Source organism: Amycolatopsis sp. A133 (genome assembly GCF_031082405.1).
Classification (GTDB): Bacteria; Actinomycetota; Actinomycetes; order Mycobacteriales; family Pseudonocardiaceae; genus Amycolatopsis.
In genome coordinates this window covers 1-228,754 of sequence record NZ_JAVHJU010000057.1, presented here as the reverse complement: position 1 = coordinate 228,754, position 228,754 = coordinate 1, and the positions used below count along the sequence as shown (strand labels likewise).

Sequence of the window (228,754 nt, the reverse complement as noted above, 5' to 3'; positions counted from 1 at the left end):
GCTGCATTCCGTGCTGTGCGGCCGGTTCGGCGAGGCGGAGCAGCGGCTCGACGCGTGCTACGCGGAGGCGTCGCGGATCAAGCTGTTCGCCGTCAGCCGGTACGTGCAGATGGCGCAGGCGGTGCTGGCGGGCCACCGCGGCGACCGCCGGGCGATGGAGGCCGCGCTCGCCGCCTTCCGGCGCGACGGCGGCGACACGGGCCCCGAGGCCCCGCTGGCGCGCGGGCTGGCCCAGGTCTTCTGCTCGCTGCTGGAGGAGGACCGCGAAACCGCGCGCGCCGAGCTGGAAACGCTCGCGGCCGACCAGGCGCGGCAGCAGAGCACGTTCCACCTGGCCGGCACCCACGGCCTGAAGCTGCTGCTCGACGTCATCGCCGGCGACGCGAGCTGGGAAGACCACCGGCGCACCACCGCCGCAGCGGCCGGCGGAATGCGCTGGAACCGCCAGTTCGTGTTGCTGGCCGAAGCGGTCCTGCACGGCCGCGACGGCGCCCCCGAGGCGGCCGCCTCGGCCATGCGGCGCGCGGCGCAGGCCGCGGCCCCGTTCGGCATCGCCCGCCCGCTGGGGCTGCGCCTGGCGGCGGAACCCGCCGTCGACCACGGCTGGGGCGAACCGGCGGAGTGGCTCCGCGAAGCCGAAAGCCGTTTCCACGGCGCGGACGTGATCCCGGTGGCCAGCGCGTGCCGGGCGTTGCTGCGCCGGGCCGGAGCGTCGGTGCAGCAACGCCGCACGGGAACCGAGCGGGTACCGGAAAGCCTGCGCGCGATCGGCGTGACGCTGCGCGAGTACGAGGTTTTCGAGCTGCTGGCGTTCCGCCTCAGCAACAAGGAACTGGCGGCCCGCCTGCACATCTCACCACGCACGGTGGAGAAGCACGTGGCGGCTTTGCTGATGAAGACGTCGGTCCGCGACCGCACCGAACTGACCCGATTCGCGGCCGAGCACTCCTCGGCTTCGGAGGTGTGACCCCGGATCGGCTCGCCGATTCGGGTGATCGATTCTCGGAAAGCTCGTTGACGCCCCCGTGGTATGCTCGTCGATTCCGGCGGCAACCACCAGGCTAATGGGGGTAGAGCCAGTGGAACAGGACGGAGTACCGCGACCGGCACCGTATCCGGACCGCGACGTCTCGAACCGGATCTCGAAGGGTGCCGGGTTCGGTTCGATCCTCCAAGCCGGATCGATCAACGGTGCTGTCCACTTTCATCAAACACCGGCGGACGGCCGTTCCGTGCCGCGGCAGCTCCCGAGTTCGGTAACCGGATTCGTCGGGCGCAAAACCGAGCTGACAGCATTGGCCGCGCTGGGCAATCGGACGAGGAACGGAGCGGAAACGCCCGTCATCGTCGTCGTCGACGGGCCGGCAGGCGTGGGAAAGACCACGCTCGCCCTGCAGTGGGCCCGGAAGTCCGCCGCGGATTTCCCGGACGGTCAGCTCTTCGTCGATTTGCTGGGGTTCAGCCCGGAAGGTGTTCCGATGGCCACCGAGGTGGTCCTCCGCGGTTTTCTCGAAGCACTCGGGATTCCGGCACACCGGATACCGCCCGACATCCAGGCGAAGGCCGCGTTGTTCCGGACGATCACGGCCCGGAAGCGGCTGCTGTGCATACTGGACAACGCGGTTTCCGCCGAACAGGTGCGGCACCTGCTTCCCGGCGATGCGCCGGTTCTGGTCATCGTGACGAGCAGGAGAAAACTCCCGGGGCTGATCATCGAGAACAGCGCCGTCTCGATGACGGTGAACGTCCTGTCGGCGGACGAGTCGATCGACCTGATCGCGGAAAGGATCGGCAGAGATCGAGTCGAGAAGGAGCCGGCCAGTGCCCAGCGCCTCGCCGAGTGGTGCGCTGGTCTTCCGCTGGCGCTGTGCATCATGGCCGCACGCCTGAGCCTGCGTGCTCAATACGAGTTGTCGGCTCTCGTGGCCGAACTGGCCACCGTCCGCCGCCGGCTCGACATGTTCTCTTCGCGTTACCTGAGGAGTGTACGTATTGTGACTTCGTGGTCGTATGCAGCGCTGAGCCCGGACAGCGCTCGCTTGTTCCGGATGATCGGCCTGCATCCAGGACCCGAAGTGAGCCTTCCCGCCGCCGCTTCCCTCAATGCCAGGTCACTCGGGGAAACCCGGGAACAACTGGCCGAACTGGAGGAGGCGAACCTCCTCGAACAGGTTTCGCCGGAACGGTACCGAGTGCACACCCTGCTGCGCGAGTACGCCGCGGAACGGGCGCTCGAGGAGGACACGCCGGAGGCGATCGACGACGCCGTCCGCCGGTTCCTCGATTTCCTGCTGCGCACCGCGATCGGAGCGGACCACCACCTGCACCCCCACCGTGATCCCATCGAAGTGGTTCCGCCGTTGCCCGACGTGCCCGTCGTCGCCACCGGCAACCGGGACGAGGCCATGACCTGGTTCGACCAGGAGAGCCTGGTGCTGCTCAACGCCGTCCGGCTGGCCGCCCACCGGACCCTCTGGCAGCACGCTTGGCAGCTGGCGTGGGCCACCTCCACCTACTTCGACCGGAGGGGCCGGTGGCGGGAGTGGGCGGACACCCAGGCCATCGCGCTGCGCGCGTCCGAGGAACTGGGTGATGTGCAGGCTCAGGCCCGCGCCAGGAGGATCCTGGCGAACATCTACGAGCACCTGGACCAGCCGCAGTTGTCCCTGAGCCACGCCGAGGTCGCCCTCGACCTGTTCCGCAGCCTCGGCGACAGCGTCGGCCAAGCTCGTGTGCTTCGCACCCTTGGCGCGGTGCACATCCGCCTCGGCCATTCGCGGATCGCCCTCGGCTACGCCGAACGGGCCTTGTCGCTGTACCGCGAGCAGGACGACAGTTACGGGGAAGCGCATTCCCTGAGCGTTCTGTGCATCGCACGCTCGGCGTTGGGCGACCACGACTTGGCGCTGGAGAACGGCAACACGGCAATACGCCTCTACGCCGAGAGCGGTGAGGTTTACGGACAGGGCACCGTATTGCGCCGGATGGCCAGGATCTACCGCCACTTGCACCGCTCGGACGAAGCCCTCGACGCGCAGCGGCGCGCTCTCGAGATCTTCCGCTCCCTGGACAACAAGTTCATGGAGGCGGTGCTCCTGGAGGAGATCGGCGAGTCGTACGCCAGTCAAGGCGAACCCGACCGGGCCCGGGCGACGTTGCGCACGGGAGTAGCCGTGGCCCGCGAGATCAACTCGCCGAACCTCGGGGCGCTGGAAGCCAAACTCGTCGAGCTCGGCAACGGGCAGTAGCTCTTCACGGGCCGGAGGTGGGTCAGGTGAATGCAGGCTGCGACGAGCAGTTTCTGCTCCTGTGGGACATCGATGGCACCCTCATCGAGGCCGCGGAATTCCGGCGGGCGATCTACTCGCGCCTGTTCGCCGAGATACTGGAACTGCCGTTCAAGAAGGTGATCTCGGCCCCCGGGTTCAGCACGCTCGAGAAGATCCGCCGGACACTCCTGTTCCACGACGTCACCCCGACGGACAGGCTGGTGGCCCGGTTTTCCGCCGGGCTGGCCAGGGAGTACGTCGAGTCCCGGGAAGAGCTGGTGACCGGCGGCCGGCTGCTGCCGGGAGCCACCGCCGCACTCCGGCACTTCGCCGCGGACGGCCGCTTCGTCCAAGCAGTGCTCACCTGCACCCTGAAAGCCATTGCCTGCGCCAAGATCGAGGCGTTCGGCCTCTCACCCCTGTTCGACATGTCGGTCGGCGCCTACGGCGATGACGCCCTCCGGCGGGTCGAACTGCCGGATGTCGCGCGCCGCCGCTGCCGCGCGCGGACCGGGCGGCACGTTCCCCGGAGCAGCACGTTCATCATCGGCGACACCGAGGAGGACATGCGCGCCGCAAGATGCACCGGCGTGCACGCGGTCGGCGTGGCGACCGGCCGGTGTGCGCCGCCGGCGCTGTGGCGCGCCGGCGCCGACGTCGTCATCCTGGACCTGACCGACATCGCACTCCTGCAGAACTACCTCGACCACCTTCCGTGGCGCCGGCCCGACGCGCCGATCGGGGTTCCGTCCCCTCCGGCAGTCCGGGTTCCGAACCGGCCGGCCTGATCGGTCCTCAGACCGGCACCGGGTGCCGGTGTTCCCGCAGCGGGAAGAGACCGTCGGCGGCTACGTCCGGCGGTGGCGCCTGGACCGCATCCACCACCGGCCGCCCCGATCCGGCGGCGGCGGGAAGTCACGCGTTCGCGATGATGGTCGCGCCGGTCCGGTGGTTCCGCCGCCACCCTGCCGGCCGGAGCGGGGCAGGGCTGCGCCACGAGTACGGCACGCCCGCCCCTCGACTCGCCCAGGCGCACATCGGTCACCGCCCGGGCCGCCGCGCACGGGAATCGCTAGTGCACGTGTGACTGCCAGTCCCCCGGTACCCGGCCCTCCGGGCCCGGCACCGGCTGCGTGACCGGGCGGTGCTCCGGCGGTGCCAACGGCGGGCCGTCGTAGGCCTCACCCGTCGCGAAGCTGTAGAACCAGTCCTCGCCCGGCTCGAAGCTGCGGATCAGCGGGTGCCCGGTCGCCTTGTAGTGCGCCGTTGCGTGCTGGGCCGGGGAGCTGTCGCAGCAACCGATGTGGCCGCACTGGGCGCAGCGGCGCAGGTGCACCCACCAGCCGTCCGCGGCCAGGCACTCCGCGCAGCCCGTGCCGCTCGGCGGCACGGAGACGTCGATTCCCTCGGTTTCGGCCATGCCGACAGTCTGCCTTGACCGCCGGCGGCTCGCACGGCCCGGTCACCGGAGGAGGCCGGCCAGCCGGCTCGCGGCCACCGCCGCTCCGTCGGTGCGGATGCGGGGGGCCAGCGCCTCGGCCCGCGCGCGGGTGCCGGGCGCCAGTGCCGTCTCGAACGCCGCGGTCAGCGACTCGGTCGTCGCGGCCGGGCCGTCGAGGACCGCGCCGATGCCCAGCTCCGCCACCCGGCTGCCCCAGTACGGGTTGTCCGCCAGCCGGATGGGCGTCACCACCTGGGGTGTGCCCGCCCCGGCGGCCGTGTGGGTCGTGCCCGCGCCGCCGTGGTGCACCACCGCGGCGACCTCGCCGAACAACCGCTGGTGGTTGACCTCGCCGATGGCGAAGCAGTCGAGCAGGTCCAGCTCCGCCCAGCCGCGGGAGACGAGGACGCGGTACCCCCGGGCGCGGGCCACCTCGACCGCCCGGCGGGCGATGTCCGGCGACGGCTGGATGCTGCCGAAGCCGACGTAGACGGGCGGTGCGCCCGCGTCCAGGAACGCCTGCAGGTCCGACGGCAGCGGGCGTTCGTCGGGCAGAATCCACGCACCGGTCTGGACCACGTCCAGGCCCGGGATCTCCTTCCACGGGCCCAGCACGGGATCCGCCGCCAGCCACGGACGGCCGGAGTACACGTGGTCGCGGACGTTCTCCACCGGCGGCAGCCCGAGCGCCGCCCGGTGCCGGTCGAGCGACGCGCCGAACTGGCCGTTCACCATGCGGGCGTCCCGGTCCCACCGCGCCCGGTTGTCCTCGTCCGCCGGCTCCGGCCAGCCCGGCCGCGGTGGCGGCGCGTGGTGCGGCGAGGGCAGGTTGACCGCCGAATAGGTCACGTACACGTAGGGGATGCCCGCGGCCTCGGCCACCGACCGCGCGGCGACCTGGGCCAGCCCGGCCACCACCAGCGCACCGCATCCGCGCGCCGCCGCGGGCAGGACGTCGAACTGGGCCTCGACCAGCTCGTCCCGGTAGCGGGTCAGGTCCGCCGCCGACGGCGGGGCCGTCGCGCTCATCAACGCCCGCACCGGCGGCCCGACGGGGACCGGCTCCACCCCGAGATCGCCCAGCCGCCGCGCGAACTCCTCGTCCGGCGGCGCGCACATCCGCACTTGCACGCCGAGGTCCCGCAGCCGCACCGCGAGGGCCACCAGCGGTTCGACGTCGCCCCGGGTTCCGTAGGTGGCCAGCAGCACCCGCATGCGGCGTCCTCTTCCGTTGTGTCCTCGGCGTTTCGGCGCGGTCGTGATCTTCGCACGCCTTGCCTTCGACCGCGAGGATGCGAAAGTGTGGGTGTGGCACCGGATCCGGTTCCCGCTCGCCACCACGACCAGAGAGCCGCTGAATGCCTACTCCTGACGTTTCGGTCATCCTCCCCTGCGCCGGGCTCGGCTCCCGCTTCGGAGCGCCCTACTCGAAGGAACTGCACTGCCTGGCCCCCGGCGTCACCGTCCTGGACCGCAGCCTGGAAGCCGTGGTCGCCCTGGCCGAAAGCGGGCTCGACGTGCGCCTGGTCGTCGTCTTCGGAACGCACAAACTGGACACTGTGAGCTATCTCGCGCGCTACGCCGAAAAGCTCCAGATCGTCTTCGTCTACCAGAACAAATCGGACCAACCGGGCCTCGACGACGCCATTCGCTCCGCCCTGCCGATGACGCGGGGAACGGTGGCCCTCGTCTTGCCTGACATCGTTGTCAGCGACCCCGGCGGTCTGCTCGGCGCGGTCCGCGGGACCGCGTCCGCGGACTGGGTCGTCGTGGCCGCCGACGAACCGGATCCCGGCACGTTGCAGCAGATGGGCGCACTGACCGTCCGGCAGGAGGGCGGTGCCGCGAAAGTCGTTGCGGCCGCCGAAAAACCGGCCGATCCCACGGGCTTCAACGCGCTCTGGGGCATCGTGGCCGTCACCGAGGACGAAGCACACCGGCTGCCCGACGTGGTCCGCCGGGACGCGGCCAGCCCGCTGGCCGGCGCGGCCGCGCTCATGGTCGAGCGCATCGTCAACTACAACACCGTCGCGGGCTGACCGCCGCGACAGCGGGCAGGGCACTTCCGGGCAGACTTCGGCCACGACTCGTGATCAGCCGATGGTGTGGTGTTAACTGTCCATACAGACAGAGAGCGTTTCCCCGACCTCGGCTGCGACGGCACAGCGCCCGTACCGTTCCGCCCGCCCGGAAAGGCCGTCCCCGAATGCGCGTGTCCGCCCCCCTGTCGTCCGGTCAGCAGCGCCTTTGGACCCTTTCGCAGTTCGACGGGGCCGGCGCGGCCTACAACGAGACCATGGCGTTCGCGTTGCGCGGCCCGGTGGACCGCGAGGCGTTGCGGCGGGCCTTCGACGCTCTCGCCGACCGCCACGAAGCCCTGCGCACCCGGATCACCGCCGAAGGCGGCCCGCCCGCGCAAATCATCGAACCCGCCGGTCAAGGCTTTCCGTTCACCGTCACCGACGTGACCGGACGGCCGCACGAAGCGGCCGGGCTGCGGCGCACCGAACCCGCCGAGGCGTTCGACCTGACGCGGGCCCCGCTGGCGCGGGCGCGGCTGCTGGCCGACGGCGCCGAGGACCACGTCCTGCTGATCACCGTTCACCACACCGTCTTCGACGGCTGGTCGCGCACCCTCCTGCTGCGCGAGCTCGGCACCCTCTACGCCGCTCAATTGAGCGGCGAACCGGCGGAGCTGCCGGACACCCGCCCGTACCGTGAATACGCCCGGGCGCAGCAGGACTGGCTCGCCGGTGCCGGGCCGTCGCCGCACGAGGAGTACTGGCGGGACCGGCTCGACGGTGTGCCGCCGGTGCTGGAGCTGCCCGCCGACCGGCCACGCCCGGCCCGGCAGGACCACCGCGGCGCCCGGGTGCCGATCACCCTCGGGCCGGAGCTCACGGCCAAGCTGAGGGCGGTCGCGCGCGAGCACGGCGGCTCGCTCTACTCCACCATCCTGACCTGCTGGTTCATCCTCCTGAACCGGCTTTCTTCACAAACTGACATCGTTGTCGGCGTGCCGGCCGCCAACCGCGGCGCCGCCGGCGACCACCCCACCACCCTCGGCTTCTTCGTCAACACCCTCGCCGTGCGCGCCGAGCTGGCCGGCTCCCCCACCGGCGCCGGCCTGCTCAAGCAGGTGCGCGCGGCTCTGCGCGGCGCGCTCGACCACGTCGAGCTGCCGTTCGAGCGGGTCGTCGAGCTGGTGAACCCGCCGCGCAGCCCGGCGCACACGCCGCTGTTCCAGACGATGTTCGCCTGGGTGCCGACCCTGCACGACCTGCTGGAGCTGCCGGGGGTGGCCGTGGAGCCCCTCGACGTCGAGCACGCCCCGGCGAAGTTCGACCTGGCCCTCGGCCTCGCCGACGAGAACGGCGACGTCACCGGGCACCTGGACTACGCCGTCGCCCTCTTCGACCACCCGACGGCGCAGCGGTACGCCGGCTACCTCGTCCGGCTGCTCCGCCGGCTCGCCGAGCGGCCGGACGCCGCCATCGCGGACTACGAGCTCCTGACCGAGGCCGAACGCCGCGAGATCCTCACCGCCTGGAGCACCGGTCCGCGCCCGCGCCGCCGCCCCGGCGGGATCGTCGAGCGGTTCACCGCCCACGCCGACGCGACCCCGGACGCCCCCGCGCTCGTCTGCGACGGGCAGACCATCGGCTACGGCGAACTGGACCGGCGCGCGACGAAGCTGGCCAACGCCCTGCGCGCCCGCCGGGCCGGGCCGGGCCGGGTGGTCGCCATCCACAGTGGACGTTCGGCCGAGCTGGTGACCGCCGTGCTGGGCGTGCTGAAGACCGGGGCCGCCTACCTGCCGCTCGACCCCGCCCAGCCGGCCGCGCGCCGCGCGGCGATGATCGAGGACGCGCGCCCGGTGCTGGTCCTGGGCGACGGTCCGCACGCCATCGGCGCCCTCGAGGCCGAAGGCGACCCGGCCCGGGCCCCCATCGCGGTCGATCCACGAGAGACGGCCTACGTGATCTACACGTCGGGGTCGACCGGGCGGCCGAAGGGCGTCGCCGTGACCCACCACAGCGTGCTCGCCCTGTTCGACCAGTGGCTCGACCGGTTCGGCGCCACCCCCGGCGAAGCGACGTCGGCGTGGTCGAGCATCGGCTTCGACGCCTCGGTGCACGAACTACTGCTGCCCCTGACCACCGGCGCCGTGCTGCACGTCGTGCCCGAAGACGTCCGGCCGGACCCCGCGGCGCTGATGGTGTGGCTGCGCGAGCACCGGATCGTCCAGGCGTTCCTGCCGCCGGCCTACATCCGCTGGATCGACGAGGACCCCGGCCGGGTCGCCGAGCTCGCGCTGCGGCAGGTCCTCACCGGCGTCGAACCACTCACCGAAGCCTCGCTCGCACGGTTCGCCGCGGCCCGGCCCGGCCTGAGGATCTGCTTCGGCTACGGCCCGACCGAAGCCACGCTCTACGCGACCGCCCACTTCGACCCGAAGCCCGTGGACCGCCCGGCCCCGATCGGCCGGCCGCTGCCCGGATCGCGGCTGTACCTGCTGGACGAGCGGCTGCGCCCGGTGCCGCCGGGTGTGGTGGGCGAGGTCTTCCTGGCCGGCGACGGCCTGGCCCGCGGGTACCTGCACCGCCCGGGCCTGACCGCCGAACGGTTCGTGCCGGACCCGTTCACCCCCGGCGAGCGGATGTACCGCACCGGCGACCTGGCCCGGTGGCTCGCCGGTGGCGAAGCCGAGTACGCGGGCCGCCGCGACGACCAGATCAAGCTGCGCGGGTTCCGCATCGAGCCGGGGGAGGTGACGGCCGCGCTGCTGGCCGTGCCCGGGGTCCGGGAGGCCGCCGTCCTGGTGGACCGCGAGGGCGAGCCGCGGCTCGTCGCCGGTGTCGCGGGCGGCGGCGGCCGGACCCCGCACGAGTGGCGCGCCACGCTGGCCGACCGGCTGCCGGACTACATGATCCCGTCGGTGTTCGCCGAGTTCGACCGGCTGCCGCTGAGCCGCAGCGGCAAGCTCGACCGCGACGCCGTGCTGGCCCACGCCCGGGCCGGCGCGCCCGCCGCCGTCAACACCGCCGCCCCGCGCGACCACGTCGAGCTGGCGCTGCTGCGGATCTGGCGGGACCTGCTGCTGCACCCGGCGATCGGCGTCTCGGACGGCTTCTTCGACGTCGGCGGCACGTCCATCTCGGCGATCAAGCTGGCCCACGCGATCGGCGCGGAGTTCGGCCGCGAACTGCCGATCTCCGACGTCATCCTGCACCCGACCATCGAGGCGCAGGCCGCGCTGCTGCGCGCGGGCACCCCGCCGGGCGGCGGCAGCCTGATCGAGTTCCGCCGCGGCGCCGGCCGGGCCCGCGTGGTCTGCGTGCACCCGGCGGGCGGGACCGCGTTCTGCTACCTGCCGCTCAGCGCCCTGCTGCCCGAGGACACCGGCGTCGTCGGCATCCAGTCCCCCGGCCTCAACCCGGGCGAGGAGCCGCTGCCGAGCGTCGAGGCGATGGCCGAGGAGTACCTGCGGCTCGTCGACCCGCGTCCCGGAGAGCATCTGGTCCTTTGTGGACTTTCCTACGGTGGCCTGGTCGCGTACGAAATGGGCCGGCGGCTGGCGGAGCACCACCCGCACGTCAGCGTCGTCCTGCTCGACACGGCCGCCACCGACGACCCGGCCGCGCGGGCGGCGATCGAGCCGGTGCCCGCGGCCGAGTTCCGGGAGAAACTGGTGCGGTTCAACGGGATGTACCCCGGGATCGAGGACGCGCAGATCGAGCGCTACCACCGCACGTACAACCACAACCGGCTGACCGCGCGCGAGCACGACCCCGGCGAGTCGGCCGCGCGGGTGGTGTTCGTGCAGGCCGTCGGCGAGGACCCGATCCCCGGCAGCGCGGAGTTCTGGCGCCGCCGCGCCCGCGGCGGGTTCGAGGTGGTCCCGGCGGACTGCGGGCACTGGGACATGCTCGAAAGCGACGCACTGCCGCTGGTCGCCAAGCTGATCACCGCCGAGCTGGCGGCGCGATGACCTCGATCGCACGCCGCGTCCACGACCGGGCGCTGCGGCACCCGGACGCCGTCGCCGTGTCCGACGGCCCGCGTCAGCTCACCTACGCCGAGCTGAACGCCGGTGCCGCGGCGGTCGCGGAATCGTTGTCCCGCCGGGGGGTTCGCCCGGGTGACGCGGTCGCCGTGGGCCTGCCGCGGTCGGCGGAACTGATCCTCGTGATGCTGGGCGTGCTGCGCCTGGGCGCACAGGTCGTGCCGCTGGACCGCCAGAGCCCGCCGGCGCGCCGCGACGTCATCCTCGCCGACGCGGGCGCGGTCGTCGTCTTCGACGAGCTCCCCGACCTGCTCGCCGGGACCGCCGAAGCCGGAGTGCCCGCCGGCCCCGCGCCGGCGTCGTTCCTCTTCTACACCTCCGGCACGACCGGGCGGCCCAAGGGCGTCGAGGTGCGCGACGCCGGGGTCCTGCGGCTCGCCGAGCCCGGCTGGCTCGACATCGGCACCCAGTTCGCCTGCCTGGCCAATCCCGCGTTCGACGCCATCAGCTTCGAGGTGTGGGTGCCCCTGCTCACCGGCGGCACCTGCGTCATCCTCGACGACGAGACCGTCCGGGACCCGCAGGCGTTCGCCGGCGCGCTGGTCCGCGAGCGCATCGACACGATGTTCGTGACCGCGACGCTGTTCAACGCCGTCGCCGAGACCGTGCCGGGCAGCTTCGCCACCGTGCGCCGGGTCGTCATCGGCGGCGAACAGCTCAACGCCCCGCTGATCCGCCGCTGGTACCGGGCCAACCCGGACGCGCCGACGCGGCTGCAGAACGGCTACGGCCCGACCGAAACAACGACGTTCGCGCTCAGCTACGCCATTCCGCGCGGCTTCGACGGCGAGGTGGTACCGATCGGCCGTCCGCTGCCGGGCACCGGCGCGGTCGCGGTGACGGCCGACGAGCGCGTGGCCGCCGAAGGCGAGCTGGCGGAGCTGTACCTCTCGGGGGCCGGGGTCGCGCTCGGCTACCGCGGCCTGCCCGCGGAGACCGGGCAGCGGTTCGTCCGGCTGCCGTGGTTCGACGAGGGCCGCGCGCGGTTCTACCGCACCGGCGACCTGGTCCGCGTGCTGCCGGGCGGGCGGTACGCCTACGCCGGGCGGACCGACCGGCAGGTGAAGGTCCGCGGGTTCCGGATCGAGCCCGGTGAGCTGGAGCAGCGGCTGCTGGCCCACCCGGCGATCCGGCAGGCGCACGTCGCCGTGCGCCGGGCGGCGACGGCCGAGCTGCTCGCCTTCGTCGTGGCCGACGAGCTTTCGTTCGACAGCTTCGACGCTCATCTGAGCGAAACTGTGCCCGCTTACATGCGACCGCACCACGTGTTCCGCGTCGAGGAGCTGCCCCGCAACGCGAACGGCAAAGTCGACGAAGCCGCGCTGCTGGCGGGCGGGTTCACGCCGTGGCGGCCCGACGCCGGCGGCGAAGCGACCGCGTGGGAGCGCGAAGTCCTGGACGTCGTCTCGGCCGTCCTGGGCATTCCGGACGCCCGGCCAGTGGACACGTGGCTGCGATCCGGAGGCGACTCGCTCAAGGCGTTGCGGCTGCGGTTCGCGATCCGCGAACGCTGGGGTGCGGACCTGGCGCCTTCGGTGGTGCAGCACGGAACCTTCGCCGACCTCGCCGCCGCCGTCTCGTCGGCGGGGCACGCGGCGTACCCGGCGGTGGCCGCGCCGACGACCGCGACGGCGGCACCGGCCACCAGCGAGCAGCAGCGGCTTTGGCTGCTGCAGCAACGCAATCCCGCTTCCACCGCCTACCACGTGCCGCTCGCTTTCCGGGTCACCGGCGAAGCCGACGTCGACGCCCTGCGCCGGGGCGTGCGCGATCTGGTGGAGCGGCACCCGGCGCTGCGCACGGCGTTCGAGGCGACGCCCGACGGCCTGCGGCAGGTGGCGAAGGCCCCGTACGACCCGTGGACCGAACCGGACGACGAGCTCTTCACCGCTCCTTTCGACCTCGGCTCGGGCCGGCTGCTGCGCGCGGCCTGGCGGCCCGACGGCACGTTCCTGCTGTGCCTGCACCACATCGCGGTCGACGGCTGGTCGCTGAACATCCTCTTCCGCGAGCTGTCGGGCGCGCCACCGCGGCCCGGCGCGCCCACGCCGTTCGACTTCGCCGCGTGGCAGTCCCGCTGGTTCGCCTCCCCCGGCTACCGGGCCCAGCTGACCACCCGGCACGACGACTCCGTGCCCGCCGGTGAAGCGTCGCTGAAGGGGCGGCTGCGGACCACCACGATCGGGCGCGAACGCGTCGACGAGTGGGCAGGCGAACTGGGCCTGACCCGCTTCCAGCTGCTGCTCGGCGTGTTCGCCTGGAGCCTCTACGCGGTGACCGGGCGGACCCGGCCCCGGATCGCCGCGCCGGTGGCGAACCGGCCGGTGCGGGAGTTCGAGGACAGCGTCGGGATGTTCGCCAACACCGTCCGGCTGCCGCTGTCGGTGGACCCGGACGAAGAGCTCGGCAGCCAGCTCCGCCGGCTCGGGGCGGTGTCGGGCGCGGCGCTGGACCACCAGGACGTCGCGTTCGCCGACCTCGACCCCGGGTATGCGGCCTTCGACTACCTGTTCGTCCTGGAGAACACCGACTTCGGCGCACTGGAGCTGCCCGGCTGCTCGGTCAGTCCACAATGGATCGAGGCGACCGAGGCCAAATGCGCGCTCACGCTGTCGGTCGTGGAACGGCCGGACGGCTTCGACTGCCTGTGGGAGTACGGCGAAGGCCACTTCACCGAAGCCGAAGCGGCGGCACTCGGCGACGTCTTCGCCCGCGCCCTCGGCGGCGGCGCGCGGACCCCCGCCGAGCTGGCCGAGCCGTACCGCCGCGACCACGGCCGGGGTGCCGTGGCGGAGCTGACGTGGGAAACCGTGGCGGACGGCTTCGCGCGCCAGGTCGCGCGGACCCCCGCCGCTCCGGCGCTGACCGGCGAGACGACGCTGACCTACGCCGAGCTGGACGCGCACGCGGCCCGGCTCGCGGCCACCCTGCCCGCGGACGCCACCGACATCGCGCTGTACTTCCGGCCGTCGGCCGAGCACGTCGTCGCGCTCCTCGCGCTCGCCCGGCTGAACATCACCGCCGTGCCCCTGGATCCCGCGTACCCACCCGAATTGCTGCGGGAGATGCTCGACCGGGTCCGGCCGCGCTGCGTGCTGCTCGCCCCCGGCGAGGCGTTCGAAACGGACGTCGAACGGCGGTTCGTCACGCTGACCGGCGGGCCGGTGCCGGACGTTCCGGTGCGGCACGCCGGACGGCCGCTCTACACGCTGTTCACGTCGGGCTCGACCGGCGTGCCCAAGGGTGTCCGCGTCCCGGACCGCACCCTGGCCAACCTGCTGCAGTGGCAGGACGCGCCACCCGCGGCGACCCAGCAGTTCTCGATGCTGTCGTTCGACGTGTCGTTCCAGGAGATCTTCACGACCCTGTGCGGCGGCGGCCGGCTGCACCTGATCCGCCCGGAGTGGCGCCACGACGTCCCCGCGCTGCTGGACCGGCTGGAAACCGCCGGGATCGAACGGATCTTCCTGCCGTACGTCGCCTTGCAGCTGCTGGCCGAGCACGGCGTCCGGCTCGGCCGCTACCCGGCGCGGCTGCGGGACGTGATCACCGCCGGCGAGCAGCTGGTGTGCACCCCGGCGATCCGCCGCTGGTTCGCCGGGCTGCCCGGCGCGCGCCTGCACAACCACTACGGCCCGACCGAGACCCACGTCGTCAGCGCGCTGACCCTCGACGGTGATCCCGCGGGCTGGCCCGACCGCCCCGCCATCGGCCGTCCGGTGCACGGCGCCGTCCTGCGGGTCGCCGACGCCACGGGCGCGCCCCTGCCGCCGGGCCAGGTCGGCGAGCTGCTCATCGGCGGTCTGGCGGCGAACCGCTGCTACCTCGGCGAAGCGGCTCCGGGGAAGTTCGCCGAGCTGCCGGAGCTCTACTACCGCAGCGGCGACCTCGCCCACTTCGACCGCGCCGGCCTGCTGCACTTCGACGGCCGGGCCGACCGGCAGGTCAAGCTCAGCGGGCACCGGCTGGAGCTGGGGCAGGTCGAGGCGGCGCTGCTGCGGCACCCCGACGTCGTCAACGCGGTGGTCGTGCCCGAAGGCGACCGGCTGGCCGCGTTCCTGGAGTGCCGCCGGACGCCGTCCGCTGCCGAGCTGGCCGAGCACCTCGTTCCGCTGCTGCCGCCGCACGCGCGGGTCGATCGCTTCCGCGTCGTCGCCGCCCTGCCGCGCACGCCGAGCGGGAAGCTCGACCGCGACGCCGCACCCCGCACCGCCGGGGAGGACCTCCACCGGACGTCCGCGGCTCCGTCGAGCGAGCTGGCGGCGCTGTTCGAAGAGGTGACCGGCGCGCCGATCGGCCCGGACGAGACGTTCTTCGCCGCGGGCGCCACCAGCCTCTCGCTGATGCGGTTCCACCTGCGCTGTGCCGAAGCCGGCTACCGGTTCACCGCGGCCGACCTCTTCGAGCACGTCACGCTCCGCGACTTGACGCGGCACCTCGAAAGCGGCGGCCCGGCCCCGGCTGCGTCGTCGTCCCGGCCCGGCGCCGACGAAGCGGTGGCGGTGGTCGGCATGGCGGTGCGGCTGCCGGGCGCACCGGACCTGGCCGCGTTCTGGGACCTGGTCGTCTCCGGGCGCCGGGGCATCGAGGAGTTCCCCGCCGCCGACGGCCTGGTCGGCGCACGCAGTCTCCTGGACCGGCCGTTGGCGTTCGACCCGGAGCACTTCGGGATCAGCCACCGCGACGCGGCGCTGATGGACCCGCAGCAGCGGCAGCTGCTGATGGCCTGCGTCGAGGCGCTGGCCCACGCCGGGCTCGCGGAACCCGGCCGGACCGGGCTCATCGCGGGGTGCGGCGAAAACACGTACTTCCAGCAGATGCTGCGCGAAGCCGACCCGGCCGCGCTGCCGGACGGCTTCCAGCTCGCCCTGCACCACGAGAAGGACTTCCTCGCCACGAAGGTCGCCTACCACCTCGACCTGACCGGTCCCGCGCTGACGACCCAGACGGCGTGCTCCAGTTCGCTGGTCGCCGTCCACCAGGCCGCCGCCATGCTGCGCGGCGGCGAGGCGGAAGTGATGCTGGCGGGCGGGGTGCTCGTCGACGTCACCTTGGCCGAGGGCTACCGGTACCGCCCGCAGCACATCTTTTCGCCGGACGGGCACTGCCGCCCGTTCAGCGACGACGCGGACGGCACGGTCGGCGGCAGCGGTGTCGGCGTGGTGGTGCTGAAGCCGCTTTCGGCGGCTCGTCGCGACGGCGACACGGTGTACGCGGTGATCACGGGCTCGGCGCTGACCAACGACGGCGCGGTGAAGCAGGGCTACAGCGCCCCGTCCCCGGCCGGGCAGCGCGCGGCGATCCGGGCCGCTCTCCGTCGAGCCGGGCGCTCGGGGGCCGACGTCGGGTACGTGGAGACGCACGGAACGGGCACCCGCCTCGGCGACCCGATCGAGGTGTCGGCGTTGCGCGAGGCGATGCCCGAGTCGGCCGGGTGCGCGTTGTCCTCGGTGAAGAGCCAGCTCGGCCACCTGGGCGCGGCGGCCGGGGTGGTCGGGTTGATCCGGGCGGCGCTGGCGGTGCACCACGGCGTCGTGCCGCCGACGGTGGATTTCCGCGCCCCCAACCCGGCGTTGGACCTGGGCCCGTTCCGGGTGCCGACGCGGGCGGAGCCGTGGCCCGCGGGCCCGCGGGTGGCCGGGGTGAGCAGCTTCGGGATCGGCGGCACGAACGCCCACGTGATCTTGGAGTCGGTCCGGCCGGTGCCGGTCCCCCGGCCGGAACCCGTGCGGTGCCTGGTCCTTTCGGCTCGCAGCGCCCCGGCACTGCGTCTGGAGGCGGCGCGGGTGGCGGAGTACCTGACCGCGCACCCCTCGTCCTACGTGGACGTTCTCCGCCACCTGCAGTCGGGCCGTCCCCCACACCGTTGGCGCCTGGCGGCAGCGTGCGAAGACGCACCCGCGGCAGTCGAGTGGCTGCGCACGGCCGAGCCCCACGAGCTTTCACGTGAAAGCTCCGACCTGGGCCCCGCACTTTCACGTGAAAGCTCCGCTCCCCACCCCGCACTTTCACGTGAAAGTGCGGGGCTGGCCGACGACTGGCTGGCGGGGGGTGCCGTCGACTGGGGGCATTCCGCCGCCCCCGCGCCGTGGGACTTCCCGCCGCCCGCCTTCGACGCCCGCGACTTCGACTTCCCGCGGAAAGCCACCGTCACGCGGCGGCCCGAAAGCGAGTGGCTGCACCAACCCACGTGGGTCCGCCTTCGCCGGGCAGCGAATGCCACGCCCACCGACCGTGTCCTCGTCATCTCCGGCGAGGGGCCGCTGACCGCGCCCGCCCTCGACGCCGCCTATCCGCGCGTCGTGCGCGTCCACGCCGCCGACCGCTTCGCCCGTCTCGGCCCCGACACCTTCGAAGCCGACCCGGCCGACACCGCGAGCCTGCGCCGCATCCTGGACTCCCTGCCGGACACCCGGATCGACTGGCTCCACACCCTCCCCCTCGGCGTCACCGGGCCCGTCAGCGAGGCCTCCGTCGACCACGCGAAATGGGCGTGCCTCGACACCCCGGCCGCCCTCCTGCGGGCCGCCCGCGACCGTCCACTCAGGACTTGGTGGGTCTCCGCCGGTGCCGCGCCCGCGAACACCGCCGTCACGCGCCCCGAAGCCGGGCTGCTCGCCGGGGTCACCGCCGTCGGGCCGCAGGAAAGCGGCGTCCCCGGGCACTGGGCCGACCTCGACGGCCCGGACCTCGATCCCCTCGCCGACCTGCTCACCGGCCCGACGCCGCCCGAGCGCGTCGCCCTCCGGACCGGGTTCTGGTGGGTCCAGGACACCGCACCGGTCAGCGCCGGCGAGCCCGTCCCCCACGAGGGAATCCATCTCATCCTCGGCGGCACCGGCGGCATCGGCACCGCCGTCGCCGAAGAACTGCTGACCCGCACCACCGGCCGCGTGCTCCTGCTGGCGCGCCGCCCCTTCCTGCCCGAGGCGCTCAAGCCGTGGGCGGACCGCGTCGACCTCTTCGCCGCCGACCTCACCACCGTCACCGCCGACGAAATCACCACGCCCCTCGCCGGGATCGTGCACGCGGCCGGCAACCCGGACGGCAGCCTGATCGCCACCCGAGGCGAAAGCACCCAGCCAGTCAAGCTCGCCGGCGCCCTCCTCACCGAACAGCTCGTCGAACGCCACCGGCCCGCCTACGTCGTCTACTGCTCGTCGCTGTCCGCGCAGTTCGGCGGGATCGGTCAGCTGGACTACGCCGCCGCCAACGGGTTCCTCGACGCGCTCGCCCACCTCGACGGCCCGACCGCCCGGCTCTCCATCGGCTGGGACGTCTGGCGCGACAGCGGGATGGCCGTCACGGCGCTGGAAACCGACGCGCGGCACCAGGCCCACCTGGCGGTCGGCCTCACCGACGACGAGGGCCGGCGCACCTTCGCCCGCGCGCTCGGGTCGGGCCTGCCCCAGCTGCTGGTCACGACGACCGGCCTCGAGACCGCCCGCACGTTCCACGAACGCGACACCACAACGCCGGCGGCGAAACCGGCCGAAGCGGACTTGACGGAGGAGGTGCGCGCCCTCCTGGGTGTCGCCGAACTCGATCCCGACGTGCCCCTGTACGACCTCGGCGCCGACTCCCTGACGCTGCTGGACGTCGTCGACTCGGTGAAACGCCTCTTCGGCGTCGACCTCGACCTCGCCTGGCTCGGCCCGGAGGTGACGATGGCGAAACTGCTGGCGCAGCTGGGCACCGCCGCTGGCACCGGTGACGTGGTGGTGCAGGTCTGGCGCGAAGGGGACGGCCGGGAAGTCGTCTGCCTCGTGCACCCGGTCGGCGGGGACGTCCACGCCTACCGCCCGCTCGTCGAGGCCCTGCCCCCGGAGCTCGGCGTGTGCGTGATCGCGGACCCGGCGCTGAGCCGGCCGGAACCGCCCGGCTGGACGGTGGCGGACCGGGCCCGGCGCTACCACGCGGCGCTGGGGGCGCGGTTCCCCGGCCACTCCCGGCAGCTGGCCGGGTGGTCGTTCGGCGCCTGGGTCGCCGCCGGCATGGCCGCCGAAGCCGAGGCGGCCGGGCAGCCGGTGCGGGCGCTGCACCTCATCGACCCGCCGCCGCCCGGCGCGAGCGCCGCGGACTACAGCGACGCGCAGCTGGAGACGGTGTTCGAACGCGAGCTGGGCGCCTCCGGCGGTACCGCGGGCGAGCACGCCCGGCGGCTCGCCCGCGCGTGCCGGGCCAACCTGCGGAGCATGGCCGGGCACGAGCTGCCCCGCCTGGCCGCGACGCCCAGCCACATCTGGCTCGCCACCGAACCGGAACCCGGGTTGCCGGTGGCCGGCCGCGACGGCTGGCGAGCCCTCCTGCCCGAGCCGAGCCGCTGGCACGACCTGCCCGCGACCCACTACGGCATCGTGCGCGCGCCACACGTCACCGCCGTGGCCGCGGCCATCGCAAACCGGTGAGACCCACGGAGGAAGAGAAACCATGGAGCAGTACGAACTCGACGCCGTCAAGCGGATCACGACCCGGCCCGCGCGCGGCTACCGGACGCTGGCGGTGCGCGGCCTGACCCCGGTGCTCGGCGCCGAGGTCACCGGCCTCGACCTGACGCGCGAGCTGACCGAAGAGCAGCTGACCGAGCTGAAGACGGCCTTCCTGGACCACCACGTGCTGGTGTTCCGCGACCAGGACATCACGGTGGAGGACCACAAGCGGCTGGCCGCGAGCTTCGGCGAGCTGCGCCCGGTGAACCCGCCGCCCGAGCACGGCGACCCGTACATCCTCGAGGTCGCGACCGCTCCGGAGTCGGCGAACGTGTTCGGCAACGGCTGGCACGCCGACGGCACCGCCGACGCCGAGCCGTCGCTGGGCTCGATGCTGCACATCACGCGGATGCCCGAGCCGGGCAGCGGCGGCGATACGCTGTTCGCGAACATGCACCTGGCGTACGACATGCTGTCGCCGAAGCTGAAGGAGCTGCTGGCCGGGCTGACCGCGATCCACGACGGCGCGCACGCCTTCCGCGGCCACAAGATCCCGGCGGGCTACGAGCCCCCGGTCACCGAGCACCCGGTGGTGGTGCGGCACCCGGAGACCGACCGGCCGCTGCTGTACGTCAACCCGGCCTACACCTCGCGCATCCCGCAGCTGTCGGCCGACGAAAGCCAGGCGGTGCTCGACCTGCTGTTCTCGGTCGTGCCGAACCGGCCGATGCTGGCCTGCCGGGTGCGCTGGGAGCCGGGCACGCTGGTGTTCTGGGACAACCGCTGCGTCCAGCACCACGCGACGTACGACTACTACCCGCACACCCGCTTCGGCCACCGCGTCGCGATCAACGGCGGCCCGCTCAAAGGCTGATCCACCGTCCTCTTAGGAGCCCCATGTCGTCCGAACCCGTGGTGGACGTCCGCGATCCGGCCGTCCTCGACGACCCGATGCGCGGCTACGACCGCATCCTGGCCGAGTCGCCGGTCTGCCGGGCGCGGCTGCCCGGCGGCGCGGAGGGGTGGTTGATCACCCGGAGCGAGGACGTCCGCGCCGTGCTCGCCGACCCGGCCGTGCGCAACGATCCCACCGGCCTGCCGGGCCAGGGCGCGCAGACGCAGGAGGAGGCGTTCCTGGCGCTGGGCACGCCGCCGGAGCACCTGCCCTACCTGCGGGCGAGCCTGCTGAGCCTCGACGGCGCCGAGCACACCCGCCTGCGCCGCAGCATCAGCCACGCCTTCGGCGCGTCGCGGGTCGCCGCGCTGCGCCCGCGGGTGCAGCAGATCGTCGACGAGCTGCTCGACGGCCTCGGTTCCGGGACCGTGAACCTGCTCGACGAGTACGCCTACCCGCTGGCGATGGCGGTGGTCTGCGAACTGGTCGGGGTGCCCGAAGCGGACTGGGCGGACTGGTGGCGCTGGGGCAAGGTGCTCGTCGACGGCGACCCGGCGCGCATCACGCCGACGCTGGGCGAGATGTTCGCCTACTGCCACGCCCTGGTCGACCGGCGCCGGGCGGACCCGCGGGAGGACCTGCTCAGCGAGGTCGTCGCCCAGGAGGACCTGACCGACGTCGACATCGTGGCCCTGGTGGTGTTCCTGGTGCTCGCCGGCCACGAAACGATGGCGCACATGCTGTCCAACGCGGCGCTCGCGCTGATGCGCGACCCCGCCCAGCGTGCGCTGCTGCGCACGGAGCCGCAGCTGTGGCCGGCGGCGGTGCGCGAGCTCGTCCGCACCGACGGCCCGGTCCAGCTGGCCCGCTTGCGGTACGCGGCAACGGATCTCGAGGTGGGCGGGGTGCGCATCAGCGCGGGCGACGCGCTCCAGGTGGTCCTCGGAGCGGCCAACCGCGACCCGGCGCAGTTCGAGCACCCGCACCGGGCGGACGTGCGCTGGCAGGCCGAGCACGGCGGCCGCGAGGGCAGCGTCGGATTCGGGTGGGGGCCGCACTTCTGCCTGGGCGTCGCTTTGGCGAAGGTGGAAGCGGAAGTCGCGCTGCGCAGCCTGTTCGACCGGTTCCCGGCGGTGCAGCCGGTGGCCGAGCCGGAGTGGGTGCCGTTGCCTCGGGGCCGGCACCGGGTCGCGCTGGAGGTCCGGTTGCGCTGACGCCGGGGGGTCGGCGACGGCTCAAGCGCCCCAATGTGGCGTTCGGTGCGCCCAACGCACCCAATGCGGCGTTCGGTGCGCCCAACGCACCCAATGCGGCGTTCGGTGCGCCCAACGCACCCAACGCGGCGTTCGGTGCGCCCAACGCACCCAACGCGGCGTTCGGTGCGTCCAACGCAACCAACGCCACATTGGGGCGCCTGGGGCGCTCGGGCACCGCAGGGCACCGACCCGCGCCGGCGCCCTAGCCCGTGCCGGCGTAGAAGCCGACCGGCATGGTCAAATCCGCGCTCGACGCTCCGCACTCGAGCATCCACAGCGCCGCCGCCGGACCGAGACTCCGGCCCAAAACCCCGAGCGCCGCCGGGTCCGGGGCCACCGCCCGCGCCCGCTCCACCCCTCGCACGAACCCCTCCGGGTCCCAGCCCGCCGCGTCGCCGTCCCCGAGTGACCGCGCTCCGCCCGCCAGCGCCGCCGCCGGCAGTGGCTCCGCCACGCCGAGCAGGCCGTGTGTGCGCTCCCCGGCCAGCACCCCCATCCAGTGCGAACTCTCCGGCGTCGGCCGGGGGCCGGTCCAGCGGGGGCGGCCGTCCATGTCCGGCAGGCTTTCCGGCGCGCCGGACACCGCCCAGCGGCCGGCCCACTCCACCGCCAGCCCGGGTGCGCTGCGCGTGGCCGGGTTGTGGAAGCGGGCCATGTCCCACCGGTTGCCCACCGCCACCGCCGCGACGTCGCGGTGGGGCCAGACCCGGGCTTCCCACCAGAATCCCCACGGGAACGCCGCGGTGTGGCCCCACCACCAGTCCTCGCCCAGGTCCGGGTCGGCCAGCTCGAACGTCAGGCCGGAGAACGACCGGACGCCGTGCTGGCTCGGGCGGGGCACCCGCGGGGTCACCATGGCCGCCAGCGACTCGGGGCCGACGAGCCCGCGGTCGCCGCCGGCGGTGCGCAGCAACGACTGCAGCAGCCGCCCGAAGTCGGCGACGCTGGTGTACATCCCGACGCCCGGGTAGGCCGACGTGCGCAGCGGCGGGCTCGGCAGGCACCAGTCGCCGAAGGCCATGTACCCCGTCGCCCGGTCGCGGGAGCCGGTCGCCCACGGCCGGTGCGTGCCGTCGTCGATGGTCGTGTCCGGCATTCCGGCCGCGGCGAACACCTCGCGGTGGACGCGGGCGCCGTACGGTTCGCCGCTCAGGTGCTCGACGGCGCCGCCCAGCACCCCGACCCCGAAACTGGAGTACGAGTACGGCCCCGGCGCCGTCACCAGCGGCAGCACCCCGCCGTACTCGACGGCGCGGCCGGCCTCGTGGCGGCGCCGAACGTAGCCGAGCACCGGCTCGGCCGGCGCCGTGCGCGCCGTGGCGGTGACGATGTCGCCGTAGTAACCGCCCTGGTGGGCGGCCAGCATGGCCGTGGTGACGGGCGGCGCGTCGCGCCCGCGCAGCCCGGCGGGCAGCACCTGGTCGATCGGCGTGTCCAGGCCGGCCGCGCCCGCCTCGACCAGCTGCAGGAAGGCCAGCCCGGTGACGGGCTTGGTGAGCGAGCCCGCCGGCGCGACCGTCCCGGCGGTCATCGGCACCCCCGCGGCCAGGTCCGCGAACCCGGTCGCCGTCGCCCGGAGCTCGGTGCTGGTCGCCACCGCGACGGCGACCCCCGGAGTTCCGGTGACGGCGGCGAGCCGCGGCAAAACCGTGTCGAGCGCCGAAATCACGTCGTCGAGCATGCTCCCCCTTGCCCCGCGGACGCCTCCGTCCGCCGGAGGAAGGAGATCGAACACTATCGCGGCCGGGTCCCGGATCCGGCGGAGCCGACGCGGACGGGCACCGATCCTGCCCTTCGTCGCCGGCTCAGCCGAACAGCGACAGGTCGACGGAGCCGGCCAACGCCCGGTACCCGGCGTCGTTGCCGTGCAGGTGGTCGCCGGCGTGGAAGTCCTCCCGCATGCGGCCGGGGTGGTCCGGGTCGCGCCAGACGGCGTCGAAGTCCAGCACGGCGTCGAACGCGTCCCCGGTGCGGATCCAGTCGTTGACCGCTTGGCGGGCGCGCTCGCCCTCCGGGGTGTAGGCGTCCGCGCCCTCGAACGGCGCGATCGTGGTCGCGTAGACCCGCACTCCCCGTTCCTGTGCTCTCGCGGCCAGCTGGCGGTAACCGGCGATGATGTCGTCCACGGTCACCGGCGCGCCGGGGAAGGCCTTCAGGAAGTCGGCCAGGGCCTCGTCGTCACGCGGGGCGAAGGAGATGCCGATGTCGTTGCCGCCCAGGGAAAGCACCACCCAGCCGAGGCCGGGCGTCGCCAGCACGTCCCGGTCGAAGCGGGCCAGTGCGGAGGGACCGATGCCGTCGTTGAGCAGCCGGTTGCCGCTGATGCCCTGGTTGACCACGTACCCGCCGGCGAGCCGCCCGGCCAGCAGTTCCGGCCAGCTGTGGTGGGTGTCCGGGGTCGACCCGGCGCCGTCGGTGCGGGAGTCGCCGACCACCACGACGGCCTTGGCCGGAGCGTCGGGGAGCACTTCGACGGCGGAGATCAACGCCCGCACCGGCAAGACCCCGGCGTTCTCCGGTAGCGCGGGAGCCGCGACGGCGTTCCCCGGGATCGTCCAGCCGGTGTCGAGGACGGGGTCGTGGCAGGTGCAGGTCTCCACGCGCTCCGGCAGGTAGAGGCTGACGGACAGCTCCGCCAGCGCCGCCACCGGCAGGTCGGCCGGGTCGCTGAGCATCGGCGCGCCCGCCGGGACGGTGCCGGACGCGGCTCCCGAGAACGTCAGCGCGCACCCCGCTTCTACGCCGCCGCCGGGCGTCGCCAGGCCGATCCGCGCCGCTGCGATGGTGACCGGCCCGGTCCCGAACTCGTTGGTGAAGCGGACGCGCACCCGGCTCCCGCCGCCGCTGAGGCGCACGACCTGGCGCAGCGTCACGTCGGCGAGGGGCGGGTGGTCGTCGAGCGAGCCGAGCCCGTCGTGGGGGGACTGGGGCGACGCACCCCAGCTGCGAACCCAGCCGTTGTCCTGGTCGGTCATCTGCTGCCTCCATCGGTCGTTGCGAACGTCCGAAGGCTGCGGCGAGCCGCTCACACGGGACGAACACGGCGCTGACACGGCCGCCCTGGTTCGAGGTCGTGCGGGTAGGCGCGCGAAGATCGGGGGATGGACGGGCGGGCACGGCTTCGCATCACGGTGCTCGGCACGTTCCGGGTGACCCGCGGTGACGCGGTCCTGCCCGTGCCGGGCGCCCGGCTGCAGGGCCTGCTCGTCCGGCTGGCGCTCGCCGGCGGCCGCGCGGTCGAGCCGGGCGTGCTGGTCGACGCCGTCTGGGGGGAAGAGCCGCCGTCCGGACCCGCCTCCGCCCTGCAGACCCTGGTCTCCCGGCTGCGCCGCGCCCTGACGCCGGACGGCGCGGCCGGTGGCGTTCTCGTCCAGGTCGCCGGCGGCTACCGGCTGGCGGTGGAGCCCGCCGACGTCGACGCGGTGCGCTTCGAACAGCTCGCCGCGACCGGCCGGGAACAGCTGCGGGCGGGCGATGCGGAGGCCGCGTGCGCTGCCCTCGCCGAAGCCGTCGCGTTGTGGGGTGAGCACGCCGGCGCCGAACCCGCGGTCGTCGCCGCGGTCGCGCCCACGGTGGCGACCCGGCTGGCCCGGCTGTCGGTCGAGGCGGTCGCCGACCTCGCCGGCGCCGAGCTGGCGCTGGGGCGGGCCGAGGCGGCCGCCGCCCGGCTGACCGGGCTGCTGGCCGAGCACCCGGTCCACGAGCGGGCGGCCGCGTTGCTGATGGACGCGCTCGCCGCCCAGGGACGCCAGGCCGAGGCACTGGCCGGTTACGAGCGGGTCCGCCAGGCCTTGGCCGACGTTCTCGGTGCCGACCCGGGCACTGCGCTGCGGGAACGCCACCTGCGCCTGCTTCGCCCCGCGGAGCCGGTCCCGGACACCCCGGCCGCCGAACCCCGCCGGAGCCGGCCGTCCCCCCTGCCCGCGCCGCTGACCAGCTTCATCGGCCGCGACGACGACCTCGCCCGCATCGGCGCCCTGCTCGCCGCCGGACGCCTGGTCACCGTCGTCGGTCCCGGGGGCGCCGGGAAGACCCGGCTCGCGCTGGAGGCCGCCCGCCGCCACGGCCGCGGCTACCGCGACGGCGTCCGGCTCGTCGACCTCGCGGCCGTCACCGAACCGGCGAAGATCGCCACGGCCGTGCTCGCCGGGATCGGGCTGCGCAGCGGCGCGCTGTTCGACGCCCGCCGCCGGCCCGAGGGTGCCGAGCTGGACGTCCTGCTCGGCGAGCTCGGCGGCCGGGAGAGCCTGCTGCTGCTCGACAACTGCGAGCACCTGATCGACGCCGTGGCCCACCTGGTCGCGACGCTGCTGCCCCGCTGCCCCGGGCTGCGGGTGCTCGCCACCAGCCGCGAACCCCTCGCGGTCGACGGCGAGGCACTCGTGCCGCTGGCCTCGCTCGCCCTGCCCGCTCCGGAAGACGGCGTCGAGCAGGCCCGGACGGCGGCTGCGGTGCGCCTGTTCACCGAGCGGGCGGCCGCCGTGCGTCCCGGTTTCGACGTCGGCGAAACCACGCTGCCGGACATCGTGCGGGTGGTGCGCGGCCTGGACGGCCTGCCGCTGGCCCTGGAGCTGGCCGCCGCCCGGCTGCGGACGCTGTCCCTGCCCGAGCTGGCCGGCGGGCTCGCCGACCGGTTCCGGCTGCTCACCACCGGCAGCCGCACCGCACCGGCCCGGCACCGCACCCTGCGCGCGGTCATCGCCTGGAGCTGGGACCTGCTCGACGAGCACGAACGCACGGTCGCGGACCGGATCTCCGTCCTGCCCGGCGGCGTCACCGCCGCCTCGGCCGCCGCCGTCTGCGCCGGCACCGCCGTGCCCGCCGCCGGGATCCCCGACCTGCTCGCCGCCCTGGTCGACCGGTCCCTGCTGCAGCTCGCGCCCGGCACCGGGCGCTACCGCATGCTCGAAACCATCCGCGAATACGGCATCGACCGCCTGACCGCCGCCGGCGAGCTCGGGACGGCCCGCGACCTGGCCGCCGTGCACTTCGCCGAGCTGATGGCGCGCCACGATCCCGAGCTGCGCGGGCCGGGCCAGCTGCGTGCCATGGAAACCATCGGCGCCGAGTACGACAACACCCTCGCTGCCCTCCGCCACCGGTGCGCCACCCACGACGCCGCCGGCGCGATCACCCTGGCGTTGTCGCTGACCTGGTACTGGCAGATGTTCGGCCGCCACTCCGACGCCGACCACTGGCTCGGCGAGGCCCTGGCGGTGCCCGGCGGCGGTCCGACGCCCGAACGCGACTGCGCCCGGGCCGTCTACCTGCTCAACCGCGCGGACATCCTGTCCGGGATCACCGCCGGGCAAGCCGCGGCCGACCGGGTGGAGATGCGGGAGCTGGCCGGCAGGCTGCTCGCCGACCGGCAGCTGCCGGGTCACTACCGGGTGTTCGGCCCGGTCCTGCTGTTCCTGCTGGAGGACAAGAGCGCGGCCGCGCTCTTCCGGCAGCTGGCCGACGGCGACGACGGGTGGCTCTCCGGGCTGGCCCACCGGTTCCAGGCCGAGATCGCCGAGAACGCGGGCGCACTCGACCGGGTCCGCGTCCACGTCGAGGCGGCCTTGGCCCGCTTCCGGCAGGCCGGCGACCGCTGGGGCCAGGCCGCCACGCTGCCGATGCGCGCCCAGCTGCGGCGCTACGACGAACTCGACGGCGCGCTGGCCGACCTGGGCGAGGCCCGGACGCTGGCGGGCGAGTTCGGTTCGCTCAGCCTGGGCGATCAGTTCTACAACGACCTGCGCTGGATCGACCTCCACCTTCGCCGCGACGACACCGGCCAGGCCATGGCGATGATCCACGCCGCCCGGGAGCGGGCGTTGCGGACGCCTTCGGTGGAGATGCCGGTTCTGATCGACGCGTGGGAGGCCGGCTTGCGGGTGCGGCTCGGCGACCTGGACCGGGCCGAAGCCCTGCTCGACGCCGCCGAACGCCATCTGCGCGGCACCACCGCGTTCCCTTCGGACCACGCGCGGGCCTTGGTCGGCACCGCCCGGGCCGCGTGCTGCCTGGCGCGAGACGACCGGGCCGGCGCGGACAAGGCGCTGCACGAGGCGTACGCGGCCGCGCTGGCCGCCGGGGACCGGCCGATCCTGGCGCTGGTGACGGTCGGGACGGCCGCGCTCGCCGAAGCGCTCGGGCGGCCGGCGGAGGCGGCCGTGCTGCTCGGGATCGCCGCCCGCCTGCGTGGCGCGCACGACCACACCGATCACCGGGTCCGGGAGCTGACCCGCCGGGGCCGGGCCGCGCTGGGCGAGGAAGGGTTCGCCGCGGCGTACGCGGAAGGCTGGGAGCTGGACGTGGAATCCGCCGTCGCCGCAGCGGACCCGGACTCGCTGACCCGCACGTAGTGTGAGCGCCGTGTGCGTCGCGTGTGAGTGACGGCGGCCAGTCTCGGGGTTCACCTCGAGAAGGGAAATCGTCGTGCATGACGTGGTGATCGTGGGGGCAGGCCCGGTCGGGCTGTTCCTCGCCTGCGAACTCGGCCTCGCGGGCTGCTCGGTGCTGGTGCTCGAACGGGAGCCGGAGCCGCGTTCTCCGTGGCGGAGCTTCCCGCTCGGCATGCGGGGCCTCTCGGCCGGGTCGGTCGAGGCCTTCTCCCGGCGCGGAATGCTGGAACCGCTGCTGACGGCGTCGGGCGTGGACGAGCGGCCCGGCGCGGACGAGCCGGCGCCCCCGCGGTCGGCCGGCCATTTCGCCGGGACACCCCTCGACCCGGCCGACGTCGACCTCGCCCGCCTGCCCTACCGGCTGCCCGGCCCCGCCATGGACGGCATCATGACCAGCCTCGACGCGGTCGAGGAGGTGCTGGCCGAGCGGGCGGGCAAGCTCGGCGTGGAGATCCGGCGCGGCGCCGCGGTCACGGCCGTCACCCAGACCGGCAACACCGTCGCCGTCCGGGCCGGCGAGCGCGAGTACCGGGCCCGCTGGCTCGTCGGCTGCGACGGCGGGCGCAGTGCGGTGCGCCGGCTCGCGGGCTTCGACTTCCTCGGCACCGAACCGCAGCTGACCGGCTACCTCGCGCTGGCCACGCTCGCCGATCCCGGGCAGCTGAGTCCGGGCTTCACCCTGACCCCGGCGGGCATGTACCTCACGATGTCCGGCCCCGGCCACCTCGGCGTGCTGGACTTCGACGGCGGCGCGTACGACCGGTCCCGGCCGCCCACCCGCGAGCACCTGGAAGCGGTGCTGCGCCGCGTTTCCGGCACCGACGTGACGCTGACCGGCTTGCACTTCGCGTCCAGCTTCACCGACCGGGCGATGCAGACGAGCACCTACCGGCGGGGCCGCACCCTGCTCGCCGGGGACGCCGCGCACATCCACTCGCCGCTGGGCGGGCAGGGGCTCAACCTCGGCATCGGCGACGCGGTGAACCTCGGCTGGAAGCTCGCGGCGACGATCCGCGGGGACGCCCCGGAGGGCCTGCTCGACACCTACACCAGCGAACGCCACCCGGTCGGCGCGAAGGTGCTCGACTGGTCGCGCGCCCAGGTGGCGGTCATGCGGCCGGACCCGCACTCCCGCGCGATCCAGGCCGTGGTGCGCGATCTGCTTGCGACCCGCGACGGCACCACGTACGCCTTCAAGCGCACCTCGGGTACGTCGCTGCGCTACGAACTCGGCAGCGAGCACCCGCTGGTCGGCCACAACGCGCCGGATTTCCGCCTGGTGGACGGAATCCGCCTCGGCGACCTGCTGCAGGACGGCCGCGGGGTCGCCCTCGACTTCAGCGCCGACGGGCGCCTGCGCGACGCGGTGCGGCACCACGGCGACCGGATCCGGTACGCGGCCGGCCCGGCCGTCGACGACCTCGGCTTCGGCGCGGTGCTGGTCCGCCCGGACGGCATCGTCGTCTGGGCGGGCGACCGCGTCCCGGACCGCGGTTCGTTCGGCGACGCCGTCACCCGGTGGTTCACCGGCGGGGAGCCTCCGCGGGCAGGAGCTCGCTGAGCAGTTCCCGCACCCGGCGGTCGATCTCGTCGCGGATCGGCCGGACGGCCTCGATGCCCTGGCCCGCGGGGTCTTCGAGCTGCCAGTCCAGGTACCGCTTGCCGGGGAAGACGGGGCAGGCGTCACCGCAGCCCATGGTGATCACGACGTCGGCGGCTTCGACGGCGCCGGTCGTCAGCTTCTTCGGGACCGCGCCGGCCAGGTCGAGCCCGAGCTCGGCCATCGCTTCCCGCACGGCGGGGTTGATGCTGCCGGCGGGAGCCGAGCCGGCCGAGCGGACCTCGACGGCGCCGCCCGCGTGGTGGGCGAGCAGCGCGGCGGCCATCTGGGAGCGGCCGGCGTTGTGGACGCAGACGAACAGGACTTCAGGCTTGCCGGACACGGGGATCCTCACGGTCGATGGGGAAGCGGCGGCGCAGGGCGAGGGAGACGTAGACGAGACCGACGAGCACGGGCACTTCGATCAGCGGCCCGACCACCCCCGCGAGGGCTTGGCCGCTGGTGGCGCCGAAAGTGGCGATCGCGACGGCGATGGCGAGTTCGAAGTTGTTGCCCGCGGCGGTGAACGCGAGTGTGGTGGTCCGCTCGTAGCTCAGTCCCACGGCTTTTCCCAGAGCGTAGGAGCCGGCCCACATCAGTCCGAAGTAGACGAGCAGGGGCACCGCGATGCGGGCGACGTCCAGTGGCCGGCCGGTGATCTGGTCGCCCTGCAGGGCGAAGAGGACGACGATGGTGAACAGCAGCCCGTACAGCGCGACGGGTCCGGCCTTCGGCAGGAAGTTCTCCTCGTACCAGGCACGGCCCTTGGCGCGTTCGCCGAAGCGGCGGGTCAGGTAGCCGGCGGCCAGGGGGATGCCGAGGAAGATGAGCACGCTCTTGGCGATCTGCCACCCGGACACCGCGAGGCCGGCTTGCGGGAGACCGAGCCAGCCCGGCAGGACGGCGAGGTAGAACCAGCCGAGCAGGCCGAACGCGACGACCTGGAACACCGAGTTCAGCGCGACCAGCACGGCGGCGGCTTCGCGGTCGCCGCAGGCGAGGTCGTTCCAGATGACGACCATGGCGATGCAGCGGGCGAGGCCGACGATGATCAGCCCGGTCCGGTACTCCGGCAGGTCGGGCAGCAGCAGCCAGGCCAGCACGAACATCAGCGCCGGACCGGCCAGCCAGTTCAGCACCAGCGAGGGCCAGAGCAGCCGTCGGTCGCGGGTGACGGCGCCGAGCCGGTCGTAGCGGACCTTGGCCAGCACCGGGTACATCATCACCAGCAGGCCGAAGGCGATCGGCAGCGAGATCCCGTCCACCTGCACCGCGGACAACGCCGTGTTCAGGCCGGGCACCCCACGGCCGGCCAGCAGCCCGGCGACCATCGCGGCGGCGATCCACACCGGCAGCAGCTTGTCCAAGGTGGACAGCCGCGGCGCCGGCGTCCGCGTGCCGGCCGCGGTCACGCCGTGACCGGTTCGCCCGTGGTGGTCAGCACCGCCGACAGCCGCGCCAGCACCTCGGGGTGCACGCGGTAGTAGATCCAGGTGCCGCGGCGGTCCCCCGTGATCAGCCCCGACTCGCGCAGCACCTTCAGGTGGTGGGAGATGGTCGGCCCGGTCAGGTCGAAGGCGTCGGTCAGGTCGCACACGCACGCCTCGCCGCCGGCGTGGGAGGCGATCAGCGACAGCAGCCGCAGCCGCACCGGGTCGGCCATCGCCTTGAACAGCTGCGAGAGCTGGACCGCCTGCTCCTGGCTCAGCGGCTCCCTCGCCAGCGGCGCACAGCAGGCGTCCATCGCGACCAGCGGCAGTTGCTTCGACATTTCTCTATATTGACAGACTTCCAGATAGCGGGCAAGCTGAGTGCACTCTGCTTAGACAAACATCTATCCAAGGAGGCAGCGACGATGTCCAGGGTGCAACTGGCACTGCGGGTCGGCGACCTGGCGGGCTCGATCGACTTCTACTCGAAGCTGTTCGGCACCGAGCCGGCCAAGCTCCGGCCCGGCTACGCGAACTTCGCGGTCGAGGAGCCGGCGCTGAAGCTGGTGCTGCTGGAGGGCGAACCCGGCCAGGAGACGGCGCTGGACCACCTGGGCGTGGAAGTCGAGTCCACGGACCAGGTCGACGCGGCGACGAAGCGGCTGACCGGCGAAGGCCTCGAGACGCTCACCGAGGACGACACCACGTGCTGCTACGCGGTGCAGGACAAGGTCTGGGTCCACGGGCCGGGCAAGGAGCCGTGGGAGGTCTACACGGTGAAGGGCGACTCGGCGACGTACGGGAGCGACAGCGCCGCACTGGCCACCCCGGCGACGTGCTGCACCCCGGACGCGGAAACCGGCGCGGCGGCCAAGCCCGCGGGCTGCTGCGGCTGAGGGCCGGAGCCGGTGCGCAATCGAGGGGCGCACCGGCTCCCCCGCCGTTTAGGTGCCGACGCGCGTGCTGCGGCGTTCGACCATGACGACGTCGCGCCAGACGCCGCGGTGCCGGCCGACGCGTTCGCGGATGCCCACCTCCCGGAACCCGGCTCGGCGGTGCAGTTCCCGGCTGGCGGTGTTCTCGGGGAACACGCCGCTCTGGATCGTCCAGATCCCCGCGGTTTCGGTCGAGGTGATCAGGGCCGCCAGCAGGGCTTGCCCGACTCCGCGGCCCCGCGCCTCGGGATCGACGTAGACGCTGTGCTCGACGACCCCGTCGTAGACGCAGCGCGAGGACAGGGCGGAGACCGCCGCCCAGCCGATGACCCGCCCGTCCCGGCCGAGGGCGACCAGCCGGTGCTCCGGCAGGTGGGCGGCGTCCCAGGCCGGCCAGCCGGGCGCGGCGGTCTCGAAGCTCGCGTGCCCGGTGTCGAGGCCGGCTTGGTGGATGCCCAGCACCCGGTCCGCGTGCCCGGCCGTCATCGCCACCACCTCGACCGGCTTGGCGGCGCGGATGATCGCAGACTGGAGACGGTCCCCGACCTCGTGGGTGACGCGGACGTCGATGCCGGCGAGCCCCGCGTCTCGCAGGAGCTTTCGGTACCGCTCGGCGGTGAGCGCGCCGCCGACGCATTCGACGGCGCCCGCCCTCGTCGCGCGCTCGGCGTCGGTCAGCGTGGCGTCGGCCAGGATGTCGGTGATCCCGAGGCGGCCGCCGGGCCGCAGCACGCGGGCGATCTCGCCGAACACCGCCGGCTTGTCGGCCGACAGCGCGATGACGCAGTTGGAGATGACGACGTCGACCGAGGCGTCCGGCAACGGGATCCGCTCGATCGTGCCCTTGACGAATTCGGCGTTCGGGACGCCGGCCTGCTCGGCGTGCCGCCGGGCCAGGGTGAGCATCTCGTCGGTCATGTCCAGGCCGATCGCCCGGCCGCCCGGCCCGACGCGGCGGGCGGAGAGCAGGACGTCCAGCCCGCCGCCGGAGCCGAGGTCGAGCACGGTCTCGCCGGGCTTCAGCTCGGCGACGGCCAGGGGGTTGCCGCAGCCGAGGCTGGTCGCGGTCACCTCGGCCGGGACCTCCGCGCCGGCGTAGTGGACGGCACCGAGCCGGTCGGCGTCCCCGGCGCCGGTGAGCATCCCGGTTCCGTCGCCGGCGAGGGCTTGCCGGGCCGCGGCGGCGTACCGGTCACGGACGGCGTCCCGGTCGGGGTTCATCGCGCCTCCCGGGAGGCGGCTTGGGCGAACGACCGGACCCCGCGGCCCATGACGACGTCCGCGGCGCTCGGGAAGCAGGACACGCACTGTTCGTTGACCCGGTAGAGCCGGGCGGTCCCCCGCGGCTCCCCGAGCACGAACCCGGTGTCGGCGAGGACTTTGAGGTGCGCGGAGACGGTGGACTGGCCGACGCTGACCCGTTCCACGACTTCCCCCACCGTCATCGGGCCGCCGGTCTCGGCGAGCAGGTTGAGGATCTGCACCCGCGTCGGATCGGCCAGGGCGCGAAACCACCCGGCGTAGGTCTCGGCGGTACTCCGATCCAGCACGGCAGCCCCTTTCATCGTCCATCGACGATAGACGATGAAGACGGCTTTGCCCAGGCTGAGCCGCGCTTACTCGGCGTCGAGGAGCTCCGTGGGCAGCCCGAGGTGCTCGACGATCCGCTCCACAGCGTCGCCGACCCGCACGAAGTCCTCCCCCAGCGGATCCATCACCAGACGGCGGACGGTGGCCACGTGCCCGGGCGCCGAGGCCGCGAGGTGTGCCCGGCCGGCGTCGGTCAGCGTCGCCGTCGTGAAGCGGCGGCCCTGGCCGGTGCAGACCTCGCGCCGCACCCAGCCGCGGTTTTCCAGGCGCGCCACCGCGTGCGAAATCCGCGGCAGTGATCCGTTGGCCATCTCCGCGATCTCGCTCATCCGCAGGCTTTCCCCCGGCACCACCGAGAGCCGGGCCAGGATCATGTAGCCCAGCAGCGTCAGGTCGGCGTCGCGCAGCAGCTGGCTCTCCAGCGCGCCCGGCAGCGTGAGCAGGACCTTCGCGAGGTTGATCCACGCACGCCGCTCGTCTTCGCCGAGCCAGCGGACCGGCTCCTCTTCGCTCACGCCCTTGACTTTAACACGCAACCCAACCTACCGTTTGGGTTTAACACGCAACCCAAGGAGCAGCGATGACCACCATCCCCAAGCCGGCCACGGCCACCGTCCTCCGGCTCGGCTTCGCCCTGCTGGCGGCCGCCGCGGCGAACACCGCCATCGCGCTCGGCGCGCTCGCGCTCGACGACGGCGGGATCGGCATGGGCCTGTCCCCCGCCTCCTACCTGCCCGCCACCGCCGCCGGGCTGCTGCTGGGCACCGTCGGCTGGTTCGTGATCGCCCGCCGCGCCCCGAAGGCGCTGCGCGTGGCCGTCCCCGCTGCCCTCGTCTTGACCTGGGTCCCGGACCTGCTGCTGTTCAACGCGGGCGCCACCGCGGCCAACGTCTTCGGGCTGATGCTCATGCACCTCGTCGTCGCCACGGCCGTCGTCGCCGCGCTCCGCCCGACCCTGGCCCCGGCCCCGGCCGCGGACGGCGTGCCGACGGCCGGCTAGCTCCGGCTAGCTCGCCGAGAGGACCGTGCGGGCGCTCAACCGGCCCTTCTCCGGCGCCCGCCTGACCCGGCCGGCCGCGACCGCCGCGGTCAGCGCGCCGACGGCGTCCTCGGCGCGGTAGATCGTCTCGAGCAGCGTGAACCGCTGCAGCTCGGCGACCGTGCCGGAGCCCCGGCGGCCCAGTTCCGCCTGCAGCGCCCGCCGCAACGGCAGCAGCTGCGGGGTGAGCGAGATGTCGACCAGCGTGCGCTCGGCGTCACCCGGGTCGCGGTACCGGATGCCGGCGAACTCGTCCACCGCCCACAGCTCGTTCTTGAACGTCGCCAGGTGCCGGCTGTCCGCCGTCGCGAAGATTAGCACCCGCGCGCTCCCGTCCTCGGCCACCAGGTCCACGGCCACCGCGCACGCGAGTCCCGCCGCCCGCAGCCGCTCCCGGTGGTCCGTGCCCGGCTCGGCCACGAGCACGACCTCGTGGGCCTTGCCCCGCACCAGGGATTCCGGCCAGGCGCCGGACAGGTGCGCCAGCATCGGCCCGGCGGCCTCGACGTCACAGAGGCTCGCGACCGTCCGCACGGCCAGTCCCGCCGGTGCCCCGCCCGGCGCAGCCCGGCCCACGAGCACCGCCTCCAGGTGGTGGCCGTCCAGCCGGTCGGCGAACTCGCCGAACACACCGAAGGCGTCGGCCGCGAAGTCGCCGCACTCGACGTACGTGCCGCCGCGCGGCGAGCGCAGCACGGTCGCCGTCCACGCGTCGAGGTACCGCACCAGCACGTCACGCTCGACGGAAACGTGCGGGTCGGGACGCCCGGCGCGCTCGGCCACGCTTCCGGTTGTACCGCACCCGCCCGCCCGTCACCAGACCCCGAGATCGAAGCGGCCGGTTTCGATTTCCGGGGAAACCCCCGGCCGGCCCCGCCCCTGACCGCCGGGCTCTCAGAGTTCTCCCAGAACCTCCCGGGAACCGGCCAGGCGGGCGGGCCACGCTCGCCGCATGACGATCGAAATACGCGGCCTGACCAAGCGGTACGGGCCCGACACCGTGGTGGACGACCTGTCGTTCACCGTCGAACCCGGACAGGTGACCGGATTCCTCGGACCGAACGGCGCCGGCAAGTCCACGACCATGAAGATGATCGTGGGCCTGGCCGCGCCGACCCGGGGCACGGTCACCGTCGGCGGGCGCCGCTACCGCGACCTCCCCGTGCCGCTCGCCGAGGTGGGCGCCCTGCTCGACGCCGGTGCCGTCCACGGTGGCCGGAAGGCCTTCGACCACCTGCTGGCCCTCGCGGTGAGCAACGGCCTCCCCCGGCGCCGCGTCGGCGAAGTGCTCGCCCGGACCGGGCTGGAAGGCGTGGCGGGCAAGCGGGCCGGCGGGTTCTCGCTCGGGATGCGGCAGCGCCTCGGCATCGCGGCGGCCCTGCTCGGCGACCCGCGGGTGCTGATCTTCGACGAGCCGGTGAACGGCCTCGATCCCGAAGGGATCCGCTGGATCCGGGACTTCATGCGGTCCCTCGCCCGCGAAGGCCGGGCGGTGCTGGTGTCCAGCCACCTGATGAGCGAAATGGCGCAGACCGCCGACCACCTGGTCGTCATCGGCCGGGGGAAGCTCGTCGCCGACACCGCCGTGACCGAGCTCGTGCGCGGCGAGGGCACCGTGCTCGTCCGCACCCCCGACCCCGGCCTCGCGCGCCTGCTGGCCACCGCCGGGGCCACCGTGCGGGAAGGCTCCGAGGCTTCGCTCGTGGTCTCCGGCATGACGAGCGCGGAGATCGGCAAGCTCGCCGCCTACCACGGCGTCGTCCTCGCCGAGCTGACCCCGCAGCGCGTCTCACTGGAAGACGCCTTCATGGAACTGACCAAGGACAGCGTCGACTACCAGGGGGCCACCGCATGAGCGTGCCCTTCACCCGCTCCGTCCGCGCGGAGTGGATCAAGCTGCGCAGCCTGCGCTCCACCTGGTACACCGTGGCGTGCCTGTTCGCGGTCGGGCTCGGCATCACCGGCCTCGCCATGAACGCCGCCGCGAAGCAGTACCCCGGCGACGAGCCGTGGGACCCGACCGGGCGCAGCCTGACGTCCTACATCGTCGCGCAGCTGATCATCGGCGTGCTGGGCATCCTGATCGTGACCGGCGAGCACGCGACCGGACTGATGCAGACGTCGCTGATCGCCACGCCGCGCCGGCACCGGCTGCTGGCGGCCAAGGTGGTCGTGGCCGTCGCCGTCGCCGTGGTGGCCGGCCAGGTGCTGATGTGCGCCGCCTTCTTCCTCGGCCAGGCCGTCCTCGCCGCCCACGGCGTGCCGCACGCGGGGATCGGGGATCCCGGCGTCCTCTCCGCCGTGGCGGGCGGCGGGCTCTACCTGGCGGCGATCGCGCTGCTCGCGGCCGGGCTCGGCACGATCATGCGCGCCACGGCGGGTGCGCTCGCCACGCTGGTCGGGATCGTCTTCCTGGTCCCCGCCCTCGCGGGCCTGTTCCCCTCGTGGGTGCAGCAGCTCTTCTTCTACTGGCCGACGCTCGGCGCGTCCGCGGTCCTGAAGACGGTGCCCGACCCGGACTTCCCGCACCCGTGGCTGAACCTGGCCGGGATGTGCGCCGGGGTCGCCGCCTTGCTGGCCGCCGCGTTCGTGGTCTTCCGGCGCCGGGACGTCTGATGCGGGAAGCGGGCCGGGGACTGGTGGCGGCCGTCGCCGCGCTGCTCGCCATGGCCGTGGTCGCCGCGGCCGGGCTGGCCCTCCTGGGCGCCGGCCGCGGCGGGGACCTCGGCGCACTGACCGCGGCGGCCGTCGCACTGGCCGTGGGCGGCACGGCGGAGGTCGGGGCGACGCCGGCGGCCGGGCTCCCGGTCGCCGTGCGGGGCGGCATCGAGGTGATGCCGCTCGGGGTTTCCCTGGCGGGCGCGGCGGTCCTGGCGTGGCTGCTGCTGCGGCGGCGGGAAAGCGGGCTCCTCGTCCGCGGCGCCGTGGCGGCGGTCGCCTTGCCGATCGGCCTGTGCGCTTTCGCTTTGCCGGCGCGGGGAAAGCTGCCGCTGCCGGACGGCGTCGCGACCGGCGGCTGTGTCCGCAGCGGCGGTTCGCCTCGCCTGCCCCGGTCCGGCGCGCTGGACGCCGGGTTCTCCGTCGCGGCCGGGCCGACGGTGGTGGGCGCGGCCGTCTGGACGCTCGTGGTGCTCGCAGCGTGCTGGGCCGTCACCCGGTTCCCGGCCCTCACCAGGGTCGTGAGTGGTAAAGCGGGTTCTAACCCGCCTTACCACTCACGACGCCGTCGGGGCCGGCGCACTTTGTGGTGGCTCGCGGGCGGGAGCGCGGTGCTGGGCGTGGCCGCCGCCTGGGCGTTCGGCGGCCCGGCCGCGGCCGGGGCCGTGCTGCTCGTCCTGCCCCAGCTGGTGTTCGGGGTGCTGCTGCTGGGGCTCGGCGTGCCGTGGACGGTCACCACCACGGGCCTGGCTTCCTGCGCCCCGGACCTCCCGCCGGGTGGCCTGGCGTCTTGGGTGACGGCGGCGGTGCTGCTCGCGTGCGGCGTCGCCGCCCGAAGCCGGCGGCCCGGCGACCCGCTGCGCCGGGCCGTGGTGAGCGCCGCGCGGCTCGCTCCGGCGGCCGCTGCCGTGCTCGCCGCCGGGACGCTGCTGTCGCGGGCTTCGCTCGAAGTCGCCGTGAGCGCGTTCGGCATGTCGTTTCCCGTCTTCGACGCGCGGTTGACGGCGAACCCGCTGCTCGCGCTGGTGGCCGGGCTCGCGGGCGGAGCGGTAGCCGGCTTCGCGGGCTCCCTGCTCGCCGACGGGATCTCCGTATCCTCGCGGGCATGGAAGCGATGACGTCCCGGCTGCTGGTGGTGGACGACGAGGCCACCGTGCGCGAGCTGCTCTCCGCCGCGCTGCGGTTCGCGGGCTTCCGGGTGACCTCCGCGGCGACGGCGGGGGAAGCCGTCGCCGCGGCCACCGCGGAGCCGCCCGACCTGGTCCTGCTGGACGTCATGCTGCCGGACATGGACGGCTTCGAGGTGGTCCGGCGGCTGCGCGAGCGGCGCCCGGGCCACGGCGCGCCGGTGCCCGTCCTGTTCCTCACCGCGCGGGACCGCCCGTCGGACAAGGTCACCGGCCTCTCCCTCGGCGCCGACGACTACGTGACGAAGCCCTTCGACCTGGCGGAGCTGATCGCGCGGATCCGCGCGATCCTCCGCCGGACGGCGGGTCACCCGGCGGGTGTGCTCACGGTGGGCCCGCTCGCGCTCGACGCCGAGGGCCACCAGGTCACGCGCGAGGGAGAGGTCGTCCGCCTGTCCGCCACCGAGTTCCGGCTGCTGCGCTACCTGATCGAGAACGCCGGGCGGGTGGTCTCGAAGGCGCAGATCCTCGACCGCGTGTGGCGTGACGACTTCGGCGGGGACGCCGGCATCGTCGACACCTACATCTCCTACCTGCGGCGCAAGATCGACACCGGGGAGCCGAAGCTCATCCACACGGTGCACGGCGTCGGTTACGTGCTGCGGGAGCCCCGGCGGTGACGCGGCTTTCCCTGCGGGCCCGGCTGCTGCTGCTCACCGCGGGCCTGCTGCTCGCCGGCCTGACCCTCATCGGCGCGCTGGTTTCCGGCCGGCTGGAGCGCTTCCAGCTCGACCGCCTCGACGGGCAGCTGCGGTCGATGACCGAGCTCATCTCCCTCACGGCGGGGCCGCCCCCGGCCGCGAACCCGGCCGTGCGGCCCGATCTCGTCGATCCCGCGCTCGAGCTGTTCGGGACGCCGTACGTCGTGTACTTCGACGCGAGCGGCGCGGCGGCGGGCGGGCTCCATTCGTCGCGGGTGGACGGTGCGACGCTGCCGTCGCTCGACGCGCTGCGGACGGTCCCGGCCGGCGGGGCGGCGGTCGACCTCGACGCCGCCGACGGGTCGCAGCGCTGGCGGGCCATCGCGCGGCCGGCCGTCCGCTGGGGCGGGACGGTCGTTTCGGCCGCGCCGCTCGCCGAAGCGGACGCCACGATCGCGCAGCTGCGGACGAGCAGCCTGGTCACCGGCGCCGCGCTGCTCGTCGTGCTGACCGCGGCCGGCTGGTTCGCACTGGGCCGCGGCTTGCGGCCGTTGCGCCGGATCGAGCACACGGCCGCGGCGATCGCCGGCGGCGACCTCACCCGCCGCGTCCCGGACCTCGCGTCGCCCGGGACGGAGATCGGGCACCTGGCGGCGTCGCTCAACACCATGCTCGGCCAGCTGGAGGGGGCCTTCGCCGACCGGGCCGCGTCCGAGGCCCGGATGCGGACCTTCGTCTCGGACGTCAGCCACGAACTGCGCACACCGCTGTTCGGCATCAAGGGTTCCACGGAGCTCTACCGGATGGGGGCGCTGACCGGACAGTCCGATGTGGACGAAACGATGCGCCGCATCGACCGCGAAGCCACCCGGCTCACCGCGCTGACCGAGGACCTGCTGTTGCTCGCCCAGCTCGACGAGGCCCCCGAGGAACACCTCGACCGGGCACCGATGGACCTGCGCACCCTCGCCGTCGACGCCCGCCACGACCTGCGGGCCCTCGACCCGGCCCGCCCGGTTTCCCTGACCGGGCCGGGCGGTTCGGGCCTGCCCGGCCCGGCCCCGGTCGACGCCGACGAGGCCCGGCTGCGTCAGGTCGTCACCAACCTCGTCGGCAACGCGGCCGCCCACACCCCACCGGGCACCCCCGTCCGCATCGGCGTGGGCACGGCGGACGGCCGCGCGGTGCTCGAGGTGGCCGACGACGGCCCGGGAATGACGGCCGAGCAGGCGAGCCGCGTGTTCAACCGCTTCTACCGGGCCGACCGCTCCCGGACCCGCACCCCGGGCGCCGACGCGGGTCTGGGTCTGGCGATCGCCCGGTCACTGGCCCGCGCCCACGGCGGTGAGGTGGAGCTGGAGACCACCTTCGGCGAAGGCGCCTGTTTCCGGCTGGTGCTGCCGTTGGCGGACAACGAGTCCACGGGCTGACGTCACATCCGCCCGGCGAGCTCCCCCGCGACGTCGACAGCGATCTCCCGGGCCCGGACCGCGAGCGGGGACGCGGTGCGCCCCGCGGGCCAGTACAAGGACACCTCACGGGTCGGCGCCGGCTTCAGCCCGTGGATGGCGAGCTGGTCGTCGGACCAGGCGTCGTGGCCGTGCAGGGCCAGCCAGGGCAGCACCGCCCAGCCGATGCCCGCGCGCACCATCGACAGGATCGTTTCGTGGCCCGTCGTGCGGAACACGAACCGCGGCTGCGCGCCGGCGCGGGCGAGCGTCCGCTCCAGCCACCGCTGGTGGTGGGTGAGCGGCCACGCGACCATCGGGACGTCGTCGAGCAGCTTCGCCCGGACCGGGCCGTCCGGCACCGCGCCGGCGCCCGTGACCAGGAGGTACGGCTCGTCGAACAGCTTCACCTGCTCGACCTCGCCCTCGACCGGGCCGTCGTGGAACAGCAGGTCGAGCTCCCCGGTGCGCGGATCCTCCGGGGCCACGTCGGTCAGCCGGATGTCGCAGCCGGGGTGCTCGTCCAGCAGCCGGCGGATGACAACCGGCAGGATCAGGTTCGACACGCTCTGGAACGTGCCGATGTCGATGCGGCCGTGGCCCGCCCGGAACCGGTCGACGGCGTCGGTCAGCACCTGCGCCTGCGCCAGCAGCTCGCGGCCGTGGGCCAGGACCACCTCGCCGAGCGGGGTGATCCGGACGGGCCTCGGCCCGCCGGGCCGGTCGAAGACCGGGCCGCCGACGGCCTTCTCCAGCGCGGCGACCTGCTGGCTCACCGACGACTGGGTGTAGCCGAGCCGGGCGGCCGCCTGCCCGAACGTCCCTTCCCCCGCGATCGCCGCCATGGTCCTCAGGTGACGCAGCTCGAAGTCGGCCATGGCTCCTAACATAGCCGTTGGCGATCGACTCGATCGGAAATCATCGTTTTTCGTGATGGATCGGCCGCCCTAGCGTGGGTGCCATGACGATCTCGAGCACGCTCACCCCGGCGGCCCCGGCCCGGTTGCCCCAGCTGGTCTGGGCCTTGGCGGCCACCCACTTCGTCGGCCGGGCCGGCGGGGTGGTGCGGTCGTTCCTGGTGCTGTACCTGACCCAGGCGCAGCACCTCTCCCCCGCGACGGCGGGCACGGTGGTCGCGGCCGTCGGTGCCGGGGACATCGGCTCCCAGTTGCTCGGTGGCTGGCTGGGCGACCGGATCGGCCGGCGCACCACGATGCTGGTGGGGTTCCTCGGGGCCGCCGTGGCGCTCGCCGCGCTCGGATCGGCGGATTCGCTGCCGGCGATCTGGGTGGCCGCCGCCGGGGTCGGGCTGACGCTCGAGCTGTTCCGCCCGGCCGGGGCGGCCGCCGTGGCCGACCTGCCCGCGCCGCAGCGGATCCGCGCGTTCGGGTTGCTCTACTGGGCGGCCAACCTCGGCTTCTCGGTCGCCACGGTCACGGCCGGGGTCCTGGCGAAGCACGGGTACGGGCTGCTGTTCTGGATCAACGTCGGGGCCTCGCTGGCCGCGGCGCTGATCGTCTGGTGGCAGGTCCCGGAAACCCGTCCGGCGGGGCCGGTGCGGACGCGGCGGGCGCTGCTGCCCGTGGTGCGGCGCGACCGGCTGATGCTCGCGATGCTGGCGATCCACGTCGGCTACTTCACGCTGTTCCTGCAGACGTTCACGACGTTGCCGCTGCTGATGGTGGACGGCGGTCTCGGTCCCGGGACGTACGGCGCGGTGCTGGCCCTGAACGGGATCGCCGTCGTGGCCCTCCAGCCGTGGGCGGTCCGGCTGCTCGCCGCCCGCGACGCCCACGCGGTGTCGGCGGTCTCCATGCTGCTGGTCGGGGCCGGGGCCGCGCTCGGCGCCGTCAGCCACGGCACCGCGGGCTTCGCCGGCTCGGTCCTGGTCTGGACGCTCGGCCAGATCGGGATCGCCGTCCGGTTCGGCGACACCTTCGCCGCGCTTGCGCCGGCCGAGCTGCGTGGCGGGTACCTGGGCCTCGCCTCGGCCACCTGGAGCGTCGGCGCGGTGCTCGGCCCGCTGGCCGGCACCGCACTGCTCGGCCTGGCCGGAGCGAGCGCACTCGGCTCGGCGTGCGCGCTCGCCGGGATCGCCCTGTTCACCGCCCAGCGGGCGCTCGGGCCGGCCCTGCGCCGCCGGACCGCCACGCACGACCGACCCCTCGAATCGAAGGAGAGCTCCCCATGAGCACGTACGTCCTCATCCACGGTGGCGGCGACGCCGGCTGGTCCTGGCACCTGGTCGCCGCCGAGCTGCGGAGCCGCGGCCACGAGGTGGTGGCCCCGGACCTGCCCGCCGACGACGCGGCGGCCACGCTCACCGGCTACACCGACGCGGTCGTCGAAGCCGTCGGCGACCGGACGGACGTGGTCGTCGTCGGCCACTCGTTCGGCGGATTCACCGCACCGCTGGTCGCCGAGCGGCTCGGCGCCGGGCTGCTGGTCCTGGTGGCCGCCATGATCCCCGCGCCCGGCGAATCCCCCGGCGACTGGGGCCGCAACACCGGGTACGGCGAGGCCGTCCGGGCGCAGGCGGCCCGCGACGGCGGCCGCACCGGCCACGCCGACCCGTACGTCGGCTTCTACCACGACGTACCGCGGGCGCTGGCGGAAGAGGCGCTGAGCCGGGAGCGGGCCCACCCCTCGGCCGCCGCGATGGAAGAGCCGTGGCCGCTGGACGCGTGGCCGGATGTGCCCACCCGGTTCGTGGTGGGCAGTGAGGACCGCTGCTTCCCGCCGGACTTCCTCCGCGGCCTGGCGGCCGACCGGCTCGGCGTCGTCCCGGACGAGATCGCCGCCGGTCACTGCGTCGCGCTGAGCCGCCCGGCGGAACTGGCCGGTCTCCTCGACAGCTACCGATGACGTCGTTCCCGGGCGGGGCCCCGCCCGGGAACGGCCGGCGGGTCAGCAGGGACCGATGGACGACGCCTGGTCGTTCGGGGTCTTGCCGACGTAGCTGAGCGCCGTGCCCGCGTTCATCACCGTGTCGTTGCGGCCGGCGTAGTTCTCGTGCCAGTACCAGCAGTACACCTGGCCCGTGTTGTTGACCCACGAGCTCAGCTGGTCGGACCAGGTCCCGTTGTTGTTGTTGTGCTTGGAGCTGCGGCACCCCGCGCAGGGGAAAGCCCGCAGGTCCGGGTAGGCGGCACCGGCGGGGATGACCAGCACGGTGCCCCCGAAGTCCTGGTGCTCGTAGAAGCAGACCGAACTCGCCGGGCAGGACTCGAGCACGGAGGCCGGCAGCGCGGCCGGCGCAGCCGCGGCGACACCGGTGATCGTCAGGAAAAAGGTGGCACCGATGCCCGCGAGCGCGGCGAAACGGGATCGAAATCTCGGCATCTGCTATTACTCCCTTTCGGTGGGCGGTAATGCAGGCGAGTTTAACCAGCACGCCACAAGAAATTCGTTGTCACATCGCGCAAATCCACATCCGCCACCGAGCGCCGGTTTGACACGACGCACAATCAGGCCCACGCACCGGCCAGCAGGCGGGCGACGGCCGCGGTCAGGACGCGGATCCCCTTCGTCGAGCCGGGATCGAACCCGGTCACCTCGCGCACCCGCCGGAGGCGGTAGTCGAGCGTCCGGGGGTGGACGTGCAGCGCGACGGCGGCACGGAGCCGGTTCATGTCGCTGCGGTAGTAGACGTCCAGCGTCGTCACGAGGTCCGGACCGTTCGCCAGCCGCCGCGCGACGTCGCGGAGCCACTGGTCCACCTCGGGCACCCGCACGACGCCGAGTTCGACAAAAACGTCCCCGATCCCGGGCACCACCCGCGGAATCCGCTGCACCGGCGCGACCTCGGCCACCCGGCGGGCCATGGACACGGTCTCGGGCAGCCGGGCCGCCGGGCCGGTCGCGGCGCCGACGCGGCAGGGCCCCGCCACCGCGTCGGCGATGTCGCGCACCACGGGCAGCGCGTCGTCCGACGGCGTCTCCCGCGGGGCGCACGCGGGCAGCAGCGCCAGCAGCTCGTCCGGCCGCCGCCAGGCGATCGGCACGGCGTGCATCTTGAACACCGACTCGACGAGCTCGTCGGTGTCGTCGTCGCGGCCGGGCGGCCGGCCGGGGAACCGCAGCACCACGGCGACGTAGTGGTCGTGCAGGCAGACACCGAGGTCGTGCGCGAGGGAGGCGGCCGACAGGTCACCGGCCAGCAGCAGCTCGACGAGGTCGTGCAACCGCTTTCCCACCGAAAGCCGGAGCCGCTGCGCGGCGAGGTACCCGTCGAGGTACCGGCCACTGCCCCGGGCGCCCTGCTCGCCGAACCAGGCCGTGAGGCGCAGCAGTTCCGCCAGGTCGTCCCCGGCAGCGACCTCGTTGATCTCGCGCAGCATCAGGGTGGCGTGCAGGGCGAGGACGTGTTGCGCCGCGCCGGTGGACAGCCCTTCTTCGGCCCGTTTCCGGCCGATGTCCCCGATATACGCGAGGTCCTCGTCGGAAAGCGGCCGGCTTTCCCGGACCAGCTCGACCGTATGACGGCGGAACCAGACCGCATAATCCAGCATTTCCGCCCGTCCGCGCGGATTCTCGGCACGGATCCGGTATTCCGGTAGTTCGCTTTCGTAGACTTCCAGTTCGGCCCGCGCGTTGGCGTCGGCCCGTTTCATCAGTTCTTCCAGCAGACCGCTCATCCCGATCCCCCCGAATCCCTTGCCCGTCCATCGACCGCGGATACCGTTCCGTTACGCCGAGCCGGACGGCACCGGCACGTGGGGCAGGCGGGGAGCCCGCCATGGCGGGCGGGCCGCCCCGCGGGTTACGTTGGTCGTCGCGATGGTTGAACAGACAGCCGTCTTCCCGCAGCAACTCAGGGAGAACGGCATGAGCAGTGGTCAGGACTGGCAACGCGACAAAGAAGCCTTCGTCGCCGCCTTCGCGGCCGGCGGGATCACTCCGGGGCCCCTGGCCCGGCAGTTCGCCCAGCTGACGCGCACCCTGCTCACCGCACCCACCGTCGAAGACGTCCTGCAGCGCGTGCTCGAGGCCACGACCGTGATGGTTCCCGCCGCCGACCTCGCCAGCTTCACCCTCCTCGACGCCGACGGCCACTTCCACACCCCGGCGGAAACCGACGAGGTCGCCATCGAACTCGACCGGCTGCAGTACCGCTTCCGGGAGGGGCCCTGCGTCGAAGCCGCCGAGCCCGGCGGCCCGGCCGTCGCGATCGCCCCGGACCTCACCGCCGAACCGCGCTGGCCCAAATGGGCGCCGGCCGCGACGCAGCTCGGGATGGGCTCGGTCCTCTCCACCGCCCTCATCAGCGGACCGCCCACCGGCGAGTCCAGCGGCGCCCTCAACGTCTACTCCCGTTCCCGGCACGGCCTCGACGCCGCCGACCGCGACGTCCTGCTGCTCCTGGCCACCCACGCCTCCCTCGCGCTGGCCGCCACCGACGCCGTCACCCGCGCGGAACTGCAGGCCGCCCACCTGCGCAAAGCGATCGACAGCCGCGACGTCATCGGCCAGGCCAAAGGCATCATCATGGCGCGGCGAGGGGTCTCCGCGGACGCCGCGTTCGACATCCTCCGGCGGACGTCCCAGGACCTCAACGTCAAACTCGCCGACCTCGCCCGGACGCTCGCCGGCCGCCACACCGAAATCGACCTCCCCACCCGCTGACCGCTGGGCCGGATGGCTGTGGTGCCCCTGGAAGACGTTGCCCCTGGCAGACGCCGTGCGCTACGTTGCGTGTCAGTGTCGATGCGTTCCGGATAACCCTGGGGTTGACGATGGTCATCACACGCTGCGCGGCGCTTTCCGCCACTCTCGCACTGACGACGACCCTCACCGTCGCGCCGCAGGCCGCCCACGCGAACGCGTCGCCGAACGCGGTCGTCGTCTGGGACAGCAACGCGCAGACCGCCATCTGGGACGTCGCGCAGCAGGCGCCGCCGCAGGTCGCCGGGCGCGGGTTCGCGATGGTCAGCGGCGCGGTCTACGACGCGGTGAACGCGATCGCCGGCACGCCCTACCGGCCCTACCTCGGCGCACCGCGGGCCAACGGCCGCGAATCGGCGGACGCCGCCGTCGGCACGGCCGCCTACCAGGTGCTGGACGCGATTTTCCCGGCGCAGGAGGAAAGACTGCGCACGCAGTACGACGAGTGGCTCGCCGGCATCCCGGACGGACCGGCCAAGCGCGGGGGCCTCCGGGTCGGTGCCGAGGCGGCCGCCGCGATGATCACGGCACGGCGCGACGACGGCGCCTTCGACCCCCGGCCCTGGACCGTCGGCACCGAACCGGGGCAGTACCGCCCGACACCGCCGGGCTTCGAAAACACCGGCGCCTGGGTCGGCTTCCTCAAGCCGTTCGCCGTTCCGGACGCGACCGAGTTCCGCACGCCCGGCCCGCCGTCGGTGACGAGCCGCGCGTTCACCCGCGATTTCGCCGAGGTCAAGCGGCTCGGCTCGAAGACGAGCACCGTCCGCACCGCGGACCAGACCGAGGCGGCGCTCTGGTGGCACGACCGGCGTTCCGTCAGCTGGGGGATGAAGCGCGACCTCGCCGTCACCCAGCGGCTCAGCGTGCTGGAGACCGCGCGTTTCTACGCACTCGCCGACTTCACCGGCACCGACGGCGCGATCGCCTGCGCGAACGACAAGGAGTTCTGGCACTTCTGGCGGCCGGTCACCGCCATCCGGACCGCCGGCACCGACGGAAACCCGGCCACCACCCCCGACCCCGGCTGGACTCCGCTGGTGGTCACCCCGCCGAACCCCGACTACCCCTCCGGGCACACCTGCCGCACCGCCGCGCAGATGACGGCGTACGCGCGGTTCTTCGGCCGGGACAGGGTTCCGTTCAGCGCGTTCAGCGTCGACAGCGGCACCACGCGGCACTTCGGCAGCTTCTCGCAGGCCACTGCCGAAGTGGTCGAAGCACGCATCTGGGCGGGCATCCACTTCCGCTCCGCGGACGTCGACGGCACCGGGCTCGGCACAGCCGTCGGCAACCACATCACGAAGCACTACTTCCAGCCGCGCCGGTGACCGAGCGCACGGGAACCTGGTCAACCGGGCCGAAGTAGGCGAGGATCCCCCGGTGCCGGAAATCAGAGGATTCAGCCTGCTCGCCCGGATCGGGCTGACCTGTTACGCGGTGGTGCACCTGATCGTCGCGTGGCTCGCGGCCCAGGTGGCGCTCGGGGACCACGAGAAAGCCGACAAGGCCGGCGCGCTGCAGCTGGTCGCCTCGGGCGGCGGGGCGTGGCTGCTCTGGCTGGTCGCCGCCGGGACGGGCGTGCTGGCGCTGTGGCAGCTCACCGAAGCGATCACCGGCCACCGGCACGTCTCTCCGCGACGCCGCCGGGTGCGCCGGATCACCAGCGGCGTCGAAGTCGTCCTGTACGGGCTCGTCGCCTACAGCGCGGGCAAGACCGCCGCCGGTGGCTCCGGCAAAGCGGGCTCGGTGGTGGCCACGGTGCTGGCCGAGCCGTGGGGAGCCGCGGCGGTGACCACCGCCGGCGCCGCCGTGATCGTCGTGGCCGCCTTCCTCGCCCACCGGGGTATCAGGAAGAAGTTCGTGCACGACCTCGATTTCCGCGGAGCGTCCCCGAAGGTCCGGCTCTCGACCGAGCGGCTCGGCCAGATCGGCTGGTGCGCCATGGCGATCACGTACGGCACGGTGGGGGTCATGTTCGTGCTGGCGGCCGACCGCTACGACCCGGCCAAGGCCGGCGGCCTGGACCCCGCGCTCAAGACGCTCGCCGTGCAGCCGTACGGGCAGGCCCTGCTCCTGACCCTCGCCGCCGGCATCGCCGTGTTCGGGGTGTTCGCACTCCTCGAGAGCCGGTTCCGCAAGATCTGACGACCGCGGATCGCCGCGAAACCCGCGGTAGCCTCGGACCATGGTGTTCGACTCGGCCCGGTTCGACCTCCGTCCCTACGCCGGTTTCGAGACCGGGCGCTTCGTCCGGCGGACGTTCTGCAGCTGGGAGCAGGCGGGCTGGCGGTCCTTGCTCGTGCAGCGGTTCGAGCACGTCCCCGTGGCCGAGGACCTGGCGCTGCCCTCGGCGGCCGACCTGCACCTGGTGCTGCCGGTTTCCGGACGCGCCGAACTGGAGACGCGCGACGGCGGCCGGGCGGTCCGCACCCGGTGGCTCCCCGGCCGGGTCCAGCTCGGTCTCCCCCACCAGGCCACGGTCCGCTCCTACCGCGGGGACGCGGAAATGCGCAGCGTCCAGGTGCACATCCCGCGCGACACCGTCGACTCGGCCGCGGCGCGGCTGACCGGCGGCGTCCCGGACTTCGAAGCCATGGCCGCGTCCGTCGCCGAAGGTGACCCGCTGCTCGAAGAAGCGGTCCGCGCGCTCGGCTCCCCCGGCGACGCCGACGACCTGTACGCGGAGACCGCGGCCGCTTTCCTGACCGTGCACCTGCTCACCCGGCACGGGCGGCTGCCCGCCGAGCGGCCGCCGGCCCGGGAAGACGCCCGGGTGCGCGCGGCCGTCGCGTTCCTGCGCGAACGGCTGGCCGAGCCGATCACCCTGGCCGACCTCGCGGGTGAGGTGCACCTGTCGGTGTTCCACCTCGTCCGCGTGTTCCGCCGCGCGACCGGGCAGACCCCGCACCGGTTCCTCACCGGCTTGCGGGTCGAAGAGGCGAAACGGCTGCTGCGCGAAACCACCCTGCCGCTGGAACGGATCGCCCCGCGGTGCGGCTTCGCCGGCCCCGGCGCACTTTCGGCCGCGTTCGTCCGGCACACCGGAATCCGGCCGTCGGCGTACCGCAATTCCTGACCGGCACCCCGCAATCGCGGGCCTGGGCCGGGACCGGCGCCGGCCCTAGCCTGCGTGCATGACCCCGCAGTCCTACGACGTCACCGCCGAATCCGCGGCACCGCCCGCGGCCGTGTGGGCGCTGCTGCTCGATCCGCGCAGCTGGCCGTCCTGGTCCCCGATCGACGCCTTGGAGACCGCACGATCGGCCGGTCTCTCCCCCGACGGCCGGGACGGCGTCGGCGCGGTGCGCGCATTCCGGACCGGGAAGGTCGTCACCCGGGAGCGGATCACCGCACTCGAGCCGGACCGCCGGTTCGCTTACGAGGGCGTCGAAAACCCGCAGATGACCGGCTACCGGGCGGCGGTCGAGCTGACGGCCCGACCCGGCGGCGGCACCCGGATCCGGTGGCGCGGCACGTATTCCGCGCGCCGGGGGATGCGCCGGCTGTTCCAGTGGTACCTCCGCCGCTTCATGCGGACCATGGCGGCCGGGCTGGCCGCCCACGCCGCCGCGCCGGAGCGAGCGGCCGGATCCGCCCGCCACCGCGACGGTGGTGCCGGAGGAAGCGAGCGCTGAGGCCACCGGCGTCCGGCGGGTTTCCCTTGTCACCGCGGTTCGACGGAGATCGCGTCGAGCGCCCGGCGGATGAGGTCCGGCAGCGCACCGCCGTGGTCGACCCAGTCGTCGAGCGAGATGCGGACCGCCGTCATCGCCAGCGCGGCGAGCAGCCGGGGCCGCGGATCGTGCTCGGCCAGCTCCTCGAAGCGCAGGGCCAGCAGCTCGGCGATGGCCCGCTCGTAACGCTGGTAGGCCTGCGCGGTCCAGGCGTTCAAGGTCGCCGAAGACCGCGTCAACCGGGCCAGCTCCCGGATCTCCCCGGCGCGCGCCGGGAACTCGGCCGCGAGCTCGCCGAACGCCGCCACCAGCGCTTCCTTCGCCCCCAGCCCGGCGGGTTGCCGGGCGATCGCCTCGGTCACCAACGTCAGCCACGGCCCCGTGATGCCCTCGGCGACCGCGCTTTCCTTGGTGTCGTAATACCGGAAGAAGGTCGCGCGGGCGACTTCGGCGTCCGCCGCGATCCGGTCGACCGTCGTGCCGCCGACGCCGTGCTGTCCGGCCAGCCGGGCCGCTGAGGCGGCGATCCGCGCGTTCGTCGCCCGCCTCTTGCGGACGGCCAGGCTTTCCGGTTCACGCCCTGGAAGGCCGGGCCACGATCGTCGGCGATCCCGGCGCACTGTGGGCCGTGGTCGTGAACATCTGGGAACGCTACGCTGCCAGACGATGATGATCGTCGGCGACGCCATGGCCGTGCCGCTCGTCGAAGCCCTCGATGCGCACCCCCGGCCCCTGCCGACGCTGAAGATCATCGCCAGCGCGGGCGCGTTGCTCACCCGGCAGGTCCGCGACCGGCTGTGCGCGCACCTGCCGGAACTGTTCATAGTGGACAGTTTCGGATCCACGGAAACCGGCCACAGTGGAGCGGGCGTGGACGAAAACCGGCACTTCACGGTCAACGAAACCACCACCGTCCTCGACGACGAGCTCAAGCCGGTCGAGCCCGGCAGCGGTGTGGTGGGTCAGGTGGCCCGGCGCGGCCACATCGCCCTCGGCTACCACCGCGACCCCGAAAAGACGGCCCGCACGTTCGTCGAAGCCGACGGCGTCCGCTGGGCCCTGACCGGCGACCAGGCCACGGTGGACACCGACGGCAAGGTCTGCTTCCTCGGCCGCGGCTCGATCTGCATCAACTCCGGCGGCGAGAAGATCCACCCCGAAGAGGTGGAAGCGGCCCTCAAGTCCCACCCTTCGATCACCGACGCGGTCGTCGCGGGCATCCCGGATCCCCGCTGGGGCCAGAAGGTCGCGGCGGTCCTCCAGCTGGACCCCACGGCGGACGACGTCGGCCGGGAGGAGCTGGAGGCGCACCTGGCCCCGTTGATCGCCCGCTACAAACTCCCCCGGCTGACGTGCGTCGTGCCCCGCATCGAACGCTCCCCGTCCGGCAAACCCGATTACCGGTGGGCCACCGAAACCCTCGTCCGGGTCGCCCAGGGCGGCTGACCCGGAGTGAGGTGAGCCACCGGCGCCCGAGTATAGGTCGTTATACGCGGCGGTCTCTGTTCCGGCCCCGGGCGGTTCGGGAACCCGGGCTGCGCAACGAAGACGACGCCACGGCGGCGACCGCTTCGGCCACCGTGGACAGTGCGGGCAGGTCCAGTTTCCACTGCTGCCAGTAGAGGGGCACGTCCACCGGCCGGTCCGGCACGAGGGGCACCAGCGTGCCGGCCCGCAGCCCGGCTGCCGCCTGCACCTCCGGCACCATGCCCCACCCGAGGCCCGCTTCGACGGCGGCCACGACCATCTCCGACGCCGGGACGTGGTGCCGCAGCGCACTCGCCCCGCCCCCGCCGAGCGACCGCACGAAGGCGTCCTGCAGGTCGTCGTGGTCGTCGAACACCACGACCGGCGCCGTGGACAGGTCGTCCCGCAGTGCGCCGGTCATCCACCGCGCCGCGAAGTCCGGGCCGGCCAGCGGCAGGTAGCGCAGGTCGCCGAGCGGGCGCACGGAGCAGCCCTGCACCGGAGTGGCCGACGACGTCACCGCCGCCATCACCCGGCCCTCCCGCAGCAGCGTGGTGGTGTGCTCCTGGTCTTCGCGGTGCAGTTCGAAGCAGATCGGCGGATCGGCGGCCACCCCGGCGAGCGCCGGCAGGAACCAGGTGGACAGCGAGTCGGCGTTGACCGCGATCGGCACCCGGACGGGCTCGCCGCTCATGCCCAATTCGGCGCGCGCGTCCCGCTCCAGCGCCGCGAGCCGCCGCGCGAACCGGACGACCACCTGCCCGGAGCCGGTGACCCGCACGGGTTTTGTGCGGGTCACCAACACGCTGCCGGTGCGCTGCTCCAGCGCCTTGACCCGCTGGCTCACCGCCGACGGAGTCACGTGCAGCACAGCGGCGGCGGCGTCGAACGTGCCGGTGTCGACCACCGCGAGCAGCGTTCTGACCTGGTCCAGCGGCAGCTCGGTCACCACGGGCAGCAGGTTACGCGAGAGCTGCCTGATGCAGACCGTCGACGCACTTGCCGACACCGCGATAGCAGGTCTGCCCGTGGAGGTAGTTCCCGAGTTCGTCGGTCAGGTAGACCCAGGTCACGGTGGCGCCGCCGGTGACGTTCGCGTCGAGGCCCATGGTGACCGGCCCGCTCTTGTTGCACCAGGTGCTGGTGCTGCCGCCACTGAGCGAAGTGCCGGCCGTCCGCGCCTCTCCGTAGGCCCGGCGGCAATTGCTAGCTTTGAACGCCCCATCAATGCCGACCGACCGGTTGTACCAGGTCACCGTGCCGTTGAAGTAGCTGGCCCCATAGGGGATCGTGAAGGTGCTGACCGGATAGGCGGCCGCATGGGCAGGCGCGGCCGCGCCGGCCATTGCGGCCACCGCCGCCGCAGCGGCCACGGCCGCAGCGGCTCTTCGCGTCCCGCTCTTCACCATCGTTGTGTCGTTCATCGGCGTCACCGCGTCTGGGCGTTCGGGCTGAGGAAGCTCCACCCGGCACCGCAGGCCACCGTGGAATTGCCGGGATCGCCCTGCGTCCGCCAGGCGCCGTAGAAGTTGGAGTAGTCGAAGCTGCCGCTGGGAGTCAGGTACCGGCAATAGGCGACGGCCCGGAACTGCGTGCCGGAAGCGGACGCGTAGCAGTAGGCCGTCGCGCCGTTTCCGTACTTCGAGGCGGTGCAGTAAGCGGGAGCCGCGGCCGCGGGCGAGGCCAGGGAGACGGACAACCCGGCAGCCGCCAGAGTCGCGGCGAACATGAGCTTTGCGGTCCGAAAATTCATCGATCCTGCCTTCCGGCGTAGCGGATGGGTCCACCGCGCCCACGCCGGGGGGTCACCGCCGGTTGAGCGGCCGGCCGCAACGCCACCCGGTCGGCCCAGCGTCCGGAAGGTCGTCATTCTCTCGGGTATCGCGCGGCCGCGCCGGCGGCAGCGGCCATGACGGCGCCGACGCGGCCCACGCCCCGATCCGCGGGGTCAGCCGGCCGGGCCGGTGAGGACCGGGAAGTTCCGGTCGACGACGCACAGTGCGCTCGTGGCGAACATCAAGAGCGAGCTGCCCACGCACCTCCCCGTCGGCGAGCCCTCCGCCTGGGCCGTGGCGGGAGCGGCGGTTCCGAAAAGAACGCCGGTCGTCAACGCCACCGCACCGAGCGCGGCCGTGATTCGTCGTCGCATGGCGATACTCCTGTCGTAGAGCCGGTTTCCGGGCGACCGCAGGATGCCCCGGAAGCGGGCGGACGAACGGGCCCAGGGCCAAGGCCACCGTTCCGGGTGACCCCCACTGGGACCTCACCGGTCACACCGGCCCGCGGCCGGTGCCGGTATACGGCGCGCGAAAACCATGGCGAGACCGTCAGCCCGGGCGTGCAGGCCCTCACGTTCGGGTGAAGAGCCGGAGGCGGTGCGCCCACAGTTCGTCGTCCAGGTGGTGGTCCTGCCAGCGCGACGGCGGGTCGGCGACCCAGTCGTGCCCGAAGACGGCGGCCGGGCCGGCGCCGGCCAGCTCGTGGTGGCCCAGGTACTCCAGCAACGGGGCCCACTGCCGCCCGTTCGCGACCACCACGTAGGAGGCCGCGAGGTCCGGCTCGTGGAGCCAGCCGCGCAGCATGCGGGCCAGGAACACGTCTGTGACGGGGGTTCGGCTTCGTCTCGTCGGCCGGGCAGATCAGGTGCCGCGCGACGGCGATGCGGGCGCCGGGCGGCAAAGGCGTCCGGCCGGTCGCGTCCGCCCAGGCGGCGGCGAGGACGGGGTCACCCGGTGCGGGGACGGCGACGGTCAGCCAGCTCATGAAGGCGCGCAGCCGGTTGCTGCGGCGGCACCGCAGCACGGTGAACGCCTCAGGCCGGCGCTCCAGCCAGAACCGGACGGACGACGCGACGACCTCGCCATAGGTCTCCCACGCCAGGGCGACGAGCTCGTCGTGGCCGTCCGGCGTCACCCCGGCCGCCCGCACGTCCTCCTCCCCGGCCGCCGAGACGTAGCGGCTCAGCACGCCGCCCCGGCGGCGCGGGTGGGCGAGGGTCCGCACGACCGCCACGCTCGCCCGCGGCTCGGTGGTGTCGCGCAGCAACGTGGTGCACACGTAGCCGCGGATCCGCCGGCGCATCCGCTCGTAGCCGGCCGGATCGCGCCACCGCAGGTGGGCGTCGAGCGCTTCCCGCAGCACCCCGGTGATGTCCAGGCCGTGCCCCGGCGTCTCGACGTACGGCTGCGCCCTCAGCCAGTCGAACAGCTCGGCGGCGTCATCACCGGGGAGCGCGTCCGCGGCGAACCGGTCGAGGGCCTCCCGCAGCTGCGCCACCGGCAGGCCGGGCTGGTACCACACCGTCCGCCCGGCGGCCGCGGCATCGCCGGCGAACCGGCGCAGCAGAGTCGACTTGCCGATTCCGGCGGCTCCTCGCACGAAGAGCACCTCGGGTCCTTCGCCGGGACGGCGGTCCAGAATGGCCGAGAAGGCGGCCCGCTCGGCGTCGCGGCCGACCAACCGCGAATCATCGACCGGGGCTTCCGCGGGCGCCGCCGGCCGACGCGCGGAAGCCGGATCGCCGCCGACCAACCGCGGACCAGCGCCCGGGGCTTCCGCGGGAGCCGCCGGGCGACGCGCCGGAGCCGGATCGCCGCCGACCAACCGCGGACCAGCAACCACGGCTTCCGCCGGAGCCGCCGGCCGACGCGCAAGAGCCGGGCCGCCGCGCAAGATCCTCTGGTGGATCTCGCGCAGCCGGGGTCCCGGGCTGATCCCCAGCTCCTCGTCGAGCAGGTCGTACACCGTGCGGTAGACCTCCAGCGCCTCGGCCCGCCGGCCGCTGCCCTGCAGGGCCAGGAGGTGGATCTCGTACAGCGGCTCCTCGAGCCGGTTCAGTTCGAGGAGCGAGGGCACCTCGGCCGCCACCTCGGCGTGCTGTCCCAGCTCGAGGCGCAGCCGGAACAGCTCCTGGGTGGCGATCAGCTTCAGCCGTTCCAGCCGGGACCGTTCCCGGTCGGCGGCTTCGCCCGGCACCCCGGCCAGCGCCGTGCCCGTCCAGAGGTCGAGCGCCTCCTCCAGGTGCTTGGCGGCGGCCGGCACGTTGCCGCCCGCCCGCTCCTGCCGGGCGGCCTCGACAAGCTGGGTGAACTCGGCGGCGTCGAGCGTCAGCAGCGCCGGGTCGAGCAGGTAACCGCCGGACCGGGACCGGATCGCCCGGCCGAGGCCAGGACCGGAAAGCAGGCGCCGGAGCCGCGAGATGTAGGTCCGGATGACCGCTTCCCCGGTGGCCGGCGCGCGCTCGCCCCACAGGCCGTCGATCAGCTCGCCGACCCGCACGAACCGGCCGGGGTTGGCCAGCAGCACCAGCAGCACGGCCTGCTGCTGCGGGGCACCGAGGTCCAGCTCCGCACCATCGCAGGTGAGGCCGGGTGGCCCGAGGACGGTGAACCGGCACGAGGCGGCCTGGCGATGCATGCCCGCAAGGTAGAGCCACCGCGGCCGCGCTCGCGAGCGTCGGATGACGCTGGGCGGGTACGTCATGGCGTTCGTCTGCACGACGTCAACATCCGTTCGGCAGGATCACGGCATGACCGACGACCGAACCGACCGGGCCGCCCGGGCCTGGCTCGCCACCATGGCCCTGTTCGCCGAGACCCAGCCGGGCGGCTTCTACCGCGACGGCACGGCAGGCACCGCCGAGCTGCTCACCGGCGCGCCGATGCCGCTGCTCAACGGGGTCATCAGCGTCGCCCGGGCGCCGGCGCACGGGGAGATCGCCGAGTTCGCCGGGTCCCCGCGGCTGGCGTCCGCGGCGTGGAGCATCCAGGTCCGCGGCGAAACCGTCGACGACCGCATCGCCGGCACCGCGGCGCGGCACGGCCTCGGGCAGCGGATGCTCCTGCCCTTCATGCTGAAGGACCTCGACGCGAGCGACGGCCGCGGCACCGACGGGCTCACGGTGCGCCGCGCTTCCAGTGTGGACAGTGACCGGTACCGGACCACGATGGCGGCCGGGTACGAAGGTCCGGAAGAGCTGTTCGCCGTCTTCGCGCGGCCCTCCGTGCTGGACCACCCCACGATGCGCGCCTACGTCGCCGAGCTCGAAGGCGTCCCGGTCGCCACGTCGTTCGGCGTTCTGGTCGACGACCTGATCGGGGTGTTCAACATCGGCGTCCCGCCCGGGTTCCGCCGTCGCGGTTACGGCCGGGCGGCCACAGCTGCGGTGCTCCGCGAGGGATACGCCCACGGCGCGCGGACGGCTTTCCTGCACGCCAGCCCGCTCGGGGTGCCCCTGTACCGAGAGATGGGCTTCGCCCACGCGGAGAACTGGTCGCTGTTCACCCGCTGAGCCACCGGAGCACCCGCCGGGAAAGCTTCATTCGTGCAGGTAGGTGCGGCGTTCGTCGGCGCTGAGGGAGCGGGTGGCCCGGGCGGCCGCGAGGGCCCGGACACGGTCGATCGGCCCGCAGGCTTCGCAGCGGGTCCGGCGGACGGTGCCGTCGCCGTTGGCCGTGACGAGGGTTTCGCCGGGACCGAACTGCGCCTGCTCGACGAAGGCGCCGTGACCGCGGAGGGAGACGAGTTCTTCTCCGGTCGCGGTGTCCCAGATCCGCTCGCTGCGGTCGTGCCCGGCGCTCACGAGCTGCCGGCCGTCGGGGTGGAACGACAGGCTCCAGACCGGCCCTCGGTGCCCGCGGAGGATCCGGGGCGGTCCCCCTCCGTTCGTGCTCCAGATCCGGATGTTTCCGTCGTCGCCGCCGGTGGCCAGCTCCCGGCCGTCGGGCGAATACGCGACGGTCCAGACCAGGCCGGGGCTGCCCCGCAGCACGCGGGGCGCTCCGCGGCCGTCGGCGTTCCAGACCCGCACCGTGGTGTCCTGGCTGGTGCTGGCGACCTGCCTGCCGTCCGGGCTGAACGCGATGCTCCGGATGGACGCTTCGTGCCCCTTGAGCTCGAGGGGCACGCCCGCACCGCCGACGTCCCAGATCCGCACGGCCTCATCGCCACCGCCGCTGGCCACCCGGCGCCCGTCGGGGCTGATCGCCACGCTCCAGACGACCTTCGGGTGGCCGTGCAGCACGGCGACGGGGGCGCCGCTGCCGGTGTCCCAGACCCGGACGGTTCGATCGCGCGAGGCACTGGCCACCCGGCGGCCGTCCGCGCTCAAGGCCACGGAGAGCACCTCGTCGCCGTGGCCGGTCAGCACCAGCGGGTCCGGACGCGCGGTTCCCCGCCACACGCGCACCGCGTGGTCGGCGCCGCCGCTGGCGATGGTGGTCCCGTCGGCGCTGACCGCCACGCTCCACGCCGCTCCGCGGTGGCCGTCGAGCACCTCGGGGTTGCCGGGGTAGGCCGGGTCCCAGAGCCGCAGCGTGCCGTCACCGCTGCCGCTGAGCAGCCGCCGGCCGTCCGGGCTGAAGGCCACGCTCCACACCGGTCCCTGGTGACCGTGGAGCAGCAGGGGGTCTTCTCCGTCGCCCTCGACCGTGTTCCACACCCGGATGGTGTCGCTTCCGCTGTGGCCGCTGGCGATCCTCTTCCCGTCGGGGCTGAAGGCCACGGTTTCGACGGTTCCGTCGTCGGCGCGGAGGACCAGCGGCGGCCCGCCTCCGGTGACGGGCCAGATCCGGACCGTCCGGTCGGCGCCCGCGCTGGCCAGCAGGCGCCCGTCGGGGCTGTAAGCCACACTCTCGACGGTGTTCTCGTGGCCGCTCAACACCGCCGGTGGCGCGGAATCGGCCAGGTTCCAGACGATGACCGGTCCGTCGCCGCCGGTGGCGAGGTGGCCGCCGTCCGGGCTGAAGGCGACCGCCTGGGCGGCGCCTCCGCCGAGCGGGAGCGCGCGGACCGGGTCCGGGTTCCCGCTCGTGCGATCCCAGACCCGGACGGTGCCGTCGTCGCCGGCGCCGGCGACCAGCCGCCCGTCCGGGCTGAACGCGACGGCCGACACCACGCCGCCATGGCCGCGCAGGACGAGCGGAAGCGCATCGGTGGTCAGGTCCCACACGGTCACGAGACCATCGACCCCGCAGGCGGCGAGGTAGCGGCCGTCCGCGCTGATCACCGGGCTCCACGCGTAGCCGGTGTGGCCGCGCAGCACGCGCGGTTCCCCGGCGAACTCGTCCCGGTCGCCCATCGCCCAGACCCGGACGGTGCCGTCAGCGCCGCTGCCGGCCACCCGCCGGCCATCCGCGCTGTAGGCCACGCCGAAGACCTGCTGCTGTCCCGAGACGACCTTCGCCCGCATCCGCGAGTCGAGCACGGCCTGGCGGAGCACCGCGGCGGCCTCGGCGGTCGGTTTGGTGTCGTGGGCCGCACCGGCCAGCAGCACGGCCAGTTCCTGATCGACCTGCAGCTGATCGCGCGCGTTGGCCACCAGCTGGTGCGACAGGGCCCGCTCCCGCTCGTCGTCGGCCCGGTTCGCCTCCCGGAAGGCGAGCACCGCGATCAGGCACATCACCGTGGTACCGATGGTCAAGCCGATCAGGGCCAGCCGCGTGCGTCGCTGACGCGACCGCGTCTCCCGGGCTTGCCGGTCCCGGCCGGCCGTCAGGAACTCCTTCTCGAGTGAGTTGAGCTGCTCGGTGGGCTGCCCGTCCCACGCCGCCAGCCGCGCACCGCGGTACAGGGTGTCGGGATCGCGGCCGTTCGCGCACCAGATCCTGCTGTCCTCGGTGAGCCGGCGGTTCCGGCGCAGCGCTTCCCGGTCCGCGGCCAGCCACCGGTGCAGGCGCGGCCAGGCCTCGATCAACGCCTCGTGGGCGATTTCGACGGTGGTGCCACCCAGCACGACCAGCCGGGCGTCGGCGAGCCCGCGCAGGACCTCGTCGCTGCTGGGGAAATCCAGCTCGGCGCGGTCCACCCGGCGGCGGGTGTCCTTCACCCCTTCCTCGCCCAACGCGACCAACCGCACCATGATCTCGCGGACGGTGTTCCGCTGCTCGACGGTGAGATCCTGGTACCAGGCCTCGGCGGTCTGCGAGATGGCCTCGGAGACACCGCCTGCCGCGTCGTAGCCGTCCACCGTGAGAACGGTGCTGCGTCGCTGCCGCCACGTCTCGAGCAAGGCGTGCGACAACAGGGGAAGCGCGCCCGGTTGCCCGGCCGCCTCGGCCACGATCCTGGTGACGAGTGCCCGTTCGACGCTCAGGCCGGACCGCCGGGCCGGTTCGGTGACGACCTCACGCAGTTCGTCCTCGCTCAACGTCTCGACCGGCAGGCCGGTGCCGGCCAGCAGCGGCGCCAACGCCCGCAGTCCGATGCAGTGGGCGTAGAAGTCGGCGCGCACGCCGATCACGACCCGCGTCGCCGCTTCCGGCCGGCGTGCCTGTTCCGCGAGCGCCTCGGCGAACCGGGTTCTTTCCTCCGCATCCGCACAGAGGGTGAACAGTTCCTCGAACTGGTCGACGACCAGCACAGCGTCTCGTCCTGGCGGCAGGCGGTCGAGCGCGAGCCGCAGATTTCCCATCGGGCCGGAACCGGGGGTGAGCAAAACCGGGAAGAAACAAGAATGCTTCCGCGGTGGAACACCGTTGCCGCCGAGCGCCGGGATCAGGCCGGCCCGCAGGATGGACGACTTGCCGCTGCCCGAGACGCCGAACAAAGCGACAAAACGGTTTTGCTCGCAGCTCGAAACCAGCTGTCCGACCACCTTCTGCCGACCGAAGAAAAGTGCGGAATCCTCGACGCCGTAAGCCGTCAATCCCTGGTACGGCGCCTTCTCGGCGGACCGGTTCCGGTCAGCGGTCCGGCGTTCGCGCGAACGTGTCGTTTCGGTCGCGGCGTGCCGCCAGCGGCGTTCCCACTCGGCCGTGTCACCCCCGCAAGCGTCGACGAAGGCCAACGTGACGGCAAGACTCGGCAATTGACGGCCACCCGCCGCATTCGCCAAGGTGGCCGCGGAATAACCGGCCCGGCCGGCCAATTCGCGGTATCCCGGGTTGCCGGCCCGGCGCCGCACCTCACGCAGGCCCGCGGCCAGCTCCTGCACCGGACCCGCCGCCGGATCCAGCGGTCGTTCAGGGCGCGGCACGGTGCCCCCCAACGTGTGCAGGGCCGACTACGACCCACCGATAGTAGGCGGGTACGCGGGTGTCGCTCAACTCCCGCGCCGGCCGGACACGGCTCTTGCGAATCCGGCAGCCGCCCGGCGGTCCGGAAACCGATACCGCACCGAATCACCTTGACCACCGCCTTCGCGCCGGTTGTTTGGTACCCGCCACCCCTACTGGACAACCCGCCGCGCTGCTTTGCTGACGTCGGGCGGCCGGCCCCGGCCGGAACAACGCCTCCGGAATCGAGGAGCCCCTCGCGCCGGTGACCGATCCAAGGGAGGAGGGGGAAATGATCCGCAGCGTCTCGGCCGTCATGGCATTGCTGATGGCAGCCGTGATCGTTTCCGTCGCGGCACCGGGAATCGCCCAAGCCGCGGCGTCCTGCAACAGCTTCACGACCTACGGCAGCGAAACCGCTCATGTGCGGGTGCCGTCGATCGGGTGGGACAGCGGCGTCATCGAATGCGAGCTGGGACGGGGAAACATCGGCGACGCCGTCCGGGTCCTGCAGGTGTCGATGCGCAGCTGCTACGGCCAGAACATCGCCGACGACCGCGAATTCGGCCCGAAGACCCAGCAAGCGCTGCGGAACGTGCAGAACTTGCTCGGCGTTCCCAGCGACGGGCGGTACGGCCCGCAAACCCGCCGAGCGGGTTTTCTTTTTGCGGCGTACCCCACGTTCGAAACCTGGAATCCGACACCCGGCGCCTGCTACCGGCTGCTTGCCTGACACTCCGGCGCCGTCGACCAAGGGAGGAAATCGATGATGACAAAGAAAAGCCGGCTGAACGCGGCTGCGCTGGCGATCAGCGCCGGCCTGTTGCTGGCGACGACCGGCACCGCACAGGCCGGCGTCCTCGCGCGGCTGGACCTGTCGCAGGGCCGCGGCTACGGCGGCCACAACGGCACGAACAACGTCTACGCGTGCGACACGAAGGCGGACGGCTGGGGTGTCCGCACCTACTACGAACTCACCGACGGATTCGTGGACCTCGTGGGGGACGCCAACGGGAGTTCGTCCGGGTGCGGCAACGAGCCGACGCGCGCACCCGTGAAGTGGTTCGCGGTGTGCGCGGGGCCCAACGGACAGGACAGCGAGTGCGTGTACTCCTGACCTGCGCCCCACCCCGTTCGTAGCGGTCACCGCCCACCGATTACCGCGTCCTCGGCGGACAACGGGCTTCGGTGGGCGGTGGCCGTGCCACGGGATCGCCTTCGGGGTTCCGGTGCGACGCGCTCAGCGCGCGGCCGTCATACCCCCGTCGATGGTGACGATGGTTCCGCTGATGTAGGCGGAGCGCTCGGACGCCGGCGAAGCCGGCATCAACGGCGGCGTTTCGCGGCACGCATCGTGGTGACCCGCTCGGTGGCCACCGGGCCGGGGTTCACGCCGACCACGCGCACTCCGTGGCGCGGCCCTTCACCGCCGAGCGCCTTGATGAAGGCCATCAAGGCCGCGTTGCCCGCGCCGCCGGTGCCGATGACGTTGACGATCACGCCGTGGCCGCGGGCGCGGAACCGCGGGTACACGCACCGGACGAGGTCGATGTAGCCGAAGACCTCCAGGTTCCACGCGTGGCGCCAAAACTCGGAACCGACGTCCTCGAGGGTGCCGGCCGGGATGTCGCCGGCGCTGTTGACAACGATGTCGGCGTCGCCGGTCGCCTCGGTGAGCCGCTCGAGGTCCGCCGCGACGCGGAGGTCGACGGCGTGCACGGTCACCGCCACGCCGTGTTCCTCGCGCAGCTTCCGGGCGTGGGATTCCAGCGCACCGCCGTTGCGTGCGGCCAAGTGCAGGTCGCATCCTTCACCGGCCAGCGTCTCGGCGATCGCCGCGCCGATGCCTTTCGACGCGCCGGTGACCAGCGCGCGTTTCCCCCCGAGGTACAGATCCATGGGTCCTCTTCCCGCGACACGGGCCCGAGCTTTCACGTGAAAGCTCGGGCCCCAGGTCGGAGCTTTCACGTGAAAGCTCGGGGGGTTGTCGCGCGCGGACGTGAGGTGAGCGGCGGCTAAGCCCTCGGCGCCGAGGCCGGGTGGGCGACGGCCGGGTACCGACGGTTGAACTGCGGCGGTACGTAGCTCACGTAGCGGCCCGGGCTGCCGTCCGCGGCCGCCGCCAGGTGGTTGAGCGTGGCCGGGGCCGTGTCCGGCCAGTGGCCGGTGCGCAGCCGGGTCAGCATGCGGTCGACGGCGGCCTGCTGTTCGCCGGTCGTGTACGTGCAGTGCCCGGCCGTCCGGACGTACGTCTGCCGGAGCAGGGACGCATGGCCCGCCTGGCGGACCAAGGCGCCGTAGGACTGCTGCTGGGCGACGGTCGAAATCTGGTCGCCGGTGCCGTTGACCGTCAGGACCGGGATCCGCAGGTCGCCGGTGAACACGATGCCCCGCTCCAGGTACGCGACCGCGGCGGGATCGGCGGCCACCCGCGGCTCGGCGGCGAGGCGGGCGAGGTCGGCGCGCAGGTCGAGGCCCGCGCGGGAGTACAGCCGGTGCACCGCGTTCCGCTGCTCCGGTGCCGCCGAAGCGAGCTGGCGCGCGTAATCCACGCCCGTGTTCCAGGACGGGTTCCCGCCCGCCAGCTGCTCGATCGTCCGCCTGCTGCTGACCGCCTGCCCGAGGTACGGCAGCGGGCCGCCCGCGAGGGCCAGGAACATCCCCTCTTCGACGCCGTCGGCGTCCCGGCCGTCCGGTACCGGGGTCGGCGTGCCGTCGGGGGCCAGGCCCCAGCCCGGCAGCTGCCCGATCGCGGCCGCCAGCGCGATGCGGGCCTTTCCGGTGGCGGTCGACTGGGCCGAGCCCATCGCCGCGAGCCACAACTGCTGCGTTCCCGGGACGTCGGCCGGGATGCCGGTCACCGGCAGGGCCGAGTCGCGGAACAGCAGCGTCTTCAGCGTGAAGACGGTGTCGAGCTTCTGGTTCCACTGCCCCACCGAGCCGCCGAGCCCGCCGCACATCGGGATCGCCGCGGCGAACCGGCCGGGGTACACCTGAGCGACGCCGGCGGCGACCATCCCGCCCATCGAGCGGCCCTCGGCGATCGCGTACCGGGCGCGGCCGAACGCGGTTTCGAAGCGGCCGAGCGCCGCCGCCTGGTTGTCGATCGCCCGCGCGATGTTCCAGCTGCTGATCGTGCGCGTGGTGCCGCCCACCGCGTAGCCGCGCTCCAGCAGGCTCGCGGTGAGCGGGCTCGAGAGGCCGCCGGCGGCGAAGTCGAGGTCCACCAGCACGGCGCCGTTCCACCGGCCCGGTTTGGCGAAGGTGTACGGCGTTCCGTCGGTCAGCTGCCCGTCGGTGCACCGCGCGGCCGCGACCGGGGCCGGACACGGCTTGCCCGCCTCCGCGGCGTGGGCGGTCGCCGGTACTCCCGCGAAGAGGACCGCGGCCGCGGCCAGAACGGTGAATCTGTTCCCCATGGAACGCTCCTGTCAGAAGTTCTTGCTGGTGACGGTCCAGCCCGGCGTGGCGCACAGACCGCAGCCCGCGCCGAGGAAGTAGCCACGAGCGGTGCGGTTGCCGTTGAGGGTGAAGTCGAACCAGGCGGTCAGGACCCGGACGGCTTCCTCGCGGACACTCGGGTCGGGGAGCTCGGCGCGCTGGCCGTAGACGAAGCCGGTGTGCCCGGCGGCCGGGTTGGTCGCCCGGACCGCCGGCACGGTGACGAGGTCGTAGTTCGCCCCGCTGTTCGGGTAGGCGACGTCGTCCGGGCCGCCGTCGGCGAACAACACCGGCGTGTGCAGCTTCTGCAGATTTTCCCGGCCGTACCCGAGGGTGCCGTCCGCGAAGAAGCCGCTGTCCAGTGACAGCACCGACTTCACCCGGGGGTCCGCGCCGGCGACGAGGGCTTCGATGCCGCCGCACGAGTGGCCGGCGACGCCGATCCGGCGGGGGTCGAGCCGGTTCCGCAGGGCGCTCCCCCGGCGGCCGTTCTCCCGTTCGGCCCAGGTGATCGCGTCGGTGATCACCGCCGGTTCGGGGCTGCCGTTCTCCGTCAGCGCCGGCTCGTCGAACCCGCCAACGGCCACGACGACGAACCCGTGCGCCGCGAGCAGGGTCTCGAGCGTCAGCAGCTCGTTGTTGCTCGTGTGCCGGCACGCGCCGTTGCCGAACACCACGACCGGCAGGCGGCCGGGCCCGGCACCCAGGTCCGCCGGCCGGTAGACGGTGTACTCGGCGGCGTAGTCCCCCGTCCCGGCCGCGGCCTCGCGGACCACCGGGTGGAACACCGAGGACGCGGGCGGGGCGGGCGGGGCCGCGACCTCCGCCTCGGGAGAACCGGGGACGACGACCGCCGCCGTCACCGCGAGCAGGGCCGTCGCTGCGGCGGCGAGAGCGGGTTTGAGCAAGGCCATCATAGGTCCTTTCCGGACGGTCAGGTCAGTTCGCCGAGCCAAGAGGTCATCCGCGTGGTCAGGTGGTCTCCGGTGCGGGCGTCGACGTTGTCGGCGTGCAGTTCCAGCACCGGGATGCCCGCGGCGCGCAGGGCCCGGGTGGTGAAGTAGCTGCCGCGGGCGTCGTCCGAAACGAGGTGCACGACGCCGTCGACGCCGTGGTGGCGCGCCTCCTTGACGTACCACTCCGCCGACCACGGCGGGGTGTAGAGCTGGTCGCTGAACGCGGCGAAGCGAGCCGCCAGCGCGCGCAGCGGGTCGTCGCCGTAGCGCAGGTAGCCGTCGGCGGCGATGGCGAGGTACATCGACCAGACAAAAACCGCGCCGTGCGACTCCTGGAACCGCTGGTAGAACTCGAGGTCGAACCACAGGCCGCGGCCGATCCACATCAGCCGCAGCCGCTCGTCCGGGCACGCGGAGACGCCGGCGTCGATCCGGTCGCGCACTTCGTCGTGTAAGGCGCGGGCCGCGTCGCGCGCCCATTCCGTGCCGCGGTGCCACTGGGGCACCATGACGCTCGGGATGCCGTCGGTGACGGCGATCGGGCACGGCCGGGCGGCGGCGATGAGGTCGCGGGTGCGCCGGTTCCACTCCTGCTGCTCGTTGACCAGCGCGAGGACCTCCCGGAACCGGGTCTCGGAGAACACCCGGCCGGTCGTCTGCTCGAGGTACCGGATCAGCCCGGTCAGCTCGCCGGTCAGCAGGTCGAGGCGGTCGCTGCCGATCGCCTCCTCCCAGCGGTGCGGCATGAGCTCCCACCACCGCTCGGGCACGGCGTTCTCCGCCGCGCTTTCCAGGGGGTAGTAGGTGACGCCGGGTTGCGCGTCCCAGACGTCGAAGATCTTGCGGGACGCGTCGCCGGTGGTCTCGCCGAGCACGATCGACGGCTTCGGCAGGCCGCCCCACGGTGCTTGGGCGGGATCGTCCTCGAACGCCGACGCCAGCGAGGTGGCGCTGTACTGCTCGACGTAGTCGGGGTAGCCGCGGTCACGCAGCAGGCCGAGGTAGCGCTGGGTCTGGCGTTTCGCCGCGACGATGGAGGCCCACCACTGGTTGACCACGTACGGGATCCCCATCGCGCGGAAGATTTCCTGCGGCGCGTCCGCGTTCACCAGCGCCAGCGGGCCACCCTCGTCACGCACCCGGGCGAACCACTCGCGCTGGTAGGCGGTCGCCGTGGTCGCGGACGCCAGCCGGGCCGTCATGCCGCCGCTCCGGCCGGGACCAGCGCCGCCAGCGCCCCGGGAGTCAGCTCGCCGTACGGCTGGCGCTCCGCCAGGACCGCCGGTAGCCCGGCCGCGGCCCGCTGCTCCGGGAAGTCCCACGGCGGGGCGTCGTCGTGGACGCGCGCGTAGAAAAACAGGATCTCGGCACCGCAGGCGCGAGCGGCGGCCGCGGTGTGTGCGGCCCGCTGCCGGATGGACGCGCGCGGCGCCGCCGGCCCGTTGTGCTGGTAGCGCTCGGCGAGCGCGAGTTCCGTCGGCGCCGCGCACGTGCGCGCGAAGAGCAGCTCGCCCCAGTCGTGATCCTCGCCCACGACGAGGAAACCTTTGCCTTCCACCGTTTCGTACACGTCCGGGCAGTCGTGCGAGCTCCCGGTGAGGAACAGCCGCACCCCTTCGGTTTCGCGCGGATCGCCAGTCACGCCGTCCACGAGCGCGATGGCGTCGGTGACCGGCAACGCCGTGGTCGCGGCGACGACTTCGAGGAACCGGGTGCCGCTCAGCCGGTTCGCGCGGCGCAGGGCGGCGACCCGGCCGAGCGACCGCCGCAGGGTGTCGTGGGCGGTGATCGCCGCGGCGAGGTCGTCGTCGCCGATGGGCCGCCACTGCCCCAGCCACTCGCGCAACTGCGCGATCTTCGCGTGGACGTACCGGGTGGTCGTGTGGTGCGGCAGGTGCAGGACGTCCACCAGCCGCACCGGCGGCAGCCGCAGCTCCGGCTCGACCCGGTGCAGCTCGCGCAAGGCGTAGAACAGCCGCAACGACGCTTCGCAGTCGCGGGAGACGACGATGGCTTCGAGCGGCCCGTAGTCCCCGGTGAGTATCCGCGTCAGGATCGACCGGGCGACCGGGTCCACCCCGCGGCCCAGGTAGCGGTCGCCCAGGGTGCTGTCCCCACCCGGTTTCCCGGCCAGCCGCAGCGGGAACAGCCCGGCCGCGGTGATCAGTTCCACCGGGACGTCCGCGCCGACGTACCCGACGACCGGGGCGGTCAAATCACCGCCTCCGAGACGAGCTCCGCCAGCTGTTCTTCGGTGTAGCCGAGCAGCTCGCGGTAGACGTGTTCGTTGTGCTCCCCCAAGCCCGGCGCGGGGCGGTCGAGGGAGACGCGGGCGGCGGAGAACCGGATCGGCACGCCGGTTCCGGCCAGGTCGGCCACCTCGCCGTGCCGCGGGTGCCGCAGCGGCACGACCTCCTCGCGCGCCAGGACCAGGGGGTCGCGGATGGCCTCGCGCGGCTCGCGGACCTCGGCCGCGGGCACGCCTTCGGCGGTGAACGCGGCGAGGATCTCTTCCAGTGGCCGCGTCCGGCACCACTCGCGGATGAGGCCGTGCAGCTCGTCGGCGGCGCGGACCCGCTGGTCCCGCGTGCGGTACCGGTCGTCCTCGGCCAGGTCCGGCCGGCCTATCGCGCGCAGCACGCCGTGGGCGAAGGCGTCGGTCGGCGCGCAGAGGGCGAGATAACCGTCCAGCGCGGGCAGGATCCCGAAGGGCGCCAGCCGCGGCACCATCGACCCGGTGCGCTGCGGCAGGCCGACCGCGTCGAAGGCGTCGAAGGGCTCGCACGCGACCAGCGACGTCAGCGCGCCGAGCATCGACACGTCCACGTGCTGGCCCTCGCCGGTGTGCCCGGCCTGCAGCAGCGCGGAGACCGTGCCGACCACCGCGAACAGCGGCGCGAGGAGGTCGCCGATCGGCAGCCCGAACCGGACCGGGCCCTCATCGGGCTCGCCGGCGGTCATCATCACCCCGCTCAGCGCCTGGATGATCGAGTCCATCGCCTTGCCCGAACCCGGCCCGCCCTGGGCACCGAACCCGCTGATCGAGGTGTACACCAGCCGCGGGTTGATCTCGCGGACCCGCTCGTAGGAGATGCCGAGCCGCTCGGTGACGCCCGGGCTGTAGTTCTCGACCAGCACGTCGGCGTCCCGGACGAGGTCGGTGAAGACGGCTCGTGAGCGCGGGTTCTTCAGGTCGAGGGTGACGCTCAGCTTGTTGCGGCCGCGCAGCAGCATCGACACCGACAGGTCGTCTTCGTGCCGCCGGGCGAGGTTCAGCCCGTCGCGCCCGACGTAGGGTGCGTTGTTGCGGGAGGAATCCCCGCCGGTGGCGGGGTTCTCGACCTTGATCACCGTCGCGCCGAGCCCGGCGAGCAGCAGCGTCGCGTACGGCCCGGCGAGCGCGGTGGTCAGGTCGATGACGGTGCGGCCGGCCAGTGGCTGGTCGGTCATGCGGAAATCCCCTCTTCGGAGTCGACGAGCACTTCGGTGCCGCGGGTGGTGAACCGGCCGTTGAGCCGGGCACCCCGGGTGATGTCCTCGATGTACTTCGTCACGGCTTCGCCTTCCGGCGTGCCGCCGACCGGGACCGGACGGCCGTGGTCGTCGATCCGGCACGGGACGAACCCGGCTTCGCGCAGCCCGGTCTCGTCGAAGCGGCAGAAGGCGATGGCGGTGTTGCGGCTTTCGGGGTGGAACGGGAAGAACGGCATGTCCGGGTCGGGCGCGAAGCCGTACAGCTTCGTCCGCCGCTCGGCCCACGCGCGCAGCTCGTCGGCGCCGACACCCGCTCCCGGCGTCAGGGCGTGGGTGACCGTAGCGAAATTGCCGAGCCCGTGGAAGATCGGCCGTCCTCTGTGGACTTCGATGCCGCGCATGATGTGCGGGTGGTGGGAGAACACCGCGTCGGCCCCGGCGTCGATCGCGGCGCGCGCGACCGGGCTTTCGTACATCGCGACGACGACCGGGGTGTGCCCGACCCCCTTGTGCAGCGAGACGAGCACGACGTCGACCTCGGCACGCAGGCGCCGTACGTCCTCGGCCATCGCCTCCAGGCTGTCCGGGTCGGCGAAGGTGTAGATCTTCGGCGGCCCGCCGGGGCTGGCGTGATCGAGCTCGTAGTGGGTGAGGACGTGGACGTAGGCGCAGCCGGGCTTGCGGGAGGTCGCCCACGAATCGCGCGGGCCGACGCAGTTGTACGACAGCACGCCGATCCGCAGGCCGCCGCGTTCGACGATCGCCGGGCGCCGCGCTCCGGCGAGGTCCGCACCGGCCCCGGCGGTGGCCATTCCCGCCGCCCGGGCGTGCGCGATCGTGTCGGCCAGGCCCTCGTCGCCCGCGTCGCAGATGTGGTTGCCCGCCAGGGTGACCACCGCGAACCCGGCGCCGGCCACCGCTTTCAGCGCGGCCGGGTCGGCCGGCGGGGCGGGGACGTCGGTGCTGCGCTGGACCGTCGTCGTCGAGTGCGGGACTTCGACGTGCCCGATGGCCAGGTCCATCCCGCGCAGCACCGGCGCGGCCGGGGCGAGGAACGACTCCGGGTCCGGCTCGTCGAGGATGAGGTCGCCGACGGCGCCGACAGTGATCACGAAGCACTCTCCTTTTCGGACCGGTGACGGGACAGGAAGGCCCGCAGCCGGTCGGTCCGGGGACGGGCGAACAGCTCGTCCGGCGGGCCTTGTTCGACGATCCGGCCCGCCTCCATGAACACGCACCGGTCGGCCACCTCGCGGGCGAACGCCATTTCGTGCGTCACGACGACCATCGTGGTGCCCGCGGCGGCGAGGTCCCGCAGCACGGCCAGCACCTCCTCGACCAGCTCCGGGTCGAGCGCGCTGGTGGGCTCGTCGAACAGCATGACCCGCGGCCGCACCAGCACGGCCCGCGCGATGGCGACCCGCTGCTGCTGCCCGCCCGACAGCTGCCGCGGGTAGTGGTCCTCGCGGCCGGCCAGGCCGATGCGCTCGAGCAGCGCACGGGCCTCCTGCTCCACAGCGGACCGATCCCGCCGGTGGACGCGGATCGCCGCGTCGGTCACGTTGCGCAGCACGGTGAACTGCGGGAACAGGTTGAACTGCTGGAAGACCATGCTCATCCGGCGCCGCTGGGCGGCGATCCGCCGCTCGGTCAGCGCGCGCAGGCCGCCCGGCGAACGCCGGTGGCCCAGCAGCTCGCCGTCGAGGTACATGGCCCCGCCGTCGACCGGTTCCAGCTGGTGGGCGCAGCGGACGAGCGTCGACTTGCCCGAGCCCGACGGCCCGATCACGACGACCGTCTCCCCTTCGTGCACGTCGAGGCTCACCCCCGCCAACGCGGTCACCGCGCCGAACTCCTTGCGGACGTCGCTGATCCGCAGCACCGGGGCGCTCATCGGGCGCTCCGGTGGCCGCGCGAGAACCGGCGCTCCAGGCGGCGCTGACCGGCCGTCAGGACGGTGACCACGACCAGGTACCAGAAGCAGGCGACCAGCAGCATCGGGACGATCTCGTAGGTGCGGTTGTAAATCACCTGCACCGAGTGCAGCAGGTCCGACATCGCGATGACCGACACGAGCGCCGTTCCCTTGAGGACGTTGATGAACTGGCTGCCCGCGGGCGGGATGATCACGCGCATGGCCTGCGGCAGCACGATCCGGACCAGCGTCTGGCCCGGCGGGTAGCCCATCGCGCGCGCCGCGTCGCGCTGGCCGGGGTCGACCGACGACACCCCGGCGCGGAAGATCTCCGCCAGGTACGCCGACTCGACGAGGGACAGGCCGAGCACCGCGGCGGTCAGCGGCGTGATGACGGTGTTGGCGTCCCACGTCCCGAAGACCGGGCCGAACGGGATGCCGATCGACAGCTTCGGGAGCAGGTACGCGAGGTTGAACCAGAAGATCAGCTGCACCAGCGGCGGGATGCCGCGGAACAGACCCACCCACAGCGTCGCCACCCACCGGGCCGGACCGAACCCGCTCAGCTGCATGGCCGCGACCACGCCGCCGGCCAGCGAGCCGAGGACCATCGCCGCGACCGCCAGCAGCACGGTCGTGCCCAGGCCCGCCATGACGCTCTTCTCGAAGAGGTACTTCGCCACGACGTCCCACTGGAAGCGGGAGTTGCCGACGAGGAACACGACCAGCTGCGCGGCCAGCACCGCCAGCACGAGCACGAACAGCCAGCGCAGCGGCCGGAAGCGGGCGCGGGACGCGGCGACGTCGTCGTGCGCCGCCGTCGCGTCCTCCACAGTGGACATCGCGGTCATTTCGCCGACGCCACGTCGAACAGGGGCTGCGGCACCGTGACCTCGTCCAGGCCCCACTGGTGCATGATCCGGGTGTAGGTGCCGTTGCGGAACAGCTCCTCGAAGGCCTTCTGCAGCACCGGGCCGAGCTTGGCGGACTTCGGCGTGTAGAGCGCCAGGTTGTCCTTCGTGGCGCCCTGTTCCTCGGTCTGCGTCACGTACTCGTACTGCCCCTTCTGCTGGGTGGTCACGTCGATCGCGGCGGCCTGGGTCATCCCGGCGGCCTCGGCCCGGCCGGATTTCGCGGCCAGCAGCGTCGCGTTCGTGTCGTCGAGGCCGACCACCTGCACGGCCGGGCGGTGTTCACGCTCACAGAAGGCGGACAGCTTCGCCAGCTGGTCCTCCACGACGCTCGCCGTGACCACCGCGACCCGCTTGCCGCACAGGTCGGCGGCCTGCTTGAGGCCGGCGGCGGAACCCGTGGGGACCACGTAGGAGGTGCGCGTGGTCATCCACGTGACGGTGTCGAACTGCTTCTCCCGTTCGGCGGTCGCCTTCACCGGCCCGTTGAAGGCGTCGTAGCGGCCGCTCAGCATGCCCTGCAACGCGGCCGGGAGACCGCTGACGATGGTGGTTTCCGTGCGCACGCCGAGGAGCTGGCCGAGCGCCTGCTGGAAGTCGTGGTCGATGCCGGTGACCGTTTTGCCGTCCGGGCCGACCGTGCGGTACGGCGGGTGCGAGTCGCCGGCGAACCGGAGGACACCGGCGTCCTTGACCGCCTGCGGCAGCTGGTCGTGCAACGCCGGGACGGCCGTGAGGGCGGCAGCGCTGGGCGCGGACGCGGCGCCGTCGTCGACCGTGCACCCGGCCAGCGCGAGACCCGCGACGGCCGCGGCGAGCGTGCTTCGACGCCATTGACGAAGTGAGGAACCCATGTCGTTTTCTTCCTGCGGAGGCCGTCGGGAGCGGATGGCGCGGAAACCTGGGAGAACGATTGGTTGCTATCTGGGCGCCGATCGTCGCATGATGTGTCGCGTGATTCAACCCCTCGGTTCGGCCGCCCTTGCGGCACTGCCACCATGGACCCCCGCGGCGGACCGGCCGCCGGGACCGACCCCGGAAGAGGCAGGCGCGCGATGACGGTGACGCCTTCGGGCCCGCTGCCCCGCTCCCAGCAGGGCGCCGAACCGCAGCTGCTCCTCACGTCCCTGCTCGGCGACTTCTGGTACTGGCGCGACGAGCACATCCCGTCGGCCGCACTGGTGCAGCTGCTCGGCGAGTTCGACATCAGCCCGGCGAGCGCCCGGGCCGCGATCCGCCGGCTGGCCGCCCGCGGCCTGCTCACCGTGTCGCGCAGCGGCCGGACGACCGCGTACGGCATCCCCGCCCGCACGTCGGCGGTGATCATCGAGCGCACGCACCGGATGCTGACCTTCGGCACGACCACGCCCGACTGGGACGGGCAGTGGACCGTGGTCACCTTCTCGGTGCCGGAGCAGGACCGCGGGCTGCGCACCGCTCTGCGATCGCGCCTGCGCGTCCTGCGCTTCGCCGCCCTCTACGACGGGGTCTGGGTCAGCCCGCACGACCTCGCCGAGGACGCCCTCGCCGCGCTGCGCGAACTCGAGCTCCGCAGCGCGACGGTCTTCCGCGCGACCGAGATCCCCGGCTCGGCCGCGGCGGCCGCGGCCTTCGACCTCGAGCCCCTCGCCCGCGAGTACGAGCAGTTCGTCGACCGCTACGAACAGGTGCTCTCCGGCCTGGAGGCCGGGCTCATCAGCCCGGCGCAGGCCCTGCGGACGCGTACCGAGCTGCGGGTGGACTGGCGCCGCTTCCCGGAGACCGACCCGGACCTGCCCGCCGAACTGCTCCCGGCCGGCTGGGCGCGCGACCGGGCCCAGAAGGTGTTCCTGCAGATCTACGACCGGCTGGGTCCCCTCGCCGAGCTCCGGTTCCGCCAGGTCCTGGCCGGCACCGACCCCGCGCTGGCGGAGCTGTCCTCCCACCACGACTCGGCCAAGGTGGCGGCGTTGTTCGCCGAGCTCGGCGACCACCACCCGGCGGGCGACACGCCGTTCGAGCAGGCCGCCGAGGCCCGCCGCCTGGACGACGCGCGCCGCCAGTAGGAGGGACACTTCCCGAGCCGCCCGGCCGGGGAACTGTCCGGCGCTGGGAGCGTGTCTTCGGTCAATTGGTTCGACAGCACCGTCGATCGCGGGGAGACTGCGCCCGTGGTCGCTGTTCTGTGGCTGTGTGGCCCACCCGGTGTCGGTAAGACGTCTGTTGCCTGGCGGATGCGCAGCGAACTGGTCGACCGGGGAATCGCGGCGGCCTACGTCGACATCGACCAGCTCGGCATGTGCTACCCGGAGCGGGAGAACGATCCTGGACGGCACCGGCTGAAAGCCCGGAACCTCGCGTCCGTGGTGGCGAATCACGCGGCCCGCGGCGCGGCCTGTGTGGTGGTGTCCGGGGTCGTGGATCCCTCCTACCGGGCCGTGCTGCCCGGCGTGGAGCTGACGTTGTGCCGGCTGCGAGCAGATCGCGAGGAGCTGGTGCGGCGATTCGTGGGACGTTCGGGAGACGAAGCCGCCGTCCCGGGTGTGGTGGCCGTGGCCGACGCGATGGATGCCGGCACGATCGCGGATCTCTGCGTGGACACCACCGGCCTGACGGTGTCCGAGGTGGTCGCAGCCGTGACGACCGCCACCGCCGGCTGGCACACGGCTACCGGTCCGCCGGCGTCCGTGCCGGGATCCGCCCCGGCCGATGGCTCGATCCTGTGGGTGAGCGGAGCGCCCGGCGTCGGCACATCGATGGTCGGCTTCCAGGTTTATCTGCGCACGCTGCGTGCGGGTCACCGGGTCGGTTATCTGGACCTGCGGCAAGTCGGGTTCGGCGCACAGAACACCGTTGACCACCAGCTTCGGGCAGCGAACGTGGCCGCGGTCTGGCGAGCCTACCGGGACCTGGGCGCTGACGGATTGGTGATCGCCGGCGAGATCAGCCCGGAGGTCGCGCAGCTGCCTTACCGGAGGGCGGTGCCCGCTGCGGCGCTGACCGTGTGTCGCCTGCACGCGAATCGAGCCGACCTGGCGCAACGAATCTTGCCGCGCGGTGACCGGAGCAGCTGGCCCCAGCCGGGCGATCCGCTGCTGGGTCAGCCGGCTGAACGGTTGCGGCAGTTCGCGGACCGGGCGGATGCGCAGGCCCGAGCGCTGGAACGCGCTCAGGTCGGTGTGCGGGTGGACAGCAACGGTCGTGGCGTCACAGACACCGTCGACGCTGTTGTCGCCACGGGTGTCTGGCCGTTGCTTGATGGTGCCCGGGGACCCGCGTGCCGCAATGGCGCCGGCTGAGCGACGCACGTCACGCCCGTCTGCGGCGGCGTCGGGGAACACCGCGCCGCACCGGGCGTTGTAAGGGTGTCGGTACGGCGGAGTCCCCGGGCCTCACCTCTTCCGCCCTCCCGGAACACCGGTTCACCCCGGAGCCGGGTTGCGCACCCGCCGAGAGGCGACCCCCGTACCGACTCTCCAGCCACCGCTTCCGCTCGCAGGTCTCCCCCACCCTTCGCCGAGCGGAAGCGGTCCCGGAAACCGGTCAGGTCAGCGGCTGCCCGCCGGTGACGCCGAGAACTTCGCCGGTGACGTAGCTGGATTCCGGCGAAGCGAAGAACACGAACGCCGGGGCGAGCTCGGCCGGCTGCCCGGCGCGTCCCATCGGGGTCTGCTCACCGAAGGAGTCCACCTTCTCCTCCGGCATGGTGGCCGGGATCAGCGGCGTCCACACCGGCCCCGGCGCCACCGAGTTCACCCGGATGCCCTTCTTCGCCAGGTCCTGGGCCAGCCCCTTGGTGAAGTTCACGATTCCCCCCTTGGTCGTCGCGTAGTCCAGCAGCTCCGGCGACGGCTGGGACGCCTGGATCGACGAGGTGTTGATGATCGCCGACCCCTTGCCCATGTGCGGCACGGCCGCCTTGCACAACCAGAACATCGCGTACAGGTTGGTCTTGAGCACCCGGTCGAACTGCTTGGTGGAAATCCCGAGCAGGCCTTCCTCCTGCGCCATCTGATAGGCGGCGTTGTTCACCAGCACGTCGATCCCCCCGAGCTCGGCCACGGCCGTCTCGATGATCTGCGTGCAGTGCTGCTCGTCGCGGATGTCGCCGGGCACCAGCACGACCCGCCGGCCCGCCTCGCGCACCAGCTCCGCCGTGCGCTCGGCGTCGTCCTGCTCCTCCGCCAGGTAGGACAGCACCAGGTCCGCGCCTTCCCGGGCGAACGCGATCGCGACCGCCCGGCCGATCCCGGAGTCACCGCCGGTGATCACCGCACGGCGCCCCTCCAACCTCCCGCTGCCGCGGTAGGACTCCTCACCGTGATCCGGCGGCGGGTCCATCGCCTCCCCCGAACCCGGGTGCTGCTGCTCCTGCCCCTGCTGCTCTTCGGGGCTCGGGTGCTGCTCCGCGGTCTCGTGGCTGTGCTGGTCCTCGGTCATGGCCGCCTCCTCGGGGATGGTCTTGCTGACCTGTACCCGGTCCGGCGCCGTCCATGCCCGGTCCACCCGGGTGCCCGAGTACACCCGCATCCGGCACCTGCGTCCCGTGCGGCAGGTCACTGTTCGACGGGCCGCGGCTCGGGTAACCATGAGTCGTGAACAACAACTCCACCCTCGTCGCCAACCCGAACCGCACCCAGATCCGGACCGAAGCGGACCTCCGCCGGAGCGCGCCGCCCGCGAACCCGGAACCCGCGTCGAACCCGGACCACGCGGGGAACGTCCCGGCGCAGGACGCGGCTTAGGCGCCGATCACCGGCACGTCGCTCAGCCGCCGGATCGCGTCCGCGATTTCGTCCGCCGTCGCGTCCAGGGTCTGCGTCAACAAGATGAACGGGCCGCCGTAGAGCCTGGTCCGCACCCGCGTCATGCGGTTCGGCGACCGCTTGCCGTCGAGGAACGGGTCGTAGACCACGGTCGCGGGGATCGTGCCCGGCTCGCGGGGCACGAACGCGATCACCCGGTACCGCTTCGGTTGCAGGACGAAGAACCACCGCGGCCGGAGCCGGGAGATCCGCACCTCCGCCAGCGCGGACCACGGCACGGTGTCGAACCCCCGTGCTTCGACGCCGTCCGCGCCCAGCCTCACCTGCCAAGGTTTGCCACGGGACCGCACGAACGAGACGGCGCCCAGGACCAGCACCGCGGCGAAGACCGCGGGGCAAGCAATGGCGAGCCACGTCTGCAACAGGCCCAGCCTGGCGACGACCACCTCGAACACCAGGAACGCCGCCAGCACGCCCAGCGTCGGGAGCTGCCCCCGGACCGAGGGCTTGACCAGCAAGGCTTCCGAAGACCTGATCCCCATGCCGCAGTGGTACCCGCCCGTCGCGCTTCTCACCCGCGGCACCTACGCCGTGTGCTGGTACGCCCCGTAGGTCAGGTAGCCGGTGTCGCCGCCTTGGTAGTACGTCGCCTCGTCGACCGGGGCCAGCGGGAGCCCGGTGCGGAGCCGCTCGACGAGGTCGGGGTTGGCTATGAACGCGCGGCCGAAGCCGATGAGGTCCGCGCCGAGCCCGAGCCAGTGGTCGGCCTCCGCTCGCCCGGTCTGCTTCGGTCCCATGGGGACGGTCGGGTTGACGACGAGCGTGCCCGGCCACAGCCGGCGCAGCTCCAGCAGCACGTCTTCGTCCACAGTGGCCTCGAGGTGGACGTAGGCGAGTTCGAGGCGGGACAGTTCGCGCAGCAGTGCCGGGTAGAGCTCGAGGACGTCGTTCTCTTCGACGCCCCAGAACGTGCCGCCCGGGGAGAGCCGGATGCCGGTCCGGGCGCCGCCGACGGCGTCCGCCGTCGCGGCGGTGGCCTCGACGGCGAACCGGATCCGGTTGGCCACCGAGCCGCCGTAGCGGTCGGTGCGCAGGTTCGCGTTCGACGACAGGAACTGCGAAATCAGATAACCGTTGGCCCCGTGCAGTTCCACCCCGTCGAACCCGGCGTCCACGGCCCGCCGCGCGGCTTCCGCGTAGGACCGCGCGTGCTCGGGCACCTCGGCCGTCTCCAGCGCCCGCGGCACCGGCGCCGGCTGCGGCCCGCTCGGCGTGAACACCTCCCCGGCCGCGGGCACCGCCGACGGGCCGACCGGCCGGAGACCGGTGGTATCGGGGTGCGACACCCGCCCGCCGTGCATGATCTGCGCGAAGATCCGCCCGCCGTTGGCGTGCACCGCGGCCGTCACCGGACGCCAGGAGGCGACCTGCTCGTCGGTGTGCAGGCCCGGCGTCCCCGGGTTCGACTGCCCGGCCGGGCTCGGCTGCACCCCCTCGCTGACGATCAGGCCGGCGGTCGCGCGCTGGGCGTAGTAGGTCGCCATCGACGGCGTCGCGAGGCCGCCCGCGGCGGCGCGGACCCGGGTCATCGGGGCCATCACCACGCGGTTGGGCAGGATCAGGTCGCCGGCTTCGTAGCGGTCGAACAGGGAAGTCACGCAAGGCTCCTTCGTCAGCGGAAGTGCCCGGCACCGGACGCACCACCTACGCTAAAATCTGACATCAGTGTCAGAGGAAAGCCTTCGTGGCACAGGTCACACGGGAGGTCGCGTGCGGATCGGCGAACTGGCGGCCCGGACCGGGGTGAGTGTCCGGTCCCTGCGCTACTACGAGCAGCAAGGCCTGCTGAGCAGCACCCGCAGCCCCAGCGGGCAACGGCACTACACCGCCGTCGAAACCGAACGGGTCGGGTTCATCCAGCGCATGTTCGCCGCCGGCCTCTCCAGCCGCACGATCGCCGACCTGCTCCCCTGCGTCGACTCGCCGGGTGAAGAAACGTCCGTAGCGGCCGAGCGGCGCATGGAGCAGGAACGCGACCGCCTCACCGGCCACATCGCCGAGCTGGTCCGCACCCGCGACTCCCTGGACCAGCTGATCGCCGTCAACCGCGCCCACCGCGCCACCCTCCCGGCGCCGGATCAGGAGAAGTCCGGCCCGGTCCCGGCCCAGTGCTGACGCTCATCCGCGGATAGCGGACCGAAGGGGCCGCGACCGTCGGCCGCAGCCCCTCTGTCCGGAAGCGCCGGCCGGAGCCGGCTCGGTGATCCCGGCCGAGGACGAGCCGCTCAGTGGCCCTGGCCGGCGCCGCCGTCGGCCGAGCCGGTGCCGGCGCAGTTGTCCGGGGACTCGCCGTCGCCGACGCCGACGCCGTTGGCGACGTCGTGGAGCGGCACCTGGACGATCAGGACGTTCACGTCGTTCTCGCAGAACCCGACCGTGCCGTCGACGTTGTGCAGCACGTCGGTGTCGCTCAGGTTGACCAGGCTGAACTGGGTGGTGGAGTCGGAATCGCCGTAGTGGTACCCGTAACCGTCCCAAGCGTCGGCGGCGGCGACGCCACCGGCCATGAACGCACCGGCGCCCAGGGCAGCGGTCACGGCAAAGACCTTCTTCAACATGCGGGAGACTCCTCGGGTTTCACAACGCTGGGACTGGACGGCTGCGACGATGTGTGGCGCTGCGCGCGAGCAGAAAATACGGGGACGCCCCGTTGCCCCTCCACCTCACAACACCATCGTGTGAGCGTCGCGGGCCGCTGACCGCGGCTTCATTGCCTCTTTCGTGGCCTGCTCGGGAACACCGCGAGCCGGGACCGGTGCGGGTCAGAACGGCCCGCCGGAAGCCCAGGCCGGGGTGCCGAGAATGCGGGTGAGGGCGTCTTCGGCGTCGGCACCGGCTTTCTCGAACACGACCTCGGCGATGGGCGCGCCGAGGTCCGCGGCGCCGCGGAACTCGATGGTGGCGTGGTAGGTCAGGGTGCTGCCGCCCGCGCCGGTCGGCGTGATCGTGATGTCGTCCCGGGTGGCGGTGGTGTCATTGGTGCCGGTGAAGACGACGCGGCCGGGCTCGAGGCGGACGAGTTCGCAGGTCAGTTCCAGCTCCACCCCGGCGATCTTGGCGACGTTGTGCCACCGGGCGCCCACTTCGACCGGTCCGGTGCCGAGGCGCCCGCAGGAAAGCGTGCCGGGGTGCCAATCGGCGGCGTGGCGGAGATCTTTGAGGTAGTCCAGCGCCTCGTGCGGGGCGGCGGCGACGGTGAAGGTGCGGGTCACTTCGGCCAAGGCCGGTCCTCTCGTCGACGTCAGCGGCCACCAGCCCTCGATGACCTGCCTGTCGAATACCCCGAAACGGAGGAATCACCCATCCGGTTCCGGGGTCACCCGTCGCCGGCCAGCAGCACCGGCACCCGGGCGACCACGCCGGGTCGACCGTGCTCCCGAACCGCTGCCAGGTGGCTGGCGGGCAGGTCTTCGACCCGGATCACGGGTCTCCTTCACCGGTCGCCGGGCTCGTCGGCGACCGGCGCCGCTGTTGCCGGACGAAGGAACCGCGTGATCGGCAGGCGCGCGAGCGGGACGTGGTGCTGGCCGGCGTGGATGTCGCGATCCCGCAGCGAGCCCTGGCTGATCGGGCGGGGGAACGAAATCTTCACGACGTTGAGCGACGGGATCCGGAACAGCTGGACGGTGCTTTCCTCGACGCGGTAGAGCCCGGCGATCACGCGCTCGTTGAGGAACGTCTCGTCGGCGGCGATCCGGTAGCCGTCGGCGTCGCGCATGAAAAGCTCCATGGTGACCCAGAACGGCCCGGCGTTCTTGGAGCGGACCTCGTGGGCGAGATCCGCGAGAGTGGTGTCAGGCATGGGTTTTCTCCCCCAGCTCGGTCCGAAACAGGTCGGCGGGGCCGGCGCAGTCCACGACGTGGTTGAGCACGAACTCGTACGCCACCCCGCGCTCGACCTCGGCCGGCGAGTACGCGAACGCCAGGCTCGGCAGGTAGTCCATCCCCGGCGTCGGCAGGTGCAGCAGCAGTGGGTTGGCGACCTTGGCGACCGCGGTGGCGGTCGCCTGGTCGGGCGCGTTGACGAGCAGCATGACGCCGACTTCGCGTGGCGGCCCGCTTTCGGGCTCCAGGTCGCCGAGCACCGCGTTGTGGCCGTAGAGGCGCAGGTCGAAGGCGTATTCGTCGGCCGCCAGCTCCAGCGTCTGCCCGACCCGCTGCGTGATCATCGTGCGCATCAGGCCGGCCCAGGCGTCGATGTCCGCGAGGATGACCGGATCCCGGATCGCCGAGAACGCCATGGTCTCGTAGCCGGTGACCCGGGCGCCTTCCAGCTTGATCGTGTACTGGTCGGCGACGTGGAACTGCGACCCCTCGACGCGGACGATCCGGTCGTCGACCGCGGTGTACCGGGCGTCCCGGACGTCGAGCGTGCCGGCGGGCTCCCGCATCTGATACGGGTTCGCGGACTCGTAGAGCATGTGGGCGGCCACCGAGATCGGCGTGCACGACACCGTGGGGTCGAGCGGCTCGATGGTGAAGCCGTGCGCGTCGATGGTGGCGAGGACGCCGCCCGCACGCGGGTTGCTCGTGCACTGGCCACCGCACTCGACGATCTTGGCGGCGTGCCACGCCGGTCCGGCGGGCATCCCGCGCATGAGCGGGTAGGCCGCCGCCACGGCGGTGTCGGTGGCGCGGCCGGCGAGCACGACCTGGGCACCCGCCCGCAGCGCCGCGACGATCGGTTCGTGCCCCATCGCACCGACGATGCGGGTGCAGCTTTCCAGGGTTTCGGCGGTCAGTTCACCCAGCGGCGGCAGGGGGTGGATCCGGCCCGCGTCGAGGTGTTCCTTCAGGTCGGCCGCGTTCTGCTCGCTGTAGATCCGCGCGACCGTCAGGTCCAGGCCTTCTTCGGCCAGCACGCCGGCGGCGATCCCGGCGACCCAGTCGACACCGCGGTCGGTCCCGCTCGTGCCGCAAGAGCCCACGATCACCGGGATCCCCGCGCCGGCGGCGGCCGTCAGGAGACTGCGCAGGTCGCGCGCCACCGCCTTGGCCGTCGTCTTGGGCGACGCGGACCCGAGGTAGTGGGGTCCGGAGTCCGTGGACCCGGCGTCGACGCTGATGACGTCGGCGCCCAGCGCGATGCCCCGTTCGATCGTGGCGTGGTCCCAGCCGGCGCCGAGCATGCCGCTCGGCGACAGGACCCGGACGGAGTCGACCCGTTGGCTGTGCATGTTCCTTCTTCCCTTCGAGGTCGGTTCATGAGCCACGGCGTGGTGGCCGTTCACAGCGCCCGCCCGGCGGACGACCGGCGCTGCAGAACTCCGACACGTGCGACCGCCAGCACGGCGAGCAGCGCGACGATCGCGACGTGGAGCAGCAGCAGGGGCCAGCCCGTCAGGTCGACCAGGCCGCCGACCACGGCCGGGCCCAGGAAGCCGCCGCTCACCCAGCCGACGGTGTAGAGCCCGGTGTAGGTGCCGACCACGCGGTCGGACGGGGCGAGGTTCCACAGGACGACGACCGCGTTGACCAGGAACGCGGACGCTCCCGCGGAGGCCACGCAGAGGGCAGTGACGGCGCCGCCGGGCGTCGGCACCACGGTGCCGAGCACCATGCCGGCCACGAAGACCGTCATCCCGGCGGTCATCACCCGTAGCCGGCCGAAGCGTTCGGCGAGCCTCGCCACCGGGTAGGCGGCGACGATGAAGGCCACGCCGCTGGGCAGCGTCAGGCCGCCCGCTTCGCCGCGGGACATGCCCAGCACCTCCATGCCGTAGGGCGTGATCAGCGCCCGCGAGGCGGCCCACGCCCCGCCGAAGAGCAGGATGGCCGCGATGAGCAGCAACCGGCTGCGGTCGGTGTCCCGCACGATGTCGAGCACGGTGTCCCGCACCCGGGCCGCGGGTGCCGGCGTGCCGTGGTGTTCGCGCTCCTCGGCGACGGCGGTCCGGTAGGCCGGTGACCGGCTGTCCCGCACGTTCGCGGCCAGCACGACGAGGGACACCACCATCAGGACCGCGGGGATCGCGAACGACAGCTTCGGGTGCGTATCGATGAGGAAGATGCTGATCAAGGCCGCGACCATCACCGTGAGGCTGGCCGCGATCTTGACGACCGCGTTCGCGCGGCTCCGCCGCTCGGGCGGGACGAAGTCCGGGAGCAGGGACTCGGCGATCGGCTTGAACGAGTTCGCGACGAGCGCGTAGCCGAACATGACCAGGACCAGCAGCGGCAACGAGGCCGCGACGTGCGGGATGACCAGGAACAGCAGCGCCGCCACGGGCATGCCGGCGAGGAGGTAGGGCATGCGACGGCCCCAGGAGGTGCGTGTGCGGTCCGAGCGGTTGCCCATCCACGGCTGGATGAAGATGCCGAGCACGTTGTCCATCCCCATGAGCGCCCCGATCAGCGCGGCACTGCCGAGGTGTTCGCGCAGCAGCGGCGGCACCTGCGAGTCGTAGAGGTTCCACGTCGACTCCTGCGCGAAGACCGCCAAGGCGACGAGGACGGTGATCCGCCCGGTTCGCGTGCGCTGAGTGCGCTGAGTGCTTGACGTCATCGTCATCCCGCACCTTCCCTGTCGTCACCGCCGGCGCGGTGACCGCCAAGGTAGTTTTGCTATAGCAAGAACGTCAAGTGTTGCTTGTTATCGAAGCCATGGCAGATAGGGTGACGCCATGGCGAGCGAGACGTTGAAGGGCCTGGCGCCCGATACCCTGGCCGATCGCGCGTACCGCGCCATCCGCGACGCGGTCACGACCGGCGAGCTGCGGCCCGGGCAGAAGGTCACCGAACGCGGGCTCGCCGAACGGCTGTCGGTGAGCCCGACGCCGGTGCGGGAGGCCATCCGCCGCCTCGAGCAGGACGGTCTCCTCGAACGGACCGGACCGCGGACGGTGCAGGTGGCGGCCGTCGGCGACGCGGCGATCCAGGACCTCGCCGAGGTCGAGGTGGCGCTGCGCGGAATGGTGGCCCGCTTCGCCGCCCGCCACGCTTCCCCGGCCCAGCTGGACCAGCTCGACACCGTCCTCGACGAAGCCGACGACCTGCTGATCGTCATCAAGCAACGGCACCACGCCGGGCAGGACGTGGCCCGGCACCTCGACCGGCTGCTCGACACGATGCAGCGCTTCAACGAGGTCGTCGAGGCGTGTGCCCACAACCCCGTCCTCGTCCGCCTGCTCGGCCAGACGCGGGTGTTCTCCTGGCCGGAGCGCCGGGCCCGGCTGATCGAACGCATCGCCGGAAACGACCGGTTCGGTCTGGACCGCTACAGCAGCCACCGCGCGCTGGTCCGCGCGCTGCGGGCGGGCGACTCGGCGACCGCCGAGGCGCTCGTCGTCGACGACGCCCGTGGTGGGCTGGGTGACCTGCTCGCCGCGCCGGCCCGCTCCTGAGGGACGACGTCGAGGGCCGGCCGTCAGCCTGTGACGCGGTGCGGCGGGGTGGTGCCGGTCCGTTCGTCGCCGTAGCTCAGCCACGTTCCGATCGGGGCGTGCTGCCCGACGCCCGGCCGGCTGTAGTCGCACACACCTCCGGGGAACGCCGCCCGCAGCCGCTCCCGGTCCGCCGCGGTGAACGGCACCGGGTAGTCGCCGAAGTTCAACGGCTTCAACCGGCACTTCAGCACATCCATGGCCAAGCCCTCCCCCGCGACCATCCGGGTGTTGGCCGCCACCGGGTACTGCACGCCGCACCGGCCGCTCGCCGGGTACGTCAGCTTCTCGGTGATCCGCGACGCCGCGGACAGGTAACAACCATCGCCGAGGTCGGCCGGCCGGTTCGCCAGTACCTTCTGCTGACGGCTCCGGTGCGACCCGTCGGCGTCGATCGCGGTCAGCCAGCGGTCCATCGCGTCCAGCTCGTAGGCACTGGCCGCCGCCGCTTCGGCCGCGGTGGCGTGGTTTTCGATGATGACCTGGTTGCCCGCGGTGCCGTTGGCCCGCAGAAGCCGTTGCCGCAGCACGTAAGACCACTCGGTGGTATGGATGTCGTTGCCGAACCCGGCGAGGTCGAGATCGGTCCGCTGGTCGATGATCGGCGTTTCCCGCAACCCCTGCGACGCGGAATTCACGATGTCCTCGGCGTACACCGTGTGGAGCGCCTTCGGATCGGCCGCGATCCGCTGCGGCACCGGGTTTCCGGTGTGGTCGAGGCCGCCGATGCCGGCGTTGAGGTCCGCGAACTGCGCCGCGGTGATCGTCCCGGACTTCAGCGCGGCCAAGCCGTACTGCACCCCGGTGGTGTCGAGCGGGCTGCGCACGAACCCGGTCCTCGGGTCCCGGCCGAGCTGGTTGGCCAGCTGCTCGTTGGAGTTGCACTTCACCCCGCGCGGGTTGGTGACCGGATCCCACCGCGCCGGGACCGGGATGGCCGCGTTGCAGCTGCCGGTCGCGGTGGCGCGGCTGGCGAAGGTCTTGTCCCAGGAGACGCAGGTGTCATAGCTGGCGAAGCCCGCAACGGCCTGCTTCTGCGCCGCGGTGAACGAGGCACCCGGCCCGCCGAAGTACCGCTCCAGCAACCGGCAGTCCGACACCGGACCGCCCGTGCTCAGCGGGTCCGGGAACGAGACGCCGGGGATGATGCCGTCGACGATGCCGGGGTAGTTCTCCGCGATGTCGTACTGCTGGATCGCCCCGCCGGAGCCGCCCCAGCCGATGGTGTGGGCGACCGGGCCGTAGGTCTCGACGAAGTGTTCCTTGACCATCATCGCCGCTTCGGCCGAGATGATCGGGCTGCAGTTGTTGTCGAGCACGTTGAGGCTCGACGACGTGACCGCGTAGCCCCGGGCCAGGAACAGGTCGTTGACGACGCCGCCGGTCGAGCTGCCCTGGTGGTAGCCCGCGTTGCAGCCGCCGCCGAAGGTGTAGACCAGCTTGCCGTTCCAGCTGTGCTCCGGCGAGACGGGCGAGGGTGCGCCGTCGTAGAGCGCCGCCATCTCGTAGACCGCGCGATCGATCGTGCCGCGCTCGACGCGGACCACGTACGGCACGGCGCGCCCGTCGACGGTGGCCGTCGCGAGGTCCGCGGGCCGGGTCGCCGGGTCCGCCAGCGGCGCGAACGCCCCGGCGGTGGTCCGGTACTGGTAGCTCACCTGGGTCGGCGCGCTGCAGAAGGGCTGCGTCGCCGCGGGCAGGCCGAACGCCTGGGTCTCGCAGTAGAACGGGCGCTGCTGTGAGCCGGAGAAGACCGGCCCGGTGATCGGGTGGTTGGTGACGCGCAGGTTCGCCCGCCGGTCCGCGCCGGGACCGCTCACCCGGGCGCTCAGGTCGTTGGCACCGTCGCGCAGGCCGGTGACCAGGCCCAGCAGGCTGCCGTCCGGCTGGGCGCGGAAACTCGAGGTCACGTCGTGGCCGTTGGCGCTGACGTCGACCCGGCGCGTCCGCTGCGGCGGGACGACCTTGACCAGGACCTGTCCCCCGCTGACGAGCGCGGGCCGCGGATTCGACACCGTCTCGATGGTCGGCTGCCGCCCTGGTGGAGTACCGGGTGCGGCCACCGCGCTCGCGGTCCCCATCAGCAGGACCGGCACGGCCAGGGCCGCCACCACGGTGGATGAGCGCAACACACGGTTCGCCACCAGAGACTCCGCTCGCTCGTGGCGTCGCGCCGTTGCGACACCGGGCCGCTGCCGGTATAGCACCCGCGGCACGGCGGGAACAACCGCCCCGCGGCGTCCCGGGTAGCCGGCCGCACGGACCACCAGCCGGCTGTCTCCTCGAGCATGCCCGCGTGGCCCAGCGCCCGCGCCCGGCCACGTCGCCGATTCCGGAACTCAGCCGCGCAGGGCGCTGCCGGCCTGCCAGGCGGTCCAGCCGATGGCCCAGTCGCCGTGGCCGTTGTTGATGGCCAGCTGCGGGCCGCCCGAGTTGGTCACCTCGACGACGTCGCCGACGTTGAAGGTGTCGAAGAACCACTTGGCGTTCTCGGTGTTCATGTTGAGGCAGCCGTTGGACACGTTGTCGCTGCCCTGCACGCCGACCGTCTTCAGGTTCTCGTGCAGGTACTCGCCGTCGTTCGAGATCCGGACGTTCCAGTTCTCCGGCGCCTTGTAGTAGCCGGGGTCGCCCTCGCACACGCCGTAGCTGCAGGAGTCCATGATCTTGTGGTCCTCCTTGCCCAGCACGGTGTGCGTGCCGGTGAAGGTCGGCGTCGGGCCCCGCGGCGGGGTGTCGACCGTCTTCCCCATGCTGATCGGCGCGGTCTTCACCAGCTGACCGTTGTGGAACGCCTTGATCTGGTGCGTCTTGCCGTCCGCCTTGGCGACCCAGGAGTCGTGCACCTTGTAGGTGGCCGAGACGTCCTGGCCGCCGTACACGCCGCCCCCGATCGGCAGGCCGAAGGTCGTGGTCTCGAGCTTCACGGACGAGCCGGCCTTCCAGTACTCCTTGGGCCGGAAGTGCACTTCGCGCTTGCCCACCCAGTACCAGCCGCCGGTCTGGGCGGGCGAGGACGTCACCTTGAAGGACTTCTCCACCGTGGCTTTGTCGGCGATGTCGTGGTCGAACTTCAGGCCGATGACCAGGCCGACGCCGAAGTCGCCCGACGCCGCCTGGAAGAGCGCGGGAGTGGCGACCCCGGACGGCTTGAGGGTGTGCACTTCCCCGCGCTGCTCGGTCGCCGCGCCCGCCTGGTTCACCGCGGTGGCGGCCACTTGATAGGTGGCCCCGTACCGGAGGCGATCCTTGCTGGTCCACATCGTCTTGTCCGGCGAGAGCTCGCCTTCGACGCCGTTGCCGGTCTGCGGGTTCGTGACCGTGACCGCCTGCAACGTGCCGCCCGAAGCCTTGACGACGATCGGGTCCTTCGGGCTCAGCTGGTCCCCGCCCTCGAACGCCACCGTCGCGGCCGGTACCCCGGGCGCCGTCGCCGTCCCTCCGGCGGTTCCGGCCGGGAGCGCGGCCCCCACGGTCTCGCTCTGTCCACTGCAGGCAGCCAGCAGCAGGGCCCCCAGGCCGAGCCCGGCGATGCGGATCATTCTCACGATCCACAAGACGTCCCAGCCCTTGCCGAGTTGAGTAACGATCCGATCTCTCGAGGGTGGCGGCACATCCTGCTGCGGTGATCGCGGTGTGGGCACTAGCGGGTCTGTGGGCCTTCGCGGAGTATCCGCCAGCACAGGTAGAGGCAGACGCCCGCTGAGGGCGCCCCGCCCAGCAACGTGGCGGCGATGCCGAGCGCGGTGGTCTGCCCGGCCACGTACAGCGGCATCTGCACCGCCGTCGCGATGGTGCACTTCACCACGAACACCGCCGTGCACAGCTGGTAGCGCCGTCGCGCTGCCGGGTCGTGTCGCCAGCCGGACCGGTCGCGGCGCACCGCCCCCAGCACCAACCCGACCACCGGCCACCGCACCAGCATCGACAGCAGGAAGACCGCCCCTTGCGCGGCCTGGATCACCACGGCCGGGAGGTAGAAGTCGATCGCCTGCCCGGTGGTCCCGGCCAGCAGGGCGGAGCCCCCGACGACGGCCAGCCCGATCGCCGCCGACCAGTAGCGCCGGTCGGTCCACACCCGCACGACCGCGAGCACCGCCACCCCGCCGACGGCGATCAGCGCGGCGGTCCACACCCGGCCGGTCAGCAGGTAGGCGACCAGGAACACCACCCGGGACGCGACGCCCTCGGCGACCGTGCGCCAGCCGCCCACCGCGTCGAACAGCGACAGGGACTTCCGGGTCAGCACGTCGAGGCTCATGCGCTTGCCTTCGCCGCGACGGGCGTGAAGCTGGTGCGGCGCATGGTTTCTTCATGGGCGCCGATCGCGCCGAGCAGGCCGAGCCGGCCACGGTCCGCCTCGGCCAGCGCTTCGGCGAGGCGGTGCGCGTCCCGCATCGCCAGGTTGCCACCGAAACCCGGGGCCAGGTGGATGGCGTCGCCGATGACCGTCACCGGACCGGCGGGCCAGGCGGGCATCGGCGGGATCGTTCCGATCCGGAGCGCGGCCGTGACGTCCGGCCAGGCCTCGGCGACGATCAGCCGCAACGTCGGGTGCAGGTCCGCGGCCAGGTCCTGGGCCTGGCGCCACACCGTGGCCGCTGAGCCGGACTGCTCTCGCGGGCCGGGCAAGGCCCACATCACGTAGTCCTCGGCGTCGGCGACAGCGCGGGAGCTCAGCGCGGGCAGCAGTTCCTCCCGCGCGGTCACCGGCCGCCGGGTGAACCGCAACACGCCCAGCACCATCATCGCGGCGCCCCCCTGCACGGCGGCCGGGCTGTCACCGACCAGGCCCGGCAACCCGGTGCCGGCCACCGCTCGCAGCGGAGTCGCGCCCATGATCATGCGTCGTCCCGTGTCGGCCACCCGCACGTCCGGCAGGTACTGGCGGCGAACCGCCGAACCGATCCCGTCCGCGCCGACCAGGACGTCCCCGGTGTCCGTGCCGCCGTCGGCGAAGAAGGCCCGGACCGTGCCGTCCGCGCGCGGTTCGAAGCGCGTGAACTCCGCTCCGAACCGGACCACGTCGTCCAGTCCCGTCAGCAGCACCGCGCGGAGCAACGGCCGGTCAGCCTGGCGGCCGGGCCGCGCCCGGCCCGCCACACCGCCGGACGGCCGGGTACCCACGACGGTCAGCTCTCCCGCCACCTCGGACAGCACCAGGGTCTGCTCGCGCGGCCCTCCCATGGTGGCCTCCGCCATCGCGGCGTGCGCCGGGGGCAGGCACGCCCGCAGCGCCGCGGCGCCCCGGTCGTCGACGTGCAGGCTCACGCCCTGCGGACGGCCCTGCGCGCCATCCCGCTCGTACACCGCGACGTCGACGCCCGCCCGGCGGAGCCCGTGGGCCAGCGTCAGCCCACCGAGACCGGCGCCGATCACGATCACCCTCATGTCCTCACCCTTTCTTCACCACCTGATGAAGAACACGCTACGGCGGGTCCGTGCAAAACTCCACCGACCGATGAAGAAAGGGTGTTAAGCTTCGGTGGTCATGACGGAAGACGGCACCCACGGCCGCCCCGGACGCTGGCGGTCCGGCGCGGAGAGCAAACAACGGATTCTCCGGACCGCGCGGGAACTGTTCGGCGAGCACGGTTACGGCGCCACGACCGTGCGCGCGATCGCCACCGCGGCGGGGGTCGATCCGGCGATGGTGTTCTACTTCTTCGGCACCAAGCAGGGCCTGTTCGGCGCCGCGGTCGAGATGTCCGGCAACGTCCCCCCGGCCATCGAGTCGATCTTCGCCGGCGGCCTCGACACCATCGGCGAGCGCATCGTCCGGACCCTGGTGGAGAACCTCGACAAGTCCGGCCGCACCCCCCTGGTGATGCTGACCAGATCGGCACCGACCGACGCCCAGTCCCAGGAGCTGCTGCGCGAGTTCATCGACCGCGAGATCACCGACCGCCTGGCCTTGCTGCTCGGCACGCCGGACGCCGCGCTGCGGGCCGCCATGGTCAACGTCCAGATCCTCGGTCTCACGGTGGCGCGGTACATCATGCGGATCGAACCGATCGCGTCCTGCTCCGTCGACGAACTGGTCGAAAGGTTCGGTCCCCTGGTCCAGCACTGCCTGACCGGGCCCACGGCGTCATCATGACCGCTTTCCACTACCAGGCGTCCCTGGCCGGGCACTTCTGATGCGTAACCGATGTGTTACGCTTCTTGGGTGGACGAGGTGGCCGGCGCGATCGCGGACCCTGTGCGACGGAAAATTCTGGTGATGCTGCGTGACGGGCGGATGTCCGCAGGCGAGATCGCCGAGCACTTCGTGATCAGCAGGCCCGCCGTGAGCCGCCACTTGCGCGTCCTCCGGCAGAGCGGGCTGATTCGCGACGAACTTGTGGGCAGGCAACGGTTCTACGCACTCGACGCCGAGCAGTTCACCGAGCTCGCCACGTGGCTCACCCAGTTCCTGCAACCTTCCGGCTGGGAACACCGCCTCGACGCGCTGACCACAGAGGTCTACCGCACCCGCCGCGCCCACCGCGCGGACGACCGACGTAAGGAAACCACGGCATGAACCGCCCCCCGACCGGCCGGCTGTTCCGCACCGGCACCGGAAGCGATCTCGTCCTGAGCCGGACGTTCCGCGCACCCGCCGAGGACGTCTGGGCCAGTCTCACCGAACCCGAGCGCACCGCCCGCTGGTTCGGTCCGTGGGAAGGTGAGGCCGCACCCGGCCGGACGATCAAAGTGCAGCTGGCGTTCGAGGATCAGGCACCGTGGTGCGATCTGCGCATCGACGCGTGTGAGCCGCTCCGGCGGCTGGCCGTGTCGATGACCGACGAGTCCGGGACCTGGCGGATGGAACTGCTGTTGTCCGAGGCGAACGGTTCGACCGAACTGCGGCTCGTACAGCATCTCGACACCGAGGACCGAGCGGGCGAGGTCGGCCCCGGCTGGGAGTACTACCTCGACATGCTCACAGCCGCACGTGACGGCTCACCCCGACCGAACTTCGGCGACTACTACCCCGCGATGAAATCCTACTTCGACGAGTTGTCCCCCCAGCCCTGACGGCGTCCAGCGGTGCCGTTCCGGAACGCGAACCGGTCGCGGAGTCACGCGCGGACCGCACCACCGGCGGACACCACGAGTGTGATCGGCCAGCGAACCCCCTCGGCCTCGCCCGGCAACCGCCGGCGCGAAACGAGGTCCAGCTGTTCGTCCGTCAACCGGCCGCCGGTGGCGATGCAGCATCGCACGACGGACCGCACCTCTTGGTCCACCGAGTCCGGCGGCAGGTCCCGCTCCCACAGTTTCAGCGCGTGCAGCGCCGCACGACGCGACACGTCCGGGTCCGAGGCGTACCAGTGCCCGCCCATCCGGCTCGGCGGCGGATCGCCGGGCGAGGGCACCCGCCGGCCGAGTCGCTTCTGCTTCACGCGTGCGTTGGCGTACGAAGCGACCTCCTCACGCCACACCGCGCGACTGGCCTCCAACGCCTCGAGCGCCCGCAGCAGAGCCGATTCGTGGTGCTGATACCGCCCGGCCAGCTCACCGAGGAAGCTCAACGTCGCCCGGTGGCCGATCGGGTGGTACAGGCCCACACACGAACACAACGCCGCGACCCGCCGGCCGTGCGCCAGCCGCCCATCACGCACCCTGCGCGCCCGCTCGGTGAACCCCACCGGCAGACAGTACCGATCTGCGCTTCAGCCGCGATGAGGTTTTCAGACTCGACCCGTTCCCCCACGGGCGAAGTTCGGTTCCGCCGCTTCCAGTCGTGGTACCGCAACACCCAGCCGTCGTGCTTCGGCGAGGGTGTCCCGGCAGATCTCCCGCGGCTCCTCGGCGTCGGGGTCGGAGTGCGCCTCGAAATTCACCCGCAGCGGCGTGACATGAGCAGTCAGCCAGGCAAGCACGGGCGCCATCAGCCAGGTGGGCGCCCGGAACAGCAGCACACCGCCCCGGTGACGTCGCAGGTCGATGCCGCGCGCCTCGAGGAGCGGCAGCAGCTCGCGGCCGGTCAGCAGCGCCTCGCGGAAGCCGCTCGTCGACCCGGCCAGCTCGGACAGGGAACCCAGCCTCAAGCCCTGCGAGAACAGGCCGGCATCCGACACAAAATGGACCCACAGCCAGCCGCGTAAGTCAGGCCGCTCCTTGAGCCGGAACCCGGCCTCGCGAAACGCCTGACGCACGGCCCGTTCCCGGTCGGTCGGGGGTGGGCCGAGGGTGCCGAAGACGACCGACGGCAATATCCCCCCACGGAGCACGCCGTCCGCGCCGAAACCGCCGCCGGCCTGGGGAAAGCCCCAGGCGATCCGGTCGAGCGGGAGCGCGCCGACCGCGGCCCGCGGCTCGGTCCAGATGTTGCCGAAGACCAGCACCGTGGCCTGGCCGACCCGCGGGGCCAGGAAGGCCGTCGCCTCCGCGAGGCGGTGGTGCGGCACGCTGAGCACGATCAGGTCGAAGTCGTGGTCCGGCGCCAGCGCCTCGCGGTAGCGCACCGGCCACTGCTCGACGACGCGCTGCCCCCACACGCGCCGCCGCATATCGAACAGGTCGAGGCCGATCGCTTCCCCGTACGTCGCCGCGCGGCCCGGGCGGACGTAGAACTCGACGTCATGTCCCGCCTTTTGCAGGGCCCAGCCGTAGATGGTGGCGATCACGCCTCGGCCGAACATCAGGATCTTCACACTGCACCTCGTGGGGTACGATCGATCTGGAGATCATCTCCACTTTCAAAATATGGAGGTCATCTCCATTTGTCAACGATGAGGTAGCGCATGACCGCCGACAAGCCGCTGCGGGCCGACGCCCAGCGCAAGCGCGAGGCCCTGCTCGCCACCGCACGGGAGGTCGCCGCCGCCGGCGACTTCTTCGACCTGCGCTTCGATGACTTCGCCCGCTTGGCCGGGGTGGGCACCGGCACGCTGTACCGCCACTTCCCCACCCGGCAGGCGCTGGCCGAGGCGGTCTACCACGGGGAGGTCGCCACGCTGTGCGACCGCGCCCGCCGGCTCCAGGCCACGCTGCCCGCGGCGGAGGCGTTGGCGACCTTCCTCCGCGGCATGGTCGACCACATGGACGCCCATCAGGGCCTCGCCCGGACGCTGGCCACGCTCATGGCCGATCGCTCCAGTGCCCTCGCCGAGGGCAGCCGGGCGCTTGAGCAGGCGGTCACCGACCTGGTGGCCGCAGCCGTGAAGGAAGGCGCCGTCCGCGACGACGTGGACGCCGGCGCCGTCATGATGGCGCTGCACGGCATCGGCGCGGCCCATGACCGCCCCGGTTGGCGAGCCGAAGCCGACGACGTCATCACCCTCGTGCTGGACGGACTGCGCCGGCCGCACTCGGACGGATAGCTCGCGCGATCCGCACCGGACAACCGCGGCGGCCGTCCCGGCGTACTGGAGGCATGACGTCGTCGAGGTCCTGGCTGCCCGAGGCCGCCTTGTTGTGGCTTCCCCTGGTGGCGCTGGTCGGCGGGATCGCGGTGGTGTCTCGCTGGCAGTGACGTCCCCGTGCCGCTACTGCCTCGAGAGCGCCCACGGCATCAGCTTCTCGGTGAGCGCCCGGCTGAACGGACGCACCAGGGCCTGCAGTTCGACGCAGGCGGACTCGCCGATATGCGCGTAGGGACGCACGCTGCGCTCGTCGGTCGCCTTCTCGATTTCCGCTCGGCGGGCCGCACCGTCGGGTGTGAACGTCAGGTCGGCGTCTTCGATGAGCCAGCCCCGCGCACGGAGGCCGCTGACGGCCGCACTCCAGTCGGCCTCGGTCCACGCCCGTGAAGTGCGCAGGGTCTCGGCGGGAACGGCACCGGACGCGGCGTGGGTGACGAGGGCTTCGATGCCGCTCAAGCCGGCCGTCGACAGGGCGGCGACGTGTGCGTCGCCGCGGTACTCCCGAAGCAGGGTCTGCGCGTGCCAAAGAACCAGATGGGGCTCGGTGGGCCACGGAAGGGCCGTGTGGGCCGCGAACAGGGGGCGGCCGGCGACGTCGCCGGCGACCGCCTCGGCGGCCGCACGCAGGAGAGTGGCGGCTCGGCGCAGCTCGGGTGAGGTGATCGCGTCGCCCAGTGTGCCACGCAAGGCCTGGTCGGCCGCGGCGTAGCGGGCGGCGAGGACAGCGGCCGGGTCGGTCACGGACCAGACGCCGTCGAGCGACTCCGCGACGAGGACCGGGTTGAAGTTGTAAAAGGTGGCGACCACGACCGGCGCGGGAACCACGCCGAGCGCCGCCGACCTCGACGCGAAGTAGCCGGCGCGGCCGCGGAGACCGAGTTCCCCATACGCGGCAGTGGCTTCCGGGGCGAAATAGATCATCCCGTGGTAGGGCTCGAGAAGTCGCCAGGTCTGCCGCGCCACATCGATCACCGGGCCAACATACCATCCGGTCGGTACGCTCGATCCGGGATCAGTGCCGAGCAGTTGTGGTTCCGAAACTCCGCGCGGTGTCGGCGCCGATGCACCGGGGGAGTGATCTTCTGACAGCGAGGCGCAAGCAATCAAGGACGCCATCGCGTCGACGGGCTGACCGGTGACGTCCGCCCGGCGAGCTCCATCGCCGCGTCAGCTCTCAATAGCCGTGGGTGTGTCGCTGAACGCCCGGACGAACGAGGACACACAATCCTCCGGAGTCTGCAGCGAAGCGACGATGTGCCCGTCGATGCGCAGCGGTGGGTCGAGCGGCACCGCGCGGACCCGGCGGGCGGCGAACTCCGTCAGCTGCTCGGCGGTCAGCAGCGTCCAGGCTCCGTGCCCACCGCCGACCTCGATGAGGACCGTGAGGACCGAGCCGGCCGATCGGCCCGTCGAGCCGGGGCCCGCGCGGTGCAAGGCCGACGTGACCGCGTCGTTCAATGCCGGGTCCTCCGCGCGGGCGGGCAGGCGCAGGGCGGCGCGGTCCAGGTCGGCCAGCCGCACCAGCGGTGAGCCGGCCGCCGGGTGCTCGTCGGACACCACGGCCAGCAGCGACTCCGACCACGCGCGCACCACGCGGACGCCGTCCGCCTCCACCGGACCGCGGACCAGCGCCAGATCGAGCTCACCGCCGCGGACGGCCGCGAGCCGTGCCGGAACCGGGAGTTCGACGAGCGAAGGCTGAGCGGGCCGGGCTCCGTCGAGCAGGAGCTCCGCGGCGCGCTCCAGCCGCGCGGTCAGGCCGGGGGCGACCCCGATCCGCAGGTGGGCATCGGGTTCTCCGGCGACCACGCGCACGCGTGCGGCCGCGGCGAGCGTCTCCCGGGCGGCCTCCAGTACCCGCGCGCCGGCCGGTGTGAGCCGGACGTACCGCGGGGAGCGGTCGAACAGCCGGGTGCCGAGATCCCGTTCTAGCCGCGCGATCTGGTGGCTCACCGCGGGCTGCACGATGTTGAGCCGCTCGGCGGCCCGGCCGAAGTGCAGCTCCTCGGCGACGGTCACGAAGTACCGCAGCGCGCGCAGTTCCACGGTCCTCCCTGCGGACGGCACGATGACAAAAAGTGATCGCTGAGCAGTCTAGGTGGGGCTGGTTCCGCCGGGCGCCGCCGACTGGGATGGAGGCATGCACATCGGCACCGGTTTGATCAACCCGCCCTCCCCGGCCGAGGTGGTGGCCGCCGCGGCCGACGCCGCCGGCCGCGGCCTCGCCGCATTCTGGACCAACCAGAACCCCGGCGGCTGGGACCCGCTCACCCTGCTGGCCTCCCTCGGCCGGCGGCCCGCCGAGGTCGGCACGGCCATCGTCGCCACCTACCCCCGCCACCCCGTCACCACGGCCACCGAAGCACTCACCCTCCAAGCCGCCGGCGGCGGTGGTCTCACCCTCGGCGTCGGCCCCAGCCACGCCTGGTACGTCCAGGACCAGCTCGGCCTCCCCTACACCTCCCCCCTGCGGCACACCCGCGAGTACCTCACCGTGCTGCGCCCCCTGCTGACCGGCCGGCCCGTGCGGTTCGACGGCGAGTTCTTCACCGTCGACACCCGGCTCGACATCACCGCTCCGGCGCCGAGCCTCCTGCTGTCGGCGCTCGGTCCCCGCATGCTCGAGCTGGCCCACGACCTCGCCGACGGCGTGGCCGCCGCCTGGGTCACCCCGGACATGGTCGCCCGGCAGATCGCCCCGCGCACGGCCCCCGGCGCGCGCATCGTGGCTCAGGCCGTCACGCTGCTGAGCCCGGACCCCGACCGCGCCCGCGCCGACTTCGCCGGGCAACTCGCCACGGTCGGCACCATGCCCGCCTACCGCGCCTCACTCGACCGCGCCGGGCTCGCCAACCCCGCCGACACACTCGTCATCGGCGACGACACGACCATCACCGACGCCGTGAAGCGCTATGAAGACGCCGGAGTGACCGACCTCATCGTCGTACCCCTCAACGACCGGAGCCGCACCCTGGACCTGCTCACCTGAATCACCGGCCGGGACGGGCGTTCACGGCACCGGCCGGTGCCGTGAAGCCGCCGGTCTCCCGCTCGAGCAGTTCGGCCAGCCGCAGCGGGGTGCGGTCCTCGAACATCGGGCCGATGAGCTGCACCCCGACCGGCAGGCCCTCCGGGGACCGGCCGGCGGGAACGGCGGTGGCGGGCAGGCCGGGCATGGTGGCCAGGCCGGCCCAGACGAGCTGGTCCAAGTACGGGTACTCGACACCGTCGATGTCGATGCGCCGTTCCAGCGGGTTGGGGTGGTGGTCGTGCGGGAACGCGGGCGTCGGCGTGATCGGGCACACGACGGCGTCGAACTCGGCGAACAGCTGCCGCCAGCCGTGCCGGTGGAGCTCGCGGCGGTTGTTCGCCACCATCCAGTCGCGGTGGCTGGACACCATGGCGCGCAGCCGCACGGCGTCGAGGCTCCGGTCGTCCGCGCTCAGCCCGGCGGCGCGGATCTGCAGCTGCTCGTACGAGTCGGTGGGGAACCGCGCCACGGAACCCGAAATCAGCAGTTGCATGTAGAGCGTCGCGGCTTCGGTCAGCTCGGGCAGCAGCGAACTGTGCCGTCGGACGCGGGCGCCGCCGTCGACGAGTGCGTCGGCCACCCGGTTCACGCCGGCCCGCACGGCGGAGCCGGTGGCGATGAGCGGGTGCTCGTCGAGGACCAGGACCCGGAAATCGCGGAGCCGCTCGTGGCGCGCGGGCGGCAGTGCCAGACGATGGGCCACGCCGTGCGTCAGCGGATCCGGGCCGGCCATGACGTCGAGCAGGAGCGTGAGATCGCGGGCGCTGCGCGCCATCGGACCGACGACGGCGAGGTCCAGGTCGACCGGCAAGGCCGGCTCGGCCGGCGGGACCATCCCGCGGGCGGCCGCCAGCCCGAGCGTCGGCTTGTGCGCGTAGACGCCGCAGAAGTGCGCGGGGGTGCGCAGCGAGCCGGCGATGTCGGAGCCGATGGACAGCGCGCCGAACCCGGACGCCAGTGCCGCCGCCGACCCACCGGAGGACCCGCCTGGCGTGCGAGCGGGATCCCACGGGTTGGTGGTGGTGCCGTAGATGTTGTTGAAGCTCTGGATGTCCTGCAGCCCCAGGGGCACATTGGTCTTGCCGAGCACCACGGCGCCCGCGGCCTTGACGCGCGACACCTGAACGGCATCCTCGGCCGGCAGGTGGTCCCGGTGCGGCGGCATGCCCCAGGTCGTCGCCAGCCCGGCGACGTTGTACGACTCCTTGACCGTCACCGGAACGCCGAGCAGCGGCCGGTCCTCACCACGCGCCCGTGCCCGATCGGCCTCGCGCGCGGCGGCCCGCGCCCGGTCGAAGTCCCGCACGCAGATCGCGTTGATCACCTCGTCGTCACGCTCGATCCGGGCGATCGCCTCGTCGGTCAGTTCCACCGAAGTCACCGCACCGGCCCGCAATGCGGCGACGAGTTCTTCGGCCGTTTCGTAGCTCCATTCCATGAATTCGAAGCTACCGAGGGGCCTGAGAGGACACGAAATTCTGGTTGACGCAATGGGGAGTCACTTCGCCGGCGTAGTCTCGCACTCGATTTACGTCCCGCGGTGTCCCATTGCAGGTCACCGGGCGACGGTGGGTTGAGTCCGCCCGTGTGAGACATGAAATGCCGCATGGGGCAACAGGATGGATGTCTCAATTCTTGTTAACCACATCGTTTGCCGGCGGCCTCCGTATGCGCAAGCTACGACGGATGGCCCCCTGGAACGCCGCCGAACCGCCTACCGCGCCCACCAACGCTTTACACAGCCGATCCCGCTCCTTACGCTTCCGCTCTGGAAGCGCTCCCAGACCAGAGGAGACGGCGTGCGCACTTCGACGACGAAGTCGATGGCCCAGGTGATCGCGGTGCTGCTCGTGCTCGGCCTGACCGTGGTGATCCCCGGCATGTCCGCGACCGCCCACGCCGCCGGGAAGTTCAACTACGGTGAGGCGTTGCAGAAGGCCGTCTGGTTCTACGACGCGCAGCGCTCCGGTGCGCTGCCCGCCGGCAACCGGGTGTCCTGGCGGGGTCCGTCCGCCCTCGACGACGGCAAGGACGCCGGCCTGGACCTCACCGGGGGGTTCTACGATGCCGGTGACCACGTCAAGTTCGGGTTGCCGTTCGAGTTCAGCATGACCATGCTCGCCTGGGGTGCGCTGGAGAACCGCGCCGCCTACCAGAGTTCCGGCCAGTGGCCGTACCTGCTCTCCAACCTGCGCTGGGGTGACGACTGGCTGATCAAGGCGCACCCGCAGCCCGACGTGCTCTACGGCCAGGTCGGCAAGGGCGACGACGACCACAAGTGGTGGGGCCCCGCCGAGACGATGACCATGGCGCGGCCCGCCTACCGCGTCGACGACTCCTGCCCCGGCTCGGACCTCGCCGGCGAGGCCACCGCCCAGCTGGCCGCGAGCTCGATGGTGTTCCGGGCGGACGACCCCACCTACGCCGCCACCCTGCTCACCCACGCCAAACAGCTGTACTCGTTCGCCGACAACCACCGGGGCGCCTACTCCGACTGCATCACCGACGCCAAGAACTTCTACAAGTCCTGGAGCGGCTACCAGGACGAGCTGGTCTGGGGCGCCATCTGGCTCTACAAGGCCACCGGCGACACCGCCTACCTGACCAAGGCGCGCACCGAGTACCAGAAGCTGGCCACCGAACCGCAGACCACCACCCGTTCCTACCGCTGGACGCTGGCCTGGGACGACAAGTCCTACGGCGCCTACGTCCTGCTCGCCCAGCTCACCGGCGACCCCCAGTACCTCGCCGACGCGAACCGCTGGCTGGACTGGTGGACCACCGGCGTCAACGGCCAGCGCGTGCCCTACTCCCCCGGCGGCCAGGCCGTGCTCGACCAGTGGGGCTCGTTGCGCTACGCGGCGAACACCGCGTTCGTGGCGCTCACCTATTCGGACTGGTTGCGCGCCACCGATCCCACCCGCGCCGCCACCTACCACGACTTCGCCGTCCGGCAGATCAACTACGCACTGGGCGACAACCCGCGCGGCACGAGCTACGAAGTCGGCTTCGGCGTCAACCCGCCCCGCAACCCCCACCACCGCACCGCGCACGGCTCCTGGGCCGACAACATCAACGAACCGGCGCTGAGCCGGCACACCTTGTACGGCGCGCTCGTCGGCGGCCCCACCACGACCAACGACGCGTACACCGACGACCGCACCAACTACACGATGAGCGAGGTGGCCCTCGACTACAACGCCGGCTTCACCGGCGCGCTGGCCCGCCTCTACGGCGAGTACGGCGGTGCCCCGCTGACGAGCTTCCCCCCGACGGAAACCCCGGACGGCCCGGAGATCCTGGCGCAGGGCGCGCTCAACCAGCCGGACGGCGGGACGTTCACCGAGGTCAAGGCGTATGTGATCAACAAGTCGGCGTGGCCGGCGCGCGCGTTCACCGGTTCGCTGCGCTACTACTTCACGCTCGACGGCGCCACCACGCCCGGCCAGATCTCGGTCACGTCCGCGTACAACCAGTGCGACGCGCCCACCCTGCACCAGTTCTCCGGCGCGGTGTACTACGTCGAGGTGCCGTGCTCCGGCGGCGTCGCGCCCGGCGGTCAGTCCCGCTACCGCAAGGAGATCCAGTTCCGGATCAGCAGCACCGGCACCTGGGCCCCCGGCAACGACTGGTCGCACACCGGGCTCGCCCCCAGCGGGAGCGCGCCCGTCGACGATCCCCAGCTGGTGCTCACGCAGGGTTCCGCGGTGCTGTGGGGCAACCAACCGGGACAGTCCACAACGGACACCACCGCGCCTGCCGCGCCCACGGGTCTGACCGCCACCCCCGGCAGCACCAGCGCCACGCTCAGCTGGACCGCCGCCACCGACGACGTCGGCGTCGCCGGGTACGACGTGCTGAACTCGGCCGGTGCGACGGTCGGCAGCACCGCGAGCACCGGCTACCAGGTCACCGGGCTCGCCCCCGGCACCGCGTACACGTTCTCGGTGCGCGCCCGGGACGCCGCCGGCAACCAGTCCGCGCCCAGCAGCCCGGTGTCGGTCACCACCACGACCGGCGGCGGCAACCCCGGCACCGGCTCGCTCGCCGTGCAGCAGCGGTCCGGCAGCGGCACCGCCGACAACCAGATCCGCACCGGCCTCCAGATCGTCAACCGAGGCAGCTCGCCCGTCACCTTGAGCAGCGTCACCGCGCGCTACTGGTTCACCGGCGACGGCAGCAACCCGGGCTACCAGATCTGGTGCGACTACGCGGTTCTCGGCTGCGGGAACATCACCCTGCGCGTGGTGAAGCTCAGCACGCCACGCCCGGGGGCCGACGCCTACGTCGAAGTAGGCTTCGGCGGCGGGACCCTCGCCGCCGGCGCGAACACCGGCGAGGTCCAGGTCCGGGTGGCCAAGGCCGACTGGTCCGCCTTCACCCAGTCCGACGACTACAGCTACCGCACGGCGGCGTCGTTCACCGACCTCGCCACGGCCACCGCCTACCAGTCCGGAACCCTCGGCTGGGGCACCGAACCCTGATCAGCGGTCCGGCCGGCCACGAACGGCAGCCGCATCGGCGTCCGGTCCCGCCGTTGCCGGTGCGGCCGTGGTTGGATACCCGCTCACCGGTCTTGTCGACGGCAAACCCTTTGCGCTACGGTGACCTGGGAGCGCTCCCAGTCGGGCTGTCAGCGAAGACGAAGCCAGTTGCCTCGCATTCCGTGAGAGAGGAACACCATGCGAGCTATCCCGAGAAGGAAGCGCACGGTCCCCCGCTCGGGCCTGCGAGCGGTGGCCACCGTGGTGCTGCTGGGCCTGGGTGTTGTGCTCCCGTCCCCGGCCGCCTCGGCCGCCACCGTGGACACCGGTGCGTCGTACGTGCTGGTCAACCGCAACAGCGGCAAGGCGCTGGACGTATCCGGAAGCGCCACCTACGACGGCGCGCAGATCACCCAGCGCACCCGCGACGACCGCCTCTCGCAGCGGTGGCAGTTCGTCGACTCCGGCGGCGGCAACTACCGCATCAGGTCCCGGAACAGCGCCATGGTATTGAGCTTTCCCTCCACCGCCGACCGGGCCGGGCTGGTGCAGAGCACCGACACCGGCCGCGCCGGCCAGCAGTTCCGGCTGGCCGATTCCGCCGGCGGCGACGTGCGCCTGCTCAACCGGGCCAGCGGCAAGGCCGTGGACGTGCTGGGCGCCTCCACCGCCGACGGCGCCCGGGTCGTCCAGTGGCCCGACTCCGACGGCGCCAACCAGCGGTGGCAGCTGGTCAAGCTGAACGCCGACACCACGCCACCGACCGCGCCGGGCACCCCCCGCACCTCGAACCTGACGTGCACCGGGGTGACGTTCTCGTGGTCGGCGTCGTCCGACGACGTCGGGGTGGCCTTCTACGACATCTACCACGACGGGCAGTTCATGACCTCGGTGCCGGGCACGGCGCTCTCGGCCGAGCTGACCGCCGTGCCGGGGGCCACCTGGGGCCTGTACGTCAACGCCCGCGACGCCGCGGGCAACGTCTCCCAGGCCAGTTCCACGGTCACCGTCACCGTGCCGCAGTGCCAGGCCGACACCGAGCCGCCCACCACCCCCACCGGCGTGACGGCGACCGCGTCGGGCACCACGGTCACCGTGCGCTGGTCGCCGTCCACCGACAACGTCGGCGTCACCGGCTACGAGGTGCTCCGCGACGGCACCGTGGCCGGGTCCACCAGCGGTGCGGCCACGACGTCGTTCACCGACAGCGGCCTGGCCGCGAACACCCGCTACCAGTACCAGGTGCGGGCGCGCGACGCCCAGGCCAACCGCTCGGCCGCGAGCACGGCGGTCGTGGTCACCACGGGTACCTCCTGCGCCACGGCGCTGTGCTCGGTCACCAAGGTCGCCACCGAAACCGACCTGCCGTGGGGCCTGACCACGCTGCCCGACGGGCAGGTGCTCTACGGCCGCCGCGACGCCTTCGAAGTCGTCCGCCTCGACCCCGCCACCGGCGCGAAGACGGTGGCCGGACGGATGCCGAACGTGGCGGGAACCGACGGCGAGGGCGGGGTGCTCGGCCTCGCCGTGGCCACCGACTTCGCGGCCGACCCGTGGCTGTACGTCATGCACACCAGCTCGACCGACAACCGGGTGGTGCGCATCCGCTACAGCGGTGGGGTGCTCACCGGCAGCCCGCAGGTGCTGCTCACCGGAATCCCGCGCAACAAGTACCACAACGGCGGCCGGCTGCGCTTCGGGCCCGACGGCAAGCTCTACATCTCGGCCGGCGACGGCCAGAACAGCGAGTGGGCCCAGGACCTCACCATCCTCGCCGGCAAGGTGCTGCGCATCAACCGCGACGGCAGCATCCCCTCGGACAACCCGTTCGGGACCCCGGTGTGGAGCTACGGCCACCGCAACCCCCAGGGGCTCGCCTTCGACTCCCAAGGCCGGCTGTGGGAACAGGAATTCGGCAACAACGTCATGGACGAGACCAACCTGATCGTCCGCGGCGGCAACTACGGCTGGCCCCGCTGCGAGGGCACCACGGGCAGCTGCGCCGAATCCGGCTTCATCGCGCCCAAGCGCACCTACCCCGTCGCCGAAGGTTCGTGCAGCGGCATCGCCGTGGTCCGCGACGCCCTCTACATCGCCTGCCTGCGCGGAGCGCGGCTGTACCGGGCCGCGATTTCCGGGGACAGCCTGACCGACGTCCAGCAGTACCTCACCGGCACGTACGGGCGGCTGCGCACCGTGGAACCGTCCGCCGACGGCGGTTTGTGGCTGACCACCAGCAACTACGGCGACAAGGACAGCATCGTGAACAACAGCAACGAAAGCATCTTCAAGGTCGAGCTCGGACGGTGAACCCGGCCGCGGGCCGGGACGACCGGCCCGCGGCCGTTTCCCCTCACGGAAGGAGAGCCGTCATGGCTCACCGCAGGACACCCCGGCACCGTCGCACGTGGACGGTGACGGCGGCGGCGATCGTCATCGCGGGCGTGGTGACGCCCGCGGCGTCCGGTGCCACCCCGGCGTCACCGTGCCCACCGGACGGGACCTACGGCCCGCCGTTGCCGAGCCAGGCGGTGACGTCCCAGCTCATCCGGAGCGGGTTCAACTTCCTCGAAGGGCCCACCTGGGACCGGCGAACGGGCACCCTGCTGCTGTCGAACATGCAGAACGCCACCGGTCCCCAGGGCGTGCAGCCGTCGGCCGTGCTGCGGTACACGCCGCCGGCCACGTTCGAGACGTTCATCGCCGCCTCCGGCAGCAACGGACTGGCGATCACCGCCGACGGCACGCGGGTGCTCGCCGCCACCCACGACAACCGCACCGTTTCCGCCTACAACCTGAGCGACCGCAGCCGGACGACCGTCGCGGCCGGCTACCTCGGCCGCGCGTTCAACTCGCCGAACGACCTGACCACCGGCCGGGACGGCACCACCTACTTCACCGACCCGAACTACCAGCGCGGCAACCGCGCCGACGAGCAAGGCGGCCGGACCGGCGTCTTCCGCGTCCGCGACGGCGTGGTCAGCCTCGTCGACGACTCGCTGCCGCAGCCGAACGGCGTTGTCCTGTCCCCGGACGGCAAGACGCTCTACGTGGGAGCCACCGGCGCCAACGTGATCATGAAGTACACCGTCTTCCCCGACGGCAGCACCGGCAACCGCACGACGTTCGCGAACATGAGGACACCGGACGGCGCGACCGTCGACTGCGCGGGCAACCTGTACTGGGCCTCCTACGACGAAGGGCTCGTCCACGTCTTTTCCCCTTCGGGGGCCCAGCTCGGCACCATTTCCGCCGGTCGCAACACCACCAACGCGGCGTTCGGCGGGCCGGACGGGCGGACCCTGTACCTCACCTCCGGGGTTTCCGGTGGCGGGTTCGGTCTGTACCAGACGCACCTCAACGTGCCGGGCAACCCCTACTGAACGAGCCACCCGGCTGGACACCGCACCGGTTCCCGGCGCCGCGACCCGACGAACGGGCCGCGGGCCGGGAAGCCGGCCGGTGCGGCGGTCAGGTCGCCTCGCCCGCCGACGTGCGTGCGTGCGCCTTGGCGGCGACCACCTTCTCGTCGAGGTGCCCCTCCCACGGGTCGGTCCCCGTTTCGTACTCGTCGTGCCGCCGCCACCACTCGTAGGCCCGGGTCTGCGGGTGTCCCTCCGGCGAGTCCTCCCAGTCCTCCTGCCGGCCGAACGCGGTGAGATCGAGGTAGCTCCACGTGCTGCCCAGCGCTTCGTCACCGCGGTGGTTGACGAAGTAGGTGCGGAACACCCGCTCGCCGTCCCGCACGAACGCGTTGGTGCCGTGCCATTCGTCCACCCCGAAGTCGGCGTCGAAGTCGTCGGTGAGGGTGTACCAGGGGCTGTCCCAGCCCATCTCCGCCGTCAACCGCCGGATGTCCGGCTGCGGTGCCCGCGACACCCGCGCGTACGTCGTGCCACGGGCGTTCAGGTGCGCGAGGTGGGCGACCTGGTCGGCCATCATCGAGCACCCGACGCAGCCACGCTCCGGCCAGCCGTGCACCCCCGGCTCGAAGAAGAACCGGTAGACGATCAGCTGGCGGCGGCCCTCGAACAGGTCGAGCAGGCCCACGGGCCCGTCCGGGCCGTCGAACCGGTAGTCCTTCTCCACCGCCATCCACGGCATCCGGCGGCGCTGCGCGGCCAGCGCGTCGTGCGCGCGGGTCTGCTCCTTCTCCTTCACCAGCAGCTTCTGACGGGCGGCCTCCCACTCCTGGGCAGACACGACCGAGGGCACTCTCATGGCGGGTTTCCTCTCGCTTTCCGGCACGTCACGCTCCTGCTCGTCAGCCGGGCTCCTCTCTGACTCCGCCGGCGGGCGAAAGGAATCGCCGCGCCGCGGGAGCCGTTCCGGACGATCTCGGGCGCAACTGCAACAGATCGCGGGCCGGGCGCATCTTAAGAGGTGTGCACTTCGAAGAGTTCGCACGAGAGCAGCTGCCCAGCCTGCTGCGCTTCGCCGCCGTGCTGACCGGTGACCGGGACCTGGCTCAGGACGTGGTGCAGGACGCGCTCGTGCGCGCGCACAAGAGCTGGCGGCGGATCGCGGCGGCGGACCGGCCCGAGTTGTACATGCGGCAGGTGGTCGTCAACGGCTACCTCTCGTGGCACCGCCACTGGTACCAGCGGTCCGTGCGCCCCACTTCGGACGTGGCCCGGTTCCGGGAGCCGGCCGCGCCCGATCCGGCGCGGCGGATCGCCGACGCCGACCAGCTCACCGGCATGCTCGCCCAGCTGAGCCGCGCACAGCGGGCGTCGATCGTGCTGCGGTTCTACGAAGACCGCGACGACGGCGAGATCGCGGCGATGCTCGGCTGCGCGACCGGCACGGTGCGCAGCCACATCTCGCGCGGACTGAACTCGCTGCGCATCCAGCTCAACGAAGGCAAGGAGACTGTTTGATGACCGATCTCGACGAGTTGCGCCGCGTGCTGCGCGCCCAGGAGGCCCTGGCCCCCGATCCCGGCGACGTGCTCGCCGTCGCCACCCGCCGGATCCGGCGGCGCCGGACGGTGAGCGTCGCCGCGGTGACCCTCGCGGTGGCCGCCCTCGGTGCGGGCACCGTCGGGGTGCTCGACCGGGATACCCCGCCGGCGACGCCCGCGAATGCCTTGTCCGCCGCGCCGGACCAGCCACCGGCCGCCGAAAAGGTGCTCCCGGCCGCGCCGTCGGTGAGTCTCGAGGACAGGTCCTGGAAGTTGCTGCATTGGGCCGTCCAGCCGCACTTCGCCGGCCTGCACTACGGACAGGACCACAAGTACGCGTTCGAAATCGAAGTCCGGGAAAGCGCCGCCCCCAAGAGCGCGTCGGCCGCGAAGCCCACGACCGCCGGCCAGATCGCCGACCCGAAGTCGGTCATGTGGCAGGACGGACCGGGTCGCTGGATCTGGGCGAGGACGACAAAACCGGTGACGGCCGGGGAAATGCTCGCCCTGCTGGGGAAGATCGGGACCACCCCGCCGTCGATCGCCTCGCCGCTGAAGTCGCTGCACGTTCCCGGTGGGCAGCAGATCGTCACGTTCACCAGCGAGCCCGAAGCCAACACCCTCGTCCTCTGCCCCGGCGCCGAGGCGGTGCGGGCCCCGCTCGACAGCCGCTGTTTCTCCATGTTCGTGTCACCGAGCAGCCGGGCCTCGGACGGCGTTTCCCCCGAGGACCCGCTCCCCCTGCACCAGCACCGGACGCTCGGGGCCTACACGATCGAACTCGACAGCTCGCACGCCAACAAGCAGGCCGCGCTGGAATTGCTGAATTCGGTGCAGCTGAACCGCTGAGCGTTTCCGGCCGAGGCGAGTTCCGATGCGTATTCCCGTTATCGTCGTCCTGCTGGGCGTCGTCATCGGTGCGGTCGCCGCGGCGGTCTGCCTTCGTCCAGCGGACGTAACCGCTGCGACGGGGCGACCGGCCTCGGCCGGGCCGCCGAACACCGCGCCGCAGTTTTCGATCACGCGTCCGGCCGTGCCGAGCCCGAAGGAAGTCAAGGTGGCGCTCGACGTCCGGGGCGAGTGGTCCTGGGCGTTGCGCGAGCTCGGCTCCGGTGCCGTGGTCGGCGACGGAACCTTGCGCACCACGACCGAATCCGTGATCAAGGTCTGGCTCGCCGTGGACTTCCTCGCCTTGCGCGGCTCACGGCTTTCGGCCGACGAAGACAACCGGCTGAGCCGGATGATCCGGGTCAGCGACGATCGCGCCGCCCAGGCGCTGTACCTGCGCCTCGGCGGGGACGCTTCGATCGAGCGGATGATCCGGACCTGCGGGTTGCACGAGACGCGGATCCACCCGGATTGGTGGTCCAAGACCACGATGTCCGCGACCGACGCGACGCTGCTGGGCCGGTGCGTGGCCGGCGGGCCGGGGGTGAGCGCGCAGTGGCGGGCCAAGCTGCTGGAGCTCATGCAGTCGGTCGATCCGGGCAACGCGTTCGGTATCCCGGAGGCGCCGGCCCTCGCGGGCGAACGCATCGCCGTCAAGAACGGCTGGACGCTGCACGGCACTTGGTGGACGGTGAACTGCCTGGCGATCTGGGACCATTGGGTGCTCGCGGTGCTGGTGCGCTACCCGGACCAGGGCACCGGGCACCGGTACGGGGCCGATGTCTGCAGGAACGTTGCCCAGCAACTGTTCGGCTCGTGGTGAGCGGGCGGTGAGCCCCACGACGACACCCACGACGAAGGAGTGCGCATGGACAAGGTCTTCAGCCGCCGCACCGCGCTGGTCACCGGCGCGGGTCTCACCGCGGGCCTCGCGTTGCCGGACGTCGCCCGCGCCACCGGCCGCGACGGCGTGGGTTTCACCCTCGGCGCCGAGACGCTCGACGGCGGGGAACAGATCACCGCGATCACCCTCGGCACCGCCCGCATCGGGCCGATCGACCCCGCGAGCCTGACCACCGGCACCTTCCGCGTGCACGCGAAGGCCACCAGCCCGATCGACACCGGCGGCCAGGACGTCGGCTACGACCTCGACCGGCCCGTGACGGCCGCCCGGCTCGACGCCCGCGGGAACATCGTGCTCGAGCTGAGCCACGGCGAGGGCCAGACCGGCGGCGGCACCCTCGGCTACCTCGACAGCAAGCGCCGCAACGTGCGGCTCGACCTCGCCTACACGATCACCCAGACCGCCCCCCTCCGTCCGCGGCACGGCCGGCCGGTCACCTTCACCCGGTTCACGCAGGGCCGGCTGGTCAACCCCGAAGCCGACGCCTTCAGCCACCACACCTCCCGCTCCGGGATGAAGTACCGGCTGTACTCCCCCACGGCCCACCGCGGCCGGCGGCCCCTGATCGTCTGGCTCCACGGCGGTGGCGAAGGCGCTTCCCTGCCCGACGGCTACTACGACAACGAAACCCCGTTGCGCGCCAACCGCGGCGCACTCGGTTTCGCCACCAGGGAAGCACAAACGATCTTCGGCGGCGCTCACGTGGTGGCCCCGCAATGCACGTCCGCCTGGATGGACGACGGCCCCCGCTTCGCCCCGCTCATCCACGAGATCATCCGGGAGGTGCAGCGCACGCGGCCGGTCGACCCCGGCCGCGTCCACGTCGCCGGCTGCAGCAACGGCGGCTACATGACACTGAAGATGACGACGACCTACCCCACGACGTTCGCCGCGTCGGTCCCGGTCTGCGGAGTCGTCGCCGCCCGGGAGGAGGGCGGCCCACCGCTGGTCCCCGACGCCGAGCTGGCCGCGATCAGCACTCCCACCTGGCTGGTCGCCTCCCGCGACGACGACACGGTGGACCCGCAGGCCAACACCGTCCACGCGCACGAGCTGATCCCCCGCTCCGAGCTGACGCTCTACGACCACGTCGTCCGCAACGGGTACCGGTTCCCCGGTCACTGGTCGTGGATCTACGTGGCCCGCAACGACCCGAGCACCGGGGGCACCCACCTCTGGCCGTGGCTGGCGCGGCAGCGCCGCTGACCCTTCACGCCGGTGTCGCGGGGCCGGTGGAGTCGCGGACGTTGAGGGTCGTCGCCAGCTCGAGGTGCCGGGAGGCCGGCCGGCCGCCGCCCGCCATGGCGAGCACGGTTTCGACGGCCATCCGGCCCATCCCGGCAAGCGGCTGCCCGACCGACGTCAGCCGCGGCGTGGTCCACTGCGCCTGCGGTGTGTCGTCGAACCCGGTGACCGACAGCTGCGCCGGCACGGTGATCCGGAGTTCGCGGGCCGCGGCGAGCACGCCGACGGCGATTTCGTCGTTGCCCGCGACGATCGCGGTGGGCCGCTCGCCGAGCGCCAGCAGGTCGCGGCCGTGCCGGAGCCCGGCTTCGACGGCGAACGCGTCGTGGCGGATCAGCGCGCGCTCCAGCGTGAGGTCCGCCGCGTGCAGCGCGGCCTGGTACCCGTGGAAGCGTTCCGCCGAGGGCGCGGAGCCGAGCGGACCGCCGATCCAGCCGACCCGGCGGTGGCCGAGCCCGATGACGTGCTCGGTCGCCGAGCGACCGCCCGCCCAGTTGGTGGAGCCGATGCTCACGACCCGGGAGCCGGTCGTGTTGATGGGGTCGATGGTCACCACCGGCAGCTTCGCCTCTTCCGCGGCGAGGAGCACCGAGCCGGGCACGGCGACGGCGAGTGCGACCACGCCGGCCACCCCGGCCGCCTGCAGCTCCGCCACCCACGCCCGGGCGGCGGTGCGGCTCGTGCCGGTCCAGTCCGCGGGCGGCAGGCGCAGGAGGAGCTCGGCGTGGGCGGCGTTCGCGGCGACGAGGATGCCTTGGAGCACCGTCCCCGCGTAGCGCGACTCCACGATGTCGAGCACGGTGACGAGCGTGCGCTCCCGCTGCAGGTCCCGCCGGGCCGTCGTCGGCTTGTAGCCGAGTTCGTTGATGGCCCCGAGGACGAGCTCGCGGGTGCTCGCCCCGACGTCGCTGCGTCCATTCAGGACCTTCGAAGCGGTCGCCGGCGACACGCCGGCCAGCCGGGCGACGTCCGCCAGGGTGGCCCGCTCGGACCGCGATCGCCCGCGCATCGGAACTCCGTCCGTCGAAACTTTTTCGAGCCGGCTCAGATTACCCAGCTGCCGGCTCGGTGCCCCCTTGAAAAGGAGGCGGGGACGCCCCGTCTTCCGGTCGAAACCGGGCCGACTAGACGACCGGTCTAATCCGCTGCTAGGGTCGATGCCATGCCGACCGCACCAGGAGCCACGGACACCCGGCGGGCCATCCTCGATGCCGCCCAGCGGATCATGGCCCGCAAGGGGTACGCCGCGGTCGGCATCAACGAGGTGCTCGCCGACGCGGGCGTGCCGAAGGGCTCCTTCTACCACTACTTCGCGTCGAAGGACGCCTTCGGCGAGGCCATGATGAAGAGCTACTTCCAGGAGTACCTCGCCGACATGGACCGCATCCTGAAGCGGGGTGACCGGTCGGCCGCCGCACGGCTGATGGACTACTGGCAGCAGTGGTACGAGACGCAGAGCCTGGACGAGTGCCACGGCCGGTGTCTCGCGGTGAAGCTGGGCGCCGAGGTGGCGGACCTGTCCGAATCCATGCGCCTCGCCCTGAAGGAAGGCACAACCGCGATCGTCGACCGCCTCGAGCAGACGATCGGCCAAGGCCTGCGGGACGGTTCGCTCACCATCGACGGGGAACCCCACGCCACGGCGGAGGTGCTCTACACGATGTGGCTCGGCGCCAGCGTACTGGCCAAGATCCACCGCAGCCGGGCCTCGCTGGACACGACGATGGCGGCGACCCGCCGGCTCCTGGGCCGATAACCGCACTACGTCTCCGGCATCGGCTCCCGCCCGTGCGGAGACGACTGGTCTACTAGATGGAGGAAAAATGAAGGTACTCGTGGTTCTCACCTCGCACGACGAACTCGGTGACACCGGGCGCAAGACCGGCTTCTGGCTCGAGGAACTGGCCGCTCCCTACTACCGCTTCAAGGACGCCGGCTGGGAGATCGTGCTCGCCTCGCCCGCCGGCGGGCAGCCGCCGCTCGACCCGGTGAGCAACCAGCCGGACGCCCAGACCGCCGACACGCGCCGCTTCGAGGCCGACCCGGAGGCGACCACGGCGCTGGCGAACACCGTGCGCCTGGATTCCGTCGCCGCCGACGGCTTCGACGCGGTCTTCTACCCCGGCGGGCACGGACCGCTGTGGGACCTCGCCGAAGACGAGGACTCCGCCCGGCTGATCGAGAACACCCTGCGTGCGGGCAAACCGGTCACCCTCGTGTGCCACGCGCCCGGCGTGCTGCGCCACACCACCGGCGAAGACGGCACGCCGCTGGTCCGCGGCAAGAAGGTCACCGGCTTCGCCAACACCGAGGAGGACGGCGTGCAGCTCACCGACGTCGTCCCGTTCCTGGTCGAGGACGAGCTCACCAAGCTGGGTGGGCACTACTCCAAGGCCGGCGACTGGCAGCCCTACGTCGTGCAGGACGGATTGCTAATCACCGGTCAGAACCCGGCCTCGTCAGCTCCGGCCGCCGACGCGCTCATCGCGCTGCTCGGCTGACCCCTCGTTCCGGGCGGGCCGGGCCGGCGATTCCGCACGGCTCGGCCGGCCGGGCGGGTGGACGGGGCCGGTGGCCGCGGCCAGCCGGAGCCGGGTTTCGGAAGCACTGCCGGGGACGGCGGTCATGATCACGATCTTGAGCTCGGTGTCGCCGTCTCCCAGCACGTCGCAGTTCACCGCGACCGGCCCCACCGAGGGGTGGTCGATCGTCTTCTCGTCCTCGCGGTGGCCGGCGACCGAGCCGGTGGCCCACAGCTGCGCGAACCGCCGGTTGCCCGTGGTCAGCTCGCGGATCAGCCCGGAGAGGCGGGCATCGTGCGGGAACCGTCCGGTCGCGCGGCGCAGGTCGGCGACGACGGCGAGGTCCGTGGTGTCGGCGTCGAGTTCGGTCACGGGCCACTGGGCGAGGCAGGCGGGGCCGGCGTCCAGCGGGAACCGGTCGCGGGCGAAGTTGCGCAGGCGGGGTTCCGCGGACGACGGGTCGCCCAGCAGCGCGGCCCAGCTGCGGTTCCACCAGAGCAGCTGCCAGTCGGCGGCGAACACCGCGACCGCGACGTCGCCGAGCCGGGAGAGCACGCGGTGGACCCCGGGCGGGATGTGGTCGGAGATCATGCCGCCGGCGGGCGGGGTGAGACCGGCGAGCCGGTACAGGTGATCCCGTTCGGGCGCCGACAGCTGCAGGGCACGCGCGAGGGAGGCGACCACCTGCACCGAGGGCGTGGTGGCCCGGCCCTGCTCCAGGCGTACGACGTAGTCGACCGACAAGCCGGCGAGATCGGCGAGCTCCTCGCGACGCAGCCCGGCCGTGCGGCGGTTCCGGCCCACCGGCAACGCCGCGGCCGAGGGCGGCAGCCGATCCCGCCAGGTGCGGATCATCGCGCCCAGTCCGGCCCCGCGTGTCGTGGTCATGACCCCATCTTCCCCCGGGCACGGCCGCCGGGCCCGGCCCGAAGGTGGTACCGCTGTTCCTACCGTCGGGCCGTCCCTGGCCGGCCGCGCCCGGCGGGCCGAAGATCGACCCCATGACGATCACCTTCATCACCGGAGCGAACAAGGGTCTCGGCCGCGAGACCGCCCGCCGTCTCGTGGAGGCCGGCCACACCGTGCTGGTCGGCGCCCGCGACCCGGAGGCGGGCGCGAGCGCCGCCGCCGCGGTCGGCGCGCGGTTCGTGCCCATCGACGTGACCGGCGACGCGTCCGTCGCCGCCGCGGCCGCCGACGTCGCCGGGCACGAGGGCCGGATCGACGTGCTGATCAACAACGCCGGCGTCCACGGCCCGGCCGGTGACCCCGCCGGCCTGACCGGCGCCGACGTCCTGGGCGTCTTCGACGTCAACCTCGCCGGCGTGGTCCGGACGACCACCGCGTTCCTGCCGCTGCTGCGCCGGTCGGCGGACCCGGTGATCATCAACGTCAGCAGCGGGATGGGCTCCCTCGCGCTCACCCACGACCCGGCGCGAGCCGAGTCCAAGGTCGTCGCACCGCTCTACACCGCTTCGAAGGCGGCGCTGACGATGCTGACCACGCAGTACGCGAAGGCGTTCCCCGGCATCCGGATCAACGCCGCCGACCCCGGTTACACGGCGACCGACCTCAACGGCCACAGCGGCCCGCAGACCGTCACCGAGGGCACCGACGCCATCGTCGGCCTGGCCACCGAGCAGCCCGGCGCCGGCTCCGGCCGCTTCGTCGACCGGACCGGGGAGATCGCCTGGTCCTGAAGCCGGCCGACGTGGCGGCGGCTCGGCCGTCATCGCCGCAGCGGTGGCGGCTCCGGTTACCAGAGCCGCCACCGCACCGGTCACCAGCCGACGGCGACCACCAGCCACTGCGGGTCCCCGTGCGAGACGAACGAGGACTGGGCGGCCACGTCGTCGTACGGGAAGCCGTAGGCGAGGCGGTTGATGCCGTGGTCGTGCCAGAACTTCGCGTAGTAGTTCGCCGGCGCCGCCTGGTAGTAGCGCGACGGGTCCTGCCACTGCGACTGCGGCAGGTGCGCCGTGTGCCGGTTCAGCGCCGCGCACATGTCGGGGTTGCCGGCCAGCGAACCGGCGCACCCGGTGATGTTCGACGTGGGCTCGTTGACCCCCACCGACTGCGCGTAGGACGTGAAGTAGTTCGCGTACCGGCCGCCGGCGCGGAAGTCCGGCGCGCTGCCCGGCGCCGGGATCCGGTACGGCGCGTTCACCGTCGCCAGGCCCTTGAACTCGGTCGGCACCTCGGCCTGGAACTTGGCGAACGTGGCCGAGCGGTCCTCCTGGAAGGTCTGGTAGTCGTCGCCGACCTGCACGTCGTAACCGTCGTGCGCGTGCAGCCGCATGGCCAGCTTCAGCGCGAACGCGTCCACCCGGGTGGTGTTGCCGTTGAACACGTCCGGGCCGACGGTGAACTCGATGAAGTCCGCGTACTGGCCGTTCGGTGTGCCCAGGTAGAAGTACATCCGCCCGGCCGAGTTGGCCGGCATGTCGATGTAGGGCTGCTCGGCGATCGAGTGGGTCTGGCCGCCGAAGTTCCAGAACACCTGGCTGTCCGGGTACTTGCCGTTCGTCCGGTTGAGCACCTTGACCGTGAGCACGTTCCGCGCGGCCGGGATGGTGCTCGTGTCACCCCAGAACGAGTCGGGTGGGACGCCGGCACCGGGCTGCGTTGTCCCGCCGCCGGTGCCGAGCACCTGGAACTCCCACAGCGAAACGCCGTAGGCGGTGGCCCGCGCGGTCGCGTACAACCGCACGTACCGCCCCGAACCGGTCACGTTCAGCGTCTGCGTGCCACCGGTTCCGGTGGTCGTCTGGTACACAGTGGACCAGCTGGATCCGTTGTCCGACAACTGGATCTGGTAGGCCGTCGCGTAGGCGGCCTCCCAGCGCAGCACGACCTGGCTGACGGTCGCCGCGCCCCCGAGGTCGATCTGGATCCACTGTGGATCGGCGAACTGCGACGACCAGCGGGTGCCGGCGTTCCCGTCCACGGCGGCGGACGCGGGGGTGCCGGCGTTCTCCACCGACGACGCGGTGGCGGATTTCCCCTGGGAGATCACCGCATCCGCGGCGCTCGCCGAGGGGACGGCGAGGCCGAGCGCGGCGACGGCGAGGGCAGCCGCCAGCGTCGCCAAGCGGCGACCGGGTCCGCGGCGACGGTGCCGCGGCAGGGTGTTCGTCAACATGGTTCCTCCCTGGCTGGGAAGCGGGCGGACCCACCGCCAGTCAGGCAACGGCAAGGTCCGGCTCGTCCCTGAGCGCCGGGCGGATGCCCTCGCGGGCCGGCGGGAACGATCGGTAGAAAGGTTCATACCACCGCACCCGGCCTGTCAAGCCTTGACAGATCCCGGTCGCGCGGCGATCCTCGGAACCGGTTCCACCTCGAACCTCTGCGTGGCGCCGCCACCCGCTCAGGGGCCGACTCACCGGGAGTCAGCCATGCACTTCGCCTCCGGCCGGCCGGGCCGTGGAGACGGTCGTTCACGGATGCCGGCGCCATCGGTCCGCGGGCAGCGCAGTGGCGAGGTGGGTACCGTTCCACGAGATACCGGCGAGCCGCCCCAGATGTCGCCGGCCTCGCTCCTGCGGTGCACGTCGGCCGGCCCTCGAGGGTCCACCGGCAGTTCGAGCACCGCGAATTCCTTGGCCCGAGGGAAAGCAGGACGCCGTCGCGGCGTACCCGGCGGACCGCAGGCCGACGGCGATCTCTGCACCGAGTTCCGGTTCGTCCTCCAGAACCAGCACCCGCATGCCGGTACCCTGACCGTCCACTTGGGAAACCGGCCGGGAGCGGCAGTCAGGAACCGCAGTCCGCCGGATCGCCTCCCGGGTGCCGGGTCGGTACCTGCAGCGCGGTACCCGGCCTGACCTGGCGCACGTCGCCGCGGCCGATGCCGACCCGGACCGGCAGGGGCGGCCCGGAGCGCAGGGTCAGCTTCGTGCTCTGCCGTCCGACGGACAGGTCGAACGTGCGGCCGTGCCACTTGACCCCGGTGATGTCGACCCCCGGCAGCTGCGGCGGCAGGAAGGGGTCGATGGTGACCGCGTCGGTCCCCCAGCGCAGCCCGGTGAACCCGTAGAGGAACTCCTGCAGGTAACCGCCCTGGCCGGTGGTGAAGTCGAACGCTCCCCCGGTGCGCGTTTCGTACCACTGGTCGAACGGCGCGGCCAGGTACGGGTCCGCGCTCTTGCGCAGCGAGGTGTAGACGGCGCAGCCGGGCGACCCCAGCGCGGCACCGGCGATCGTGGCGATCGCGTCCGTCATCGACGGACCGCCGGGGTCGGTGCGCGGCCCGTAGTAGTCGAGGTCGTTCTGGGCCAGTTCCGGCGACATCGGTACCGCCCACGGGTACTGCAGCAGCGTGACGTCGGCCTGCTTGACGGTCTGCCCGGCGTACCCGTCGAACTCGGGATGGATGTTCGCGGCGGCGTCCACCGGGATCTTCAGGCCGTCGGCGACCTCGGCCCACACCGGATCGGCGGTCCGGCCGAGGATGCCGGCGGCGCGGATCGCGATGCGCAACGAAGCTTGCGCGCCGGCGTTGGTGCTCACGCTGTTGTCCACGTTGTCGTGGTACTCGTCGGCGCCCTTGACGTCCTTGACGGCGTACCCGCCGGCCGGGTCGGGCACGGCGCGCGTGGCCCAGTAGTCGGCGATGCCCTGCAGCACGGGCCAGGCCTTGTCCCGCAGCCACGCCTGGTCGCCGCTCGCTTCGTAGTACTGCCACTGCGCCAGGGCGATGTCGGAGTTGATGTGGATTTCCTGCTTGCCGTCGGGCGACCAGTCCGGCGTCGTCTCCTTGCCGGTCAGCGCGCTCTGCCACGGGAACTTCGCGCCCTTGATCGGGTGGTCCGGAGTGGACAGTGCCGCCGCCGCGGCCTGCGCCGCCGGCAGCCGCTGCTGCCGGTAGGTGTTCGCGTCGGCGGCGATGTCGGGGTACTGGGCCAGCAGTGCCGGGTACATCCACGTTTCCATGTCCCAGAACACGTGACCGCTGTACCCGTCCGAGGACAACCCGCCCGGGCTGGCGCTCCAGACGACCCCGGCGCGCACGCTCGCGAGCAGGTAGAACATCGACGCGTGCACCTGCGCGGTCATGGTGGTGTCGCCGGGGACCGAGATGCTCGACTGCCACAGGCGCGACCAGGCGTCCTCGTTGCGGGCGAGCGCGCGCCGGTAGCCGTCTCCGGCGGCGCGTGCCGCGGTCGCCGCGGCGGCTTGGCGCGGGGTCGCGGCCGCGAGCGGCCGGTCGGTGTCGACGCTGGAGGCGACCCCGACGTACTTGGTGACGCGCACCGGCACGCCGGCGCGGACCGGGAAGTCCGCGCGCTGGCCCGCACTCCCGGCACCCGGGTCGGCCATCGCCCGGGTGGGCACCGCCTTCTCGTCGACGCGCAGCACCGAAGTCATCCCGGCGGTGACCAGGTTCCCGTCGCTCACGACGGTCTGCGACAGCGTTGCGGTCCTGCCGTCCACCCGCGCGTCCGACGTCGAAGCGTGGTCCAATCCCCGGCCGTCGAACTCGTCGACGACCGTGGCCGTTCCGCTCCAGTGCGGGACGGCCCGCACGCTCACCGTGCCCAGGTGCCCGTCCGCGCGGTTGGCGTTGACCTCGTAGACGAAGCCGGTCGTGTCACCCGCGGGCGAGGTCCAGTCGAACGACGTGGTCAGCACCCCGGTGCGCAGGTCCAACGACTGCCGGTAGTTCGTGGTGGTGCCGACCGCATCGGAGGCGACCTGCGCCGGCGGCGGCGCGCCGTCCGGGTACACCGCGAGGTAGTCGACGTTCACCCGCGCCGTGTCCCCCTCGGTGACGGTGACCTCGAGCTTGTTGGCGCCGGCGGTCAGGGTCACCGGCACGGTGACCACCGCCCAGTCGTCCCAGCCGGCCAGGCTGGGCACGGACAGCTGCTGCACGGTGCCGTTCACGCCGATGTGGACGGTTTGCGGGCTGCCGCTGCCGTTGCCGTACCGCACGGCCAGCGTCGCCGGACCGGCCGGCGCGTCCCGGACGGGGATGACGTCGGTGCCCCCGACCGTCGGGGTGTTGTTGGTGTTCAGCCCGGCCAGGTAGGCGCCGACGGTGGCACCGGGGTGGGAGTTCTCGACGAACGCGCCGCCGGAGATCTTCCCGTACGCGGCGGGACACAGCTGCCCGAACCCGCAGGACCACTCCCCCAGCCCGTAGACGTCGCCGCCGCGGCCGAACCCGAGCGTGGTCCAGGCCGGCAGCCCGGCTCGCTCCTCCTGCCCGGCCGAGGGAGCGCCGTAGAAGCCGGCGAGCTGGGACTGCGTGACGATGGGCTTGCTGCTGTACCCGTGGCCCGCCGCGGGCACCCGTGCGGCGAGGTAGCCGTTGCCGACGAACGTCGGGGAGTAGTTCTTCGCCGGGTCGTTCGTGCTCAGCACCCAGCCGTCGCCACCGGCGGCGTGCCCCGGCGGGAAGGTGGCCGAGGCCGGCGCCGCCAGCAGGCCCAGGAGCAGGCAGCCGGCGGTCAGCACAAAAGCCGTCCGGCTCTTCAGCACCCCGGTCGTTCTCCCGGCGCCACCGGCTCCGTCGTGCTTCGTCATCGGAACAGCACCTCCTGGCGGCAGAACACGGGGACGCCGTAAATATGTTGCGGGTGACAACATATAGGTCCGCGCGGGCGTTGTTAAGCCCGGATGGCCCTCGCAGCCGCCTCACTTCGCGAGCAAGGTGAGCAGCCGGGCCACCTCGTCCCGGACCGCGTCCCGGCCGGGGGCCAGGTAGCGGCGGGGGTCGGTGAGCGCCGTGTGCGTCCCGAGCGTCGCGCGCACGGCTTCGGTGAGCACCTGGTTCAACCGCGTTCCGATGTTCACCTTCACGATGCCGCTCGCCACCGCCCCGCGCAGTCCCTCGTCGGGCACGCCGGAGGACCCGTGCAGCACGAGCGGCACGGGGACGCGGCGGGCGAGCGCGGCGATCAGCTCCTCGTCGAGCACCGCGCTGCGGTCGGCCATGGCGTGCGACGAGCCGACCGCCACCGCGAGGGAGTCCACACCGGTCGCGGCGACGAACTCGGCGGCCTCGTCCGGGTCCGTGCGCACGCCGGGGGCGTGGGCGCCGTCCTTGCCGCCGATCTCGCCGAGTTCCGCCTCGACACGGCAGCCCGCGGCGTGGCAGCGTTCGACGACGGCTTTCGTCCTGGCCACGTTCTCGGCGTAGGGCAACGCGGCGGCGTCGAACATGACCGACGTGATGCCCAGGTCGAGGCCCTCCCGGATCAGCTCCTCGTCTTCGATGTGATCGAGGTGGACCAGGACGGGCACGGTCGCGGTCTCGGCCAGCCGCGAGCAGGCGAGCGCGAACGGCGCGAGCGACCCGTGGTAGCGGACGGCGTTCTGCGAGATCTGCAGGACCACCGGGAATCCGCTTTGCTCCGCGCCGGCCACGACGGCTTCGGCGTGCTCGATCAGGATCGCGTTGAACGCCCCGATCGCGCGCCGCTGCGCGCGCAGGTCGTCCAGCAGGGCGGCCCAGTTCATCACATCTCCTCCACCTTCACCGCACGGATCCACCGGTCCCTGGCCGCGACGTCGATCTCGCCGGCCACCGGCCGCAGCACCGCGGCGGCCGACGTGGCGACCACGTCCGCCAGCGCCACCGGCCAGTCCACTTCGGACCCGGCGAGGTGCATCGCCAGCGCCGCGGCTCCCGCGTCTCCGGCACCGGCCGAATTGCCGGTGACGACTTCGGCGGGACGGGCGCGCCAGGCGCCCCGGGCAGTCACCGCCGTCGCACCTCCGGGGCCCAAGGTGGCGACCACCGCCGGGGCTCCCGCGGCCACGAGGTCCAGACCGGGCCCGGCCAGTTCCGTCAGCTCGTCTTCGTTCGGCATCAGCACCGCTCCACTGCGAGCGGCCTCGCGGAGGGCGGCGCCGGAGACATCGGCGATGACCGGCACGTCGTGCCGGACACACAGCCGGGCCAGCTTCGCGGGGACGTCGGCGCCCATCCCCGCCGGCACGCTCCCGGAGATCACGACGGCGCCGGCGCCGGCCGCCAGCTCGGCGCGCAGAACGTCGAGGATGCCCGCTTCCCCGCCCGTGGCAGCCGGGGAGCCGGCCTCCTGCAGCATCGTGGTCCCGCCGGCGGGCGTCACCACCGCCACGGTCCGCCGCACCGCGGGCAGCGCGGGGACGAGCCGGTGGGCGAGGCCCAGCCGGTCCAGCCCCTCCCGGAACTCGTCCGGCGCCCGGGTCGTGGTCAGCGCCAGCACCAGGCTCTCGCCGCCCAGCTGACGGACCACCGCCGCGACGTTGACGCCCTTGCCGCCGGCCCGTGACCGGACGTCCGAGACCCGCGTGGTCCCGCCGAGGTGCAACACGTCGGCCCGGTAGGTCACGTCGACGGCGGGGTTGAGGGTGACCGTGACGATCCGCGGTGTCATGACGCCGCGCTGCCGGGGACCAGCTCCGTGGACTTTTCCGCGCGGTACACCATCAGGGTCGAGCCGGCCAGGGCCAGCACGATGCCCGCGATCTGGAACCCGGTGGGGGCGGCGCCGAAGACCAGCAGCGACAGGACGATGGTCAGCACGGGGGCGAGGGCGTTGGTCACCGGCGCCACGATCGACGCCTTGCCGCGGCTCATCGCCATCACGAGGAACAGCGCGCCGACCGCGTTGAGCAGCTGGGTGCCGGCGGTGAGCGCGGGCGCCTGCCACGGGAAACCGAGCGGGAGCCCGCCCATCATCAGCACGGCGACCGGGATCAGCAGCAGCCCGCTGATGGTCATCCAGCCGAACGTCGAAGCGTCGTCCACGCCCGCGAGCGCGGCCTTGCGCATGAAGAACGCCTGGACGCCCCACGCCACGCAGACGCCCGCGGCCAGCACCAGGTAGAGCCACCCGCTGTCCCCGCCGTCTCCGGTGGACACGGAGAACAGGACGACGGCGACGAGCGCGAGCAGCACACCGGCCCACGACCACCCGCCGAGCCGTTCCCGCAGCGCGCCGAACGCCAGCAGCACCGTGATCGCGGGCGAAAGCGCGACGATCGGGAAGATCACGTAGGCCGGTCCGATCGTGAGGGCCTTGAACAGCAGCAGCTGCCCACCCGCACCGGTGAGCCCGATCAGCAGCCCGTACCCGGCGGCGATCCGGCCGCGGTCGAACTTCTTCCCCCGCAGCGAGACCCACGCGGGCACGAGCATGGTCAGCGCCCACACCACGTACACCATCGGATCGGGATAGGCGTAGAGCTTGGTGGGCAGGCTGGAAAAGGCCCCCCAAACTCCCCAGAAGACCACCAGCAGTCCCGCGTACGGGATCCAGCTGTTCGCGCGGGTGAACGACATCTCGGCTCCTCAGTGCGGCAGGGACGCGGCCGGGTGGACTTGCTCGGCCCGCAACGGGTGTCCGTGCAGGCGCGCCGCGTAGAGCGCGGCACCGATGTGCGGTTCCAGCAGCGGCTCACGGAGGTCGTACTCGAGGGACAGCGCGGCGCGGAACGACGACAGCACGTGCGCCGATCCGAACACGCCACCGGAGTACGACACCGGAACCCGTTGGGCGGCATCGAATTCCAGCGCCACGCGGCCGACGTCGACGAGCAGCGCGAGCTCGCGCCCGGCCTCCCGGAGCACCCCGGTCGCGACCGGGTCGCCGGCGTCGGCGGCCCGGACGACGACCTTGCTCAGGCTCGCGATCCGGCCCCGGTCGCCGTGCCACCGGTTCACCACGACGTCGATCGCGTCGAAGTCGGCGGCGAGGCCGAGGGCTTGGCGCATCTCTCCGACGAGCGGGCCGGCCGGCAGCCGTCCGTCGACCATGCGGCTGAACGCGTTCAGGCCCTGGATCGCGACCCAGTAGCCGGAACCTTCGTCCCCGAACAGCTCGCTCCAGCCACCACCGCGCCATTGCCTGCCGCCGTGTTCGCCGTAGGCGATCGAGCCGGTGCCGGCGACGACGTTGATGCCGTCGACCGCCCCCAGCGACCCGGCCCAGCCGCAGATCATGTCGTTGCCGCAGCGGTAGTTCCGCGTACCGAGGATCCGGGCGGGAATCGCGTCGAGCACCGGTACGTCGGCACTGATCTCCCCGTAGGCGGGCAGGCCGAAGAAGGCGTACCTGATGTCCGGGACCTGAACGCCCCCGGCCGCGCAGACTTCACCGATCCCCTGGCGCAACAGGGGTTCCACGATCTGCAGGCCTTCGCTCAGGTAGTACACGCTCGCGGTCCGGGCCTCCGCGACGACCCGGCCGTCGAGATCGACCAGGCAGAACGCCGTCTTCGTCCCCCCGCCGTCGACACCGAGGAACACTTCAGCTCACCTCCGGGGGAACGAAGTCGTGGATGACCACGCCCTGCACGACGCGGTTCACCTCCCCTTCGGGGAACGGGTTGTCCGGGGTGACGCCCAGCGCGAGCGAGCACGCGAGCGCCGTGGTCTGCGCCGCGATCACGGCGAGCAACGCGTACCCGGCCACAGGCGCGCCGGGTGGCGAGAGCACCGGCCAAATCCGCGCGCCGGCCAACTCGGGGGCGTCGCCCACCACGACCACCCGCTCCTCGCCGAGCGACTGCACCAGCTCGCGCGCGATGTCCACGTCGTACCGCCGCGCGTGCGGGTCGGTGGAGAGGAAGACCACGGCGGTGGTGCGCTCGTCGAGCACCGACTTCGGTCCGTGCCGGAAGCCCAGCGCGGAATCGGCGATGCCGACCACCTCGCCCCGGGTCAGTTCCAGGCACTTGAGCGCGGCCTCCCGGGCCAGCCCGCGAAGCGGCCCGGAGCCCAGGAAAACCAGCCGGGCCGGCTTGGCGCCGGAGATCGCCGACGCGTGCTCCGCGGCACCGTCGAGCACAGCCGTCCCGGCGCGCGCCAGCGCCTCGACGTCGACGTCCACGCCGAAGGCGAGCAGGGCCGCCAGCGCCATCCCGGTGAACGAGGAGGTCATCGCGAATCCGCGGTCGTTGACCTCGTCCGGGAGGGTCACCACGACCGCGTTCCCGTCGCCGGACCAGCGCCGCGCCAGCTGTCCACCCGGGTCACACGTGATGACCAGGTGCCGCAGCCCGGGCGTCAGCCGGTGCAGCAGATCCGCCGCGGCGACGGACTCGGGGCTGTTGCCACTGCGGGCGAAGGACACCAGCACGATCGGCCGGTCGTCCACGACCACGGCGAGCGGATCGGCGACGATCTCCGTGGTCGCGATCGCCTCGACCGGCCGGCCGAGGTGCCGCGCGAGATCGCGGGCCACGACCTGGCCGATGAACGCCGAGGTGCCCGCACCGGTGAGCACGATCCGCCGATCGGGGGGCCCGATCAGCCGCTCGATGTCCGGCCGGGCCCGCCGCACGGTCTCCGCCACCCGGATCCAGGTGGCGGGCTGCTGCTCGATCTCCCGCGCGGTCCGGCTGTCGCCGAACCACCGCCCGCTGCTGTGCATAGGTGCTGCCTCCGATTCCGGGACGTACTCCCGGAGACTCATCCGCTCCCCGCCCGAGGGGCAAGGTCCACCGGCCAAATGCGCATCCGGAGTGAGCGTTTCGCCGGCTGTCGTAGGCTCGGCCCATGTCCACGCGGAAACGGCGCACCACCCGGGCCGAACGGCTCTCGGAGCTGTTGCGGGTGCTCGCGGACACCGGCTCGCTGCAGGTGGGCGAGCTCAGCGCCCGGTTCGGCGTCTCCTCCGCCACGCTGCGGCGCGATCTGGCCAAATTGGAGGAACAGCGGCTGCTGACCCGCACCCACGGCGGCGCGCGGCCCCGGGGGCGCACGAATGAGGTGCCGCCGCCCTACCGGGAAGGCCGTTCGCGGGACGCCAAACGCGCCATCGTGCACGCGGCGATCCGCACGTTGCCGACCGGCAAGCACGTGATCGCCCTGACCGGCGGCTCCACCACGAGCGAACTCGCCAGGGAACTGCCGGGCCGGGCGGATCTGACGGTGGTCACGAACGCGTTGAACATCGCGATGGACCTGGCCCTGCACCCCCGGCTGAAACTGGTCGTCGTCGGCGGTGTCGCCCGGCCCCAGTCCTACGAGCTGGTCGGCCCCTGGGCCGAGCACGTGCTGGCCTCGATCAGCATCGGCACGGCGTTCGTCGGCGTGGACGGCATCGACGCGGCGGCGGGCATCACCACGCACGACGAGAACGAGGCCAGGACCAACCGCGCCATGCTCGGCCGCGCCCAGCGGGTGGTCGTGCTGGCCGACGGCAGCAAGCTCGGGCGGAGCACCCTCGCCCGCATGGGTGACATCCAGGACGTGCACGAGGTCATCACCGACTCCTCCGCCGCACCCGGCCCGGTCGCGGCGATCCGCCGGGCCGGGGTCCGGGTCACCGTCGTCGAGGCCGGCTCCGCCGAGGACCGCTGAAACGCTCATCACGAATGCGCGTTTGATTGACCGCGGTGGCCGGGCTGCCTACCTTTCGCCGACAACAGCCCCGACGATGCTGGAGTCCGGATGAAGCGTTCCCTCCCCGTCCACGGCAACCGATTCGCTTCCTTGACGGCGGCGGGCGCGCTCGCCGTCGGCACACTCGCCGCGGTCGCCGCACCGGCCTCGGCCGCGGTCACCCTGCCGCCGCAGGCCGCCGGGTTCGACTACCAGATCGGCGGCGCCTACACCCCGCCGTCGGGGGTGCAGATCGTCAGCCGCGACGTCTCCGCGGCCCCGGCGAGCGGCAAGTACAACATCTGCTACCTCAATGCTTTCCAGGCGCAGGAAGGCCAGGACGGCGACTGGCCGGGCGACCTGCTGCTGCGCGATGCGAACGGCAACAAGGTGGTCGACCCGGACTGGAAGGAAACCCTGCTCGACCTGCGCACCGCCGACAAACGCACCCGGGTGGCGGCCAAGGTCGGCAGCTGGATCGACACGTGCGCTTCGAAGGGGTACCAGGCGATCGAGCCGGACAACTACGACAGTTACAGCCGGTCCAAGAACCTGCTCACCACCACGCACGCGCAGGAGTACATCAAGCTCCTGTCGGCCCGCGCCCACGGCAAGAACCTCGCCATCGCCCAGAAGAACACCCCGGAACTGGCCGGCAACCGGGTCGCCAACGGCCTGGACTTCGCCGTCACCGAAGAATGCGGTGAATACGAGGAGTGCGCCGATTACGCCGGTCCCTTCAACAACCGGGTCGTCGACGTCGAGTACACCGCTTCGGGTATGAGCAAGGCCTGCCCGGGGTGGCAGAGCAAGATCAGCATCGTCCGGCGTGACCTGTACGTGGTGCCCCAGGGGACGAGCGGATACGTCCGCAAGACCTGCTGACGCGCACCTTGACACGTTCGATCGCGCTCGCTTTACTGCTGTCCACGTCGGGAACACCGACGTCAGAGGTATGCCCAGCCGGTATGTCGGTTCTCCCGCGAGCCCGGACTGAGTCGCCAGGACCCGTCGGTGGTCCGAGGCGGGGTCGTGCCCACCATCATCCGGAGTCTTCGATGATGTCTTTCCCGTTCCCCGGCAAGACCCGCTGATGGACCGCCGCGGATTCCTGCGCGGCGCCGGCGGTCTGGCCCTCGGTGCCGCCCTCGCCGGCTGCGGCCCGGCGCGGGCCACCGGCGGCCCGGTCACGGTCGAGATCTGGCACGGCCAGACCGACACCGGCAAGAAGGTCCTCGACGCGCTCGTCGCGGACTTCCACCGGACCCACCCCGGGATCCGGATCGACCTGGGCGGCGGGGTCCTTTCCGACGCGATGCTCCAGAAGATCACCGCGGCGCTCGCGTCGGGGTCCTTCCCGGACATCGCCTACGTCTTCGGTTCGGACCTCGCCAGCGTGGCGCGCAGCCCGAGCGTCGTCGACGTCACCGACCTCGTCGACGCAGGCCCCGGCTTCTGGGAACCGGCCCGGGAAGCGGTCACCGTCAACGGCCGGATCCGCGCGGTCCCGGCGCTGCTCGACTCCCTGGCCGTGGTGTGCAACAAGGAGCTGTTCGCCGGCGCCGGGATCCCGCTGCCCGCCGCGGGCTGGACGTGGGCCGACTTCGTCGCCACGGCCGCGAAACTCACCGATCCGGGCAACGGCACCTTCGGCACCGCGTGGCCGGCCACCGGCGACGAGGACACCGTGTGGCGGCTGTGGCCGATGGTGTGGGACCTCGGCGGCGACGTCATCGGCGCGGGCGGGCGCGGCATCGGGTTCGCCGGCCAGGGCGTGCGTGCCCTCGAGGTCGTCCGCGACCTCGCCGCGGCGAAGTCGGTCTACCTCGACCCGAAGACCGGCAGCGAGCAGATGTACCAGGCCTTCGAAGCCGGCCACATCGGCATGGTCCCGACCGGACCGTGGCAGCTGCCCGACATCGCCGACGCCGGGATCGACTACGCGGTCGTGCCGCTCCCCAGCTTCAGCGGCCGCCCGATCACCATCTCCGGCCCGGACACGTGGACGCTGTTCGACAACGGCGAAGAGCGCGTCCAGGCGGCGCGCACCTTCCTGTCCTGGCTGGCGGACCCGGCCCAGGACGTCCGCTGGGACGACGGCGCGGGCAGCCTCCCGCTGAGCCGCCGCGCGCAGCAACTGCCCGCGTGGCAGGAGAAGAGCGCCGAGACGCCGGGCCTGCCGGTGTTCGTCGACGCGCTGGAGAACGCCCGCGTCCGGCCCGTGCACCCGGCCTACCCCCAGGTGTCGGCGGCTCTCGGCACCGCGATCGTCGCCGTGCTGCTCGGCCGGGCGACGCCGGCCGACGCCATGCGCGACTGCGCCGCGGCCGCGAACGCCGCCCTGATCATTCCGCGATAGGGAGCCGCCATGCCCGGACTGCCGAGGCCCATCACCGTCACCCCAAGCCAACGCCAGCGGCGCGAGTCCGCCGCCGCGTGGGCCTACGTCTCGCCCGCCGTGCTCATCATCCTCGGCCTCGGTGTGGTGCCCGTGGCCTGGTCGCTCGTGCTGTCCTTCCAGGCCGACGACCTGGTGACGCCGAGCCGTTGGGTGGGCCTGGACAACTACGCCGCGCTCGCCCAGGACCCGCACTTCGCCCAGGCCGTGGGGAACACCGTGCTGTACACGGTGCTCTACGTCCCGCTCAGCATCCTGTTCGGGTTCCTGCTGGCGCAGGCGCTGAACCGGCGCATCCGCCTGGTCGGCGTCTACCGGACGCTCGTGTTCGTCCCGTTCGTGCTGTCGGCGACGGCCCAGGGGGTGCTGTTCTCCTTCATCCTCGACCCGCAGTTCGGCGCGGCCAACTCCCTGCTGCACCACCTGGGCGTGTCGCCGCAGGGCTTCCTGACCGACCCGGCGCAGGCGCTGCTGGTGCTGGTCGGCATCACGCTGTGGAGCGGCACCGGCTTCTGCGTCGTGGTGTACCTGGCCGCGCTGCAGGACGTCCCGCCGTCACTGGTCGAGGCTGCGCGGCTGGACGGCGCCGGCACGTGGCGCGTGCTCCGGCACGTGACGCTGCCCGCGGTCACCCCGGTGACGGCGTTCCTCGTGCTGTGGCAGCTGATCACTTCGCTGCAGGTGTTCGACCTGGTCTACGTCACGACCAAGGGCGGCCCGCTCGGCTCGACCACGGTCATCGTCTACTTCGTCTGGGAGCAGGCGTTCAAGAACTTCACCGCCGGCTACGGCGCGGCGTCGGCCTACGTGCTCGCGCTGGCCCTGCTGGTCGTCGTGATCGCTGTACGCCTGCTTCGCCGGCCCGGGAAGGCGCTTCGATGACCGCCCGGCTCGACGCGCCCGCGACCCACGCCGTGCTGCCCGTGCTGCGCCGTCCCCGGCTGCCCTTCAGTCCCTGGCACCTGCTGCTCGTGCCGCTGGCGCTGCTGTTCGCGGCGCCCCTGGTGTGGCTGCTGCTCAGCTCGGTGATGAGCAACGCCGAGATCAACCGGTTCCCGCCCGCGCTGTGGCCGTCCCGGGTGGACTTCTCGGGGTACCGCTACGTCCTCGAGAACGCGCTGTTCCTGCGCTGGTTCACGAACTCGCTGGTCGTCTCGGCGGTGACCGTCGTGTCGAACCTGCTGTTCGGCACGCTGGGTGGCTACGCGTTCGCGCGGATGCGGTTCACCGGCTCGCGGACGCTGCTCGCGCTGATGATCGCGACGATGGCGATCCCCTTCCAGCTCACCATGATCCCGACGTTCCTGGTGATGAAGCGGCTCGGCCTGATCGACACCCTCGGCGCGCTCATCGTGCCGTCGCTGGTGACGCCGTTCGCGGTGTTCCTGCTGCGCCAGTTCTTCCTGTCGCTGCCCCGCGAGCTCGAAGAGGCGGCGTGGATCGACGGCTGCTCGCGGTTGCGCGTGCTGTTCACCATCGTGCTCCCGCTGTCGCGGCCCGCGCTGAGCACGGTGGCCGTGCTGACGTTCCTCAGCACGTGGAACGACCTCACCTGGCCGCTGATCGCGGTCAACCACGACACGACCTACACGCTGCAGCTGGGGCTCACGACGTTCCAGGGCCAGCACCACACGAACTGGGCCGCGGTGATGGCGGGCAACGTCATCACCGTGCTGCCCGTGCTGCTGGCCTTCCTCGGCGCGCAGAAGACGTTCATCCAGTCGGTCACCTCCAGCGGCCTCAAGGGCTGACTCCCTTCCCCGAACCGGATCGGATTTTGATGACTTTCCAGACGACCCCCAAGATCACCTTCGTCGGCGCGGGCAGCGTCGTGTTCACCCAGGGCCTGCTCGCCGACCTGTTCGCCTACCCAGAGCTGGACGGCGTGCACGTCGCCCTGCACGACATCGACCCGGACCGGCTGGCCACCGCGCTGGCCGCGGCCCGGCGGATCGCCGCCGTGCGGGGCGTCAAGCCGGTGCTCACCGCACACGCGGACCGGAGGGAGGCGTTGGCCGGCGCGGATGTCGCGGTGAACATGGTCCAGATCGGGATGGGGGCGGCCACGCGCACCGACTTCGAGGTCCCGGAACGCTACGGGGTGCGCCAGACCATCGGCGACACGCTCGGGATCGGCGGGATCTTCCGCGGGCTGCGGACGTTCCCCTTCCTGAAAGCACTCGGGGAGGACATCGCCGAGGTCTGCCCGGAGGCGTGGCTGCTGAACTACACGAACCCGATGGCGATGAACGTCCAGTACCTGAGCGAAGCCACCGGGCTGACGCGGGTCGTCGGGCTGTGCCACTCGGTGTACTGGACGGTGCACGGGCTCGCCGCGCTCGTCGGGGTGCCGTTCGACGAGGTCACCTACGTCGCGGCCGGCGTCAACCACCAGGCCTGGGTGCTGCGGTTCGAGCACGCGGGCGCCGACCTCTACCCGCGGCTGCGGGAGCTGGCCGAGTCCGACGGGCAGCTGCGGCGGCGCGTCCGGTTCGACATGCTGCGGCGGCTCGGCTACTACCCGACCGAGACCAGCGAGCACTCCGCCGAGTACGTGCCCTGGTACCTCAAGCACGACACCGAAATCGACCGCCTCCGCCTGCCGATCGGCGACTACCTCGGCATCGTCGCGGAGAACGAAGCCGAGTACGAACGGACCCGGCGGGCGATCGCGGCCGACGAGCCGCTGCCCGTCGAAGGCACGGGCGAATACGCGCCGCAGATCGTCCACAGCCTGGTCACCGGCACCCCGCGGACCGTCTACGGCAACGTCGTCAACCGGGGCCTGATCGAGAACCTGCCCTCCGGCGGCGTGGTCGAGGTGCCGTGCCTGGTCGACGGCACCGGCGTCCGGCCGACCCGGATCGGCGCGCTGCCACCGCAGCTCGCCGCGCTCAACCGGACGTACCTGAGCGTCGACGACCTCGTCGTGCGCGCGGCCGTCGAGGACGATCCCCGCCACATCCGGCACGCGGCGATGATCGACCCCGCCACGGCGGCCGCGCTGCCGGTCGAGCGGATCTTCGAGCTGTGCGACGACCTCGTCCGCGCCCACGGCGACCGGCTCCAGCCCGCCCTGCGCGCCGTCCTCGGCCGCTGACCCGCGAGGCCACGTTTTCCGGAATGCCCGGACGGACCGGCTGTCGATTTCGAATTGAACGCGTCGGTCCCTGTTGTCAACGTTGACAAGGAATGTCCTCCAGACAATTCTTTGTCATAGCGGCCTATTGCGCGGATAAGTATCATTCTGCCCGGCACCACGTCACCACCAGGGAAAGGTAAGGAATGCGCAAGACCATCAAGTCACTCGCCGTGCTGGCCGCTGCCGCCGCGCTTCCCCTGACGACGAGCGGTACGGCCTGGGCCGACATTCCTTTCGACCAGCCGGTCAACGGGCGCGCCACCTATTACAACGATGCCGGCTTCGGCGCCTGCGGCACGCAGATCAACGCCGCCACGCAGATGCTCGTCGCGGCGCCGGCGTCGTACTGGACCACGGCCAACCCGAACAACGACCCGCTGTGCCGGGGCGTGTCGATCCGGGTGTCGTACAACGGCCGGACCATCACCGTGCCGGTGGTCGACAAGTGCCCGAGCTGCGACAGCGCGCACATCGACCTCAGCGCACCGGCGTTCGCCCAGCTGGCCGACCCCGCATTGGGCAACATCCCGGTGACCTGGACCTTCGTGCGCTCGTGACCCGGCGACCACCGGAGAAAGTGGTATGAACCAGTTCAGGAAGCTTCTGGTCCTCGTCACCGTCGCCGTTGCCGTCGCCGCGGGCCTGGCCGCCCCGGCGACGGCGGCCGGCACCAAGAAGGGCGTCAGCGCGGCCGCCTTTCCCGGCGTGACCACCGCGCTCGGCGACGTCGGCGCCCGGTGGTTCTACACCTGGGCATCGGACCCCCAGAGCATCACCGCACCGGCCGGGACGGAGTTCGTCCCGATGATCTGGGGCCGCGGCTCGGTCAACGCGGCCCAGTTGCAGCAGGCGAAGGCGGCCGGCAGCACGCTGCTCGCGTTCAACGAACCGGACCTGGCCGGTCAGGCGGACATGCCGGTCGAGACCGCGCTGGACCTGTGGCCGCAGCTGCAGGCCACCGGCATGCGGCTGGGCGCGCCGGCGGTGGCGTACGGCGGGGACACCCCCGGCGGCTGGCTCGACCGGTTCATGAGCGGCGCGGCGGCGCGCGGGTACCGCGTCGACTTCATCCCGCTGCACTGGTACGGCGGGGACTTCTCGGCCGCCGCGACCGGGCAGCTGCAGTCCTACCTGCAGGCGGTGTACAACCGCTACCACCTGCCGATCTGGGTCACCGAGTACGCGCTGACCGACTTCTCCGGCCCCACCCCGCGGTACCCGTCCGCGGCCGAGCAGGCCGACTTCGTCAGCCGGTCCACGGCGATGCTGAACGGGCTGTCGTTCGTCGAGCGTTACGCCTGGTTCTCGCTGTCGACGTCCACGACCCCGACCGGGCTGTATACGGGCACCACCCCGAACACCAGCGGCGTCGCCTACCGGGCCGCCGGCTGATCCTCTCCCCCACGAACGGAGGTTCACCCAGATGTTCAAGCGGTTCCTCGCCGTCGCCGCGGCGACCGTGGTGGCGTTGACCGCCGGCGCGCCGGCGAGTCCGGCCACCGCGGCGGGCAACCACACCGTGACGTTCGTCAATCACTCCGGCCAGACCGTCTGGCTGGGCAGCACGGTGAACGCCGACGGATCGGTCAACTTCGCGAGCCTGCCGACGCTGGCGAACGGGCAGTCGGCGACCGTGACGGTGCCGGAAACGGCGGCGCCCGGCCACTGGCGCGGGAAGTTCTTCGCGCGCCAGGGCTGCACCGGCACGTCAGGCCGGGACTTCCACTGCCTGGTCGGCGACTGCGGGGTTTTCGCCGACCACTGCGCCACCGGCGAACAGCCGGCCAGCCTGGCCGAGTTCAACTTCGACCAGGCCGACGGCCTCGCCCCGTGGTACGACGTCAGCTACGTCAACGCGTTCTCGCTGCCGATCACGATCGAGCCGGTCAACGCCACGGTCCCCCCGGGTTCGGCTTCGTGCGGCACGGCGGGCTGCCCGGAGAACCTGTTGCCGTACTGCCCGGCCGAAAACCGGAAGTACTCCCCGAGCGGTCAGCTGATCAACTGCGTCAACCCCGACCGTGACGCCCCCACCGGTTACAGCAACGCGATCAAGGCCCACTGCCCGAAGGCGTACGCGTGGTCCAAACAGGACACGGAGCCGGGCAACCAGACGATGTACCAGTGCGCCTCTTGCAGCGGCTTCACCATCACGTTCCACTCCGGTTCGTAACTACGGCGCCGTCGCGACGGGCCCGGCATGGTCGCGACGGCTACCCCGTCACCGGAACGTGTGGGTCAAGGGGTGACCCGGGACGGGCGGGCCCAGCGGGCGAGCAGGACGGTGGCGTCGTCCTGCAGCGCGCCGTTCTGGTGGCGGAGCACGGCTTTGGTGAGCCGGCGGGCGGTTTCGGGTGGTGGGTTGCCTGCGGCGGCCTCACGGCGGAGGAAGTCGCGCAGGCGGGGTTCGCCGAAGAACTCGCCGGTTTCGTCGCGGGCTTCGGTGACGCCGTCGGTGTAGAGGACCAGCCAGTCCTCCGGTTCCAGGGTCTCCTCGCCGACTTCGACGTCGCCCGGACCGAGACCGAACGGGAGGCAGCGGCCCGCGGCCAGCGGCTTGACGATCTTCCCGCCGCGCATGACCAAGGGATGGGGGTGACCGGCGTTGAGGTAGCGCAAGCGTCCGGTGGTGAGGTCGAGTTCGGCGAGCACGGCGGTCGCGAACGCGGACTCGCCGAAGTGGCCGCTGATGGCTTCGTCGATCAGGCGGGCTTGTTCGAACAGGCCGTGGCCGGCGCGGCGGGCGCTGCGGTAGGCGGACAACGCGGTGGCGGCGATCAGGCCGCTGCGCAGGTCGTGACCGACCGCGTCCAGCACCATCAGGCTCGCGGTGGTCTCGGACAGGGCGTAGTCGAAGGCGTCGCCGCTGACGTCGTCCCGCGGTTCGAGGACACCGGTCACGATGAAGCTGTCGACGCCGGCGGTCAACGGCGGCAGCAGCGACCACACGAGGTCCGCGTTGACCGTCCGCCGGGTCCGCACCCGGAGCCGGTCCAGGTCGTCCCCGTACTGCGACAGCAGGGTCACCATGTGCCCGAGCAGCATGGACAACCACCGGCACTGCACCCGCAGGCCGGGGTCGTAGAGCTCGTCCGCGTCGTCGACTTCGACGTCGAGGACGCCGAGACGTTCCGCCCCGTCCAGCAGCGGCACCCACAAGCGCGGCCCGTCGGACGTCTCCGACGGCAGGATCTGGATCTGCCGGAACGCCCGTCCCGCGAGCGTGGTGTCGACGTCCAGTGCGTCACGCCCCGACGCCGGTCGGCCGGACGGATCGTCCGGGAGGGGCTGGAGGCACGATTGATCGTAATCGACGAGGTAGACGCCGATCCGCACCCCGAGCGCGGCGGCGGCGGTCTCCACCGCGGCGGACAGCCGGTCGGGCGGCGCGAGCTCGGTGCCCTCCAAGAGCCGCACCAGGGCCGCGAACGGCGCGGTCCGGGGCGTGCTGTCCCGGATTTCGCGGCTGAAGCCGGCCCGGTGCGTCCAGATCAGCTCGTCCAGGCGTTCGTTCACCGCGACGGCGAGGGTGTCGCGTTCCAGCGGCGGCAGGTCGGCCAGCCCGTGCACGTACGCGTCGATGTCGATGAACCCGGCTTGGCCGCCCACCCCGAAGTAGCGCAGCCACAGGTCCTCGACCGACAGCTGGGCATGCTTGAACGCCAGCACCAGACTGCGCTGCTGCTCAGCGGCGTGGGTCATCGCAGCCGCCGCACCGTGGACTGGGTCAGCCGCTCGGCGACGTGGCGGAGGGTGGTGCGCTCGCGTTCGGCCAGCTGAGCCAGCGTGAGGAGCGCTGCGCGTTCGTCCACGTGGTCACGGGCCATGATGATGCCCTTGGCCAGTTTGACGACCTCGCGGCCACGCAGGGCCTCCGCGACCTGGGCGCTGACGCGCTCCGCGTCGTGCGCGGTGCGCATGTTGGCGACGAGCATCGCCGCCTGGGACGCGAACATCGTCAGCAGGTGTTCCTCCCGCTCTCCATAGGCGTGCGGCAGAACGGCGTAGACCTTCAGCGCGCCCAGCGGCTCGGGACCGGCCACCATCGGCGCGCTCAACGCCGACCGCAGCCCCAGCTCGGCGGCCGGCCGTGACCAGGACGGCCACCGCTCGTCCTGGGCGAGATCGTCGACCCGCACGATCACCCGGTCCGCCCACGCGGTCAGGCACGGGCCGTGGCCGAGCTCGTACTGCAGGGCGTCGGCCCGCTCGACCACCTCGTCCGTGGCGGCCGCAGTCATCCGGTCACCGTGGCGATCCAGCAGGCTGATGCCCGCGCCGGTCGTGCCCGGCACCATCTCGACCGCCAACGCCGTGCTCAGCTTCAGGGCCGTGTCCACCTTCTCGGACGACAGCAGCAGGCCGGACATTCGCGCGAAGACCGCCGCCAGCTGCTGCGCGGTCAGCTCCTCGACCACCCGCGCGCCACCCGGCGACGCATCCACGTGGGGCAGATCGGAGGTCATGTTTCGGCGCACCTCCCTCGCTCGGTCCGCTGACTGGATCAAGCGCGGCATACCCCACCGTGCTGTCGTTAACCGCAGCTCGCGCCTCGCGTTCCGGCGTCGCCGTGCGCCGGAGGTCACGCCGGTGACTCGCGTAAGGACACCCCCGGCGGGTAACCGACGTCCAGCCGCTCCCGCGGTGAAGGACCACGGAAGAAGCAGAATGACGGAAACAGCTGTGCCCAGGCTGAGCGAAGTGGCGAGCGGCTTGGCTGCCACGGCGGTCGCGGCCATTCGAGTGCCGGCTCGGCCGGCTCGGGATTATTGGACCGGTTCGGTCCTCGAGTCGGCCGCCGGGCACCACCTCGCCGGCGTCTCCGCCGGGATGTTCGGCGCCCGGCTGCCCGCGGCCGGGCGGCGAAGCGGTGACGAGATGACCGTCCGGGCCGAGCGGCGGCCGATCGGGCTCGACCACCGATCACTCGCCGCGGCCTTCCCGGCCGCGACGGGCCGCGTGGTCGTTTTCCTGCACGGGCTCGTGGAGACCGAACGCAGCTGGTTCCGCGGGGCCGCACCGGCGGGCGACTTCGGCACGCGCCTGGCCGCCGACCTGGGGACCAGCGCCGTGTACGTGCGGTACAACTCGGGCCGTCACGTGTCCCAGAACGGCGACGACCTCGTCGGGCTGCTGTCCCGGCTGGTGGCCGCTTGGCCGGTCCCCGTCACCGACATCGTCCTCGTCGGACACTCCATGGGCGGCCTCGTGGCGAGGAGCGCGCTCTACCGCGCTCAAGAACGAAGCGTGGCGTGGCTCCCCCGCGTGACGCGGCTCGTGTGCCTGGGCACCCCGCACAACGGTGCGCCGCTGGAACGGCGCGTCGCCCAGCTCGCGGGTCTGCTCCGCAAATCGCCGCTGGCTCCGCTGGCCCGGTTGCTCGCGTTGCGCAGCGACGGCATCCAAGACCTCGCCCACGGCTACGTGCACCAGCGGCAATGGGCCGGTGAACCCGGCGCCGGCCGGCCCCTCGAACCGGCGGCGCCCGCGGGGATCCGCCGCCTGTTCGTGTCCGCGACGCTGTCCCGCACGGAGGGAAGCACCTGGGGTCGGCTGATGGGTGACCTCCTCGTGCCACCGGTCCGGGCCGGCGACCTGACCGAGGACGCCGACGTCGCCTGGCTCGGCGGGCTGAACCACTTCGCTCTGCTCCGCGACGACGTCGTCTACGAGACGCTCCTGCGCTGGTTGCGCGCCGAGGATGTCCCGGCGGAGGCGATCAGCCGGTAGCTGCGGCCTCCTTCGCCGGTCAGTGGCTGCCGGCGAGTTCTCCGGAAAGCTTGCCGTGCCGGCGGGCGCTGTCGGGGTTGAGCCCGACGATCTCCACGGTCTTGCCGCGGCCGGCGTACTTGGTGGTGACCGCGTCGAGAGCGGCGACGGTCGAAGCGTCCCAGATGTGGGCGCCGGTGAGGTCGACGACGACGGAGTCCGGGTCGTTCGCGTAGTCGAACCGGGAGGCGAGTTCGTTGCTGGAGGCGAAGAACAGCTCACCGGTCACCGCGTAGACCACGCGGGTGCCGTCCGGGTCGGTGGCCGCGGTCACCTCGACCAGCCGGGCGACCCGGCGGGCGAAGATGACCATCGCGGTGATCGAGCCGAGCACCACGCCGATCGCGAGGTTGCCGGTGGCCACGACGACGGCGACGGTGACGACCATGACGGCGGTCTCCCCGGCGGGCATCCGCTTGAGCGTGGCCGGGGCGACGCTGTGCCAGTCGAAGGTCCCGAACGCGACCAGGACCATCACCGCGATCAGCGCGGCCATCGGGATGTCGGAGACGAGCGGGCCGAACGCGATGCACAGGACCATCAGGAAGGTCCCGGCCAGGAACGTCGAGAGGCGGGTGCGGGCGCCCGCGGTCCGGACGTTGATCATCGTCTGGCCGATCATCGCGCAGCCGCCCATGCCGCCGAAGATGCCGGTGACGACGTTGGCGACGCCCTGCCCGATCGCTTCGCGGGTCTTGTTCGATCGCGTGTCGGTGATGTCGTCGACCAGCTTCGCGGTCATCAGCGACTCCATCAGCCCGACGAGGGCGAAGGCGAGCGCGAAGGGGGCGATCAGCTTCAGCGTGTCGAACGTGAAGGGCACGTCCGGCACTCCCGGCACCGGCAGCGACGACGGGAGCGCACCCTTGTCCCCCACGGTGGGCACCGAGATCCCGGCGGCGATCGTCAACGCCGTGAGCGCCACGATCGCCACCAGCGGCGCCGGGATCACCCGCGTCAGCTTCGGGAACAGCACCATGACGACGAGGCCGGCGGCGAAGAGCGGGTAGACCGGCCACGGCACGTCGATCAGTTCCGGCACCTGGGCCAGGAAGATCAGGATCGCCAGTGCGTTGACGAACCCCACCATCACGCTGCGGGGCACGAACCGCATCAGCTTCGCGACGCCGAGGGAACCGAGCACGATCTGGAAGAGCCCGCCGAGGATGACGGTGGCGATGAGGTAACCGAGGCCGTGTTCGCGGGCCAGCGGGGCGACGACCAAGGCGATGGCCCCGGTGGCGGCGGAGATCATCGCGGCGCGGCCGCCGACGATCGAGATCACCACGGCCATCGTGAACGAGGCGCCCAGGCCGATGCGCGGGTCGACCCCGGCGATGATCGAGAACGAGATCGCCTCGGGGATCAACGCCAGCGCGACGACCAGCCCACCGAGGACCTCGGTGCGGGCCACCTTCGGCGAGAGCCACGCCGGTCGCCGGCGCAGCCGCGCGGGCCGGGAAGGAGCAACTGGAGACAAAGGGGGAAGACCTGACTTGCTCGGGCGCCGCGCGGGCGCGAAGACAACCACGTCGTCGGCGATCCGACCCCACGTTAGAGCAGAGTCCGCCTCGCGCCGGTGGCACCCGTGCGCAGTGAGCCGTGGATCACTCTCGAGCGCCGTTCACGCGGCCGCCGTCAGCGCGCGGGGGCCGGGCACTTCATCGACCCGGAGACGGCCGCCGGGTGTTTCTCCAGGCCGTACCCGGCCGCGGCGCAGGTCAGTGTTCCAGGTCAGTGTTCCAGGGCGCGGCGGAGCCCGGCGCGCGAGTCGGTGCCGAGCCGGTCGGCGGCGCTGAGCTCGAGCTTCCGCACGGTGTCGAGGTCCAGCACCAGCTTGTGCGCGATCTCGGCTTCCGAACGCCCCTCCGCGGCGAGCTGCGCGACTCGCCGCGCCCGCGGTGACAGCGCGTTGACGCGTGGCGGCGGTTCGGCGGTCACGCCGATGGTGCCGAGGTGCCGGGCCAGGTCCTTCCGAAGCGCCAGGGCGCCACCCTCGTCGGCCAGCGCGAGAGCCTCGGTGAACGTTCTGCGAGCGTCCTCGGTGTGCCCGGATCGGGCGAATTCCGCACCGAGCTGCGCGAGGGTCTGCAGGTACTGCCACCGGTCCGGCACGCTCCGCAGCAGGCGCGCGGACTCCTCCAGCAGCGCCGCGCGATCCGCGTCGACGGCCGCGAGTGTCCGGAGCGCGCGACCGCGGGTGACCGGGTCGCCGAACCGGTCGGCCAGCTGCGCCGCCTCGGACGCGACCTGCCGGGCCTCCTCCGGTGCCGAGTGGCGCAGCGCCGCGGCCAGGCCGAAGCGCCAGCCACACACCGCCGGGTTGGTCATGGACGCGGCATCGAGCCGGTTTCCCACCGTGCGCAGAATGGCCGCGGCCCGGCCGGGACGGCCCTGCGCGAGAGACAGCGCGCCCGCCACCGCCTCGGGCACCGGCAGGACGACCGCGTCCGGGCGGCGCTCCCGGTACCCGCGGTCCGCGCAGACCGCGACCGCCGCGTCGACCTCCCCGCGGGCCAGCAGCGTCTCGACGAGGGTGCCGGTGGCGAACCACTCGGCGGGGGTGCCGCTGCCGCTGCGGAGGGCCAGGCGGAGGGCGATGCCGGTGTCGGCGACGGCGTCGTCCAGCCGGCCGAGCCGCAGCGCCGAGTGCCCGCGGTTCGCGTGGGCGAAGGCGAGGTGCGTGCCGCGCCAGCCGTGCCGTTCGAACTCGTCGACCGCTTGGTCGAACAGACCGTGGGCGACGTCCGCGGCACCGGCGTAGAGGTGCACGAACCCGGTCATGGTCGCGATTTCCATCCCTTGGTCCACGTCGGCGAACACCACCCCGCGCCGGATGACGCGCTCGACCGCCGCGAACCCTTCGGCGCGCGGCCGGCCGCGCAGGACGAGGCTCCACGCGTGCAGCACGATCAGCAGCCGTTCGACGTCGGTGCCGCCGGTCAGCGGCGGCGCGATCCGGTCGAGCAGGGCCATGCGGTCGGCGCGCAGCGGGTCGTCGTCCCACCAGGTGGCCCACAGCAGCTGTTCGGCGAGCAACCGCTGCCGCTGCCGTTCGTCGGCGCAGTGGTCGAGCGCGGCGTCGAGCAGGCGCACGCCGTCGCCGAGCCGGTCGGCGTAGCTGTGGGCCTTCGCGAGCGCCACGGCCGCGTCGGTGCGCAGGACGTCGTCGGTGGCTTGCCGGTAGGCCGCGCGCAGTGCGGGGAGCGCCGCCGCCACTTCCTCCAGGGCGAGGGCCTGGCCGTACCGCAGCCGCACCCGCCCCTGCCGGGCCATCGGCGGTGGTTCGTCGATCGCCCGCTTCAGGTACCGGGCGGCGGTGGCGGCGAGCCCCGACCCGAGCGCGTCCTCGGCGGCGGCGGTCATCCGGCCGGCGACCCAGGGGTCACCGGCGGCGTGGACGTCGAGCAGGTGGGCGGCGACGGCGTCGGGCGCGGCGTGCCGGTCGTGCAGCAGCCGCGCGGCGGCCAGGTGGAGGTCGCTGCGGAGCGACGGGTCGATGTCGTCGTAGACGGCGCTGTGGATGATCGGGTGGCGGAAGTCCACCGTCGATCCGGGGGCGAGGATCGCCGCCTCGCACAGCCGGTCGTACTCGCGCTTCGACTCGGCCGTGGCCAGCCCGGCGAGCAGCGCGGTGTCCCCGAGCGGGTGGCCCGGGCCCAGGACCGCGCCGGCCTGGGCCAGGCTCCGGGCGGCCGGACCGAGACCGGCGAGCCGCTCGGACAGGTACTGCACGACGTGCCGCGGAGTGAGCGTGCCGACCAGCTCCGCGTCGGCGGCGGTGGGCTTCAGGCCGCGTTCCCGGGCCATGTCGAGCATCCAGTGCAGGTAGAACGGGTTGCCCCCGCTGCGGTCGAGCAACGCGGCGCAGAACCGGTCGTCGGGTTCGCCGCCCGGCGTCCGGTGGGCCGGCGGGCCGCGGTGCACCATCGTCCGCACGGCCGCCGGCCCGAGGGGGCGCGGCCGCACCACTTCCGCCGCCCGCAGCGTGATGCGCGTGAGCGTGGGCCGCTCGTGCGGCCGGTGCGCCAGCAGCACCACGACGGGCAGCCCGGCGAGCCGGTCGGCGAGGAATTCCAGCCACCGCAACGACTCTTCGTCGAGCCAGTGCGCGTCGTCGACGGCGAGCAGCAGTCCGTCTGCTCCGCTGCCGACCCGGAGCAGGGACGTCGCGTTCACGACCAGCCAGTACAACGCCTCTGTCAGCCCGATCATCGATTCCGGGCCGCGTTGGCGGGCCCGGGGAACCCCGAGGGGAAGGCGCGCGAAATCCGCCGCACCGGCGAACAGCGCTCGCCGGTCCCGCTCGCCGTGGCCGGCGACCCAGCGGGCCAGCAACGTGCGGGCCGCGCCGAACGCCATCGTCTGGTCCCGCTGGTTGCCCCGCACGGCCAGCGGCACGACGCCCCGCACCGCCGCTTCCGTGCACACCTGCGCCAGCAGCTGCGACTTGCCGATCCCCGCCGGCCCCTCGATCACCACCGTCGCGCCGACCCGGTCGCGCACCGCTTCCAGCACCGCCGAGCAGCGGTCCAGTTCGTCGTCCCGCTCCAGGAGCCCGCTGTCGGACGCGGTGTGCCCCGGCAGCCGCAACGCGTGCAGCACCCGCTGCACGTCCATCGGGGCTTGCCCGTTGGCGCGGGCCGACACGACACAGCCGGCGACCACCTTGCCGACGAACTCCTCGCGTGGGCTCCGTTTCCCCGACATCACCTCGGAAAAGGTGGCCGCCGACAGCCCGCTGCGCCGCGCCAGGACGGCATCGCTCGGAGCACCGACCACGCGCTGCAAGGTGCGCAACCGGCGCCGGACGCGATCGTCTGGATCCGCCATTTCGCCTCCCCGCCGCGTGAGCCCGCGTCCTCCGGGCCGGCGCAGGCGTCTACCAGGTTATCCCGGCGCCGTGGATCGTTCGGTTCTTCGAGACGTGTGCCGGCCCGGCCGGACGTCGTCCACGCTGGCGAGTGCTCCACCCACCGAGCGAACGGAAGAACGGAAGATGAAACTCCTCCTCACACCGATTTCGACCGCCAAGTTGTGCGCCTTCTGCCTGCTGCTGGGTTTTCTGGCCGGCTTGCTGCTGTAGCGGGCCGGCCGGTTCCTGCTCACCGCGATCTAGGCGGGTTACGACGGCGCCGACCGGGTAATCCATTGCGAACCGATGGGGAGGTGGGACGTGAGCGCGGGAGCCGAAGTCGTTCCGGTCGACGCCAAGCAGGCACTCGTCTTGCGGATCAGCGGGACACTCGTGGCGGAAACGGCACAGGCGACGCTGGCCAAGCTGCTCGACGCGACGGTCACCCTGCCGCCACTGCGCCTCGTGGTGCTCGACCTGCGCGACCTCACCGTGCTCTCGGCCGCCGGTGTCCGGGTGCTCGCCGAGTTCGCGGTGCGGCGTGCGCAGGATGGCGTCCGCTCGGCGGCCTTGCTCACCCCGGGCACCCTCAATGCCCGGATCCTGCGCACCGGGCTGCCCGCCGGCGCTCTTCCCTTGCACGCCAGCCTGGACGAAGCCCTCGCGCCGGACCGAACGACCGAACGCCGCCTCGGCGAACAACTGTCCGCGCTCACCCGGGTCCTGCTGGACGCCACCACCGTCAGCCAGGTCCTGCGGCAGGTGGTCGCCGCGACCACGGTCGCCGTGCCGCACGCCCGGCTGGTCAGCATCACCCTGCGGGATCCCGGCGGGCGCTTCTTCACCCCGATCGAAGTCCCGGACATCGCCGCCGACCTCGACGACGTCCAGTACCGCACCGGCTCCGGCCCCTGCCTCGACGCCGCGGATCCCGACGGCCCCGCCTACGCCCTCGACCAGGACCTCGCCCGGGCCTCGGCGTGGCCGCAGTTCGCCGCCGTCGCCACCGCCCACGGTCTGGGCGCCGTTCTGTCCACCGCGCTGCTGCCCGCCCGGCGGGCCGGGCTCAGCGGCGCCCTCAACATCTACGCCCACCGCCACGGCATCACCGAGACGGACCGCCATCGAGCCCTGCTGCTCGCCACCCACGCCTCACTGGCCCTTCAGCACCTCCGCACCGGCGAGATCGCCGAACTCGAACGCGCCCACCTCCGGCGTGCCATCGCTTCCCGCGACGTGATCGGGCAAGCCAAGGGCATCCTGATGGCCCGCCAGGGCATCGACGCCGATGCGGCGTTCGACCTGCTGCGCCGCACCTCGCAGGACCTCAACGTCAAACTGGCCGACATCGCCGCCACCCTCGTCGACAACCACGCCGCCCTGTTCCCGGGCGAAGACGATTGACATCACCGATCCGGTGACGGCTCCGGCGAAGCGGCAGTCACCTCGGGCTGACGGAGGGAGCGACCGCCACAGCGATTACCCGAAGGGGGGCGAGACGGCTACGGTGGGAAAGAGCACCAGGAGGTGAACCGTGGCCTTCCAGCGTGACGTGGTCGTGATCGGCGCCTCCGCGGGCGGGGTGGAAACCCTGCGCGAGGTCGTCGGGCAGCTGCCCGACGGATTCCCCGCCGCCGTTCTCGTGGTGCTGCACCTGGCCCCGGCGGCCCCGACCGCCCTCCCGCAGATCCTCGACCGGGCGGGCCGGCTGCGCGCGTTGCCCGCCACGGACGGCGCGCCCCTGACCCCCGGTGTGATCCACGTGGCGCCGCCCGATCGCCACCTGCTCCTCGACGACGGCAAGCTGGCCTTGACGCGCGGCCCGACCGAGAACGGGCACCGCCCGGCGGTCAACGCCACCTTCCGCTCGGCCGCGCTCGCGGCCGGGCCGCGGGTGATCGGCGTGGTGCTCTCGGGCACGCTCCACGACGGGACCGGCGGCCTCTGCGCGGTCGTCGAACGGGGCGGTCTCGCCGTCGTCCAGGACCCGGCGGACGCGCTTTATCCGGGCATGCCGGAAAGCGCGCTCACCCGCGTCGCGACCAAGCACGTGTACCCGGCCGCGGTGCTCGGCAAGGCCCTCGACCAGCTCGTGCGGCAGCGGGTGGAACCGGCCGCGGTGGCGCCGCCCTCCCCCGCGCTGGTCCTCGAGGACCGGATCGCGCGGGACGGAATCGAGCGCAGTCCCCTGGCCGAGCACGCACCCGCCTCGGGCTACGCCTGCCCGGACTGCCACGGGACCCTTCTCGAAACCGGGGACGAGCCCGGGCACTACCGCTGCCGCGTCGGCCACGCCTGGACGGCCGAAGCCCTGCTCGCGGCGCGCGGCACCGAGTTCGAACGCGCCTTGTGGACGGCGTTGCGCTCGCTCGAGGAAAAGGGGGAGATCGCCGAGCGGATGAAGCGGGACGCCGAAGCCCGCGGGCACGTCCGCATCGTCCGCCGCTACACCGATACCGCGCGGGAGTGCCGGACCGCCGCTGAGACGCTTCGCCGGTTCCTGCTTTCGCTCGGTCCCGAGGCGGAGCCGGAGTCATGACCGGTGTGCGGCTCGTCCCGGAGTTCCGGGCCACGTCGACCGTGGTGACGGCGACCGGCGCGTTGACGCCGGCCACCTACCCCCTGCTGCGGGACGGCGTGCTGAAGTTCGCGACGGACGCCCCCGGATGCCTGATCGCCGACATCCGCGGTCTCGACGTCGAGGACGCCAAACTGCTGAGCGTGTTCTCCGCGATCGCCATGCGGATCAGCGACTGGCCGGGTGTCTCCTTCGCCGTGGTTTCCGATCGTGCCGACCACCGGGCCGGCCTTCGGGAGCAGACGATCGACCGGTTCGTCGCCGTGCACCCCGGCGTGGCCGCCGCCGAAGAAGCCCGCGACCGGGCGCCGCGGCGGCGGGCCGTGCGGCAGCTGCCCCCGTCGCCGTCCGCCTCCGCGGCGGCCCGGCGGTTCGTCGACGAGGTCTGCGCGGAATGGGCGGTGCCCGGGTACGTCGAAGACGCCGCGCTGATCGCGACGGAGCTGGTCGAGAACGCCGTCCAGCACACGAATTCCGCCCCGCGGCTGCGGCTCGAGCTGCGCCGCGGCGTGTTCAGCGTGGCGGTGAGCGACGACGACCCGCGGCCGGCCGTGGTGCGCGAGCGCCTCGGAGCGCTCGACGCGGGCCTCGGGCTCCGGCTGGTCGCCCGGACCGCCCGGATCTGGGGCTGCAGCCGGTCGTGGGGCGGGGGAAAGGTCGTGTGGGCGGTGCTGGCCCGGCACGCCGGGTGGCGCCCCGGCGGGTAGCGTGTCCGAGCGTGACGGATCCGGGCCTGGAAGACGACGACTTCGAGTCGGTGCTCGCCTACCTCAAGGAATCACGGGGCTTCGACTTCACCGGCTACAAGCGCAGCAGCCTGCGCCGGCGGGTCCTGCGCCGGATGAACCAGGCCGGCGTCGACAACTACGTCGACTACATCGACCAGCTGCAGGTGAACGCGGACGAGTTCGCCGCCCTGTTCAACACCATCCTGATCAACGTCACCGGGTTCTTCCGCGACCCGGACGCCTGGGAGTTCCTGCGCGAGCACGTGATCCCGGCGCTGCTCGCCGAACGCAGCCCGGAGGAACCGATCCGCGTGTGGAGCGCCGGCTGCGCCGGGGGCCAGGAGGCCTACAGCCTCGCGATCGCGTTCGCCGACGCCATCGGCGTCGAAGCCTTCCGGCAGCGCGTCAAGATCTACGCCACCGACGTCGACGAAGAGGCGCTGGCCCAGGCCCGGCACGCGGCCTACACGCCCGCCGAGGTCGACGGCCTGCCGGAGGCGAAGCTCGAGGAGTACTTCGAGCTGCAGGGCAGCCGGTACTGCTTCCGCAAGGATCTGCGCCGGTCGGTCATCTTCGGCCGCAACGACCTGGTGCAGGACGCCCCGATTTCGCGGATCGACCTGCTCGTCTGCCGCAACACGCTGATGTACTTCAACGCCGAGACGCAGACGAAGATCCTCGAACGGTTCCACTTCGCGCTGGCCGGCCGCGGCCTGCTGTTCCTCGGCAAGGCGGAGATGCTGCTGAGCCACGCCCGCATCTTCGAGCCGCTCGACCTCAAGCGGCGGGTGTTCCGCAAGGTCGCCGGAACGCCCAGCGGCTACAGCCACTTCGTCACGCCCGGCGTGCCCACCCGCCGGCCGATCGACGTGTCCGGCCTGGAAGAGCTCCGGGAGAGCGCCTTCTCGGCGAGCCCGGTCGCCCAGGTGGTCGTGACGGCCGACGAAGTGGTCGCCCTGGTGAACCAGCAGGCGGAGATCGCCTTCGGGCTCTCCGAGCGGGACGTCGGCCGCAGCCTGTGGGACCTCGACGTCTCCTACCGGCCGGTCGCGTTGCGCCCGTACGTCGAGCAGGCCCGGCTCGAACGGCGCTCGCTGCGGATCAAGGACGTCGAATGGCGGCGGGCCGGCGACGTCGCGTGGTACGAAGTGCACGTCAACCCGCTGGTGAACCGGGACAAGAGCCTGCTCGGCGTCTCGGTAGTGTTCCACGACGTCAGCTGGGCGCGCCAGCTGCTCACCGAACTCGAGCACAGCAACCGCCAGCTCGAGTCGGCGTACGAAGAGCTGCAATCGACCAACGAGGAGCTGGAGACCACCAACGAGGAGCTCCAGTCCACGGTCGAGGAGCTGGAGACCACCAACGAAGAGCTCCAGTCCACCAACGAAGAGCTCGAAACGATGAACGAAGAGCTGCAGTCGACCAACGACGAGCTGCAGACCATCAACGACGCCCTGCGTGACCGCAGCATCGAGCTCGACGAGCTGAACGACTTCCTCGAGTCCGTGCTGACCTCGATCCAGGCCGGGATCGTCGTGGTCGACGCCGAAATGCGGATCAAGGCGTGGAACCGCGGCGCGGAGGACCTCTGGGGCGTGCGACGCGAGGAGGCCGAAGGCGCGCACCTGCTCAACCTCGACATCGGGCTCCCGCTGGCGGAGCTGCGCCCCGCCGTCCGCGACGCCCTCGCCGAACCCGCCTTCCGCGCCGAGCTGAACCTGAAAGCGATCAACCGCCGGGGCCGGACCGCGGTGGTCCGGCTCGTGTGCAGCTCCCTGCGCGCGGCGAACGGCCAGAGCCAGGGCGCCCTGCTGTTCATGGAGGAAACGCCACAGATTCCCTGAGCGAGGCCCCGGCCCGGCCGCGTCGACGACCAACGGGTGGCTCCCGCAGCTCCCCGCGGCGGCGATACCCAGGATTACTTCGGCGCAGAACGGTTAACCTGGGTGAGCAAGACGATGACGTGCCGCTCCCCCGGCGTGCTACTACGGCCGTGTCGTGCGGCCGCGGGAAGGCGAGGGTCATGGCTGAAGTCCGCATGGAGCTCACCCGGCGGACCCGCTCGACGGTGCTCGCCCTGACCGGCACCCTTGACCTGCGCTCCCACGCCAGGGTGCGCGACGGCCTGCTCAAGGCCGCCACCGAAGCGCCGGACGGCCTGATCGCCGACGTCTCGGAGCTCGGCTTCGCCGGCGACGCACAGCTCAGCGTCTTCGCGCTCGTGGCCATGCGGCTGAGCGACTGGCCGGGCATTCCGTTCGCGCTGGTCAGCGGGCAACCCGACCGGGAAAAGATGCTCCGGCGGCTGCCGGTCGCCCGCTACGCGCGCGTGCACCCCGACGTGGCCGCGGCGGAACGCGGGTTCGGCGAACCGGTGCGCCGGCGAGCCGTCCGCGAGTTCCCGCGCGCCGAGACGACCGGGGCCCTCGCCCGCGAGTTCGTCACCGAGGTCTGCGGGGCTTGGGGGTTCCCGGAACTGGTCGGCGACGCGCTCGTGATCGTGACCGAGCTCGTGGAGAACACGTTGCGCCACACCAGCTCCCGCCCGGAAGTCCGCATCGACCTCCGCCGGGGCATCTGCACGATCGCCGTCGCCGACGACGATCCCCGCCCCGCCGAGCTGCACGAGCGGCAGACGACGACCGAACCCGGGCTCGGCCTCAAGCTCGTGGCCCAGTTCGCCCGGGCCTGGGGGTGCAGCGGATCCTGGACCGGCGGCAAGGTCGTCTGGGCCACCCTGCGCGTCTCCCAGGACATCCGCGGAATCACCACCGCCCGGTCCGGAGAACAGCCTCGATTCCCCTGAAAGGTGCGGCCCGCGCGCATCGACCGGCTGCCGGCACAAGAGTACGGTCGGACCTGGTGGTTCGCCCCGGCAGCCACCTTCGGCCCGCCCGGCTCCGGCCGGCGGGGCAGCACGCCCGGTGACCGGCACCGGCGCCGTCCCTTCGTGATCGTTCGAGGAGGTCGACCACCATGCCCACCTGGCCACCCCCGGCACAGCGTCCCGGAGCCACGGTGGTGCTGACCGTGACCACCACCAGCGAATCCACGGTCGTCGCCGCGGCCGGTGAACTCGACAACGCGGTCGCCGGGCGCCTGCACGAATGCCTGAACCGGGAGATTCTGCTGCGCCCGCGAGCTTTGATAGTGGACCTCACCCAGGCGGACTTCTGTTCCGCCGGGATCATCCGGGTCCTGCTCGGTGCCCTCAGCCACACCCGGACCGACGGCGTCCCCTGCGCGGTGGTCAGCACGAGGCGCGCCGTGGCGCGGCCGATCTCGGCGCTGGGTCTCGGCCACCTGGTGCCGCTGCACCCCGACCTCGCGGCAGCCGAGGTCTGGCTCACGGTGGCGGCAGCGGAGGTCTCGCCGTCGCCGGCGGGTTGAATTCCGCAGGTCCCGGGCTTACCTTGAGCCGACCGGTTCACCCAGGAGAAGCGCGCGCTGATCGTGGCGGCCGCGACCGCACTGTTCCTCGAGCTGGGCTACGACCGGACGTCGCTGGCGCGGATCGCCGAGCGCTCGGGCGTTTCGCGGGCCACCTTGTTCAAGCAGTTCCCGACCAAAGCTGCCCTGTTCGACGCCATCGTGACCGAGTCCTGGTCAACCGCCGACGAGCAGGATCCTCCGCCGGCGGGCAACGTCGTCGCCGGACTCGGCATCATCGGTCGCCGTTACGCCGAGCTGCTGGGCCGGGCCCGGATGACCGACCTGTTCAGGATCGTCATCGCCGAGCTGCCGCGGTTCCCCGAGCTGGCCCATGCGCAGTTCTCGCAGGGGAAGATGCCCTACTTCGAGTCCGTGCGCAGCTATCTCCTGGCCGAGCACGAGGCCGGAACGGTGCGGATCGAGGACGTGGACCTCGCCGCCACCCAGTTCCTGGGCATGATCTCCAACTACGTCTTCTGGCCGGCACTCCTGGTGCCGGGCTGGGAAGTGAGCGCCGAACGCGTCGCCCAGGTGGTCGACGAGGCCGTCCGCACCACCGCCGCCCGGTACGCCGCGACCGGGCCGGAAGCCAACGACGACTGACTCCCGCCGACCGCGACCTCGACCAGCGCGGCATCCTCGGTGAAGGGCCGGATTGCCTGGCGCGAGGAGCCGTGGGACCGTGGACCGGTGCGCGTCCCGGACGATCCCGGCGCCGCCGCGGCCGAGGCCGCCCGGCACGCCGCAGAGCGCGCGGCAAGCGCCCAGCGGCTGCGGCGAAGCCTGAGCACCCGGGCCGCCCCCGCCGGCGAACGGACGGCGAGGGCGCAGGCGGCGTTGGAGGACGCCCGGAGCCGGCGCCGGCACGCGCTCTCGCGCTTGCGCGCCGGCCTGCTGCGCTCGGCTCTTGCCCACGACCGCGCGGCGGCAGAGCACGACCGGGCCGCGCACCACGGCGGTCCCGGGGCGGCCGGACACCACCGGCGGGCCGAGGCCCACCGAGCCGACGCGGAGCTCGACCGGCGGCTCGCGGACGACATCCCGGGCACGGCGCCGTGAGGCGCGCGGCCCGAACCGGCCGCCTTTCGCCGCCCGGAACGCAGACCACCGCCGGTCCGCGAACCGGCCCCGTCCCCGGAGCGGGTCCCCCGCGCAGCCGAGCCGCGCGACAGTGATCGGCGCTGCGCCACCTCGGCGACAACCGAAGCCGGCGCGTAGCGGACCCACCGAATTCCCGACGCGGGCGTCCGTCGAGGGCACGCCGAGGCGTTCACCAGCCGGACGCGGTGTCCTCAGCCGCGATCGACCACCTGGCGCCGCAGGACTTCGGCGGCCTCGAAGGTTTCCCGCGCCTGGGTCTCGTACCGCTCGGCGATTTGGACGCTTTGGCGTTCCCGGGCCAGTTTCGCGAGCCGGTGGCACAGCGAGGCCTTCTCCTCGAGGGCGCGCATGCCGGTCCACAGGGCATGCTCGACGGCGTCCCCTTGGGCGGCGACCAGCGCTTCGGCGGTCCAGGCGTGCCCGACCCGGCAGCGGTAGCGGATACCGCGGTCGATGTCGGCGAGCACGCCATGACAGTCGGGACACGCGAACTCGGAGGGCCCGCCCACCGCACTCACTCTCTCTCCGACGCGTCCTGCGCTCGCGATCTCGTTCTCCCACCGCAGCGCCTCCGGCGCGGGCTGGGAATCCGCCTCGACCTGCTCGAGGGTGACCTTGGCGAGCACCTCGCCGATCCCGGCCGCCGCCACCACGTGGTCGGGGGTGAGGGCCTGCAGCGCGTGCTCCGGCATGCCGGGGTACAGCGCGTCCTGCGGATCCTGGACCACCACCCGGCCGCCCTGTCCGGCGATCGCCTGCAACCCGGCCACCCCGTCGTCCAGCACACCGCTGAGCAGCACCCCCGTTACCGCGGCACCCTTCGCAACCGCCGCCGAGCGGAACAAGGCGTCGATCGCGGGGCGGTGCCCGTTCTCGGTGGGTCCGTGCGACAGGGCGACCGCGCCGTCGGACACGAGCAGGTGGTGGTCCGGCGGGGCGACGTAGACGCGACCGTGTTCCAGCCGGTCGCCGTGGCGCGCGGCTCCGGCCGGCAGGGGTCCCGCGCGGTCGAGGATCGCGGGCAGGGCGCTGGTGCCCCCGGCCGGCATGTGCAGCACGACGAGTACGGCGGCCGGCAGGTCGGCGGGCAGCTGGGCGACCATGGCTCGCAGTGCTTCGACACCGCCGGCCGATGCGCCGACGACGACCACGTCTCGCGGCCGGATTGTCATGGGGGCCTCCTTGGGGAGGGGGTACCCAGGTGACGGCGGGCGAACCCCCTTGGCGGCGGTTCGCCCGCCACGTACTCACTTCCCGGCCGTGCCGGATTCCCCGCTGATGGATTCCTGGTAGCTGTCGGCGTAGGTGCGCGAATCCTTGACCAGGTCGTCACAGAATGCCGCGACGTCCTCGCCGATGAGTTCCAGAACTCCCTTGCCCTCCGCGACCCCCTCCTCGAAGAAATCGACAACCCCGGAAAGCAGGTTGCCTTCGGTCAAGTCGACCGGGCCGACCTTGAAGAGGTACTTCTGCATTTCCTGGTAGACGATCCGGTAATCCGGCGGGAGGGCTTTGACCCGCGCCAGGTGCGCCCGCCACTGCTTTTTGCCTTCGATGATGTCCTGGATTCCCATGTCAGCCTCCCAGCCGGCCCAGCTTCTTCGCGACATTCCGGTTCAGCTGCTTCCGCCACCTGTCGCGGAAGCTCGGGGCTTCTTCTCCGCCGGCCAGCGCCGCGCAGAAGCCCGGGATGTCGTCGCCCAGCACGTCGTGGACGCCCTGCCCCTCCGCCGCGGTCGCCTCCAGCAGCCCCAGTGCCCCGTCGAGGATGGGCATCAGGTTCCGGCCGGTGATGTCCCCGTAGGGGACCAGGTGCGCCTTGATCTGCCCCCACGCCGCCCGGTAGTCCTCCGGCAACGCCCCGGCCCTCGCTTCGAACGCCTGGTGTTCCCGGGTGAGGTCGCTGCCGGTGATGGTCTCCCAGAAGTTCACTTCCCGCCCTCCTTCAGTTTGTCGATGCGCGACGAGACGTAGCGCCACTTCTCCCAGAACCGCCCGAGTTCTTCGCGACCCGCATCGTTGAGCCGGTAGAACTTGCGCGGCGGCCCCTTCTCGGACGGCCGTTTCGTCACTCGGACGAGCTTGTTCTTCTCCAGCCGCAACAGGATCGTGTACACGGTCCCCTCGACGACGTCACCGAAGCCGAGGTCGTTCAGCCGGCGCGTGATCGCGTAGCCGTAGGTCTCCTCGCCGCCGATGATTTCGAGCACGCAGCCTTCAAGGGTGCCCTTCAGCATCTCCGTCAGGTCGTCCATCGCTCCTCCGAGCTGCCCTGGCGCCACTAGTCAGTACTACTGTATACCAGTACTCATCACTACTGAGTAGCTCGACGAGGGGAGGCCGCATGACAGCGACCCGGGTTCGCGGTCTCGAGAAGTCGTACAAGTCGCTGCACGTGCTGCGCGCGGTGGACTTCGACGTGGCGCCGGGCAGCATGAACCAATGACCCTGCACGTCCCCGGCGACCCCACCGTCCTGTGGGGACGGTCCCTGCGTCACATCACCCGCAGCCCGGACACCGTCATCACGACCGCGATCATGCCGATCGCCATGATGCTGATGTTCGTCTACGTCTTCGGCGGCGCGCTCACCACCGGGACGGACTCCTACGTGAGCTACCTCCTGCCCGGCATCCTGCCGATCACGCTCGCCTCGGGGATCGCCTACACCGCACTTCGGCTGTTCACCGACCTGAAGAGCCGCATCTTCGAGCGGTTCCACTCGATGCCGATCGCCCGGTCGGCGGTGCTCCGGGCGCACGTGCCAACCTCGCCACCGCGGCCTCCCGCCGCAAGATCTCCTGAGCCGTGTCAGCGCGGTGGCGGCCCGGTGTCAGGGTGGCCGGACATCGTCATCGCAACTTTGCATCCCGGAAAGGATCACCGCATGACCATCGAACACGGCGGCCACGTCGAACAGGGCTTCGGGAAGGTCGCCGACGCGTTCCGCGCGAACTTCGACACCCCCGGTGAGATCGGCGCGGCCTGCAGCGTCTACGTCGGCGGCCGTCCCGTCGTCAACCTGTGGGGCGGCCTCGCCGACCGCGAGGCGAACGAACCGTGGCGCGCAGACACCATCGCCCAGGTCGCCTCCACCACGAAGGGTGCCACGGCGATCTGCGCCCACCTGCTGGTCCAGCGCGGCGAACTGGACCTCGACGCCCCGGTGACCCGGTACTGGCCGGAGTTCGGCGCCGCCGGCAAGGAGGAGGTCCTGGTGCGCTGGCTGCTGTCGCACCAGGCGGGCCTCCCGGTCGTCGACGGGCCGCTGACGTTCGAGCAGGCGTGCGCCTGGGACCCGGTCATCCACGCCCTCGAAGCGCAGAAACCGCTGTGGCGACCGGGCACCCAGCACGTCTACCACGCCGTCACCTACGGGTACCTGGTCGGCGAGGTCGTGCGCCGGATCACCGGCAAGTCCCTCGGCACGTTCTTCGCCGAGGAGGTGGCCGCCCCGCTCGGGCTGAGCGCCTGGATCGGGCTGCCCGAGGAACACGAGCCGCGGGTGGCGCAGTTCGAGGACGCCGCTCCCTTCACCGTCGAGGAACTGCTCGCCGGCATGATCGCGACAACCGGCCTGGACCCGGACACCGTCACCAGGTGGGTCGAATCCATGTGGACCCCGGACGCGATCCAGATGCACGCGGGTGTGCTCGGCGGCGCGATGGACCCCACCACCGGCTACTTCCGGACGCGCGCCTGGCGCGCAGCCGAGTTCCCGGCCGCGAACATGGTCGCCGACGCGCACTCGCTGGCCCGGATGTACGCCGCCACCGTCAGCGACGTCGACGGCGTCCGGCTGCTCGACCCGTCGACCGTCGAGACGATGACCGCCGTCCAGACCGCCAGGACGACGATGTACGGGGTGCCGGCCGGCCTGGACATCCCCGCCGACCGCTCCTTCAACATGTCACTCGGGTTCTGGCGCGCCTGTCCCCCGCTGCCGATGCTCGGGCCCGGCTCGTTCGGCCACCCGGGTTCCGGCGGATCGATCGCCTTCGCCGACCCTGACGCCGGCGTCGGCTTCGGCTACGTCACGAACCTCTGGAACTACCGGCCCGACGACCCCCGGGCGGCGAACCTCGCCGAGGCCGTCCGCTCCTGCCTCGGCTGACGCCGGCGACGTCGGCCGGTGCGGAGCGGGACGCGTGCAACAACGCCAGGAGCCGCAGCCGTTCCGCGTCGGGGCCGCCCGGCTCGGCGGTGAACACGAGCATGACCGGTCCGGGGTTGCCGGGCAGCGGATAGGTGTCCCAGTCCAGGACGATGTCACCCACCTCCGGCACCCGGAAGGTCTTGGTTCCGCTCACCGACTCGCGGACGTCGTGGCGGGCCCACAACCGCCGGAACTCGGCGCTGCGGATGCTCAGCTCGCCGACGATCGCGGTGGCGCGGGGGTGGGTGGGGTCGGTGGCGACGGCGGTGCGCATCATGCCGATGTAGTCCAGCGCCTGCCGCTCCCAGTCCGGGCAGCTCCTCCGGCCGGTCCGCTCGTCGTCGAACAGCAGCAGGAGCATGTTGAGCCGGTCCGGCGGGTAGGTGCCCGGGTCGCCGAGCAGCGCCTCGGCCATCGGATTCCAGTCGAGCAGGTCGAGGTGCCTGCCGAGGACGAACGCCGGGGTGTCGATCACCCGCAGCAGCCGGCGGGTGCTGTCCGGCACCCGCTCCGGCGCCCGGTCCACCGGAGCGGGCACCGGCCGCCGCGCGGCGTGGCCCAGGGCGAACAGGTGCCGGCGTTCCTCGTCGCCGAGGCCGAGCGCGCCCGCCAGCGCCGCCAGGACGTCGTCGGACGGACGGACCTCACGGCCCTGCTCGATCCGCTGGTAGTAGTCGGTGCTCACACCGGCCAGCAGAGCCATTTCCTCGCGCCGCAGCCCGGCGACCTTGCGCCGGCCGCCCGGCTCCAGGCCGACGTCGTGCGGGCGCAACCGGGTGCGCCGGGCGCGCAGGAATTCCCCGAGCTCGCGCGCGTAGGGATGAGGACTGCTCATGCCACCAGTGTGACTCCTGCGCGGCGGCCCAGGGTGGGTCTCCCATACCCAGGCAACCGAGACCGACCGAGCCCGCCCGGACAGCTCCTAACGTCGTCGGCACAGTCCCCCGACCCCCTTCAGGAGCAGCAGATGACCGGATGGACCGCCGACTGCATCCCCGGCCAGCACGGCCGCGTCGCCGTCGTGACCGGAGCGAACTCGGGCCTCGGCCTGGTCACCGCCACCGAGCTGGCCCGTCACGGCGCCCACGTCGTCCTCGCCGTCCGCGACACCGCCGCCGGCGAGCAGGCCGCCCGCCGGATCGACGGCGACACCGAGGTGCGCGAGCTGGACCTGGCCTCCCTCGACTCGGTCCGCACGTTCGCCGCCAAGCTGGTCGTCGACCACCCGGCGATCGACCTGCTGGTCAACAACGCCGGCGTCGTCCTGCTCGGCCCGCGCCGCACCTCGGCCGACGGCCTCGAGCTGCAGTTCGCGACCAACGTGCTGGGCCACTTCGCCCTGACCGGCCTGCTGCTCGACAACCTCGCCGCGGCGCGGGAAGCCCGCGTGGTCAGCCTCAGCTCGATCACCCACCGGAACGCGCACCTCGACTTCGGCGACCTGATGTTCGAACGCGGTTACCGGGCCACCACCGCCTACGGCAGGACCAAACTGGCCACCACGATCTTCGGTCGCGAGCTGGACCGCCGCCTGCGTGCCGCCGGATCGCCGGTCGTCAGCGTGCTGGCCCACCCCGGCATCACCCGGACCAACCTGACCCCGCGCGCCTGGGAACACCGTGGCCGAGCCGGGCGGGTGATCGCGCGGATCGGCCTGCTGGCCACCCAGCCGGTGGAGCGGGGCGCGCTGCCGCAGCTGTACGCCGCGACCGCGCCCGGCGTGCAGGGCGGCCAGTTCTTCGGACCGGCCGGGTTCGGCGAGATCCGCGGCCGCGTCACCGAGGCCCGGCTCAACCCGGACGCGGCCGACCCGGCCATCGGCAAGCGGCTCTGGGCAGCGGCCGGGGAACTGACCGGCGTCAGCTACCTCTGAACCACCGCGCGCGATGGTGTTCGATGGCTCTGACGGAAGGAGACGACCACCATGGCCCGCTTGGTGTCACTGAACGTCGGTATGCCCCAGGACGTGCCCTGGCAGGGGCGGACCGTCCACACGGGAATCTTCAAGCACCCGGTCGAAGGCCGCCGCATGGTCCGCCGGCTCAACATCGACGGCGACGGCCAGGGCGATCTGGGCGGCCACGGCGGCGAGAACCGCGCGGTGCTCGTCTACCAGCGCCAGTCCTACGAGCACTGGCGGCAGTTCCTCGGCCGCGACGACCTCGAGGACGGCCGGTTCGGCGAGAACTTCACCGTCGACGGCCTGCCCGACGACGAGGTGCACATCGGCGACCGGTACCGCATCGGCGAGGCCGAGTTCGAGGTCACCCAGCCGCGCGTCACCTGCTTCCGCGTCGGGATGCGCCTCGGGGAGCCGCGGATGCCCTCCCTGCTGGTGGCGCACCACCGGCCCGGCTTCTACCTGCGGGTTGTCACCGAAGGCCACGTCCAGGCCGGCGACGAGATCGTCCGCACCCGGACCGGCAGGCACGAGCTGAGCGTCGCGGACATCGACGCACTCCTCTACCTGCCGGGCCGCGACCGGGACGCGCTGCGCAAGGCGCTCGACATCCCGGCGCTCAGCCCCGGCTGGCAGGGATCGTTCCGGGACCTGCTCGCCGCGGAGGAACCACCGGCACCCCGCGGCTGGAGCGGGTTCCGGCCGCTGCGCGTCGCCCGGGTGGTGCCCGAGAGCACCACCGTGGCCTCCCTCCACCTGGCCGCCGACGACGGCGCACCGCTCCCCCGGCCCGAGCCGGGCCAGTACCTCACCCTGCGGGTGCCCGACGCCGGCGACCCGGCGCCGGTCCGCAGTTACTCGCTGTCGGCGGCGCCGTCGGACCGCGAGTACCGCATCAGCGTCAAGCGGGACGGAGTCGTCAGCAGCTACCTCCACACGCAGCTGGCGGCGGGTGCGGTCGTGGACGTCGCAGCGCCCCGGGGCGACTTCGTCCTGACCGAAGGCGACGGTCCCGTGGTCCTCGTGTCCGCGGGCATCGGCGTGACGCCGGTCCTGGCCATGCTGCACGCACTCGCCGAGAGCCGGGCTTCACGGGAGGTCTGGTGGCTGCACACCACCCGGACCGCGGCCGAACACGCGTTCGCCGGCGAAGCGCACCGGCTGCTGACGAGCCTTCCGCACGGCCACGAGCACATCCACTACACCGCATCGCACGGCCGGCTGACGCGTGACACACTGTCCGGTTTGGACCTTCCCACCGACGGCACGGCCTACCTGTGCGGACCGGACGCCTTCATGGCGGCGACGCGGGATGCCCTGGTGTCCCTGGGTTTCGACCCCGCTCGTGTCCACAGTGAACTCTTCGGTGGCGTCTCCGCGATCAACCCGGGCCTCACCGGCGTCGTCCGCAAGACCCCGCATCCCCCGGCCGGTCCGGCGGGAACGGGGCCCGCGGTCACGTTCGCACGCAGCGGGCTCACGGTCCCGTGGAGCGACGGCCACCCGAGCCTGCTCGAGCTCGCCGAGGCGTGCGACGTGCCGACGCGCTGGTCGTGCCGCACCGGCGTCTGCCACACCTGCGTGACCCCGCTGCTTTCCGGCCGCGTCCGGTACGACCCCGACCCGCTCGAGCCACCGGCGGCGGGTGAGGCACTCGTTTGCTGCGCCCGGCCGCAGGAGGACGTGGTCCTGGACCTCTGACGACGGCCGCGGGGACTTCGACACCCGGCACCACAGCATCCGCTCAGAACGGGACGTCCGGTGCGAGCCGCCGGACGTCGCGGATGTACGGCTCCAGCTCGCCCATCTCGAACCGGGACATCCCGATCACGTGCCAGAACTGACCGCCGGCGTCGCCTTCGAACTTGTACCGGCCGTCGGGGGCCAGTGCGGCCCAGCCCTCGGCCAGCCCGAGCAGGGCCATCTTGGGCTCGGGCTGCTCGCCGCCGATGGACCAGAGCCGGGCCGTGCCGTCGTCGCCGCCGCTGGCCAGCAGGTCGCCGGCCGGGTTGAACGCCAGTGACCAGACCGCGCGCGTGTGCCCGACCAGGGTGTGCAGGTGGGTCCCGGATTCCGGGTCCCACAGGCGGATCGCGAGGTCGTCGCCCGCGGTGGCCACCAGGTCGCCCCCGGGGGAGAAAGCCGACGCCCACAGGCGGCCGAGGTGGCGGGTCAGCACGTGCCGGGTCCGGCCGGTCGCGACGTCCCACACCCGCGCCGTCGAGTCCCAGGAGGAGCTGATCAGCAGCCCGTCGCCGAAGGACACCGAGTAGACCCGGCCGGTGTGCCCGTCCAGCGTCCGCACGAGCTTGCCCGTCGACGCGCTCCACAGCCGGACTTTCGAGTCGTCGCAGCCGGTTGCGATCAGCGTCCCGTCCCGGTCGAACGCGATCGAGCGCACCCGCCCGCGGTGCTCGGCCAGGGTGTGCACCCTCCGCCCGGTCGTGCGGTGCCACAGCCGGACGGTGTCGTCGTCGTTCGCCGTCGCCAGCTCGTCGCCGGACGGGCTGAACGCGACCGCCCAGATCGGCGCGGACTCGACCGTGATGTGCCGCTCGTACCGGCCGGTGTCGAGGTTGCGCAGGTTCAGCCGGCCGTCGTTGGTCACGGTCGCCAGCCGCGCCGCGGCCGGGCTGAAGATCGCGGACTCCACGGTGAACAGGCGGTCTTCCGAGCCGAACAGCCGCTGCAGCTGCTTGCCGGTCACCGGGTCCCACAGGCGCGCGACGCCGTCGTTGCCGCTGGTCGCCAGCATCGAGCCGGTGGCGTCGAAGCGCACCTTGGTGATCTGCCGCCCGTGCCCGGACAGCGTGTAGCGGCACAGGCCGCTTTCCGGGTCCCACAGCCGGGTGGTGAACTGGTCGTCGCTGACGGCGAGCTGGGCGCCGTCGGGGCGGAACGTGAACGGCCACACCGAGCCGGTGTGCTTGGTCAGCTTGCGGTGGACTTCGCCGGTCGCGGTGTCCCAGAGCAGCACCAGACCGGCGCTGTCGCCGGTGGCCACCAGCCGGCCCGACGGGCTGAACTCGACCCAGTAGATCGCGGCGCGGTGCTGCGTCAGCGGGAAGCGCAGCTTCCGCGTGGCGAGGTCCCAGATCCGCACGTTGCCGTCGGTGTCGCCGGTCGCGAGCAGCCGTTCGTGCGGGTGGAACGCGAGCGTGTAGACCCCGCCGGTGTGCCCGGGCAGGTCGGTGATCCGGTGCCCGGTCGCCGGGTCCCACAGCCGGACGGCGCCGCCCTGGCCGCCGGTGGCGAGCAGGTCGCCGGACGGGCTGAAGGCGACGCGGTACACCGACCCCGTCGCGCCGGTCAGCTCGCCGAGCGACGCGCCGCTCGCGGTGTCCCACAGCCGGACGCTGCCGTCGCGGTACGCGGCCGCGAGCAGCTGCCCGTGGAAGGCGACGCTGAACACAAAACCGAGGCCGCTGGGCAGGACGTGGCGGAGGTCGCCGGTCGCCAGGTCCCACAGCCGCAGCACGCCGTCGGCGTCGCCGGTCGCCAGCTCGTCTCCGCCCGGCCCGATCACCAGCGGCCACGGCCATTCGTGGTGGCCCTCCAGGATCCGCAGCGGTGCGCCGGTCGCCGAATCCCAGACGCGGACCCGCCCGTCGGCCGATCCGGTGACCAGGAAGTCCTCGCCGTAGGTCACCGCGAACACCCGGTCGCGGTGCCCCTGCAGGGTGCGCAGCGGGAGACCGGTCGCGCTGTCGCAGATCAGCACCACACCGTCGTCGCTGCCGATCGCCAGCGTGGCGCCGTCCGGGCTGTAGTCGATGACCTGGGGCAGCCGGCCGAGCTCGGCGTGGAAGCCGTGCCGGACCCCGATCGAGGCGGGGGCCAGCTCCGTGTCGACGGGCTGGCCGGGGGCGATCGCGGCGCCGCGCAGCTCGGGCGCGTCGGGGACGCCGGTGGCGGCGATGAGCGCGGCCCGGCGCCACCGGCTGCCGGTCAGCTTCGCCCCGGTGAGGTCGGCGCGGGACAGCCTCGCGCGGCTGAGGTCCGCGCCGCGCAGGTCGGCGCCCACGAGCCGGGCCTCGTCGAGCCGGGCCGCCACCAGCCGCGTGTTGCGCAGCACCGCACGGCCGAGGTTGGTGCCGACCAGGCGCGCGCCGGTGAGGTCGGCGCCGGTGAGGTCGACCTCCTCGAATTCGCGGAACGAAAGATCCTCGCCAGCCAGGGACGCGCCACGCAGGTCCGCGGTGGCGGGGGTCCGCAGCCGGGTGCTCACCTTGATGGCGTTGGCCCGGGCCACGTCGCCCGCGTCGGCGTCGTGGAGCACCGCATCGGCCCAGTCCTGGCAGGCCTTCGTTTCGGCGATGTCGCAGAGGAAGTCGACGGCCGGCTGGGACAGCGGGCGCTGCGCCAGCTCCGGCGGCGCCGCCGAGCCGCCGTAGAACCGCCCGGCGATCGCGTTGGCGACCAGCCACTCCACGACGGAGCTGTGGATGAAGCCGAACAGGCCTTCGTCGGTGCGCACGAGCAGGCTGCCGGACCCCATCGCGTGCGCGGTCTGGTGCCGGGACAGGCGGCCGCCGGCCAGGCCCGCCAGCGCGTCGGCGACCTCGGTGAGCTCCGCCAGCGGCACGTAGGCTTCGCCGGACTCCCACAGGCGCAGGGCGAGGGTCGTCACCGCCAGCCAGAGGTCGTCGAGCCCCAGCCCGCCGGCCGCGCCCGGGCCGCCACCGGCCCGGTCGGCTTCGTGGCCGAGCCAGAACTGCAGGATTTCGCGGTACAGCGCGGCGGGGCTGAGGGTGTGCTGGGCGCGCACGGCCGCCCGGACCCGGTCCTCGTCCAGGTCCGCGATGAAGCTCAGCATGCGCGGGTTCTTCGACAGGCCGAGCAGGTCCTGGACGCCGCTGATCAGTGCCAGCCGGGCGTCTGCCTTCCGTTCGTCGCCGGCGTAGCGGTTGACGAGGTACGACCGGATCTGGGCCGGGGTGAAGTCCTCGACCCCGAGGATCCGCCGGTGCGGCATCAGCCCCACCCGCTCGCCGAGCGCGGTGAACACCTGCGCGTGGGACTTGAAGTGCTGGGTCCGGCTGGCGACGATGATCTTCGCCTTGTCCTGCGCGGCGTGCAGCAGCGTTTCGAGGTGGTCGGCGGCGCGGTCGTAAGCGACCCGGGTGACCAGCTCGTCGAAGCCGTCGAACAGCAGCACGATCCGGCCTTCGCGCAGCATGTAGTGGAACGCCTTGAGGTCGATCAGCTCTTCGCCGTGGTTCGCCAGGTGGGCCGCGACCAGCCCGTCGACGGAGTGCGCCTTGTCGAGTTCGCGCAGCTCGATGAGGATCGGGATCAGGCCGGGCGCCCGCTCGGTCAGCCGCCGGGTCACCTCGCGCAGCACGAACGTCTTGCCGCGGCCGAAGTCGCCGAGCACGAGCACGAACCTCGCGTGATCCCCGGTGACCAGGTGCACGACCTCCTCGGCGAGGTCGTCCCGGACGTTCTGCTCGTGGCGGTCGAGCTCGCGGAACCGTTGCGGCACGTACAGATCGGGCGGGTACCGGCGGTCGGAGTGCAGCCGCACGGTCTGTTTCGCGAGGTAGCTGTCGAGGTCGAGCAGGCCCTGGAACTCGGTGAAGCTGCGCAGCCGGACGCCCCGGCGCGCGGCCTCCTCGCGCAGGGACGGCGGCGGCGCCGTGCCCTGGTAGACCAGCTCGGACCCGTGGCCGGGGTCGTGGGCGAGGAAGTTCTCGACGACCTCGCGGGTCAGCTCGCCGACGTAGGCGCCGACCCGCCACTGCGGTGTGAAGCCTTCCTCCTGCCGGGTCACCAGCAGGTGCGGCGGCTTCGCCTCGACGCGGCGGATCTTCGCACCCTCGTGCCGGGTCGCGCAGACCTCCGCGACGCGGTCGAGCAGGCGGCTGTGCGGATCGCTCGCCCGCTGCGGCTCCGCCTCGGGAAGGTCCCCGGCCAGCTCCGGAAATTCGGCGGCCCGCTGGGTGAAAACGCCGCCTACCGCGTGCCACGTGCGCGGAACGAGGTTCTCCGCGCCGGGGCTTTCGTCGTAGGCCGAGAAGCGCCGAAGCCCCTCCGCGCGCACCTGGACGATCTCGTCGCGGCCGGTGCCGGCGGGCGACACGGCGGGCAGGCCGGAGTCCAGGAAGTCGACCGGCGCGCCCGCCGCGCCCGGCCCGTGCAGCACGAAGTTGAGGTGGGAACCGAGCAGGCCGTCGAACTGCCCGGCGTCGCGCAGCAGCACGGGATCGGGGCCCGCCAGCCGGCCCCCGGGGGTGGGGTCGTGCCGGAGCACGCCCATCCGCAGCCAGCCCGACTCCTCGAAGGGCCGCATGCGTTCGGCGAACCACGCGGCCTGCGCTTCGCCGATCCAGCCGTAGTCGTCCTCGGGGCGGTGGCTCATCGCCATCGTCGAGTTCATCGCCGCGACGGCCACCCGCAGCTCCGGCACGGCGAAGAGCGTCCAGGGCTGGGCGACGTCGAAGACCGGCCCGTCGAGCCCCTGGTAGAGCTCCGCGAACAGCTCGGCGTAGTGCTCCAGCTTGGGGAAGAACGGTTCCTGGGGAACACGGTCGCGCGACTCGCAGTGCGCGAAGTACGACAGGCAGGCGGCCTTGGAGACGTCCCGCCCGCCCGGCACGATGATCATCCGGTGCGGTTCGAGCCCCAGCAGCACCCGCAGCCCGGTCAGGAAGCTCAGTGCCTCGTCCACCTGGCGGGGCCGCGCCGACTCCGTCAGGTCGCCGCTCACCACGATCAGGTCCGGCTCCGGCACCCCGGCGTCGGTGAGCCTGCTGACGTTGGCGCGGATCCGGGCCTGCAGGTCCCGCGCGGCGATCGGCTCGCCGGCGGCGACGGTGCCCCGGCCGAACCGGGGACCGGGCACGTGCAGCACGGAAACGCCGTCGTGCCGGGGCGGCGCGGCGGCGCCGGCCGGCGGGTACACCGGCTCGGCCACCGGCGCGCGCCGGGTGCGGGCCGGCTCGCGGTTCACCTGCTGCTCGGGCTCCCGGTGGTGGAGCACCTCCCCCGGACCCGGCCGGTGGGCGGGGAAGCCGGGCTCGGTCGACGGCTTCGCCCGGCCCGCGAGCAGGTGGCGCAGCTGGCCGAGCAGGACCGCCTGCGCCGCGGCGGCGTCGTCGATGTCGAGCAGGTCCAGGTAGGTGATCGTGCCGAGCAGCCCGTCGAGCGGGCAGTCCTCGATCCGGACCGTGACGAGCTTTCCGGGATCGGTGCGCAGCGCCGCCTGCCATTCCATCGTTCCGTAACGCGATTTCAAATAGTTGCGCGACAACACCGCGACCACCACGGCGGCATCCCTGATTCCGCGATCCATGAAGTCGATGAAATTGGTTCCCGGCACGAAATCCCAGGCCTGGATCAAGGTGCGGTGCCCGGCCGCTTCCAGTTGCCAGGCAATCCAGGACGCCCAGCGCTCGTCGGCAGGCGAATAACTGAGGAAGAAATCGATCGGGGAGTCTTCGTCCCTCCGCCCGCCTCGCCACGTCATGTCCCGATTATCCCGCCTGACGGTGCAGTTGTGCTGCGCCATTCGGGTCACCGGAAATGACCACCCGTCAGGGGCGGCCGGGGCACCCGGCAGGATGTGCCCCATGACTCGGCTGCGTACTCTCCTGGCGAAACCGGGCGTACTCGACTGGATCCGGATCGGCCTGCTGGTGGCGGGCGTGCTGTGCGTGCTCACCGGCCTGCTTCCGGTGGCCGAGGCGAAGGCCAGCATGAGCCGGATCGCGCCGCTGCTGCTGTTCCTCGGCAGCGTGATCGTGCTGGCGACGCTGGCCAGGCACGCCCAGGTCTTCGACGCGATCGCGGCCCGTCTCGCCCGCATCGGCCAAGGCAACTACCCGGCCCTCTTCCTGCTCTGCGTGGCGTTCGCGACGGTGACCACCGTGGTGCTCAACCTCGACACGACCGCCGTCCTGCTCACGCCGGTCTTCCTGGCGCTGGCGCCGAAGGCCAAGATCGCCGCGCTGCCGCTGGCCATGACCACGCTCTGGCTGGCCAACACCGCCAGCCTGCTGCTGCCGGTCTCCAACCTCACGAACCTGCTCGCGGCGGACCGGGTCGCGCTCGCCGCACCGGCGTTCGCCGCCCGCATGTGGGCACCCCAGCTGGCCTCGGTCGCCGCCACGATGGTGTTCCTCTGGGTGTGCTACTGGCGCCGGGGCCGACGCGGTGGTGACCGGTACCTGCCACCGCCACCGGTCGAGCTGGACGGGGCCCGCAGCCGGGTGCTCTTCCGGGTCGCCGGCGCGGCCTGCCTGCTGTTCATCCTGGCCATCCCGTTCATCCGGGACGAAATCGGCTACGCCGCCGCGGTCGCGGCCGCCGTCGTCGTCCTCGCGTTCGCCGTGCTCGACCGGGCGAAACTGCGGCTGAGCCTGATCCCGTGGCAGCTGCTGGTGTTCGTGACCGGCCTGTTCCTCGTCGTCCCCACCCTGAGCCGGTACGGGCTGTCGGAGCTCATGACCGGGCTCATCGGCTCGGACGGCGGCGGGCTCGGCGAGTTCCGGGCGGCCGCGGCGGGTGCCGCCCTGTCCAATGTGGTCAACAACCTCCCCGCGTACACGGCGGGCGAAGCCGTGGTGCCACCGGGCAACGGCGACCAGCTGCTGGCGCTGCTGATCGGGACCAACGTGGGGCCGATCGTCACGCCGTGGGCGTCACTGGCGACTTTGCTCTGCCTGGAATCGTGCCGCCGGCACGAACTTCGGGTGCCGATGGGCCGTTTCGTGCGCAACGGTTTCGGCCTGGCCGTCCTGGCTCTGGTCATGAGCGTCGCCGCGCTCCGGCTCACCCGGTAGACCGGTCACCGTGACCCGTCCGGCGGCCCGGACCAGCTCGAGCAGGCCGGGAATGGCCTCCGGGTGCCCGGCCACGAAGCTGCGGTCGTGGGCACGGCCGATGCGCTCGTCGAACGGGGCGCCGTCGAAGCCGTGCACGACGAGGCCCGCTTCCCGCGCGATCAAGCTGCCGGCCGGCAGGTCGACGGCTTCGGCCCGGTAGCCGACGAACCCGTCGATGTCGCCGCGGGCGAGCAGCACCCAGGCCAGCAGCGGGGCCCACAGGCGCAGCACCCGGCGTGAGCTGGACTCGAGCAGCACGCGCAACCCGCGCGCGACGACGTCGTCCCGGCCGACTTCGTAGCCCTGGGCCCAGGCCAGCACCGGGCCGTGCGCCGGCTTCCGGTAGGGCGCCCGCGTCAGCGCGCCCGCCGGTCCCCACGTGCCCCGGCCGCGGATCGCCGACCAGCTCTGTCCCCGCACCGGGTCGTGCACGACGCCGAACACCGGCGTCCCGGCCTGGCACAAGGCGATGCCGACGACGTAGTCGCTCAGGCCGATGGCGACGTTGTTGGTGCCGTCGAGCGGATCGACCAGCCAGGCCCACGAGTCGTCGCCCGCGTCGAGCAGGCCCGCCTCTTCGGCGATGATCCGGTGCCGGGGGAAGGCGGCCCGGATGTGCCGCACGATCAGGGCCTCCGCGGCGAGGTCGAGATCCGTCACGACGTCGCCGGTCGTGCTCTTGGTGCGGACCCCCACCGCTCCCTTCGCCCCCGCGAACAGCAGCGCGCCCGCCTCTTCCGCCGCCCGCAGCGCGACGGCGCGGGCGTGGTCGAGATCCACCGGCGTGCTCAGGGCCTTCCTCGCTCGCATAGGTCCTCCCGGGGACGCGGTTCGGGAACCCGGCCGAGCCGCTCGACGACCATCGCGGCGACGAGCGCCGTCTCCTCGCGGTCGCAGAGCTGCCGGGTCGTGCGGTGGGTGCCGGTGTTGACCGCGCCGACCGACAGGTCGACGGCCCCCGGCCGGCCGCTCCCCAGCGCGATCGTGGCGACCTCGCCCCGCGCCACGGTCTCGTGGAACACCCCGGCGGCGAGCGTGTAGACGGCACCCTGCCGGTGCAGCTCGCTCGAACGGCGTTCGCGGCGGACGAGCCTGGACGTCCGCCGGATCTCGTCGCCGTGCTCGCTGCTGCCGATCTCGCAGATCCGGTGCGTCGGCCCGTCCGGCGCGTCGGTCACCGCGACGAGATCGTTGCGCAAGGTCCCGTAGAGGACGTAGCTGATCAGGTCCCAGCTGTGCGCGTGCGTCGACGACGTCGTCGGGCGCGCGTGCGCCAGGTTTTCGCTCCAGACGTGCAGGCAGATTCCCCGCTCACCGGTGCGCTCCACGGGCAGGCACACAAAACCGAGCGGGTGCCGGACCGCCCTGAGGTCGGTGCGGCCCCGCACCACTTCACCGAGCACGCCGGCGATCCAGCGCGGGACCACGGTCCCGGCCTCCCCGCTCACGAGCGCTCGGTGGATCGTCTCGTACATCCTCGCCTCACCAGTAAGGGTTCTTCGGCCGCAGCGCCCGGCGCACGAGGTCGGTGACGTCCCGATCGGTGAACGAGCCGGGCAGGTCCAGGTCCAGCAGGGCGAACAGCTTGCGCGCCTCCTCCACCGTCGGCTCGTCCGACAACCGCAGCTCCTTGGCCCGCGCGATGTCGACGTGCCGCGTCTGTTCGAAGCTGGCCACCAGCTCCCTGCTGTACGCGCGGTAGTGCGGCCTGCCCTTCTCGAACAGGATGGCGGGCGCCGACGGGTCCTCCTGCGTCATGATCACCCAGACCGAGGAGATGTCCCAGCGGAACGTCGTCATCACCTTGGACAGGCCCACCTCGATCTTGAGGAAGGCGAACCGCTGCCGGTACCAGCACGCGGCCAGGATCGTCGCGAAGGACTCCTTGCGGGTGCGGTCCAGGGTCCACGTCTCGCCGGTCCGGTCCGGCCCCGGCGCCAAGGACGACCGGTACTGGGCGTATTCGTTGCACAGCGATTCGTTGGCCGGATCGATGATCTCGATCTGCACGCGCAGCGGGCGTTTCGCCCGGCGCGCGCTTTCGACGCATTCCTTGAGCGTCACCGCTCGCAGGTAGGTGCCGGTGCCGCCCTTGAACATCCACTGCTCGGTCTCGTGGTGGGCTTCGGCGTGCACCCTGCCGACTTCGGGGCCGTTGACCAGCCGCACGGCGGACAGGTCGGCCAGCGCGTTGGAAGCCGTTTTCCGGTCGCGCAGCAACGTCGCCGCCAGCAGCGCGAGGGTGAGCAGAATGGCCGCGTTGATCTCACCGGTGCCCAGCACGTCGAGCACCCCGAGTAGCCCGACCGTCGCCGCGATCAACAGCGCAAAAAAGCCGTCCGCGTTGTTCTTGAGCCACCCCGCGAACCGTCCCATCATGGCGAGAGTACTCACCGAAACGGCCCGGCGGACCCCCTGCGGTGGCCTTTCACTCAGGCGGAGGCCGTTCGGGCTGCCGGTCCGTCAGAGTTATCGGCGCCGAGTCGATTTTCCGGAACCGGCGCCGCCACGGTTTCGCGACCGGGCCGCAAAGATCACCGCGAAATCCGACGCGGCCGTCCAGCACCCCGGTCAGCACCTTGCCGCCGCTTTCGCGGAGTCCGGGGGCCGGCCACCGGTCGCCGGCGCCTTCGCCGGGCGGTCCGGGGTGTTCCGCAACGTCACCCCAGCGCTCTCACCCCCGCGAACCGGCCGGGTAGGTGGTGTCGGTGAAGCCGGGCAGCTCGACGAGTTCGGGCCGGTTCCCGTTGGCGCTCAACTGATCGAGCACGAACTGCATACCGGCGGTCGCGATCTGCGCGGCCGGGTCTTCCATGACGTAGCGGAGGCGGGTCACGATCGCCCGCTTGTCGTCGACCGACCGGACGATCGGCATGGCGGTGACCACCTCGGTGTCGTCGTCGACCACGGGCGCCCGGTCGATCCTCTTTTCGAAGGCCGGGTAGTCCGGCCACATGAGACGGCTCATCTCCACCGAGGACAGGGCGCTGTACCAGAAGCTGCGGTACCGCGACTCGATCCGGGCGCCGGCCTCGCCGTCGGCGAGCTCGTCGAGGTCGATGGTCGGCGCCGCCGGGGCGATGATCAGCCGGGCCGGGTCGAGCTTCCGGCCGGACGCTTCGTGGAGCAGCGAGCACACGTTGTTGGTCTGCCAGGTCAGGCCGGCGCTCGGGCGTCCGGCCGTGCCGACGACGAGCACCATCAGCTGCGCCCAGTCGATGGGCTGCTCGTGGAGCCACTTCAGGGTCCGGTGGATCGAGTCCAGCGCCGAGAGAGCGAAGGTCGCCGCCATCATGTTGTTGAACGACACCGGGATCGCGTCCGGCCCATCGCCTTCGAGCAGGTTCGCCCGCAAATACGCGAAGTCGAGGAGCTTCGGGTTTTCGATCGCTCGTTCCAGGTAGTCCGCGGTGGTGGCGCAGGTGTAGCCGACGAGATCGGTGATCTTCTCCTCGTGCCCGCGCCACGCGACGGCCGCGACTTCGTCACGCCAGTACGAGACGCTGTTGAAGTCCTGGACGACGCGGCACTGCGCGATGAGCTCCCGGGCGTCGTTCTTGCAGCCGGGGTGGTCGAGTTCGCGCAGCCGGGCCAGGTACGGGATCGCGAGGCCGAGGTGCGAGACCGCGGTGATCTCGAAGAACCCCCGGGTGCCCTTCCGGAAGTCGACCGCCGTGGGCGGGCGTCCGCTGCCCGGGAACAGCACGAGGTCGGTGCCCGTCGCCACCAGCATCGGCGTGTCGGAGTGGGCTTGGCCCAGTTCCTGCTGCAGGGTGCGGCCGATGCTGTCCGGAGCGGAGGTGAACAGTTCGAACAGCCGCATGAAGTGCGGGTTGGGCTGGTATCGCATCGGATTTTCCTTTACCGGTCCGGAGTCAGGCGTTGTCGAGGGAGAGTTCGTAGACGATGCTGTCCTGGCGGAACCGCACGTCCGGGGTGAGGCTGTTGGCGACGACCAGGAAGCTCCGGCCGCCGGCCTCGAAGTAGCTCGCGTCGGTTCCCCCGTAGGTGGGGAACTCTTCGAGCACCTCGAACTTGCCGTTGTTCCACCGGTACAGCTGCGACATCAGGTCGGTCTTCGGAGTGGGAGGCATTCCCTCCACGAAGCAGACCCGGACGAGGTACAGGTCGTCGCCGTGCCGGAACAGTTCGAACTCCCGGCCTCCGGGGCCGCCGAGTGACTGGTGCGGCTCGAAGAGCTCGCCGTTCCACCGGTGGAGCGTCGACTCGCCGGTGATGCACGCGAACGCCAGCCACTCCTCGCCGTTGTGCGAGAAGTGCCGGAAACTCCGGCCGAACCGTTCGCCGAACGTCTGGTAGGGGACGAAGGAATCGCCGTCCCAGCGGTAGACCACACTGGGCGAAACCTGGTCGGCATAAGCCAGGAAATCGTGTCCGCCGACGCGGAAAGAGGCCCAGTTGTACCCCATGCGCCCGCCCAGGACCTGGAACTCCTGCCACCGCCCGTCGACGCGCTCGAAGACGACCGAGCGCCCGTGGCCCCGGTGCGGGAGGGTGCGGCCGGGGATCACGAGGCCTTGGGCCAGGGCCAGGAACTCGCGGTCGCCGATCGAGAAGTGGTGCCACTGCTTGGCGCCGAAGGTGGGCAGCGTCTCGTCGAGGATCCACTTCCCGCCTTCCTCGCGGTAGATGAGCGAGTCGACGTCGGTTTCGTAAGGCCCCTTCCCGGTCCGGAGGTTGGCGAAGGCCAGGTAGGTCTCCCCGCCGCTGCGGAAGCTCACCGCGTCCTCCGCGCTCGGGCTGGGCAGCCGGTCGTGCTCGGCGAATCGCCCCTCCTCCCAGCGGTAGAGCAAGGCGTCCACGTCGGCATTACCGCCCTGCATGTCGGCGGGCCGCCCGGGCACGTCTTCGGCCAGTTGCGGCACAACGAGGTGCAACCGGTCATCGGCGCGGAACACGTGCGCGCTCCGAGCGCCGGACGTGGCGAGACGCTGGTGGACCGAAAAGATCTTCGTCCCCGGGGGGTTCGGATCGGTGATCGACACGGGAGCTCCTTAACTAAGTTAACCCGACATCGGCCAGCGTGGCTTAACTTAGATAAGTTGTCAACGAGCCGACGGCATTACGGCTCTGAACTGCGGAAAGACACTAAGCCACGAGGGTATACACGCGAGGTATACGCCTGCAGTATAGTGATCGTCATGCCCGGCTTCCCGGGTTCGAGGAGGGACAGGAGAATGTCGGTTTCCCACACCTTGCTCGGGTTGCTCGAGTCCGGCCCGCGGCACGGCTACGATCTGAAACGGGCGTACGACGAGCAGTTCGGGCAGGACCGCCCGCTCGCTTACGGCCAGGTCTACTCGACGCTGTCACGCCTGCTGCGCAACGGCATGGTCGAGGTGGCGGGCGTCGAGAGCGGCGAGGGACCGGAGCGGAAGCGCTACACGATCACCGACGCCGGGATCACCGACGTCGAGACCTGGCTGCGCACTCCGGAGAACCCGCAGCCGTACCTGCAGAACACGCTCTACACCAAGGTGGTGCTCGCGCTGCTGTCCGGGCGCAGCGCCGCCGACGTGCTCGACGTCCAGCGCGGCGAACACCTGAACGTGATGCGCTCGCTCACCAAACGCAAGAACGAGGGCGACCTCGCCGATCAGCTGATCTGCGATCACGCGCTCTTCCACCTCGAGGCGGACCTGCGGTGGCTGGAACTCACCGCCGCGCGCCTCGGCGAACTCGAGAAGGCGGTGCGCTGATGACCACGCCCGGAACACCGTTGCTCGCCGGCAGCGGGCTGCACAAGTCGTTCGGCCGGACGCGGGCGCTCGACGGGGCGGCGCTGGCCGTCTCGGCGGGCGAGGTGCTCGCGATCATGGGGGCGTCCGGTTCGGGCAAGTCGACGCTGCTGCACTGCCTCGCCGGCATCGTCCGGCCGGACACGGGAACCATCAGCTACCGCGGCGCCGACCTGGTCGGCATGGACGACAAGGGACGGAGTGCGTTGCGGCGCACCGAGTTCGGGTTCGTGTTCCAGTTCGGCCAGCTCGTGCCCGAGCTGTCCTGCCTCGAGAACGTCGCGCTCCCGCTGCGGCTGACCGGGCACAAGCGGAAGCCGGCCGAGGCCAAGGCGACCGAATGGCTGGCCCGGCTGGAGGTCGACGAGCTGGCCAAGCGCCGTCCCGGTGACGTGTCCGGTGGGCAGGCGCAGCGGGTCGCGGTGGCGCGGGCGCTGGTGACGGGGCCGAAGGTGGTCTTCGCGGACGAGCCGACCGGCGCACTCGACTCGCTCAACGGCGAAAAGGTCATGCAGCTGCTCACCCGGGCGGCCCGGGAAACCCACGCCGCGGTCGTGCTGGTGACCCACGAACCGCGGGTCGCGGCCTATTCGGACCGGGAAATCACGGTGCGGGACGGGCGCACGGTCGACCGGGAGCTGGTCGCGTGATGCGGGATCTGGCGCTGGGGCTCCGGCTGGCCGTCGGGGGCGGCCGGATGTCCGGCGCGGCGCTGCTGCGCCTCGCGATGACCGCGCTCGGGATCGCGCTCGCGGTCGCCGTGCTGCTGCCCGCGGCGGCGGTCCACCACCTCGTCGGCGCGCAGGCGGAGCGGGCGGCGGCGATCGGAGCGGTCACCGAGCCGCGCGCGGGTGTCGCCCCGCTGCTGACCTACGCCTGGTACCCGTCGGTCGGCGGCGACGTCGTGAAGATCACCGCGGTCGCGGCGACCGGACCGGGCTCGCCGGTGCCGCCGGGCCTCGACCGGCTGCCCGCGCCGGGCGAGCTGGTCGTGTCGCCGGAACTCGGCGCGAAGCTGGCCTCGCCCGACGGCGGTTCGATGAGGGCCCACCTGCCGGGGCACGTCGTCGGCCGGCTGTCGCCGGAGGGTGTCTCCGGCGCCGGCGACCTGACCGCGTACTACGGGGTGCCCGCCGCGCAGATCGAGGCCGAAGGCGCCGACGGCACCGAGGTCTACGGGTTCGGCCGGCCCTACACCGGGCTCGGGCTGTCGGCGGTGATGCTGGGCCTCATCCTGCCGATCGCGGCGGTGCTGCTGCTGCCGTTGCTGATCTTCGTCACCACCGCGTCGCGGATGGGTGCGGCGCAGCGGGAACGCCGGCTCGCCGCCCTGCGGCTGATCGGCCTCGACTCGCGGCAGGTCAAGCGGGTCGCGGCGGCGGAGTCGCTGGTCGGAGCGATGATCGGGCTCGTGGCCGGCGTCGGGCTGTTCGTTCTGCTGCGCACCTTCGTCGCGGACATCCTGCCGTTCGGCCTGCGGATCTTCCCCGGGGACTTCGTGCCGTCCTGGCCGCTGGCCGTGGTCGTCGTGCTGCTGGTGCCCGGGCTCGCGGTCGGCTCGGCACTGTTCGGGCTGCGCCGCACGATCGTGGAACCGCTCGGCGTGGTCCGCCAGGGCAAACCGGTGCGGCGGCGGATGTGGTGGCGCTGGGCGCTCACCGCGATCGGCGCGCTGTTCCTGGCCGCGACCCTGGCTTTCGATCGGGGGGACGGCGACACGGCCGCCGGGCTGGCGCTCGCGGCGGGCAGCGTGTTCCTGCTGGTGGGCATCGCGGCCCTGCTCCCGTGGCTGGTCGAGCGGCTCGTGGAGCGGCTGGACGGCGGTCCGCCGTCGTGGCAGCTGGCGATCCGGCGGCTGCAGCTGGACAGCGGCACGGCCAGCCGCGTGGTGTCCGGGCTGGTCGTCGTGCTGGCCGGCACGATCCTGGTCCACGGCGTGATCACGTCGCTCAGCGCCGGCGCCCGGCAGCGGACCTTGCCGGACGGTGTGGCCGCGACTCCGGTGCGGGTCCTGACGACCACCGCGCACGAGGCCGAGGTCACGAAGCTGGCGGTGGCGGTGCCCGGGGTGACCGGAGCGCACCCGGCCAGGAGCCTGGCGTTCCGGTCCGGGTCGCAGCGGACCTACGGCTTCGCCGGCGATTGCGTGGCGCTCAGGGCGCAAGCGAACATCGGCGGCTGCACCGACGGCGACGCCTTCTACGTCGGGCCGTCGCCGGCCGGGGCCACCCCGGCCGGCACGGTGCGCCTGCAAGGCCTTTCCCGCACCGGCGCGGTGGACGGTCCGGAGTGGACGGTGCCGGCCGGCACCAAGGTGGTGCAGCCGGGCGACACGACGGCACCGGAAGACAGCTTGCTGGTCACCCCGGGCGCGCTCGGCGGGCTCGCCCTGCCGGACTCCCCCGTCGTGGTCTACCTGTCGGGCACCGGCGACCCGCAGTCGCTGACGGACGACGTCGCGCGGGCCGTCCAGCCGCTCGCGTGGAACGCCATGGTCGGCAAGGGCGACAACCTCGACGACTACCGCGCCCGCGACCAGCAGCTGGTGGACAGCTTCCGCTCGGTGCTGATCACCGCGTCGCTGTTCGTGCTCGCGGTGGCCGCGATGAGCCTGCTGATGCTGTCGATCGAGCAGATCAGCGAACGGCGGCGACCGCTCGCGGCGCTGTCCGCGGCCGGCGTGCCGATCGGCGTGCTGGCTCGCGGAGCCCTGTGGCAGACCGCGGTACCGGTGGTGGTCGGCGTGGCGCTGGCGGTCGCGGCGGGACTCGGGCTGACCGCGCCGATGCTGCGGCTGGCGGACCTGCCGATGTCCGTCGACGTCCCGGCACTGCTCGCACTGGCGGGCACCACGGTGGCGGCGGTCCTGCTGGTGACCGGCCTGACGCTGCCGTTGCTGCGGCAAGTGACCCGATTGGACGCCCTGCGCTCGGAGTGAGCCGGCCGCTTGCCGGAACCGGGTTTCCGGCAAGCGGCCCTTCACCGGGACGACGACCGGAACGTCTTGCGGTACGTGACCGGGTTGACCCCCACGATCTGGGTGAACTGCGTGCGGAAGTTGCTCGGCGACGGAAACCCGATCTGCGTGGCGATGCGGTCGACGGTGTGGTCGGTCACCTCGAGGAGCTCCTGCGCGTGCCGGACGCGGACGCCGGTCAGCCACTGGATCGGGCTCTGCCCCGTTTCCGCGTGGAACCGCCGGGCGAGGGTGCGGGTGCTCATGCCCGCCGCCGTCGCGATGTCCGCCAGGGCGAGTGGGCGATGGGCGTTCTCCTCGATCCAGGCCAGCGCCTTTTCCAGCGTCGCGGTCCGGTGGGTCGGGCGGTTGCGGAGGATGTACTGGCCCTGCCCGCCGGTGCGCTGCAGGGGCGCCACGGCCAGCCGGGCCGCATCGGCGGCGACCGCGACGCCGTAGTCGCGCTCGACGATGTGCAGGCACATGTCGAGGCCGGCCGACGCGCCCGCCGACGTCAGGATCTGCCCGTTGTCCACGAACAGCGCGTCGGCGTCGACGTCGACGGCCGGGTAGCGGCGGGCGAGCTCGTCGGTGGCGAGCCAGTGCGTGGTCGCCCGTTGCCCGTCGAGCAGGCCGGCCTCGGCGAGGGTGAACGCGCCGACGCAGATCGACGCCACCCGCGTGCCCGCGGCCACCGCCGCACGCAAAGCCGCCGCGACCGCGGGCGGCGCCGGCCGGGCGGGATCGTTGCGGCCGGGGACGACGACCAGGTCCGCCCGGCTGACCTCGTCCAGCCCGGCACCGACGCCGATGCGCAGCGGGCCGGCGTCGACCACCGGCTCCGGGCCGGCCACGACCAGCCGGTAGCCCGGCCGCCCGTCCGGGAGCCGGACGCGGCCCAGTGTCTCGACCGGCGTGGCCAGATCGAACGCGATCACATCGTCGAGGGCGAGCACGACAACCGTGTACATACCCCGAAATTACCGCACCGAGACCATGGCAAGATTCAGGTGGTCTTTGACCGGATAGCCAATTGTGCGGGACGCCGGGAGTGCGCAGCATGGCGGGTGATCACCACCGGCGAAAGGATCACCGATGCCCCACCCGCGAGCCCAGTTCGTGCTCTTCGACGGCTTCGACCCGCTCGACGCCGTCGCGCCGTACGAGGTCCTGTCCGCCGGGAGCGAGTTCCTGGGCGGCGCGCTCGACGTCGGGTTCGTGTCCGCCGAAGGGCCCCGGGACGTCGTCTCCGGCATCCCCGGCATCACGCTGTCCGCCACCGCCACCCTGGATCCGGCCGCTGCCGGGTACGTCGTGGTGCCCGGCGCCGCAGGCCCGGCCGACGGCGACCCGGACGAGGTCGACACCATTCCCGTGCTGCTGTCCCGGTTCGCGGCCGGCGCCGCGGCCCCGCTGCTGCGCGCGTGCTTGGAGAACCCCGCCGTCACCGTCACCGCGGTCTGCGGCGGGTCACTCGGGCTGGCCATGGCCGGGCTGCTGGACGGCCGCACGGCGACCACGCACGTCCTGGGCGTCGATCTGCTCGCCGCGGCCGGCGTCACGGCCGTGCGCGCCCGGGTCGTCGACGACGGCGACCTGGTCACGGCCGGCGGCGTCACCTCCGGCCTCGACCTCGGGCTCTACCTGCTCGAACGCGACTTCGGGCCGCGGATCGCGCACGCCGTCGAGGAATTCTTCGAATACGAACGCCGGGGCACCACGTGGAAGAACAGCGGGCTCGCCGCCGTGACGGGAGCCGCGCGATGACCGGCATCACCGGAACGTGGCACCTGCGCGTGAAGACGCCGATCGGCACGTGGTGGCAGCGGATCACCGAACCGATGCGGCCGAACCTCGAGTACGACGTCACCGTCACCGGCGAGCGGGTGGACGCGTGAAGGCGTTCCTGCTGTCGATCCACGTCCTGGCCGCGATCCTCGCCATCGGGCCGGTCGCCGTCGCCGCGAGCATGTTCCCGCCCGCGGCGCGCGCCGCCCACCTGATGCCGGACGACCCGCGCAAGAACGCCGTTCCCGGCGTGCTGAACCGGATCACCCGCGTCTACGCGGTCATCGGCATCTTCGTGCCGGTCTTCGGCATCGCCACCGGGGCCGCCCTCGGCGTGCTCGGCGACGCCTGGCTGATCGTCTCGATGGCGCTGACCGCCGTCGCCGCCGTCCTCCTGATCGGCTTGATCCTGCCCGGGCAGCAGCGGGTTCTCGGCACCGGCCGCCCGGACCGGCGCCTGGCGATGCCCACCGGGCTGTTCAACCTGCTGTGGGCGGCGGTGGTCGTCCTGATGATCGTCCGGCCCGGCTCGACCACCGGAGCCGGGCGGTGAGCCCGCGCCGCGCCCTGCACATCCTCGGCACCGTCGAACTCACCACCCTGGCGCTCCTGCTGCTCAACCTGATCACCGTCCACCACCGCACGATCTCCGGCATCCTCGGCCCCGTGCACGGCTTGGCCTACACAGCCACGATCATCGCGGCGGCGCTCCTGGCCGACGGCCGGAAGCGGGTCTGGTTACCCGCTCTCGTCCCCGGGTTCGGCGGGCTGCTGGCCGCTCGCGCCGTCCATCCCGCCCCGCGCTAGCACCCCCGCCGCGACCCGGCCCCGTGTCCCCCGGGCGGCGTCCGGTCCGAAAAGGACGGTCCGCGACGGCCCGGAGGGACAGCCGGCGCCGCGCAGTGCCGCCCGCCTCCGCCGCGGCCCCGGTTGATCGCCACTCGTTGACCGCCGCGCTCCGCACTCCGTAGGTTCGACACCGAACGAGGAGGTCCGGGATGAGTCACCTGGTGCGATTCGCCGACGGAACCGGCAACGTCCGGGTCGGCCTGCTCACCGATGAGCAGCTGCGGCCGCTCGCGGTGGCGTCGATGAGCGACCTGCTGCGCCGCCCCGTGGCGGAGATCCGCGAGCTGGCCGAGGCCGCCGGCGAGCCCGTGTCCACGGACGGGACGCGCCTGCTCCCACCGCTGGACGGGCGCATGGAGGTGTGGGCCGCCGGGGTGACCTACCTGCGGTCCGAGGAGGCCCGCCGCGAGGAGAGCGCCGACGAGGACGTCTACGCACGGGTGTACCGCGCGCAGCGGCCGGAGCTGTTCTTCAAGTCGGTCGCGTGGCGCGTGGTCACCGACGACGAGCCGATCGCCGTCCGCGCCGATTCCGCCAACAACGTGCCCGAGCCGGAACTCGGCCTGCTGCTGACCGGGACCGGCGAAATCGCCGGGTACGTGGTGGTCGACGACGTCAGCTCCCGCAGCATCGAAGGCGAGAACCCGCTGTACCTCCCGCAAGCCAAGATCTACACCGGTTCGTGCGCGATGTCGGCGCGGGTGCGGCCGGCCTGGGAGGTGCCGGACCCGCTGTCGCTCGAGCTCCGCATGCGCATCCTGCGCGACGGCCAGGAGGTGTTCGCCGGCGAAGCCAGTACCGCCCAGCTCAACCGCGAACCGGCCGAACTGGTCGGGTACCTGTGGCGGGACAACGACTTCCCCGACGGCGCCGTGCTCTCCACGGGCACGTCCGTCGTGCCGGGACTCGAGCAAGGGCTGCAGCCGGGAGACGTGGTCGAGATCGAGATCGGCGAGGTCGGCTCGCTGCGCTCCCCCGTGGTGCTGGGCGCGGACGAGGTGCGCCGGGCGCTCGCGGCCCGCTGAGGACGACGTCGTCCACGCCCGCACCGAGCGGGACCGGCCGCCCGACCTCGGTTCAGAGGTCGATGACGACCTTGCCCTGCACGTGCCGGCCGGCCTGGAGCTCGGCCGCGCGGCGGATCTGCTCGATCGGGAAGCTCGCCGCGATCGGCACCCGCAGCCGGCCCGCCGCGACCAGGCGGGCGATCTCCTCCAGTGCGCCGGATGCGGCATTCGCTCCGTTGGCGGCCGCCACGCCGTCGACCTGCGCGGCGATGGTGCAGATGCGGCTGTCCGGGACGCCGAGTTCCCGGGCGACGTGCACGGTCTCCACCCCGTGCAGGTCGATGGCGGCGGTGACGCCGCCGGGCGCGAGGGCGCGGACCCGATCGGCCAGGCCGTCGCCGTAGCCGACCGGCTCGGCGCCCAGATCGCGCAGGTAACCGGCCGATGTCGCCGACCCGGTTCCGATCACGCGCGCTCCGGCGATCCGGGCCAGCTGGACGGCGAACACCCCGACCCCGCCCGCTGCGCCGCCGATCAGCACCGTGTCGGCCGGGCCGGGGCGGACCGCGGCGACGGCGGCGGATGCCGTGCGGCCGGCGATCGTGAGGGTGGCGGCCGTGCGGTCGTCGACGCCGTCGGGCGTGTGGTGGGCCTCGTTCGCCGCGGTCTCCCCGGCCGCGTCGAGCACCACGAAGTCGGCCACCGCGCGGGACAGGGCGCCGCCGAACACCCGGTCGCCGGGTGCGAAGCCGGTGACCCCGGCGCCGACCTCGTCGACCACTCCCGCGTAGTCGGTCCCGAAGCCGGCCGGGAGGCTCAAGCCGAACCGGGCGGCGGTGTCCGCGTCGGCGGTCATGATCCAGTCCATCGGGTTCAGGCCGGCCGCGGTGACCCGCACCCGGACCTGGCCCGGGCCGGCCTGGGGCACCGGGACCTCCCGGGTGTCCAGGACTTCGGGGCCGCCGAACGCGTCGAGCCGGACCGCCCTGCTCCGGCCCGTCGACGATGGGGTGCGCTGTTCCTGCATGTACGCGTCTCCTCGGCCGCATCAAAACGGACTATGCTCCGTTTGTCCGAGGACCCTAACACAACCGGAGCGTGTTCCGTTTTGGCCGAGACAGAGGAGCGTGCGCCACGGGCGGACGCAGCCCGCAACCGCGACCAGCTGCTCGCGGTGGCGACCCGCGTGTTCGCCTCGGCTGACGGCGAGCCGTCGATGCGGGCGATCGCCCGGGAGGCCGGGGTCGGCATCGCCACGCTCTACCGGCACTTCCCGACCCGCGAGTCGCTGGTCGACGCCGTCTACCGGAACCAGGTCGGGCGGCTGACCACCGGCGCCCGCGAACTCCTCGGCCGGGTGGCCCCCGCCGCGGCGATGCGGCGCTGGATGGACTTGTTCGGGGACTGGATCGCGACCAAGAACGGCATGCTCGACACGCTGCTCGCGATGATCGAGTCGGGCGAGATCGCCCACGCGCAGACCCGGACCGAGCTGCTGGCGGCCATCACCACGATCCTCGACGCCGGCCGCGCGGCGGGCGACCTCCGCTCCGACGTCGGCGCCGAAGACATCGCCGCCGCCCTCATCGGCATCTTCACCGTGGCCCCCCGGCCCGAGCACGAAGCCAAGGCCGGCCGCCTGCTGAACCTCCTGATGGACGGCCTTCGTCCCGCGCAGCCCGGCTGACCCCGTCTCGAGCGTGGGACGTCCACGTGGGGCACCGAGCCGGCTCGGCATCCGCTCAGGCGGCGGACGCACCGGCCTCGACCCGATGGGCGGCCGCGTAGTGCGCGGTGCCGATCGCGCCCGTGACAGCAAGGACGAAGCCCACGGCGGCCACGGCGGTGAAGCCCTCGCGGACGCGGTCGTCCAGCACCACCACGCCGATCAGCGACGACACCGCCGTGTTGGTGGTGAACATGATGGCGGTGACCGCGGTCGGCCGGCCGCGTTGCAGGGCCATCGCGAACGCCGCCGCCGCGACGAGCCCGTTGGCGATCATCGCCCACAGCGCCGGCTCCACGGCGAGGCGCCAGACCGGCCCCGACGCGTCGAGCGTCCGCGCCGAGATCCCGACGACGCTGAACCCCAGCCCGGCGCAGAACCCGAGCACGATCGGCGACCAGCGGCCGTCCCGGCGCTGGGCGGTGAACGCGATCGCCGCGATCACCACCGCCACGCCCACCAGCAGCAGCTTCCAGCCGGCCGGCAGCGGCCGCGCGGGACCCGGGTCCGCGGACAGGCCGAGCAGGACCAGGCCGGTCGCACCGACCCCCAGCGCGGCCCACCCGGCGCCGGCCAGCCGGACGCCGAGGATCGCGGAGATCGTCGCGGTCACGCCGACGCTGAACGCGAGCACCGACTGGACCAGGAACAGCGGCAGGCGGTGCAGCGCAGCGGCGGCGAAGACGAACCCGAGCAGGTCCACCCCCACCCCGAGGAAGTAGAGCGGCTGCCGCCGCAGTGCGATCAGGTCCTGCGGAGAACCGCCGAAGGCACCGGCCCGCCGGACACCGGCCGACTCGAGGATGGAGCCGCTGCCCGAGGCGACGGCGGCCAGCACCGCGAGGACGTATCCGACGATCACGACCTGAGTGTGCCAGCCCGTCCGCGACCGCCCGGGCCGGTGTCCCGGACCGGCCGGGATCGCCTGGATGCGAACCAGCGCGTCCCGCCGAGGACGGTCAGGTCACGGTCGGCAGCACGACGGCCACGATCGTCACGTCGGCCGGCGCGGAACCTCCGGTCACCGCCGTCGACATCTCCGGCATGGGTCGCGAGGGCGGTCGGCGGCTGACCGGCCGGCGCGACGACGGCACGTCCGTCCTCGCACCGGTCTCGTTTCCCCGTCGTCCGGGCCGGTCCGGGCCGTCAGCCTTACTTCGGGGGGCAGACCGCCGGGCCACTGCCGCGCCGGGGTGGTGCCTCCGGGACCTCGTGCGAACAGGAATCGGCACTCGCCGAGGTGATGATGGCGTCCAGCCTTTCCCGGGCATCGGCCAGCTCGCGGGCGAGTTTGTCGATCCGGTTGCGTTCGGCGACCAGCAGCTCGAGCACTTCCGGGGCCGCCCGGCCGGCCCGGACCGACGGCAGGATCGCCTGGATCGACTTGCTCGACAGCCCCGCCGCGTAGAACTGCTGGATCAGCCAGACCACGCCCACGCCGGCGTCCGGGTACGAGCGGTGCCCGCCGGCGCTGCGTTCCGGCACCAGCATCCCTTTTTCTTCGTAGTAACGCAGCGCGCGCACGCTGACGCCGGTCTTCTCGGCGAGTTCTCCGATGCGCATGCGGTCCTCCCGGCGTGAGCTGCCCCACAAGACGTTGAACCTCACGTCCACGTCAGATTCCAACCTGGGCGTCAACCCCGACCAGGAGGAGCTGAATTTCGTGGAAACCCGTGCCGCGCAAGTGCTTTCCCGTCCGATCACCATCGGCGGGCTGACGCTGCCCAACCGCGTCGCCATGGCCCCGATGACGCGCGGGTTCTCGCCCGGCGGGGTGCCCGGCGCCGACGTCGCCGCGTACTACGCCCGGCGAGCCGCCGGCGGGACCGGGCTCGTGATCACCGAAGGCGCCTACGTCGGCCACCCCTCCGCCGGCCAGCACGACCTGGTCCCGCGCATGTACGGCGACGACGCACTGGCCGGCTGGGCGCGCGTCACGAGCGCCGTGCACGAGGCCGGCGGGCGGATCTTCGCGCAGCTTCAGCACGTCGGGATGGCGCGCAAAGCCGGAGATCCGCCGCACCCGGAAGCGCCCGCGATCGGCCCGTCCGGACGGCCGCTCGACGGCACGGATCCGGGGCGCGCCATGACGCAGGCCGACATCGACGCCGTGCTCTCGGCGTTCGCCGAAGCGGCGCGCGACGCGGAACGCGCCGGGTTCGACGGCGTCGAGCTGCACGGCGCCCACGGCTACCTGATCGACCAGTTCCTGTGGGCGGAGACCAACCACCGCACCGACCGCTACGGCGGCGACGTCCGGGCGCGGGCCCGGTTCGCGGCCGAAGCCGTCGGCGCCGTCCGTGCCGCGGTGGCGCCCGGCTTCCCGGTGGTCGTGCGGTTGTCCCAGTGGAAGATGTCCGACTACGCGGCCCGGCTCGCCGGCACACCCGAAGAGTTCGGCGTCCTCCTCGGGGAGCTGGTCGACGCGGGCGCCGACGCCTTCCACGCCTCCACCCGCCGCTACTGGGAACCCGCGTTCGACGGCGCCGAGCTGAACCTCGCCGGCTGGGCCAAGAAGCTGACCGGGAAGCCGGCGATCACCGTGGGCTCGGTCGGCCTGGACACGGAGTTCACCTCGAGCCTGGCGGGGCAAGCCGCGGGCCGGGCGGGGATCGACGGCCTCCTGGACCGCATGGAGGCCGACGAGTTCGACGTCGTCGCGGTGGGCCGCTCGTTGCTCGCCGACCCGGGATGGACGGCGAAGATCCTCAACGGCCACGACGACCTGATCCCCTTCACGCCGGCCGCCTTGGGCGTCCTCGGCTGACCCGCTGCTCAGCAGTTCTTGAAGTGGTTGTCCGCGGACCAGCCGGTGTTGGCCCAGGACTGCGCCGACGCCGGGGTGAAGCCGGGGAACAGCTTCGCCAGTTCGGCGAGCAGCCAGCTGGTGAAGCGGGCGGCGCCCTGGGGGCAGGTGTGGATCCCGTCCGCGCTGCGGTCCGCCTTGCCGTCTTTGACCTGCTGGTAGGTGCTGCCCCACACCGCGCCCGCGTCGAGCACGCTCGCCTGGCCCGGGGCCGCCTGCGCGATCGCGCGGGCGGCCTCGGGAGCGCGGCTCAGGTCGGCCAGGTGCGGCTGGTAGAAGTCGTCGGGCTTGATCGGGGGTGTGGTGACGAAGACCAGTTTTGCGCCGGCGCCGGTGACCGTGGTCAACAGCTTGCCGTAGGCGGCCTGCTGCTCTTCCCGGCTGCCCCAGTCGTACGTGGTGAGCTGGTAGACGACCACCGCGGGGTGGGCCGAGGTGATCTGCCCGGGCAGCTTCCGCCAGTTCTCCTCGGAAAACGGCCCGACGACGTTTCCGCCGCCGTCGGCGGCGATCGACTCGAAGCCGACGCCGCTCGCCTTGACCGCGGCGGCCAGGGGCAGTGCCTCCCCCGCGGCGACGGAGTCGCCGAGGAAGAGCACCTTGGCCGGTCCGGCGGTGGGCGCCGGTGCGGGCGCGCCGGTCGTCGTGGCCCCACCGGAGCAGGCGGTGGTCAGCAGGAGCAGGCCGGCCACACCGAGGACGGGAATTCGCGTTTTGCTCATGGCCTCGACGGTGCCGCCGCCGTGTCCCCGCGCTTCCGCCGTCTTGTCCCGGTCCTGTCGCAAGAACCGCCGGGCCGGCCCGGATTGTCCATACTGGACGGGTGGCGGCCATCCTGCTGATCGAAGACGACCCCTTGGTCCGGCGCGGGCTCGAGCTCGCGCTGGGCAGGCACGGCCACGACGTCCGCACGGCGGACACCGGCGAGGACGGGCTGCGCCGGTTCCGCTCCGCACCGCCGGACCTGGTGGTGCTCGACCTGATGCTGCCGGGCATCGACGGGTTCGAGGTCTGCCGCGGCATCCGGGCCGCCGGCTCGGTACCGGTGATCATGCTGACCGCGCGCGGCGACGACTTCGACGTTGTCGGCGGCTTGGCGGCGGGCGCGGACGACTACGTCGTCAAGCCGGCGCGGCCCACCGTGCTGGACGCGCGGATCCGCGCGGTGCTGCGCCGCGGCACGAGCGCCGCGGACGGCGTGCGGGTGCACCGCGACCTGCGCATCGACACCACATCGCTGACGGTGTCGTCGCGCGGCGAGCCGGTCGCCCTGACGCCGACCGAGCTGCGGCTCCTGCTGACGTTGTCCCGGGCGCCCGGCCGGGTGTTCAGCCGGCAGCAGCTGCTGGAAGAGGTGTGGGAGCACGACTACCTCGGCGACTCCCGGCTGGTCGACAACTGCGTGCAGCGGCTGCGGGCGAAGATCGAGGCCGATCCCGCGACGCCGGAGTACGTGCAGACCGTGCGCGGGTTCGGCTACCGGTTCGGGCCGGTGTGAGGACCGGCTCGCCGGACTCCGGGCACCGGCCGAGACGGCTCCGGCCGCGTGGCCTGCGCGCCCGGCTGCTCGTCGCGTTCGTGCTGGTGACCGTGCTCGGCGCCGCCGCGGCGGCCTGGTCGAGCGCCGGATCGGCGAGCACCGCGCTGGTCACCTCGACGCAGCAGCGGATCACCGAGGGCATCACCGGCCGGCTCGGCGCGATCACCCCGCAGCTGACCTATCCCCCGGACCAGGACGCGCTCGACCGGCTGCGCACGGCCGCCGGCGGGAACACCGTGGTGACCTACCGGGACCTGCGGTCCTCGGCCGGCACCGGCACCGAGCTGGTCCCCGGCACGCTGCGCGCCGCCGTGCGCAGCGGGAACCGGCTCGTCGCGCAGCGGATCACGGCCGGGAGCCGGCCGTGGCTGGTGGTCGGCACACCCATCACGATCACCGCGCCGGACGGCACACGCACCCCGTCCGGCATCGAGGTGTACTCCGTGCACGACCTGACCGACGTCGACCGGCAGATCGACGGCCTCACCCGGTCCGCGACCGTCACCGCCGCACTCGCGCTGCCGCTGGCGGTGCTGCTGGCGCTGCTGGCCGCGGGCAGCGTGCTGCGCCCGGTGCGCGAGCTCCGGGACACGGCCCGCCGGCTGGCCGGTGGCGACCTCGACGCCCGGTCGCCGCCCCAGGGCGCCGACGAGCTGGCCGACCTGACCGTCACCGTCAACGAGATGGCCGAGTCGGTGCAGACGTCGATGCTGGCGATGGCCCGGATGCAGGCGGACGCCCGGCGGTTCGCCGCCGACGTCTCGCACGAGCTGCGCACCCCGCTGAGCACGCTGACGGCCGTCGTGGAGGTCCTGGCGACCACGGCGGACGGGATGGAGGCCGACGCCCGGGAATCCGCGCAGCTGGCGATCGTCGAGACGCACCGGCTGGTCCGGCTCGTCGAGGACTTGATGGAGGTGGCCCGCTTGGACGCCGGCACCGCGCAGCTGCGGGTGGAGGAGGTCGACGTGGCCGGTGCCGTGCGGAACTGCCTCCGGGCCCGCGGCTGGCCGGACCGGGTCGAGGTGGTGGCCCCGGACGGGATCCTGCTGCGGCTGGATCGGCGCCGGCTGGACGTCATCGTGGCCAACCTGGTCGGCAACGCGCTGCGCCACGGAGCACCGCCGGTGCGCGTCGCCGTCTCGGCGGCCCGCGAGGACGTGCGGATCGAAGTCACCGACCGCGGGCCGGGGCTGGCCGCGCACGTGGTGCCGCACGTGTTCGACCGCTTCTACAAAGCCGACGCCGCGCGCACCCGCACCCCGGGCAGCGGGCTCGGGCTGGCGATCGCGCTGGAGAACGCCCGCCTGCACGGCGGCGACCTCACCGCGGGCAACGCCGACGGCGGCGGCGCGCGGTTCGTGCTGTCCCTGCCGCGGAACCGGGAGGACTCGTGAAGCGGATCTTCTCGGCGGCCACGGTTTTCCTGGTCGCGGGCTGCGGCATCCAGCCGTCCGAGGTGACCGACGGGGGCGAGGCCCCGACCGGCGTGGCACCGGGGATGACGCTGTACCTCGTCGACGCGCACGAGCAGCTGCGGCCGCAGCTGCACCCGACCGGCCGCCTGGGAACGGTCTCCGACGCGCTGGCGCTGCTGCTGAGCGTGTCCGGCGGCGCGGACCTGCACACGGAGATCGCTCCGACGCCGGTGACGAGGGTCTCCGTGACGCCGACGACCGACGTGCTACAGCTGGCGGTGCCGCTCACGATCGACGACGTGACCCCGCTGGGCATCGACCAGATCGTGTGCACCGCCCTGGGCGCCCACGTCCAGGCCGGTGGCCGCCGGAGCACGAGGGTGCAGGTCCGCTTCGTCCAGACCACCCCGGAGTCGGACGAGGTGCGGACCTGCCCGCTGATCACAGCCCGGTGATGTCGACGACGACCGGGGCCGGGGCGGGCAGCACCACCCACAGCACGGCCGGCCCGGCCATGACCGCGGCGAACGCCAGCACCCCGATCCGGCCCCGGGCCCACCGGGCCCGGAACCGGATCGGGTCCTCGACCAGGTACTTCGACAACGTGGCCAAGCCGATGGACACCGCGAACACCGCCAGTGTCCGGGGCAGGCCGTCAAGTCCGGTCCGCTCCGGGGAAAGCAGCACGAACACGGGCCAGTGCCACAGGTACAGGCCGTAGGAGATCAGGCCGAACCACCGCAGTGGCGGCCAGGCCAGTACTCCGGCCACCCGCGTTCGCGGCGCCTGCACGCACAGCCCGATCAGCAGCGCGGCGGCCAGCGAGTGCGCGAACAGCCCGCCGGTGAACAGCCACCGCGAGGTCGTCCCGTCGGCCAGCGACCACAAGATCCCGATGCCCACCGCGAGCAACGCCGCCACGGCGCCCGCCCACCGGCCGGCCGCGCGGGCCAGTGCCGCCCGCACCGGCCCGGTGGCGACGACGGCGCCCAGCAGCAGGGAAAACGCCCGGGTATCGGTGCCGGTGTAGACCCGGCTCGGATCGGCGGCGCCGGCGAGCGCGACCATCAGCGCGAGCGAACCGATCGAGGCCGTGGCCGCGACCACCGCGACCCGGCCCGCCACCCGCCGCGCGTACCGGGCGATGACCAGCAGGACCGGCGGCCAGAGCAGGTAGAACTGTTCTTCGACCGCGATGCTCCACAGGTGTTCGAAGACCCGCTGCGATCCGAAGCGGTCCCAGTAGCCCGCCGACTCCGCGAGCAGGTGCCAGTTCACCAGGTTCAGCTGCACCCACGGGCCGTCGTCCAGGGTCGTCCGCACCAGGTCCGGCGGCCCCACCGCCCACACCAGCACGGTCACCCCGGTGAGCACGGTCACCAGCGCGGGCAGCAGCCGGCGCACCCGGCGGCCCCAGAAGGCGGCCGGCGACACCGCACCGGTCGTCTCGATCTCCCGCAGCAGCAGATCGGTGATCAGGTACCCGGACAGGGCGAAGAACAGGTCCACTCCCAGAAATCCCCCGGGCAGGTGACCGGTGTGGAACAACAGCACACCGAGGATCGCGACCCCGCGCAACCCGTCCAACGCGGGCAGGTGCGGCTTGCGCGGGCCGGCGAACCGAGTGGCCGGGACCGGCTGAACTTCGCTCATGCCGCCGACTGTTCCGCGTCCGTGTCGGCGGGTGGTCCCCACGACGTCGCAGTCCGGTCGCGGACTGCGCTCCGGCGGCCGGGTCGCTCAGCGGTGCTCCTCGGCCCACGGCAACAGCTTCCGCTCGAGGTGGGCCAGTCCGTAGAACAACACGATGCTCATGATCGCCAGCAGGGTCATCGCGGCGAAGGCCAGCGACGTGTCGGCACTGGCACCGGACTGCACGATGACAAAACCGAGCCCGGCGTCGGCGCCGACGAACTCCGCGATCACCGCGCCGATGACCGCGAGCGAGATCGCCACCTTGAGCCCGACGAAGATCTGCGGCAGGGCGTGGCGGAAGCGCAGCTTGAAGAACTCCTGGCGGCGGGAGGAATCCCACGAGCGGAGCAGCTCGACGAGCTCGTGCGGCGTGGACTTCATCCCGGACGCGGTCGAGATGATCACCGGGAAGACGCACACCAGCACGACCAGGACCACCTTCGGCCCCTGGCCGAAGCCGAACCACACCACCAGGATCGGGGCGATGGCGATCTTGGGCACCGCGTTCACGGCGAGCAGGATCGGGTAGAACGTCCGTTCCAGGAGCGGGGACCGGACGATCAGCATCGCGAGCGGGATACCGACCACAATGGACAGTGAGAAGCCCTCGATGGTTTCGACGAGGGTGACCAGGGTTTGCTCGAGCAGGTATCCCGGCAGCTCGAGGAACGACGCGACCACGTCGGCGGGGCTCGGGACGAGGAACCGCTCGATCGAGAAGACGATCGTCGCCAGCCACCAGAGGCCGATGAGCACCAGCACCCCCACGGCGGGCAGCACGCGGCCCCTCACGCCGCTCCCCCGTCGACCGGTGCGGTGAGCAGGTCGCGCAGCTCGCGAGCCGCCTGATCGACGTCGGGGCGCCCGGGCACGCGGGGGCGGTCGACGGCGAGGTCGACGATCTTGCGGAGCCGGCCGGGCCGCGGGGTGAGCACCACCACCCGGTCGGCGAGCACGACCGCCTCCTCGACGGAGTGCGTCACGAACACGACCGTCCGGGGCAGCTCCAGCTGGATGCGTTGCAGTTCCCCGGAAAGCTCCGTCCGGGTCAAGGCGTCCAACGCGGAGAACGGTTCGTCCATGAGCATGACCGCGGGAGCGTGGATCAACGATCGGCACAGCGAGACCCGTTGCTGCATCCCGCCGGAAAGCTCGTGGGGCAACCGCTTCTCGAAGCCGCGCAAGCCGGCCAGCTCCAGCAGTTCGTGCGCCCGGTCCCGGTAGGACTTCCGGTCCAGGCCGAAGATCTCGATCGGCAGCATGACGTTCGACAGCACCGACCGCCACGGCAGCAGCGCCGGGCGCTGGAACATGAACGAGACGTCGCGCCGCGGCTTCGTCACCGGCTCGCCGCCGACGAAGATCCGTCCCCTGGTGGGTGGCAGCAGCCCGGCGATGAGCCGCAGCAACGTCGACTTGCCGCACCCGGACCGCCCGATGACCGCGACGAACTCGTTTTCGCCCACCTCCAGGTCGATTCCGGCGAGCGCCTGGACCGGCCCGGCCCGGCCGTCGAAGACCTGTGCCACGCCGTCCAGCACGATCACGGCCGGGGCACCAGCCCGAAGGAGACGACGTCGGCGGGGTTGAGCACACCGGCCGGGACCGCACCGGCGTCCGTGAGGGTGCCGATGATCTTGCGCACCCGCCCCTCGGCGACCTGGCCGAGCGGGCCGGTGAAGCCGGCAGGCCGGACATAGGGCGCCATCAGCCCGATCTCGGCGGCGGCCACCCCCGCGTCCTGGGCCGGCTGGTACTTCTTGAGGATCGCGCCGAGCTCGCCGGGGTGCTCGATCGCGTAGCCGAGCCCCTTGAGCAGCGCCGCGGTGAACCGCCGCACCAGCGCGGGATTCCTGGCGGCGAGCTCCTTCGACGTGACGACCACGTTGCCGTACAGGTCGGGCACCAGGTCACCGTAGGGCAGCACGACCGCCTTCTTGCCCCGCGCCGCCGCCTCGATGAGCGGCCGACCGACGACGAATTGCCCGATACCGTCCACCTGCCCGCTCGCCAGCAGTTGCGGAAGGGCGGGCGGAGCGGCCGCCACGAACCGCACCGAGGCCGGGTCGAGGCCCGCGGCCTTGGCGTAGACGGGGAACATCACCTGGTTCGTCGAGCCGGCCTGATCGGCGATCTTCTTCCCGGCCAGGTCCGCCGGCCTGGTGATGCCGTGGCCCTCGAGCGAGACGATCGCGGCGAGGGACCGCTGGTGCACCGCCGCGACGGCGGTGACCGGCAGCTTTTCCTTCGCCACGGTGATCGCGGTGGCGGTGAAGTCCGCCGTGCCGACGTCCGCCCGGCCGCCGGCCACCAGCTTGAGCACGTCCACCGTGCCACTGCCCGGCGTGATCGTGACATCGAGCCCGGCCTCGGCGAAGAAGCCTTTCTCCTGAGCCACATAGGCGTAGGCGTCCCGGCCGAAGGTGCCGAACGACGTCAGGTAGCCGACTTCGTCCCGGCCGCCGGAAGGGGTGCCGCCCGGCCCGCCGCACGCCGTGGCGACCAGCGCGACCGCGAGCAGAACAGCCAGACCAGGCCTCATGACACCCTCCCCGGCGAAACCGATGGTCTTGTCCCGGTAGCTTCGACCTCCATCGCGACCGCGAACAACCGCTACTCGCATGAACGGGGCTTTCCGCCTTTGTCCGTCCGCCTCGACGCAGCCGGTCAGTTCTTGATGAACTTGTGCGAGGTGTTCCTGTCGTTCAAGCTGCGCACCGCATCAACGGCGAGCGTGATCGACCCACCGGAGTAATACAGGACGACCGTGTGCCCGGTGGTCCGGTTCCACGCCAGCTCGGCGTTGTTCTTGACACATTGGTACCGGCCGGTGCCTTCACCCTTGAATTCGTAGCAACCCGGCTGACTGCTCCCGTAGTCGGCGACCGAGCCGTTGAAGTCCGACACCGAACTCGACTCCATCGAGCCGTAGTACAGGCAGAACTCGCCGACCTCACACCTGCCGTTGCGCGGTGTGGCCGCCTCCGCCGTGCTCACCGCCGTTGCCGCCAGCAAGAGACTTCCCCCGACGGCCATCGACACGCGAGCGACCTGCCGACCGAAAACCACCATGCAAACTCTCCTTGATCCAAGCGACGTGTCACCCGTGCACCCCGGTTCCCCGTGGTGCCGGTCGAGCACGTCACGGCCGGTGCGCGATGGCGGTTGAGTGCCGTTACCCGATCGTGACCGCCTCGGCGGTGGTGAGGAGTCCGATTCATCTGATTGGATCCCTTCAGATCGTTTTACAACGTTGTAAAAGTGAAGGGGACCGCCCCGATGAGAAGAGCCGCTTCCGCCCTCGTCGCCCTGCTGGTGGCGTTGGGCGTGGTGTCCGGCACGCCGTCCGCAGGCGCCGCCGAGCCCGTGCACGGCTTGAAGGCCGAGTACTACACGATGTCGGTGCCGGGCGCGCGGGACTTCGCGAACCTGGCCGGCACCGCGCTGGACGGGGAGGTCGACCACCCGGACCTGACCTCGGTCTTCGGGTTGGTCGCCGGGCGCACGGAGCACACGACCGCTCGGTGGACCGGACAGCTCGCCGTGCCGCAGACCGGCGATTACACGTTCTACGCCATCGGCGACAACGGGTTCCGGCTGTTCGTCGACGGCGTTCCGGTGATCGACCACTGGGTCGGGGACTGGGACAACGAACAAACCAGCGCGCCGGTCACGCTGACCGCCGGCAGGCAGTACGACTTCAAGCTGGAGATGTTCCAGGACGTCGGCGGCGCCAACATGTTCCTGCGCTGGTCGAGCGCGACCACCACGAAGCAGATCGTGCCGCTGTCGGCGTTCACGCCTCCGGCCGGCTACCGGGGCGTGCCGCGCTCGGCGGACGTGTCCCGGGACGGTCGCACGCTCACCACCGACTTCGACGGCCGTGTCTCGGGTACGAGCGACTTGCAGGACCACCTGCGGATCGAGGTCGACGCGACGCCGATGCCGGTCTCGCTCATCACGACGAGCGGCAGCCGGGTCACGATCCGGCTGGCCGAGAGGGTCCTGAAGGGCCAGCGGGTCACCCTCTACTACGACGGCGCGGGCGCTCTCGCGGTGAACGGCACGAAGGTCGGCAAGACCGGCCGCACGGTCGCGAACGCGTCGACGGAACGGCTCCGGACGCCGTGGGGCGAGAACGCCGACACGCGCCACCCGTTGCCGGAGTACCCGCGGCCGCAGCTCGAGCGCGACAAGTGGGTCAACCTCAACGGCCCGTGGGAGTTCTCGGCGGCCACGGAAGGCCAGCAGCCGTCGTTCGGCAAGCGGCTGCCCGAGAAGGTGGTCGTGCCTTACCCGATCGAGTCGCAGCTCTCCGGGCTCGAACGGCACGAGGACCACATGTTCTACCGCCGCACGGTCACCGTCCCGCGCGACTGGAAGATCGGCGGCGGGCAGCGCCTCAAGCTGAACTTCGGCGCGGTCGACTACCAGGCCAAGGTGTGGGTGAACGGCAAGCTCGTCGCGGAGCACACCGGCGGTTACACGGCGTTCGGCGCCGACATCACCGACGCGCTCAAGCGCGGCGGCGAGCAGGAGATCGTCGTCGCCGTCACCGACACGACCGGCCCGTACCAGCCCAAGGGGAAGCAGTCCCCCAACCCGGGCGGCATCTTCTACACCCCGTCGTCGGGCATCTGGCAGACGGTGTGGCTGGAGCCGGTGGCGGACAAGGGCATCGACGAGATCAAGACGACTCCCGACCTCACCACCAATTCGCTGGCCCTCAACGTCAAGTCCGCGGGCAACGCCACCGTCACCGCGGTCGCGAAGGACGCGCGCGGCCGGCAGGTCGCCGCGGTCACCGGACCGGCGAACGCGAACCTGAAGCTGCCGGTGCCCAACCCGCACCTGTGGACGCCCGACGACCCGTACCTCTACCAGCTGGAGATCAAGCTGGGTGGCGACAAGGTCAAGAGCTACTTCGGCATGCGGTCCACCGGGATCACCAACGTCGGCGGCACGCCCAAGCTGACGCTCAACGGCAAGCCGATCTTCAACCTGATGCAGCTGGACCAGGGCTTCTACCCGGACGGCCTGAACACCGCGCCGAGCGACGAGGCCCTCGTCTTCGACCTGAAGGCGCAGAAGGACCTCGGCTTCAACGCCGTCCGCAAGCACATCAAGGTCGAGCCCGCCCGCTGGTACTACCACGCGGACCGGCTGGGGCTGCTCGTGTGGCAGGACTTCGTGTCCGTCGAGGACGGCAACAACCCCGCGGCGCAGCAAGCCTGGCTCAGCCAGGGCCTGGAGGAGATGCACCAGCTGCAGAACTACCCGTCCATCTACGCCTGGATCGTGTTCAACGAGGGCTGGGGCGAGTGGGACAAGACCGCCACCGGCCGGATCACCGACCAGGTCAAGGCCGCCGACCCGAGCCGGATCGTCAACGCCCACAGCGGGGTGAACTGCTGCGCCTCCAAGGGCGACTCGGGCCGCGGTGACGTCATCGACCACCACGACTACAACAACACCGACCCGGCCCGCTCGGACGGCACGCGCGTCGCGATGGACGGCGAGCACGGCGGCTTCACGCTGCGCACGCCGGGTCACCAGTGGCCGGGTGCGCCGATCGCGATCTACAGCGGGGTGGCGGACAAGGCGGCGCTGACGGCGAAGTACGTCGACAATACCCGCACGTTCTACCTCGGACAGGCCCGGGCCGAGCTGTCGGCCTCGGTCTACACGCAGGTCACCGACCTGGAAGGCGAGCTCAACGGGCTCTGGACCTACGACCGCAAGCGCCTCAAGGTCGACCCGGGTCCCGTCCGCGAGATCAACCGGCGCGTGATCGAAGCCGGGGCCGACGCGGGCAAGCCCTACCCGTACGCGGGGAAGGGCGCGTGGCACCTCGACGAGCGCGGGGGCACGACCGCCAGGGACTCGAGCGGCGGCAACAATCCGCTGACTCTCACCCCGACCGGAGTGACGTTCAAGGACGGCGCGCTGCAGTTCTCCGGCGGCTCCGCCGACACCTACGGCCCGGTCGTCGACACGACCGGTGACTACACCGTGTCCGCGAAGGTGCGGCTCGACGAGCTGCCCGGCAACTACGCGACCGCGGTGAGCCAGGACGGCCGGGAGCGGGAGAGCCCGTTCTACCTGCAGTACGGTCAGGGCGCGTTCGCGTTCAGCACCCCCGGCGGCAACCGGGCCCGCTACGAGGTCGCGCCGGAGATCGGTCGCTGGTACGAGCTGACGGGGGTGCGGGCCGGCACGGAGATCCGGCTCTACGTGGACGGCGTGAAGGTCGCAACGGCCCCGGCCGGACCGGCGCTCGCCGGCACCGGCGCGTTCACGGTCGGGCGGGCCAAGTACGACGGCCGCAACGTCGACTTCTGGCCCGGCGCGGTCGACGAGGTCGCCGTGGTCGGCAAGGCGCTGACGGACACGGAGGTCGCCCAGCACTCCTGATGCCCTCCCGCGCCGGGGACTCCGGCGACGCGGGTGCCGCGCTGCGAAGCGCGGCACCCGCGGTGCAGCAACGCCAAGACCTCGCCGAAGACATCGCCGCGGCCGCGTTCTTCGACACGCTGGCGCAGTTCTACCGCAAGGCCTACCTCCGGTGGATCGAGGCGATCACCCGCCGCCCGGACCTCCGCGCGGCTCGCATCGCTGAAGTGGTCGGGCCTGCCCGCCGCGCGGATCAAACAGCGGCCGTGACCGCGAGGTCAGGACGGAACCACGGCCTACGACCGGCAGAGCAGCGCGTCCGGCGTGCGGCTCGAACCGATCCGGCCGGTGTAGGCGACGCCGACGACGTACTCCCCCGGCGCGCACTGGCCCTTGGTGTTCCCCGTCGCGAAGTCGCCGCCGGGGTCGCCGGACGGCCGGTTGTCGCCGCGGTCGAACCACACCGTGCGGCCCGTGCGGCCCAGCGGCGTCGCCGACCGGCCGCACAACACCGCCGAGAAGGCCGCACCCTGGACGCTGTACCCGACGACCGCGTGGTCGGGCGGGCACTGCGTCTTGGTGTAGCCGGCCGCCCAGTCGGTGTCGACGTGGGTCTCGTCGCGCACGGTCACGTACCCGGCCGGGGCGGCGAGCGGCCCGGTGCACAGGCCCCGGTTCCCGGTGTGGGCCAGGCCGGCGAGCCGCTGCCCGTCGGGGCAGACGCCCTTGCGGGCGCCGGGGTTCCAGTCCGGCAGCGCGCGGACCTGGCGTGACGCCGGGAAGTCGGCGTAGTCGAGGTTCAGCATCGACCAGTGCGCCACGTCGTCCGGGACCGGCCCGGTTCGCGACGGGGCGGTCACCAGCCGCCGCCAGGCGGGGCCGCGCCAGTCCGTGCCGTCGAGCACGTCGATGCGGCGGCCCGCCGAGTCGTATCCGAGCAGCGCCCAGCCGTCACCGGAGCCGTTGGCCTGGAAGCCGACCGCGGGCCAGTAGGCGAAGTCCGTGTCGGTCTCGGCCAGGTAGTTCACGAAGTTCTCGAAGAACGCGCGCGACGCCGGGTCGGTCGTGTTGCGGCCTTCGCCGAATTCACTGATCCACAGCGGCGCGGTGTAGTGCCGGCCGGTGTCGGCCGAGACGAAGAAGGCCTGCCGGTACAGGACGTCCCGCAGTTCCTGGGGCGAGAGGTCGCGGTAGCGCGGGTCGTGCGTTTCCCCGATACCGGTCGCACCGGAGTGGTGGGGCCCGGTGTAGCCGTAGAAGTGCGCCGAATAGACGAGCTTGCCCGAGTCCACGAGCGTGTGCGACAGCGTCCGGGCGGGTTCCAGTGTCGGCCGGCCGTGCGGGAAGCCGTCGATCGGCAGCCCGGTCCAGTTGATGCCCTCGACGAAGATCAGCAGGTCTCGGTTCGCCTCGGTGAGGATGCGATCGGCGACCTGCCCGCTCGCGCGCTGCCAGTCGGTGCTGTTGCCCCACCCCCAGTTCGGGTCGTCGAAGGTGTCGCGGCGGACCTCGTTGTACAGGTCGGCGCCGACGACGCGCTTGTTCGCGGCGTAGCGGCGCGCCATGAACAGCCAGTCGTCCTGCCACTGCTGCTCGGTCTGCGCGGTGTTCCAGCGTTCGTTGCCGTCGAGCCCGCAGCACCAGCGCGAGGTCGTGGTGTGGTTGTTGAGGACGACGGCGAACCCGCGCGCGGTCAGCCGCTCGACGACGCGGTCGTAGACCTGCAGCGGCGTCAGGCCGCGCAGGTCCGGGTTGGCGGCCAGGTCCGGGACGGGCCGGGTGTCGTGGAGCATCGCGTTGGAGAACTGCAGCCGGACGCTGTTGAGGCCGAGCTGCGCGAGCCCGTCGACGACCGTGTCGATCGACGCGCGGTCGAGCCCGAGCGGGGTCTGGTGGGCGATCTCGCCGGCGTGGTGGTTCGCCGGGTCGTTGCGGTCGCCGGAGCCGGTCCACGTGCCGCTCGCGCCGTGCCAGTTGGCGGCCTTCAGCTTGAAGCGGTCGCCGTGCGCGTCGACGACGTACCGGCCGCGGGTGCTGAGCGGCCCGGTCCAGGACGGCGGGTCCGCCTCGGCGCGGGCGACGGGAACGACGCCGCCGGTGGTGGCGAGCAGGACGGTGAGCAGCGCACCCAAGATCCGCACGCTAAAAGTCAACCAACTCGCGGCCCGCCGGATAAGGGCCGTAAGGAGGTCGTGAGCGGCAATCCGGTGCTGACCCCTATCCGCCCGTGCAGTCTTCATGTCCACCCGTGCACCCGGGTGGGTCGCTCTTCTCAACACGGCGGGCATTGGCCAGGATGGACACCTGGGCAGCGAGGGAGGAGCTCCATGGCGACTGTGCGCAACGAGGCCGACGCGCGGCGGCAGCTGCGCGCGGAGCAGCAGCAGCTCGAGTCGAACGAGCCGGTCGTCGCGAGCACCGGCGGCACCGGACTCCACATCGAACTCCACTACGACGGGGTCGAGGACGTCAAGAGGGCCATCGACGAGCGCTACGACGAGCTGAGCCGCCACCTCGAAACGGCCCGCGCCCTCGACACCGATCTGGCCGACGGCAAGGGACCGGTCGCCCACTGGATGCGCCGGTCGTTCGCGGTGCGCGGCGGCGCCGAGGCCGGCGGGGTCCAGGCCGCGCTGCGGTCGTACCTGGCCGAGCTCGCGACGCTGCGGCAGACGCTCGACACGGTCGTGACGATGCACCAGGGCAACGACGAAGAGGCCGCCGCGGCCCTGCCGGCGGGGGACGCCGATGCCTGAGTTCTACTCGACGCACCACGCCCCGACCGCCCGGCAGCGGGCCAAGGCCCGGCGGGTCCGCCGGGAAAAGGCCGTCAACAACCGCGAAGCCACGTTCGGCCGGATCAACTGGGACAGCTACGAGCACCGCGAGCTGTGGGACATGGTGCAGTCGGCCGTCCCGGCGAAACTCGGCCGGCACGCGGCCTGGTGGAAGGAGGTCGCCGCCGGCGTCAGCTCGGCGACCGAAGAGGTGTCGGCGCTGGTCCGGAAGCTGCGGGAGTCGTGGCAGGGGCCGTCGGCGGACCAGGCCGCGGAATCGGTGGACCGGCTGACCGGCTGGGCGGCGACGGTGGGTGAGAACGCCCAGCGGGTCGGCTCCGGCCTCGACACGTACACGTCGGTCGTCAGCGAAGCCCGGCACCGGATGCCCGAGCCGGTGCACTACTGGGCCGAGCGGTGGTTCCGGCAGGGGTACGCGGTGAAGCGGCTCGACGGCCCCGAGGGCACGTACCTGCTGGACCAGCTGCTCGACGACAAGCTGCCGACGAAGAAGGAAGCCGACGACGCCAAGGCCGCGGCCGTCCGCGTGATGGAACAGTACGAGAGCGCGAGCCACGACGTCCGCCACCGCCTGCCCCCGGAGTTCGACACGGCCCCGCCGGTGACCGCCGGCTCCGGCTCGACGCCGCGGCCGCCGGTGGTCCGGACCCCGCCCGCGCCTCCGGTCCCCCGCGACCCGGCCCCGCCGCCGAACGACGGATCCCACGACGGGCCGGACGACTCGACGTCGACGGCGTCCGCGCTGCCGCCCACGTTCACCGGCGCCGGGGTCCCGGGCGCGCTCGACGGGGTCATCGGGGCCGCCGGACCGGGTTCGCCGGCCGCCGCCGGTTCCGGTTCCGGCTACGGTCCCGGCTTCGAGGGCGTTCCGGTAGCCGGGACGCCGGGCTCCGGGCCGCCTGGCTCCGGGACGCTCGGCGAAGGCGGGCGGGCCGGAGCGGGCCGGTTCGGAGGCGGGACGTCGGGCTTCGGACCGGGCGCGACGAGCGGCCGCGCCCCGGCGGGTGGGTACGGCATGTACCCGCCGGGCCAGGGCACGCGGCGCGAGGAGGACACCGAGCACCGCGACAAGTACGCGAAGGGCTACGACCTGCTCGACGACCTCCCGCCGGCGTATCCCCCGGTGTTCGGCGAATGACGGGCTTCCACGCCGACCCGTCGGCCCTCGACGCGCTGGCGCGGCGCTTGGAGGACACGGCGGACGAGTACCGCTCGGCCGCGCACTCGCTGGAGCCACCGGACGACCTCGGGCCGGCGCCGGTCTCGGCGGCACTCACCGCGCTGACCGGCGAGTGGTCCGGCAGGATACGGGCGGTGGAAAGGGACTTCGCCAGTGCGGCGGCGAGCGTCCGGACGGCCGCGAAGGCCTACCGGGCAACGGACGCTGCCGCGGCCGAGGAGCTGGGCCGAGCCGATGGCTGAGTTCCGCGGCCTCGAGCCGAACCGCCCTGCCTCCGGCGAGTCGGAGCGAGCCCTCGCCGCACCAGCGCCCGAGCCCAGCCAGCCGAGCAGCGCCATCCCCCGCCCCATGACCCAGCCCCACCGCCCGACCCTCGGCCAGCCGAGCAGCACCACCCCCCGCCCAGCACCCCAGCCCGGCCACCCCGCCCCCGGCCAACCGAGCAGCGCCATCCCCCGCCCCATGACCCAGCCCCACCGCCCGAGCCCCGGCCAGCCGAGCAGCGCCACCCCCCGCCCCACACCCCAGCCCGGCCACCCCGCCCCCGGCCAACTGGCCCGAGCCCATGGCTGAGTTCCGCGGCCTCGGGTTCGACCCGGTCCCCGGCAGCCCCGACGCCGTGGCCGAGGCCGCCCGCCGCTGCATCGCCACCGCAACCCGGCTCGAGGAGATCCCCTCGCCCGGCACGGTCCCCGGGTGGGCCGGCCGGTCCGCGCAAGCACTCGCGGACCGCGCCGGACGAGCCGCCGCCGGTCTGGCCGCGACCGGTGACACCCTGCGCGCCGCCGCCGGCGTTCTCGAAGGCTGGGCCGGCGCGCTCCTCGCGAACCACCGCCGGGCCGAGGACCTCGACCGCCGCGCCATCGCCGCGCGCCGAGCCGTCACCTCCGCGCACGACGACGTCGAACAAGCCGAAACCGAAGCCCAGTTCTCCCCCGCTGCCCAGCCGGACCTCGCCGCCGCGCGCGGCCGGCTCGCGGCCCGCCGGGACGACCTCGACCGCGTCCTCGCCGAAGCCCGCGACCTGGAACGCGCCCACCGCACCGAAGCGGCCCGTGTCGCCGAGCGGCTGAGCGCCCTCGGCGACGGCTCTCCCTTGCCGGAAGCACCCGGCTCAGCCGAAATCACCACCCACCTCGAGACCTTCTCGGCCGTCGGGCGCGAGCTCGGCGTGACCGTTGCGAAGACGCCCGTCGTGCCGGTCACGCCACCGCCGGGGGCCGTCAGCGCCTTCGCCGCGGCTCTGGGTGGCCGGTGAAACTGCCCGCCGTTCCGGGGATCACCCCGGTGAACCTGGACTCGGTCGAGCGCACCACCGCCGAGCTGCACGCGCTGATGGCCCGCCTGCGCGGTCCCGACGCCGCCCGCGACCTCGGCCTGGAAGCCGCCGCCGTCCAGTGCGCGGAGATCGCCCACGAGCAGCGGGCCGGGCTGCTGGCCCTCGTCGAACACCGCGACGCCGATCCCGCCCTGCTCATCGCCGGGGTCGTCCCGGTCGACGGCCCGATCGACGAGGCCGCCGGCCTCGGCTGGTTCATCGCGGACACCACCCCCGGCATCCGCGAGGTCAGCTCCGCGGAGACCGGCCGCGGCTACCCGGTGGTGATCGTCGAGCGGATCGGCCTGTCCGGCGCGCAGCTGCAGGCCGTCGTGCTCGACCCGGACCGGCCGCGCGCGGCCGTGTTCACCCTGCACTCCCCCGGTGGCCGCGGCTGGCTGGAGGTCGCCGGCCTGGCCGGGACGCTCGTCGCCGGCGTCGACCTCACCCCCGCAGCGCCCGCTCCCGGAACTCGCGCGGGGTCCGGCCGGTCGCCTGGCGGAACGTCCGCGAGAAGTGCGGGGCGCTGGTGAACCCGCAGTCCCGCGCGATCTCCGCGATCCCGCGCCCCGCCTTCGCCGGGTCGGCCAGCAACACCTTCGCGCGCTCGACCCGCAGGCCCTTGAGCCGCTCCGACACGCCTTGGCCGTCGTCGAACAGCTGGTACAGCCGCCGACGCGAGATGTACAGCGCTTCGGCGATCCTGTCCGCGCTGAGCGACTGCTCACCGAGGTGGGCGCGCATGTACTCCAGGGCTTCGCGCCGCCGGGCCGCGAACGCGTCGACGCGGTCGAGTTCGACACGCAGGGCGCTCCGCAGCACCAGTTCGGCCAGCCCCAGCAGGTGGTGGGCCAGCCCGTGCGGGTCGAGCCGCGGGCCGGCCGCCACGACGTGCGCGACGGCGCCGGCGAACAGCGAACGCAGCGGCGGGTCGACCTCGACCGGCCGGAACATCAGCGGCCGCAGCTCGGCGAAGGAGATCGACAGCTTCGCCGCCGCGACGGTCAGCATCACGACGCCGGACGGCTGCAGGTGCAGCGTTGCGTCGGCGAACGTCAGCTTCGCGCCGGACTCGGCGACCGCCCGCGGGACGGGACAGCGCAGCAGCAGCTGGACGTCCTCGGGGTCCCGGCGGCCGCCGAGGATCGCGGCGCGCGCGGCCGCCGCCCCGGACGCGCGGACGACGAGGTACCCGCTCGCGGGGACGTCCATCGACTGCGGCTCGGCCATCGGCACCATCGTGCCGGACGCCGGCCGCCCGGCACGGGAAGGGGGACCATGGCGCGGCGCACCGCGACGGCGGCGGGAGTGATCCTGTCGCATCTGGAATTCGATCTCCTCTGGGAGGACCTGGGACCGGGCGGGCCGCCGCCGTACCCGTTCGACGTGCCGTCGCACGGCGCGACGCACGCCGAACGCGACGACCTGGGCGTCCAGGTGTTCGCCGGCCTCGCCGAGGCGGGATTCACGGACGGCGACGACGTCGGCCCCGAGCTGGCGGACCTGCTCGTGCTGCTGGGTTCGCCGACGGTGAGCGTCGACGGGGTGGTGCTGGGTGAAGCGCCGTGGCGGCTGCTCGCGGCGGCGCGGGACGGCGCCGGGGTGCTCGCGGTGCTGGACGACCGCGACCTGGTGCTGGAGCCGGTGCGCCCGGACGACCTGGTCCCCGCGGTGGCCCGGATGGTGGGCGACCTCGACGCGGGTCCGGGTGACCAGCTGCGGCTGCCGCGCGCGGCGTATTCGGCGGCGATGGACGCGTACGCGCGCAGCGGGTACGACGCGTTCGAGCGGGCGCTGAGCACGGCCGGGATCACCGGCCGCGCGGTCCGTCCGCTGGCGACGCTGGTGACGGCGCAGCGGTACGCGGCCGGCCAGCTGGCGGCGACCGGCCCGACGGGCCGGAGCCCGGTGCTGGCGTGGTTCGACACGGCGGCCGGCCGGTACGCGGTGACCCCGGAGGACGTGGGCGGTGAGCCGTGGGTGACGGTGACCCCCGCCGACGGCGCCCGGCTCGCCGACCGCCTGGCGCGCATGGTCGACGACGTCCACTGAGCAGTCTCCCGCGGCTGGTCGTGAGTGGTAAGGCGGGTTAGAACCCGCCTTACCACTCACGACGGCTTGGGGTCAGTCTTCGCAGGTTCCCGCGGTGGCTCGGAACAGCTGGGCGCGGGCTCCGCCCACGGGGCGGATCTTGACCGGGGGGTCCGCCGCCGGCAGCCACACCGACTGGCCGCGGCGCAGCTCGACCTTCTCGCCGTCGTCCGCCGTCACCAGCAGGTCGCCCGCCGTGCACAGCAGGATCTGGGGGCCGACGCTGTCGACCGGGATCTCGTCGTCCTGGCCCGCGGCCCACTCCACGCGCGAGAGCTCGAACTCCGGCGCGTCCGTGCGGTAGACCGCCATCCGGCCGCCCTCGTCACCGCACTGGACCGGCATCTCGCCGCACGCGAAGTCCACGACCCGCAGCAGCTCCGGGACGTCGACGTGCTTCGGCGTCAGGCCGCACCGCAGGATGTTGTCCGAGTTCGCCAGGATCTCCACGGCCGTGCCGTGCAGGTACAGGTGCAGGTTGCCGGCCGGGAGGTAGATCGCCTCGCCCGCGCGCAGCGTCAGGCGGTTCAGCAGCAACGCCGCCAGCACGCCCGCGTCCCGCGGGTGGGCCTCGCCCAGCTCCAGGATCGTCCGGCACTCGACCGCGAACTCCCCGTGCTCCTGGACGTGCCGGATGCAGGCGTCGAGCACCTCCGGCAGCAGCTTGTCCAGCGACGACTGCGGCAGCGTGATCCACGTCGTGAACAGCGCCCGCAGCCCGGACGGGTCCGGCTGCGCTTCCAGCAGCCCGGTGTAGTTCGCCAGCCCGGGCGTCTCAATGGCCTTCAGCAGCTTCACCGTGCGGTCCGGGGTGCGGAACCCCGCCAGCGCGTGGAACTCCGTCAGCGCGCAGACCAGCTCCGGTTTCGCCGTCGGATCCGGGTAGTTGCGGTTCGACGCGTCCCGCGGGATGCCCAGCCGCTCCTCGCGGGCGTGGCCCTCCGCGGCCTGGGCCGCCGACGGGTGCGCCTGCATCGACAGCGGCTCCTCCGCCGCGAGGATCTTCAACAGGAACGGGAGCCGCCCGCCCCACCGCTTCGCGCAGCGCTCGCCGAGCTGGGTCACCGGGTCGGCGTCCACCAGCTCGAGCAGGCTCCGCTCGGTCCCGTCGGGGCCGATGACGTGTGACGGGTCGCCCGGGTGGGCACCCATCCACAGCTCGGCCTCGGGGTGCGGCGCGGGTACCGGACGGCCCAGCAGCTCGGGGATCGCCGTCCGCGATCCCCAGGCGTAGGGCCGCACCGCGTTGCGCAGCAGCTCCACTGTCACCTCAACTCCACTCCTTCGGCGCCGGCCGGGGCCGGTGCTCGGCGGGTCTCACGCCGTCACGGGCTCGAAGCGGCCCGCGCCGCCGATGCTGCCCGCCGCCAGCCCGAGATAGACCGCCGCCAGTTCGAACCGCAGTGCCAGCACCGCGGCCCGCACGATTTCGTCGGCCTCGATCTCCTCGGCCGGCGCGATGACGTCCGCACCCGGCAGCAGATCCTCGGCCTGGTAGCGCGCCGCGTCCGTGGCCGGACCGGTCCGCACCGAGAGCAGCAGCACCCGGGTGGGGATGTCACCAGAGGGATCGTCCGGATCGGCGAAGATGTCACGCTCCGCGCCACCTGATTGCGCCGCCCGCCGCAACGCGGGGCGCGCCAGGGCCTGACGATAGTCTTCGACGTCGCACACCGTAGCCGCGTGGGCGGCGAACGCGTGCGCAGCGTGTTCGCCGACGGCGACCGCGACCGGGTCCAGGCCCCACAGCAGCGGCACGCGGTCGGCCACCCGCAGCGCGAGCGCCTTGGCCGGGTTCGCGAACGAATCGCGGGCCAGGTAGTCCTTCTCGGCTTCGAGGTCCAGCTGATCGGCGAGCGCTTGGACGTCGGAGATCAGCAGGCCCAGCGCGTTCGCGGTGAGCAGCCCGGCGGCCAGGCCGCGCGGGAACGCCAGCTCCGGCGGCACCGGGATGCGCGGCGCCAGCAGGATGCCCTTGCCCGCCACGGCGGCCGCCACCGGGCCTTCCGACGGCCCGGAAAGCACCACCGAAGCCCCGTAGCGGGCAGCGCGCTCCAGCGAAGCGGCCAGCTCGCGGTCACCGGGGTCGTCGGTGTGCGCGAAGACGACGTCGAGCGCGCCGATCCAGCTCGGCACCACCTCGGCGACGACCACGGGGACCGGGCACGACGGCGCCAGCAGGGCGGCGAGCAGCCGCGTGAGCGTGCGGCTCACCCCCGGCCGGTCGATGAGCACGACGGCACGCGGGCGGCCCATGTCGAGCCGCTCGGACAGCTCCAGCTCCGCGGCCAGCTCGGCGGTCGCCCGCACCTGGGCGCCGGCCATCGCGGCCGCTCGGAGCAGCCCCGCGCTGTCGGCCTCGGCCAGCCGCGCGGGGTCGTCGAGCAGCGTGTCGTCAAGCACTGTCGGCATCGGAGCTTCCGTGGTCTCCGGGGACCGTCGCCTCGTCCAGGAGCAGGACCGGGATGCCGTCCCGGACCGGGTACACCCGGCCGCACTCCGTGCAGGTCAGCGCGTCGGCCTCGGGGTCGTCCGGCGCGCCGGGGCGCAACGGGGCGTGATCCGGCGACGGGCACGCCAGGATCTCGAGGAGCTGGGCGTCGAGCGTGATGGCCATGGTTCCTCCCTACCACGCGAGAAGGTGTGGTGAAGGGCACTTCAGGACACAGTTCGGCCCCGCGGCCCGCCCTTCACCGTGGACGGGGTCAGCTGCGGATGATCGCCAGTACTTCGTCCACCAGTCCCTGCACGGCCTCCGCGTTCGCGGCTTCGACGTTCAGCCGGAGCAGCGGTTCGGTGTTCGACGGGCGCAGGTTGAACCAGGCGCCGCCCGGCAGCTGCACGGTGAGGCCGTCCAGCTCGTCGAGCTCGACGCCGGAGCGGGTGCCGAAGCTGTCCTTGACGGCCATCATCTTCGCGACCTGGTCGTCGACCGTGGAGTTGATCTCCCCCGACGCCGCGTAGCGCGAGTACGCGCTGGTCAGGTCGGACAGCGGGCCGTCCTGCTCGCCGAGCGCGGCCAGCACGTGCAGCGCCGCCAGCATGCCGGTGTCGGCGCGCCAGAAGTCGCGGAAGTAGTAGTGCGCGGAGTGCTCGCCGCCGAAGATGGCGCCGGTGCGGGCCATCTCGGCCTTGATGAACGAGTGCCCGACGCGGGTGCGGACCGGCTTGCCGCCGTGCTCGGCGACGATCTCCGGCACGCCCTTGGACGTGATCAGGTTGTGGATGACCGTGCCGCCCGGGTCCTTCGCCAGCTCGCGGACGGCGACCAGCGCGGTGATCGCGCTCGGCGAAACCGGCTCACCGCGCTCGTCGACGATGAAGCAGCGGTCGGCGTCGCCGTCGAAGGCGATGCCGGCGTCCGCGCCGACCTCGCGCACCTTCGCCTGCAGGTCGACGATGTTCGCCGGGTCGAGCGGGTTGGCCTCGTGGTTCGGGAAGCTGCCGTCGAGCTCGAAGTACATCGGCACGACGTCGATCGGGAGCCCGTCGAAGACGGTGGGGACGGTGTGCCCGCCCATGCCGTTGCCGGCGTCGACCACGATCTTCAGCGGCCGGCTGCCCGACAGGTCGACGAGGTTGCGCAGGTAGGCGGCGTAGTCGGCGAGGACGTCCCGCTCGGTGATCGAGCCGCGCTGGCCCTCGAACTCGGGCACGCCCTGCTCGACCGTGTCGCGGATCTCGGCCAGCCCGGTGTCCTGGCCGACCGGGGAGGCACCGGCGCGGCACAGCTTGATGCCGTTGTACTTCGCCGGGTTGTGGCTGGCGGTGAACATCGCGCCCGGCATGTTCAGCGAACCCGACGCGAAGTACAGCTGGTCGGTGCTGGCCAGCCCGATGCTGACCACGTCGAGGCCCTGCGAGGTGACGCCCTCGGCGAACGCGGCCGCCAGCCCCGGCGAGGAGTCGCGCATGTCGTGGCCGATCACCACCGACGGCGCCTCCGGCTTGATGAGCAGGGCGAACGCGGCGCCGAAGTCGCGGACGAGGTCCGCGTCGAGCTGCTCGCCGACCACGCCGCGAATGTCGTAGGCCTTCACGATGCCCGAAAGGTCTGGCACGCCGTCTCCCCGCGATTAGTCGTCACTGGCGCCCGCTGCGCCGCGCGGAAAGCCTACCGGCGAGGTGAGTGGGTTACGCGTTCAGGCGCGACCGGGCAGGACACGCAGGTGGCCGCGGCGCCCGGACGGGCCCTCCGGCTCCGGCGCGGGCGGCGTGGGCTTACCGGGGCGGCCGGCCTCGCGCACGGCCTCGGCCAGCGCGGTCAGCTCGTCGGCCGACGGGTCCGGAGCGGCGAAGGCGCCTTCGTGCCGGACGACTTCCCAGCCCTTCGGGACGGTCAGCCGCAGCGCGTGGGCTTCGCAGAGGTCGTAAGAGTGCGGCTCGGAGGCGGTGGCCAGCGGGCCGACGACGGCGGTGGAGTCGCTGTACGCATACGTCAGCGTGGCCACAGCTGGCTCGAGACAGCCAGTACGCGAACACTTCCGTACGCTCCGCACGAAACGAAACGATAGCGCGTCGCCGCAAGGTCGTAGGAGCGACACGCGCTGAGACGCGCCGACCGCATAGACTTCCGGACGTGGCGACGGCTCGTGACTACCGACAGCGGCGGCGCTCGCGACGGGACCGGCACGGCCGGGGCCTGCGCGGGACGCTGTATCCGGCGACCCTGCCCGCCGCCGCGAGCCGTGCGGAACGCTTCGACGCGCTGGTGCTCGACGCACTGGAGCCGATCGAAGCCCGCTGGCGCCACGAGCTGACGAAGCTCGACGTGGCGGTCGACGACGTGCCCGAGGTCCGTGAGAACGGTCACGCCCCGGCGGACGGCGTCCTGCACGACGGCGCGGTCCCGCTGTCCCGGCTGGTCCCGGCGGGCGTCGACCGCACGGGCCTGCCGACGCGGGCCCGGATCGTGCTCTACCGGCGGCCGCTGGAGGCACGGGCGAAGGACCCGTCCGAGCTGGCCGAGCTGGTCCACGACGTGCTGGTCGAGCAGGTGGCGGGCTACCTGGGCGTAGAGCCGGACGTAATCGAAGGCGAGTAGCCCTAACCGCCACTTTCATAGGGAAAGTGCCGCTTCAAGCCCCCCGAGGCGTCACTTTCGTAGGGAAAGTGGCGTCTCAAGCACTTCGGGCGTCACTTTCGTAGGGAAAGTGGCGCTCTCGCGAGCCGCCCAGGCGGAGCTTTCACGTGAAAGCTCCGCTTCCGTTCAGGGGCGGTGGCGGGACGGGACTGCTGTCAGGAGGGTGAACAAAGCCGCCGCCAGCTGGGCCAGCAGGAGCAGGTTTCGTTCCGTTCCCGGGTACTCCAGCGTCACCTCCGACGACGCCGGTGGCACCGAGACCGCCACCTGGTGGCCCCACGCCGGCACGATCGGCACCGCCTTGCCGCCCACCGCCGCCTTCCAGCCCGCTTCCTGCTCCGCGGCCAGCACCAGCAGGCGTCCGGTGGGGCCGTCCGAGACCCGCACCCGCACGTCCGGCAGGTCCGCCCGCACCGGTGCGACGCCGGGCGCGTTGCCCGGCGCACCGCCGCCCGTGACCGCCGCCTTCGCCTGTTCCGGCGAGATCAAGATCACCTGGCCCGCCGCGGGGAGCAGGCGGAGCACGCCCCGGCCGTCGGACGTCGGCGCGGCCACCGAGAGCAGGTCCTTCGCCAGCGGCGGGTACGCCTGGGGGTCGACGCCGGGCGGCAGCACCACGAACTGAACGCCCGCGGCCGCGGCCGCCGCCACGACGGCCTGCACCGACGCGGCGTCGCCTTGGCCGAGTTCGCGGCGCCACGCCGCGAGCCGGGCCGGGGTGCCGGGCGTCGGGGCCAGCTCGTCGTCGCCGTAGTGCGGCAACCGGCCGCCGGTCTGCCGGGTCGCGTCCGGCGCCAGGTCGAGCACCGACCGGCCGGACGCGGCCAGCTCGGCCGCGACCTCCGGGGCCAGCGCGGGCCGGTCACCGGCGCGCAGCGGCCCCTGCGAGCCGACCACCAGCGCGCCGGCCGCCAGCGCCAGGAACACCGCCACGCCGGCCACGGCCAGCACCTTCGGCAGCCACGTCGCCGGCACCCCGGCCGAACCACCGCGCTGCCACGACCCGAGCACGACCCACAGCAACCCGGCGCCGACGATCAGCAGCGGCACGCCCGCGAAGCCGTGCGCCGGGGCACCGCCCGGCAACGGCGTCGCGGTGACCAGCCGGACCAGCACCAGCCCGCCCGCGCCCAGCGCCGCCAGCGCGAACCCGCCGGCGGCGAGCTTCGTCGGCCGGACGACCACGGCCACCAGCGCCGCCGCGATCACCGCGACGCCGAGGGGCCAGGCACCCGGCCCGCCCGGGTCGAGCCCGGCCAGATCGGTGCCGGAGACCCCCGGAGCCGCGCCGCCGAGCCCGTGGGCGAGCAGGCCCGGGTGCTTCAGCAGCACGGTCGGCCACGGCAGCAGCAGCGCCAGCGGCAGCAGCACCACGATGCCGACCGACGCGATCCGGCGCGCCAGCCCGGTCGGCGCGGGCAGCACGACGAACCCGATCAGCAGCCCGGCGAGCGCGAGCCCGTGCGCCAGCGGCGAAAACGCGCCGAGCAGCGCCACCCCGAACGCCGACAGCGCGGAAACGTGCAGCCAGCGCGTGTCCGCGCGGATCAGCAACCCGGCGATGCCCGCCGCGACCGGCGGCAGCACCAGGTGCACCACGACGACGTCGAGCCGGCCCTGCGCCACGCCGGCGGTCGCAGCCGGCAGCAGCGCGTACGTCGCGGCGACGACGGCGCGGACCCAGCGGCGCACGCGAAGCCGCCGCGTCGCCGCGTACGCGCTCAACGCGGCCAGCGGGATGTCGCCGAGGAGCAGCACGGCGACCAGCGCGGCCGGGCCGCCGATCGGCGCGAACACCGCGCCGAGCGTGCCGAGCACCGGCAGGGTGGCCGACGCGGGAGCGCCGGTGCCGCCCGCGATCGCGTGCCACGGCGCCAGGTACGCCGACCAGAGCTCTCCCAGCCCGCCGACGGGCAGCAGCTTGCCGCCGAAGACGTCGAGGCCGAGCCGGGCGCGGTTGACGAACAGGCCGAGCGCGGTCAGCACGACGAGCAGGACCACGGGCGGCGCGAAGACCGTGGCCGCGAGCACCCTGCGGCGGTTCACCTCGACGAAGACGAGCTCCGGTTCCGCGGCGGCTTCCGGCTCTTCGGTATCCGGGGTGTCTTCGGCCACCGGTGCCGCGGTTTCCGGCAACGCGACGGCGACGAGCGTGCCGGGCCGGCGCAGCCCGGACCCGCGTGCGCTGACACCGCGCAACGCGCCGGCGGGCAGGGCGTCGGGGCCGACCGGACGGTTCTCGCGGGCGTCGAGCGCTTCCGGCGTCACCCACGCCGACTCGGTTTCGACGGTCTCGGGCACCCGGCCGAGGGCGACGTCGTTCTCGACACCGCGGCGCACCAGGCCGACGACGCCGGCGCGCACGGCGTTGCGCAGCCGTGTCCAGCGGCCGGTGAAGAGCCCGCGAACCGTGCCGGGCCGCGGATTCCGCCGTCGCCGGGTGCGCGCGGCGCGCAATCCGCCGCGTCCACTGAGGAGGTACGCGGTGGCAGCGAGCTCGGCCCGCGCTTCCCCGGTCCGGCGCAGCAGGACGAAGGCGAGTGCGCGCAGCACCGCGAGGAGCGGGAGCCGGATCATGCCCAGCCAGAAGGAAAACGGCGAGCAGTTCACCAGGAACACGCGCAGCCCGTGGGCGCGGTTGGCGGCGGGCAGCGGGCCGGGCAGCGCGTCCGCCGTCCGCCGCCCGGTGGTGAGGGCGCGGGCGTGCCGCACGCGGGCGACCGGCACGGACAGGACCATCCCGCCGGCGGCGTTCGCCCGCCAGCCGAAGTCGAGATCTTCGCGCAGCAACGGGAAATCGGGGTCGAAGCCGCCGAGGGAGTCCCAGGCGTCGCGGCGCACGAGCGCGCCCGCGCTGGGCACGGCGAGCACCTCCACCGGGTCTTCGCCGGTCGCGCCGACCTGCTGGCGGTGGCCGGAGGCGTCGGTGGACAGTCCGGCTTCGACGATCAGCCGCGGGTCGGTCCAGTCGAGGCCGAGCGGGCCGAGCACGGTGGCCGACGGCGTTTTTGTGGCGACGGCCAGCAGCTGCTCGAGGCAGTCGCGCTCGGGCGCGCAGTCGTCGTGCAGCAGCCACAGCCACGATCCGGGGTCGTCGCCCCACCGCTCGGTCGCGTGCCGGACGGCTTCGGCGACCGCGGCGGCGAAGCCGGTGTCACCCGGAAGCGTTATGACGCCGGAGAGCACGGGAGACGAGCCCGGGCCGGGATCGCCGGCCGCGTCGGCGAGCAGCCGCGGGGTGGCGTCGGTGGAGCCGGTGTCCACGGCGAGCACGTACCGGGGCCGCACAGTGCTGCGGCGCAACGAAGAAAGCGCCAGCGGCAGCCAGTTTTCGCCGTTGTGACAGACCACAATGGCCAGAACGGGCGCGGTGCGCGGGACGGGCGGCGCGGCGGTGCGGGGCAACGAACGCTCCTGATCAGGCGGCAGTCGGTGCGGCCACCCTACGGCCCCGGTCCGTCACCCGATGGTGAACCCACGCCGTGCGCCCACGCGGTGGAACCACGTGGGCGCAACGGTGACGACTAGGAGAGCTGACTGCGTTCCGCGAACACACTTCGCCGCGAGCACCCGCTCGCGAACGAACTCGGCCCGCGGACCCCTCAGACGGCTCGCTTCTTCAGCTTCCGGCGCTCCCGCTCGGACAGACCGCCCCAGATGCCGAAGCGCTCGTCGTGGGCCAGCGCGTACTCAAGGCACTCGTCCTTGACCTCGCAGCCCAGGCAAATCCGCTTGGCTTCGCGGGTGGAGCCGCCCTTCTCGGGGAAGAACGCCTCCGGGTCCGTCTGCGCGCACAGGGCGCGTTCCTGCCAATCCTGCTCTTCTTCGGTGACATCGATGAGCTCGGTGAGATCTCCCAGAGCCTGCTCCGGGATCTCGCCCCAACTCATGACGTGCCCCCATTCCTTCCCATCGGCTTCCAACCGCACGTCCGCCTCCTCGCTCCCTAGCACTCCCCAGGCTGGCGGTGGTGAAACGACACTCGCCGTCCCCTCTCGGCGGCGAATGACATCACTGTGATTACACCCGTGTAGTGCGGTCAGGTCAAGCGGAGTAGCGAGTTCGGGGGACGTTCGAGCCCGATCGCGCAAGGGGACACGCCGGTAACTTCACACCGGGCATACGGAAGACTGGAGCACGTGCAGAAGTCAGCAGTGCGCCCCAGCCCGGTCTTCCTCGGCATCCTCGCGCTCACCGCCGCCGGTGGCGCCATGGCCGCGTTCGGTGACATCACCACCGTTTTTGTCCGCGACCGCGATCCGCTGCTCATCGCGGGTGTGGTGATCTTCGTCGCCGCCGGCTGGGTGGCGTCGCTGTCGCTGCACGAATTCGGGCACGCGATGGTCGCCTACCGCGGCGGTGACTACAGCGTCGCCCACAAGGGTTACCTGACCCTGGACGTGCGGAAGTACACCGATCCTGTCCTCTCGATCGTCCTGCCGCTGGTCTTCCTGATCATCGGCGGCATCCCGCTGCCCGGCGGCGCGGTCTGGATCAACCGCGGGGCGCTGCGCTCGCGCGGGACGTCGTCGTGGGTGTCGCTGGCCGGCCCGCTGAGCAACCTCGCGGTCGGCGCGGCGCTGGCGCTGGTGGTCGCGCTCGTCCCGATGGCGGGCGGCCTGGTGATCGCGATGTCCTACCTGGCGCTGCTGCAGGTGGTGACGTTCATCCTCAACATCCTCCCGATCCCGGGTCTCGACGGCTGGGGCGCGATCGAGCCGTACCTACCCCCGCAGGCGCGCGAGTTCGGCGCGCGCGTGCGCCCGTGGGCACCGCTCGTCCTGTTCGCGATCCTGTGGTTCTTCCGCCCGGCGAACAACGCGCTGTGGGACGGCGCCTACGCCATCTTCAACGCCTTCGGCGGGTACGTGGACGGCGCGAAGATCGGCTTCAGCGTCTTCCAGTTCTGGAACTGAGGTTTGCCGCGGGCACCGCGCGGGAATGATCAGCGTGGTGCCGTGGCCGGCGGCGCGTGCTCGGTCAGCCACCCGTGCGCCCGCTGCCACGCTTCGCGCAACCCCGACCCCTCACTCAGGTAGTTCCCCGCCACGCCGACGACCGGCACCTTGCCGATCGCGCGTTGCAGCATGCGCCCGCGCGGCCGCTTCCCGAGTTCCCCGGTGATCTCGCCCAGGCTCCGGCCGAGCCGCCAGAGCGTGCCCGCGGCGGCGTTGACCGTCGCCTTGCCGTGCTTTCGTTCCGACGCGGCGAGGTCCTCGGTCAGCCGGTCCGCGGCGACGGCCTCGGCGGCTTCGTCGTGGCCCGCGGCGAGCCCGGGCGGGATGTCCCGGCCGAACAGCACGGAGGCGATCAGCCGCACCCGCGTGCCGACGTCCGTGACGCCGTACTCGCCCGCGATCGCACACAGCAGCAGCCCCTGCGAGGCGGCACCGACGGTGTCCTGCACGGGCACCCGATCGGCGAGCGCGCCGCCGAGGCCGGGGACCGCGGTCAGCAGTGCGGTGAAGCGGCCGACGCGGTTCATCCACCAGCTGGACCGGTCGTAGCCGGTCATCTGCGCCCAGGCGTCGGTGCCGGGCACCTTCACCGACGTCACGCCGTTGAGCAGCTTCGCCTTCAGGCCGGACTCGACGCCGGCGAGGTCGGTGTCGGCCCGCGCCCGCAACCCGAAGGGGTCGGCGTCCCGGAGGGAGTCGAGCACGGGCCCGCACGCACGCACGAACGGCCGCAGCACGGCCACGAGTTGCCCGTCGGAGATCGTCACGGTGTTCCTTCCGGCGCCGGATCCGGCGCCGGTGCGCCGGGCTTGGCCGTAGTCGGCACCGGGCCCGGCCTTGTTACGGCCTCCGCGCGGCGGAAGATCAGCTCCGGTGCTCGGTCAACCAGACGTGCGCACGCTTCCAAACCACCCGCAACCCCGACCGCTCCCCGAAGTAATCACCCGCCGCACCCACCACCGGCAACATCCCGACCGCCCGGTGGAACAGGTTGCCGCGGGGGCGCTTCTCCAGTTCGCCCGTGATGCCGAGGAGGCCGCGGCCGAGGCGCCACAGGGTGCGGCCCGCCGCCTTGACCGTGGCCTTGCCGTGCTTCTTCTCCGACTCTCTCAGTTCCTCGGTCAGCTTCGCCGCTTCGTTCGCCTCGGCCGCTTCGTCGTGCTCCGCGTGCTTGCCCGCCGCCAGCTCGGGGTCGATCTCGCGCTCGAAGAGCACCCACGCGATGAGCCGCACCCGCGTGCCTACGTCGGTGACGCCGTACTCGCCCGCGATCGCGCACAGCAGCAGGCCCTGCGATGCCGCGCCGAGCGTGTCCTGCACCGGCAGCCGGTCGGCCAGTGCGCCGCCGAGGCCGGGGATCGCGGTCAGCAGCGCCGTGAAGCGGCCGACGCGGTTCATCCACCAGCTCGACCGGTCGTAACCGGTCATCCGCGCCCACGCCGCCGTGCCGGGCACCTTCACCGACGTCACGCCGTGGATCAGCTTCGCCTTCAGCCCGGACTCGACGCCGGTCATATCGGTCGCCGCGCGCGCCTGCAGGCCGAACGGGTCGGACTCGCGCAGTGCGTCGAGCATCGGCCCGCACGCGCGGACGAACGGCCGCAGCACCGCCACGACCTGCCGGTCGGAGATCGCCTCACCCACGTCCCGGTCCCCTTCCCACCGCCCGGCGCGGCCCGCCGCCGAGCACCATCGCGCCCGGCAGCGCGCTCGCGCCGAGCAACAGCAACGCCCGCCAGTCCTGGATCAGCACCAGGTCACCGCCCGGGCCCAGCAGGCCGACCCCGAACACGACGAGCACCCACACCGCCAGGGGTACCCACGAAAGCGCCGGCCGCACCAGCTTCGCCGTCGTCCACACCAGCCACGGCGTGGTGACGGCGCCGACGAGGACCGTCACCGGCACCGGGACCACCCCGATCCGCAGCGGCAGGAAGAACAGCTCCAGCAGGGCGAACAGCATCGTGTCCACGGTGAGCAGCGCGAGCAGCAGCCCCTGCTCGAGCGTCAGCCGCTCGTCCACGGTCACAGCCCGCCGAACAGGTCGTGCTCGGCACCCTCGCCCGGGCCGTGGGCGAGCACGAAGAAGTCGCGGTCGAGGATCGGCTGGGCGATCTCGTTCGTGAGCGCGAAGTACGGCACTTCGTCGTCGAGCACCGCGAGCTGCGTCGCGTGCGCGCGCAGCGCCGCCACCTTCGCGGGCAGGTACGCGGCGACGTCGAGCACCGTCGTGATCTCTTCGTCCGGCGTCGTGGGCAGCTCGTCGTCCGCCGGCACGTCGAAGATCGGGTCGTGCGCACGCAACGCGGCCAGCCCGGCACGCACCGCGCTCCGCGACGCCACCGTGTGGAAAACCCGCTCCACCGAGCGCGCGCGGGGCGCCGCCGCCATCGTGATCTCGTGGGCCCGGATGTGGTCGGGGTGGCCGTAGCCGCCGAAGGCGTCGTAGGTGACGACGACCTGGGCCCCGACCTCGTCGATGAGCTCCGCCAGCTGCGCGGCCTGCTCCGCCACGGTGCCGCCGGTGAACGCCCTCGGGTGCGACGCCGACGGCGTGCCCGCCATGCCCGAATCGCGCCACCGGCCGAGCCCGCCCAGATAACGATGCCGTGACACCCCCAGCGCGGCGCACGCGGCCGCCAGCTCGGTGACGCGGTAGCCGCCCAGCTGATCCGCGGCGTGGGCGCGCAGCCCCTCGAGCTCGCCGAGGTCGGCCATGACCTCGCCCTCCTCACCCAGCGTGCAGGTCACCACGGTCACCTCGGCGCCTTCGGCGGCGTATCGTGCGATCGAGGCGCCGGTGGTGATGCTTTCGTCGTCGGGATGGGCGTGGACGAACAGCAGCCTTCGCGATACCGGGGAGATCACGGGTTGAGCGTAATTCCCGTGCTCCGACCTTCGTCGGGGACACCCTCGGTTATCCTCGCGCGAGTCGCGACCGCCGCGTCGTGACCGTCTGTACCCCCACGAAGGGCATCTTGGTGAGCACTGAAGCAACTTCGGCGAACGTCGCCGGCGTGTCCGGATCCGTCCTGTCCATTTCCGACCTCAGCGTGTCGTTCCAGACCGAAGACGGCGTCGTGGACGCCGTCAAGGGCATCGGTTTCGACGTGCAGCCGGGCGAGATCGTCGCCGTGGTCGGGGAGTCGGGGTCCGGCAAGTCCGTCACGTCGATGTCGGTGCTGGGCCTGCTGCCCAAGACCAGCCGGATCGCCGGTGAGCTGCGCCTCGGCGAGCGCAACCTGGCGGATCTCAAAGAGAAGGACATGCAGAAGATCCGCGGCAACCAGGTCGCGATGATCTTCCAGGAGCCGATGACCGCGCTGAACCCGGTCTACACGGTCGGCTGGCAGCTGCGCGAGGCCCTGCGCTCGCACCTCGACATCGCCAAGGACGCCGCCGACAAGCGAGCCGTCGAGCTGCTCGACATGGTCGGCATCCCGAACCCCGAGCAGCGGTTCAAGCAGTACCCGCACCAGCTGTCGGGCGGGCTGCGCCAGCGCGTCGTCATCGCCATGGCGATCGCCTGCGACCCGAAGGTCATCATCGCCGACGAGCCGACCACGGCGCTCGACGTCACGGTCCAGGCGGAGATCCTGGGCCTGCTGCGCAAGCTGCGGGACACCCTCGACACCGCGATCGTGCTGATCACCCACGACATGGGCGTCGTCGCCGACATGGCCGACCGCGTCATCGTGATGTACCAGGGCGAGATCGTCGAAGAGGCGCCGGTGCGCGAGCTGTTCGCGTCGCCGAAGGAGGACTACACCCGGCGGCTGCTCGCCGCGGTGCCGGTGCTCGGCCAGCGCCCCGAGGGCCGCCGTCTGCTCGACGACACCGGCATCGACGCCGACAGCACCGAGGCGGCCAGGATCGCCGAGGAGATCCGGCTGGCCGACGCCGAGCTCGAGGCCGTGATCGAAGAGGCCGCGCCGGCCCTGGAGATCAAGAACCTCGTGCTCGAGTACCCGGGCCGTCGCGGTCAGGCCAAGAACCGCGCGGTCGACGACGTCTCGCTGACCATCGCCAAGGGCGAGATCGTCGGCCTGGTCGGCGAGTCCGGCTCGGGCAAGTCGACGGTCGGCCGCTGCGCCGTCGGCCTGCTGCGCGCGACCCAGGGCACGATCGCGATCGCGGGCAAGGACATCACCACGATGTCGGCGAAGGACATCCGCCCGCTTCGCCGGTTCTTCTCGATCGTGTTCCAGGACCCGGCGTCGACGCTGGACCCGAAGATGACGATCGGCGAGTCGATCGCCGAGCCGATGGTGCTGCACAAGGTGCTCTCCGGCAAGGCGCTGTCGGCACGGGTGCGCTCGCTGCTCGACAAGGTCGAGCTGGGCGGCCACTACATGAACCGCTACCCGCACGAGCTGTCGGGCGGCCAGCGCCAGCGCGTGGCGATCGCCCGTGCGCTGTCGCTCGACCCGGCGCTGCTGATCGCGGACGAGCCGACCTCGGCGCTGGACGTGTCGGTGCAGGCCCGCGTGCTGGACCTGTTCCTGGACCTGCAGCAGTCGCTGCAGTTCGCCTGCCTGTTCATCAGCCACGACCTGGCGGTGGTCGATCTGCTCGCCGACCGCGTCGCGGTGATGCAGCACGGCAAGCTGGTCGAGGTCGGGACGCGCGACCAGGTGCTGCACTCGCCGCAGCAGGAGTACACCAGGCGCCTGCTGTCGGCGGCGCCGGTCGCGGACCCGATCCTGCAGGCCGAGCGCCGCGCGGCCTGGGAGGCCGGCCGGCTGGCCCCGGTCGCCGACTGACGTACCCACGCCGAAGGGCCCGCACCCCGGGGGTGCGGGCCCTTCGGCGTGCCGGGAGGGGCCGCCCGCGTGATCAGGCGGGCATCACGCGTGACTGGAGGGGCATCACGCGTGATTGGGCGGGCATCTCAGCCGACGCGGATGCGGGGGTCCAGGATGCCGTACAGGAGGTCGGCGAGCAGGTTCGCCACGATGACGCTCGCCGCGATCACCACCAGCCAGCCCATCAGCACCTGCGGGTCGTTCTTGTTGACCGCCTCCACCAGCAGCGTGCCCATGCCGTGCCAGTTGAACACCGTCTCGGTGATGATCGCGCCGGTCACCGTGGCGCCGAAGTTGACCGAGAACAGCGTCATCACCGGGATCAGCGCGTTGCGGAACGCGTGCCGCCAGATCACGCGGCTGTTCGAGACGCCCTTCGCGCGCGCTGTACGGACGTAGTCGGCGCCCAGGACCTCCAGCATCGACGCCCGCTGGAACCGGCTGTAGGCGGCGAACGTGATGGCCATGATCGACAGCGTGGGCAGCAGGAACGCGCCGACGTACTTCGCGAGCGCGTCACCCACCCCGGTGGCCGAGAGGCTCTCCGGGCTCGTCGTCCGCAGCCACGGGTCGCCGAGGACGTCGGACAGGCCGAGGTCGCGCACCCAGATGTTGGCGCGGATCGCGTAGCCCTTGAGGACGATGGCGACGCAGAAGATCGGCATCGAGAACATCAGGAACGCCAGCGTCGTCGCGAGGTAGTCCCAGATCGAGTACTGCCTGACGGCGGCGAGGACACCCACCAGCACCCCGAAGATCAGGGCCAGCACCGACGCCGCCAGCACGAGCTCCAGCGTCACCTTGAACGCGGCCATCACCTTCGGCTGCACCGGGGTGAACGCGTTGCCCTGCGCGATCGAGATGCCCCAGTCGCCGGTCAGGAAGTGCCCCAGCCAGCTGAAGTAGCGGGCGAGGACGCTCTGGTCCAGGCCGAGCTTGTGCTCGGTCTCGGCGATCGCCGACGCGCTGATCCCGGGTTTGCTGCGGAGCTCACCGAGCGGGTCGCCGGTGTTGGAGACCATGACGAAGCAAAGGAACGTGCCGACCAGCAGGACCGGGATGGAGATGGCCAGCCGGCGGAACACGTAGAGCACGAGATTCATCCGAAACCCCCAGGTCCGGCGATCTTCGGGCGAAAACGGACGCGGGGGCGACCGGAACCGGTCACCCCCGCGTCGCGCGTTCAGGCCTTCATTCTCCGCTGGCGCGGGTCGAAGGCGTCGCGAAGACCGTCACCGATGAAGTTGATCGTCAGTGAAATCAGCACGAGCACGACGAACGGCCCGAAGAACAGCGCCGGCCGCGTCTGCAGCTGGGCGTAGTTCTCCAGGATGACGCGGCCGAGCGAAGTGTCCGGCAGCTGGACACCGAGGCCGATGAACGACAGCGCGGCTTCCGCCAGCACGGCCTGCGCGACCGCGAGGGTCGCGTTGACCGTGATGCTGCCGACCATGTTCGGCACCAGGTGCTTGAAGATGATCCGGAACGTGCCGGCCCCCGAAGCGCGCGCCGCGTCCACGAACTCGCGCTGGGACAGCGACATCGCCTCGGCCCGGGTGATCCGGGCGATCTGCATCCAGCCGAACGCCGCCAGCACCAGCGCGACGATGTACCAGGAGCCGCCGCCGAACACCTTGGCGAGGATGGCCGCCGCGGCGATCTGCGGGATGATCAGGAACAGGTCCGTCACCCGGGAGATGGCCGAGTCGGAGAACCCGCGCAGGTAGCCGGCGATCGCGCCGAACACAACGCCGATCACCGTCGCCAGGATCGACACCGTGAGCGCGATCAGCAGCGAGTACTGCGTGCCGCGCAGCACCTGCGACACCATGTCCTTGCCGACCTGCGTCGTCCCGAGCGGGAACTCGCTGCTGGGCTTGGCGAACGAAGCGAACGAGCTGTCCTGGTAGCCGTGCTTCCAGAAGATCGGCATCAGGATGCTGACCAGCACGATCAGGAGCAGCACGGCCGTCGACGCCATCGCCAGCTTGTGGTGCAGGAACTTCCGCAGGACCAGCTTGCCCTGGCTCCGCGGTTCCGGCAGCGCTTCCGGCGGCAGCGTGCCTTCGGCCGCGGCGGTCTCGGTCGCGAGAAGAGAGTTCAAGTCAGCCAACGCGAATCCTCGGGTCCAGGATGCCGTACATCAGGTCGGCGATCAGGTTGGCGACGATGACACTGCTGGCGATCACGACGAGCCAACCCATCATCACCTGAGTGTCGTTCTTCGTGACGGCTTCCACCAGCAATGTGCCCATACCGTGCCAGTTGAACACCGTCTCGGTGATGATCGCCCCGGCGAGGACCGAGCCGAAGTTGACCGAGAACAGCGTCGACACGGGGATCAGGGCGTTGCGGAACGCGTGCCGGAAGATGACCCGGCCGTTGCCGAGGCCCTTGGCCCGCGCGGTGCGCACGTAGTCCGAGTTCATCACCTCGAGCATCGAGGCGCGCTGGAACCGGCTGTACGCGGCGAAGCTGATCGCCATGATCGACAGGGTCGGCAGCAGGTACGCGCCGATGGTGCTGGTGATGAAGTCGCCGACGCCGTCGGTCTTCAGCTGCTCCGGGCTGGTCGTGCGCAGCCACGGGTTGCCGAGGACGTCGGACAGGCCGAGGTCGCGGACCCAGCCGTTGATCTCGATCGCGTAGCGCTTCAGCACGATCGCGACGCAGAAGATCGGCATCGAAAAGAGCAGGAAGGCGAGGGTGGTCGCGAGGTAGTCGATGATCGAGTACTGCTTCACCGCGGCCAGCACGCCGACGATGATGCCGATGATCAGCGCGAGGATCTCGGCGCCGACGACCAGTTTCAGGGTGACGCCGAACGCGGCCATCACCTTGGGGGCGACCGGCGCGAGGGCGTTGCCCTGCGCGATGGAGATGCCCCAGTTCCCGGTCAGGAAGTCACCGAGCCACGTGAAGTAGCGGGGCAGGATGCCCTGGTCGAGACCGAGCTTGGCGGCCGTGGCGGCCAGCGCTTCCTTGCTGATGGTCGGGTTCTGCCGCAGCTCGCCCAGCGGGTCACCGGTGCCGGCGACCATGACGAAACACAAGAAAGTCCCGACCAGGAGGACGGGAATCGATATCGCCAGACGGCGAAGGATGTAGATCACCAGGTTCAACGAACTGCTCCTCATCCGGGCCTGGTCGTCAGAAGTGCGCTGGACCGCTACCCGGTTGTCTACCGTAGTGGCGGTAACCCTACGGTCAACAGCTACTTCCGGTGGGTACCGGGGCCCGGCTCGTGGCCGGACCCCGGTACCTCCCAGGTCATCTGGAGCGAGGGGAAAGAAGAGTCGGGACGAGCCCTACTTCTTCTGCTCCCACTCGCCGGCGTTCCACAGGACACCGTCGTACGACTGCATGTAGACGCGGTCGATGCCCTTGAACGCCCACATGCTCGGCGTCTGGAACAGCGGCAGGGTCGCGTAGTCGTCGGCGATGGCCTTGTCGGCCTCCTGGTACTTCTGCAGCTTGACCTGCTCGTCGGTCGCCTTCACCGCGGCGGTGTACGCCTCGTCGATCTTCGGGTCGCACAGAGCCTGGTAGTTCTGCTCACCACCGTTGTCCGGGCAGACGTAGATCGAGCGGGACTCCGCCTTGAACGGCTGGGCCGACCAGCCGAACAGCGCGACGTCGTAGTCACCGGTCGAGACGCGGCCACCCTTGAGGAAGTTGGCGTCGGTCTCGTCCTTGACCTCGATGCCGGCCGCCTTGGCCTGCGAGATGATGATCTCGACGGTCTGGCTGCGGCGCGCGTTCTGGTTGTGCGTGATCTTGAACGAAGCGCGCTGGCCGCCCTTGGCGAAGATGCCGTCGGCGCCCTTGGCCCAGCCGGCGTCGGTCAGCGTCTTGGCTGCCGCGTCGGCACCCAGGCCGGCCTTGCTGCTGTACAGGTCGGTGTAACCCTCTTCACCCTGGAAGAAGACGACGCTGTTCAGCGGCTCCGCGTCCGCCTGGACCTCCTTGAGCAGCTTGTCCGTGATCTCCTTGCGGTTGACCGACTCGAGGAACGCCTTGCGGAGGTCCTTGTCGGCGAACATGCGCTTGAAGTTCAGGTCGAGGTGCTCGTAGGTCAGCTGCGGGGCCGAACCGTAGACCACACCCTGCGCCGCGAGGCCCTTCATCGTCTGGGCCGCGGTGGCGTCCGGCTGGGTCGACGCCGCAACGTCGATCTCACCGTTCTGCAGCGCGGTCGCCATGGCCTTGGTGTCTTCCATGGCCTTGATGACGATCTTCGACGGGCCACCCTTGCCGCCGACCCAGGTCGGGTTCTTCTCGAGGGTGACGGCCTTCTGGTTGGCGTCGAACGCGGTGATCTTGTACGGGCCCGACGACGGCATGATGTCCGCCTTGAAGCCCTTCCACTCGTTCGACCAGAAGTCACCGGCGGCCTTGATCTGGGCCGGGTCGCCGGTCGGGGCCAGCTTGGAGATGTCGGCGATGCCGGTCTTGGCCTCGAGGACGTGCGCGGGCATGATCGCCGGCGCGTTGAACAGGCCCTTGTAGTCGAGGTAGGGCTCGCTGTAGTCGGTGACGAAGGTCAGCGCGTCCTTGCAGGTCGCCGTCTTGATCAGCGAGTAACCGGTGGTCGAAGCCGAGTTGAACGGGTTCTTGCCGTCCGGGCCCTTGGCCAGGCCGCTCTGCGACAGCCACGCCAGGTACAGGTCCTTGCAGTCGTAGGCCTGACCGTCCGACCACTTGATGTTCGGCTTGATCTTGTAGGTGACCTGCTGCGGGTCCTTCTGCGTGATGTCCCACGAATCGAAGACATCGCTGTTCAGCAGCACCTTGTTGTTGCCGTCGAGCTTCAACGTGCCGGAGAGCACCGCGGTCAGCACGTAGTTGTTGTACGAGCTGTTGGTGTCCGGGGTCTGGTTGTTGTACCCCGAGTACCCGTCGTCGATACCGATGGTGACGGTACCTTCGTACGGCTGCGTGGACGCGAGCTTGAACAGGTCACCGGTCTCGGCCTTGCCGACAGCCATCGCCTTGACGTCGGTCGACGATCCGTTCTGGTCGGTGTTGCCCGAGCCCGAATCGCCGCCGCTGCAGGCGCTCAGCAACAGCGAGGCGCCGGCAACGAGCGACAAAGCGGAGACTGCTTTGGATCTCCTCATGAAGTGTGCCCTCCTAGCACTGAGCCCTTGAATATCGGGACAAGGGCCCACACCGCTCCGGTTTGGATGGGCCGGAGCCTACGACACGCCAAGCGACACTCAACTGGCGCACTGCGGGAGCACGCTAGAAAGGAAAAGTACCGACAGTCACCAGTTCAGGGTCGATCGTGACCAAAGGGTGACTTCCAGTCGACATCCAGAAATACGACGGTTACCTCACGGATTCACAGCGCCCCACTCGAAGGCGTTGGTAAAGATCACCCGGTAGTACTGAATGCGTAGCCAACCGATTACTTCGGGCCGCGAGTCCAGTTCACCGCCGACCCGAACGGGCCCACCATGGGGGGACCGGGGGTGACGCCCGAGATGCCCGATCCGATCGCCAGGGTGTCAGCCAATTGGAACAGCGGAATCACCACGTTCTGGCGCCAAAGTTCAGGCTCAAGAGTGGTGAGCGCTTCGGTGAGCGGGGTCGATCCGGACAGCGCCGCGTCGATCGAGGCCTGCAGCGCCGGGTCGCAGAACCCGGCCGCGTTGCCCGGGACGACGGGCTTGGTCTTGTCGACGCCCGCGGCCGTCTGCTCCGGGCGGCAGCCGAACGTCGACGCGAGCACCGACGCGGTGTCGCCGCCGACCGCCTGCGGGACGACGGCGATGTCGACCCCGACGTTGCCCGCCGAGTCGCCGGTCGGCTGCTGGACGCCGGCGACGACCGGCATCGCGAGCAGGCCGCTGAACAGGTCGCGCGGCTGCGGCGTGATCGCGTTGACCTCGATGCCCTGGGCGGCGAGCTCGCTGGTGAGCTCCTTCGCGATCGTGGCGTACGGCTCCTGGGTGCCCGGCGAGGCGATGACCAGCGAAAGGGCCTTGCCGTTCTTGCGCCAGGTGCCCGCGGTCTTGGTGTAGCCGGCCGCCTTGAGCGACTCCTCGGCCTTGGCGACGTCGGGCGCGGTGGGCGGCCCGGCCGGGATGGTCGCCGCGTAGCCCTTCACCGACGGCGCCGTCACCTGCGCGTCGGCGTGGAGCGCCGACGACGGACCGCCGTTGACGCCTTCGGTGATCAGCTTGGTGCGGTCGAGCAGCGCGGCGATGCCGGCGCGGACCTGGGCGTCCTGCAGCGTGGCGCTGACCGGGCGCAGCAGCACGCCGGCCACCAGCGGGCGGGCCACGGTGTGCAGCCGCACCGACGAACCGAGCTCGCCGAGCAGCTTGAGCTCGTCGCCGGTCGTCCTCGCCAGCGCGAACTGGTCGTTGCCGCTGCGCAGCGCGGCCAGCAGCGTGTTCTGGTCCGATCGGCGGAGCACGATCCGGTCGATCGCGGCGGGCTTCTCCCAGTAGCGCTCGTTGCGCTCGAGGATGACCTCGCCGCGCGCGGTGTCCAGGCTCTTGATCGAGAACGGGCCGGCGACGGCCGGGAAGTTCGCGGCGAGCGCGCCGCGCCAGCCGTCGGGTGCGTCCTTGAGCAGGTGGGCGGGCAGCAGGTCGGAGAACAGCGTCTGCCAGCCCGGGTACGGCTTGGCGAAGGTGACCTCGACGCGCTTGCCGCCTTCGCGGGACTGCAGGTCGGTGATCTGGCGGTAGCCGGCAGGCTCGATCACGCCGGGCTGGTCGCGCATCTGGGTGCGCAGGTAGTCGAAGTCCTCGGCGGCGATGGGGGCGCCGTCGGACCAGGAGGCGTCCGCCCGGATCTCGTAGGCCACCACGAACGGCTGCTGCGAGACCACCTGGGCGGACTTCATCAGGTTCTTGTCGAGCTGGGTGGTGCCGTCGTCCTTCTGGCGGAACACCGAGGGCAGCAGCAGCTGCGAGAGCGCGGAGGTGACCTGGGACGAGTCCGCGAGGTTGTGCGGGTTGTACCCGCCCAGCACGTCGTCGACGCCGACGACGATCTGCGACGGCGTCTTGCCGGTGCTGGACACGGGCGCGACCGACGACGACACGACCGGGGGTGGCGGGGTGTTCGAGCAAGCGGTGAGCAGCACGGCCGCGAGTGCCAGTACCGGCACCGCCTTGCGATTCACCCGCACGCCCATTTCCTCCCAGTTTCTCCACGATCGGGTCAGTCATGCTCCCACGACCGCCTTCGCCGCCGGAACCGGGATTCCCATACCCGGATCGGCCGCCCCCGCCGCCCCAAGGTGGCCGGTATGGGGAAGGACGCGCGACGGACCGTCCGGGTTCCCGGACCGTTCCGGAACGGCGGAACGAACACGGGCCGGACACGGGAAGGGTTCACCCCGGTGGTCGGCACCAGGCGATGAGGCCGCCGGAACCCCTATAAAGATATAAGGAGAAGGACAGCGCAGTTCGTGACGATGTGTCCGCACCCACCCACCCAGCGTAAAGGGTCAGGCACAAAAAAACCTCCCGGCAGCGAGTACCGGGAGGTCTTTTCGAGGCTTTGCCGGGTCAGGCGTTGTCGCGGCTCTTGGCGCGCGAACGCTCCTTCGCGCGGGTGTTGACGTCCAGGGTGACCTTGCGGACGCGGACCACCGCGGGTGCGACCTCGACGCACTCGTCGACCGAGCAGAACTCCAGCGCCTCTTCCAGGCCCATCTTGCGCGGGCGGGCCAGCGTCTCCATCACGTCGGCGGAGGACTGACGCATGTTCGTCAGCTTCTTCTCCTTGGTGATGTTGATGTCGAGGTCCTCGAAGCGCGGGTTCTCGCCCACGACCATGCCCTCGTACACCTCGGCGCCCGGCTCGACGAAGAACGTGCCGCGGTCGGCCAGCTGGATCATCGCGTACGCGGTGACCGGGCCGGTGCGGTCGGCGACCAGGGAGCCGCTGTGCCGCGTGCGGATCTCGCCCGCCCACGGGAAGTAGCCCTCGAACACGTGGTTCGCGATGCCGGTGCCGCGGGTCTCGGTGAGGAAGTCGGTGCGGAAGCTGATCAGGCCGCGCGACGGGAGCACGTACTCCAGCTTGATCCGGCCGGTGCCGTTGCCGCTCATGTCCTCCATGCGGCCCTTGCGCGCCGCCAGGAGCTGGGTGATCGCGCCGAGGTGCTCCTCCGGCGAGTCGATGTACAGGCGCTCGAACGGCTCGTGCAGCTTGCCGTCGATCGTGCGCAGGACCACCTGCGGCTTGCCGACGGTCAGCTCGAAGCCCTCGCGCCGCATCTGCTCGACGAGGATGGCCAGCGCCAGCTCGCCACGGCCCTGGACCTCCCAGGTGTCGGGGCGCTCGGTCGGCAGGACGCGGATGCTGACGTTACCGATCAGCTCCTGGTCGAGGCGGGCCTTGACCAGGCGTGCGGTGACCTTGTCGCCGCCGTTGCGCCCGGCCAGCGGCGAGGTGTTGACGCCGATGGTCATCGAGATCGCGGGCTCGTCGACGGTGATCCGGGGCAGCGCCACCGGGTTGTCGGAGTCGGCGAGGGTGTCGCCGATGGTGATCTCCGGGATCCCCGCGATGGCGACCAGCTCGCCGGCGCTGGCCTCGGTCGCCGGGACGCGGGTGAGCGCCTCGGTGACCAGCAGCTCGGAGATGCGGACGTTCTGCACCGTGCCGTCTTCGCGCATCCAGGCCACGGTCTGGCCCTTGCGCAGCTTGCCGGCGTGGATGCGGATCAGCGCGATGCGGCCGAGGAAGTTGGACGCGTCGAGGTTGGTGACCAGCGCCTGCAGCGGCGCGTCGAGGTCGGCGGCGGGCGGCGGCACGTGCCGGAGCAGGGTCTCGAACAGCGGGTCGAGGTTCTCGCTGTCGGGGATGTCCCCGTCGGCGGGCTGCTCCAGGCTCGCCTTGCCGGCGCGGGCGGAGGCGTAGACGACCGGGAGGTCGAGGATCGCGTCGTGGTCGGCGTCCTCGATGTCGCTGGCCAGCTCGAGCAGCAGGTCGTGGGTCTCCTCGACGACCTCGGCGATCCGGGCGTCGGGGCGGTCGGTCTTGTTGACCAGCAGGATCACCGGCAGGCCGGCCTCGAGGGTCTTGCGCAGCACGAACCGGGTCTGCGGGAGCGGGCCCTCCGACGCGTCGACCAGCAGGACGACGCCGTCGACCATGGCCAGGCCGCGCTCGACCTCGCCGCCGAAGTCGGCGTGGCCGGGGGTGTCGATGACGTTGATCGTCACCTGGCCCTCGGGCGTCTGGCGGTGGATCGAGGTGTTCTTCGCGAGGATCGTGATGCCCTTTTCGCGCTCGAGCTCCCCCGAGTCCATCACGCGGTCGACGAGTTCGGCCCGCTCGGCGAAGGCGCCGGACTGGCGCAGCATCGCGTCGACAAGAGTCGTCTTGCCGTGGTCGACGTGGGCGACGATCGCGACGTTGCGCAGGTCGGGCCGGGTCTTACCGGTCGGCCGGCCGGTTTCGACGGTAGCGCTGGCTGCGGGCACGCGAGAACTCCTGAACTTCAAAGGTGTGGGTGGCCGCGCAAGCCGTCAGGCATCCCGTGACCGGCTCTGGTCACACGCGGACCTCACCCAGGATACCTGCCACCCCATTGTGAGCGGCCCCACGCCCCCTCCACGGTTAGGCTGACCTAACGTGGGAACCCGGTGACAGTCGGCGATCCGGAAGGTGCGTGCGCGTGGGCAAGAAGCCGAAAGACCCGCGGAAAGTCGTGCGCAAGCTGATGAAGGCCGGCAAGGTCAAGAAGAAGTGCTGCCGGTCCAAGCCGCGCTGCAAGAAGTGCCCGGTATTGGCTCTGAAGAAGGCGAAGCTGGATCTGGCCGCTTAGCGGGTGACGGCTTCGTTGATCTGCCGCAGCTCGGGAGCGGTCTTCGTCGGCGAGAACTCGATGACCTCGTACTGCGCGAGGTGCTTCACGCAGAACGGGTCGGACGCCAGGATGGCGTCGAGCTTCCCGCGGGACATCGGCCGCGTGATGATCACGCCGCCGGTGCGCGGGTTCCGCCGCCCGGAAGCCAGGAAGTGGCCGTGCTCGTACTGCTTGTTCAGCCACTCGGCGTGGTCCGGGAGCGCGTAGTCGATTTCCTCGATCGGGGCCGTGTAGTTCAGCAGGACGACATACATGGTTAAGACCGTAACTCCGCCGGTGCGCTTCCGCGTCCGGACGATGCGAAGTGGTGACGGATCGGGTTATAGTCGGCGCCATGCACGCGCAGACCGCCAACTGGTGGCCGCCCTCGGCGGCCGTCTAGTCCTGCGCTGATCACCAGCGGCCGCCCCGGACGGGCGGCCTTTTTTGTGCCTTCTGCCGGGGTGGTCCCACCTCGAAGGGGAAGCACCCATGAGCAAGCTGTCCGGGATCACGCCGTCCGGTCACGTCCACCTCGGCAACCACCTCGGGGCCGTCCGCCGCTGGGCCCGCGAAGGCGGCGCGGACGACCTGTACTTCGTCGCCGACCTACACGGCATGACGACGCCGCACAACCCGGCGAAACTCCGATCACTGGCGAGGGAGCAGCTCGCCGTGCTGATCGCCGCCGGCATCGATCCGGAGCGGGTGTTCGTCCAGTCCGACCTGGCCCGCGAGCTGGGCGCGCTGACCTGGGTCCTGGAGTGCACCTGCAACTACGGCGAAGCCGCGCGGATGATCCAGTTCAAGGAGAAGTCGAAGGGCCAGGCCGGGGTGCGGCTGTCACTGCTGACCTACCCGGCGCTGATGGCCGCGGACATCCTGCTGCAGGGCGCGGACGAGGTGCCGGTCGGCGAGGACCAGCGGCAGCACGTCGAGCTGACGCGGACGCTCGCGAAGCGGTTCAACAGCACCTACGGCGAGGTGTTCACCGTCCCGCAGGCGGTGCTGCCGCCGGCGGGCGCGCGGGTGAAGGACCTGGCCGACCCGACGCGCAAGATGTCGAAGTCGGCGCGGGACGCCGTGGGCGTGGTGTTCGTGCTCGACGAGCCCGACCAGGTCCGCCGCAAGATCCGCCGCGCGGTCACCGACGGCGGTTCGGTGCCGGTCCACGCCCCGGAGACCCGGCCGGGGATGGCGAACCTGCTGGAAATCCTCGCCGCGTGCCGGGGCGGGTCACCGGCGGAGCTGGCCGACGAGTTCTCGTCGTACGGAGCCGTGAAGGACGCCGTCGCCGACGCGGTGATCGAGGAGCTGCGGCCGCTGCGCTCACGGGCGCTGGCGCTGCTCGACGACGTGTCGGAGCTGGACCGGGTGCGGAAGGGGGGCGCGGAGCGGGCCAGGGAACGCGGCTCGCACCGGCTCGACGCGGCCCTGCGGATGATCGGCGCCGCTGCGCCGATCGGGTGACCAGTCCGGCCGCATGACCTCGTAGCAACGGTCACGTGCCGAGCGCGGGGCGGCCTACTTTTGGCCGGACCGGTCACCGAGCAGCGCGCGGAAGGCCGGGAGCAGGATCCGGTCGGCGGGCAGCCAGTCGACGTCGTCGAGGTCGTCGGGCCCGAGCCAGCGCACGGCTCGGTGCTCGACGGCCCGCGGCTCGTCCCCCGGCGAAACGAGCTTCGCGGCGTAGATGCGGAGGACCCGGCCGCCGGGCAGCGGGATGTCCTCCCCGACCCGGCCGCCGACCTCGACGACGACGTCGAGTTCCTCACTGCACTCGCGGGCCAGCGCGAAGGCCTCGGACTCCCCCTCCTCGACCCGGCCGCCGGGCAGCTCCCACTGCCCCGCGTGCTTCGGCGGCCAAGCCCGTTGCTGGGCCAGCAGCTTGCCGTCGCGCACCAGGGCGGCTCCCACGATCACAGCGTTCACAGTCCCGGAACCTACCCGGAAGCCCCGCGCAGGCCGCCCACCGGCTCCGCCCCGCTCCGGCTCCGGCCCGGTGCCGCTCAAGCGCCCCAATGTGGCGTTGGTTGCGTCCAACGCACCGAACGCCACATTGGGTGCGTCTGATGCACCGAACGCCACATTGGGGCGCTTGTCAGCCGGATGGGGCCGCGCGCCAGACGACCACGAAGCGGGCGCCGCCGTCCGGGGACTCGCCCACCTGGACGCGGCCGCCGCGGCGCCGGACTGTTTCCGCCACCATCGCCAGGCCCAGGCCCGTGCCGCCGGACGTCCGGGCCCGGTCGTCGGCGATGCGGTAAAACCGGTCGAAGACCTTCTCCCGGTGCTCCGGCGCGATGCCCGGGCCGTCGTCGTCGACCACCACCCGCACCGAAGACCGCGTCGCCAGCACCGACACCACGATCTGCCCGCGCGCGTACCGGCACGCGTTGCGCAGCAGGTTGTCCAGCACCAGCTCCACCTCGGCGTGCGCGGCGGAGGCCCAGGCCTGCGGGACCGCCGTGCTCGCCCGGGTCTCCGGCGCCCCCGCCGGCAGGCGCGCCACCGCCGCGCGGACCTCGCTGACCAGCTCGACCGGCTCCGCGGGCGGCACCTCCCCCGCGTCCGAGCGGGCCAGCGACAGCAGCCCGTCCAGCAGCGACGACAGCCGCTCGGCCTCCGTCAAGATGTCCGACAGCGTCTCCTGCGCCAGCTCCGGATCGGGGTTGGTGACGGCGACCTCGGCCTGCACCCGGATCGACGCGACCGGCGAGCGCAGCTCGTGCGCGGCGTCGCCGGTGAAGCGCCGCAGCCGGTCGCTGGCCTGCTCCTGCCGCTCCAGCAGCGCGTTGAACTCCTCCGCCAGTGCCCGCAGCTCGTCGTGCGAGTCCGGCAGCGCCAGCCGCGACCCCGGCGGCAGCGACCGCACCGAACCCCGCATGCGCGCGACCGGGCGCAGCGCCAGGCGCACCACCAGCCACGTCGCGAAGCCCGCCACCAGCGCACCGACCGACGCGACGACCACCAGCCACACCCCGCCGTAGTGCACCGCGGCGGAGAACCCGACCAGGCCGGCGCCGGCCACGACCAGCCGTTGGGCCCCGTCCGGCGCCGTGACGACCGTCCCCAGGTACCGCGCGCCGTCGCTGCGCACGGGCTGCCCGGCCTTGAGCGACGAGACGTCCGAAGCGGAGAGCCCGGTCGGGGTGCCCCCGTCCACCGGCGTGCCCGCGATGTCGAGCACCCGCAACGTCACCGGAGCGGCCCCGGACAGCGGACGGCCCGCGCTCACCTCGGCACCGGCGGGGCCGAGCGCGCCCGTCAGCTCGCGGTCCACGGAGTCGATGAGCAGCGGCGAGAGGCTCGACGCGGCCAGCGCCGCCAGCCCGAGCAGGCAGACCAGGGTGATCGTCGCGGCCAGCACGGTGATCCGGGCCTGCAGGGTCCGGCCCCGCCACCACGAGATCACGGGGTGATGACCTCGTCGAGCCGGTCGTCGGACGCGAGGTAGCCGTGCCCGCGCACGGTCCGCAGCAGCGCGCCGGCCCCGACCGCGTCGAGCTTGCGGCGCACGTACCCGACGTAGACCTCGACGAGGTTGCGGGTCACCGCCTGCTCTTCACCCCAGACCGCGCGCAGCAGCTCGTCCTTCGTGACGACCGTGCCCGCCCGGCCGACGAGCACCTCCAGCAGCGCGAACTCCCGCGGGCTCAGCCCGACCTCTTCGTCGTGCCAGTGCACCTGCCGCAGCCCGCGGTCGACCGCCAGCGCGCCGAGCCGCAGCGTGCCGCGGCCGGCCTCCGGCCCCGCCCGGCGCAGCACCGCGCGGACCTGGGCGACCAGGACCACGAACGAGAACGGCTTGACGAGGTAGCCGTCGGCACCGAGGTCGAGGCCGTCGGCCTGGTCGATCTCGCCGTCCTTGGCCGAGACGAGCAGCACCGGCGTGGTGACGCCGTCCTTGCGCAGCCGTTCCAGCACGCGGTAGCCGGACAGGCCGGGCAGCATGATGTCGAGCAGGATGACGTCGAACGAGCCCGTGCTCGCCAGCTGCAGGCCGGTGGGCCCGTCCGCGGCCGTGACCACGTCCATGTCCTCCGCGCGCAGCCCGCGTTGCAGGGCCTTCCGCACGCCCGGTTCGTCGTCGACCACCAGCACCCGAGGTTTCACGAGACTCATCATGGCCGGTTTGCGCAGGTCGTGCGTCGGTTCTCAGCGCGATCTCAGCGTGGGAGGGAGAACCTTCAGGGGTATCTCAGCCTCGAGAGTGAAGCGTCGGAGCCAGGGAGCCGGGCACACTCGAGCCCGGGAACACCACAGGGAGAGACGCATGAAACCGAAGACGAAGGGCATCACCGCCGCGGTCCTCGGCACCGCGCTCGGTGCCGGCGGGCTCGCGTTCGTCGCGATGCCGGCCAGCGCCGACGACAAGCCGGCGCTGCCGCAGGTGAGTGCCGAGGACCTGGTGCAGTCGGTGGTCAAGGCGAAGCCGGGCGCGTTCGACGGCACGCTGAAGGTGAGCAACGACCTGGGCCTGCCCGCGATCGGGAACGCGGTGCCGGGCGCCTCGGCGCTGAACATGGATTCCGCGCACATCTTCACCGACGGCGCGGGCAAGAGCCGGCTGGCCGTCACGCAGGGGGCGACCCAGGAGACCGTGGTCCACGACGGCACCACCGTCTGGGACTACAGCTCCAAGTCGAACACCGCGACCAAGGTGACCATCCCGGCCGACGTGGCCCAGCAGAAGGGCGCGGGCAGCGACAAGACGGCCGACCCGCTGGCGGCTTCGACCGAACTGCTCGCGAAGGTCCGCGAGAGCAGCACGGTGTCGGTCGACGGCACCGCGACGGTCGCCGGCCGCCCGGCCTACGAGCTGGTGCTGACGCCGAAGCCGACCGAGCGGACGCTGCTGCGCGAGATCCGCGTCGCCGTCGACTCGCAGACGCGGATGCCGCTGCGGGTGTCGGTGCTGAGCAACGGCACGGCGACGCCGGCCCTCGAGGTCGCCTTCACCGAGATCGAGTTCACGCAGCAGCCGGCCGACCTCTTCACCTTCACCCCGCCCAAGGGCGCCAAGGTGCAGGAGAAGACGCCGACGATCGACCAGCAGCACAAGGACCTCGCCGAGCAGGCGAAGCAGGACGTCGAGGTCGTCGGTGACGGCTGGGACACCGTCGTCACCGGCAAGGTGCCGGCGGACGCGCTGAACGCGGCGCCGAAGCAGCAGGGTCGTGAGAGCCGCGGCGGCAACGCGGACCCGAAGGCGCTGCTCGAGCGCTTCGCCAAGAAGGTCAACGGCACGTGGGGCAGCGGCTACCTCGTCACCACGAAGGTGGGCAGCGCGGTGCTGACCGACGACGGCCGGTTCGCCGCCGGCGCGGTGCCGGAGCAGGTCCTGTACGAAGCGCTGGGTCAGAAGTGACCAGCACGGCCCTCCAGTCCGGGGCGGACGTCTCTTCGGAGGCGTCCGCCCCGGCGGTCCCGCTGGCCGCGCGCACCCGGGGGCTGCGCAAGGTCTACGGCAGCACCGTCGCGGTGGACCACGTCGACCTCGACATCCCGGCGGGCGCGGTCGTGGGGATGCTCGGGCCGAACGGCTCGGGCAAGACGACGACGATCCGGATGCTGCTCGGCCTGGTCCGGCCGACCGAGGGCGAGGTCGAGTTGCTCGGCCGTCCGATGCCGGACGCCGCCGCGCACGCGCTGCCGGACGTCGGCGCGCTGGTCGAGGGGCCGGGCTTCCACCCGTTCCTCTCCGGGCGCGACAACCTGCTGCGCTTCGCCGCGGCGGAACCGCGGCTGGCCTCGGCCGGGATCCCCACCGCGGTGGACACGGCTTTGGAGCGCGTCGGGCTGACCGGCGCCGCGCGACGGCGGTACAAGGGGTATTCGCTCGGCATGAAACAGCGGCTCGGACTCGCTTCGGCGTTGCTGGTGCCGCGGAAGATGGTCGTGCTCGACGAGCCGACCAACGGCCTCGACCCTGCGGGTACCAGGGAGATCCGCAGGATCGTCGCCGAACTGCACGCCGAGGGCGTCACCGTGCTGGTGTCGTCACACCTGCTGGCCGAGGTCGAGGCGACGTGCACGCACGTCGCCGTGCTGCAGACGGGCAACGTCGTCGCGCAAGGCGAGCTGGCGGAGCTGCTGGAGTCCGGGAACGCGGCCCTGCTGGTCCGCACGCCGGACGCGGAACAGGCGGTGGAAGTGCTGCGGGAGCACCGGATCGGCGCCCGGCTCACGCCGGACGGCATCCGGGCCGACCTCACCGCGGCCGAAGCGCCCCGGGTGCTGCAAGTCCTGGTGGGCGCGGGGGTCGCGGTCCACGAGGCGACGCGGGCCCGCACCGGCCTGGAAGACCTGTTCGCGCGGCTGACGGAGGGGGCGGAATGACGGCGGTTCTCGAGGCACCGGCGGTCCGCACGGGCCACGACACGGTGCCACTGCCCCGGCTGCTGGCCGCCGAACTGCGCTGGATCTTCCGGCGGCCGCGCACCCTCGCCGTGCTGGGCCTGCTCGCGCTGATCCCGGTGATCATCGGCGTCGGCCTGACGCTGGTGGACGACAACCCGAACGCCGGCGGCGGCCCGGACGACGGCGGCGAAGCGCTGCTCGCGTCCGCGGTCAACAACGCGTTCGTGCTGCCCATCGCGGCGATCGTGATGTCGCTGGCGCTGCTGCTGCCGCTGGCCTCGGCCATGGCGGGCGCGGACGCGATCGCGGGCGAGACGTCCCACGGCACGCTGCGCGGCTGGCTGATCGCGCCGGTCGGGCGGGGCCGGCTGCTGGCGGTGAAGGCCTTCGGCGTCGCGACGGTGTCGGTGGTCTCGGTGCTGGCGATGTGCGTCACGGGCGTGGTGACCGGCCTGATCATCAACGGCACGGATTCGCTGTTCACGTTGTCGGGCACGACGTTGTCGCTGGGCGGCGCGCTCGCGCGGCTGCTGCTGGTGGCGGGCTGGGTGGTGCTCCAGCTGTGGGCGGTCGGCGCGGTGGCGCTGGCGATCTCCAGCTGGACCGAGCACCCGATGCTGGTGGTGGCCTCGGTGCTGGCGGCCGACATCGTGTTCACCATCCTCGGTTTCCTGACCTCGCTGGACTGGCTGCACCCGTTCCTGCTGACGCAGAACTGGTCGATGGCGCCGGCGGAGGTGCTGCAGGACCCGATGGGCACGCAGATGCTGGGCGAAGGGGCGTTGCGCGCGGCTTGTTACATCGTGATCGGGCTGTCGCTGGCCTACGCGAGGCTTTCGACCCGCGACGGCTGAGACCGGTCGTGAGTGGTAAGGCGGGTTCTATGACCAGCGGGCCAGGGAAAGGT

203 protein-coding genes and 3 pseudogenes (1 of these 206 cut by a window edge) are annotated in these 228,754 nt (G+C 72.3%); 100 read left to right on the top strand and 106 right to left on the bottom strand.

The features are described 5' to 3' along the window. The 3 genes in view from Q5425_RS33580 to Q5425_RS33570 are tightly spaced (at most 58 nt apart) and all read left to right on the top strand, a layout consistent with a single transcriptional unit that may run on beyond the window. On the top strand, positions 1 to 967 hold the end of the coding sequence (locus tag Q5425_RS33580; protein WP_308676373.1) for an AAA family ATPase. Its footprint begins 1,964 nt before the window's first position; 967 of the gene's 2,931 nt are visible here — the last part of the coding sequence; its start codon lies beyond the left edge, outside the window; the stop codon is at positions 965 to 967. A 58-nt stretch (positions 968 to 1,025) separates the two neighbouring features. Continuing rightward, on the top strand, positions 1,026 to 3,248 hold the full coding sequence (locus Q5425_RS33575; RefSeq protein WP_308676372.1) for a tetratricopeptide repeat protein: 2,223 nt from the start codon (positions 1,026 to 1,028) through the stop codon (positions 3,246 to 3,248). A 26-nt stretch (positions 3,249 to 3,274) separates the two neighbouring features. Next, positions 3,275 to 4,057 carry a haloacid dehalogenase-like hydrolase gene (locus tag Q5425_RS33570; RefSeq protein WP_308676371.1) on the top strand — a complete coding sequence of 261 codons (783 nt, stop codon included), beginning with the start codon at positions 3,275 to 3,277 and terminating at the stop codon, positions 4,055 to 4,057. Between the two features lie 284 nt (positions 4,058 to 4,341). Here Q5425_RS33570 and Q5425_RS33565 read toward each other — a convergent pair whose 3' ends face one another. Beyond that, positions 4,342 to 4,689, bottom strand: coding sequence for a UBP-type zinc finger domain-containing protein (locus tag Q5425_RS33565; protein WP_308676370.1), 348 nt, complete (start codon positions 4,687 to 4,689; stop codon positions 4,342 to 4,344). Between the two features lie 42 nt (positions 4,690 to 4,731). After that, on the bottom strand, positions 4,732 to 5,925 hold the full coding sequence (locus Q5425_RS33560; RefSeq protein ID WP_308676369.1) for a glycosyltransferase: 1,194 nt from the start codon (positions 5,923 to 5,925) through the stop codon (positions 4,732 to 4,734). A gap of 143 nt (positions 5,926 to 6,068) precedes the next feature. Here Q5425_RS33560 and Q5425_RS33555 point away from each other — a divergent pair, with 143 nt between their 5' ends. The 5 genes from Q5425_RS33555 to Q5425_RS33535 all read left to right on the top strand — a co-directional run bounded on the left by Q5425_RS33555 (position 6,069) and on the right by Q5425_RS33535 (position 21,315). After that, the gene (locus tag Q5425_RS33555) at positions 6,069 to 6,749 is read left to right on the top strand and encodes a hypothetical protein (RefSeq protein ID WP_308676368.1); all 681 of its coding nucleotides are present in this window, start codon (positions 6,069 to 6,071) and stop codon (positions 6,747 to 6,749) included. 167 nt (positions 6,750 to 6,916) lie between these two features. Next, positions 6,917 to 10,702, top strand: coding sequence for an amino acid adenylation domain-containing protein (locus Q5425_RS33550; protein WP_308676367.1), 3,786 nt, complete (start codon positions 6,917 to 6,919; stop codon positions 10,700 to 10,702). After that, positions 10,699 to 19,185: a non-ribosomal peptide synthetase gene (locus Q5425_RS33545; protein ID WP_308676366.1), complete on the top strand. Its 8,487-nt coding sequence runs from the start codon at positions 10,699 to 10,701 to the stop codon at positions 19,183 to 19,185. The genes Q5425_RS33550 and Q5425_RS33545 overlap by 4 nt, the downstream gene beginning before the upstream one ends. Before the next feature lie 22 nt (positions 19,186 to 19,207). Next, positions 19,208 to 20,080, top strand: coding sequence for a TauD/TfdA family dioxygenase (locus Q5425_RS33540; protein WP_308676365.1), 873 nt, complete (start codon positions 19,208 to 19,210; stop codon positions 20,078 to 20,080). 23 nt (positions 20,081 to 20,103) lie between these two features. After that, positions 20,104 to 21,315 (top strand): cytochrome P450, encoded by a 1,212-nt coding sequence (locus tag Q5425_RS33535; protein WP_308676364.1) that lies wholly within the window; start codon positions 20,104 to 20,106, stop codon positions 21,313 to 21,315. A 244-nt stretch (positions 21,316 to 21,559) separates the two neighbouring features. Here Q5425_RS33535 and Q5425_RS33530 read toward each other — a convergent pair whose 3' ends face one another. After that, positions 21,560 to 23,038, bottom strand: coding sequence for a serine hydrolase domain-containing protein (locus tag Q5425_RS33530; RefSeq protein WP_308676363.1), 1,479 nt, complete (start codon positions 23,036 to 23,038; stop codon positions 21,560 to 21,562). Positions 23,039 to 23,162: 124 nt separating this feature from the next. Continuing rightward, on the bottom strand, positions 23,163 to 24,332 hold the full coding sequence (locus tag Q5425_RS33525; RefSeq protein ID WP_308676362.1) for an SGNH/GDSL hydrolase family protein: 1,170 nt from the start codon (positions 24,330 to 24,332) through the stop codon (positions 23,163 to 23,165). A gap of 126 nt (positions 24,333 to 24,458) precedes the next feature. On the opposite strand from Q5425_RS33525, the gene Q5425_RS33520 reads away from it, so the two are divergent. Both Q5425_RS33520 and Q5425_RS33515 read left to right on the top strand, forming a co-directional pair. Further along, positions 24,459 to 27,707, top strand: coding sequence for a BTAD domain-containing putative transcriptional regulator (locus Q5425_RS33520; RefSeq protein WP_308676361.1), 3,249 nt, complete (start codon positions 24,459 to 24,461; stop codon positions 27,705 to 27,707). 73 nt (positions 27,708 to 27,780) lie between these two features. Further along, complete coding sequence (locus Q5425_RS33515; RefSeq protein ID WP_308676360.1) at positions 27,781 to 29,307, top strand: FAD-dependent monooxygenase; 1,527 nt, start codon at positions 27,781 to 27,783, stop codon at positions 29,305 to 29,307. Here the strand turns inward: Q5425_RS33515 and Q5425_RS33510 are convergent. From Q5425_RS33510 to Q5425_RS33500, 3 genes are read right to left on the bottom strand one after another with little or no spacing between them, the layout of a single operon-like run. Next, positions 29,270 to 29,689: an arsenate reductase ArsC gene (locus tag Q5425_RS33510; RefSeq protein ID WP_308676359.1), complete on the bottom strand. Its 420-nt coding sequence runs from the start codon at positions 29,687 to 29,689 to the stop codon at positions 29,270 to 29,272. The two genes, Q5425_RS33515 and Q5425_RS33510, sit on opposite strands and share 38 nt — an antisense overlap. After that, positions 29,673 to 30,758, bottom strand: a complete 1,086-nt coding sequence (gene arsB, locus Q5425_RS33505) for an ACR3 family arsenite efflux transporter (RefSeq protein ID WP_308676358.1) — start codon at positions 30,756 to 30,758, stop codon at positions 29,673 to 29,675. The genes Q5425_RS33510 and arsB overlap by 17 nt, the downstream gene beginning before the upstream one ends. After that, entirely contained in the window at positions 30,755 to 31,117 is a 363-nt protein-coding gene (locus Q5425_RS33500) for a metalloregulator ArsR/SmtB family transcription factor (protein ID WP_308676357.1), read from the bottom strand. The genes arsB and Q5425_RS33500 overlap by 4 nt, the downstream gene beginning before the upstream one ends. A gap of 84 nt (positions 31,118 to 31,201) precedes the next feature. Between Q5425_RS33500 and Q5425_RS33495 the strand changes: the two genes are divergently transcribed. Continuing rightward, the gene (locus Q5425_RS33495) at positions 31,202 to 31,672 is read left to right on the top strand and encodes an ArsI/CadI family heavy metal resistance metalloenzyme (protein ID WP_308676356.1); all 471 of its coding nucleotides are present in this window, start codon (positions 31,202 to 31,204) and stop codon (positions 31,670 to 31,672) included. A gap of 48 nt (positions 31,673 to 31,720) precedes the next feature. Here the strand turns inward: Q5425_RS33495 and Q5425_RS33490 are convergent, their stop codons facing one another. The 3 genes from Q5425_RS33490 to Q5425_RS33480 form a co-directional block, all read right to left on the bottom strand. After that, on the bottom strand, positions 31,721 to 32,932 hold the full coding sequence (locus Q5425_RS33490; RefSeq protein WP_308676355.1) for a GNAT family N-acetyltransferase: 1,212 nt from the start codon (positions 32,930 to 32,932) through the stop codon (positions 31,721 to 31,723). Then, positions 32,929 to 33,261, bottom strand: coding sequence for a metalloregulator ArsR/SmtB family transcription factor (locus tag Q5425_RS33485; RefSeq protein ID WP_308676354.1), 333 nt, complete (start codon positions 33,259 to 33,261; stop codon positions 32,929 to 32,931). Before Q5425_RS33485 ends, Q5425_RS33490 begins: the two co-directional genes overlap by 4 nt. A 66-nt stretch (positions 33,262 to 33,327) precedes the next feature. Further along, positions 33,328 to 33,816, bottom strand: a complete 489-nt coding sequence (locus tag Q5425_RS33480) for a MarR family transcriptional regulator (RefSeq protein WP_308676353.1) — start codon at positions 33,814 to 33,816, stop codon at positions 33,328 to 33,330. Positions 33,817 to 33,881: 65 nt separating this feature from the next. On the opposite strand from Q5425_RS33480, the gene Q5425_RS33475 reads away from it, so the two are divergent. Then, a complete protein-coding gene (locus Q5425_RS33475) occupies positions 33,882 to 34,301 on the top strand; it encodes a DUF6069 family protein (protein WP_308676352.1) in 420 nt (139 codons plus the stop codon). Between the two features lie 6 nt (positions 34,302 to 34,307). Here the strand turns inward: Q5425_RS33475 and Q5425_RS33470 are convergent, their stop codons facing one another. Further along, on the bottom strand, positions 34,308 to 35,123 hold the full coding sequence (locus Q5425_RS33470) for a hypothetical protein (protein ID WP_308676351.1): 816 nt from the start codon (positions 35,121 to 35,123) through the stop codon (positions 34,308 to 34,310). Positions 35,124 to 35,292: 169 nt separating this feature from the next. Here Q5425_RS33470 and Q5425_RS33465 point away from each other — a divergent pair, with 169 nt between their 5' ends. Genes Q5425_RS33465 through Q5425_RS33445 form a run of 5 tightly spaced genes read left to right on the top strand, consistent with a single transcriptional unit; the run spans position 35,293 to position 40,256 of the window. Beyond that, positions 35,293 to 36,195, top strand: a complete 903-nt coding sequence (locus Q5425_RS33465) for an ATP-binding cassette domain-containing protein (RefSeq protein ID WP_308676350.1) — start codon at positions 35,293 to 35,295, stop codon at positions 36,193 to 36,195. Next, a complete protein-coding gene (locus tag Q5425_RS33460) occupies positions 36,192 to 36,956 on the top strand; it encodes an ABC transporter permease subunit (RefSeq protein WP_308676349.1) in 765 nt (254 codons plus the stop codon). The genes Q5425_RS33465 and Q5425_RS33460 overlap by 4 nt, the downstream gene beginning before the upstream one ends. Next, on the top strand, positions 36,956 to 38,116 hold the full coding sequence (locus Q5425_RS33455) for a streptophobe family protein (protein ID WP_308676348.1): 1,161 nt from the start codon (positions 36,956 to 36,958) through the stop codon (positions 38,114 to 38,116). Before Q5425_RS33460 ends, Q5425_RS33455 begins: the two co-directional genes overlap by 1 nt. Continuing rightward, positions 38,113 to 38,805 carry a response regulator transcription factor gene (locus Q5425_RS33450; protein ID WP_308676680.1) on the top strand — a complete coding sequence of 231 codons (693 nt, stop codon included), beginning with the start codon at positions 38,113 to 38,115 and terminating at the stop codon, positions 38,803 to 38,805. The genes Q5425_RS33455 and Q5425_RS33450 overlap by 4 nt, the downstream gene beginning before the upstream one ends. Beyond that, positions 38,802 to 40,256, top strand: a complete 1,455-nt coding sequence (locus Q5425_RS33445; RefSeq protein ID WP_308676347.1) for a HAMP domain-containing sensor histidine kinase — start codon at positions 38,802 to 38,804, stop codon at positions 40,254 to 40,256. Before Q5425_RS33450 ends, Q5425_RS33445 begins: the two co-directional genes overlap by 4 nt. Positions 40,257 to 40,258: 2 nt before the next feature. On the opposite strand, the gene Q5425_RS33440 is transcribed toward Q5425_RS33445, so the two are convergent. Further along, positions 40,259 to 41,152 carry a LysR family transcriptional regulator gene (locus Q5425_RS33440; protein WP_308676346.1) on the bottom strand — a complete coding sequence of 298 codons (894 nt, stop codon included), beginning with the start codon at positions 41,150 to 41,152 and terminating at the stop codon, positions 40,259 to 40,261. Between the two features lie 83 nt (positions 41,153 to 41,235). On the opposite strand from Q5425_RS33440, the gene Q5425_RS33435 reads away from it, so the two are divergent. Both Q5425_RS33435 and Q5425_RS33430 read left to right on the top strand, forming a co-directional pair. Next, positions 41,236 to 42,465 carry an MFS transporter gene (locus Q5425_RS33435; protein WP_308676345.1) on the top strand — a complete coding sequence of 410 codons (1,230 nt, stop codon included), beginning with the start codon at positions 41,236 to 41,238 and terminating at the stop codon, positions 42,463 to 42,465. After that, positions 42,462 to 43,139, top strand: a complete 678-nt coding sequence (locus Q5425_RS33430) for an alpha/beta hydrolase (RefSeq protein ID WP_308676344.1) — start codon at positions 42,462 to 42,464, stop codon at positions 43,137 to 43,139. The genes Q5425_RS33435 and Q5425_RS33430 overlap by 4 nt, the downstream gene beginning before the upstream one ends. Before the next feature lie 42 nt (positions 43,140 to 43,181). Here Q5425_RS33430 and Q5425_RS33425 read toward each other — a convergent pair whose 3' ends face one another. Then, positions 43,182 to 43,616, bottom strand: coding sequence for a peptidase inhibitor family I36 protein (locus tag Q5425_RS33425; RefSeq protein ID WP_308676343.1), 435 nt, complete (start codon positions 43,614 to 43,616; stop codon positions 43,182 to 43,184). Between the two features lie 125 nt (positions 43,617 to 43,741). Continuing rightward, entirely contained in the window at positions 43,742 to 44,911 is a 1,170-nt protein-coding gene (locus tag Q5425_RS33420) for a helix-turn-helix domain-containing protein (RefSeq protein WP_308676342.1), read from the bottom strand. Positions 44,912 to 45,101: 190 nt separating this feature from the next. On the opposite strand from Q5425_RS33420, the gene Q5425_RS33415 reads away from it, so the two are divergent. The 5 genes from Q5425_RS33415 to Q5425_RS33395 all read left to right on the top strand — a co-directional run bounded on the left by Q5425_RS33415 (position 45,102) and on the right by Q5425_RS33395 (position 49,576). Beyond that, a complete protein-coding gene (locus Q5425_RS33415) occupies positions 45,102 to 45,899 on the top strand; it encodes a GAF and ANTAR domain-containing protein (protein WP_308676341.1) in 798 nt (265 codons plus the stop codon). A gap of 110 nt (positions 45,900 to 46,009) precedes the next feature. Further along, on the top strand, positions 46,010 to 47,269 hold the full coding sequence (locus tag Q5425_RS33410; protein ID WP_308676340.1) for a vanadium-dependent haloperoxidase: 1,260 nt from the start codon (positions 46,010 to 46,012) through the stop codon (positions 47,267 to 47,269). A gap of 52 nt (positions 47,270 to 47,321) precedes the next feature. Continuing rightward, a complete protein-coding gene (locus Q5425_RS33405; protein ID WP_308676339.1) occupies positions 47,322 to 48,086 on the top strand; it encodes a DUF1206 domain-containing protein in 765 nt (254 codons plus the stop codon). Positions 48,087 to 48,126: 40 nt separating this feature from the next. Then, positions 48,127 to 49,017, top strand: coding sequence for an AraC family transcriptional regulator (locus Q5425_RS33400; protein WP_308676338.1), 891 nt, complete (start codon positions 48,127 to 48,129; stop codon positions 49,015 to 49,017). A gap of 58 nt (positions 49,018 to 49,075) precedes the next feature. Next, positions 49,076 to 49,576 (top strand): SRPBCC family protein, encoded by a 501-nt coding sequence (locus Q5425_RS33395; RefSeq protein WP_308676337.1) that lies wholly within the window; start codon positions 49,076 to 49,078, stop codon positions 49,574 to 49,576. A gap of 29 nt (positions 49,577 to 49,605) precedes the next feature. Here the strand turns inward: Q5425_RS33395 and Q5425_RS33390 are convergent, their stop codons facing one another. Next, a complete protein-coding gene (locus Q5425_RS33390; RefSeq protein ID WP_308676336.1) occupies positions 49,606 to 50,235 on the bottom strand; it encodes a TetR family transcriptional regulator in 630 nt (209 codons plus the stop codon). A gap of 46 nt (positions 50,236 to 50,281) precedes the next feature. On the opposite strand from Q5425_RS33390, the gene Q5425_RS33385 reads away from it, so the two are divergent. Next, a complete protein-coding gene (locus tag Q5425_RS33385) occupies positions 50,282 to 51,061 on the top strand; it encodes an AMP-binding enzyme (protein WP_308676335.1) in 780 nt (259 codons plus the stop codon). Between the two features lie 40 nt (positions 51,062 to 51,101). On the opposite strand, the gene Q5425_RS33380 is transcribed toward Q5425_RS33385, so the two are convergent. The 5 genes from Q5425_RS33380 to Q5425_RS33360 all read right to left on the bottom strand — a co-directional run bounded on the left by Q5425_RS33380 (position 51,102) and on the right by Q5425_RS33360 (position 55,498). Beyond that, positions 51,102 to 52,034, bottom strand: coding sequence for a LysR family transcriptional regulator ArgP (locus Q5425_RS33380; protein WP_308676334.1), 933 nt, complete (start codon positions 52,032 to 52,034; stop codon positions 51,102 to 51,104). Positions 52,035 to 52,044: 10 nt separating this feature from the next. Next, complete coding sequence (locus Q5425_RS33375; RefSeq protein WP_308676333.1) at positions 52,045 to 52,506, bottom strand: hypothetical protein; 462 nt, start codon at positions 52,504 to 52,506, stop codon at positions 52,045 to 52,047. 5 nt (positions 52,507 to 52,511) lie between these two features. Further along, positions 52,512 to 52,811, bottom strand: a complete 300-nt coding sequence (locus Q5425_RS33370; protein WP_308676332.1) for a hypothetical protein — start codon at positions 52,809 to 52,811, stop codon at positions 52,512 to 52,514. 219 nt (positions 52,812 to 53,030) lie between these two features. Next, positions 53,031 to 53,231 (bottom strand): hypothetical protein, encoded by a 201-nt coding sequence (locus Q5425_RS33365; RefSeq protein WP_308676331.1) that lies wholly within the window; start codon positions 53,229 to 53,231, stop codon positions 53,031 to 53,033. After that, positions 53,189 to 55,498: a BTAD domain-containing putative transcriptional regulator gene (locus Q5425_RS33360; RefSeq protein ID WP_308676330.1), complete on the bottom strand. Its 2,310-nt coding sequence runs from the start codon at positions 55,496 to 55,498 to the stop codon at positions 53,189 to 53,191. The genes Q5425_RS33365 and Q5425_RS33360 overlap by 43 nt, the downstream gene beginning before the upstream one ends. Positions 55,499 to 55,610: 112 nt before the next feature. Between Q5425_RS33360 and Q5425_RS33355 the strand changes: the two genes are divergently transcribed. After that, positions 55,611 to 56,372, top strand: a complete 762-nt coding sequence (locus Q5425_RS33355) for a GNAT family N-acetyltransferase (RefSeq protein ID WP_308676329.1) — start codon at positions 55,611 to 55,613, stop codon at positions 56,370 to 56,372. 27 nt (positions 56,373 to 56,399) lie between these two features. Here the strand turns inward: Q5425_RS33355 and Q5425_RS33350 are convergent, their stop codons facing one another. After that, entirely contained in the window at positions 56,400 to 60,056 is a 3,657-nt protein-coding gene (locus Q5425_RS33350) for a hypothetical protein (protein ID WP_308676328.1), read from the bottom strand. Positions 60,057 to 60,367: 311 nt separating this feature from the next. Between Q5425_RS33350 and Q5425_RS33345 the strand changes: the two genes are divergently transcribed. Both Q5425_RS33345 and Q5425_RS33340 read left to right on the top strand, forming a co-directional pair. Then, the gene (locus Q5425_RS33345; protein WP_308676327.1) at positions 60,368 to 60,808 is read left to right on the top strand and encodes a peptidoglycan-binding domain-containing protein; all 441 of its coding nucleotides are present in this window, start codon (positions 60,368 to 60,370) and stop codon (positions 60,806 to 60,808) included. A 36-nt stretch (positions 60,809 to 60,844) separates the two neighbouring features. After that, positions 60,845 to 61,192 carry a hypothetical protein gene (locus Q5425_RS33340; RefSeq protein WP_308676326.1) on the top strand — a complete coding sequence of 116 codons (348 nt, stop codon included), beginning with the start codon at positions 60,845 to 60,847 and terminating at the stop codon, positions 61,190 to 61,192. Positions 61,193 to 61,401: 209 nt separating this feature from the next. On the opposite strand, the gene Q5425_RS33335 is transcribed toward Q5425_RS33340, so the two are convergent. From Q5425_RS33335 to Q5425_RS33290, 10 genes are all read right to left on the bottom strand, one after another. Next, positions 61,402 to 61,974 (bottom strand): SDR family NAD(P)-dependent oxidoreductase, encoded by a 573-nt coding sequence (locus tag Q5425_RS33335; protein WP_308676325.1) that lies wholly within the window; start codon positions 61,972 to 61,974, stop codon positions 61,402 to 61,404. A gap of 116 nt (positions 61,975 to 62,090) precedes the next feature. Then, positions 62,091 to 63,494 (bottom strand): DUF6351 family protein, encoded by a 1,404-nt coding sequence (locus tag Q5425_RS33330; RefSeq protein WP_308676324.1) that lies wholly within the window; start codon positions 63,492 to 63,494, stop codon positions 62,091 to 62,093. A 12-nt stretch (positions 63,495 to 63,506) separates the two neighbouring features. Next, positions 63,507 to 64,430 carry a hypothetical protein gene (locus Q5425_RS33325; RefSeq protein ID WP_308676323.1) on the bottom strand — a complete coding sequence of 308 codons (924 nt, stop codon included), beginning with the start codon at positions 64,428 to 64,430 and terminating at the stop codon, positions 63,507 to 63,509. Positions 64,431 to 64,450: 20 nt separating this feature from the next. Beyond that, on the bottom strand, positions 64,451 to 65,674 hold the full coding sequence (locus Q5425_RS33320; protein WP_308676322.1) for a 2-hydroxyacyl-CoA dehydratase family protein: 1,224 nt from the start codon (positions 65,672 to 65,674) through the stop codon (positions 64,451 to 64,453). Continuing rightward, entirely contained in the window at positions 65,671 to 66,687 is a 1,017-nt protein-coding gene (locus tag Q5425_RS33315) for a 2-hydroxyacyl-CoA dehydratase family protein (protein WP_308676321.1), read from the bottom strand. Before Q5425_RS33315 ends, Q5425_RS33320 begins: the two co-directional genes overlap by 4 nt. Next, positions 66,684 to 67,922, bottom strand: a complete 1,239-nt coding sequence (locus tag Q5425_RS33310; protein ID WP_308676320.1) for a CoA transferase — start codon at positions 67,920 to 67,922, stop codon at positions 66,684 to 66,686. The genes Q5425_RS33315 and Q5425_RS33310 overlap by 4 nt, the downstream gene beginning before the upstream one ends. Then, positions 67,919 to 69,058, bottom strand: coding sequence for a CapA family protein (locus Q5425_RS33305; RefSeq protein WP_308676319.1), 1,140 nt, complete (start codon positions 69,056 to 69,058; stop codon positions 67,919 to 67,921). The genes Q5425_RS33310 and Q5425_RS33305 overlap by 4 nt, the downstream gene beginning before the upstream one ends. After that, complete coding sequence (locus Q5425_RS33300; protein ID WP_308676318.1) at positions 69,055 to 69,840, bottom strand: amino acid ABC transporter ATP-binding protein; 786 nt, start codon at positions 69,838 to 69,840, stop codon at positions 69,055 to 69,057. Before Q5425_RS33300 ends, Q5425_RS33305 begins: the two co-directional genes overlap by 4 nt. Then, positions 69,837 to 70,712: an amino acid ABC transporter permease gene (locus tag Q5425_RS33295; RefSeq protein ID WP_396135292.1), complete on the bottom strand. Its 876-nt coding sequence runs from the start codon at positions 70,710 to 70,712 to the stop codon at positions 69,837 to 69,839. The genes Q5425_RS33300 and Q5425_RS33295 overlap by 4 nt, the downstream gene beginning before the upstream one ends. Further along, complete coding sequence (locus tag Q5425_RS33290; protein WP_308676317.1) at positions 70,709 to 71,626, bottom strand: transporter substrate-binding domain-containing protein; 918 nt, start codon at positions 71,624 to 71,626, stop codon at positions 70,709 to 70,711. The genes Q5425_RS33295 and Q5425_RS33290 overlap by 4 nt, the downstream gene beginning before the upstream one ends. Positions 71,627 to 71,827: 201 nt before the next feature. Here Q5425_RS33290 and Q5425_RS33285 point away from each other — a divergent pair, with 201 nt between their 5' ends. Further along, the gene (locus tag Q5425_RS33285; protein WP_308676316.1) at positions 71,828 to 72,817 is read left to right on the top strand and encodes a PaaX family transcriptional regulator C-terminal domain-containing protein; all 990 of its coding nucleotides are present in this window, start codon (positions 71,828 to 71,830) and stop codon (positions 72,815 to 72,817) included. Positions 72,818 to 72,868: 51 nt separating this feature from the next. After that, a complete protein-coding gene (locus Q5425_RS33280; RefSeq protein ID WP_308676315.1) occupies positions 72,869 to 74,050 on the top strand; it encodes an AAA family ATPase in 1,182 nt (393 codons plus the stop codon). 244 nt (positions 74,051 to 74,294) lie between these two features. On the opposite strand, the gene Q5425_RS33275 is transcribed toward Q5425_RS33280, so the two are convergent. Then, positions 74,295 to 75,191, bottom strand: a complete 897-nt coding sequence (locus tag Q5425_RS33275) for an SDR family oxidoreductase (RefSeq protein ID WP_396135318.1) — start codon at positions 75,189 to 75,191, stop codon at positions 74,295 to 74,297. A 155-nt stretch (positions 75,192 to 75,346) separates the two neighbouring features. Between Q5425_RS33275 and Q5425_RS33270 the strand changes: the two genes are divergently transcribed. Further along, positions 75,347 to 75,496: a hypothetical protein gene (locus tag Q5425_RS33270; RefSeq protein WP_308676314.1), complete on the top strand. Its 150-nt coding sequence runs from the start codon at positions 75,347 to 75,349 to the stop codon at positions 75,494 to 75,496. On the opposite strand, the gene Q5425_RS33265 is transcribed toward Q5425_RS33270, so the two are convergent. Next, on the bottom strand, positions 75,493 to 76,092 hold the full coding sequence (locus tag Q5425_RS33265) for a hypothetical protein (RefSeq protein ID WP_308676313.1): 600 nt from the start codon (positions 76,090 to 76,092) through the stop codon (positions 75,493 to 75,495). The two genes, Q5425_RS33270 and Q5425_RS33265, sit on opposite strands and share 4 nt — an antisense overlap. A 9-nt stretch (positions 76,093 to 76,101) precedes the next feature. Beyond that, on the bottom strand, positions 76,102 to 77,175 hold the full coding sequence (locus Q5425_RS33260) for an alkene reductase (protein WP_308676312.1): 1,074 nt from the start codon (positions 77,173 to 77,175) through the stop codon (positions 76,102 to 76,104). 112 nt (positions 77,176 to 77,287) lie between these two features. Here Q5425_RS33260 and Q5425_RS33255 point away from each other — a divergent pair, with 112 nt between their 5' ends. Further along, positions 77,288 to 77,692: a MerR family transcriptional regulator gene (locus Q5425_RS33255; RefSeq protein WP_308676311.1), complete on the top strand. Its 405-nt coding sequence runs from the start codon at positions 77,288 to 77,290 to the stop codon at positions 77,690 to 77,692. Positions 77,693 to 77,802: 110 nt separating this feature from the next. Here Q5425_RS33255 and Q5425_RS33250 read toward each other — a convergent pair whose 3' ends face one another. The 5 genes from Q5425_RS33250 to Q5425_RS33230 all read right to left on the bottom strand — a co-directional run bounded on the left by Q5425_RS33250 (position 77,803) and on the right by Q5425_RS33230 (position 82,082). Further along, a complete protein-coding gene (locus Q5425_RS33250; protein WP_308676310.1) occupies positions 77,803 to 78,135 on the bottom strand; it encodes a hypothetical protein in 333 nt (110 codons plus the stop codon). A gap of 204 nt (positions 78,136 to 78,339) precedes the next feature. Further along, positions 78,340 to 78,789: an SRPBCC family protein gene (locus Q5425_RS33245; protein WP_308676677.1), complete on the bottom strand. Its 450-nt coding sequence runs from the start codon at positions 78,787 to 78,789 to the stop codon at positions 78,340 to 78,342. A 221-nt stretch (positions 78,790 to 79,010) separates the two neighbouring features. Further along, positions 79,011 to 79,379, bottom strand: coding sequence for a DUF4387 domain-containing protein (locus Q5425_RS33240; RefSeq protein WP_308676309.1), 369 nt, complete (start codon positions 79,377 to 79,379; stop codon positions 79,011 to 79,013). Then, positions 79,372 to 80,754 (bottom strand): acyclic terpene utilization AtuA family protein, encoded by a 1,383-nt coding sequence (locus Q5425_RS33235; protein WP_308676308.1) that lies wholly within the window; start codon positions 80,752 to 80,754, stop codon positions 79,372 to 79,374. Before Q5425_RS33235 ends, Q5425_RS33240 begins: the two co-directional genes overlap by 8 nt. A gap of 50 nt (positions 80,755 to 80,804) precedes the next feature. Then, positions 80,805 to 82,082 carry an MFS transporter gene (locus tag Q5425_RS33230; RefSeq protein ID WP_308676307.1) on the bottom strand — a complete coding sequence of 426 codons (1,278 nt, stop codon included), beginning with the start codon at positions 82,080 to 82,082 and terminating at the stop codon, positions 80,805 to 80,807. 118 nt (positions 82,083 to 82,200) lie between these two features. On the opposite strand from Q5425_RS33230, the gene Q5425_RS33225 reads away from it, so the two are divergent. After that, a complete protein-coding gene (locus tag Q5425_RS33225; RefSeq protein WP_308676306.1) occupies positions 82,201 to 82,920 on the top strand; it encodes a GntR family transcriptional regulator in 720 nt (239 codons plus the stop codon). 23 nt (positions 82,921 to 82,943) lie between these two features. Here the strand turns inward: Q5425_RS33225 and Q5425_RS33220 are convergent, their stop codons facing one another. The 4 genes from Q5425_RS33220 to Q5425_RS33205 form a co-directional block, all read right to left on the bottom strand. After that, on the bottom strand, positions 82,944 to 85,103 hold the full coding sequence (locus tag Q5425_RS33220; RefSeq protein ID WP_308676305.1) for a DUF6351 family protein: 2,160 nt from the start codon (positions 85,101 to 85,103) through the stop codon (positions 82,944 to 82,946). A 195-nt stretch (positions 85,104 to 85,298) separates the two neighbouring features. Further along, positions 85,299 to 86,501: an Ig-like domain-containing protein gene (locus Q5425_RS33215; protein WP_308676304.1), complete on the bottom strand. Its 1,203-nt coding sequence runs from the start codon at positions 86,499 to 86,501 to the stop codon at positions 85,299 to 85,301. Between the two features lie 101 nt (positions 86,502 to 86,602). Further along, the gene (locus tag Q5425_RS33210) at positions 86,603 to 87,220 is read right to left on the bottom strand and encodes a DUF3159 domain-containing protein (RefSeq protein ID WP_308676303.1); all 618 of its coding nucleotides are present in this window, start codon (positions 87,218 to 87,220) and stop codon (positions 86,603 to 86,605) included. Further along, positions 87,217 to 88,350 (bottom strand): FAD-dependent monooxygenase, encoded by a 1,134-nt coding sequence (locus tag Q5425_RS33205; RefSeq protein ID WP_308676302.1) that lies wholly within the window; start codon positions 88,348 to 88,350, stop codon positions 87,217 to 87,219. The genes Q5425_RS33210 and Q5425_RS33205 overlap by 4 nt, the downstream gene beginning before the upstream one ends. A 100-nt stretch (positions 88,351 to 88,450) precedes the next feature. Between Q5425_RS33205 and Q5425_RS33200 the strand changes: the two genes are divergently transcribed. The 3 genes from Q5425_RS33200 to Q5425_RS33190 all read left to right on the top strand — a co-directional run bounded on the left by Q5425_RS33200 (position 88,451) and on the right by Q5425_RS33190 (position 89,979). Further along, positions 88,451 to 89,059 (top strand): TetR family transcriptional regulator, encoded by a 609-nt coding sequence (locus Q5425_RS33200; RefSeq protein WP_308676301.1) that lies wholly within the window; start codon positions 88,451 to 88,453, stop codon positions 89,057 to 89,059. A 69-nt stretch (positions 89,060 to 89,128) separates the two neighbouring features. After that, entirely contained in the window at positions 89,129 to 89,482 is a 354-nt protein-coding gene (locus Q5425_RS33195) for a metalloregulator ArsR/SmtB family transcription factor (protein WP_308676300.1), read from the top strand. After that, a complete protein-coding gene (locus tag Q5425_RS33190) occupies positions 89,479 to 89,979 on the top strand; it encodes an SRPBCC family protein (protein WP_308676299.1) in 501 nt (166 codons plus the stop codon). Before Q5425_RS33195 ends, Q5425_RS33190 begins: the two co-directional genes overlap by 4 nt. Positions 89,980 to 90,023: 44 nt before the next feature. Here Q5425_RS33190 and Q5425_RS33185 read toward each other — a convergent pair whose 3' ends face one another. Together Q5425_RS33185 and Q5425_RS33180 are read right to left on the bottom strand one after the other, a co-directional pair. Next, positions 90,024 to 90,593, bottom strand: a complete 570-nt coding sequence (locus Q5425_RS33185) for a hypothetical protein (protein WP_308676298.1) — start codon at positions 90,591 to 90,593, stop codon at positions 90,024 to 90,026. Between the two features lie 42 nt (positions 90,594 to 90,635). After that, a complete protein-coding gene (locus Q5425_RS33180; protein WP_308676297.1) occupies positions 90,636 to 91,601 on the bottom strand; it encodes a 2-dehydropantoate 2-reductase N-terminal domain-containing protein in 966 nt (321 codons plus the stop codon). A 90-nt stretch (positions 91,602 to 91,691) separates the two neighbouring features. On the opposite strand from Q5425_RS33180, the gene Q5425_RS33175 reads away from it, so the two are divergent. Further along, complete coding sequence (locus tag Q5425_RS33175; RefSeq protein ID WP_308676296.1) at positions 91,692 to 92,270, top strand: TetR/AcrR family transcriptional regulator; 579 nt, start codon at positions 91,692 to 91,694, stop codon at positions 92,268 to 92,270. Between the two features lie 165 nt (positions 92,271 to 92,435). Here Q5425_RS33175 and Q5425_RS33170 read toward each other — a convergent pair whose 3' ends face one another. Both Q5425_RS33170 and Q5425_RS33165 read right to left on the bottom strand, forming a co-directional pair. After that, positions 92,436 to 93,284 (bottom strand): SCO6745 family protein, encoded by an 849-nt coding sequence (locus Q5425_RS33170; RefSeq protein WP_308676295.1) that lies wholly within the window; start codon positions 93,282 to 93,284, stop codon positions 92,436 to 92,438. A 195-nt stretch (positions 93,285 to 93,479) separates the two neighbouring features. Then, entirely contained in the window at positions 93,480 to 94,358 is an 879-nt protein-coding gene (locus Q5425_RS33165) for a LysR family transcriptional regulator (protein ID WP_308676294.1), read from the bottom strand. A gap of 94 nt (positions 94,359 to 94,452) precedes the next feature. Between Q5425_RS33165 and Q5425_RS33160 the strand changes: the two genes are divergently transcribed. Beyond that, positions 94,453 to 95,301 (top strand): LLM class flavin-dependent oxidoreductase, encoded by an 849-nt coding sequence (locus Q5425_RS33160; RefSeq protein WP_308676293.1) that lies wholly within the window; start codon positions 94,453 to 94,455, stop codon positions 95,299 to 95,301. 1 nt (position 95,302) lies between these two features. Here the strand turns inward: Q5425_RS33160 and Q5425_RS33155 are convergent, their stop codons facing one another. Then, complete coding sequence (locus Q5425_RS33155; protein ID WP_308676292.1) at positions 95,303 to 96,781, bottom strand: amidase; 1,479 nt, start codon at positions 96,779 to 96,781, stop codon at positions 95,303 to 95,305. A 361-nt stretch (positions 96,782 to 97,142) separates the two neighbouring features. On the opposite strand from Q5425_RS33155, the gene Q5425_RS33150 reads away from it, so the two are divergent. From Q5425_RS33150 to Q5425_RS33140, 3 genes are all read left to right on the top strand, one after another. After that, positions 97,143 to 99,827, top strand: a complete 2,685-nt coding sequence (locus Q5425_RS33150) for a glycoside hydrolase family 9 protein (protein WP_308676291.1) — start codon at positions 97,143 to 97,145, stop codon at positions 99,825 to 99,827. Positions 99,828 to 100,079: 252 nt separating this feature from the next. Then, positions 100,080 to 102,137 carry a PQQ-dependent sugar dehydrogenase gene (locus Q5425_RS33145; protein WP_396135316.1) on the top strand — a complete coding sequence of 686 codons (2,058 nt, stop codon included), beginning with the start codon at positions 100,080 to 100,082 and terminating at the stop codon, positions 102,135 to 102,137. Positions 102,138 to 102,199: 62 nt separating this feature from the next. Beyond that, on the top strand, positions 102,200 to 103,210 hold the full coding sequence (locus tag Q5425_RS33140; protein WP_308676289.1) for an SMP-30/gluconolactonase/LRE family protein: 1,011 nt from the start codon (positions 102,200 to 102,202) through the stop codon (positions 103,208 to 103,210). Between the two features lie 88 nt (positions 103,211 to 103,298). Here the strand turns inward: Q5425_RS33140 and Q5425_RS33135 are convergent, their stop codons facing one another. After that, entirely contained in the window at positions 103,299 to 104,048 is a 750-nt protein-coding gene (locus Q5425_RS33135) for a DUF899 domain-containing protein (RefSeq protein ID WP_308676288.1), read from the bottom strand. 164 nt (positions 104,049 to 104,212) lie between these two features. Here Q5425_RS33135 and Q5425_RS33130 point away from each other — a divergent pair, with 164 nt between their 5' ends. The 4 genes from Q5425_RS33130 to Q5425_RS33115 are packed head-to-tail and all read left to right on the top strand — an operon-like array spanning position 104,213 to position 107,728. Then, positions 104,213 to 104,707 (top strand): SigE family RNA polymerase sigma factor, encoded by a 495-nt coding sequence (locus Q5425_RS33130; protein ID WP_308676287.1) that lies wholly within the window; start codon positions 104,213 to 104,215, stop codon positions 104,705 to 104,707. Next, positions 104,707 to 105,579, top strand: a complete 873-nt coding sequence (locus Q5425_RS33125) for a hypothetical protein (protein ID WP_308676286.1) — start codon at positions 104,707 to 104,709, stop codon at positions 105,577 to 105,579. The genes Q5425_RS33130 and Q5425_RS33125 overlap by 1 nt, the downstream gene beginning before the upstream one ends. 25 nt (positions 105,580 to 105,604) lie before the next feature. Continuing rightward, a complete protein-coding gene (locus Q5425_RS33120) occupies positions 105,605 to 106,441 on the top strand; it encodes a serine hydrolase (RefSeq protein ID WP_308676285.1) in 837 nt (278 codons plus the stop codon). Between the two features lie 45 nt (positions 106,442 to 106,486). Further along, positions 106,487 to 107,728 (top strand): prolyl oligopeptidase family serine peptidase, encoded by a 1,242-nt coding sequence (locus tag Q5425_RS33115; protein WP_308676284.1) that lies wholly within the window; start codon positions 106,487 to 106,489, stop codon positions 107,726 to 107,728. A gap of 4 nt (positions 107,729 to 107,732) precedes the next feature. Here Q5425_RS33115 and Q5425_RS33110 read toward each other — a convergent pair whose 3' ends face one another. Continuing rightward, positions 107,733 to 108,776, bottom strand: a complete 1,044-nt coding sequence (locus Q5425_RS33110; RefSeq protein ID WP_308676283.1) for a substrate-binding domain-containing protein — start codon at positions 108,774 to 108,776, stop codon at positions 107,733 to 107,735. 153 nt (positions 108,777 to 108,929) lie between these two features. On the opposite strand from Q5425_RS33110, the gene Q5425_RS33105 reads away from it, so the two are divergent. Both Q5425_RS33105 and Q5425_RS33100 read left to right on the top strand, forming a co-directional pair. Continuing rightward, entirely contained in the window at positions 108,930 to 109,523 is a 594-nt protein-coding gene (locus tag Q5425_RS33105; protein ID WP_308676282.1) for a TetR/AcrR family transcriptional regulator, read from the top strand. Between the two features lie 67 nt (positions 109,524 to 109,590). Further along, positions 109,591 to 110,268, top strand: a complete 678-nt coding sequence (locus tag Q5425_RS33100) for a type 1 glutamine amidotransferase domain-containing protein (RefSeq protein WP_308676281.1) — start codon at positions 109,591 to 109,593, stop codon at positions 110,266 to 110,268. Here the strand turns inward: Q5425_RS33100 and Q5425_RS33095 are convergent. Next, positions 110,227 to 111,177 carry a helix-turn-helix transcriptional regulator gene (locus Q5425_RS33095; protein ID WP_308676280.1) on the bottom strand — a complete coding sequence of 317 codons (951 nt, stop codon included), beginning with the start codon at positions 111,175 to 111,177 and terminating at the stop codon, positions 110,227 to 110,229. The genes Q5425_RS33100 and Q5425_RS33095 overlap by 42 nt on opposite strands. 113 nt (positions 111,178 to 111,290) lie before the next feature. Here Q5425_RS33095 and Q5425_RS33090 point away from each other — a divergent pair, with 113 nt between their 5' ends. Continuing rightward, the gene (locus Q5425_RS33090) at positions 111,291 to 111,989 is read left to right on the top strand and encodes an SDR family NAD(P)-dependent oxidoreductase (protein WP_308676279.1); all 699 of its coding nucleotides are present in this window, start codon (positions 111,291 to 111,293) and stop codon (positions 111,987 to 111,989) included. Positions 111,990 to 112,069: 80 nt separating this feature from the next. Here Q5425_RS33090 and Q5425_RS45850 read toward each other — a convergent pair whose 3' ends face one another. From Q5425_RS45850 to Q5425_RS33050, 7 genes are all read right to left on the bottom strand, one after another. Beyond that, complete coding sequence (locus tag Q5425_RS45850) at positions 112,070 to 113,431, bottom strand: beta-1,3-glucanase family protein (RefSeq protein ID WP_396135291.1); 1,362 nt, start codon at positions 113,429 to 113,431, stop codon at positions 112,070 to 112,072. 611 nt (positions 113,432 to 114,042) lie between these two features. After that, positions 114,043 to 116,817 (bottom strand): glycosyl hydrolase family 65 protein, encoded by a 2,775-nt coding sequence (locus Q5425_RS33075; RefSeq protein ID WP_308676278.1) that lies wholly within the window; start codon positions 116,815 to 116,817, stop codon positions 114,043 to 114,045. A 111-nt stretch (positions 116,818 to 116,928) separates the two neighbouring features. Further along, the gene (locus Q5425_RS33070; RefSeq protein ID WP_308676277.1) at positions 116,929 to 117,753 is read right to left on the bottom strand and encodes a class II fructose-bisphosphate aldolase; all 825 of its coding nucleotides are present in this window, start codon (positions 117,751 to 117,753) and stop codon (positions 116,929 to 116,931) included. Beyond that, the gene (locus Q5425_RS33065; RefSeq protein WP_308676276.1) at positions 117,753 to 118,658 is read right to left on the bottom strand and encodes a PfkB family carbohydrate kinase; all 906 of its coding nucleotides are present in this window, start codon (positions 118,656 to 118,658) and stop codon (positions 117,753 to 117,755) included. Before Q5425_RS33065 ends, Q5425_RS33070 begins: the two co-directional genes overlap by 1 nt. Continuing rightward, positions 118,655 to 119,566: a DMT family transporter gene (locus Q5425_RS33060; protein ID WP_308676275.1), complete on the bottom strand. Its 912-nt coding sequence runs from the start codon at positions 119,564 to 119,566 to the stop codon at positions 118,655 to 118,657. Before Q5425_RS33060 ends, Q5425_RS33065 begins: the two co-directional genes overlap by 4 nt. A gap of 9 nt (positions 119,567 to 119,575) precedes the next feature. Next, positions 119,576 to 120,532, bottom strand: a complete 957-nt coding sequence (locus Q5425_RS33055; RefSeq protein WP_308676274.1) for a BadF/BadG/BcrA/BcrD ATPase family protein — start codon at positions 120,530 to 120,532, stop codon at positions 119,576 to 119,578. A gap of 1 nt (position 120,533) precedes the next feature. Further along, positions 120,534 to 121,658 (bottom strand): SIS domain-containing protein, encoded by a 1,125-nt coding sequence (locus Q5425_RS33050; RefSeq protein ID WP_308676273.1) that lies wholly within the window; start codon positions 121,656 to 121,658, stop codon positions 120,534 to 120,536. A gap of 125 nt (positions 121,659 to 121,783) precedes the next feature. Between Q5425_RS33050 and Q5425_RS33045 the strand changes: the two genes are divergently transcribed. The 9 genes from Q5425_RS33045 to Q5425_RS33005 all read left to right on the top strand — a co-directional run bounded on the left by Q5425_RS33045 (position 121,784) and on the right by Q5425_RS33005 (position 130,324). Then, on the top strand, positions 121,784 to 122,590 hold the full coding sequence (locus tag Q5425_RS33045; protein ID WP_308676272.1) for a DeoR/GlpR family DNA-binding transcription regulator: 807 nt from the start codon (positions 121,784 to 121,786) through the stop codon (positions 122,588 to 122,590). A 90-nt stretch (positions 122,591 to 122,680) separates the two neighbouring features. After that, entirely contained in the window at positions 122,681 to 123,496 is an 816-nt protein-coding gene (locus tag Q5425_RS33040) for an endo alpha-1,4 polygalactosaminidase (protein ID WP_308676271.1), read from the top strand. Positions 123,497 to 123,704: 208 nt separating this feature from the next. Next, positions 123,705 to 124,970, top strand: a complete 1,266-nt coding sequence (locus tag Q5425_RS33035) for an ABC transporter substrate-binding protein (protein WP_308676270.1) — start codon at positions 123,705 to 123,707, stop codon at positions 124,968 to 124,970. Between the two features lie 9 nt (positions 124,971 to 124,979). Then, entirely contained in the window at positions 124,980 to 125,891 is a 912-nt protein-coding gene (locus Q5425_RS33030; protein WP_308676269.1) for a sugar ABC transporter permease, read from the top strand. Beyond that, complete coding sequence (locus Q5425_RS33025; protein ID WP_308676268.1) at positions 125,888 to 126,760, top strand: carbohydrate ABC transporter permease; 873 nt, start codon at positions 125,888 to 125,890, stop codon at positions 126,758 to 126,760. The genes Q5425_RS33030 and Q5425_RS33025 overlap by 4 nt, the downstream gene beginning before the upstream one ends. Before the next feature lie 29 nt (positions 126,761 to 126,789). Further along, entirely contained in the window at positions 126,790 to 128,109 is a 1,320-nt protein-coding gene (locus tag Q5425_RS33020; RefSeq protein WP_308676267.1) for an alpha-glucosidase/alpha-galactosidase, read from the top strand. Positions 128,110 to 128,294: 185 nt separating this feature from the next. Continuing rightward, a complete protein-coding gene (locus Q5425_RS33015; RefSeq protein WP_308676266.1) occupies positions 128,295 to 128,708 on the top strand; it encodes a cysteine/serine endopeptidase inhibitor in 414 nt (137 codons plus the stop codon). A gap of 25 nt (positions 128,709 to 128,733) precedes the next feature. Next, a complete protein-coding gene (locus Q5425_RS33010; RefSeq protein ID WP_308676265.1) occupies positions 128,734 to 129,543 on the top strand; it encodes a glycoside hydrolase family protein in 810 nt (269 codons plus the stop codon). Positions 129,544 to 129,574: 31 nt separating this feature from the next. Then, positions 129,575 to 130,324: a thaumatin family protein gene (locus tag Q5425_RS33005; RefSeq protein ID WP_308676264.1), complete on the top strand. Its 750-nt coding sequence runs from the start codon at positions 129,575 to 129,577 to the stop codon at positions 130,322 to 130,324. A gap of 65 nt (positions 130,325 to 130,389) precedes the next feature. Here the strand turns inward: Q5425_RS33005 and Q5425_RS33000 are convergent, their stop codons facing one another. Continuing rightward, positions 130,390 to 131,853: a PP2C family protein-serine/threonine phosphatase gene (locus Q5425_RS33000; RefSeq protein WP_308676263.1), complete on the bottom strand. Its 1,464-nt coding sequence runs from the start codon at positions 131,851 to 131,853 to the stop codon at positions 130,390 to 130,392. Continuing rightward, positions 131,850 to 132,617 carry a GAF and ANTAR domain-containing protein gene (locus Q5425_RS32995; protein ID WP_308676262.1) on the bottom strand — a complete coding sequence of 256 codons (768 nt, stop codon included), beginning with the start codon at positions 132,615 to 132,617 and terminating at the stop codon, positions 131,850 to 131,852. The genes Q5425_RS33000 and Q5425_RS32995 overlap by 4 nt, the downstream gene beginning before the upstream one ends. Before the next feature lie 202 nt (positions 132,618 to 132,819). Between Q5425_RS32995 and Q5425_RS32990 the strand changes: the two genes are divergently transcribed. After that, positions 132,820 to 133,881: an alpha/beta fold hydrolase gene (locus Q5425_RS32990; RefSeq protein ID WP_308676261.1), complete on the top strand. Its 1,062-nt coding sequence runs from the start codon at positions 132,820 to 132,822 to the stop codon at positions 133,879 to 133,881. A 19-nt stretch (positions 133,882 to 133,900) separates the two neighbouring features. On the opposite strand, the gene Q5425_RS32985 is transcribed toward Q5425_RS32990, so the two are convergent. Beyond that, entirely contained in the window at positions 133,901 to 135,334 is a 1,434-nt protein-coding gene (locus Q5425_RS32985; RefSeq protein WP_308676260.1) for a SulP family inorganic anion transporter, read from the bottom strand. A gap of 320 nt (positions 135,335 to 135,654) precedes the next feature. After that, positions 135,655 to 138,753 carry an AAA family ATPase gene (locus tag Q5425_RS32980; protein ID WP_308676259.1) on the bottom strand — a complete coding sequence of 1,033 codons (3,099 nt, stop codon included), beginning with the start codon at positions 138,751 to 138,753 and terminating at the stop codon, positions 135,655 to 135,657. 343 nt (positions 138,754 to 139,096) lie between these two features. Here Q5425_RS32980 and Q5425_RS32975 point away from each other — a divergent pair, with 343 nt between their 5' ends. The 8 genes from Q5425_RS32975 to Q5425_RS32940 all read left to right on the top strand — a co-directional run bounded on the left by Q5425_RS32975 (position 139,097) and on the right by Q5425_RS32940 (position 146,572). Then, entirely contained in the window at positions 139,097 to 140,179 is a 1,083-nt protein-coding gene (locus Q5425_RS32975) for an ANTAR domain-containing protein (RefSeq protein WP_308676258.1), read from the top strand. A 130-nt stretch (positions 140,180 to 140,309) separates the two neighbouring features. After that, positions 140,310 to 141,314, top strand: coding sequence for a chemotaxis protein CheB (locus Q5425_RS32970; protein ID WP_308676257.1), 1,005 nt, complete (start codon positions 140,310 to 140,312; stop codon positions 141,312 to 141,314). Next, entirely contained in the window at positions 141,311 to 142,060 is a 750-nt protein-coding gene (locus Q5425_RS32965) for an ATP-binding protein (protein ID WP_308676256.1), read from the top strand. Before Q5425_RS32970 ends, Q5425_RS32965 begins: the two co-directional genes overlap by 4 nt. Before the next feature lie 11 nt (positions 142,061 to 142,071). Next, positions 142,072 to 143,925 (top strand): CheR family methyltransferase, encoded by a 1,854-nt coding sequence (locus tag Q5425_RS32960; protein WP_308676255.1) that lies wholly within the window; start codon positions 142,072 to 142,074, stop codon positions 143,923 to 143,925. A 179-nt stretch (positions 143,926 to 144,104) separates the two neighbouring features. Then, complete coding sequence (locus tag Q5425_RS32955; RefSeq protein WP_308676254.1) at positions 144,105 to 144,887, top strand: ATP-binding protein; 783 nt, start codon at positions 144,105 to 144,107, stop codon at positions 144,885 to 144,887. 170 nt (positions 144,888 to 145,057) lie between these two features. After that, a complete protein-coding gene (locus tag Q5425_RS32950) occupies positions 145,058 to 145,471 on the top strand; it encodes an STAS domain-containing protein (RefSeq protein WP_308676253.1) in 414 nt (137 codons plus the stop codon). 63 nt (positions 145,472 to 145,534) lie between these two features. Further along, complete coding sequence (locus Q5425_RS32945) at positions 145,535 to 146,116, top strand: TetR/AcrR family transcriptional regulator (RefSeq protein WP_308676252.1); 582 nt, start codon at positions 145,535 to 145,537, stop codon at positions 146,114 to 146,116. Positions 146,117 to 146,203: 87 nt separating this feature from the next. Continuing rightward, entirely contained in the window at positions 146,204 to 146,572 is a 369-nt protein-coding gene (locus Q5425_RS32940; RefSeq protein ID WP_308676251.1) for a hypothetical protein, read from the top strand. 233 nt (positions 146,573 to 146,805) lie between these two features. Here the strand turns inward: Q5425_RS32940 and Q5425_RS32935 are convergent, their stop codons facing one another. From Q5425_RS32935 to Q5425_RS32920, 4 genes are all read right to left on the bottom strand, one after another. Next, on the bottom strand, positions 146,806 to 147,786 hold the full coding sequence (locus tag Q5425_RS32935) for a chemotaxis protein CheB (RefSeq protein WP_308676250.1): 981 nt from the start codon (positions 147,784 to 147,786) through the stop codon (positions 146,806 to 146,808). Between the two features lie 75 nt (positions 147,787 to 147,861). Continuing rightward, positions 147,862 to 148,188 carry a DUF1048 domain-containing protein gene (locus Q5425_RS32930; RefSeq protein WP_308676249.1) on the bottom strand — a complete coding sequence of 109 codons (327 nt, stop codon included), beginning with the start codon at positions 148,186 to 148,188 and terminating at the stop codon, positions 147,862 to 147,864. Position 148,189: 1 nt separating this feature from the next. Next, complete coding sequence (locus Q5425_RS32925; RefSeq protein ID WP_308676248.1) at positions 148,190 to 148,546, bottom strand: DUF1048 domain-containing protein; 357 nt, start codon at positions 148,544 to 148,546, stop codon at positions 148,190 to 148,192. Further along, on the bottom strand, positions 148,543 to 148,869 hold the full coding sequence (locus Q5425_RS32920) for a PadR family transcriptional regulator (protein ID WP_308676247.1): 327 nt from the start codon (positions 148,867 to 148,869) through the stop codon (positions 148,543 to 148,545). The genes Q5425_RS32925 and Q5425_RS32920 overlap by 4 nt, the downstream gene beginning before the upstream one ends. A gap of 187 nt (positions 148,870 to 149,056) precedes the next feature. Between Q5425_RS32920 and Q5425_RS32915 the strand changes: the two are divergent. Together Q5425_RS32915 and Q5425_RS32910 are read left to right on the top strand one after the other, a co-directional pair. Continuing rightward, positions 149,057 to 149,386 (top strand): annotated as a pseudogene (locus tag Q5425_RS32915) (ABC transporter permease); the annotation flags it as partial. Then, complete coding sequence (locus tag Q5425_RS32910; RefSeq protein WP_308676675.1) at positions 149,360 to 150,727, top strand: serine hydrolase domain-containing protein; 1,368 nt, start codon at positions 149,360 to 149,362, stop codon at positions 150,725 to 150,727. The pseudogene Q5425_RS32915 and the gene Q5425_RS32910, both read left to right, overlap by 27 nt. Here Q5425_RS32910 and Q5425_RS32905 read toward each other — a convergent pair. Next, positions 150,648 to 151,604: a helix-turn-helix transcriptional regulator gene (locus Q5425_RS32905; protein WP_308676246.1), complete on the bottom strand. Its 957-nt coding sequence runs from the start codon at positions 151,602 to 151,604 to the stop codon at positions 150,648 to 150,650. The genes Q5425_RS32910 and Q5425_RS32905 overlap by 80 nt on opposite strands. 132 nt (positions 151,605 to 151,736) lie before the next feature. Between Q5425_RS32905 and Q5425_RS32900 the strand changes: the two genes are divergently transcribed. Together Q5425_RS32900 and Q5425_RS32895 are read left to right on the top strand one after the other, a co-directional pair. After that, positions 151,737 to 152,642: an oxidoreductase gene (locus Q5425_RS32900; RefSeq protein WP_308676245.1), complete on the top strand. Its 906-nt coding sequence runs from the start codon at positions 151,737 to 151,739 to the stop codon at positions 152,640 to 152,642. A gap of 51 nt (positions 152,643 to 152,693) precedes the next feature. Next, the gene (locus tag Q5425_RS32895; RefSeq protein ID WP_308676244.1) at positions 152,694 to 154,370 is read left to right on the top strand and encodes an MOSC and FAD-binding oxidoreductase domain-containing protein; all 1,677 of its coding nucleotides are present in this window, start codon (positions 152,694 to 152,696) and stop codon (positions 154,368 to 154,370) included. A gap of 43 nt (positions 154,371 to 154,413) precedes the next feature. Here Q5425_RS32895 and Q5425_RS32890 read toward each other — a convergent pair whose 3' ends face one another. Continuing rightward, the gene (locus tag Q5425_RS32890; protein WP_308676243.1) at positions 154,414 to 160,137 is read right to left on the bottom strand and encodes a TIR domain-containing protein; all 5,724 of its coding nucleotides are present in this window, start codon (positions 160,135 to 160,137) and stop codon (positions 154,414 to 154,416) included. Positions 160,138 to 160,240: 103 nt separating this feature from the next. On the opposite strand from Q5425_RS32890, the gene Q5425_RS32885 reads away from it, so the two are divergent. Then, positions 160,241 to 161,452, top strand: coding sequence for an SLC13 family permease (locus Q5425_RS32885; protein WP_308676242.1), 1,212 nt, complete (start codon positions 160,241 to 160,243; stop codon positions 161,450 to 161,452). 102 nt (positions 161,453 to 161,554) lie between these two features. Here Q5425_RS32885 and Q5425_RS32880 read toward each other — a convergent pair. The 5 genes and pseudogenes from Q5425_RS32880 to Q5425_RS32860 all read right to left on the bottom strand — a co-directional run. Continuing rightward, positions 161,555 to 162,304: pseudogene (locus tag Q5425_RS32880) on the bottom strand (inositol monophosphatase family protein); the annotation flags it as partial. Further along, positions 162,283 to 162,969 (bottom strand): hypothetical protein, encoded by a 687-nt coding sequence (locus tag Q5425_RS32875; protein WP_308676241.1) that lies wholly within the window; start codon positions 162,967 to 162,969, stop codon positions 162,283 to 162,285. The pseudogene Q5425_RS32880 and the gene Q5425_RS32875, both read right to left, overlap by 22 nt. A 7-nt stretch (positions 162,970 to 162,976) precedes the next feature. After that, positions 162,977 to 163,870: a hypothetical protein gene (locus Q5425_RS32870; protein WP_308676240.1), complete on the bottom strand. Its 894-nt coding sequence runs from the start codon at positions 163,868 to 163,870 to the stop codon at positions 162,977 to 162,979. Positions 163,871 to 164,168: 298 nt separating this feature from the next. After that, positions 164,169 to 165,344: a DUF5624 domain-containing protein gene (locus tag Q5425_RS32865; protein ID WP_308676239.1), complete on the bottom strand. Its 1,176-nt coding sequence runs from the start codon at positions 165,342 to 165,344 to the stop codon at positions 164,169 to 164,171. A 25-nt stretch (positions 165,345 to 165,369) separates the two neighbouring features. After that, the gene (locus Q5425_RS32860; RefSeq protein ID WP_308676238.1) at positions 165,370 to 166,500 is read right to left on the bottom strand and encodes a hypothetical protein; all 1,131 of its coding nucleotides are present in this window, start codon (positions 166,498 to 166,500) and stop codon (positions 165,370 to 165,372) included. A 192-nt stretch (positions 166,501 to 166,692) separates the two neighbouring features. On the opposite strand from Q5425_RS32860, the gene Q5425_RS32855 reads away from it, so the two are divergent. The 3 genes from Q5425_RS32855 to Q5425_RS32845 are packed head-to-tail and all read left to right on the top strand — an operon-like array spanning position 166,693 to position 170,191. After that, on the top strand, positions 166,693 to 167,214 hold the full coding sequence (locus tag Q5425_RS32855) for a PadR family transcriptional regulator (RefSeq protein ID WP_308676237.1): 522 nt from the start codon (positions 166,693 to 166,695) through the stop codon (positions 167,212 to 167,214). Next, positions 167,214 to 167,903, top strand: coding sequence for an ABC transporter ATP-binding protein (locus Q5425_RS32850; protein ID WP_308676236.1), 690 nt, complete (start codon positions 167,214 to 167,216; stop codon positions 167,901 to 167,903). The genes Q5425_RS32855 and Q5425_RS32850 overlap by 1 nt, the downstream gene beginning before the upstream one ends. Further along, on the top strand, positions 167,903 to 170,191 hold the full coding sequence (locus Q5425_RS32845; RefSeq protein ID WP_308676674.1) for an FtsX-like permease family protein: 2,289 nt from the start codon (positions 167,903 to 167,905) through the stop codon (positions 170,189 to 170,191). The genes Q5425_RS32850 and Q5425_RS32845 overlap by 1 nt, the downstream gene beginning before the upstream one ends. 41 nt (positions 170,192 to 170,232) lie before the next feature. Here Q5425_RS32845 and Q5425_RS32840 read toward each other — a convergent pair whose 3' ends face one another. Next, entirely contained in the window at positions 170,233 to 171,180 is a 948-nt protein-coding gene (locus tag Q5425_RS32840; RefSeq protein WP_308676235.1) for a helix-turn-helix domain-containing protein, read from the bottom strand. Between the two features lie 124 nt (positions 171,181 to 171,304). Between Q5425_RS32840 and Q5425_RS32835 the strand changes: the two genes are divergently transcribed. From Q5425_RS32835 to Q5425_RS32815, 5 genes are all read left to right on the top strand, one after another. Beyond that, positions 171,305 to 171,976 (top strand): DJ-1/PfpI family protein, encoded by a 672-nt coding sequence (locus tag Q5425_RS32835; RefSeq protein WP_308676234.1) that lies wholly within the window; start codon positions 171,305 to 171,307, stop codon positions 171,974 to 171,976. After that, the gene (locus Q5425_RS32830; protein ID WP_308676233.1) at positions 171,973 to 172,107 is read left to right on the top strand and encodes a hypothetical protein; all 135 of its coding nucleotides are present in this window, start codon (positions 171,973 to 171,975) and stop codon (positions 172,105 to 172,107) included. The genes Q5425_RS32835 and Q5425_RS32830 overlap by 4 nt, the downstream gene beginning before the upstream one ends. Then, a complete protein-coding gene (locus tag Q5425_RS32825; protein ID WP_308676232.1) occupies positions 172,104 to 172,550 on the top strand; it encodes a hypothetical protein in 447 nt (148 codons plus the stop codon). Before Q5425_RS32830 ends, Q5425_RS32825 begins: the two co-directional genes overlap by 4 nt. Then, the gene (locus Q5425_RS32820; protein WP_308676231.1) at positions 172,547 to 172,804 is read left to right on the top strand and encodes a hypothetical protein; all 258 of its coding nucleotides are present in this window, start codon (positions 172,547 to 172,549) and stop codon (positions 172,802 to 172,804) included. Before Q5425_RS32825 ends, Q5425_RS32820 begins: the two co-directional genes overlap by 4 nt. Positions 172,805 to 172,995: 191 nt before the next feature. Continuing rightward, on the top strand, positions 172,996 to 173,871 hold the full coding sequence (locus tag Q5425_RS32815; RefSeq protein WP_308676230.1) for a fumarylacetoacetate hydrolase family protein: 876 nt from the start codon (positions 172,996 to 172,998) through the stop codon (positions 173,869 to 173,871). 52 nt (positions 173,872 to 173,923) lie between these two features. Here the strand turns inward: Q5425_RS32815 and Q5425_RS32810 are convergent, their stop codons facing one another. Continuing rightward, entirely contained in the window at positions 173,924 to 174,880 is a 957-nt protein-coding gene (locus Q5425_RS32810; RefSeq protein WP_308676229.1) for an NADP-dependent oxidoreductase, read from the bottom strand. An 81-nt stretch (positions 174,881 to 174,961) separates the two neighbouring features. Here Q5425_RS32810 and Q5425_RS32805 point away from each other — a divergent pair, with 81 nt between their 5' ends. Continuing rightward, complete coding sequence (locus tag Q5425_RS32805; RefSeq protein ID WP_308676228.1) at positions 174,962 to 175,540, top strand: helix-turn-helix domain-containing protein; 579 nt, start codon at positions 174,962 to 174,964, stop codon at positions 175,538 to 175,540. 55 nt (positions 175,541 to 175,595) lie between these two features. Here Q5425_RS32805 and Q5425_RS32800 read toward each other — a convergent pair whose 3' ends face one another. Beyond that, a complete protein-coding gene (locus Q5425_RS32800; protein ID WP_308676227.1) occupies positions 175,596 to 176,441 on the bottom strand; it encodes a hypothetical protein in 846 nt (281 codons plus the stop codon). 290 nt (positions 176,442 to 176,731) lie between these two features. Next, complete coding sequence (locus Q5425_RS32795; protein WP_308676226.1) at positions 176,732 to 177,142, bottom strand: MerR family transcriptional regulator; 411 nt, start codon at positions 177,140 to 177,142, stop codon at positions 176,732 to 176,734. A gap of 100 nt (positions 177,143 to 177,242) precedes the next feature. Here Q5425_RS32795 and Q5425_RS32790 point away from each other — a divergent pair, with 100 nt between their 5' ends. After that, positions 177,243 to 178,346, top strand: a complete 1,104-nt coding sequence (locus tag Q5425_RS32790) for a 12-oxophytodienoate reductase (protein ID WP_308676225.1) — start codon at positions 177,243 to 177,245, stop codon at positions 178,344 to 178,346. 8 nt (positions 178,347 to 178,354) lie between these two features. Here Q5425_RS32790 and Q5425_RS32785 read toward each other — a convergent pair whose 3' ends face one another. Continuing rightward, positions 178,355 to 179,107: an SGNH/GDSL hydrolase family protein gene (locus Q5425_RS32785; protein WP_308676224.1), complete on the bottom strand. Its 753-nt coding sequence runs from the start codon at positions 179,105 to 179,107 to the stop codon at positions 178,355 to 178,357. 101 nt (positions 179,108 to 179,208) lie between these two features. On the opposite strand from Q5425_RS32785, the gene Q5425_RS32780 reads away from it, so the two are divergent. Genes Q5425_RS32780 through Q5425_RS32770 form a run of 3 tightly spaced genes read left to right on the top strand, consistent with a single transcriptional unit; the run spans position 179,209 to position 181,798 of the window. Next, the gene (locus Q5425_RS32780; protein WP_308676223.1) at positions 179,209 to 179,883 is read left to right on the top strand and encodes a response regulator transcription factor; all 675 of its coding nucleotides are present in this window, start codon (positions 179,209 to 179,211) and stop codon (positions 179,881 to 179,883) included. Then, positions 179,880 to 181,322: a HAMP domain-containing sensor histidine kinase gene (locus tag Q5425_RS32775; protein WP_308676222.1), complete on the top strand. Its 1,443-nt coding sequence runs from the start codon at positions 179,880 to 179,882 to the stop codon at positions 181,320 to 181,322. Before Q5425_RS32780 ends, Q5425_RS32775 begins: the two co-directional genes overlap by 4 nt. Continuing rightward, positions 181,319 to 181,798: a hypothetical protein gene (locus Q5425_RS32770; RefSeq protein ID WP_308676221.1), complete on the top strand. Its 480-nt coding sequence runs from the start codon at positions 181,319 to 181,321 to the stop codon at positions 181,796 to 181,798. The genes Q5425_RS32775 and Q5425_RS32770 overlap by 4 nt, the downstream gene beginning before the upstream one ends. On the opposite strand, the gene Q5425_RS32765 is transcribed toward Q5425_RS32770, so the two are convergent. From Q5425_RS32765 to Q5425_RS32745, 5 genes are all read right to left on the bottom strand, one after another. Then, the gene (locus tag Q5425_RS32765) at positions 181,785 to 182,996 is read right to left on the bottom strand and encodes an acyltransferase (RefSeq protein WP_308676220.1); all 1,212 of its coding nucleotides are present in this window, start codon (positions 182,994 to 182,996) and stop codon (positions 181,785 to 181,787) included. The two genes, Q5425_RS32770 and Q5425_RS32765, sit on opposite strands and share 14 nt — an antisense overlap. A gap of 87 nt (positions 182,997 to 183,083) precedes the next feature. Then, entirely contained in the window at positions 183,084 to 183,830 is a 747-nt protein-coding gene (locus tag Q5425_RS32760; protein WP_308676219.1) for an ABC transporter permease, read from the bottom strand. Continuing rightward, positions 183,827 to 184,585: an ABC transporter ATP-binding protein gene (locus Q5425_RS32755; protein WP_308676218.1), complete on the bottom strand. Its 759-nt coding sequence runs from the start codon at positions 184,583 to 184,585 to the stop codon at positions 183,827 to 183,829. Before Q5425_RS32755 ends, Q5425_RS32760 begins: the two co-directional genes overlap by 4 nt. Next, entirely contained in the window at positions 184,582 to 185,580 is a 999-nt protein-coding gene (locus Q5425_RS32750) for an ABC transporter substrate-binding protein (RefSeq protein WP_308676217.1), read from the bottom strand. The genes Q5425_RS32755 and Q5425_RS32750 overlap by 4 nt, the downstream gene beginning before the upstream one ends. Before the next feature lie 125 nt (positions 185,581 to 185,705). Further along, positions 185,706 to 186,110 carry a peptidase inhibitor family I36 protein gene (locus Q5425_RS32745; RefSeq protein WP_308676216.1) on the bottom strand — a complete coding sequence of 135 codons (405 nt, stop codon included), beginning with the start codon at positions 186,108 to 186,110 and terminating at the stop codon, positions 185,706 to 185,708. A gap of 207 nt (positions 186,111 to 186,317) precedes the next feature. Between Q5425_RS32745 and Q5425_RS32740 the strand changes: the two genes are divergently transcribed. Together Q5425_RS32740 and Q5425_RS32735 are read left to right on the top strand one after the other, a co-directional pair. Beyond that, entirely contained in the window at positions 186,318 to 189,452 is a 3,135-nt protein-coding gene (locus Q5425_RS32740) for a LamG-like jellyroll fold domain-containing protein (RefSeq protein ID WP_308676215.1), read from the top strand. Continuing rightward, positions 189,452 to 189,604, top strand: a pseudogene (locus Q5425_RS32735) (hypothetical protein); the annotation flags it as partial. The gene Q5425_RS32740 and the pseudogene Q5425_RS32735, both read left to right, overlap by 1 nt. Positions 189,605 to 189,727: 123 nt before the next feature. Here the strand turns inward: Q5425_RS32735 and Q5425_RS32730 are convergent. After that, positions 189,728 to 191,563 carry a cellulase family glycosylhydrolase gene (locus Q5425_RS32730; protein WP_308676673.1) on the bottom strand — a complete coding sequence of 612 codons (1,836 nt, stop codon included), beginning with the start codon at positions 191,561 to 191,563 and terminating at the stop codon, positions 189,728 to 189,730. Between the two features lie 195 nt (positions 191,564 to 191,758). Between Q5425_RS32730 and Q5425_RS32725 the strand changes: the two genes are divergently transcribed. The 5 genes from Q5425_RS32725 (at position 191,759) to Q5425_RS32705 (ending at position 195,260) form a co-directional block, all read left to right on the top strand. Beyond that, entirely contained in the window at positions 191,759 to 192,187 is a 429-nt protein-coding gene (locus Q5425_RS32725) for a hypothetical protein (RefSeq protein ID WP_308676214.1), read from the top strand. Then, positions 192,180 to 193,367 carry a PPE domain-containing protein gene (locus Q5425_RS32720; protein ID WP_308676213.1) on the top strand — a complete coding sequence of 396 codons (1,188 nt, stop codon included), beginning with the start codon at positions 192,180 to 192,182 and terminating at the stop codon, positions 193,365 to 193,367. Before Q5425_RS32725 ends, Q5425_RS32720 begins: the two co-directional genes overlap by 8 nt. After that, a complete protein-coding gene (locus Q5425_RS32715) occupies positions 193,364 to 193,651 on the top strand; it encodes a type VII secretion target (protein WP_308676212.1) in 288 nt (95 codons plus the stop codon). The genes Q5425_RS32720 and Q5425_RS32715 overlap by 4 nt, the downstream gene beginning before the upstream one ends. Positions 193,652 to 193,974: 323 nt before the next feature. Beyond that, a complete protein-coding gene (locus Q5425_RS32710; RefSeq protein WP_308676211.1) occupies positions 193,975 to 194,667 on the top strand; it encodes a hypothetical protein in 693 nt (230 codons plus the stop codon). Next, on the top strand, positions 194,664 to 195,260 hold the full coding sequence (locus tag Q5425_RS32705) for a hypothetical protein (protein ID WP_308676210.1): 597 nt from the start codon (positions 194,664 to 194,666) through the stop codon (positions 195,258 to 195,260). Before Q5425_RS32710 ends, Q5425_RS32705 begins: the two co-directional genes overlap by 4 nt. On the opposite strand, the gene Q5425_RS32700 is transcribed toward Q5425_RS32705, so the two are convergent. Next, positions 195,172 to 195,957, bottom strand: a complete 786-nt coding sequence (locus Q5425_RS32700; protein WP_308676209.1) for a helix-turn-helix transcriptional regulator — start codon at positions 195,955 to 195,957, stop codon at positions 195,172 to 195,174. The genes Q5425_RS32705 and Q5425_RS32700 overlap by 89 nt on opposite strands. Positions 195,958 to 196,005: 48 nt before the next feature. Between Q5425_RS32700 and Q5425_RS32695 the strand changes: the two genes are divergently transcribed. Continuing rightward, positions 196,006 to 196,779 carry an ESX secretion-associated protein EspG gene (locus Q5425_RS32695; protein ID WP_308676208.1) on the top strand — a complete coding sequence of 258 codons (774 nt, stop codon included), beginning with the start codon at positions 196,006 to 196,008 and terminating at the stop codon, positions 196,777 to 196,779. Positions 196,780 to 196,851: 72 nt separating this feature from the next. Here the strand turns inward: Q5425_RS32695 and manA are convergent, their stop codons facing one another. The 5 genes from manA to Q5425_RS32670 form a co-directional block, all read right to left on the bottom strand. Beyond that, positions 196,852 to 198,081, bottom strand: coding sequence for a mannose-6-phosphate isomerase, class I (gene manA / locus Q5425_RS32690; RefSeq protein WP_308676672.1), 1,230 nt, complete (start codon positions 198,079 to 198,081; stop codon positions 196,852 to 196,854). Between the two features lie 54 nt (positions 198,082 to 198,135). Beyond that, complete coding sequence (locus Q5425_RS32685) at positions 198,136 to 199,230, bottom strand: hypothetical protein (RefSeq protein WP_308676207.1); 1,095 nt, start codon at positions 199,228 to 199,230, stop codon at positions 198,136 to 198,138. Continuing rightward, positions 199,214 to 199,435 (bottom strand): Trm112 family protein, encoded by a 222-nt coding sequence (locus Q5425_RS32680; RefSeq protein ID WP_308676206.1) that lies wholly within the window; start codon positions 199,433 to 199,435, stop codon positions 199,214 to 199,216. Before Q5425_RS32680 ends, Q5425_RS32685 begins: the two co-directional genes overlap by 17 nt. Before the next feature lie 88 nt (positions 199,436 to 199,523). Beyond that, the gene (locus Q5425_RS32675) at positions 199,524 to 200,879 is read right to left on the bottom strand and encodes a phosphomannomutase/phosphoglucomutase (protein WP_308676205.1); all 1,356 of its coding nucleotides are present in this window, start codon (positions 200,877 to 200,879) and stop codon (positions 199,524 to 199,526) included. A gap of 81 nt (positions 200,880 to 200,960) precedes the next feature. Beyond that, positions 200,961 to 201,317 (bottom strand): DUF3499 domain-containing protein, encoded by a 357-nt coding sequence (locus Q5425_RS32670; protein ID WP_308676204.1) that lies wholly within the window; start codon positions 201,315 to 201,317, stop codon positions 200,961 to 200,963. A gap of 80 nt (positions 201,318 to 201,397) precedes the next feature. On the opposite strand from Q5425_RS32670, the gene Q5425_RS32665 reads away from it, so the two are divergent. Then, on the top strand, positions 201,398 to 201,862 hold the full coding sequence (locus Q5425_RS32665) for a metallopeptidase family protein (protein ID WP_167384899.1): 465 nt from the start codon (positions 201,398 to 201,400) through the stop codon (positions 201,860 to 201,862). A gap of 165 nt (positions 201,863 to 202,027) precedes the next feature. On the opposite strand, the gene Q5425_RS32660 is transcribed toward Q5425_RS32665, so the two are convergent. Continuing rightward, positions 202,028 to 205,306, bottom strand: a complete 3,279-nt coding sequence (locus Q5425_RS32660) for a glycosyltransferase family 2 protein (RefSeq protein WP_308676203.1) — start codon at positions 205,304 to 205,306, stop codon at positions 202,028 to 202,030. Positions 205,307 to 205,503: 197 nt separating this feature from the next. Further along, a complete protein-coding gene (locus Q5425_RS32655) occupies positions 205,504 to 205,791 on the bottom strand; it encodes a WhiB family transcriptional regulator (protein WP_233225633.1) in 288 nt (95 codons plus the stop codon). Positions 205,792 to 206,055: 264 nt separating this feature from the next. Between Q5425_RS32655 and Q5425_RS32650 the strand changes: the two genes are divergently transcribed. Then, a complete protein-coding gene (locus tag Q5425_RS32650) occupies positions 206,056 to 206,817 on the top strand; it encodes a site-2 protease family protein (RefSeq protein ID WP_308676671.1) in 762 nt (253 codons plus the stop codon). A 29-nt stretch (positions 206,818 to 206,846) separates the two neighbouring features. On the opposite strand, the gene Q5425_RS32645 is transcribed toward Q5425_RS32650, so the two are convergent. The 4 genes from Q5425_RS32645 to mshB form a co-directional block, all read right to left on the bottom strand. After that, entirely contained in the window at positions 206,847 to 207,626 is a 780-nt protein-coding gene (locus Q5425_RS32645) for a hypothetical protein (RefSeq protein WP_308676202.1), read from the bottom strand. Between the two features lie 97 nt (positions 207,627 to 207,723). Beyond that, positions 207,724 to 208,503, bottom strand: a complete 780-nt coding sequence (locus Q5425_RS32640) for a hypothetical protein (protein WP_308676201.1) — start codon at positions 208,501 to 208,503, stop codon at positions 207,724 to 207,726. Beyond that, positions 208,496 to 208,888 (bottom strand): hypothetical protein, encoded by a 393-nt coding sequence (locus Q5425_RS32635; protein WP_308676200.1) that lies wholly within the window; start codon positions 208,886 to 208,888, stop codon positions 208,496 to 208,498. The genes Q5425_RS32640 and Q5425_RS32635 overlap by 8 nt, the downstream gene beginning before the upstream one ends. Then, positions 208,885 to 209,727, bottom strand: a complete 843-nt coding sequence (mshB, locus tag Q5425_RS32630; protein ID WP_308676199.1) for an N-acetyl-1-D-myo-inositol-2-amino-2-deoxy-alpha-D-glucopyranoside deacetylase — start codon at positions 209,725 to 209,727, stop codon at positions 208,885 to 208,887. The genes Q5425_RS32635 and mshB overlap by 4 nt, the downstream gene beginning before the upstream one ends. 113 nt (positions 209,728 to 209,840) lie before the next feature. Here mshB and Q5425_RS32625 point away from each other — a divergent pair, with 113 nt between their 5' ends. Next, a complete protein-coding gene (locus Q5425_RS32625; RefSeq protein WP_308676198.1) occupies positions 209,841 to 211,622 on the top strand; it encodes an ABC transporter ATP-binding protein in 1,782 nt (593 codons plus the stop codon). A 128-nt stretch (positions 211,623 to 211,750) separates the two neighbouring features. Here the strand turns inward: Q5425_RS32625 and Q5425_RS32620 are convergent, their stop codons facing one another. The 6 genes from Q5425_RS32620 to typA form a co-directional block, all read right to left on the bottom strand. Further along, positions 211,751 to 212,767 (bottom strand): ABC transporter permease, encoded by a 1,017-nt coding sequence (locus Q5425_RS32620; RefSeq protein WP_308676197.1) that lies wholly within the window; start codon positions 212,765 to 212,767, stop codon positions 211,751 to 211,753. Positions 212,768 to 212,847: 80 nt separating this feature from the next. Continuing rightward, on the bottom strand, positions 212,848 to 213,777 hold the full coding sequence (locus Q5425_RS32615; RefSeq protein WP_308676196.1) for an ABC transporter permease: 930 nt from the start codon (positions 213,775 to 213,777) through the stop codon (positions 212,848 to 212,850). Beyond that, on the bottom strand, positions 213,770 to 214,786 hold the full coding sequence (locus tag Q5425_RS32610) for an ABC transporter permease (RefSeq protein WP_308676195.1): 1,017 nt from the start codon (positions 214,784 to 214,786) through the stop codon (positions 213,770 to 213,772). The genes Q5425_RS32615 and Q5425_RS32610 overlap by 8 nt, the downstream gene beginning before the upstream one ends. Positions 214,787 to 214,972: 186 nt before the next feature. Continuing rightward, positions 214,973 to 216,784, bottom strand: a complete 1,812-nt coding sequence (locus Q5425_RS32605; protein ID WP_308676194.1) for an ABC transporter family substrate-binding protein — start codon at positions 216,782 to 216,784, stop codon at positions 214,973 to 214,975. A 290-nt stretch (positions 216,785 to 217,074) separates the two neighbouring features. Continuing rightward, positions 217,075 to 218,817 carry an ABC transporter family substrate-binding protein gene (locus tag Q5425_RS32600; protein WP_396135289.1) on the bottom strand — a complete coding sequence of 581 codons (1,743 nt, stop codon included), beginning with the start codon at positions 218,815 to 218,817 and terminating at the stop codon, positions 217,075 to 217,077. 376 nt (positions 218,818 to 219,193) lie between these two features. Further along, a complete protein-coding gene (gene typA / locus Q5425_RS32595; RefSeq protein WP_308676192.1) occupies positions 219,194 to 221,119 on the bottom strand; it encodes a translational GTPase TypA in 1,926 nt (641 codons plus the stop codon). A 194-nt stretch (positions 221,120 to 221,313) separates the two neighbouring features. On the opposite strand from typA, the gene Q5425_RS32590 reads away from it, so the two are divergent. Continuing rightward, positions 221,314 to 221,463: a hypothetical protein gene (locus Q5425_RS32590; protein ID WP_167455137.1), complete on the top strand. Its 150-nt coding sequence runs from the start codon at positions 221,314 to 221,316 to the stop codon at positions 221,461 to 221,463. Here Q5425_RS32590 and Q5425_RS32585 read toward each other — a convergent pair. After that, positions 221,460 to 221,759, bottom strand: coding sequence for a YciI family protein (locus Q5425_RS32585; protein ID WP_308676191.1), 300 nt, complete (start codon positions 221,757 to 221,759; stop codon positions 221,460 to 221,462). The two genes, Q5425_RS32590 and Q5425_RS32585, sit on opposite strands and share 4 nt — an antisense overlap. A 217-nt stretch (positions 221,760 to 221,976) precedes the next feature. On the opposite strand from Q5425_RS32585, the gene trpS reads away from it, so the two are divergent. Beyond that, positions 221,977 to 222,954 carry a tryptophan--tRNA ligase gene (gene trpS / locus Q5425_RS32580; RefSeq protein WP_308676190.1) on the top strand — a complete coding sequence of 326 codons (978 nt, stop codon included), beginning with the start codon at positions 221,977 to 221,979 and terminating at the stop codon, positions 222,952 to 222,954. A 54-nt stretch (positions 222,955 to 223,008) separates the two neighbouring features. On the opposite strand, the gene Q5425_RS32575 is transcribed toward trpS, so the two are convergent. From Q5425_RS32575 to Q5425_RS32565, 3 genes are all read right to left on the bottom strand, one after another. Then, positions 223,009 to 223,416 (bottom strand): NUDIX domain-containing protein, encoded by a 408-nt coding sequence (locus Q5425_RS32575; protein WP_308676189.1) that lies wholly within the window; start codon positions 223,414 to 223,416, stop codon positions 223,009 to 223,011. 169 nt (positions 223,417 to 223,585) lie between these two features. Then, a complete protein-coding gene (locus Q5425_RS32570; RefSeq protein ID WP_308676188.1) occupies positions 223,586 to 224,899 on the bottom strand; it encodes a HAMP domain-containing sensor histidine kinase in 1,314 nt (437 codons plus the stop codon). Continuing rightward, the gene (locus Q5425_RS32565) at positions 224,896 to 225,612 is read right to left on the bottom strand and encodes a response regulator transcription factor (RefSeq protein ID WP_308676187.1); all 717 of its coding nucleotides are present in this window, start codon (positions 225,610 to 225,612) and stop codon (positions 224,896 to 224,898) included. Before Q5425_RS32565 ends, Q5425_RS32570 begins: the two co-directional genes overlap by 4 nt. Positions 225,613 to 225,760: 148 nt before the next feature. Between Q5425_RS32565 and Q5425_RS32560 the strand changes: the two genes are divergently transcribed. Genes Q5425_RS32560 through Q5425_RS32550 form a run of 3 tightly spaced genes read left to right on the top strand, consistent with a single transcriptional unit; the run spans position 225,761 to position 228,701 of the window. Beyond that, entirely contained in the window at positions 225,761 to 226,855 is a 1,095-nt protein-coding gene (locus Q5425_RS32560; protein ID WP_308676186.1) for a sigma-E factor regulatory protein RseB domain-containing protein, read from the top strand. Then, a complete protein-coding gene (locus tag Q5425_RS32555) occupies positions 226,852 to 227,826 on the top strand; it encodes an ABC transporter ATP-binding protein (protein ID WP_308676185.1) in 975 nt (324 codons plus the stop codon). Before Q5425_RS32560 ends, Q5425_RS32555 begins: the two co-directional genes overlap by 4 nt. Then, positions 227,823 to 228,701 carry an ABC transporter permease subunit gene (locus Q5425_RS32550; protein WP_308676184.1) on the top strand — a complete coding sequence of 293 codons (879 nt, stop codon included), beginning with the start codon at positions 227,823 to 227,825 and terminating at the stop codon, positions 228,699 to 228,701. The genes Q5425_RS32555 and Q5425_RS32550 overlap by 4 nt, the downstream gene beginning before the upstream one ends. The last annotated feature ends 53 nt before the right edge of the window (positions 228,702 to 228,754 follow it).

Coding starts and splice junctions, on each gene's coding strand:
- Q5425_RS33565 (WP_308676370.1), bottom strand. CDS start 4,689: ATGGCCGAAACCGAGGGAATCGACGTCTCCGTGCCGCCGAGCGGCACG.
- Q5425_RS33560 (WP_308676369.1), bottom strand. CDS start 5,925: ATGCGGGTGCTGCTGGCCACCTACGGAACCCGGGGCGACGTCGAACCG.
- Q5425_RS33555 (WP_308676368.1), top strand. CDS start 6,069: ATGCCTACTCCTGACGTTTCGGTCATCCTCCCCTGCGCCGGGCTCGGC.
- Q5425_RS33550 (WP_308676367.1), top strand. CDS start 6,917: ATGCGCGTGTCCGCCCCCCTGTCGTCCGGTCAGCAGCGCCTTTGGACC.
- Q5425_RS33545 (WP_308676366.1), top strand. CDS start 10,699: ATGACCTCGATCGCACGCCGCGTCCACGACCGGGCGCTGCGGCACCCG.
- Q5425_RS33540 (WP_308676365.1), top strand. CDS start 19,208: ATGGAGCAGTACGAACTCGACGCCGTCAAGCGGATCACGACCCGGCCC.
- Q5425_RS33535 (WP_308676364.1), top strand. CDS start 20,104: ATGTCGTCCGAACCCGTGGTGGACGTCCGCGATCCGGCCGTCCTCGAC.
- Q5425_RS33530 (WP_308676363.1), bottom strand. CDS start 23,038: ATGCTCGACGACGTGATTTCGGCGCTCGACACGGTTTTGCCGCGGCTC.
- Q5425_RS33525 (WP_308676362.1), bottom strand. CDS start 24,332: ATGACCGACCAGGACAACGGCTGGGTTCGCAGCTGGGGTGCGTCGCCC.
- Q5425_RS33520 (WP_308676361.1), top strand. CDS start 24,459: ATGGACGGGCGGGCACGGCTTCGCATCACGGTGCTCGGCACGTTCCGG.
- Q5425_RS33500 (WP_308676357.1), bottom strand. CDS start 31,117: ATGTCGAAGCAACTGCCGCTGGTCGCGATGGACGCCTGCTGTGCGCCG.
- Q5425_RS33495 (WP_308676356.1), top strand. CDS start 31,202: ATGTCCAGGGTGCAACTGGCACTGCGGGTCGGCGACCTGGCGGGCTCG.
- Q5425_RS33490 (WP_308676355.1), bottom strand. CDS start 32,932: ATGAACCCCGACCGGGACGCCGTCCGTGACCGGTACGCCGCCGCGGCC.
- Q5425_RS33475 (WP_308676352.1), top strand. CDS start 33,882: ATGACCACCATCCCCAAGCCGGCCACGGCCACCGTCCTCCGGCTCGGC.
- Q5425_RS33465 (WP_308676350.1), top strand. CDS start 35,293: ATGACGATCGAAATACGCGGCCTGACCAAGCGGTACGGGCCCGACACC.
- Q5425_RS33460 (WP_308676349.1), top strand. CDS start 36,192: ATGAGCGTGCCCTTCACCCGCTCCGTCCGCGCGGAGTGGATCAAGCTG.
- Q5425_RS33455 (WP_308676348.1), top strand. CDS start 36,956: ATGCGGGAAGCGGGCCGGGGACTGGTGGCGGCCGTCGCCGCGCTGCTC.
- Q5425_RS33450 (WP_308676680.1), top strand. CDS start 38,113: ATGACGTCCCGGCTGCTGGTGGTGGACGACGAGGCCACCGTGCGCGAG.
- Q5425_RS33440 (WP_308676346.1), bottom strand. CDS start 41,152: ATGGCCGACTTCGAGCTGCGTCACCTGAGGACCATGGCGGCGATCGCG.
- Q5425_RS33435 (WP_308676345.1), top strand. CDS start 41,236: ATGACGATCTCGAGCACGCTCACCCCGGCGGCCCCGGCCCGGTTGCCC.
- Q5425_RS33430 (WP_308676344.1), top strand. CDS start 42,462: ATGAGCACGTACGTCCTCATCCACGGTGGCGGCGACGCCGGCTGGTCC.
- Q5425_RS33425 (WP_308676343.1), bottom strand. CDS start 43,616: ATGCCGAGATTTCGATCCCGTTTCGCCGCGCTCGCGGGCATCGGTGCC.
- Q5425_RS33420 (WP_308676342.1), bottom strand. CDS start 44,911: ATGAGCGGTCTGCTGGAAGAACTGATGAAACGGGCCGACGCCAACGCG.
- Q5425_RS33415 (WP_308676341.1), top strand. CDS start 45,102: ATGAGCAGTGGTCAGGACTGGCAACGCGACAAAGAAGCCTTCGTCGCC.
- Q5425_RS33410 (WP_308676340.1), top strand. CDS start 46,010: ATGGTCATCACACGCTGCGCGGCGCTTTCCGCCACTCTCGCACTGACG.
- Q5425_RS33400 (WP_308676338.1), top strand. CDS start 48,127: ATGGTGTTCGACTCGGCCCGGTTCGACCTCCGTCCCTACGCCGGTTTC.
- Q5425_RS33395 (WP_308676337.1), top strand. CDS start 49,076: ATGACCCCGCAGTCCTACGACGTCACCGCCGAATCCGCGGCACCGCCC.
- Q5425_RS33385 (WP_308676335.1), top strand. CDS start 50,282: ATGATGATCGTCGGCGACGCCATGGCCGTGCCGCTCGTCGAAGCCCTC.
- Q5425_RS33375 (WP_308676333.1), bottom strand. CDS start 52,506: ATGAACGACACAACGATGGTGAAGAGCGGGACGCGAAGAGCCGCTGCG.
- Q5425_RS33370 (WP_308676332.1), bottom strand. CDS start 52,811: ATGTTCGCCGCGACTCTGGCGGCTGCCGGGTTGTCCGTCTCCCTGGCC.
- Q5425_RS33365 (WP_308676331.1), bottom strand. CDS start 53,231: ATGCGACGACGAATCACGGCCGCGCTCGGTGCGGTGGCGTTGACGACC.
- Q5425_RS33360 (WP_308676330.1), bottom strand. CDS start 55,498: ATGCATCGCCAGGCCGCCTCGTGCCGGTTCACCGTCCTCGGGCCACCC.
- Q5425_RS33355 (WP_308676329.1), top strand. CDS start 55,611: ATGACCGACGACCGAACCGACCGGGCCGCCCGGGCCTGGCTCGCCACC.
- Q5425_RS33345 (WP_308676327.1), top strand. CDS start 60,368: ATGATCCGCAGCGTCTCGGCCGTCATGGCATTGCTGATGGCAGCCGTG.
- Q5425_RS33340 (WP_308676326.1), top strand. CDS start 60,845: ATGACAAAGAAAAGCCGGCTGAACGCGGCTGCGCTGGCGATCAGCGCC.
- Q5425_RS33335 (WP_308676325.1), bottom strand. CDS start 61,974: ATGGATCTGTACCTCGGGGGGAAACGCGCGCTGGTCACCGGCGCGTCG.
- Q5425_RS33330 (WP_308676324.1), bottom strand. CDS start 63,494: ATGGGGAACAGATTCACCGTTCTGGCCGCGGCCGCGGTCCTCTTCGCG.
- Q5425_RS33325 (WP_308676323.1), bottom strand. CDS start 64,430: ATGGCCTTGCTCAAACCCGCTCTCGCCGCCGCAGCGACGGCCCTGCTC.
- Q5425_RS33320 (WP_308676322.1), bottom strand. CDS start 65,674: ATGACGGCCCGGCTGGCGTCCGCGACCACGGCGACCGCCTACCAGCGC.
- Q5425_RS33310 (WP_308676320.1), bottom strand. CDS start 67,922: ATGACCGACCAGCCACTGGCCGGCCGCACCGTCATCGACCTGACCACC.
- Q5425_RS33300 (WP_308676318.1), bottom strand. CDS start 69,840: ATGAGCGCCCCGGTGCTGCGGATCAGCGACGTCCGCAAGGAGTTCGGC.
- Q5425_RS33295 (WP_396135292.1), bottom strand. CDS start 70,712: ATGACCGCGATGTCCACTGTGGAGGACGCGACGGCGGCGCACGACGAC.
- Q5425_RS33290 (WP_308676317.1), bottom strand. CDS start 71,626: ATGGGTTCCTCACTTCGTCAATGGCGTCGAAGCACGCTCGCCGCGGCC.
- Q5425_RS33285 (WP_308676316.1), top strand. CDS start 71,828: ATGACGGTGACGCCTTCGGGCCCGCTGCCCCGCTCCCAGCAGGGCGCC.
- Q5425_RS33275 (WP_396135318.1), bottom strand. CDS start 75,191: ATGACCGAGGACCAGCACAGCCACGAGACCGCGGAGCAGCACCCGAGC.
- Q5425_RS33250 (WP_308676310.1), bottom strand. CDS start 78,135: ATGTTGAAGAAGGTCTTTGCCGTGACCGCTGCCCTGGGCGCCGGTGCG.
- Q5425_RS33240 (WP_308676309.1), bottom strand. CDS start 79,379: ATGCCTGACACCACTCTCGCGGATCTCGCCCACGAGGTCCGCTCCAAG.
- Q5425_RS33235 (WP_308676308.1), bottom strand. CDS start 80,754: ATGCACAGCCAACGGGTCGACTCCGTCCGGGTCCTGTCGCCGAGCGGC.
- Q5425_RS33230 (WP_308676307.1), bottom strand. CDS start 82,082: ATGACGTCAAGCACTCAGCGCACTCAGCGCACGCGAACCGGGCGGATC.
- Q5425_RS33225 (WP_308676306.1), top strand. CDS start 82,201: ATGGCGAGCGAGACGTTGAAGGGCCTGGCGCCCGATACCCTGGCCGAT.
- Q5425_RS33215 (WP_308676304.1), bottom strand. CDS start 86,501: ATGATCCGCATCGCCGGGCTCGGCCTGGGGGCCCTGCTGCTGGCTGCC.
- Q5425_RS33210 (WP_308676303.1), bottom strand. CDS start 87,220: ATGAGCCTCGACGTGCTGACCCGGAAGTCCCTGTCGCTGTTCGACGCG.
- Q5425_RS33205 (WP_308676302.1), bottom strand. CDS start 88,350: ATGAGGGTGATCGTGATCGGCGCCGGTCTCGGTGGGCTGACGCTGGCC.
- Q5425_RS33200 (WP_308676301.1), top strand. CDS start 88,451: ATGACGGAAGACGGCACCCACGGCCGCCCCGGACGCTGGCGGTCCGGC.
- Q5425_RS33190 (WP_308676299.1), top strand. CDS start 89,479: ATGAACCGCCCCCCGACCGGCCGGCTGTTCCGCACCGGCACCGGAAGC.
- Q5425_RS33175 (WP_308676296.1), top strand. CDS start 91,692: ATGACCGCCGACAAGCCGCTGCGGGCCGACGCCCAGCGCAAGCGCGAG.
- Q5425_RS33160 (WP_308676293.1), top strand. CDS start 94,453: ATGCACATCGGCACCGGTTTGATCAACCCGCCCTCCCCGGCCGAGGTG.
- Q5425_RS33155 (WP_308676292.1), bottom strand. CDS start 96,781: ATGGAATGGAGCTACGAAACGGCCGAAGAACTCGTCGCCGCATTGCGG.
- Q5425_RS33140 (WP_308676289.1), top strand. CDS start 102,200: ATGGCTCACCGCAGGACACCCCGGCACCGTCGCACGTGGACGGTGACG.
- Q5425_RS33135 (WP_308676288.1), bottom strand. CDS start 104,048: ATGAGAGTGCCCTCGGTCGTGTCTGCCCAGGAGTGGGAGGCCGCCCGT.
- Q5425_RS33125 (WP_308676286.1), top strand. CDS start 104,707: ATGACCGATCTCGACGAGTTGCGCCGCGTGCTGCGCGCCCAGGAGGCC.
- Q5425_RS33120 (WP_308676285.1), top strand. CDS start 105,605: ATGCGTATTCCCGTTATCGTCGTCCTGCTGGGCGTCGTCATCGGTGCG.
- Q5425_RS33115 (WP_308676284.1), top strand. CDS start 106,487: ATGGACAAGGTCTTCAGCCGCCGCACCGCGCTGGTCACCGGCGCGGGT.
- Q5425_RS33110 (WP_308676283.1), bottom strand. CDS start 108,776: ATGCGCGGGCGATCGCGGTCCGAGCGGGCCACCCTGGCGGACGTCGCC.
- Q5425_RS33105 (WP_308676282.1), top strand. CDS start 108,930: ATGCCGACCGCACCAGGAGCCACGGACACCCGGCGGGCCATCCTCGAT.
- Q5425_RS33100 (WP_308676281.1), top strand. CDS start 109,591: ATGAAGGTACTCGTGGTTCTCACCTCGCACGACGAACTCGGTGACACC.
- Q5425_RS33095 (WP_308676280.1), bottom strand. CDS start 111,177: ATGACCACGACACGCGGGGCCGGACTGGGCGCGATGATCCGCACCTGG.
- Q5425_RS33090 (WP_308676279.1), top strand. CDS start 111,291: ATGACGATCACCTTCATCACCGGAGCGAACAAGGGTCTCGGCCGCGAG.
- Q5425_RS45850 (WP_396135291.1), bottom strand. CDS start 113,431: ATGTTGACGAACACCCTGCCGCGGCACCGTCGCCGCGGACCCGGTCGC.
- Q5425_RS33075 (WP_308676278.1), bottom strand. CDS start 116,817: ATGACGAAGCACGACGGAGCCGGTGGCGCCGGGAGAACGACCGGGGTG.
- Q5425_RS33070 (WP_308676277.1), bottom strand. CDS start 117,753: ATGAACTGGGCCGCCCTGCTGGACGACCTGCGCGCGCAGCGGCGCGCG.
- Q5425_RS33065 (WP_308676276.1), bottom strand. CDS start 118,658: ATGACACCGCGGATCGTCACGGTCACCCTCAACCCCGCCGTCGACGTG.
- Q5425_RS33060 (WP_308676275.1), bottom strand. CDS start 119,566: ATGTCGTTCACCCGCGCGAACAGCTGGATCCCGTACGCGGGACTGCTG.
- Q5425_RS33050 (WP_308676273.1), bottom strand. CDS start 121,658: ATGCACAGCAGCGGGCGGTGGTTCGGCGACAGCCGGACCGCGCGGGAG.
- Q5425_RS33045 (WP_308676272.1), top strand. CDS start 121,784: ATGTCCACGCGGAAACGGCGCACCACCCGGGCCGAACGGCTCTCGGAG.
- Q5425_RS33040 (WP_308676271.1), top strand. CDS start 122,681: ATGAAGCGTTCCCTCCCCGTCCACGGCAACCGATTCGCTTCCTTGACG.
- Q5425_RS33035 (WP_308676270.1), top strand. CDS start 123,705: ATGGACCGCCGCGGATTCCTGCGCGGCGCCGGCGGTCTGGCCCTCGGT.
- Q5425_RS33030 (WP_308676269.1), top strand. CDS start 124,980: ATGCCCGGACTGCCGAGGCCCATCACCGTCACCCCAAGCCAACGCCAG.
- Q5425_RS33025 (WP_308676268.1), top strand. CDS start 125,888: ATGACCGCCCGGCTCGACGCGCCCGCGACCCACGCCGTGCTGCCCGTG.
- Q5425_RS33020 (WP_308676267.1), top strand. CDS start 126,790: ATGACTTTCCAGACGACCCCCAAGATCACCTTCGTCGGCGCGGGCAGC.
- Q5425_RS33015 (WP_308676266.1), top strand. CDS start 128,295: ATGCGCAAGACCATCAAGTCACTCGCCGTGCTGGCCGCTGCCGCCGCG.
- Q5425_RS33010 (WP_308676265.1), top strand. CDS start 128,734: ATGAACCAGTTCAGGAAGCTTCTGGTCCTCGTCACCGTCGCCGTTGCC.
- Q5425_RS33005 (WP_308676264.1), top strand. CDS start 129,575: ATGTTCAAGCGGTTCCTCGCCGTCGCCGCGGCGACCGTGGTGGCGTTG.
- Q5425_RS33000 (WP_308676263.1), bottom strand. CDS start 131,853: ATGACCCACGCCGCTGAGCAGCAGCGCAGTCTGGTGCTGGCGTTCAAG.
- Q5425_RS32995 (WP_308676262.1), bottom strand. CDS start 132,617: ATGACCTCCGATCTGCCCCACGTGGATGCGTCGCCGGGTGGCGCGCGG.
- Q5425_RS32990 (WP_308676261.1), top strand. CDS start 132,820: ATGACGGAAACAGCTGTGCCCAGGCTGAGCGAAGTGGCGAGCGGCTTG.
- Q5425_RS32980 (WP_308676259.1), bottom strand. CDS start 138,753: ATGGCGGATCCAGACGATCGCGTCCGGCGCCGGTTGCGCACCTTGCAG.
- Q5425_RS32965 (WP_308676256.1), top strand. CDS start 141,311: ATGACCGGTGTGCGGCTCGTCCCGGAGTTCCGGGCCACGTCGACCGTG.
- Q5425_RS32955 (WP_308676254.1), top strand. CDS start 144,105: ATGGCTGAAGTCCGCATGGAGCTCACCCGGCGGACCCGCTCGACGGTG.
- Q5425_RS32950 (WP_308676253.1), top strand. CDS start 145,058: ATGCCCACCTGGCCACCCCCGGCACAGCGTCCCGGAGCCACGGTGGTG.
- Q5425_RS32935 (WP_308676250.1), bottom strand. CDS start 147,786: ATGACAATCCGGCCGCGAGACGTGGTCGTCGTCGGCGCATCGGCCGGC.
- Q5425_RS32930 (WP_308676249.1), bottom strand. CDS start 148,188: ATGGGAATCCAGGACATCATCGAAGGCAAAAAGCAGTGGCGGGCGCAC.
- Q5425_RS32920 (WP_308676247.1), bottom strand. CDS start 148,869: ATGGACGACCTGACGGAGATGCTGAAGGGCACCCTTGAAGGCTGCGTG.
- Q5425_RS32905 (WP_308676246.1), bottom strand. CDS start 151,604: ATGAGCAGTCCTCATCCCTACGCGCGCGAGCTCGGGGAATTCCTGCGC.
- Q5425_RS32900 (WP_308676245.1), top strand. CDS start 151,737: ATGACCGGATGGACCGCCGACTGCATCCCCGGCCAGCACGGCCGCGTC.
- Q5425_RS32895 (WP_308676244.1), top strand. CDS start 152,694: ATGGCCCGCTTGGTGTCACTGAACGTCGGTATGCCCCAGGACGTGCCC.
- Q5425_RS32890 (WP_308676243.1), bottom strand. CDS start 160,137: ATGACGTGGCGAGGCGGGCGGAGGGACGAAGACTCCCCGATCGATTTC.
- Q5425_RS32885 (WP_308676242.1), top strand. CDS start 160,241: ATGACTCGGCTGCGTACTCTCCTGGCGAAACCGGGCGTACTCGACTGG.
- Q5425_RS32875 (WP_308676241.1), bottom strand. CDS start 162,969: ATGTACGAGACGATCCACCGAGCGCTCGTGAGCGGGGAGGCCGGGACC.
- Q5425_RS32870 (WP_308676240.1), bottom strand. CDS start 163,870: ATGGGACGGTTCGCGGGGTGGCTCAAGAACAACGCGGACGGCTTTTTT.
- Q5425_RS32865 (WP_308676239.1), bottom strand. CDS start 165,344: ATGCGATACCAGCCCAACCCGCACTTCATGCGGCTGTTCGAACTGTTC.
- Q5425_RS32855 (WP_308676237.1), top strand. CDS start 166,693: ATGTCGGTTTCCCACACCTTGCTCGGGTTGCTCGAGTCCGGCCCGCGG.
- Q5425_RS32850 (WP_308676236.1), top strand. CDS start 167,214: ATGACCACGCCCGGAACACCGTTGCTCGCCGGCAGCGGGCTGCACAAG.
- Q5425_RS32845 (WP_308676674.1), top strand. CDS start 167,903: ATGCGGGATCTGGCGCTGGGGCTCCGGCTGGCCGTCGGGGGCGGCCGG.
- Q5425_RS32840 (WP_308676235.1), bottom strand. CDS start 171,180: ATGTACACGGTTGTCGTGCTCGCCCTCGACGATGTGATCGCGTTCGAT.
- Q5425_RS32835 (WP_308676234.1), top strand. CDS start 171,305: ATGCCCCACCCGCGAGCCCAGTTCGTGCTCTTCGACGGCTTCGACCCG.
- Q5425_RS32830 (WP_308676233.1), top strand. CDS start 171,973: ATGACCGGCATCACCGGAACGTGGCACCTGCGCGTGAAGACGCCGATC.
- Q5425_RS32815 (WP_308676230.1), top strand. CDS start 172,996: ATGAGTCACCTGGTGCGATTCGCCGACGGAACCGGCAACGTCCGGGTC.
- Q5425_RS32810 (WP_308676229.1), bottom strand. CDS start 174,880: ATGCAGGAACAGCGCACCCCATCGTCGACGGGCCGGAGCAGGGCGGTC.
- Q5425_RS32795 (WP_308676226.1), bottom strand. CDS start 177,142: ATGCGCATCGGAGAACTCGCCGAGAAGACCGGCGTCAGCGTGCGCGCG.
- Q5425_RS32785 (WP_308676224.1), bottom strand. CDS start 179,107: ATGAGCAAAACGCGAATTCCCGTCCTCGGTGTGGCCGGCCTGCTCCTG.
- Q5425_RS32765 (WP_308676220.1), bottom strand. CDS start 182,996: ATGAGCGAAGTTCAGCCGGTCCCGGCCACTCGGTTCGCCGGCCCGCGC.
- Q5425_RS32750 (WP_308676217.1), bottom strand. CDS start 185,580: ATGAGGCCTGGTCTGGCTGTTCTGCTCGCGGTCGCGCTGGTCGCCACG.
- Q5425_RS32745 (WP_308676216.1), bottom strand. CDS start 186,110: ATGGTGGTTTTCGGTCGGCAGGTCGCTCGCGTGTCGATGGCCGTCGGG.
- Q5425_RS32740 (WP_308676215.1), top strand. CDS start 186,318: ATGAGAAGAGCCGCTTCCGCCCTCGTCGCCCTGCTGGTGGCGTTGGGC.
- Q5425_RS32725 (WP_308676214.1), top strand. CDS start 191,759: ATGGCGACTGTGCGCAACGAGGCCGACGCGCGGCGGCAGCTGCGCGCG.
- Q5425_RS32720 (WP_308676213.1), top strand. CDS start 192,180: ATGCCTGAGTTCTACTCGACGCACCACGCCCCGACCGCCCGGCAGCGG.
- Q5425_RS32715 (WP_308676212.1), top strand. CDS start 193,364: ATGACGGGCTTCCACGCCGACCCGTCGGCCCTCGACGCGCTGGCGCGG.
- Q5425_RS32710 (WP_308676211.1), top strand. CDS start 193,975: ATGGCTGAGTTCCGCGGCCTCGGGTTCGACCCGGTCCCCGGCAGCCCC.
- Q5425_RS32700 (WP_308676209.1), bottom strand. CDS start 195,957: ATGGCCGAGCCGCAGTCGATGGACGTCCCCGCGAGCGGGTACCTCGTC.
- Q5425_RS32695 (WP_308676208.1), top strand. CDS start 196,006: ATGGCGCGGCGCACCGCGACGGCGGCGGGAGTGATCCTGTCGCATCTG.
- Q5425_RS32685 (WP_308676207.1), bottom strand. CDS start 199,230: ATGCCGACAGTGCTTGACGACACGCTGCTCGACGACCCCGCGCGGCTG.
- Q5425_RS32680 (WP_308676206.1), bottom strand. CDS start 199,435: ATGGCCATCACGCTCGACGCCCAGCTCCTCGAGATCCTGGCGTGCCCG.
- Q5425_RS32655 (WP_233225633.1), bottom strand. CDS start 205,791: ATGAGTTGGGGCGAGATCCCGGAGCAGGCTCTGGGAGATCTCACCGAG.
- Q5425_RS32620 (WP_308676197.1), bottom strand. CDS start 212,767: ATGAATCTCGTGCTCTACGTGTTCCGCCGGCTGGCCATCTCCATCCCG.
- Q5425_RS32605 (WP_308676194.1), bottom strand. CDS start 216,784: ATGAGGAGATCCAAAGCAGTCTCCGCTTTGTCGCTCGTTGCCGGCGCC.
- Q5425_RS32600 (WP_396135289.1), bottom strand. CDS start 218,817: ATGGGCGTGCGGGTGAATCGCAAGGCGGTGCCGGTACTGGCACTCGCG.
- Q5425_RS32585 (WP_308676191.1), bottom strand. CDS start 221,759: ATGTATGTCGTCCTGCTGAACTACACGGCCCCGATCGAGGAAATCGAC.
- trpS (WP_308676190.1), top strand. CDS start 221,977: ATGAGCAAGCTGTCCGGGATCACGCCGTCCGGTCACGTCCACCTCGGC.
- Q5425_RS32565 (WP_308676187.1), bottom strand. CDS start 225,612: ATGATGAGTCTCGTGAAACCTCGGGTGCTGGTGGTCGACGACGAACCG.
- Q5425_RS32560 (WP_308676186.1), top strand. CDS start 225,761: ATGAAACCGAAGACGAAGGGCATCACCGCCGCGGTCCTCGGCACCGCG.
- Q5425_RS32550 (WP_308676184.1), top strand. CDS start 227,823: ATGACGGCGGTTCTCGAGGCACCGGCGGTCCGCACGGGCCACGACACG.